The organism is Phenylobacterium kunshanense (genome assembly GCF_003254525.1).
Lineage (GTDB): Bacteria > Pseudomonadota > Alphaproteobacteria > Caulobacterales > Caulobacteraceae > Phenylobacterium > Phenylobacterium kunshanense.
This window is the reverse complement of sequence record NZ_QFYS01000005.1, coordinates 55,972-279,229: the sequence shown is the minus strand read 5'-3', so window position 1 is coordinate 279,229 and position 223,258 is coordinate 55,972. Positions and strand designations below refer to the sequence as shown.

General features: G+C 69.4%; 220 protein-coding genes, 3 tRNA genes and 1 pseudogene (2 of these 224 running past the window's edge). 116 read left to right on the top strand and 108 right to left on the bottom strand.

All coding sequences use genetic code 11. From position 1 onward, the window contains the following. Positions 1–608: the 5' portion of a DUF4062 domain-containing protein gene (locus tag DJ019_RS13245; RefSeq protein WP_111276503.1), read on the bottom strand. Its footprint begins 250 nt before the window's first position; only the first 608 of its 858 coding nucleotides appear in the window; its start codon is at positions 606–608; its stop codon lies beyond the left edge, outside the window. Positions 609–886: 278 nt separating this feature from the next. Between DJ019_RS13245 and DJ019_RS13240 the strand changes: the two genes are divergently transcribed. The 4 genes from DJ019_RS13240 to DJ019_RS13225 all read left to right on the top strand — a co-directional run bounded on the left by DJ019_RS13240 (position 887) and on the right by DJ019_RS13225 (position 3,837). Beyond that, positions 887–1,627: a TIGR02391 family protein gene (locus DJ019_RS13240; RefSeq protein ID WP_165844006.1), complete on the top strand. Its 741-nt coding sequence runs from the start codon at positions 887–889 to the stop codon at positions 1,625–1,627. Between the two features lie 189 nt (positions 1,628–1,816). After that, positions 1,817–2,497 carry a fumarylacetoacetate hydrolase family protein gene (locus DJ019_RS13235; protein ID WP_111276501.1) on the top strand — a complete coding sequence of 227 codons (681 nt, stop codon included), beginning with the start codon at positions 1,817–1,819 and terminating at the stop codon, positions 2,495–2,497. A 2-nt stretch (positions 2,498–2,499) separates the two neighbouring features. After that, the gene (maiA, locus tag DJ019_RS13230) at positions 2,500–3,150 is read left to right on the top strand and encodes a maleylacetoacetate isomerase (protein ID WP_111276500.1); all 651 of its coding nucleotides are present in this window, start codon (positions 2,500–2,502) and stop codon (positions 3,148–3,150) included. A gap of 60 nt (positions 3,151–3,210) precedes the next feature. After that, positions 3,211–3,837 carry a carbonic anhydrase gene (locus DJ019_RS13225; RefSeq protein ID WP_111276499.1) on the top strand — a complete coding sequence of 209 codons (627 nt, stop codon included), beginning with the start codon at positions 3,211–3,213 and terminating at the stop codon, positions 3,835–3,837. A 400-nt stretch (positions 3,838–4,237) separates the two neighbouring features. On the opposite strand, the gene DJ019_RS13220 is transcribed toward DJ019_RS13225, so the two are convergent. Next, positions 4,238–4,459 carry a hypothetical protein gene (locus tag DJ019_RS13220; protein WP_111276498.1) on the bottom strand — a complete coding sequence of 74 codons (222 nt, stop codon included), beginning with the start codon at positions 4,457–4,459 and terminating at the stop codon, positions 4,238–4,240. Between the two features lie 51 nt (positions 4,460–4,510). Beyond that, positions 4,511–4,720, bottom strand: coding sequence for a cold-shock protein (locus tag DJ019_RS13215; RefSeq protein ID WP_111276497.1), 210 nt, complete (start codon positions 4,718–4,720; stop codon positions 4,511–4,513). Between the two features lie 399 nt (positions 4,721–5,119). Here DJ019_RS13215 and DJ019_RS13210 point away from each other — a divergent pair, with 399 nt between their 5' ends. Together DJ019_RS13210 and DJ019_RS13205 are read left to right on the top strand one after the other, a co-directional pair. Continuing rightward, entirely contained in the window at positions 5,120–6,922 is a 1,803-nt protein-coding gene (locus tag DJ019_RS13210) for a M2 family metallopeptidase (RefSeq protein WP_111276496.1), read from the top strand. Positions 6,923–6,932: 10 nt separating this feature from the next. After that, positions 6,933–7,688: an alpha/beta fold hydrolase gene (locus tag DJ019_RS13205; RefSeq protein WP_111276495.1), complete on the top strand. Its 756-nt coding sequence runs from the start codon at positions 6,933–6,935 to the stop codon at positions 7,686–7,688. On the opposite strand, the gene DJ019_RS13200 is transcribed toward DJ019_RS13205, so the two are convergent. The 3 genes from DJ019_RS13200 to DJ019_RS13190 are packed head-to-tail and all read right to left on the bottom strand — an operon-like array spanning position 7,685 to position 11,306. Further along, positions 7,685–8,437, bottom strand: coding sequence for a sulfite exporter TauE/SafE family protein (locus DJ019_RS13200; protein WP_111276494.1), 753 nt, complete (start codon positions 8,435–8,437; stop codon positions 7,685–7,687). The two genes, DJ019_RS13205 and DJ019_RS13200, sit on opposite strands and share 4 nt — an antisense overlap. Before the next feature lie 28 nt (positions 8,438–8,465). After that, entirely contained in the window at positions 8,466–9,419 is a 954-nt protein-coding gene (locus DJ019_RS13195) for an isopenicillin N synthase family dioxygenase (protein WP_111276493.1), read from the bottom strand. Between the two features lie 45 nt (positions 9,420–9,464). After that, a complete protein-coding gene (locus DJ019_RS13190; protein ID WP_111276492.1) occupies positions 9,465–11,306 on the bottom strand; it encodes a monovalent cation:proton antiporter-2 (CPA2) family protein in 1,842 nt (613 codons plus the stop codon). A gap of 110 nt (positions 11,307–11,416) precedes the next feature. On the opposite strand from DJ019_RS13190, the gene DJ019_RS13185 reads away from it, so the two are divergent. From DJ019_RS13185 to msrA (DJ019_RS13170), 4 genes are all read left to right on the top strand, one after another. Further along, the gene (locus tag DJ019_RS13185; RefSeq protein ID WP_111276491.1) at positions 11,417–12,124 is read left to right on the top strand and encodes a CoA transferase subunit A; all 708 of its coding nucleotides are present in this window, start codon (positions 11,417–11,419) and stop codon (positions 12,122–12,124) included. Next, complete coding sequence (locus tag DJ019_RS13180; RefSeq protein ID WP_111276490.1) at positions 12,125–12,778, top strand: 3-oxoacid CoA-transferase subunit B; 654 nt, start codon at positions 12,125–12,127, stop codon at positions 12,776–12,778. 5 nt (positions 12,779–12,783) lie between these two features. Further along, on the top strand, positions 12,784–13,041 hold the full coding sequence (locus DJ019_RS13175; RefSeq protein ID WP_111276489.1) for a hypothetical protein: 258 nt from the start codon (positions 12,784–12,786) through the stop codon (positions 13,039–13,041). Between the two features lie 73 nt (positions 13,042–13,114). Beyond that, positions 13,115–13,687: a peptide-methionine (S)-S-oxide reductase MsrA gene (gene msrA / locus DJ019_RS13170; protein WP_111276488.1), complete on the top strand. Its 573-nt coding sequence runs from the start codon at positions 13,115–13,117 to the stop codon at positions 13,685–13,687. On the opposite strand, the gene DJ019_RS13165 is transcribed toward msrA (DJ019_RS13170), so the two are convergent. Then, positions 13,662–15,200 carry an ArnT family glycosyltransferase gene (locus DJ019_RS13165; RefSeq protein WP_111276487.1) on the bottom strand — a complete coding sequence of 513 codons (1,539 nt, stop codon included), beginning with the start codon at positions 15,198–15,200 and terminating at the stop codon, positions 13,662–13,664. The two genes, msrA (DJ019_RS13170) and DJ019_RS13165, sit on opposite strands and share 26 nt — an antisense overlap. Before the next feature lie 206 nt (positions 15,201–15,406). On the opposite strand from DJ019_RS13165, the gene DJ019_RS13160 reads away from it, so the two are divergent. From DJ019_RS13160 to DJ019_RS13145, 4 genes are all read left to right on the top strand, one after another. Next, on the top strand, positions 15,407–18,808 hold the full coding sequence (locus DJ019_RS13160) for a TonB-dependent receptor (protein WP_240606475.1): 3,402 nt from the start codon (positions 15,407–15,409) through the stop codon (positions 18,806–18,808). 135 nt (positions 18,809–18,943) lie between these two features. Further along, positions 18,944–19,936 carry an agmatine deiminase family protein gene (locus tag DJ019_RS13155; protein WP_111276486.1) on the top strand — a complete coding sequence of 331 codons (993 nt, stop codon included), beginning with the start codon at positions 18,944–18,946 and terminating at the stop codon, positions 19,934–19,936. Then, on the top strand, positions 19,936–20,814 hold the full coding sequence (gene aguB, locus DJ019_RS13150; protein WP_111276485.1) for an N-carbamoylputrescine amidase: 879 nt from the start codon (positions 19,936–19,938) through the stop codon (positions 20,812–20,814). Before DJ019_RS13155 ends, aguB begins: the two co-directional genes overlap by 1 nt. Then, on the top strand, positions 20,811–21,359 hold the full coding sequence (locus tag DJ019_RS13145) for a GNAT family N-acetyltransferase (protein ID WP_111276484.1): 549 nt from the start codon (positions 20,811–20,813) through the stop codon (positions 21,357–21,359). Before aguB ends, DJ019_RS13145 begins: the two co-directional genes overlap by 4 nt. Here the strand turns inward: DJ019_RS13145 and DJ019_RS13140 are convergent. After that, on the bottom strand, positions 21,356–22,150 hold the full coding sequence (locus DJ019_RS13140) for an acid phosphatase (RefSeq protein ID WP_111276483.1): 795 nt from the start codon (positions 22,148–22,150) through the stop codon (positions 21,356–21,358). The genes DJ019_RS13145 and DJ019_RS13140 overlap by 4 nt on opposite strands. A 17-nt stretch (positions 22,151–22,167) precedes the next feature. After that, complete coding sequence (locus DJ019_RS13135) at positions 22,168–23,043, bottom strand: MaoC/PaaZ C-terminal domain-containing protein (protein WP_111276482.1); 876 nt, start codon at positions 23,041–23,043, stop codon at positions 22,168–22,170. 174 nt (positions 23,044–23,217) lie between these two features. Here DJ019_RS13135 and DJ019_RS13130 point away from each other — a divergent pair, with 174 nt between their 5' ends. Beyond that, entirely contained in the window at positions 23,218–24,015 is a 798-nt protein-coding gene (locus DJ019_RS13130; protein WP_111276481.1) for a SapC family protein, read from the top strand. Between the two features lie 146 nt (positions 24,016–24,161). Here the strand turns inward: DJ019_RS13130 and DJ019_RS13125 are convergent, their stop codons facing one another. Continuing rightward, positions 24,162–24,554 (bottom strand): hotdog family protein, encoded by a 393-nt coding sequence (locus tag DJ019_RS13125; RefSeq protein ID WP_111276480.1) that lies wholly within the window; start codon positions 24,552–24,554, stop codon positions 24,162–24,164. A gap of 135 nt (positions 24,555–24,689) precedes the next feature. On the opposite strand from DJ019_RS13125, the gene DJ019_RS13120 reads away from it, so the two are divergent. The 10 genes from DJ019_RS13120 to trxA all read left to right on the top strand — a co-directional run bounded on the left by DJ019_RS13120 (position 24,690) and on the right by trxA (position 39,096). Continuing rightward, the gene (locus DJ019_RS13120) at positions 24,690–26,807 is read left to right on the top strand and encodes a protein-disulfide reductase DsbD family protein (RefSeq protein WP_111276479.1); all 2,118 of its coding nucleotides are present in this window, start codon (positions 24,690–24,692) and stop codon (positions 26,805–26,807) included. Positions 26,808–26,849: 42 nt separating this feature from the next. Next, complete coding sequence (locus DJ019_RS13115) at positions 26,850–27,467, top strand: thioredoxin family protein (RefSeq protein WP_111276478.1); 618 nt, start codon at positions 26,850–26,852, stop codon at positions 27,465–27,467. Between the two features lie 10 nt (positions 27,468–27,477). Further along, on the top strand, positions 27,478–29,082 hold the full coding sequence (gene pgi / locus DJ019_RS13110; protein ID WP_111276477.1) for a glucose-6-phosphate isomerase: 1,605 nt from the start codon (positions 27,478–27,480) through the stop codon (positions 29,080–29,082). Positions 29,083–29,106: 24 nt separating this feature from the next. Beyond that, positions 29,107–29,979, top strand: a complete 873-nt coding sequence (locus DJ019_RS13105) for a GNAT family N-acetyltransferase (RefSeq protein ID WP_111276476.1) — start codon at positions 29,107–29,109, stop codon at positions 29,977–29,979. Continuing rightward, entirely contained in the window at positions 29,976–30,419 is a 444-nt protein-coding gene (gene tsaE, locus DJ019_RS13100) for a tRNA (adenosine(37)-N6)-threonylcarbamoyltransferase complex ATPase subunit type 1 TsaE (RefSeq protein WP_111276475.1), read from the top strand. The genes DJ019_RS13105 and tsaE overlap by 4 nt, the downstream gene beginning before the upstream one ends. Next, positions 30,409–31,500: an N-acetylmuramate/N-acetylglucosamine kinase AmgK gene (gene amgK, locus DJ019_RS13095; protein ID WP_111276474.1), complete on the top strand. Its 1,092-nt coding sequence runs from the start codon at positions 30,409–30,411 to the stop codon at positions 31,498–31,500. The genes tsaE and amgK overlap by 11 nt, the downstream gene beginning before the upstream one ends. Then, positions 31,497–32,210 (top strand): nucleotidyltransferase family protein, encoded by a 714-nt coding sequence (locus DJ019_RS13090; protein WP_240606474.1) that lies wholly within the window; start codon positions 31,497–31,499, stop codon positions 32,208–32,210. Before amgK ends, DJ019_RS13090 begins: the two co-directional genes overlap by 4 nt. After that, entirely contained in the window at positions 32,207–35,203 is a 2,997-nt protein-coding gene (gene addB / locus DJ019_RS13085; protein WP_111276473.1) for a double-strand break repair protein AddB, read from the top strand. The genes DJ019_RS13090 and addB overlap by 4 nt, the downstream gene beginning before the upstream one ends. Next, positions 35,200–38,682, top strand: a complete 3,483-nt coding sequence (gene addA / locus DJ019_RS13080) for a double-strand break repair helicase AddA (RefSeq protein ID WP_111276472.1) — start codon at positions 35,200–35,202, stop codon at positions 38,680–38,682. The genes addB and addA overlap by 4 nt, the downstream gene beginning before the upstream one ends. 84 nt (positions 38,683–38,766) lie before the next feature. Beyond that, positions 38,767–39,096, top strand: a complete 330-nt coding sequence (gene trxA, locus DJ019_RS13075; RefSeq protein WP_111276471.1) for a thioredoxin — start codon at positions 38,767–38,769, stop codon at positions 39,094–39,096. Between the two features lie 33 nt (positions 39,097–39,129). On the opposite strand, the gene DJ019_RS13070 is transcribed toward trxA, so the two are convergent. The 11 genes from DJ019_RS13070 to aroA form a co-directional block, all read right to left on the bottom strand. Next, on the bottom strand, positions 39,130–40,470 hold the full coding sequence (locus DJ019_RS13070) for a bifunctional folylpolyglutamate synthase/dihydrofolate synthase (RefSeq protein ID WP_111276470.1): 1,341 nt from the start codon (positions 40,468–40,470) through the stop codon (positions 39,130–39,132). A 34-nt stretch (positions 40,471–40,504) separates the two neighbouring features. Further along, positions 40,505–41,422, bottom strand: a complete 918-nt coding sequence (accD, locus tag DJ019_RS13065) for an acetyl-CoA carboxylase, carboxyltransferase subunit beta (protein WP_111276469.1) — start codon at positions 41,420–41,422, stop codon at positions 40,505–40,507. A 5-nt stretch (positions 41,423–41,427) separates the two neighbouring features. Further along, a complete protein-coding gene (gene trpA, locus DJ019_RS13060; RefSeq protein ID WP_111276468.1) occupies positions 41,428–42,261 on the bottom strand; it encodes a tryptophan synthase subunit alpha in 834 nt (277 codons plus the stop codon). Positions 42,262–42,273: 12 nt separating this feature from the next. Then, positions 42,274–43,494, bottom strand: a complete 1,221-nt coding sequence (gene trpB / locus DJ019_RS13055) for a tryptophan synthase subunit beta (RefSeq protein WP_111276467.1) — start codon at positions 43,492–43,494, stop codon at positions 42,274–42,276. Between the two features lie 16 nt (positions 43,495–43,510). Continuing rightward, positions 43,511–44,155 (bottom strand): phosphoribosylanthranilate isomerase, encoded by a 645-nt coding sequence (locus DJ019_RS13050; RefSeq protein ID WP_111276466.1) that lies wholly within the window; start codon positions 44,153–44,155, stop codon positions 43,511–43,513. A 45-nt stretch (positions 44,156–44,200) separates the two neighbouring features. Beyond that, a complete protein-coding gene (gene mscL, locus DJ019_RS13045; protein ID WP_111276465.1) occupies positions 44,201–44,614 on the bottom strand; it encodes a large-conductance mechanosensitive channel protein MscL in 414 nt (137 codons plus the stop codon). A gap of 31 nt (positions 44,615–44,645) precedes the next feature. Beyond that, positions 44,646–44,936, bottom strand: coding sequence for an integration host factor subunit beta (locus tag DJ019_RS13040; protein ID WP_111276464.1), 291 nt, complete (start codon positions 44,934–44,936; stop codon positions 44,646–44,648). A 125-nt stretch (positions 44,937–45,061) separates the two neighbouring features. After that, positions 45,062–47,011: a DUF3857 domain-containing protein gene (locus DJ019_RS13035; RefSeq protein ID WP_111276463.1), complete on the bottom strand. Its 1,950-nt coding sequence runs from the start codon at positions 47,009–47,011 to the stop codon at positions 45,062–45,064. A gap of 148 nt (positions 47,012–47,159) precedes the next feature. Beyond that, positions 47,160–48,869: a 30S ribosomal protein S1 gene (rpsA, locus tag DJ019_RS13030; RefSeq protein ID WP_111276462.1), complete on the bottom strand. Its 1,710-nt coding sequence runs from the start codon at positions 48,867–48,869 to the stop codon at positions 47,160–47,162. Positions 48,870–49,031: 162 nt separating this feature from the next. Further along, positions 49,032–49,679: a (d)CMP kinase gene (gene cmk / locus DJ019_RS13025; protein ID WP_111276461.1), complete on the bottom strand. Its 648-nt coding sequence runs from the start codon at positions 49,677–49,679 to the stop codon at positions 49,032–49,034. After that, the gene (aroA, locus tag DJ019_RS13020) at positions 49,676–51,013 is read right to left on the bottom strand and encodes a 3-phosphoshikimate 1-carboxyvinyltransferase (protein WP_111276460.1); all 1,338 of its coding nucleotides are present in this window, start codon (positions 51,011–51,013) and stop codon (positions 49,676–49,678) included. The genes cmk and aroA overlap by 4 nt, the downstream gene beginning before the upstream one ends. A 125-nt stretch (positions 51,014–51,138) precedes the next feature. Here aroA and DJ019_RS13015 point away from each other — a divergent pair, with 125 nt between their 5' ends. From DJ019_RS13015 to DJ019_RS12965, 11 genes and pseudogenes are all read left to right on the top strand, one after another. Further along, positions 51,139–51,594 (top strand): TIGR02300 family protein, encoded by a 456-nt coding sequence (locus tag DJ019_RS13015; protein ID WP_111276459.1) that lies wholly within the window; start codon positions 51,139–51,141, stop codon positions 51,592–51,594. Positions 51,595–51,734: 140 nt separating this feature from the next. Next, positions 51,735–51,810: transfer RNA gene (locus DJ019_RS13010), tRNA-Ala, on the top strand. A gap of 126 nt (positions 51,811–51,936) precedes the next feature. Further along, entirely contained in the window at positions 51,937–54,069 is a 2,133-nt protein-coding gene (locus tag DJ019_RS13005) for a TonB-dependent receptor (RefSeq protein ID WP_111276458.1), read from the top strand. After that, positions 54,069–55,143, top strand: a pseudogene (locus DJ019_RS21740) (PepSY-associated TM helix domain-containing protein). The gene DJ019_RS13005 and the pseudogene DJ019_RS21740 overlap by 1 nt, the downstream one beginning before the upstream one ends. 91 nt (positions 55,144–55,234) lie before the next feature. Continuing rightward, a complete protein-coding gene (locus DJ019_RS12995; protein ID WP_111276457.1) occupies positions 55,235–55,786 on the top strand; it encodes a hypothetical protein in 552 nt (183 codons plus the stop codon). Positions 55,787–55,799: 13 nt separating this feature from the next. Further along, positions 55,800–57,176 carry a hypothetical protein gene (locus DJ019_RS12990; protein ID WP_111276456.1) on the top strand — a complete coding sequence of 459 codons (1,377 nt, stop codon included), beginning with the start codon at positions 55,800–55,802 and terminating at the stop codon, positions 57,174–57,176. Beyond that, a complete protein-coding gene (locus tag DJ019_RS12985) occupies positions 57,173–58,132 on the top strand; it encodes a glycosyltransferase family 2 protein (protein ID WP_111276455.1) in 960 nt (319 codons plus the stop codon). Before DJ019_RS12990 ends, DJ019_RS12985 begins: the two co-directional genes overlap by 4 nt. A 1-nt stretch (position 58,133) precedes the next feature. Continuing rightward, the gene (locus DJ019_RS12980) at positions 58,134–58,859 is read left to right on the top strand and encodes a class I SAM-dependent methyltransferase (protein WP_111276454.1); all 726 of its coding nucleotides are present in this window, start codon (positions 58,134–58,136) and stop codon (positions 58,857–58,859) included. Further along, on the top strand, positions 58,856–59,248 hold the full coding sequence (locus tag DJ019_RS12975) for a GtrA family protein (RefSeq protein ID WP_111276453.1): 393 nt from the start codon (positions 58,856–58,858) through the stop codon (positions 59,246–59,248). Before DJ019_RS12980 ends, DJ019_RS12975 begins: the two co-directional genes overlap by 4 nt. A gap of 105 nt (positions 59,249–59,353) precedes the next feature. Continuing rightward, positions 59,354–59,776, top strand: coding sequence for an Hsp20 family protein (locus DJ019_RS12970; RefSeq protein WP_111276452.1), 423 nt, complete (start codon positions 59,354–59,356; stop codon positions 59,774–59,776). A 109-nt stretch (positions 59,777–59,885) separates the two neighbouring features. Then, on the top strand, positions 59,886–60,143 hold the full coding sequence (locus tag DJ019_RS12965; protein ID WP_111276578.1) for a DUF1150 family protein: 258 nt from the start codon (positions 59,886–59,888) through the stop codon (positions 60,141–60,143). A gap of 61 nt (positions 60,144–60,204) precedes the next feature. Here DJ019_RS12965 and ptsN read toward each other — a convergent pair whose 3' ends face one another. The 5 genes from ptsN to DJ019_RS12940 all read right to left on the bottom strand — a co-directional run bounded on the left by ptsN (position 60,205) and on the right by DJ019_RS12940 (position 64,390). Next, positions 60,205–60,672: a PTS IIA-like nitrogen regulatory protein PtsN gene (gene ptsN, locus DJ019_RS12960; RefSeq protein WP_111276451.1), complete on the bottom strand. Its 468-nt coding sequence runs from the start codon at positions 60,670–60,672 to the stop codon at positions 60,205–60,207. A 68-nt stretch (positions 60,673–60,740) separates the two neighbouring features. Beyond that, entirely contained in the window at positions 60,741–61,361 is a 621-nt protein-coding gene (gene hpf / locus DJ019_RS12955; RefSeq protein ID WP_111276450.1) for a ribosome hibernation-promoting factor, HPF/YfiA family, read from the bottom strand. Between the two features lie 32 nt (positions 61,362–61,393). Then, positions 61,394–62,035, bottom strand: coding sequence for an exopolysaccharide biosynthesis protein (locus tag DJ019_RS12950; protein WP_111276449.1), 642 nt, complete (start codon positions 62,033–62,035; stop codon positions 61,394–61,396). Positions 62,036–62,094: 59 nt separating this feature from the next. Then, positions 62,095–63,582 carry an RNA polymerase factor sigma-54 gene (gene rpoN, locus DJ019_RS12945; protein ID WP_111276448.1) on the bottom strand — a complete coding sequence of 496 codons (1,488 nt, stop codon included), beginning with the start codon at positions 63,580–63,582 and terminating at the stop codon, positions 62,095–62,097. 76 nt (positions 63,583–63,658) lie between these two features. Then, positions 63,659–64,390 (bottom strand): glutathione S-transferase family protein, encoded by a 732-nt coding sequence (locus DJ019_RS12940; RefSeq protein ID WP_111276447.1) that lies wholly within the window; start codon positions 64,388–64,390, stop codon positions 63,659–63,661. Between the two features lie 80 nt (positions 64,391–64,470). Between DJ019_RS12940 and DJ019_RS12935 the strand changes: the two genes are divergently transcribed. Beyond that, complete coding sequence (locus DJ019_RS12935; protein ID WP_111276446.1) at positions 64,471–65,202, top strand: helix-turn-helix transcriptional regulator; 732 nt, start codon at positions 64,471–64,473, stop codon at positions 65,200–65,202. A 100-nt stretch (positions 65,203–65,302) separates the two neighbouring features. On the opposite strand, the gene DJ019_RS12930 is transcribed toward DJ019_RS12935, so the two are convergent. The 3 genes from DJ019_RS12930 to DJ019_RS12920 form a co-directional block, all read right to left on the bottom strand. Next, the gene (locus DJ019_RS12930) at positions 65,303–65,662 is read right to left on the bottom strand and encodes a hypothetical protein (RefSeq protein WP_111276445.1); all 360 of its coding nucleotides are present in this window, start codon (positions 65,660–65,662) and stop codon (positions 65,303–65,305) included. A 238-nt stretch (positions 65,663–65,900) separates the two neighbouring features. Further along, complete coding sequence (locus DJ019_RS12925) at positions 65,901–67,214, bottom strand: PA2928 family protein (protein ID WP_111276444.1); 1,314 nt, start codon at positions 67,212–67,214, stop codon at positions 65,901–65,903. 65 nt (positions 67,215–67,279) lie between these two features. Next, on the bottom strand, positions 67,280–68,008 hold the full coding sequence (locus DJ019_RS12920; protein ID WP_111276443.1) for a class I SAM-dependent methyltransferase: 729 nt from the start codon (positions 68,006–68,008) through the stop codon (positions 67,280–67,282). A gap of 85 nt (positions 68,009–68,093) precedes the next feature. On the opposite strand from DJ019_RS12920, the gene DJ019_RS12915 reads away from it, so the two are divergent. Together DJ019_RS12915 and pdeM are read left to right on the top strand one after the other, a co-directional pair. Further along, the gene (locus DJ019_RS12915; RefSeq protein ID WP_111276442.1) at positions 68,094–70,580 is read left to right on the top strand and encodes a ligase-associated DNA damage response DEXH box helicase; all 2,487 of its coding nucleotides are present in this window, start codon (positions 68,094–68,096) and stop codon (positions 70,578–70,580) included. Next, on the top strand, positions 70,577–71,305 hold the full coding sequence (gene pdeM / locus DJ019_RS12910; protein ID WP_240606473.1) for a ligase-associated DNA damage response endonuclease PdeM: 729 nt from the start codon (positions 70,577–70,579) through the stop codon (positions 71,303–71,305). The genes DJ019_RS12915 and pdeM overlap by 4 nt, the downstream gene beginning before the upstream one ends. Before the next feature lie 49 nt (positions 71,306–71,354). Here the strand turns inward: pdeM and DJ019_RS12905 are convergent, their stop codons facing one another. The 4 genes from DJ019_RS12905 to DJ019_RS12890 are packed head-to-tail and all read right to left on the bottom strand — an operon-like array spanning position 71,355 to position 76,086. Then, on the bottom strand, positions 71,355–71,822 hold the full coding sequence (locus DJ019_RS12905) for a DUF3429 domain-containing protein (RefSeq protein ID WP_240606481.1): 468 nt from the start codon (positions 71,820–71,822) through the stop codon (positions 71,355–71,357). 6 nt (positions 71,823–71,828) lie between these two features. After that, positions 71,829–72,608, bottom strand: a complete 780-nt coding sequence (locus DJ019_RS12900; protein ID WP_111276440.1) for a TIGR02186 family protein — start codon at positions 72,606–72,608, stop codon at positions 71,829–71,831. Next, positions 72,608–73,531, bottom strand: coding sequence for a sulfite exporter TauE/SafE family protein (locus DJ019_RS12895; RefSeq protein WP_111276439.1), 924 nt, complete (start codon positions 73,529–73,531; stop codon positions 72,608–72,610). The genes DJ019_RS12900 and DJ019_RS12895 overlap by 1 nt, the downstream gene beginning before the upstream one ends. Positions 73,532–73,563: 32 nt before the next feature. Continuing rightward, entirely contained in the window at positions 73,564–76,086 is a 2,523-nt protein-coding gene (locus DJ019_RS12890; protein ID WP_111276438.1) for an SEL1-like repeat protein, read from the bottom strand. 134 nt (positions 76,087–76,220) lie between these two features. Here DJ019_RS12890 and DJ019_RS12885 point away from each other — a divergent pair, with 134 nt between their 5' ends. Next, complete coding sequence (locus DJ019_RS12885; RefSeq protein WP_111276437.1) at positions 76,221–76,427, top strand: hypothetical protein; 207 nt, start codon at positions 76,221–76,223, stop codon at positions 76,425–76,427. On the opposite strand, the gene DJ019_RS12880 is transcribed toward DJ019_RS12885, so the two are convergent. Continuing rightward, positions 76,424–78,064, bottom strand: a complete 1,641-nt coding sequence (locus DJ019_RS12880) for a phosphatidylglycerol lysyltransferase domain-containing protein (RefSeq protein WP_111276436.1) — start codon at positions 78,062–78,064, stop codon at positions 76,424–76,426. The two genes, DJ019_RS12885 and DJ019_RS12880, sit on opposite strands and share 4 nt — an antisense overlap. A gap of 114 nt (positions 78,065–78,178) precedes the next feature. Between DJ019_RS12880 and DJ019_RS12875 the strand changes: the two genes are divergently transcribed. The 5 genes from DJ019_RS12875 to DJ019_RS12855 all read left to right on the top strand — a co-directional run bounded on the left by DJ019_RS12875 (position 78,179) and on the right by DJ019_RS12855 (position 84,422). After that, the gene (locus tag DJ019_RS12875; protein WP_111276435.1) at positions 78,179–79,384 is read left to right on the top strand and encodes an acyl-CoA dehydrogenase family protein; all 1,206 of its coding nucleotides are present in this window, start codon (positions 78,179–78,181) and stop codon (positions 79,382–79,384) included. A 26-nt stretch (positions 79,385–79,410) separates the two neighbouring features. Further along, a complete protein-coding gene (locus tag DJ019_RS12870) occupies positions 79,411–80,616 on the top strand; it encodes an acyl-CoA dehydrogenase family protein (protein WP_111276434.1) in 1,206 nt (401 codons plus the stop codon). Positions 80,617–80,663: 47 nt separating this feature from the next. Next, on the top strand, positions 80,664–81,869 hold the full coding sequence (locus tag DJ019_RS12865; protein ID WP_111276433.1) for an acyl-CoA dehydrogenase family protein: 1,206 nt from the start codon (positions 80,664–80,666) through the stop codon (positions 81,867–81,869). Positions 81,870–82,049: 180 nt separating this feature from the next. Further along, positions 82,050–83,255 (top strand): acyl-CoA dehydrogenase family protein, encoded by a 1,206-nt coding sequence (locus DJ019_RS12860; protein WP_111276432.1) that lies wholly within the window; start codon positions 82,050–82,052, stop codon positions 83,253–83,255. 69 nt (positions 83,256–83,324) lie between these two features. Next, positions 83,325–84,422, top strand: coding sequence for an acyl-CoA dehydrogenase family protein (locus DJ019_RS12855; protein ID WP_111276431.1), 1,098 nt, complete (start codon positions 83,325–83,327; stop codon positions 84,420–84,422). 148 nt (positions 84,423–84,570) lie between these two features. Here DJ019_RS12855 and DJ019_RS12850 read toward each other — a convergent pair whose 3' ends face one another. Further along, positions 84,571–85,287 (bottom strand): class I SAM-dependent methyltransferase, encoded by a 717-nt coding sequence (locus DJ019_RS12850; protein ID WP_165844005.1) that lies wholly within the window; start codon positions 85,285–85,287, stop codon positions 84,571–84,573. 212 nt (positions 85,288–85,499) lie between these two features. On the opposite strand from DJ019_RS12850, the gene DJ019_RS12845 reads away from it, so the two are divergent. Both DJ019_RS12845 and DJ019_RS12840 read left to right on the top strand, forming a co-directional pair. Then, complete coding sequence (locus tag DJ019_RS12845) at positions 85,500–86,153, top strand: terminase small subunit-like protein (protein ID WP_111276429.1); 654 nt, start codon at positions 85,500–85,502, stop codon at positions 86,151–86,153. A 95-nt stretch (positions 86,154–86,248) separates the two neighbouring features. Further along, on the top strand, positions 86,249–86,551 hold the full coding sequence (locus tag DJ019_RS12840; protein ID WP_111276428.1) for a hypothetical protein: 303 nt from the start codon (positions 86,249–86,251) through the stop codon (positions 86,549–86,551). A 79-nt stretch (positions 86,552–86,630) separates the two neighbouring features. On the opposite strand, the gene DJ019_RS12835 is transcribed toward DJ019_RS12840, so the two are convergent. The 3 genes from DJ019_RS12835 to DJ019_RS12825 form a co-directional block, all read right to left on the bottom strand. Continuing rightward, complete coding sequence (locus DJ019_RS12835) at positions 86,631–87,434, bottom strand: EAL domain-containing protein (RefSeq protein ID WP_111276427.1); 804 nt, start codon at positions 87,432–87,434, stop codon at positions 86,631–86,633. A 60-nt stretch (positions 87,435–87,494) separates the two neighbouring features. Beyond that, positions 87,495–88,001, bottom strand: a complete 507-nt coding sequence (gloA, locus tag DJ019_RS12830) for a lactoylglutathione lyase (protein WP_111276426.1) — start codon at positions 87,999–88,001, stop codon at positions 87,495–87,497. Positions 88,002–88,104: 103 nt separating this feature from the next. Next, complete coding sequence (locus DJ019_RS12825) at positions 88,105–89,502, bottom strand: vanadium-dependent haloperoxidase (RefSeq protein ID WP_133255302.1); 1,398 nt, start codon at positions 89,500–89,502, stop codon at positions 88,105–88,107. On the opposite strand from DJ019_RS12825, the gene DJ019_RS20985 reads away from it, so the two are divergent. From DJ019_RS20985 to DJ019_RS12800, 5 genes are all read left to right on the top strand, one after another. Further along, entirely contained in the window at positions 89,501–90,115 is a 615-nt protein-coding gene (locus DJ019_RS20985) for a hypothetical protein (protein WP_165844004.1), read from the top strand. The two genes, DJ019_RS12825 and DJ019_RS20985, sit on opposite strands and share 2 nt — an antisense overlap. Before the next feature lie 69 nt (positions 90,116–90,184). Continuing rightward, positions 90,185–90,490: a hypothetical protein gene (locus DJ019_RS12815; protein ID WP_111276424.1), complete on the top strand. Its 306-nt coding sequence runs from the start codon at positions 90,185–90,187 to the stop codon at positions 90,488–90,490. A 36-nt stretch (positions 90,491–90,526) separates the two neighbouring features. Further along, positions 90,527–90,799 (top strand): DUF1294 domain-containing protein, encoded by a 273-nt coding sequence (locus DJ019_RS12810; protein ID WP_205854160.1) that lies wholly within the window; start codon positions 90,527–90,529, stop codon positions 90,797–90,799. Between the two features lie 123 nt (positions 90,800–90,922). Next, on the top strand, positions 90,923–91,603 hold the full coding sequence (locus DJ019_RS12805; protein ID WP_111276576.1) for a PEPxxWA-CTERM sorting domain-containing protein: 681 nt from the start codon (positions 90,923–90,925) through the stop codon (positions 91,601–91,603). Between the two features lie 188 nt (positions 91,604–91,791). Next, complete coding sequence (locus DJ019_RS12800; protein ID WP_165844003.1) at positions 91,792–92,535, top strand: PEPxxWA-CTERM sorting domain-containing protein; 744 nt, start codon at positions 91,792–91,794, stop codon at positions 92,533–92,535. Here the strand turns inward: DJ019_RS12800 and DJ019_RS12795 are convergent. The 9 genes from DJ019_RS12795 to DJ019_RS12755 all read right to left on the bottom strand — a co-directional run bounded on the left by DJ019_RS12795 (position 92,532) and on the right by DJ019_RS12755 (position 99,146). Next, complete coding sequence (locus DJ019_RS12795; protein WP_111276421.1) at positions 92,532–93,251, bottom strand: SIMPL domain-containing protein; 720 nt, start codon at positions 93,249–93,251, stop codon at positions 92,532–92,534. The two genes, DJ019_RS12800 and DJ019_RS12795, sit on opposite strands and share 4 nt — an antisense overlap. 62 nt (positions 93,252–93,313) lie before the next feature. Beyond that, the gene (locus tag DJ019_RS12790) at positions 93,314–93,628 is read right to left on the bottom strand and encodes a hypothetical protein (RefSeq protein ID WP_111276420.1); all 315 of its coding nucleotides are present in this window, start codon (positions 93,626–93,628) and stop codon (positions 93,314–93,316) included. A 31-nt stretch (positions 93,629–93,659) separates the two neighbouring features. Then, the gene (locus DJ019_RS12785) at positions 93,660–94,292 is read right to left on the bottom strand and encodes a DsbA family protein (protein ID WP_111276419.1); all 633 of its coding nucleotides are present in this window, start codon (positions 94,290–94,292) and stop codon (positions 93,660–93,662) included. Beyond that, positions 94,289–95,590: an amidohydrolase family protein gene (locus DJ019_RS12780; protein WP_205854159.1), complete on the bottom strand. Its 1,302-nt coding sequence runs from the start codon at positions 95,588–95,590 to the stop codon at positions 94,289–94,291. Before DJ019_RS12780 ends, DJ019_RS12785 begins: the two co-directional genes overlap by 4 nt. A gap of 28 nt (positions 95,591–95,618) precedes the next feature. Next, a complete protein-coding gene (locus DJ019_RS12775; protein ID WP_111276418.1) occupies positions 95,619–95,804 on the bottom strand; it encodes a hypothetical protein in 186 nt (61 codons plus the stop codon). Between the two features lie 58 nt (positions 95,805–95,862). Continuing rightward, on the bottom strand, positions 95,863–96,060 hold the full coding sequence (locus DJ019_RS12770) for a hypothetical protein (RefSeq protein ID WP_111276417.1): 198 nt from the start codon (positions 96,058–96,060) through the stop codon (positions 95,863–95,865). A gap of 97 nt (positions 96,061–96,157) precedes the next feature. Further along, positions 96,158–96,580: a hypothetical protein gene (locus tag DJ019_RS12765; protein WP_205854158.1), complete on the bottom strand. Its 423-nt coding sequence runs from the start codon at positions 96,578–96,580 to the stop codon at positions 96,158–96,160. 202 nt (positions 96,581–96,782) lie between these two features. Beyond that, entirely contained in the window at positions 96,783–97,247 is a 465-nt protein-coding gene (locus DJ019_RS12760; RefSeq protein ID WP_133255300.1) for a hypothetical protein, read from the bottom strand. An 81-nt stretch (positions 97,248–97,328) separates the two neighbouring features. After that, positions 97,329–99,146 (bottom strand): bifunctional helix-turn-helix transcriptional regulator/alpha/beta hydrolase, encoded by a 1,818-nt coding sequence (locus tag DJ019_RS12755; protein WP_111276414.1) that lies wholly within the window; start codon positions 99,144–99,146, stop codon positions 97,329–97,331. A 177-nt stretch (positions 99,147–99,323) separates the two neighbouring features. Here DJ019_RS12755 and DJ019_RS12750 point away from each other — a divergent pair, with 177 nt between their 5' ends. Further along, positions 99,324–99,857 (top strand): RcnB family protein, encoded by a 534-nt coding sequence (locus DJ019_RS12750; RefSeq protein ID WP_111276413.1) that lies wholly within the window; start codon positions 99,324–99,326, stop codon positions 99,855–99,857. Here DJ019_RS12750 and DJ019_RS12745 read toward each other — a convergent pair whose 3' ends face one another. Then, positions 99,858–100,865, bottom strand: coding sequence for a DUF4118 domain-containing protein (locus DJ019_RS12745; protein WP_165844002.1), 1,008 nt, complete (start codon positions 100,863–100,865; stop codon positions 99,858–99,860). Between the two features lie 61 nt (positions 100,866–100,926). Between DJ019_RS12745 and DJ019_RS20980 the strand changes: the two genes are divergently transcribed. Both DJ019_RS20980 and DJ019_RS12740 read left to right on the top strand, forming a co-directional pair. Beyond that, positions 100,927–101,100: a hypothetical protein gene (locus tag DJ019_RS20980; RefSeq protein WP_165844001.1), complete on the top strand. Its 174-nt coding sequence runs from the start codon at positions 100,927–100,929 to the stop codon at positions 101,098–101,100. Between the two features lie 32 nt (positions 101,101–101,132). Further along, positions 101,133–102,779 (top strand): amidohydrolase, encoded by a 1,647-nt coding sequence (locus tag DJ019_RS12740; protein ID WP_111276574.1) that lies wholly within the window; start codon positions 101,133–101,135, stop codon positions 102,777–102,779. A gap of 4 nt (positions 102,780–102,783) precedes the next feature. Here DJ019_RS12740 and DJ019_RS12735 read toward each other — a convergent pair whose 3' ends face one another. After that, complete coding sequence (locus DJ019_RS12735) at positions 102,784–103,296, bottom strand: thioredoxin family protein (RefSeq protein WP_111276411.1); 513 nt, start codon at positions 103,294–103,296, stop codon at positions 102,784–102,786. A gap of 119 nt (positions 103,297–103,415) precedes the next feature. On the opposite strand from DJ019_RS12735, the gene DJ019_RS12730 reads away from it, so the two are divergent. From DJ019_RS12730 to DJ019_RS12720, 3 genes are all read left to right on the top strand, one after another. Next, on the top strand, positions 103,416–103,907 hold the full coding sequence (locus DJ019_RS12730) for a pyridoxamine 5'-phosphate oxidase family protein (RefSeq protein ID WP_111276573.1): 492 nt from the start codon (positions 103,416–103,418) through the stop codon (positions 103,905–103,907). Positions 103,908–104,210: 303 nt separating this feature from the next. Beyond that, positions 104,211–104,945: a Crp/Fnr family transcriptional regulator gene (locus tag DJ019_RS12725; RefSeq protein WP_240606471.1), complete on the top strand. Its 735-nt coding sequence runs from the start codon at positions 104,211–104,213 to the stop codon at positions 104,943–104,945. A 140-nt stretch (positions 104,946–105,085) separates the two neighbouring features. Beyond that, positions 105,086–107,215, top strand: coding sequence for a M13 family metallopeptidase (locus tag DJ019_RS12720; RefSeq protein WP_111276409.1), 2,130 nt, complete (start codon positions 105,086–105,088; stop codon positions 107,213–107,215). A 3-nt stretch (positions 107,216–107,218) separates the two neighbouring features. On the opposite strand, the gene DJ019_RS12715 is transcribed toward DJ019_RS12720, so the two are convergent. From DJ019_RS12715 to DJ019_RS12690, 6 genes are all read right to left on the bottom strand, one after another. Further along, on the bottom strand, positions 107,219–108,421 hold the full coding sequence (locus tag DJ019_RS12715) for a putative sulfate exporter family transporter (protein WP_111276408.1): 1,203 nt from the start codon (positions 108,419–108,421) through the stop codon (positions 107,219–107,221). 182 nt (positions 108,422–108,603) lie between these two features. Further along, positions 108,604–109,986 (bottom strand): amidohydrolase family protein, encoded by a 1,383-nt coding sequence (locus DJ019_RS12710; RefSeq protein WP_111276407.1) that lies wholly within the window; start codon positions 109,984–109,986, stop codon positions 108,604–108,606. Then, positions 109,983–111,005, bottom strand: coding sequence for a CoA transferase (locus DJ019_RS12705; RefSeq protein WP_111276406.1), 1,023 nt, complete (start codon positions 111,003–111,005; stop codon positions 109,983–109,985). The genes DJ019_RS12710 and DJ019_RS12705 overlap by 4 nt, the downstream gene beginning before the upstream one ends. Next, positions 111,002–111,973: an enoyl-CoA hydratase/isomerase family protein gene (locus DJ019_RS12700; RefSeq protein WP_111276405.1), complete on the bottom strand. Its 972-nt coding sequence runs from the start codon at positions 111,971–111,973 to the stop codon at positions 111,002–111,004. The genes DJ019_RS12705 and DJ019_RS12700 overlap by 4 nt, the downstream gene beginning before the upstream one ends. A gap of 13 nt (positions 111,974–111,986) precedes the next feature. After that, complete coding sequence (locus DJ019_RS12695; RefSeq protein ID WP_205854157.1) at positions 111,987–112,295, bottom strand: hypothetical protein; 309 nt, start codon at positions 112,293–112,295, stop codon at positions 111,987–111,989. An 84-nt stretch (positions 112,296–112,379) separates the two neighbouring features. Then, complete coding sequence (locus tag DJ019_RS12690) at positions 112,380–113,126, bottom strand: SDR family NAD(P)-dependent oxidoreductase (protein ID WP_111276404.1); 747 nt, start codon at positions 113,124–113,126, stop codon at positions 112,380–112,382. 190 nt (positions 113,127–113,316) lie between these two features. On the opposite strand from DJ019_RS12690, the gene DJ019_RS12685 reads away from it, so the two are divergent. The 6 genes from DJ019_RS12685 to DJ019_RS12660 all read left to right on the top strand — a co-directional run bounded on the left by DJ019_RS12685 (position 113,317) and on the right by DJ019_RS12660 (position 119,869). Then, positions 113,317–113,781: a (2Fe-2S)-binding protein gene (locus tag DJ019_RS12685; RefSeq protein ID WP_111276403.1), complete on the top strand. Its 465-nt coding sequence runs from the start codon at positions 113,317–113,319 to the stop codon at positions 113,779–113,781. 7 nt (positions 113,782–113,788) lie between these two features. Then, on the top strand, positions 113,789–115,972 hold the full coding sequence (locus DJ019_RS12680; protein WP_165844000.1) for a xanthine dehydrogenase family protein molybdopterin-binding subunit: 2,184 nt from the start codon (positions 113,789–113,791) through the stop codon (positions 115,970–115,972). Positions 115,973–116,050: 78 nt separating this feature from the next. Further along, the gene (locus DJ019_RS12675; protein WP_111276401.1) at positions 116,051–116,842 is read left to right on the top strand and encodes an SDR family NAD(P)-dependent oxidoreductase; all 792 of its coding nucleotides are present in this window, start codon (positions 116,051–116,053) and stop codon (positions 116,840–116,842) included. Between the two features lie 64 nt (positions 116,843–116,906). Further along, entirely contained in the window at positions 116,907–117,911 is a 1,005-nt protein-coding gene (locus DJ019_RS12670; RefSeq protein WP_111276400.1) for a zinc-dependent alcohol dehydrogenase family protein, read from the top strand. Positions 117,912–118,091: 180 nt separating this feature from the next. Beyond that, positions 118,092–118,778 (top strand): DUF4386 family protein, encoded by a 687-nt coding sequence (locus DJ019_RS12665; RefSeq protein ID WP_111276399.1) that lies wholly within the window; start codon positions 118,092–118,094, stop codon positions 118,776–118,778. A gap of 2 nt (positions 118,779–118,780) precedes the next feature. After that, a complete protein-coding gene (locus DJ019_RS12660) occupies positions 118,781–119,869 on the top strand; it encodes a hypothetical protein (RefSeq protein ID WP_111276398.1) in 1,089 nt (362 codons plus the stop codon). A 145-nt stretch (positions 119,870–120,014) separates the two neighbouring features. Here DJ019_RS12660 and DJ019_RS12655 read toward each other — a convergent pair whose 3' ends face one another. From DJ019_RS12655 to DJ019_RS12640, 4 genes are all read right to left on the bottom strand, one after another. After that, positions 120,015–120,473 (bottom strand): hypothetical protein, encoded by a 459-nt coding sequence (locus tag DJ019_RS12655; RefSeq protein WP_111276397.1) that lies wholly within the window; start codon positions 120,471–120,473, stop codon positions 120,015–120,017. Between the two features lie 64 nt (positions 120,474–120,537). Further along, complete coding sequence (locus DJ019_RS12650; protein ID WP_111276396.1) at positions 120,538–121,314, bottom strand: hypothetical protein; 777 nt, start codon at positions 121,312–121,314, stop codon at positions 120,538–120,540. Between the two features lie 540 nt (positions 121,315–121,854). After that, the gene (locus DJ019_RS12645) at positions 121,855–122,286 is read right to left on the bottom strand and encodes a hypothetical protein (protein WP_111276395.1); all 432 of its coding nucleotides are present in this window, start codon (positions 122,284–122,286) and stop codon (positions 121,855–121,857) included. Positions 122,287–122,745: 459 nt separating this feature from the next. Then, positions 122,746–122,820: transfer RNA gene (locus tag DJ019_RS12640), tRNA-Gly, on the bottom strand. 112 nt (positions 122,821–122,932) lie between these two features. Between DJ019_RS12640 and DJ019_RS12635 the strand changes: the two genes are divergently transcribed. Continuing rightward, positions 122,933–123,523 carry an HD domain-containing protein gene (locus DJ019_RS12635; RefSeq protein WP_111276394.1) on the top strand — a complete coding sequence of 197 codons (591 nt, stop codon included), beginning with the start codon at positions 122,933–122,935 and terminating at the stop codon, positions 123,521–123,523. A 220-nt stretch (positions 123,524–123,743) separates the two neighbouring features. Here DJ019_RS12635 and DJ019_RS12630 read toward each other — a convergent pair whose 3' ends face one another. After that, positions 123,744–124,763, bottom strand: a complete 1,020-nt coding sequence (locus tag DJ019_RS12630; protein WP_111276393.1) for a 2'-deoxycytidine 5'-triphosphate deaminase — start codon at positions 124,761–124,763, stop codon at positions 123,744–123,746. A gap of 171 nt (positions 124,764–124,934) precedes the next feature. On the opposite strand from DJ019_RS12630, the gene metZ reads away from it, so the two are divergent. Continuing rightward, complete coding sequence (metZ, locus tag DJ019_RS12625; protein WP_111276571.1) at positions 124,935–126,119, top strand: O-succinylhomoserine sulfhydrylase; 1,185 nt, start codon at positions 124,935–124,937, stop codon at positions 126,117–126,119. A 108-nt stretch (positions 126,120–126,227) separates the two neighbouring features. Here metZ and gcrA read toward each other — a convergent pair whose 3' ends face one another. Next, positions 126,228–126,731, bottom strand: a complete 504-nt coding sequence (gene gcrA / locus DJ019_RS12620) for a cell cycle sigma 70 cofactor GcrA (protein ID WP_111276392.1) — start codon at positions 126,729–126,731, stop codon at positions 126,228–126,230. Positions 126,732–126,951: 220 nt separating this feature from the next. Here gcrA and DJ019_RS12615 point away from each other — a divergent pair, with 220 nt between their 5' ends. The 6 genes from DJ019_RS12615 to DJ019_RS12590 all read left to right on the top strand — a co-directional run bounded on the left by DJ019_RS12615 (position 126,952) and on the right by DJ019_RS12590 (position 132,782). Further along, positions 126,952–127,770, top strand: a complete 819-nt coding sequence (locus tag DJ019_RS12615; protein ID WP_111276391.1) for an ABC transporter permease — start codon at positions 126,952–126,954, stop codon at positions 127,768–127,770. Positions 127,771–127,904: 134 nt separating this feature from the next. Then, entirely contained in the window at positions 127,905–129,137 is a 1,233-nt protein-coding gene (locus DJ019_RS12610) for an aspartate aminotransferase family protein (protein ID WP_420849868.1), read from the top strand. Next, positions 129,134–130,069, top strand: a complete 936-nt coding sequence (argF, locus tag DJ019_RS12605; RefSeq protein WP_111276390.1) for an ornithine carbamoyltransferase — start codon at positions 129,134–129,136, stop codon at positions 130,067–130,069. Before DJ019_RS12610 ends, argF begins: the two co-directional genes overlap by 4 nt. A gap of 90 nt (positions 130,070–130,159) precedes the next feature. Next, the gene (locus DJ019_RS12600; protein ID WP_111276389.1) at positions 130,160–131,053 is read left to right on the top strand and encodes an Hsp33 family molecular chaperone; all 894 of its coding nucleotides are present in this window, start codon (positions 130,160–130,162) and stop codon (positions 131,051–131,053) included. 37 nt (positions 131,054–131,090) lie between these two features. Continuing rightward, positions 131,091–132,539 (top strand): exodeoxyribonuclease VII large subunit, encoded by a 1,449-nt coding sequence (gene xseA, locus DJ019_RS12595; RefSeq protein WP_111276388.1) that lies wholly within the window; start codon positions 131,091–131,093, stop codon positions 132,537–132,539. A gap of 27 nt (positions 132,540–132,566) precedes the next feature. After that, the gene (locus tag DJ019_RS12590; RefSeq protein WP_111276387.1) at positions 132,567–132,782 is read left to right on the top strand and encodes a DUF2093 domain-containing protein; all 216 of its coding nucleotides are present in this window, start codon (positions 132,567–132,569) and stop codon (positions 132,780–132,782) included. Here DJ019_RS12590 and DJ019_RS12585 read toward each other — a convergent pair. Next, on the bottom strand, positions 132,779–133,654 hold the full coding sequence (locus DJ019_RS12585; protein WP_240606470.1) for a lysophospholipid acyltransferase family protein: 876 nt from the start codon (positions 133,652–133,654) through the stop codon (positions 132,779–132,781). The genes DJ019_RS12590 and DJ019_RS12585 overlap by 4 nt on opposite strands. Positions 133,655–133,800: 146 nt before the next feature. Here DJ019_RS12585 and DJ019_RS12580 point away from each other — a divergent pair, with 146 nt between their 5' ends. Both DJ019_RS12580 and hisN read left to right on the top strand, forming a co-directional pair. Next, entirely contained in the window at positions 133,801–134,196 is a 396-nt protein-coding gene (locus DJ019_RS12580; RefSeq protein WP_240606469.1) for a helix-turn-helix domain-containing protein, read from the top strand. Between the two features lie 31 nt (positions 134,197–134,227). Further along, positions 134,228–135,058, top strand: a complete 831-nt coding sequence (hisN, locus tag DJ019_RS12575) for a histidinol-phosphatase (protein WP_111276385.1) — start codon at positions 134,228–134,230, stop codon at positions 135,056–135,058. A gap of 3 nt (positions 135,059–135,061) precedes the next feature. On the opposite strand, the gene DJ019_RS21205 is transcribed toward hisN, so the two are convergent. The 4 genes from DJ019_RS21205 to DJ019_RS12555 form a co-directional block, all read right to left on the bottom strand. Next, on the bottom strand, positions 135,062–136,588 hold the full coding sequence (locus DJ019_RS21205) for an alpha/beta fold hydrolase (protein WP_205854156.1): 1,527 nt from the start codon (positions 136,586–136,588) through the stop codon (positions 135,062–135,064). A gap of 3 nt (positions 136,589–136,591) precedes the next feature. Further along, complete coding sequence (locus DJ019_RS12565) at positions 136,592–136,900, bottom strand: SCP2 sterol-binding domain-containing protein (protein ID WP_111276384.1); 309 nt, start codon at positions 136,898–136,900, stop codon at positions 136,592–136,594. Positions 136,901–137,009: 109 nt separating this feature from the next. Continuing rightward, complete coding sequence (locus DJ019_RS12560) at positions 137,010–137,864, bottom strand: class I SAM-dependent methyltransferase (protein ID WP_111276383.1); 855 nt, start codon at positions 137,862–137,864, stop codon at positions 137,010–137,012. 88 nt (positions 137,865–137,952) lie between these two features. Continuing rightward, a complete protein-coding gene (locus tag DJ019_RS12555) occupies positions 137,953–138,792 on the bottom strand; it encodes a class I SAM-dependent methyltransferase (protein ID WP_111276382.1) in 840 nt (279 codons plus the stop codon). Between the two features lie 204 nt (positions 138,793–138,996). Here DJ019_RS12555 and DJ019_RS12550 point away from each other — a divergent pair, with 204 nt between their 5' ends. Next, a complete protein-coding gene (locus DJ019_RS12550) occupies positions 138,997–139,449 on the top strand; it encodes an Hsp20 family protein (RefSeq protein ID WP_111276381.1) in 453 nt (150 codons plus the stop codon). A 55-nt stretch (positions 139,450–139,504) separates the two neighbouring features. On the opposite strand, the gene DJ019_RS12545 is transcribed toward DJ019_RS12550, so the two are convergent. From DJ019_RS12545 to gpmA, 4 genes are read right to left on the bottom strand one after another with little or no spacing between them, the layout of a single operon-like run. Continuing rightward, positions 139,505–140,707, bottom strand: coding sequence for a pentapeptide repeat-containing protein (locus tag DJ019_RS12545; protein WP_240606468.1), 1,203 nt, complete (start codon positions 140,705–140,707; stop codon positions 139,505–139,507). A gap of 4 nt (positions 140,708–140,711) precedes the next feature. Further along, complete coding sequence (locus tag DJ019_RS12540; RefSeq protein ID WP_111276380.1) at positions 140,712–141,974, bottom strand: pentapeptide repeat-containing protein; 1,263 nt, start codon at positions 141,972–141,974, stop codon at positions 140,712–140,714. Positions 141,975–142,028: 54 nt separating this feature from the next. Then, a complete protein-coding gene (locus DJ019_RS12535; RefSeq protein ID WP_165843999.1) occupies positions 142,029–142,478 on the bottom strand; it encodes a deaminase in 450 nt (149 codons plus the stop codon). A 40-nt stretch (positions 142,479–142,518) separates the two neighbouring features. After that, positions 142,519–143,232 carry a 2,3-diphosphoglycerate-dependent phosphoglycerate mutase gene (gene gpmA / locus DJ019_RS12530; RefSeq protein ID WP_111276379.1) on the bottom strand — a complete coding sequence of 238 codons (714 nt, stop codon included), beginning with the start codon at positions 143,230–143,232 and terminating at the stop codon, positions 142,519–142,521. Positions 143,233–143,327: 95 nt separating this feature from the next. On the opposite strand from gpmA, the gene DJ019_RS12525 reads away from it, so the two are divergent. From DJ019_RS12525 to DJ019_RS12510, 4 genes are all read left to right on the top strand, one after another. Continuing rightward, positions 143,328–143,573, top strand: coding sequence for a hypothetical protein (locus tag DJ019_RS12525; protein WP_111276378.1), 246 nt, complete (start codon positions 143,328–143,330; stop codon positions 143,571–143,573). Beyond that, positions 143,570–144,535, top strand: coding sequence for a KpsF/GutQ family sugar-phosphate isomerase (locus DJ019_RS12520; RefSeq protein ID WP_111276377.1), 966 nt, complete (start codon positions 143,570–143,572; stop codon positions 144,533–144,535). Before DJ019_RS12525 ends, DJ019_RS12520 begins: the two co-directional genes overlap by 4 nt. A gap of 101 nt (positions 144,536–144,636) precedes the next feature. Then, a complete protein-coding gene (locus DJ019_RS12515; protein WP_111276376.1) occupies positions 144,637–146,139 on the top strand; it encodes a phosphomannomutase/phosphoglucomutase in 1,503 nt (500 codons plus the stop codon). A gap of 88 nt (positions 146,140–146,227) precedes the next feature. After that, positions 146,228–147,526 carry a UDP-glucose dehydrogenase family protein gene (locus tag DJ019_RS12510; protein ID WP_111276375.1) on the top strand — a complete coding sequence of 433 codons (1,299 nt, stop codon included), beginning with the start codon at positions 146,228–146,230 and terminating at the stop codon, positions 147,524–147,526. 27 nt (positions 147,527–147,553) lie between these two features. Here the strand turns inward: DJ019_RS12510 and DJ019_RS12505 are convergent, their stop codons facing one another. Beyond that, positions 147,554–148,714 carry a PQQ-dependent sugar dehydrogenase gene (locus DJ019_RS12505; RefSeq protein WP_133255299.1) on the bottom strand — a complete coding sequence of 387 codons (1,161 nt, stop codon included), beginning with the start codon at positions 148,712–148,714 and terminating at the stop codon, positions 147,554–147,556. Here DJ019_RS12505 and DJ019_RS12500 point away from each other — a divergent pair. Continuing rightward, a complete protein-coding gene (locus DJ019_RS12500; protein ID WP_111276373.1) occupies positions 148,713–149,753 on the top strand; it encodes a LysR family transcriptional regulator in 1,041 nt (346 codons plus the stop codon). The two genes, DJ019_RS12505 and DJ019_RS12500, sit on opposite strands and share 2 nt — an antisense overlap. On the opposite strand, the gene DJ019_RS20975 is transcribed toward DJ019_RS12500, so the two are convergent. The 3 genes from DJ019_RS20975 to glmM all read right to left on the bottom strand — a co-directional run bounded on the left by DJ019_RS20975 (position 149,725) and on the right by glmM (position 152,342). Further along, positions 149,725–149,886: a hypothetical protein gene (locus DJ019_RS20975; RefSeq protein ID WP_165843997.1), complete on the bottom strand. Its 162-nt coding sequence runs from the start codon at positions 149,884–149,886 to the stop codon at positions 149,725–149,727. The genes DJ019_RS12500 and DJ019_RS20975 overlap by 29 nt on opposite strands. A 75-nt stretch (positions 149,887–149,961) precedes the next feature. Beyond that, complete coding sequence (locus DJ019_RS12495) at positions 149,962–150,837, bottom strand: c-type cytochrome (RefSeq protein WP_111276372.1); 876 nt, start codon at positions 150,835–150,837, stop codon at positions 149,962–149,964. Between the two features lie 152 nt (positions 150,838–150,989). Continuing rightward, positions 150,990–152,342 carry a phosphoglucosamine mutase gene (gene glmM, locus DJ019_RS12490; protein WP_111276371.1) on the bottom strand — a complete coding sequence of 451 codons (1,353 nt, stop codon included), beginning with the start codon at positions 152,340–152,342 and terminating at the stop codon, positions 150,990–150,992. A 130-nt stretch (positions 152,343–152,472) separates the two neighbouring features. On the opposite strand from glmM, the gene glmS reads away from it, so the two are divergent. After that, complete coding sequence (gene glmS / locus DJ019_RS12485) at positions 152,473–154,293, top strand: glutamine--fructose-6-phosphate transaminase (isomerizing) (protein WP_111276370.1); 1,821 nt, start codon at positions 152,473–152,475, stop codon at positions 154,291–154,293. 69 nt (positions 154,294–154,362) lie between these two features. On the opposite strand, the gene DJ019_RS12480 is transcribed toward glmS, so the two are convergent. After that, positions 154,363–154,617, bottom strand: coding sequence for a hypothetical protein (locus DJ019_RS12480; protein WP_111276369.1), 255 nt, complete (start codon positions 154,615–154,617; stop codon positions 154,363–154,365). Positions 154,618–154,779: 162 nt separating this feature from the next. Between DJ019_RS12480 and DJ019_RS12475 the strand changes: the two genes are divergently transcribed. Both DJ019_RS12475 and DJ019_RS12470 read left to right on the top strand, forming a co-directional pair. Continuing rightward, positions 154,780–155,649 (top strand): UTP--glucose-1-phosphate uridylyltransferase, encoded by an 870-nt coding sequence (locus DJ019_RS12475; protein WP_111276368.1) that lies wholly within the window; start codon positions 154,780–154,782, stop codon positions 155,647–155,649. A 9-nt stretch (positions 155,650–155,658) separates the two neighbouring features. Continuing rightward, complete coding sequence (locus DJ019_RS12470) at positions 155,659–156,519, top strand: SDR family oxidoreductase (RefSeq protein ID WP_111276367.1); 861 nt, start codon at positions 155,659–155,661, stop codon at positions 156,517–156,519. Here DJ019_RS12470 and DJ019_RS12465 read toward each other — a convergent pair. After that, on the bottom strand, positions 156,516–157,262 hold the full coding sequence (locus DJ019_RS12465) for an alpha/beta fold hydrolase (RefSeq protein WP_111276366.1): 747 nt from the start codon (positions 157,260–157,262) through the stop codon (positions 156,516–156,518). The two genes, DJ019_RS12470 and DJ019_RS12465, sit on opposite strands and share 4 nt — an antisense overlap. 45 nt (positions 157,263–157,307) lie before the next feature. Between DJ019_RS12465 and DJ019_RS12460 the strand changes: the two genes are divergently transcribed. The 5 genes from DJ019_RS12460 (at position 157,308) to DJ019_RS12440 (ending at position 162,374) form a co-directional block, all read left to right on the top strand. Then, a complete protein-coding gene (locus DJ019_RS12460; protein WP_240606467.1) occupies positions 157,308–158,471 on the top strand; it encodes a glycosyltransferase family 4 protein in 1,164 nt (387 codons plus the stop codon). Next, positions 158,471–159,454: a glycosyltransferase family 9 protein gene (locus DJ019_RS12455; protein WP_111276365.1), complete on the top strand. Its 984-nt coding sequence runs from the start codon at positions 158,471–158,473 to the stop codon at positions 159,452–159,454. The genes DJ019_RS12460 and DJ019_RS12455 overlap by 1 nt, the downstream gene beginning before the upstream one ends. 109 nt (positions 159,455–159,563) lie before the next feature. After that, on the top strand, positions 159,564–160,085 hold the full coding sequence (infC, locus tag DJ019_RS12450) for a translation initiation factor IF-3 (RefSeq protein WP_111276364.1): 522 nt from the start codon (positions 159,564–159,566) through the stop codon (positions 160,083–160,085). Then, positions 160,082–160,954 (top strand): subclass B3 metallo-beta-lactamase, encoded by an 873-nt coding sequence (bla, locus tag DJ019_RS12445; RefSeq protein ID WP_111276363.1) that lies wholly within the window; start codon positions 160,082–160,084, stop codon positions 160,952–160,954. Before infC ends, bla begins: the two co-directional genes overlap by 4 nt. Positions 160,955–161,129: 175 nt before the next feature. Then, complete coding sequence (locus DJ019_RS12440) at positions 161,130–162,374, top strand: MFS transporter (RefSeq protein WP_111276362.1); 1,245 nt, start codon at positions 161,130–161,132, stop codon at positions 162,372–162,374. Positions 162,375–162,405: 31 nt separating this feature from the next. Here DJ019_RS12440 and DJ019_RS12435 read toward each other — a convergent pair whose 3' ends face one another. Beyond that, positions 162,406–162,600 carry a hypothetical protein gene (locus DJ019_RS12435; RefSeq protein WP_111276361.1) on the bottom strand — a complete coding sequence of 65 codons (195 nt, stop codon included), beginning with the start codon at positions 162,598–162,600 and terminating at the stop codon, positions 162,406–162,408. A 247-nt stretch (positions 162,601–162,847) separates the two neighbouring features. Here DJ019_RS12435 and rpmI point away from each other — a divergent pair, with 247 nt between their 5' ends. From rpmI to DJ019_RS12405, 6 genes are all read left to right on the top strand, one after another. Beyond that, positions 162,848–163,048, top strand: coding sequence for a 50S ribosomal protein L35 (gene rpmI, locus DJ019_RS12430; RefSeq protein WP_111276565.1), 201 nt, complete (start codon positions 162,848–162,850; stop codon positions 163,046–163,048). Between the two features lie 13 nt (positions 163,049–163,061). Continuing rightward, positions 163,062–163,418 (top strand): 50S ribosomal protein L20, encoded by a 357-nt coding sequence (gene rplT, locus DJ019_RS12425; protein WP_111276360.1) that lies wholly within the window; start codon positions 163,062–163,064, stop codon positions 163,416–163,418. Positions 163,419–163,529: 111 nt separating this feature from the next. After that, positions 163,530–164,639 (top strand): phenylalanine--tRNA ligase subunit alpha, encoded by a 1,110-nt coding sequence (pheS, locus tag DJ019_RS12420; protein ID WP_111276359.1) that lies wholly within the window; start codon positions 163,530–163,532, stop codon positions 164,637–164,639. Then, positions 164,636–165,043: an ASCH domain-containing protein gene (locus DJ019_RS12415; protein ID WP_240606466.1), complete on the top strand. Its 408-nt coding sequence runs from the start codon at positions 164,636–164,638 to the stop codon at positions 165,041–165,043. Before pheS ends, DJ019_RS12415 begins: the two co-directional genes overlap by 4 nt. Then, on the top strand, positions 165,040–167,460 hold the full coding sequence (gene pheT, locus DJ019_RS12410; RefSeq protein WP_111276358.1) for a phenylalanine--tRNA ligase subunit beta: 2,421 nt from the start codon (positions 165,040–165,042) through the stop codon (positions 167,458–167,460). The genes DJ019_RS12415 and pheT overlap by 4 nt, the downstream gene beginning before the upstream one ends. A gap of 53 nt (positions 167,461–167,513) precedes the next feature. After that, a complete protein-coding gene (locus DJ019_RS12405) occupies positions 167,514–167,966 on the top strand; it encodes a VOC family protein (protein WP_111276357.1) in 453 nt (150 codons plus the stop codon). Positions 167,967–167,972: 6 nt separating this feature from the next. Here DJ019_RS12405 and DJ019_RS12400 read toward each other — a convergent pair whose 3' ends face one another. Continuing rightward, a complete protein-coding gene (locus DJ019_RS12400; RefSeq protein ID WP_111276356.1) occupies positions 167,973–168,623 on the bottom strand; it encodes a DUF1134 domain-containing protein in 651 nt (216 codons plus the stop codon). Between the two features lie 150 nt (positions 168,624–168,773). On the opposite strand from DJ019_RS12400, the gene lepA reads away from it, so the two are divergent. From lepA to DJ019_RS12385, 3 genes are all read left to right on the top strand, one after another. After that, a complete protein-coding gene (lepA, locus tag DJ019_RS12395) occupies positions 168,774–170,579 on the top strand; it encodes a translation elongation factor 4 (RefSeq protein WP_111276355.1) in 1,806 nt (601 codons plus the stop codon). A gap of 60 nt (positions 170,580–170,639) precedes the next feature. Beyond that, on the top strand, positions 170,640–170,852 hold the full coding sequence (locus DJ019_RS12390; RefSeq protein ID WP_111276354.1) for a dodecin: 213 nt from the start codon (positions 170,640–170,642) through the stop codon (positions 170,850–170,852). 85 nt (positions 170,853–170,937) lie between these two features. Beyond that, the gene (locus DJ019_RS12385; protein WP_111276353.1) at positions 170,938–172,182 is read left to right on the top strand and encodes a cytochrome P450; all 1,245 of its coding nucleotides are present in this window, start codon (positions 170,938–170,940) and stop codon (positions 172,180–172,182) included. A 10-nt stretch (positions 172,183–172,192) separates the two neighbouring features. Here the strand turns inward: DJ019_RS12385 and DJ019_RS12380 are convergent, their stop codons facing one another. Then, complete coding sequence (locus tag DJ019_RS12380) at positions 172,193–172,387, bottom strand: hypothetical protein (RefSeq protein ID WP_111276352.1); 195 nt, start codon at positions 172,385–172,387, stop codon at positions 172,193–172,195. Between the two features lie 238 nt (positions 172,388–172,625). On the opposite strand from DJ019_RS12380, the gene DJ019_RS12375 reads away from it, so the two are divergent. The 5 genes from DJ019_RS12375 (at position 172,626) to DJ019_RS12355 (ending at position 175,626) form a co-directional block, all read left to right on the top strand. Next, entirely contained in the window at positions 172,626–172,763 is a 138-nt protein-coding gene (locus DJ019_RS12375; protein WP_111276351.1) for an entericidin A/B family lipoprotein, read from the top strand. A 65-nt stretch (positions 172,764–172,828) separates the two neighbouring features. Beyond that, the gene (locus tag DJ019_RS12370; protein ID WP_111276563.1) at positions 172,829–173,224 is read left to right on the top strand and encodes a DUF983 domain-containing protein; all 396 of its coding nucleotides are present in this window, start codon (positions 172,829–172,831) and stop codon (positions 173,222–173,224) included. Positions 173,225–173,296: 72 nt separating this feature from the next. After that, entirely contained in the window at positions 173,297–173,455 is a 159-nt protein-coding gene (locus DJ019_RS12365; protein WP_111276350.1) for a DUF3309 family protein, read from the top strand. Between the two features lie 86 nt (positions 173,456–173,541). Beyond that, a complete protein-coding gene (locus DJ019_RS12360) occupies positions 173,542–174,885 on the top strand; it encodes an MFS transporter (RefSeq protein ID WP_111276349.1) in 1,344 nt (447 codons plus the stop codon). Continuing rightward, entirely contained in the window at positions 174,886–175,626 is a 741-nt protein-coding gene (locus tag DJ019_RS12355; protein ID WP_111276348.1) for a DUF599 domain-containing protein, read from the top strand. A 9-nt stretch (positions 175,627–175,635) separates the two neighbouring features. Here the strand turns inward: DJ019_RS12355 and DJ019_RS12350 are convergent, their stop codons facing one another. Both DJ019_RS12350 and msrA (DJ019_RS12345) read right to left on the bottom strand, forming a co-directional pair. After that, positions 175,636–175,974: an MmcQ/YjbR family DNA-binding protein gene (locus DJ019_RS12350; RefSeq protein WP_111276347.1), complete on the bottom strand. Its 339-nt coding sequence runs from the start codon at positions 175,972–175,974 to the stop codon at positions 175,636–175,638. Between the two features lie 7 nt (positions 175,975–175,981). Beyond that, on the bottom strand, positions 175,982–176,635 hold the full coding sequence (gene msrA / locus DJ019_RS12345) for a peptide-methionine (S)-S-oxide reductase MsrA (RefSeq protein ID WP_111276346.1): 654 nt from the start codon (positions 176,633–176,635) through the stop codon (positions 175,982–175,984). A 163-nt stretch (positions 176,636–176,798) separates the two neighbouring features. On the opposite strand from msrA (DJ019_RS12345), the gene DJ019_RS12340 reads away from it, so the two are divergent. Further along, positions 176,799–176,888 (top strand) — tRNA-Ser (locus tag DJ019_RS12340). Between the two features lie 145 nt (positions 176,889–177,033). Here DJ019_RS12340 and DJ019_RS12335 read toward each other — a convergent pair. The 10 genes from DJ019_RS12335 to DJ019_RS12295 all read right to left on the bottom strand — a co-directional run bounded on the left by DJ019_RS12335 (position 177,034) and on the right by DJ019_RS12295 (position 188,530). After that, the gene (locus tag DJ019_RS12335; RefSeq protein WP_111276345.1) at positions 177,034–177,735 is read right to left on the bottom strand and encodes a PEPxxWA-CTERM sorting domain-containing protein; all 702 of its coding nucleotides are present in this window, start codon (positions 177,733–177,735) and stop codon (positions 177,034–177,036) included. A 39-nt stretch (positions 177,736–177,774) separates the two neighbouring features. Beyond that, complete coding sequence (locus DJ019_RS12330) at positions 177,775–178,359, bottom strand: PEPxxWA-CTERM sorting domain-containing protein (RefSeq protein WP_165843996.1); 585 nt, start codon at positions 178,357–178,359, stop codon at positions 177,775–177,777. A 100-nt stretch (positions 178,360–178,459) separates the two neighbouring features. Beyond that, on the bottom strand, positions 178,460–179,581 hold the full coding sequence (locus DJ019_RS20970) for a helix-turn-helix transcriptional regulator (protein WP_165843995.1): 1,122 nt from the start codon (positions 179,579–179,581) through the stop codon (positions 178,460–178,462). Positions 179,582–180,085: 504 nt separating this feature from the next. Further along, a complete protein-coding gene (locus DJ019_RS12325) occupies positions 180,086–182,449 on the bottom strand; it encodes a TonB-dependent receptor (protein WP_133255298.1) in 2,364 nt (787 codons plus the stop codon). 32 nt (positions 182,450–182,481) lie between these two features. Continuing rightward, positions 182,482–183,426 (bottom strand): FecR family protein, encoded by a 945-nt coding sequence (locus DJ019_RS12320; protein WP_165843994.1) that lies wholly within the window; start codon positions 183,424–183,426, stop codon positions 182,482–182,484. 130 nt (positions 183,427–183,556) lie between these two features. Further along, complete coding sequence (locus DJ019_RS12315) at positions 183,557–184,054, bottom strand: RNA polymerase sigma factor (protein ID WP_111276341.1); 498 nt, start codon at positions 184,052–184,054, stop codon at positions 183,557–183,559. Between the two features lie 146 nt (positions 184,055–184,200). After that, positions 184,201–185,001 carry an NTP transferase domain-containing protein gene (locus tag DJ019_RS12310; protein ID WP_111276340.1) on the bottom strand — a complete coding sequence of 267 codons (801 nt, stop codon included), beginning with the start codon at positions 184,999–185,001 and terminating at the stop codon, positions 184,201–184,203. After that, entirely contained in the window at positions 184,988–186,007 is a 1,020-nt protein-coding gene (locus tag DJ019_RS12305; protein WP_111276339.1) for a D-alanine--D-alanine ligase family protein, read from the bottom strand. Before DJ019_RS12305 ends, DJ019_RS12310 begins: the two co-directional genes overlap by 14 nt. Before the next feature lie 104 nt (positions 186,008–186,111). After that, positions 186,112–187,221 (bottom strand): S-(hydroxymethyl)glutathione dehydrogenase/class III alcohol dehydrogenase, encoded by a 1,110-nt coding sequence (locus tag DJ019_RS12300; RefSeq protein ID WP_111276338.1) that lies wholly within the window; start codon positions 187,219–187,221, stop codon positions 186,112–186,114. 52 nt (positions 187,222–187,273) lie between these two features. After that, entirely contained in the window at positions 187,274–188,530 is a 1,257-nt protein-coding gene (locus tag DJ019_RS12295) for a cytochrome P450 (RefSeq protein ID WP_111276337.1), read from the bottom strand. Between the two features lie 55 nt (positions 188,531–188,585). Here DJ019_RS12295 and DJ019_RS12290 point away from each other — a divergent pair, with 55 nt between their 5' ends. Next, positions 188,586–189,236: an NUDIX hydrolase gene (locus DJ019_RS12290; protein ID WP_111276336.1), complete on the top strand. Its 651-nt coding sequence runs from the start codon at positions 188,586–188,588 to the stop codon at positions 189,234–189,236. Here DJ019_RS12290 and DJ019_RS12285 read toward each other — a convergent pair whose 3' ends face one another. Then, on the bottom strand, positions 189,237–190,478 hold the full coding sequence (locus tag DJ019_RS12285; RefSeq protein ID WP_111276335.1) for an LLM class flavin-dependent oxidoreductase: 1,242 nt from the start codon (positions 190,476–190,478) through the stop codon (positions 189,237–189,239). It lies immediately after the preceding gene. A 122-nt stretch (positions 190,479–190,600) separates the two neighbouring features. Between DJ019_RS12285 and DJ019_RS12280 the strand changes: the two genes are divergently transcribed. The 3 genes from DJ019_RS12280 to aptA all read left to right on the top strand — a co-directional run bounded on the left by DJ019_RS12280 (position 190,601) and on the right by aptA (position 194,546). Then, on the top strand, positions 190,601–191,836 hold the full coding sequence (locus DJ019_RS12280; RefSeq protein WP_111276334.1) for a pyridoxal-dependent decarboxylase: 1,236 nt from the start codon (positions 190,601–190,603) through the stop codon (positions 191,834–191,836). A gap of 57 nt (positions 191,837–191,893) precedes the next feature. Beyond that, positions 191,894–193,147, top strand: coding sequence for an MFS transporter (locus DJ019_RS12275; RefSeq protein WP_111276333.1), 1,254 nt, complete (start codon positions 191,894–191,896; stop codon positions 193,145–193,147). Positions 193,148–193,217: 70 nt separating this feature from the next. After that, complete coding sequence (gene aptA / locus DJ019_RS12270) at positions 193,218–194,546, top strand: omega-aminotransferase AptA (protein WP_111276332.1); 1,329 nt, start codon at positions 193,218–193,220, stop codon at positions 194,544–194,546. On the opposite strand, the gene DJ019_RS12265 is transcribed toward aptA, so the two are convergent. Continuing rightward, positions 194,530–195,306 (bottom strand): aminotransferase class IV, encoded by a 777-nt coding sequence (locus DJ019_RS12265; protein ID WP_111276331.1) that lies wholly within the window; start codon positions 195,304–195,306, stop codon positions 194,530–194,532. The genes aptA and DJ019_RS12265 overlap by 17 nt on opposite strands. 1 nt (position 195,307) lies before the next feature. Next, on the bottom strand, positions 195,308–196,666 hold the full coding sequence (locus DJ019_RS12260) for an anthranilate synthase component I family protein (protein ID WP_240606465.1): 1,359 nt from the start codon (positions 196,664–196,666) through the stop codon (positions 195,308–195,310). Positions 196,667–196,752: 86 nt separating this feature from the next. On the opposite strand from DJ019_RS12260, the gene DJ019_RS12255 reads away from it, so the two are divergent. After that, on the top strand, positions 196,753–197,613 hold the full coding sequence (locus tag DJ019_RS12255) for an enoyl-CoA hydratase-related protein (protein ID WP_111276329.1): 861 nt from the start codon (positions 196,753–196,755) through the stop codon (positions 197,611–197,613). A gap of 6 nt (positions 197,614–197,619) precedes the next feature. Here DJ019_RS12255 and DJ019_RS12250 read toward each other — a convergent pair whose 3' ends face one another. Genes DJ019_RS12250 through dgcA form a run of 3 tightly spaced genes read right to left on the bottom strand, consistent with a single transcriptional unit; the run spans position 197,620 to position 202,834 of the window. Further along, on the bottom strand, positions 197,620–199,929 hold the full coding sequence (locus DJ019_RS12250; protein ID WP_111276328.1) for a TonB-dependent receptor: 2,310 nt from the start codon (positions 199,927–199,929) through the stop codon (positions 197,620–197,622). 34 nt (positions 199,930–199,963) lie between these two features. Continuing rightward, positions 199,964–201,778, bottom strand: coding sequence for a tetratricopeptide repeat-containing sulfotransferase family protein (locus tag DJ019_RS12245; protein ID WP_111276327.1), 1,815 nt, complete (start codon positions 201,776–201,778; stop codon positions 199,964–199,966). Between the two features lie 57 nt (positions 201,779–201,835). Further along, positions 201,836–202,834: an N-acetyl-D-Glu racemase DgcA gene (gene dgcA, locus DJ019_RS12240; RefSeq protein WP_111276562.1), complete on the bottom strand. Its 999-nt coding sequence runs from the start codon at positions 202,832–202,834 to the stop codon at positions 201,836–201,838. A 92-nt stretch (positions 202,835–202,926) separates the two neighbouring features. Between dgcA and DJ019_RS12235 the strand changes: the two genes are divergently transcribed. Then, on the top strand, positions 202,927–203,724 hold the full coding sequence (locus DJ019_RS12235; protein WP_111276326.1) for a DUF7847 domain-containing protein: 798 nt from the start codon (positions 202,927–202,929) through the stop codon (positions 203,722–203,724). Here DJ019_RS12235 and DJ019_RS12230 read toward each other — a convergent pair. Genes DJ019_RS12230 through DJ019_RS12205 form a run of 6 tightly spaced genes read right to left on the bottom strand, consistent with a single transcriptional unit; the run spans position 203,717 to position 209,713 of the window. After that, positions 203,717–204,619, bottom strand: coding sequence for an RDD family protein (locus tag DJ019_RS12230; protein ID WP_111276325.1), 903 nt, complete (start codon positions 204,617–204,619; stop codon positions 203,717–203,719). The genes DJ019_RS12235 and DJ019_RS12230 overlap by 8 nt on opposite strands. Further along, positions 204,616–205,611 carry a stage II sporulation protein M gene (locus tag DJ019_RS12225; RefSeq protein WP_111276324.1) on the bottom strand — a complete coding sequence of 332 codons (996 nt, stop codon included), beginning with the start codon at positions 205,609–205,611 and terminating at the stop codon, positions 204,616–204,618. Before DJ019_RS12225 ends, DJ019_RS12230 begins: the two co-directional genes overlap by 4 nt. After that, positions 205,611–206,888, bottom strand: coding sequence for a DUF58 domain-containing protein (locus DJ019_RS12220; protein ID WP_111276323.1), 1,278 nt, complete (start codon positions 206,886–206,888; stop codon positions 205,611–205,613). Before DJ019_RS12220 ends, DJ019_RS12225 begins: the two co-directional genes overlap by 1 nt. Positions 206,889–206,929: 41 nt before the next feature. Then, entirely contained in the window at positions 206,930–207,886 is a 957-nt protein-coding gene (locus DJ019_RS12215) for an AAA family ATPase (RefSeq protein ID WP_111276322.1), read from the bottom strand. Further along, positions 207,873–209,090: a hypothetical protein gene (locus DJ019_RS12210; RefSeq protein ID WP_111276321.1), complete on the bottom strand. Its 1,218-nt coding sequence runs from the start codon at positions 209,088–209,090 to the stop codon at positions 207,873–207,875. The genes DJ019_RS12215 and DJ019_RS12210 overlap by 14 nt, the downstream gene beginning before the upstream one ends. Then, a complete protein-coding gene (locus DJ019_RS12205) occupies positions 209,087–209,713 on the bottom strand; it encodes a DUF4129 domain-containing protein (protein ID WP_111276320.1) in 627 nt (208 codons plus the stop codon). Before DJ019_RS12205 ends, DJ019_RS12210 begins: the two co-directional genes overlap by 4 nt. A gap of 89 nt (positions 209,714–209,802) precedes the next feature. Between DJ019_RS12205 and DJ019_RS12200 the strand changes: the two genes are divergently transcribed. The 5 genes from DJ019_RS12200 (at position 209,803) to DJ019_RS12180 (ending at position 215,165) form a co-directional block, all read left to right on the top strand. Next, positions 209,803–210,819: an adenosine deaminase gene (locus DJ019_RS12200; protein WP_111276319.1), complete on the top strand. Its 1,017-nt coding sequence runs from the start codon at positions 209,803–209,805 to the stop codon at positions 210,817–210,819. 77 nt (positions 210,820–210,896) lie between these two features. After that, on the top strand, positions 210,897–212,108 hold the full coding sequence (locus DJ019_RS12195; protein ID WP_111276318.1) for a parallel beta-helix domain-containing protein: 1,212 nt from the start codon (positions 210,897–210,899) through the stop codon (positions 212,106–212,108). A gap of 9 nt (positions 212,109–212,117) precedes the next feature. Then, entirely contained in the window at positions 212,118–213,173 is a 1,056-nt protein-coding gene (locus DJ019_RS12190) for an SO2930 family diheme c-type cytochrome (protein ID WP_111276317.1), read from the top strand. Then, positions 213,170–213,970 carry a CAP domain-containing protein gene (locus DJ019_RS12185; RefSeq protein WP_111276316.1) on the top strand — a complete coding sequence of 267 codons (801 nt, stop codon included), beginning with the start codon at positions 213,170–213,172 and terminating at the stop codon, positions 213,968–213,970. Before DJ019_RS12190 ends, DJ019_RS12185 begins: the two co-directional genes overlap by 4 nt. 121 nt (positions 213,971–214,091) lie before the next feature. Then, positions 214,092–215,165, top strand: coding sequence for an NADH:flavin oxidoreductase (locus DJ019_RS12180; protein WP_240606464.1), 1,074 nt, complete (start codon positions 214,092–214,094; stop codon positions 215,163–215,165). 175 nt (positions 215,166–215,340) lie between these two features. Here the strand turns inward: DJ019_RS12180 and glcF are convergent, their stop codons facing one another. From glcF to DJ019_RS12155, 5 genes are all read right to left on the bottom strand, one after another. Next, the gene (gene glcF, locus DJ019_RS12175) at positions 215,341–216,612 is read right to left on the bottom strand and encodes a glycolate oxidase subunit GlcF (RefSeq protein ID WP_111276315.1); all 1,272 of its coding nucleotides are present in this window, start codon (positions 216,610–216,612) and stop codon (positions 215,341–215,343) included. Further along, positions 216,609–217,781 carry an FAD-binding protein gene (locus tag DJ019_RS12170; RefSeq protein WP_111276314.1) on the bottom strand — a complete coding sequence of 391 codons (1,173 nt, stop codon included), beginning with the start codon at positions 217,779–217,781 and terminating at the stop codon, positions 216,609–216,611. The genes glcF and DJ019_RS12170 overlap by 4 nt, the downstream gene beginning before the upstream one ends. Next, positions 217,781–219,262: an FAD-linked oxidase C-terminal domain-containing protein gene (locus tag DJ019_RS12165; RefSeq protein ID WP_111276560.1), complete on the bottom strand. Its 1,482-nt coding sequence runs from the start codon at positions 219,260–219,262 to the stop codon at positions 217,781–217,783. The genes DJ019_RS12170 and DJ019_RS12165 overlap by 1 nt, the downstream gene beginning before the upstream one ends. Positions 219,263–219,305: 43 nt before the next feature. Beyond that, positions 219,306–220,088, bottom strand: coding sequence for an enoyl-CoA hydratase/isomerase family protein (locus DJ019_RS12160; protein ID WP_111276313.1), 783 nt, complete (start codon positions 220,086–220,088; stop codon positions 219,306–219,308). 142 nt (positions 220,089–220,230) lie between these two features. Beyond that, positions 220,231–221,385, bottom strand: a complete 1,155-nt coding sequence (locus tag DJ019_RS12155) for an acyl-CoA dehydrogenase family protein (RefSeq protein WP_111276312.1) — start codon at positions 221,383–221,385, stop codon at positions 220,231–220,233. Between the two features lie 166 nt (positions 221,386–221,551). Between DJ019_RS12155 and DJ019_RS12150 the strand changes: the two genes are divergently transcribed. After that, complete coding sequence (locus tag DJ019_RS12150; protein ID WP_111276311.1) at positions 221,552–222,100, top strand: SMI1/KNR4 family protein; 549 nt, start codon at positions 221,552–221,554, stop codon at positions 222,098–222,100. Between the two features lie 244 nt (positions 222,101–222,344). After that, a protein-coding gene (locus DJ019_RS12145) for a carboxyl transferase domain-containing protein (RefSeq protein WP_111276310.1) crosses the window boundary here: on the top strand, positions 222,345–223,258 show its 5' portion. The gene runs 679 nt beyond the window's last position; only the first 914 of its 1,593 coding nucleotides appear in the window; it begins with the start codon at positions 222,345–222,347; its stop codon lies off the right edge, out of view.

The following is a 223,258-nucleotide window of genomic DNA, read 5'->3' as shown; positions in this document are numbered from 1 at the left end:
GCCTCTTCGGATAGGGTTACCGGCTCCCTCGCGAGCGCAGCTTCGAAGGTCGCTACTAAGTCGGGCGAGTCGTCTTTAGCATCGACGAGGGAGCGAAGGTGCGGATTGTCTCGCAGGTTGAGAGTGAGATCGCGCCGTAGCCGTTCGCGAAAGTCGCCGGCGGACTCGTAGAAGGCGACGAGACCGCGCTCCTTCGCCCACTCCTTCAGCGCTACGAGCTTGCCGTACTGGGCCGAGTCCACGCTGTCAGGCTTCACCGGCGCATCGGAGAAATACAGCATCACTGGCCGCCCGAGTTTCAGGTGCTCTTCGATCTCTTCGACCGATCCGCTGGCGGCGGTGCCGGTGGGGCTTCCGACGCGCGTCCAAAAGATGCCAACGAGCACGTCACAGTGGGCGAGTACTCGCTTGTTGATTAGGTCTTGAGCCCTGCCGCCAAGATCGGGCGCGCTGTGGGTTTCCCATCCCGCGGGCATCAGCACAACGCCGCGCTCGCGGGCATGGAGGGCGTTCCATTCGTGGAGCACCTCACGAACGATCTGGCGCTCTTCGGCGACGTCGCTTGGAGAGGCGATCATCACTTCGATTACGGTCGCGTCGTAAGCCATGCCGTCCGCCCTGCGGGTGGTGTTGGTGGTTCAGGCTTGACGCTAGCCGCCGAGCGCGCCTGTCGCCATAGGCTGGGCGGGCGGCCGTATTCTGGGGAAGGCGAATTCTACCAGAGGGCCGGTAAAGCCAGGGGGAAGGTTCACTACCTCAACGTCCGCTAAGGTCCTTGAGGCCAACGTGCGAATTTGGCGCAACGCGGGCTTGGTTGAGATCCACCCAAGACATTGCGGCGTTCGCTTTGCGATGGCTGGTCGATGTAGAGTTCCGTATGCCGACAATGCCAGAGTTGATCCCGGATGTTGATGCCCTGCTGGGACTGGCCCCAGAGGAAGTGGCCCAGGCTGTCCTGACATCCGCTCATTCCATGGCGCAGAATGGAATGTTCAGCGCGATGGGCGTGATCGGTCCGGAGATGCTCTACGGTCGAGGAATTCCAGGCCCGGCCATCTACCCACGGAATCGCGAGGCTGAGATCACTGAGGCGCTCGGCGTCGCGTGGCTATGGCTTGAGATCAATATGCTGTTCATGCCCTCGCCAGGCATCAACGGTACTAACGGATGGCGGCAGCTTACTCGTCGAGGTCGCGACCTGCTTGTCAGCCCCGACCGCTTTCGCAGTTTCCGCGAAGCTGCTGCTTTCCCCAAGGCGCTGCTCCATCCCGCGATTGCGGATGAGGTCTGGTTGGACTTGGCGCGCGGGGACTATCAGGTCGCGGTCTTTCGCTCCTTCAGAGCTGTCGAAGAAGCCGTGCGAGAGGCAGGCAAGTTCGCCGCGCACGATGTCGGCGTGGATTTGATGCGCCGCGCCTTCAATCCAACCACTGGCCCGCTGACCAAGATGGCCGATCCGGCGGCTGAACGTGAAGCGCTGTCGGCTCTATTTGCCGGCGCGATCGGCTCCTACAAGAACCCGCATTCACACCGCACAGTGGGTATCACGGAGCCGCGTGATGCGCAGGAAATGGTCTCTCTGGCATCGCACCTCTTGCGGATTGTCGACTCCCGTCGTCCCGCCTAGAGCAGGCGCCATGCGGCGCCTCCGGCGATCGCAAATGGTCCGCTTCCCGGACCGATGCCAACGTCGCCTTCTGGCGCATCTGAGAGCTCCGCCAATTGCTCCCCGCCCGGCGGCAAGCCACCCCCACCCCAACGGCAACTTCCCCAACGTAACCTTTCCTTCCCCCGCCCATCGGCCTATCTGCGCGGCATGGCCGAGTATGCGCTCTCCCCGCCGCCCGTCCCCGTGGTCCCCGTCGAGGGGCAGGCGGGGGGCTTTCCGGTGCGTCGCATCCTCTGCGTGGGGCGGAACTACGCCGCCCACCGGCGCGAGATGGGCGGCGACGACCGCGACCCACCGTTCTTCTTCGCCAAGCCCGCCGACGCCGTCGTGCCGCCTGGCCGCGACCCGGCCTATCCGCCGCGCACGGCCAACCTGCACCACGAGATCGAGCTGGTGGTCGCCATCGGCGCCGCCGGGCGCGACGTGCCGGTCGAAGGCGCCCTCAGCCTCGTCTACGGCTACGCCGTCGGCGTCGACCTGACCCGGCGCGACCTGCAGAACGCGGCCAAGGACAAGGGCCACCCCTGGGACGCCTCCAAGGGCTTCGACGACTCGGCCCCGATCTCGGCCATCCGCCGCTGGACGGGCGCGCCGCCTGAGGGGCGCATCGCCCTCTCGGTCAACGGCCAGGTCCGGCAGGACGCCACCGTGGCCGACATGATCTGGAACGTCGCCGAGATCGTCGCCGAGGCCTCGAAGCTGTGGGCCCTGGCGCCCGGCGACCTGATCTACACCGGCACGCCCGAGGGCGTCGGCCCGCTGGCGCGCGGCGACCGCGTCGAGGGCGAGGTCGAGGGCGTCGGCCGCCTCAGCTTCACGGTGGCCTGACCATGACCTGGACCCTGCATTCCGCCTGGCGGGCCGGCGCGCCCTATCGCGTGCGCATCGGGCTTCAGCTCAAGGGCGCCGCGTACGACTACGCCCCCATCGACCTGATCGCCGGCCAGCAGCGCGAGCCGGCCTATCGGGCGGTGAACCCCCAGGGGCTGACCCCCGCGCTGGACCTGGGCGACGGCCACGTGCTGGCCCAGAGCCTGGCGATCCTGGAGTTCCTGGAGGAGACGATCCCTACGCCGCCGATCCTGCCCAAGGCGCCGCTGGACCGGGCCATGGTGCGGCGGATGGCGGGGATCATCGCCTGCGACATCCACCCGCTGAACAACACCCGCGTCGGGCGCAAGCTGAACAAGATGGGGGTCGAGCAGGCCGCCATCACCGACTGGATCCACGGCTGGATCCGCGACGGCTTCGATGCGCTGGAGCCGCTGATCGCCGCCCACGGCGGGGCCTTCGCGTTCGGTGATACGCCGACCATCGCCGACTGCTGCCTGGTTCCCCAGGTCTATTCGGCCCGACGATTCGAGCTGGACGTCTCGCCCTGGCCCGCCCTCGTGGGCGCCGCCGACCGAGCCGCCCAGCACCCCGCCTTCGTGGCCGCCCACCCCGACAACCAGCCGGACGCGCCCCAAGCTCGGGCCTAGCCAACCGCCAGGCGCCCCCTCGCGTCCGCCCCGCCCCCTAGAGAGCCGAGACATCCCCCGATGCCCAAGACCCTCGAAGACCTGAAAGCCAAGAACAAGGACTGGGCGGCCGGCAAGGTCGCCGTCGACCCCGGCTTCTTCAAGCGCCTGGAGGGCCAGCAGGCCCCCGAGTACCTGTGGATCGGCTGCGCCGACAGCCGCGTGCCCGCCAACGACATCGTCGGCCTGGATCCCGGCGAGCTGTTCGTGCACCGCAACGTCGCCAACCTCGCCCCGCCGCAGGACGCCAACTACCTGTCGGTGCTGCAGTTCGCCGTCGACGTGCTGAAGGTGAAGCACATCCTGGTGGTCGGCCACTACGGCTGCGGCGGCGTGGCCGCGGCGGTGGACGGCAAGCGCCGGGGCCTCGTCGACCACTGGCTGCATCCGATCCGCGAGGTGCACCAGTGCCACCGGCACGAGCTGGACGCCCTGCCCGACGAGAAGGCCCGCTGGGACCGGCTGGTCGAGCTGAACGTGATCCGCCAGGTGCGCAACGTGGCCTCGGACGTCTTCGTCCAGGACGCCTGGCGCCGGGGCCAGCCGCTCAGCGTCCACGGCTGGGTCTACACCCTGGGCACGGGCCTGGTGACGGATCTCGACGTCACCGTCGCCGGCCCCGAGGACCTGGCCGAGTTCGAGGACTGACGGCGGGGGGGGGTGATGGCGCGAACGCGCCCGCCGCAAAGTCTGCCTTGGGGCTGAAAGTCAAAGCCCCCCTCCGCCCCGTTACGGGCCCAAGATCCTCCCCCACAGGGGGAGGTGGCCCGGAGGGCCGGAGGGGGTTTCCGCCGCTGAACTCTGGGGATGAAACCCCCTCAGTCGCTCCGCGACAGCTCCCCCTGAGGGGAGCATCTTGAGTCCCCTCCCCGCCCCGCGTGGCGGCCGGTTCGCTACGCGCCGGCGGCCGGCTTGAGATGGAGGATGGGCCGATCCCGCTTGGGGCGGGGCTCGACGGACGGACGGACCGGCGCCGGGCTCACGGTGTGGCGGCGCGATCGTACGATCTTGGTGAAGGACATGCGGCTCCGGGGTGTGCGGTCGCCCATCAGCGCCCGCCGTGTGCCACCGCATCGGCGCTTTCGCCGCGGGTGGCTTTGAAAGTGGCCGCGCAGATCGCGGCCAGGTGCCCGCTCAGGGTCCGGGGCGCCAGCAGCGCGTCGACGGCGCGGCAGCCCTCCGACGCCAGGCGGCGCTTGAGGCTGGGCAGGTCTGCGACCTCGCCCGAGCGCGCGAGCTGATAGGCTCGTTCAATCGTGGAAATCGTCATCGTATGGCCGTGACCGGAGAGGGCTCACGCCCTCCCCGGAATCCGCATCGCCTAGGCCGCTTGCAGCTGGCCGGCGGACATCTTGCCGCTGCGCTGATCGCGTTCGACCTCGTAGCCGATCTTCTGGCCTTCGTGGAGCGAGCCGAGGCCCGCGCGCTCGACAGCGCTGATGTGCACGAAGACGTCGGCGCCGCCTTGGTCGGGTTGGATGAAGCCGAAGCCCTTGGTGGCGTTGAACCACTTCACAGTACCAGTCGTCATGATATTTCCTTAGACAAGGTTTTCACGCACCTCGAACGAGGCGCGAGATCAAATTTTCGAAGGTGGATTAGTCGGTTCCGGGCTCGATCCGAAGAAAAAGCGAGGAGAGCAACCGAACCGTATTCGATATTCAATGCGGGCTTTATCTCATGAATAGCCGCGAAAGGCAAGGATATTCGCCGGCCACGCGCGGAGGCCCCTTGCGACTACAGGCAGGCAGGCCTCCCGGCGACGGCGCCGAGCGGGCCCGCAGGTCGGCGACCAGGCGCGTTTTTCGAGTTCTTTCTCCATCCCGTCCCGCGGCACGCCCGACATCGCTTGACGCCCCCGGCGGCCCGCCTTCAATTCGCCGCCAGCAGGGCGTCCGGAACGCCCACGGAAACGTCTGGGAACCACCGAATGAAAACCATGCTGATGGCCGCCGCGGCGGCCGTTGCGCTCACCTGGGCCGCGCCGGTCGCGGCTCAGGCTCAAGCCCCCACGGCCGCTGAGGCCAAGGCCTTCGTCGAGGCCGCCGAGGCCGAGCTGGACAAGGTCAACGCCTTCGCCGCCCGCGCCGCCTGGGTGCGCGCCAACTTCATCACCGAGGACACCCAGTGGCTGGAGGCCAAGTCCTCGGCCGAGCAGAACGCCACGGTGACGCGGCTGGCCACCGAGGCCGCGCGCTTCAACGGCGTGGCGGCCGACCCGGTGACCGCCCGCAAGCTGAAGCTGCTGAAGCTCTACCTGGTCTCGCCGGCGCCGAACCGGCCGGGCGCGGCCGAGGAGCTGGCGGGCCTGCTGACCAGGCTGGATTCCACCTATTCGACCGGCAAGTTCGAGCACAAGGGCAAGCCGATCACCCTCAACGACGCCGAGGACGTGCTGGCCGAGAGCCGCGATCCGGCCGAGCTGAAGGCGGTGTGGGAAGGCTGGCACGGCGTCGCCAAGGTGATGAAGCCGGACTACGCCCGCTTCGCCGCGCTGTCGAACGAGGGCGCCAAGAGCCTGGGCTTCAAGGACACCGGCGCCCTGTGGCGCTCGAACTACGACATGGAGCCCGACGCCTTCGCCGCCGAGACCGACCGGCTGTGGAAGCAGGTCGAGCCGTTCTACCGCAACCTGCACTGCTACGTGCGGGCGCGGCTGAACGACAAGTACGGCGATGCGGTGCAGCCCCGGAAGGGCCCGATCCGCGCCGACCTGCTCGGCAACATGTGGGCCCAGCAGTGGGGGAACATCTACGACATCGTGCAGCCGAAGGGCGTCACGTCCAGCTACAGCCTGGACAAGCTGCTGGAGGCCAAGGGCTACGACGCCACGAAAATGGTGAAGACCGGCGAGGCGTTCTATTCTTCGCTCGGCTACTCGCCCCTGCCCGAGACGTTCTGGGAACGCTCGCTGATCACCCGCCCGCGCGACCGCGAGGTCGTCTGCCACGCCAGCGCCTGGAACCTCGACGACAAGGACGACATCCGCATCAAGATGTGCACGAAGGTCAACGCCGACGACTTCCGCACCGTCCACCACGAACTCGGCCACAACTACTACCAACGCGCCTACAAGAATCAGCCGACTCTGTTCCGCTCAGGCGCGAACGACGGATTTCATGAAGCTATAGGCGACTTCGCTGCACTTTCAGCTTCTACTCCGACTTACTTGAATCAGATCGGACTGCTTGATCAAATACCTGGCGCAGAGGAAGATATTCCCTTCCTCCTCAAGATGGCGCTCGACAAGATCGCCTTCATGCCGTTCGGCCTCCTGGTCGACCGCTGGCGCTGGGGCGTGTTCTCGGGCGAGACGACGCCCGAGGAATACAATGCCGATTGGTGGGCTCTGCGCCTGAAGTACCAGGGCCTGACGCCGCCGGGCGACCGGCCGGCCGACGCCTTCGACCCGGGCGCCAAGTACCACGTGCCGGGCAACACGCCGTACACCCGCTACTTCCTGGCCCACATCTACCAGTTCCAGTTCCACCGGGCAGCCTGCGCCCAGGCGGGCTGGAAGGGCCCGCTGCACCGCTGCTCCGTCTACGGCCAGAAGGCGGTGGGCGAGAAGTTCAACCGCATGATGGAGATGGGCCAGTCCCAGCCCTGGCCGCAGGCCCTTGCCGAGTTCTCGGGCGAGACCCGCACCGACGCCAGCGCCGTCGCCGCCTACTTCAAGCCACTCGACGCCTGGCTGACCAAGCAGAACAAGGGCGAACAGTGCGGCTGGTGACCCCGGCCCGATGACCGACGCTGCGAACGTCGAGCAGCGGTTCGAAGTCGAAACGCCCTTCGGCCCCGTCTGGTTGTGGGGGCGGGATACGGGAAGGCCGCTCGTCGTCGTGGCGACGGGCGCCTTCGCCGAGTCGTGGGTGTACGACCGGCTCCAGCTCACCTTGCCCGCGGTGGACGTGGTGCGCTTCCACCTGCCCTCCAACCACTGCCCACCGCTGACGCCGAACAACCTTGGGACCATCTCCCGAGGACTGACGACGGCGCTGCAGACCCTGTTTCCGAACCGGCCGACGGCGATCTTCGGCCTATCCACCGGGGCGCTGGTGGCCCTCGCGGTGACAGCCCCGCAGGTACGGCGGCTGGTGCTGGTGGAGCCCTTCCTGCGGACCGCCCACGCCTGGCCGCTGCACGACCTGCCCCGCATCGCCAGGGACGAAGCCCAGCGCGAGCTCCTGTGGAACGTGCTCGGCGTGGCGGAGGGAAAGATCGAGGCGCGGGACTATCGACACCTCTTGGACCGGCTCTCCGTCCCGACGGTGGCGCTCGTCGGGCGGACGCCCTTGGGAGAGCGGCGAAGGGTTCCCGCGATGCCCAGCCTGGTGGACGGGGCCGACCGGGCGCTTCTCCAGACCCACCCGATGGTCCACGTGTTCGAACTCGAGGGGGGCCACGACGTCGCGACCGAGAGCCTCGGCGAGCTTTTCCGGCATGTGGCCCACGCGGCCGGCGCGATCATCGCCGATCCGCGCCGGGCGACGTCCTAAGTCGCGAAGGCCTTCCAGATCAGGTGCGCCCCCACTGGGATCATCAGACCGTAGATCAGCACATAGAAGCGTTCAGCCTGGACCCGCTTCACCAGCCAAACGCCCGCGAAGGTGGAGGCGATGGCGACTGGGAGGAGGGCCGCCACGGCCGCCAGGTTCTGTGGCGTGAACTGCCCGAGGGCGGCATAGGCCGGGACCTTGAGCCAGTTGATGATGGCGAAGAAGATCGCCGTGGTGCCCACCAGCGTTTTCGGCGGGAGGCCGCGCGGCAGCACCCACATCTGGAACGGCGGGCCGCCCGCGTGGGCGATCTGGCTGGTGAAGCCCGACACCGCCCCGAACGCCGCGCCGACCACCACTGAGGAACTTGCCGGAGCTTGGACCCGGCCGCCGCGCATCAGCCAAAGGCGGTGCACGGCGAACACGATCGAGATCGCGCCCAGGACACCCAGCACCGCGGCCGCCGAAACCTGAGCCGCCAACAGGTAGCCGCCGAGTATGCCCACGGCGGCGCCGGGGATCATGATCACCAGGATCCGGCGGTCCCAGTCCCGGCGGAACGCCCACACGCTGACCGCGTCCTGCACGATCAGAATGGGCAGGAGGATCGCTGCGGCCTGGACCGGCGATACGGCCAGGGCCAGCAGGGGCATGGACACGGCCCCCACGCCCGAGAACCCGCCCTTGGCGAGCCCCATGAGCACCACGGCGGGAATGGCCAGGGCGTAGAAGACCGGATCGGCAATCACGCCTGCTGCCTATCGCGCAGCGGCGGTCCTAGGCGAGCTTGATCTCGCGCAGACGCTCCTTGAGGTAGTCGTCTGCCGTGATCGGCTCCGGGTACCGGTCAGGGTGGTCCGCGTCGATGCAACTCGGCAGCGTCTTGATCAAGTAGTCCGAGTTGAAGTGGAGGAAGAACGGCGTGGAGTAGCGCGGGAATCCGCGGCGCTCGGGCGCCGGGTTCACGACCCGGTGCGTCGTCGACGGCAGCCTGTGGTTCACCAGACGCTGCAGCATGTCGCCGATGTTGCAGACGAGGCTGCCGGCCGGCGGATTGATCGCGATCCAGCGGCCGTCGTGGTCCTTCACCTCCAGCCCGGCCTCCTCGGCCCCGAGCAGCAGGGTGATGACATTGATGTCCTCGTGCGCCCCCGCGCGGATGTGAGGCCCGTCCTGCGGCACCGGCGGATAGTGCAGCAGGCGCAGGATGGAATTGCCCACGTCGACCTTGTCGGCGAAGAAATCACGCGGCAGGTCCAGGTAGACGCTGATCGCCTGCAACACCTTAAGGCCCATGGCGTCCAGCGCCTGGTAGAGCCACTGCACCTTCTCCCGGAACTCAGGCAGCTCGGCGTCGGGCCAGATGTTGTCGGGCATGTGGTCGCGGAAGCGGTGGCCCGCCGGCAGGTCGCGGCCCACGTGCCAGAATTCCTTGAGGTCGTAGTGGGTGTGTCCCTTGGCGGTCTCGACGCCGAAGGGCGTGTATCCGCGCTGGCCGGCGATCGGCAGTTTGTACTTCAGCTTGGTCTCTTCGGGCAGGGCGAAGAACCGCTTCATCTGGTCGAGCGCGGCGTCGATGCGGGCCTGGTCGAGGCCGTGATCCGAGATCGCGGCGAAGCCCCAGCGGGCGTAGCTGTCGCCCAGCTTCTGACTGAAGGCCGCGAAGTCCGCATCGTACAGCTTGAACGAAACGGGCTCGATGGAGTCCTGGATTTGGAGGGCTTGGCTCATGCGCGCGTTCTACACCGCCAGCCCGGCGCGCGCAGTTGACATTTCTCAGCCCCTTGAACGGTCGTCCTCCTCGGCGGCCATGCGCTGCATCTCGGCCCGTAGCAGCTTCTCCATGGTGGCCCGGCTGTCGCGCGTCGCCATGATGTAACGCTCTTCCTCGCCCGCGACCGGGGCCAACTTGTCGAAGAGCTTCTGGTCATGTTCGCGGAACAGGCTGACCGCATGACCTGCCCGCCGCTCAGAGAGTCCGAGCCCCAGCAACGCCTTGCGGCCGAACGCCAGCGCGCTCTCGAACGTCTCGCGCTCGACGAAATCCCCGCCGACCTTGATCAGCTCGTAGGCGTGACGACGGTCGAACGCTCGGGCCACGATCGTGAGGTGCGGGAAATATTCGGTGGCGGCCTTCACCAGCTCGACCGCCTTGTCGGGGTCGTCGATGGCCACGAGCAGCATCTTCGCCTTGTCGGCGCCGGCGGCCCGCAACAGATCGAGCCGGCTGGCGTCGCCATAGTGCACGCGCCACCCGAACCGACGGATCAGGTCGATCTGCTCGATGGACGACTCCAGCATCGTGACCTTGAAGTCGTTGGCCATCAGCAGGCGCGTCGCGATCTGACCGAACCGGCCGAATCCGGCGACGATGATGTCCGGAGCGCCCTCGTCGAACGGCAGATGCTCCGGCTCGGCCCGGGCCCCGGCGCGGTCCAGGACGACCCGCTCGTAAAGGGCGAACGCCACCGGCGTCAGGGCCATCGAAAGGGCGACGACGGCTGTGGCGAGCCCGGTCGTAGCCTGGCTCAGCACACCCGCCGCCGCGACGAACCCTAGGAGAACGAAGGCGAACTCGCCGCCCTGCGCCAGCGACACAGCGATCGTCGCCGAGTCGCGTTGGTTGCGGCGGAACAGCCTGGCTACCACCCACATCGCGAGGAACTTGACCGCCATCAGGCCCACGGTCAGCGACAGGATCTGAACTGGCGCTCGGGCGACCAGGCCGAGGTCAAGACCCGCCCCGACCGTGATGAAGAAGAGCCCCAGCAGAAGGCCGCGGAATGGCTCTATGTCGGTCTCCAGCTCGCGCCGGAACTCGCTTTCGGCCAGAACCACGCCCGCCAGGAAGGCGCCAAGCGCCGGCGACAGCCCGACCAGCTCCATCAGCGCGGCGACGCCCACCACCAGCAGCAGCGCCGAGGCGGTGAATATCTCCCGCAGGCGCGCGGCGGCGATGAACCGGAACAGCGGCCGGGTGAGATAGCGTCCGCCGACCACCACGACCGCCACGGCGCCGAAGGTGGCGAGGATGCGGAGCCACTCCGGCTGACCGTCCAGCGCACCCCCACCGTGGCCCGCTTCGAGGTGGCCGACTGGCGCGACAGCCAGCAGCGGCAGGAAGGCGAACAGCGGAATGACGGCGAGATCCTGGAACAGCAGCACGCCGAAGGCGCCCTGCCCGACCGGCCCCTGCCTCAGCCCTTTCTCCTCCAGGCCCTGCAGTACGATCGCGGTCGACGACAGCGACAGGATGAGACCCAGCGCAGCGGCGACCCGCCAATCCAGACCCATCAGCAGGACGCACCCGCCGATCGCGGCGGCGCTGGCCGCCATCTGGACCGCGCCAAGGCCGAAGATCGAGTTCCGCATCTGCCACAGCAGCGCGGGACGCACCTCCAGGCCGATCAGGAACAGCAGGATCACCACGCCGAACTCGGCGAAGGCCATCACATCGGCCTGGTCGCCCACCAGACGCAGGGCGAACGGCCCCACGATCACGCCCGCGATCAGGTATCCCAGCACCGAGCCGAGACCGAGCCGCTTGGCGATCGGCACCGAGATCACGCCGGCGGCCAGATACACCAGCGCCTGGAGCAGAAGGGAATCGGCGGTCATCGGAAGGGATCCATCGACGAAACGGTGGGCCTCTCGCCCAAATCATCAATCAGTGAATTTTTCCGCACGCCCGGTTCTCAACCGCCGTTCCGTGGCGTAATCAGACAGGCATGGCTGACAAGGTTCGCAAAGACGCGGTCGAGGCGCTGCAAGGGCTGCTCTTCGACGGCATGACGATCATGGCGGGCGGCTTCGGGCTGTGCGGCATCCCCGAGACGCTGATCGCGGCGATCCGCCAAGCCGGCGTCAAGGACCTGACCGTGGTCTCGAACAACTGCGGTGTCGACGACTTCGGTCTCGGTGTGCTGCTGGCCGGTGGCCAGATCCGCAAGATGATCTCGAGCTACGTCGGCGAGAACAAGCTGTTCGCCGAGCTATACCTCTCCGGGAAGCTGGAGCTGGAATTCAATCCGCAGGGCACCCTGGCCGAGCGCATCCGCGCCGGCGGCGCAGGCATCCCGGCCTTCTTCACCAAGACCGGCGTCGGGACGCTGGTGGCCGAAGGCAAGGAGGTCCGGGAGTTCGACGGTGAGCTCTATGTGATGGAGCGGGGGCTGACGGCCGACCTCTCCATCGTGAAGGCCTGGAGGGGCGACCGCGAAGGCAACCTCGTCTATCGAAAGACGGCCCGGAACTTCAATCCAATGATGGCCACGGCCGGCAAGGTCTGCGTCGCCGAGGTGGAGTCCCTAGTGGAGACCGGGGCGATCGACCCCGATCACATCCACACCCCCGGCATCTACGTCGACCGCATCCTGCAGGGCGTGCACGAGAAGCGGATCGAGCAACTGACCACCCGCAAGAAGGAAGTCGCATAGATGGCCTGGACGCGTGACCAGATCGCCGCCCGCGCCGCGCAGGAGCTGCGCGACGGCTTCTATGTAAACCTGGGCATCGGCATTCCGACCTTGGTGGCGAACTACATCCCCGAGGGCATGTCGGTGACGCTGCAGAGCGAGAACGGCATGCTGGGCATGGGCCCGTTCCCCTACGAGGGCGAGGCCGACCCGGACCTGATCAACGCCGGCAAACAGACGATCACCGCCCTGCCTTCCAGCTCGTATTTCTCCAGCGCCGACAGCTTCGCCATGATCCGCGGCGGACATATCGACCTGTCCATCCTGGGCGCCATGCAGGTGGCCAGGAACGGCGACCTCGCCAACTGGATGGTTCCAGGCAAGATGGTGAAGGGGATGGGCGGCGCCATGGATCTGGTGGCGGGCGTCAAGCGCGTGGTGGTGGTGATGGAACACACCGAGAAGACCGGCGCGCCGAAGCTGCTGGACGCCTGCACCTTGCCGCTCACCGGCCAGGGCGTGGTGGACCTCGTGATCACCGACCTTGGGGTCTTCGACGTCAGCCGGGGCAAGAAGCCGCTCACGCTGCTGGAGCTGGCGCCGGGCGTCACACTGGACGAAATCCGCGCCAAGACCGGGGCCGCCTTCGAGGTCGCCGGCAAGGTCCCGGCCTGACAGCCATGGCGCCCCGGCCGTCGCGCATCTGGGTGAGGCTGGCGGTGGCCTTTGTCGCGGGCGCGCTATCCTACCTGGGCTTTGCGTTGTGGCTCGGACTGACGGTTGGGCACCCGCCCGACGATCCCGCGCTGCGCGACCGCAGCGCGGCGCTGGCCATCGCGGGCCTGGTGGTCTGCCTGGCCGCCGGCCTGGTCTCGCTGGTCGCACTGGCCGCCGCCCTGGCGCTGGCGCTGAAGCGGATGTTCGCCCGCAAGCCTTGAAGCCGCCGCCATCCGCCTCACGTAATGTCGGTACGGCGCATGGCCGCCTGGACGAGACGCGAGGACGCCCCCCATGAGAGCCCTGACCTTCGCCGCCGCCTTGATCGCCGCGGGCCTCGCCGCCACGTCCGTCCAGGCAAAGCCCCGGACCGCTGTCTTCGCCGGCGGGTGCTTCTGGTCGGTGGAGAAGTTCTTCGAGGCGACGCCGGGCGTGATTTCCGCCGTCTCGGGCTATTCTGGAGGCTCGACGCCCAACCCGACCTACGACAGCCACCGGGGCCACCTGGAGGCCGTCAAGGTCACCTACGACCCGGCGAAGATCACCTACGCCAAGCTGGTCGAGCGGTTCTATCGCAACATCGACCCGACCGATCCGACCGGCCAGATCTGCGACAAGGGCCCGTCCTACCGGACCGCCGTCTTCGTCTCCAACGCCGAGGAGCGCGCGGTCGCCGAGGCCGAACGGCTCAAGGTCGAGAAGCTCCTCGGCGCCAAGGTGACGGTGCAGACCCGCAACGCCTCGCCCTTCTGGAACGCCGAGGCCTATCACCAGGACTTCGCGAAGAAGAACCCGGCCCACTATGAACGCTACCGTGTCGGGTGCGGCAGGGACAGGGCGCTCAAGGCGGTGTGGGGAGGCCGCTGATCTCATCGCGCGGGCGGGGAGCGAACCCCTCGCCGACGAACATCTCCACCTTGCGCTTGTGCTTCGGGTCGAGCCAGACGCTGGCGATTTCGAGGCCTGACGCGCGGGCGAAATCGGCCTGCATCTCTTCGCGGCGCCAGCCCTCGTAGGACACCATCAGCACCCGCCCGCCGATCTCGCGCGTCAGCGGCGCCGTGATCTCGGCCTGGTTCTGCGGGCCTTCCATCAAGAGCCAGCTCGCGAGCGGCGGCGTGGACAGGCCGAGACGATCACGGCCGTAGTAGCTGACGGCGTAGAACAGGAAGCGGTTGTTGACCGCGATGGCGGTCAGGCCCGGCTCGCGCTCCGCCCGGTCGAGGATGATGTCCGTGGTCTGCTCCCAGCCACGGGCGCGTTTCAGGCCATTGGCGAGCCCGATGCGATCCGCCAGCGCCGGCGAGGCCACAGCGGCAAGGAAGAAGGCCGCGACGGCCGCCTGGATCACCAGCGCCGCCACCAGCCATCGGCGGGCGCGCCAACGCACCAACCAGGCGGCGACGAGGATGGCGCCCGCGAGATAGCCCGCCCCGGACCAGTTCGCATTGGCCCGGCTGATGAAGGCCTGGCCCGTTACGATCAGAAGCGGGGGGAGCGCGAAGCAGAGCAAGGTCAGGTCGCGCGGGTCGATGGCGCGGCGACGGACGGCCAGCCCTGTGCCCGCGATCAGGACCCCCAGCGGGATGGGCCCGAACACGCCCAACTGCGAGCCGACGAACGCGGCCATCTCGCCGATGTTGAACAGCTGCACGCCGCTCCAGGCGGCGTTGGCCGCCGTGTGCTGGAACGTCGCGAACCCATGCGCGGCGTTCCAGGCGAGGTTCGGCGCCAGGATCACGACCAGCGCCGCGAGCGCCACGCCCGCCGCCTTCGCAGACCATGCCGTGCGGGCCGGACGCGAGACCGCCAGGTGGATGGCGAGCCCCACCACAAAATACACCGCGGCGTACTTTGACAGGAACGCCAGCCCCAGCGCACCGCCGATTCCCGCCGCCAGCGGTAGCCGGTGACGGCTCTCGGCCTCCAGGAAGGCGACATAGGCGAGGATCGTGAGGCCTAGGAAGAACAGCAGCGGCGCATCGGTGGCCGCCACCAGGGCGGAAAGCTGAATCCCCGGCATCAACGCGTAGAGCGCCGCCGCAGCCAGCCCGACCGCGCCGCCGTAGAGACGCCGGCCGATGAGGAACACGAGGAGGCTCGCCCCGGCCTGGTAGAGCCCGGCCGAAAGCCGCACCCACGGCTCCGAATCACCACCGATCGCGGTGGTGGCCCAGATCGACCAGGCGATCACCGGCGGTTTGGAATAGTAGCCGAAGTCGAGGGTCCGCGACCAAAGCCAGTACTGAGCCTCGTCGGGGTAGAGCTCCAGCGGCGAGGCGAAGAGCGCCACGAGCCGGGCCACCAGCAAGGCGGCCGTGAGGATGAGGGCGGCGCGCAGGTCGCCGGTCGCGCCTTGCGGCCTCGGGGGTTGCGGCATCTGACCTCTCGAACGCCGCGCGACCCTACCCGCAGGCGCCCGCTTCGCAAGCGCAGTGATGCGTTTTCGCCTCAGTGTGACAGTCTCGGGCACACCGTAGCAAAACCGTCACCAACGGCCTGAATTTTGGCGCTATAGGGGCGATCAAGACCGCGCGGACACGCTTTGGGGCTTCGCCGCTCGGATCTCTTGATGAGGGGTACTCAATGATCTCGATGCGGAAGCTCGCCTACGGGGCGGCTTTGAGCGCGCTGGTGTGCGGCATGGGAACCGCCGCCTATGCGCAGGAAACGACCTCGGCCGTGCGCGGCGCGGTGACGAACGCTGCCGGCCCGGTCCGGAACGCGAGCGTCACGCTCGTCCACACGCCGTCTGGCACGCGCCAGGTGACGGGCACCAACGCTGAAGGCGTGTTCGACGCCCGCGGCCTGCGTGTCGGCGGTCCGTACACCGTGACGGTGACGGCGCCCGGCCAGCCCAGCAAGACGCTGAACGACATCTACCTGGAAGTCGGCCAGACCCAGCGCCTCGACATCTCGCTCGAAGCCGAGGTCGAGGAAGTGGTCATCGCCGGCACCCGCGACCTGTCCCGCGACAACTCCGGCCTGCAGTCCACCCTGACCCGCGTCGACGTGGAGTCGGTCGTGAGCGTGACCCGTGACGTCCGCGACCTTGCCCGCCGCAACATGCTGGTCTCGCAGAACTCGCGCGGCGACTCGGGCATTTCGATCGCCGGCTCGAACCCGCGGACCAACCGCATCACCATCGACGGCACCCAGGCCCAGGACGACTTCGGCCTGAACACGGGCGGCCTGCCGACCCGCCGCGGCCCGGTGTCCCTGGACGCCATCGAGCAGTTCAGCGTCACGGCCGTGCCGATCGACGTCGAGAACGGCGACTTCACCGGCGGCGCCCTGGACGTGGTGCTCCGCTCGGGGACCAACAGCTTCCACGGCAGCGCCTTCGTCAACTACCTGAACGACGGGATGCAGGGCCGGAAGATCCGCGGCCGGCGCGTCAACACCGCCATCACCCAGGAAAACTACGGCGCCTTCCTCTCGGGCCCGATCCTGCAGGACCGCCTGTTCTTCGCGGTGTCGTACGAGAAGTACAAGACCGCCGACACCACCGGCTTCGGCCCGACCGACGGCGGCTACGCGAACTCGGTGCGGGGCATCTCCCAGGCCACGATCGACAATATCCTGGGCATCTTCAACAACGCGTACGCGACGGATTTCGACGCGGGCAACATCACCCGCACCAAGCCGATCCTGGACGAGAAGTACTCGATCAAGCTCGACTGGAACATCAACGACAACCATCGCCTGTCGTTCACGAACCGGTACGCGCTGTCGGAGCTGAGCAGCCGGACCAACCTCAACGCCACCTCGGCCGGCCTGGACTCGCAGTGGTACCTCACCGGTGAAGAGGACTACGCCTATGTCCTCGACCTGAACTCGCGCTGGACCGACAACTTCAGCACCCAGATCCGCCTGACGCATCGCGACTACGAGCGCCGTCAGCAGCCGCCGTCCGGCCAGGAATTCGCCGACATCACCGTCTGTTCGGCCCCCACGAGCGTGAACTCCGGCGGGGACACGACCACCAGCTGCGGCTCCTCCTCGGTGGTCCGCTTCGGTCCGGACCAGTTCCGGCACGCCAACTTCCTGGAGACCCGCAACAGCCAGCTTCAGGCGAAAGCCGAGTGGTCGTTGGGCCAGCACCTGATCAAGTTCGGCTACCAGGGCCAGCGCCAGAAGGTGTTCAACATCTTCGTGCCGAACTCTGACGGGACCTACTACTTCGACTCCGTCGCCGACTTCCAAGCGGGCCGCGCCAATCGCCTTATCTATCAGAACGCCACCACGGGCGTGGCCGAGGATGCGGCGGCGGACTTCACCTATTACGTCCACAGCGCGTTCTTCCAGGACACGCTGCAGATCACCGACAACTTCAAGGTGACCGCCGGCTTCCGCTACGACTGGTACCAGAGCGACGACAAGCCGACCTTCAACCGGAACTTCGTCAACCGCCTCGGCTTCTCAAATCAGACGACCTACGACGGCAAGAGCGTGATGATGCCGCGCGTGTCGTTCGAGTACGAACCGACGAGCTGGGTGAAGGTCAACGGCGGCGCCGGCCTGTTCTCGGGCGGCTTCCCCGACGTGCTGCTGTCCAACAGCTACAGCAACACCGGCATCCTGACCTCGGGCATCCAGATCGAGCGGAACGCGGATGGCACCTTCCGCGACACGACCGGCGCCCCGGGCTTCACCCAGGCGATCGGTGCGGCGGCGCTGAACATCAACACCGCCGATCCGCGCTTCGGCTACGACATCCCGTCGGCCGTGACCGGCTTCCAGGGCGGTGCGGTCGTCCCGCCCAGCAACGAGGTCAACGCCTTCCTGCCGTCGTACCAGATGCCGTCCGACTGGAAGTACTTCCTGTCGGTGACGTTCCAGCCTGAGCAGGGCTGGGCGGAGACCTGGGCCGGCAACTTCAGCCCGGTGTTCGACGACTGGCGCCTGACCTTCGACGTCGTCCACACCGACGTGAACAACGGGCTGCTGTTCAGGGACTTCCGCGCCACTCCGCTGCTGGTCGGCGGCGTCCAGCAGTACACGCCGGACGGCCGGATCCGTTACGACGGCATCGGCGGCACGGCGGCCCAGCGCGCGGCGGCTGGCATCACCTCGACCAACCCGGGTTCGAACCGCGACATCATCGCCCTGAACACCGACCGGGGTCAGACGACGAACTTCAGCGTCACGCTGCAGCGCGACTTCGACTTCGGCCTCGGCGTCCTGCTGGGCTACGCCTACCAGGACCAGAAAGACATGGTGTCGGGCGGCCGCTTCGGCTCCACCGCCAACTCGCTCTACGGCGGCGGCGCGGCGGGCCTCGATCCGAACGAAGAGGCCTACGGAACCTCGTTCGAGGAGATCAAGCACCGCTTCAAGTTCGAAGCCAGCTACCAGAAGAACTTCTTCCGCGACCTGGCCACCCGCGTGAATCTGTTCGGGGAGGTCCGTTCGGGCCGTCCGATCAGCTGGGTGATGAACGATCCGGCCTCGGGCCGTGGCTCCACCTTCGGCGTCAACCGCGGCAACATGCTGCTGTACGTGCCGGACTTCGCCAACGACGCGAACCCGAACGACCTGAACGTCGGCTTCGTGACCTTCGACAGCGCCGCGACGCGCGACAACTTCCGTCGCGTGGTCGAGCAGTTCGGCCTGCCGCAGGGCCAGATCGTGCCGAAGGGCGCGGGCTCCAACGACCAGCCCGAGATCTACCAGCTCGACCTGCAGCTCTCGCAGGACCTGCCGACCTTCATCAAGGGCCACAAGTTCCAGGTCATTCTCGACGTCCAGAACGTCCTGAACCTGATCGACAGCGACTGGGGTCTGATCGAAGAGTACACGGACGCCAACCGCGTGATCAGCGCCCAGTGCGCCGACGCCAACGGTGCGGCGGCCCCGGCCGGCAGCCCGGTCTGCGTCCGCTACCGCTACACCAACTTCAACACCTCGGCGGAAACCAAGAACACTGAAAACCCGCTGAGCCGTTCGCTGTGGGCCGTCCAGGTCCGCCTGAAGTACCAGTTCTAAGCCCCGCCAGGGACTTCGAGCTTCCGAGGGGCGGCTGCGGGGACGCAGCCGCCCCTCTCTCTTTTTTGGGGGTATGCTTGACGCGGGGGACCGGGGGGGCCATCTGCGCCCGGCTTTGAAGGGATGGGTCGTCAGATGAGCTTTGTCGTTCCGCCGGAATGGGCGCCGCACAGGGCGATGTGGGTGGGTTTCCCCAGCCACGCGGACCTCTGGGAAGACGACCTCCCCGCCGCCCAGGCCGAGGTTGCAGCGCTAGCGCGCGCCCTGGCCGGGCCAGGCGCCGAGCATGTGAAGCTGATGACCGGGCATCCCGACGGCGAGGCGGCCGCCCGGCGGATGCTGGGCGACGTGGCGGGGATCGAGATCGTCCCCGGCCGGTTCGGCGACATCTGGCTGCGCGACACCGGCCCGATCTTCGCTGGCGGCAAGGCGCACGGCTTCCGCTTCAACGGCTGGGGCGGCAAGTACGACCTGCCCTACGACGACACCGTGGCCGAGCAGATCGCCGCGGCTTCGGGCGCGGAGCTGGTGCGCCATGACTTCATCCTGGAGGGCGGCGCGGTCGACCACGACGGCAGGGGCACGGTGCTGACCACCGGCCAGTGCCTGCTGAACGCGAACCGCAATCCCGGCTGGGACGACCGCGACGCCGAGGCGGCCCTCCGCGACAGCCTCGGCGCGAAGAAGCTGCTTTGGCTGGGCGACGGCCTGCGCAACGACCATACCGACGGCCACGTCGACAACCTGGCCCGGTTCGTCGCCCCGGGCGTGGTGGCCATTCCGGTTGCCTGGGGCAAGGGCGACCCGAACGCCGCCGCCTTCGACGACGCCGCACGCCGCCTCGCGCACATGACCGACGCCGACGGCGAAAAGCTGAGGGTCGTGCGCATCCCGTCCCCAGGCTGGGTCGAGGGCGACGAGGGCCAGCCGATCCCGGCCAGCCACATGAACTTCCTGATCGCCAACCAGGCGGTCATCGTGCCGATCTATGAAGAGAAGCCCGGCGAGTTCGCGGTGGAGACGCTGAAGCAGGTGTTCCCCGACCGCACGGTGATCGGCCTGCCCTCCGTCGCCATCCTGACCGGCGGCGGATCCTTCCACTGCATCACCCAGCAGGAGCCGGCCTGATGCCTCGCGAACTGACCGTCGCCGCCATCCAGACCTCGTACGGCGAGGACATGACGGCCAACATCGAGAAGACCGCCCGCTTCATCCGCGCAGCGGCGGCCGAGGGCGCGCAGGTGATCCTGCCTTCCGAGCTGTTCCAGGGCCCCTACTTCTGCGTCGCGCAGGAGGAACGCTGGTTCGCGACCGCCTATCCGTGGCGCGAGCATCCGGCGGTGAAAGCCCTGGCCCCGCTGGCCGGCGAGCTGGGCGTGGTGATCCCGATCTCGATCTTCGAGCGCGAGGGACCGCACTACTTCAACAGCCTGGTGATGGCTGACGCGGACGGCAGCCTGATGGGCGTCTATCGCAAGAGCCACATCCCCGACGGCCCGGGCTACATGGAGAAGTACTACTTCCGGCCGGGCGACACGGGCTTCAAGGTCTGGGACACCCGCTTCGGCCGCATCGGCGTCGGCATCTGCTGGGACCAGTGGTACCCGGAGTGCGCCCGCGCCATGGCCCTGATGGGCGCCGAGGTGCTGCTCTATCCCACCGCCATCGGCTCCGAACCGCATGACGCCACCCTCGACACCGCCGCGCCCTGGCGCCGGGCGATGCAGGGCCACGCGGTGTCCAACGTCATCCCCGTGGTCGGGGCCAACCGCACGGGCTTCGAGCCCTGGGACGGCTATCCCAATGGCGGACAGCAGTTCTATGGCTCCAGCTTCGTCGCCGACCACCGGGGCGACCTGGTCTCCGCCCTCGGCCGCGAGGACGAGGGGCTGGTGAAGGCCACCTTCGACCTCGACTTCCTCCAGACCCACCGCGCCGCCTGGGGCTTCTTCCGCGACCGGCGGACCGACCTCTACGGCGCCCTGGCGAACCCGCGGCCGCAATGACCGCAGGGATCAGGATCGAGACCGAGCGCCTCATCCTGCGGCCCTGGCGCGACGAGGACCGCGAGGCGTTCGCCGCGCTCAACGCCGACCCCCGTGTGGCGGAGTGGCTGGGCGGCCCGCTGGACCGCGCAGCCAGCGACGCCATGGTGGACCGCATCAACGGCCACATCGCCGAGCACGGCTTCGGTTTCTGGGCGGCCGAACGCAAGCAGGATGGCGTGCTGGTCGGGATGATCGGGCTGGGCGTCGTGAAGCCCGAGGCCCTGCCGGTCGGGCCGGCCATCGAAATGGGCTGGCGCCTCGCCCAGCACGCCTGGGGCGGGGGCTACGCCACAGAGGGCGCTCGCGCGGCCCTCGCCTGGGGCTTTGACCACCTGGACGTCGGCGAGATCATCGCCTTCACGGGGCAGACCAACCTTCGCTCGCAGGCGGTCATGCGCAGGCTCGGGATGGCGGCGGACCCTTCACGGGACTTCGATCACCCCCGCCTCGCCGAAGACCACCCGCTCCGAAGGCACGTGGTCTTCGCGATCCAGCGCCCCTAAGCCCCCGGCGCCGGACAGTTCGCCGGCGCCGACTTCGCGCTCGCAATCTCGCGCTTGAGGGCCTCAAGATCGGCCATGAACGCCGGGTCGGCGTGCAGGCGGGCCACCATGCCGGCGGCGAGGTTGCGCCCGGCCTGGGTGTCGGAGGGGAAGTGGACGCCACAGATCACCCGGCTGTCGCCGCTCTCCTGGCCCAGCCGCAGCAGGGCGTCCGCCTTGGCCGGCGCCGCCTCGGTGAGGATCAGCGCCCAGGACCAGGCGACCATGGCGTGTCCGGACGGATAGGACGCGTTGGTCTCCAGCCACTTCTCGCGCGGCACGCAGATCGGCGCATCATTGCCGAGCGCCGGCCGCTTGCGGGCAAAGAAGTCCTTGGGCGGAGTGCCCACATCGCGCACGTCGAGCTCGATCTTGTGCAGCAGCTTCCAGGCGGCCGGGGTCTGGGCCTCGCTGATCTCCACGCCCAGGGCGCAGGAGAAGCGCTTCAGGGCCCCGCCCTGCCACAGGTCGTTGTCCTGCTGGGCCACCTTCCAGCGCGGGCTGTCCTTGAGAGCGCGGGTCTCCTCATAGTAGGCCCGGTCCGCCTTGTCGTGGGCAGAACCGGCCGCGGGCGGCGGCGGCAGGATCGCCTTGCCGTCCAGCGCGCCTTTCGGGAGATAGCCCACCAGCTTGGTGGGAACGGGCTGAGACTTGGCCGGATCCGGCGCCACGCCTGCCTGCTGAGTCCCAGAGGTGGCGGCGCAGGACGACAGCGCGACGACCGCCGCGGCGGTGATCAGGACACGGATCAAGGCTCAACCCCCATTGTTCAGCTGCGCAGCACGGTCTTGCCGTTCTTGATGACCGTGGCGCCCCGTTCCTTAACCCGGGCCTCGAACGAGATCACGCCCCCATCTTTCCAGAGGTCGACGGTGATGGTGTCTCCGGGGAAGACGGGCGCCGAGAAGCGCGCCTGGTGGCTGAGGATCTGGTCCGCATCGTAGCCGGTGATCGCCTGCAGCACGGCGCGGCAGGTGATGCCGTAGGTGCACAGGCCATGGAGGATCGGTCGCGGGAATCCGGCCCGCTTGGCCACATCCGGGTCGGAGTGCAGCGGATTGCGGTCGCCGTTCAGGCGGTAAAGCAGCGCCTGGTCGGGGCGGGTGGCGAAATCCACCGAAAGGTCCGGCTTGCGCTCCGGAACCGGGTGCGGCTCGGGAGCCCCTTCCGAGGGCCCGCCGAACCCACCGTCGCCCCGGCAGAAGCTGGAGCCCGTGAGCGTGGCGACCTTCTCGCCCTTGTCGTCGCGCCAGATAGTCTCGGAGACGAGCACCGCGCCCTTGTCCTTGCCCTTGTCGTAGGCGCCGATCGTGCGGCTCTCGCTCGTGAAGGTTCCAGCCGACGGCAGAGCCCGGTGGAGCTCCACCTTCTGCTCGCCGTGGACCAGCATCAGGAAGTTCGGCGCGCTGGGCCGGTGGCCAGGCTTCGTCGGCAGCGGCTCGCCGCGTCCGCGGCCGGCGAGCACGGTCGCCGCTGTCGGCACGACCTTCAGCCCCTTCTCGTAGACGAACGCCAGCTCGGTCTCGTCCATCGGATCGGCGCCCAGGCCGATGCCCAGAGCGTAGAGCATCACGTCCTTGTCGTCGTAGCTGAAGCTCTTCGGCTGAGTCCCCTGGTCCAGGATGTCCGGATAGTGGATCGGCATGGCGTCCCTCCCTGCATGTTCGTTTTTTCGGTATGGCGATTGAAGGGCCGGAACGCCCGTCGCGCAAGCGCCGCGCCGCATTTGCCGCGAGGGGTGTGATCGGCTAGGAGAGGCCCCTTCGCGCGCGCCCGAACGCCGGTCGCGGCGCCCAGAAAAGTTTCGAAGGTTTCCTAGATGGCCACCCAACCGATGCCGCCGGGCCAGCTTTCCGGCAACGTCCTGTTCTATTCCAAGCCCGAGCCGCTGGCGAAGGAGCTGCACTCCAAGCTTGGCGTCAAGCGCATGGACGGCCCGTTTGGCTTCGCCAAGACCGGCCACGCCATCCCGCTGACCGTGGGCGAGTTCCCGCTGGCCGCCGTGACCGGTCCGATCATCTTCGTCGGCGACGAGAAGCTGCCGATCGCCGTGATGGGCCTCAACTCGGGTGAGAACATGTTCGTCAAGGATGACGGCACGTTCGAAAGCGGCATCTACATCCCGGCCTATGTGCGCCGCTATCCGTTCGTGTTCGCGAACGACGACGCCAGCAAGCAGATGGTGCTGTGCATCGATCGTGGGGCCGAGTTCATCACGGACAAGGGCTACGACATGCCGTTCTTCGACGAGAAGGGCGAGCCCACCGAGTACACGAAGAACTGCATCGAGTTCTGCAACAACTTCGAGGTCGAGCGTCAGCGGACCATGAGCTTCGTCCAGCTCCTGAAGGACCTGGACCTGTTCGAGACCAAGACCGCCACCTTCACCCCGGCCAACCCCGACGGCACGCCCGGCGAGCCCCAGAAGATCGCCGAATACTTCGGCGTCTCCGAGGACAAGCTGAACGCCCTGCCGGCGGAGAAGTTCGTCGAGCTGCGCGACAACGGCGCCCTCGGCCAGATCTACGCCCACATGCACAGCCTGGTGGGCTGGGACCGCCTCGTGGCCCTGGCCCTGACCAAGGCCGCGCAACAACCGCAGGCGCTGAACTCGTAAGCCTCGCGTCCCTCCTCGTCAGGGGAGGGACAGCTCGCTCTGGCGAGCAGGGTGGGGATCACGGGATCAGGCGCAGAGCCCGATCGTACGCCCCCACCCGGCCGGCGAGCCGGCCCCCTCCCCCGAAGAGGAGGGATGAACTCAAATCACCGCGAAAAGACGCTCCGCGTCAGGCACGAGAAGACGAGCCGCCCGGCCTCGTCGAGCAGGTCGTGCTGGGCGATGACAATGCCCTTGTCGTCGCCGACCGGGTCCTTGGCCATCACCGTCATGCGCCCGCGGAGGAGTTCGCCGGCCGGCGGGTTGCGCATCCAGCGCAGGGCGTCGACCCCCAGCCGCTTCGTCTGGGGCCAATCGGTGGCGGCCACCGCGTCGAGGCGCGCCCAGATGGCGAAGACCATGGCGTCCGGCGCGCCGCGATCCAGGGTCCAACCCGGCGTGAACGCTCTGCAGAACGTCTCCAGGGCGGCGGCATCGACCGCCGCGGCGCCCAGGGTGACGACCTGGCCGATCTCGATGTCGTCGAAGGAGGCGGGCAAGCGGAGGCTCCATGATTCCACGAAACGCGACGGCCCGATCATGGCCCGTGGACGCGCCAAGTCGAGCCCGCTTTGCGTGTCGGCCCTCCACACGCCATATAGCGGCGGTAAAGTCGTCGAGGCCTTGAGGTGGGAATGCGGTTTCTGCTGGGTGCGCTATGCGCCGTCCTCTTCACAAGCGGAGCATTCGCCCAGCCGGTGAACACCGGCCACCTGACCGCCGAGCTGGTCTCATCGACCCGCGGGATCGCGCCTGGGCAGACCATCCGGGTGGCCCTGCGGCAGCAGATCCAGAAGGACTGGCACACCTACTGGCGCAATCCTGGCGACTCCGGCGAGGCGACCAAACTCACCTGGGCCCTGCCGGCAGGGTGGTCGGCCTCGGAGTTCACCTGGCCCACGCCGCACCGGCTACCCGTCGGACCGCTGGTCAACTACGGCTACTCCGACGAGGTGTTGCTGCCGCTGACGCTGACCGCGCCGGCCGACGCCCGGCCGGGCGAGACGATCACCCTCACAGCCAAGGCGCAGTTCCTCGTCTGCGCCGACATCTGCATTCCGGAGGATGCGGACCTCACGTTGGCTCTGCCCGTGACGGCCTCCCCGGCGGCGCCCGATCCAACGTGGAGCGGGAAGATCAGCAAGGCCCTCGCGGATGCGCCGAAGCCGGCCGGTCTTGCCGGAGCCTTCGAAAAGCAGGGCGACGTCGTGAAGCTGGCCCTGACGGGCGCCGCCCTCAAGGGCGCCGACATGGCCGGGGCCTACTTCTTCCCGTTCTCAGGGTCGGCGATCGACCATGCCAAGCCCCAGGCGATCGAACGGGGACCCGAAGGCCTGACCCTGACGCTGACGCCAGGCTACGGTTTCCAGTCGGGCGAGGTGTCGCAGCTTGGCGGCGTTCTGGCGCTGGAAGGAAAGGCGTACGAGGTCGTGGCCACGCCGGGGCCGCTGCCGGCCGCGGCCTCCGGCCTCGGACCGCCGCCTGCGAAGCTGGCCAATGGCGCGGCCGGCGCGAACCTCGGCCTGATCCCGGCTGTGATCCTCGCCTTCGCTGGCGGGCTGATCCTGAACCTGATGCCCTGTGTCTTCCCCGTCCTGGCCATGAAGGCGGCCTCGCTCGCCGGTCACGGCGGCGCGCATGGAGATGCCCGGCGGCAGGGGCTCGCGTTCGGCGCAGGCGTGCTGGCGACATTCCTTGCGCTGGCGGGCGCGCTCATCGTCGTCCGCGCCGCCGGCGGCGAGGTGGGCTGGGGCTTCCAGCTCCAGAACCCCGCCGTCGTGGCGATCCTGGCGCTGGTGATGCTAGCGGTCGCGCTGAACCTGTCCGGCGTCTACGAGGTCGGGACCTCGCTGCAGGGCGTGGGCTCTGGCCTCGCCGCCCGCGGCGGCGTCACCGGAGCGTTCTTCACCGGCGTTCTTGCCGTGGTGGTGGCCGCGCCCTGCACGGCGCCCTTCATGGGCCCCGCGATCGGCTGGGCGCTGACCCAGGCGCCCATCGCCGCGCTCGCGGTCTTCCTGGGACTAGGTATCGGCTTCGCCGCGCCCTTCGTGGCGGTGGCCTATGTCCCGGCGCTGATCAACCGGTTGCCCAAGCCAGGCCCGTGGATGGACGTCTTCCGCAAGGCGCTGGCCTTCCCGATGTATGGGGCTGTCGCCTGGCTGGTCTGGGTGCTCACGGTGCAGGCCGGCGCGGACGCCGTGCCGCGCATCCTGGGAGCCGGCATACTGCTGGCCCTCGCGCTCTGGATCGCCGGCGCGGCACAGCGGCAGCACGCCCTCGGTCACCGACCGACCGGCCTTGCCGCGGCCGCCGCGATTTTAGGCCTGGTGGCTGTGGCGGGGGGCGCGGTCTGGCCCCAGTACGCCGAGGCGGGATCCGCCGCGGGATCGGGCGCCGCCGAGCTGGAGGAGCAGACCTACAGCCCGGAGAAGCTGGCGGCGTTGCGCGCCGAGGGGCGCCCCGTACTGGTGAACTACACCGCCGCCTGGTGCGTGAGCTGCCAGGTGAACGACCGCGTGGCGCTGTCGACCAAGGCCGTATCCGAGGCGCTTGCGCGCAACAACGCGGTCTACCTCAAGGCCGATTGGACAAAGCGCGACCCCCAGATCGCCACCGAGCTGGCCGCCTTCGGCCGCGCCGGCGTCCCGCTCTACCTCGTGTATGGCGCGAAGGGCGGAGAGCCCGCTATCCTGCCGTCGCTGCTGACGGAAGGCATCGTCGTGAAGGCGATCGACGCCGCCGCCGCGAGCTGACCGTCCGCCATTCCACTCCCGCCCAGCATGGAGACGCAGACGATGATCGATCGACGCCTCACCCTCGGCCTGCTGGCCGCCGCCGCCGCCGCCTCCCCCGCGCTCGCCGCGCCGACGATCGGGCAGCCGGCGCCCGGCTTCTCGGCCGTGGACGCGGACGGCCGCACCCGCTCTCTTTCGGAATTCCGGGGCAAGACAGTGGTTCTCGAATGGACCAACAACGGCTGCCCCTATGTGCAGAAGCACTACAACTCGGGGAGCATGCAGTCGCTGCAGACCACCGCCGCCAAGGATGGGGTCGCCTGGCTGACCATCGTCTCGTCCGCGCCGGGCATGCAGGGTCACCTGACGGGCGCCGAAGCCAAGGCCTGGAAGGCCAGGGAGAAAGCTGCGTCCACCGCGGTGCTGCTCGATCCCACAGGAGCTGTCGGCCGCGCCTATGACGCCAAGACCACGCCGCACATGTACATCATCGATAAGACCGGCAAGCTGGTCTACATGGGCGGCATCGACGACCGGGCATCTGCCAGCCCGGAGAGCCTCAAGGGGGCGACGAACTACGTGAGCGCCGCCCTGGCCGACGTGAAAGCCGGCCGGCCGGTGGCTCAGGCGGCGACGCGCCCTTACGGCTGCAGTGTGAAGTACGGCTCGGCCGGCTGAGAGGATCCCCTTGCCTGACGTGAACGCCGCCTGGGCGGCCCTGGACACGGCCGCTGCGGCCGCGCGCGGTCGCCGCATCGCCGGCCTGTTCGACGCCGAGCCGGACCGGCTGGCGCGCCTGACCCTGGACGCGGCGGGCCTGGAGCTGGATCTCTCCAAGCACCCCTGGTCGCTGTCCGACGTGGACGTGATGCTGGATCTTGCGCGGGCGTCCGGGATCGAGGCCGCGCGGGAGCGACTGTTCGCCGGCGAGGTCGTCAACGCCTCGGAAGGCCGGCCGGCGCTGCACATGGCGCTGAGGGCCCCCGACGGCGCGGACTACCGCGCCGAGGGCCAACCGGTTTCCCGCGACGTCGAGGCCGTGCGGGGCGCGATGCGCGAGTTCGCCGAGGCGGTCCGATCCGGCGGGAAGCGCGGCTGCACGGGCAAGCCGTTCCGCGCCATCGTCCACATCGGGATCGGCGGCTCCGACCTGGGCCCACGGCTGATCTGGGAGGCGCTGAAGCCGCTCGACCCGCAGATCGAGCTGCGCTTCGCGGCCAATGTGGACCCGGCCGAGCTTGCCCAGGCGCTCACCGGCCTGGACCCGGCCGAGACGATGGTGGTGACCGTCTCCAAGACCTTCACCACGCTTGAAACCCTGACCAATGCCGAGGCCGCCCGCGCGTGGCTCCGCTCAAGCCTGGGTACGGCGTCCGACTCGCATCTCGTGGCCGTGTCGGCTGCCCCGGAGCGGGCGCAGGCGTTCGGCGTCCCCGCCGACCAGGTGTTCGGCTTCTGGGACTGGGTGGGCGGCCGCTATTCGATCTGGTCGGCCGTCGGCCTCTCTTGCGCCGTGGCCCTGGGCTACGATGTCTTCGCCGAACTCCACGCCGGCGCGGCGGCCATGGACGATCACTTCCGGACCGCCCCGTTGGACCGCAATGCGCCTGTCCTGCTGGCGCTGGCTCACGTCTTCAACCGCAATGGCCTGGGACGGCCGATCCGGGCCGTGGTGCCCTACGCCCAGCGGCTCCGCCTGTTCGCTGCCTTCCTGCAGCAGCTCGAGATGGAATCGAACGGCAAGCGGGTGACCGCCGACGGCGCGCCGGTCGCGCATCCCACGGCCGCCAGCGTCTTCGGCGACGCCGGCACCAACGGACAGCACGCCTTCTTCCAGCTCCTGCACCAGGGAACGGACGTCGTCCCGATCGACATCCTGGCCGTGCGCCAGGGCTCCGAAGGCGATCCGGCGGCCCAGCGCAAACTGCTGGCCAACGCCGTCGCGCAGGCCGAGGCCCTGCTGGTCGGCCGCAGCGAGACGGACGTCCGGGCCGAGCTTGCCGGGCGTCCCGACGCCGACACTCTGGCTCCCCAACGCACCTTCCCGGGCGACCGGCCGTCCAGCTTCCTGCTGCTCGACAGGCTCGACCCGCGGCGGATGGGCGCCCTGATCGCGCTCTACGAGCACAAGACCTTCGTCGAGGGCGTGCTGTGGGGCATCAACAGCTTCGACCAGTGGGGCGTCGAGCTGGGCAAGACCCTCGCGACCCGGGTGCTGGCCGAGCTGGAAGGCGGGCCGCGCGCACCGCACGACCCATCTACGGCCGCGCTGATCGCTCGGTTGAAGTTCTAGGCCTCGCCGGGCCATCCTGACCTCATGACACTCGCCAATCCGGCCGCCGCGACGACGCGCAACGAGGCTCGCGACCACATCGTGGACGTGCTGATCGCCGAGCGCGCGCCAAAGCTGTCATCCGGCCCGGCTTGGCCGCTGCTTCGGCCGATGCTCTACGCCCTGCTCGACTACGGAAAGGCGCGACGGATGGCCGACACTATCGCGCCCCTCGCCGGCCGCGCCGCGCTCGACCATGTCTCGGAACTGCTGGCGCTCAGCGTGGCCGCCCGCGGCCTCGAGCGCATCCCGCCGGACGGAAGGGTCGTAGTGGTGTGCAACCATCCCACGGGCATCGCCGACGGCGTGGCGGTGTACGACGCGCTGAAGACGTTGCGCCCCGACATCTGCTTCTACGCCAACGCCGACGCCCATCGTGTCTCCCCGCGCTTCCACGAGGTGCTGATCCCCGTGGAGTGGGTCGAGGCCAAGCGCACCCGCGAGAAGACCCGCGCCATGCTGGCTCTCACCCGCGAGGCCTTGGAAGGCGAGCGCTGCCTGGCGATCTTCCCGGCCGGTCGGCTGGCGCGGCGTCAGCCTGACGGGAGCCTGGCCGACCCCGAGTGGATGCCCTCGGCCATATCCATCGCCCGCAAGTACGAGGCCCCCGTCGTTCCGATCCATGTGGCGGGGCCCTGGTCGGCGATGTTCCACCTCTTTGACGGCGTCTCGCAGGAACTGCGCGACATCACCCTCTTCCACGAACTCCTGAACAAGCGCGGTCGGCCATTCTCGCTGACTGTCGGACCACCGATCCCGCCGCAGGCGCTTGATGGCGACCCCGCCGAGGCTACGGCCCGGCTGAAGGCCTACGTGGAGCGCGAGCTGTCGTCCGATCCGGACCAGGCCTTCGCATGATCCTGGAGGACGAGGCGGCCACGGCCCGCCTGGGCGCGGCCATAGCGCGGCGGCTTCAGCTCGGTGAGGCGGTCTGCCTCTCGGGTCCGCTGGGCGCTGGCAAGTCGACCCTGGCCCGAGCCCTGGTGCGCGCCTTGACCACGCCCGACGAGGAGGTTCCGAGCCCTACGTTCACCCTCGTCCAATTCTACGAGGGGCCGCGGCTCAACGTCGCCCACTTCGATCTCTATCGCCTCACTAGCCCGGACGAGGCGTATGAGATCGGACTGGACGAGGCGCTGGACGATGGCGCCGCCGTCATCGAGTGGCCCGAACGGCTGGAGGGCGACCTGCCGCCGGACCGACTCGATATAGAGATCGAGCCCGCCGACGACGCGGCGGGCCGGCGGGTGCGGCTCACCCCGCACGGCGCCTGGGAAGGACGTGGACTTGAGTTCTGAGCGTGAGGCCCTGAAGGCCGAATTCCTGCATGCGGCAGGGTTCGGAAACGCCCGGCGCGAGCCCTTCGCCGGAGACGCCTCTACGCGCACCTTCGAGCGACTGCATCTGGCCGACGGATCCACCCGCTTCTTCATGGACCAGCCGCCGACGCTGGAAACGGCCGTCTGCCCGCCTGGCGCGTCCGACGCCGAGCGGATGGCGCTTGGCTACAATGCCGCCGCACGCCTTGCGGCCGGCTCGGTGGCGGCCTTCGTGACCGCCGCGGCCTGGCTGCGCGATCGCGGGCTGTCGGCGCCGCGCATCGACGCCTTCGACGCGGATGCGGGGCTCGTGGTCCTGGAAGACCTCGGCGATGGGCTCTTCGCGACCCTCATCGCCGAGGGCCAGGCCGAGCGCCCGCTCTACGAGGCCGCTGTGGACGTCCAGGTGGTGATGCAGTCCGTGGCCCCGCCCGAGGTCCTGTCCTTCGAAGGCGTTCGCTGGCCGCTGCTCAGCTACGACACCCTTGCCCTGAAGGTCGCCACCGACACCTTCCTGGAGTTCTGGCCCAAGTTCTCGAACCTCGCGCCCTTCGGCGAAGCTGCGACCGCCGAATGGGACGCCTTGTGGGCGCCGGTCTGGGTGGCCGGCGAAGCGGGGGCCAAGGTCTTCACGCATCGCGACTATCACGCCCGCAATCTGCTGTGGCTGCCAGAACGCCAAGGCGCTGCCCGTGTCGGCATGGTCGATTTCCAGGACGCGCTGCGGGCGCACCCCGCGTGGGACCTGCTGCACCTCTTGCAGGACGCGCGTCGCGACGTCTCGCCAGAGCTGGAGGCGGCGATGCTCGACCGCTTCCTCGCCCAGCGGTCCGATCTGGACCGCGAGCCGTTCCTGGCCGAGTACCGCGCCCTGGCCGCGTCGAACGCCGCCCGCATCCTGGGGCGAGTGTTCGCCCGCCAGGCGCTCCTGGGCCGGCCGCAGTACAAGGCCTACATGCCGCGGACCTGGCGCTATCTCGAACGCAATCTCCAGGACCCGGCGCTCTTCGGCCTGAAGGCTTGGTTCGACCGCCACGTCCCTGCGGAGTTCCGTGCGTGAGCCAAGGCCCGAAGACCGCCATGGTCATGGCCGCGGGCCTGGGCACGCGGATGCGGCCCTTGACCGACACCCGGCCCAAGGCGCTGGTGGAGGTGAAGGGCAAGCCGTTGATCGCCTATGTGATCGATCCGCTGGTGGCGGCGGGCGTCGAGCGGGTGGTGGTGAACGTCCACGCCCACGCCGACCAGCTCGAAGCCTACCTGCGCTCGCGCCGCGACGCGGAATTCCTCATCTCGGACGAACGCGCCCGACTGCTGGAAACCGGCGGCGGCGTGAAGCATGCCCGCGCCCTGCTGGGCGATGCGCCGATCTTCCGCTGCAACAGCGACTACGTCTGGCGGAAGCCAGGCGCGCCGGTTCTCGACGAGTTGATCGCCGCCTGGGACCCCGACCGTATGGATTCGCTCGTCACCGTCGTGCCCAAGGGGCGGACGGTCGGGTTCGAGGAGAGCCCCGGCGATTTCTATCAGGACGAGGCTGGCCGGCTGACCCATCGCGGCGAGCGGCCCGACGCGCCGCTCCACGCCATCGGGATCGAGATTCTCGACCCGCGCCCGGTCTATGCCGATCCGCGCGACGCCTTCAGCCTGCGCGATATCTGGTTCCGGTCGTCCGACAAGGGACGGCTCTTCGGCTTCCAGCCTGAGGGCTTGTGGATGCAGGTCGGCGACCCACGCGCCCTTGCGGCGGTGGAGGCGCGGCTCTCATGACCGCCTTCTTCGAGCAGCCGGGCTCGCGCTGGTTCAATATCCCGGCGCACCGGCCGTTCGCGGAAGACCTGGCCCAGGGCCTCTACGACGCCCTCTCCCCCATCGGCCCCGAGGCCCTAGCCGACGCCGTGGTGCTGATGCCGACGCGGCGCGGCGCCCGGGCGCTGGCCGACGCCTTCATCAAGGCTTCAGACGGGCGCGCCGTCCTCCCGCCGCAGATGCGGCCCCTGGGCGACCTGGAGGCGGGCGAGCCGCCGTTCGAGCCCGGCGACCTGGCCCTTGACCTGCCCGCCGCGATCGACCCGCTGCGCCGCCGCTTCGAACTGACACGCCTCGTGAACGAGCTGGCGGAACATGTCCCCGGCGGCATCGCCTCGGCCTCGGGAGCGCTCGACCTCGCCGAGGCGCTGGGCGGATTCTTCGATGGTCTGCAGATCGAGGAAGTGGACGTCGGGGACCAGCTCGCAAGCCTGGTCGACGCCGACGTGGCTGACCACTGGCGCATCTCGCGCACCTTCCTTGAAGAGGCGCTCCGGCGCTGGCCCGAACGCCTGCGCACGCTGGGGGTCGCGGATGTCAGCGAGCGGCGCGTGCGGCTGCTGCGACGCCTCGCCGAGCACTGGACCCGCAGCCCGCCCTCCGGCGTGCTGGTGGCGGCGGGATCGACCGGCACGGCGCCGGCGACGCGCGCCCTTCTGGTCGCCGTGGCCCAGGCGCCGCGTGGCGCGGTGGTCTTGCCGGCGCTGGATCAGGAGCTGGCCGACAAGGCCTGGGCCAAGGTGGACGTTCAGCATCCCCAGGGCGCGCTCAAGCGGCTGCTGGACGAGGCGCGTATCGCCCGGGGTGACGTGTCCGTATGGCCGGCGTCGAGCGCGCCGGAGGCCGGCGGCCGCTGGCGGCGGCGGATCATCAACGAAGCGCTGCGACCGGCGGAGGAGACCGCCGACTGGCTGCAGGTGATCGCCCACCTCCAGGACGAAGGCCGCAAGGACGGGATCAATCCCATCGCCGCCGGCCTGGAGGGTCTGTCGCTGGTCAGCGCGCGGACCGAGGACGAGGCCGCCACGACCACCGCACTCCTGCTGCGCGAGGCGCTGGAGACGCCGGGGCGCACCGCTGCCCTGGTGACTCCGGACCAGACGCTGGCGCGCCGCGTGACGGCGAAGCTGGGCCGCTGGGGCGTCGTGCCGGACTCGTCTGCGGGCGAGAGCCTGGCGGGATGCCGCTGCGGAGTCCTGGCGGGCCTGATGGCCCGGGCGGCGGTCGATCCCGTGGACCCCGTCATGCTGCTGGGCCTGCTCAAGCATCCGTTCGCGCGGCTGGGCGACAGCGCCGCCCTGGAGGCCGCCGCCCTCCGCGGGCCGCGGGCGCGGTCGTGGGACGAACTGAAGGCCCGGGTCCGCGAGAAGGCCCCGGGCGCCCTACCCGTCGCGGAGCGGCTGGAGACCATACTCGGCGGTCTCTCCTGGACGGGCGAGGCGGAGTCTCCAGCCCAGGCAGCACGGCGGACGGCGGCCGCCATGGAGGCGCTGGCGGCGGACGGGTCCGGCGGCACGGGGGAGCTGTGGGCCGGGCACGGGGGCGAGGCGATGTCGCGCCTGCTGGGCGGCCTGGTCCGGGAGGGCGAGGCGCTGCCGACCGTGACGCCGCGCCAGTTCGCCGACCTGCTGGCCAAGCTGATGGAGGGCGAGACGATCCGCTCGGGCGGGGCGACCCACCCGCGCCTGCGCATACTCGGAGCCATCGAGGCCAGGTTGGTGCGGGCGGACCGGCTGGTCGTGGCGGGGCTGGAGGAAGGCGTCTGGCCCGGCGGGGCGCCGCTGGACCCGTTCCTGTCGCGGCCTATGCGCCAGACCCTGGGGCTGCCCTCGCCGGAGCGCAGGATCGGCCTGGCCGCCCACGACTTCGCCCAGGCGGCCTGCGCGCCGGAGGTGATCCTGCTGCACACCGAGCGCCGCGAGGGCGCGCCGTCGGTGAAGTCCCGCTGGCTGTGGCGGCTGGAGACCCTCGCGAGGGGCGCGGGCGTGGAGATTCCCGGCCGTCAGGAAGTGCTGGACTGGGCGCGGGCGCTGGACGCGCCGGGCGGCTACGAGCCGGTGAAGCGGCCCTCGCCGAAACCGCCCGTGGCGGACCGGCCGACCGGACTGTTCGTAACGCGGGTGGAGGCTCTCACCCGCGACCCCTACGCCGTCTGGGCCCGGGACATCCTGCGCCTGAAGGCCCTGGACCGGCCCGACGAGCAGGTTGATGTGCGGGTCAGGGGCACGGCGATCCACGCCGCCTTCGAGCGCTTCACCCTGGACTTTCCGGACGATCTACCAGCCGACGCGGCCGGGAGGTTCGAGCGTCTCTACCTGGAGGCCCTGGAGGCCGAGGGCATGCCCGCCGAGGGGCTGGCGCGGGAGTCGGCGCTGGCCAAGGAGGCGGCCGCCTGGGTCGTCGACCTGGAGCACCGCCGCCGCGCCGACGGTCGGAAGATCCACGTGGAGAAGACCGGCCATCTCACCGTGCCGACCGCCGCGGGCGCGTTCACCGTCTCGGCGAAGGCGGACCGGATCGAAATCGGCCCGGACGGCCTTGGGCACGTGCTGGACTACAAGACCGGCGCCCCGCCGAGCGCGAAGATGGTGCGCACCGGTTTCTCACCCCAGCTGACCCTGACCGCCGCGATCCTGGCGGGCGGCGGCTTCGCGGAGATCGGGCGGGCCGAGCCGGGCGAGCTGACCTACCTGACGGTCACCGGCCGGCGGCCGCCCGGCCGGGAAGAGGTGCGCGCCGCGCCCGATGGCGACGGGGAGAAGGTGCTGGTGAGCCGTGACGCGGTGGATCAGGCGCTGGCCGGCCTGGTCGCCCTGGTGGAGCGCTACGCCGACCCGGAGCGCGGCTACACCTCGCGGATCGCGCCGCAGTTCGTGAAGCTCTACGCCTCGGACTACGACCACCTGGCGCGGGTGCTGGAGTGGTCCACCAGCGGCGAGGACGGCGAGGAATGAGCGTCGTCCTGTTCCCCGGCCGCACCCGCGATCCGCAACAGGTCGCCGCCGACCCCAACCTCTCGGCCTTCGTCACCGCCAACGCCGGATCGGGCAAGACCAAGACGCTGATCGACCGGGTGGCGCGGCTGCTGCTGGCGCGCGCGCGGCCCGAGACGATCCTCTGCGTCACCTACACCAAGGCCGCCGCGTCCGAGATGCAGCGCCGCCTGTTCGACGTCCTGGGCGGCTGGTCGGTGCTGGGCGACGCCGAACTGCTGGCGCGGCTCTCGGAGCTGGAGGGCCGGCCGTTCGAAGCCGAGCGCCTGTCGGAGGCCCGCAGCCTGTTCGCCCAGGCGCTGGAGACGCCGGGCGGGCTGAAGATCCAGACCATCCACGCCTTCTGCGAGAAGCTGCTGCGGCGGTTCCCGCTGGAGGCCGGCGTGCCCCCCGGCTTCCACGTGATGGACGACCCGGCGTCCGCCGCCGTGGCGGCGGCGGCGCGTCGGGCGGTGGCGCGGCACGCCCTGACCCACGAGGACCGGGTCGCCGACGCGTACGGCCGCCTGTCGATCGCCCTGGACTTCCAGAGCTTCGAGGCGATGTTCGCCGAGTTCGAGGCCCAGCGCGGCCCGCTGGCCGACTTCTTCCGGCGCGAGGGCGGGCTGGACGGCGCGATCGGCTGGGCCTGGCGGGCGGTGGACGTCGCGCGGGGCTCCGAGCCCGAGGACCTCGCCGCCGAGGCCATGGACCGCCTGGACCGCGAGCTCTGGCGTGAGGCGGCCGAAGTCCTGCGCCGGGGGACGGCCACCGACCAGAAGTGCGCCGCCCAGATCGCGGCGGTGGCCGAAGATCCGGCCGCCACATTCGAGCAGGCCATGGCGGCGCTGTTCACCGAGCGGGGCGAGGGCGAGGCCGCCAAGTGGGTCGGCAAGACCAGCGGACTCAAGGCGCACGAGGGGCTGCGGGTGCGGCTGCTGGCCGAACAGGCCCGGCTGGACAAGGCGCGGGAGCGGATGCGCAGCGCGGCCGTGGCCTGGGACACCGCCTGGGCCCTGACGCTCGCCAGCGCCTACCTTGAGGCCTACGGCATCGAGAAGCGCGCCGCCGGCGCCCTCGACTTCGCCGACCTGATCGAGAAGACCTGCCACCTGCTGCGCGACCGGCCGGCCGCCGCCTGGGTGCTCTACAAGCTGGACGGCGGCATCGACCACATCCTGGTGGACGAGGCGCAGGACACTGCGCCAGACCAGTGGACCATCGTCGATGCGCTGACCGGCGAGTTCTTCTCCGGCGCGGGGGCGGGCGGCGAGGCGCGCGCCCGGGACATGTTCGTGGTGGGCGACGAGAAGCAGTCGATCTACTCGTTCCAGGGCGCCCAGCCCGAACTGCTGCTGGACAAGTACGAGTTCCACCGTGACCGGGCGACCGGCGCGGGGTTCGAGTTCAAGCGGGTGGACCTGCTCACCTCCTGGCGCTCGACGCCCGAGGTGCTGTCGTTCGTGGATGCGGTCTTCGCGGCGCCGGACCTGTCGAAGGCGATCCAGCCCGCGCGGCCGGGGACCGTCACCCACGAGCCCGTGCGGCGCGACCACGCCGGCTGCGTCGACATCTGGCCGCTGGAGGTCCAGCGCAAGGCCGACGAGCGCGAGGCCTGGGACGCCCCCCTCGACGTGGAGGCCGAGGACAGCGCCAACCGACGCCTCGCCCGCCGGATCGCGGCCGAGATCAAGGCGCTGATCGATCGGGGCGACGCCGTCTACGACAAGGACACCCGCGCCTTCCGGCCGGCCCATGCGGGCGACGTGCTGATCCTGGTCCGGCGCCGCAGGGTTCTGTTCGAGGAGATCCTGCGCGCCCTAAAGCAGGCCGGCCTGCCGGTCGCCGGCGCGGACCGGCTGGCGCTCTCCGAGCACATCGTCTTCGACGACCTCGTGGCGCTGGCGCGCTTCGTCCTCTACCCCCGCGACGAGCTGGCCCTGGCGGCGCTGCTCAAGAGCCCCTTCTGCGACCTGGACGACGACAGCCTCTACGCGCTGGCCCACGGCCGGGAGGGCGAACGGCTCTGGCCCCGCCTGCAGCGGCGGGCGGACGAACGTCCGGAGTGGGCGGCGGCGGCGCGCTTCCTGGCGGACTGCATCGCCCTCGGCGCCAGCGCGAGGCCGTTCGAGTTCTACGCCCGCACCCTGGGGAGCGCGGGGCCGGACGGGCGCTCGATGCGCCAGCGCCTGCTGCGGCGCCTGGGCAGCGAGGCCGAGGACGCGCTGGACGAGTTCCTGAACCAGGTGCTGGCCGCCGAGGCCCGGGGGACGCACGAGCTGGAGCGCCTGGTCGCCGAGCTGGCGGGCCTGAAGATCACCGTGAAGCGGGAGATGGAGGCCGGGCGCCCGGAGGTCCGGGTGATGACCGCGCACGGGGCCAAGGGGCTGGAGGCGCCGATCGTCTTCCTGCCCGAGACGACGCTGACCCAGACCCAGCGCGGCTCGCCGCTGATGCGGACCGACAGGCCCGACGGCGGCGGGTTCCTGTGGTGCGGGTCCTCGGCCCGCGACTGCGAGGCCAGCGCCGCCGCTCGGACGGCCCGGGCGGCGCGCGAGGAAGCCGAGGCCTTCCGGCTGCTCTATGTGGCCCTGACCCGCGCCCGGGATCGCCTCGTGCTGTGCGGCAGGGTGGCCGAGCGCACCGATCCGGCCAAGCTGAAAGGCTGGTGGGGCGCCATCCGCGACGCCCTGGCCCACGAGGGGATCAGCGACCGGGTCCGGACGGTCCGTTGCGGCGAGATGGAGGTCCAGCGCTATGGCCCCGACCCCGAGGTGCGGGCCAGGACCGAAGCGACCGTCGCGCAGGTCTCCGCCCTGCCCGCCTGGACTCACGCCATTGCGAAGCCCGAGGCCTTTGCCCGCTACGCCTCGCCGTCCGACCTGGGCGAAGGGGCGGCCGTGCCAGCGCCCTCGCCGCTGGCCGCGGCCCAGGGACTGGGACGGTTCCGGCGCGGCGACCTGATCCACCGGCTGCTGCAGCTGCTGCCCGACCTGCCCTCGCCCGACCGCGCGGCGGGCGCGGCGGCGCTGCTGGCGCGCGAGGCCGACCTGACGAACGACCAGCGCGCCGAGATGGCGGCGGCGGCCATGTCCGTGCTGGAAGATACTCGTTTCGCCGAGGTGTTCGGCCCCGGGTCGCGGCCGGAGGTGGCCGTGGCCGGCACGGCCAGCGCCCTGCCGCCGGGCCTGCGCATCTCGGGCCGGATCGACCGGCTGGTGGTGCTGGAGGACCGGGTGCTGGTGGTGGACTTCAAGACCAACCGGCCCTCGCCCGACGCGGTCGAGGCCGCCGACCCGGCCTACCTGCGCCAGATGGCGCTCTACTCGGCGGTGCTGGCGGATGTGTTCCCCGGCCGGCGCGTGGAGGCCGCCATCGTCTGGACCGACGGGCCGAAGCTGATGCCGGTTCCAGAAAAGCTGATCGCCCAAACCCTTGCCGAGCTCCGCCGTGACGGTTGATGTAAGGGCGAGCTCCGCCTACATGCGCGAACCAAGAGGCGCGGACCGGCGTTGCCGTGAGACCCGCGCGAGAGGAGTTTTCCGATGAGCACCGTGAAGGTTACCGACGACACCTTCCAGGCCGACGTCCTGCAGTCCGAAACCCCCGTGCTGGTGGATTTCTGGGCCGAGTGGTGCGGCCCGTGCAAGCAGATCGCCCCCGCCCTGGAACAGCTCTCGGACGAGCTGGCCGGCAAGGTGACGATCGCCAAGCTCGACATTGAGCAGAGCCCGACCACCCCCTCGCGCTACGGCGTGCGCGGCATCCCCACGATGATGCTCTTCAAGGGCGGCCAGATGGCCTCCATGAAGGTCGGCGCCATGCCGAAGCAGAAGATCCTGGAGTGGCTGGCCGAGGCCGGCGTCGCGGCATAGAGACCATCCCTCCCCTCGTGTAGGGATGTCTTCTCAGCCCGGCCACGTCTCTGGGCTCATGGCCAGGACCTCGCCGGCGAAGTGCAGGCCGCCGCAGACGAGCACGTGAGGCGCGGGGCCGTCGGTCTCCAGGGCGCGGGCGACGGCGTCCTGCACATTGGCCGAGGTTTCGGCGTCGAGGCCGACTGCGGCGGCGGCGGCGGCCAAGTCTTCCGCTGTCGCCGCGATGGGGCTGTCGAAGGTGGTGCAGATCACCCGCGGCCGCATCTCGGCGAAGGGGCGGAAGAAGCCCTCCGCGTCCTTGCGCGCGAACATGCCCGTCACCAGCACCAGCGGCCGGGGATCGCGGTCGACGATCCGACTGGCGGCCTCGGCCAGGGCGCGGCCGGCATGCGGGTTGTGCCCGCCGTCCAGCCAGATGTCCGAGCCGCGGGCGCGGGCAAGGTCGGCCAGCGGGCCGGCGGTGAGCCGCTGCATCCGGGCCGGCCAGACCGCGCTGGAGACGCCGCGGCCCAGGGTCTCGTCCGAGAGGCCGTGGTCGAAGGTGAGCGCGGCCGCCACCGCCACGCCGGCATTGTCGAACTGGTAGCCGCCGAACAGGCTGGGCGCCGGCAGGTCGAGGAGGCGGTCGGGCATCTGCACCAGCAGGCGGCCACGCTCCTCCCAGGCGTCGAAGTCCCGCCCCATCAGCAGCATCGGCGCCATGCGGTCGTCGGCCTCGCGCTCGATCATCTCCAGCGCCTCTTCGGGCTGGCGGGCGACGACGACGGGCCGGCCGTGCTTGATGATCCCAGACTTTTCCCAGGCGATCTTGGGCAGGCCAGGGCCCAGCATCTCCAGATGGTCGAGGTCGACCGGCGTGATCACGCTGACCGCGGGGGCGTCGAAGACGTTGGTGGCGTCGAACCGGCCGCCCAGGCCCACCTCGACGACGCAGAGGTCGGCCGGCGTCTCGGCGAAGGCGAGGAAGGCCAGGACCGTGGTGATCTCGAAGAAGCTGATGGGCTCGCCGCCGTTGGCCGCCTCCAGTCGATCGGTGAGGTCGGTGAGCTGGTCGTCGGTGATCAGCTTTCCGGCCAGCCGGATCCGCTCGGCGAAGCGCACGAGGTGCGGCGAGGTCAGAGCGTGGACCCGCAGGCCCGCCGCCTCGCCGATAGCGCGCAGGTAGGCGACGGTCGAGCCCTTGCCGTTGGTGCCGGCCACGTGGATCACGGGCGGCAGCTTGCGGTGGGGGTTTCCCACGGCCGCCAGCAGCCGCTCGACGCGGCCGGTCGAGAGGTCGATCAGGGTTGGATGATTGGCCCGCAGGCGCTGGATCACCGCGTCGGACGCGCGGATGGGATCGTGGCCCGGATCGGGTAGCACTTGCGACATCAGATCTCCCCGCGTGGGGAGCATCTAGGCAGCATCAGGCGGCTCGGGAACGCGCGCGCCCCATGGTCAGGGTCTTCATGATCGAGGCCAGTTTGGCCGGGATGTCGGCGCGCTTGACGACCTGGTCCACCATGCCGTGCTCCACGAGGAACTCCGAGCGCTGGAAGCCTGGCGGCAGCGTCTCGCGGATGGTCTGCTCGATCACTCGGCGGCCGGAGAAGCCGATGGTGGCGTTCGGCTCGGCGAGATGGATGTCGCCCAGCATGGCGTAGGACGCGGTGACGCCGCCCGTGGTCGGGTCGGTGAGCACCACGATGTACGGCAGGCCCGCGGCCTTCACCTCGTTCAGCGCCAGGGTCGTGCGCGCCATCTGCATGAGGGAGAGCGTGCCCTCCTGCATGCGCGCGCCGCCCGACGCGGTGAAGATCACCAGCGGCACCTCGCGCTTCACGGCCTCCTTGGCGGCGATGACGAAGGTCTCGCCGGCGGCCATGCCCAGGCTGCCGCCCATGAAGGCGAAGTCCTGCACGATCACCACCGCCGGCTGGCCCTGGATGTGGCCATAGCCGACGGCCATCGAGTCCTGCTCGCCGGTGGCCTTGCGGGCCGCCTTCAGGCGCTCGGGATAGGGCTTGTCGTCCGGGAAGTTCAGCGGGTCATCGGCCACGATCGGCGTGGCGATCCGCTCGTACTTGGCGTCGTCGAAGGTGTAGTCGAGGCGCAGCTTGGCGCCGATCCGCATGTGGTTGCCCGAGGGCGTCACCCACATGGCCGCCTCGAGGTCCGGGCGATACAGCATCTCGCCCGTATCGGGGCATTTCACCCAGAGGTTCTCGGGTGTGTCCTTCTTGGTGAGGCCACGGACGCCTGGGGCGATCCTGGAGAGCCACCCCCGCCGGCGCTCGGCCGTAGGACGGCCCGGTTTGTCGTTTCGGTGTTCAGCCATCGCCATGGTTTTCAGACCGCCGTGAGGCCCCGACGCGAGACGCGTACAGCCTTAGCCAGAGATTCCACTTTGGAAAGAACTCGGGTGGTCACGTCTTCGTTCAAATCCACTGCTTCGGCCACTTCGTCCACAAGCGCGGACCCGACCACCACCCCATCGGCCACCTGAGCTATAGCCGATGCGCGCTCCGGTGTCTTGATCCCGAAACCGACTGCGACAGGAAGGCCCGAGGCCTTGCGGATGCGCTCGACGTTCGGGGCCACCGCCTGGGCGTCCGCCTCCTTCACCCCGGTCACCCCCGCCACCGAGACATAGTAGACGAAGCCGGAGGCCCGGCGGATCACCGTGGGCAGGCGCTTGTCGTCGGTCGTGGGCGTAGTCAGGAAGATCAGCGCCATGCCGTTCGCTTCGAGCGCGTCGGCCAGCGGATCGGCCTCCTCGGGCGGGCAGTCCACGACGATCATGCCGTCGACGCCGGCGTCGGCCGCCGCCTTGGCGAATGCCTCGAAGCCCCACGAGACGAGCGGGTTCATGTAGCCCATCAGGATGATCGGGGTCGCCTGGTCGCCGCCCCGGAAAGCGCGGATGAGGTCCAGCGTACCGTGCAGGGTCATGCCCTTGGCGAGCGCGCGCTGGGCGGCGCGCTGGATGGGCGGCCCCTCGGCCATCGGGTCGGAGAAGGGGAAGCCCACCTCGATCAGGTCGGCTCCGGCCGCCGGCAGCCCCTTCAGGATCGCCAGCGCGGTGTCAGCATCGGGATCGCCGGCCATGACATAGGAAACGAAGGCGGCGCGCCCCTCGGCCTTCAGGGCCGCGAAGCGGGCGTCGATACGGGATTTGGTCAAATCCGGCGTCCCTTAGATCTGACGGCCAAGGTGGGTGGCCACCGTGTTCACGTCCTTGTCGCCGCGGCCGGACAGGTTCAGCACCACGACGCCGCCCTTGCCGACCTCACGCGCCACGTCGCCGACGCGTGCGAGGGCGTGGGCGCTTTCGATGGCCGGCAGTATGCCCTCGAGCTTGGACAGCAGCATGAAGGCCTCCAGCGACTCGGCGTCGGTGGCCGTGAGGTAGGTGGCCCGGCCCACGTCGTGGAGCCACGAGTGTTCGGGCCCGATGCCGGGATAGTCGAGGCCCGCGGAGATCGAGTGAGCCTCGGTGATCTGGCCTTCGCGGTCCTGCAGCAGGTAGGTCATGTTGCCGTGCAGGACACCCGGACGCCCGCCGTTGATGGCCGCTGCGTGGCGGTCGGTATCCATGCCCTCGCCCGCCGCCTCCACGCCGTAGAGCTTCACGCCCTCGTCGTTCAGGAACGGATGGAAGATGCCGATGGCGTTCGAACCGCCGCCGACGCAGGCGATCACGGCGTCGGGCAGGCGTCCTTCCGCCTCGACGATCTGTTCGCGCACCTCGCGCCCGATGACCGCCTGGAAGTCGCGGACCATCTCCGGATAGGGGTGCATGCCGGCGGCGGTGCCGATCAGGTAGTAGGTGTCGTGGACGTTCGTGACCCAGTCGCGCAGGGCCTCGTTCATGGCGTCCTTGAGGGTCGCCGAACCAGAGGTCACCGGCCGCACCTCGGCGCCCAGCAGGTTCATCCGGAAGACGTTCGGCTTCTGCCGCTCCACGTCGACCGCGCCCATGTAGACCACGCACGGCAGGCCGAAGCGGGCGCAGACGGTTGCCGTGGCCACGCCGTGCTGCCCGGCGCCGGTCTCAGCGATGATGCGCGTCTTGCCCATCCGCATGGCCAGCAGGATCTGGCCCATGCAGTTGTTGATCTTGTGGGAGCCGGTGTGATTCAGCTCCTCGCGCTTCAGATAGATTTTCGCGCCGCCGTAGTGCGCGGTGAGGCGCTCGGCGAAATAGAGCGGGCTCGGCCGGCCGACATAGTGAGTGAGGTAGCCGCCGAGCTCGGCCTGGAACGCCGGGTCGGCCTTCGCCGCCTCGTAGGCCGCGGTCAGGTCGTGGACCAGCGGCATCAGCGTTTCCGGCACATACTGCCCGCCAAAGTCGCCGAAGCGGCCCTTGGCGTCGGGGTAGGCGGAATAGTCGTTGGGTCGTGTGGGCGCGTTCATGGCGGCGAATGGCGTCTCAGGCGCGTCTGACAGCGTCGAGAAACGCCGTGATCAAGGCCGGGTCCTTTAGTCCCGGACCGCGCTCCACGCCAGAGGAAACGTCCACCAGCGGGGCGCCGGCCTGGGCGATGGCGTCGGCGACGTTCCAGGGATTCAACCCGCCGGCGAGGAACCACGGGCGCTTGAAGCGGCGGCCCTCCAGCAGGGTCCAATCGAAGGCTGCCCCCAGGCCGCCCGGCCGATCCGCGTCCTTCGGCGGCTTGGTGTCGAACATGAGGTGCTCGACCACGGGTTCGTAGCTGGCTGCGGGGGTGAAGTCGGAAGCGTCTGAGACCGACAGCACCTTGACGATACCGCGGCCGGACCGCTGGCCCACTTCGCGGACGCGTGCCGGGCTTTCCTTGCCGTGCAACTGGATGAGATCGGGGGAGAGGCCGGCGACGATAGCGTCAACCTCCGCATCCGTAGGATCGACCGTCACGGCGACGACCTTCACGCCCTTGGCCCGCGCGGGCGGTGCGAGCCGGCCGGCCGCTTCCGGCGCTATGTCGCGGGGGCTCTTCGGGAAGAACATGAACCCGAGAAAGGCCGCCCCGCCGTCAACGGCCGCCTGCACCGCCTCGGGGGTCGAAACTCCGCAGATCTTGGCCTTTGCTGACATGATCGCGGATTAGGGGGCTGTCAGGCGCCCGCGCAACCCCTGCCGCTACGGCCGGCCCTTCAGAAGGTCCCGGATTTCCATCAGCAGGGCCTCCTGCGGCGGCGGAGCCGCCGGGGCCGCGTCGGCCGGCGGCGGGGCGCGGCGCATGGCGTTCACCGCCTTGACGATCAGGAACACCACCCAGGCCACGATCAGGAACTTGATGCCGGCGTTGATCAGGGCGCCGTATTGGATGGCTACCAGCTCGCTGGCCTCGGTGGCGGGATCGTCCGGCTTCAGCACCCAGGCCAGCTTCGAGAAATCGACGCCGGAAAGCAGCATCCCGATAGGCGGCATCACTACCTGGTCGACCAGGACTTTGACGATGTCGTTGAAGGCCGCGCCGATGATCACGCCGACCGCAAGGTCGACGACATTGCCGCGCTGGATGAACTCGCGGAATTCCGAAAAAATGCCCATCGAAGCCCTCCATTCAGAGAGCTGAGACCGATCAGCCCTCGTCCTCGGCGTTCAGCCGCTCGCGCAGCTCCTTGCCGCTCTTGAAGAAGGGGACGTGTTTGGCGCGCACGTCAACCGGCTCGCCGGTGCGGGGATTGCGACCCGCGCGTGCATCCCGCGAGCGGACCGAAAGTGCGCCGAAGCCACGCAACTCGACCCGGCCACCCTCTTCCAGCGCCTGGATCATCCGCTCCAGCACGACGCCGACCACCCGCTCGATATCGCGCTGGGTGAGGTGCGGGTTCTCCTCCGCGAGTTTTGCGATGAGCTCGGACTTGATCATCTATCCCCTCAAGCGGCGCGACCATGGGCGACTCCGCCACGGGGATCAAGGCGCAAAAAGGGTTAGCGCGCCCCTACGGTGAAGCTTATTTCGCGGTGTGGCGCTGCAACCTCGGCGCGCGGGTGTCAGAGGGGAGCCCGGATCAGACTGTCCTCCGACGCGACGCGACGCAGCGTGCGGGTGGCCGCCTCGGCCTCGGCCGCCGGAATCTCGGATTGCAGGGAGCGGACGTCGATGGTGAACCGGGCCACGCCTCCGTCGATGCCCGAGGCGCGCACAAGCTCCATACCGCCGACCATCTCCCGGCCGGCCGGACCGCGGACGGTGAAGCCCTTGCCGCCTTGAGGAAGGACCATCTCGGTGGTGGTGCGCACGAAGACGGGGAAGGGCACGGCATAGGGCGCATCCCGGTTGGGGCCCGGTTCGCGGCGAGGGAAGCCCTGGGTCTGGTTGTTGGAGACCGAGACTCGATACTCCCGTACGCCAAGGTCCGGGTTCGTCCGCCAGTCCAGGTCGGCAACGCCAGACAGACGGATCTCGAAGGCGTCGTTCTCCACATCGTCCCGCCAGTCGATCTTCTCGACCTCGATCCAGCTCATGTTGCCCGACATTTGCTGGCGGAACGTGCGCTCCAAGTCCGTCCGCGGCGTGATGGCCACCATCTGCCGCATGGCGTTGGCCGCATCCCCGGTCAGGCGCGTGTTCATCATCACGCCGGCGCGGACGTCGAGCCCTTTGGACGCGTCGAAGCGGATCTTCGCCTCGATCTGCGGCGCATCGAGCGGCGGCAGGTCGATCCGCTCCAGGTCCGCGCCAGCAGCGCGTACCGGCAGCGCCCAGCGGTGAGGCGGCGGGCGCAGCGCGTCCAGGCCGCTGCGGTCACCAGTGCGGGTGCCGTCCAGCCAGTAGACCTTGCCCTCCACGGTGGCGCGCACCAGCACATGGTTGAAGGCCGCCAGGGACGGAAGCCGCTCGTCCATGCCGTCGCCACCGCCGAGGCTGACCAGCGCCGGCTCGGCCTCGACCTCCAGCGCCTTCAGGATAGCGAGCAGGAGCGCGGTCTTGCCCTTGCAGTCCCCGAACTTCCGACGCCACGTCTCGTCGGCCGGGGCCGGCACATAGCCGCCGTCGCCGATGCCGATGAAGAAGTAACGGGTCTTGTCCTCCACCAGTCGCAGCGCGGCGAAGGCCCGCGCCTTGGGATCGCGGGTGCGGGCGGCGATGGCGTCCACTTCAGCCCGCAGATCGGAGTCCGCCCCGATGACGGAGGCGCTGGCGTAGAGGGGGGCCATCATGCGCGAGACTTCATTCCAGCTCTCGAAGCTGGAGGTCTCCAGGGAGCCCAGGCGGCGGAAGCGCGGCGGCGCGCCGATGGGCGGCTTGGGCGCCTGGGCGTTGGTGATGTCCCGCTCCAGGACGGTCCACCCGCCCTCCTCGCCGAGGTTCGGTTCGCCAAAGCCCTCGGTGGCGCGAAAGCGGACCGGCGCGCCCTTCGGCCATGTGAGCCGCACCCGGTAGCGGCTGGCCACGCCTGGAAAGGCGAGGGCTTCCAGGTCGTAGGAGCGATTGCCGGCCACCGGATCGCGACCGGAATGGCTCCAGGACGCATCGAGGATGTCGCCCACCTGCAGGCCCTCGATCTGCTGGCTGGCGCTCATGCGGCCATCCAGCATCGCCCGCTCCAAGTCCTGTTCCCGGCGAAGGACCAACATGTTCCGGCCCTTGGCCAGGAGGTCGATCGTCTTGTCGCCGCGGATGATCCGCAGGGAATGGATCGTCACCTGCTCGTCGTCGGGATCCCAGGTGACGCCGAAGGTCGTCAGCGCGGGCAACCCCTCGGTCTTCAACACCTTGCGGACGCGGCGATTGTAGTAGCCGTCGCCCTCCGGCGTGAGGCGGCTCTGGTTGTCGTCGAGGAGGGTCTGGACGGCCGGCGCGCCCTCGGCCGGCGGGGCGGGCGGGACCTCGGCCACCTGCACCCACTTCGGCGGCGGCCCGTACTGGGGCTTTGGCGCTGCAAGCGCCGGCGCGGCGATCAGGACGGCGGCGACGGCGACACTGGCGAAACGCAGCACTGGGCGTGAGATCCTTCGACAACCTGGGAGGTCACGATAAAGCGCCGCCCGCAAAACGAAAGCGCCGCCAAAATGAAAGGGGCTCCCGCCTTTCGAGCGGGAGCCCCCTCACCTGCTTCACAGGGACTCCCCCGAGGGGGAGCCGCCGCTATTCCTTCGAGGCCTTCTCGCGGAGAGCCGCGCCGAGGATGTCGCCCAGCGAGGCGCCGGAGTCCGACGAGCCGAACTGCTCGATGGCTTCCTTCTCTTCCGCCATCTCGAGCGACTTGATGCTCAGCGAGATGCGGCGGGCGGCCTTGTCGACGTTGGTCACCTGGGCGTCGACGCGGTCACCCACGGCGAAGCGCTCGGGACGCTGGTCGGCGCGGTCGCGGCTCAGGTCCGACTTGCGGATGAAGGCCGACATCGGGGCTTCCTCGTCGCCGAACTTCACCTCGATGCCGCCCGAGGTGACCTCGGTGACGGTCGTGGTGACAGTCTGGCCCTTGCGGAAGGTGTCGCCTTGCAGCGGGTCGCCCGACAGTTGCTTGATGCCGAGGGAGATACGCTCCTTCTCGACGTCCACGTCCAGGACGCGGGCCTTCACGGTCTCGCCCTTCTGGTACTTGGCGATGGCTTCTTCACCCGGCGTCGCCCAGTCGAGGTCGGACAGGTGCACCATGCCGTCGATGTCGTTCTCCAGGCCGATGAACAGGCCGAACTCGGTGGCGTTCTTGACTTCGCCCTCGACGACCGTGCCGATCGGATGGTCGGCCACGAACTTTTCCCACGGGTTGGCCAGGGCCTGCTTGAGGCCCAGGGACACGCGGCGCTTCGACGGATCGACGTCCAGCACCACCACGTCGACTTCCTGCGAGGTCGACACGATCTTGCCGGGGTGGACGTTCTTCTTGGTCCACGACATTTCCGACACGTGCACCAGGCCCTCGACGCCGGCTTCCAGCTCCACGAAGGCGCCGTAGTCGGTGATGTTGGTGATGCGGCCGGTGAACTTCGCGCCCACCGGGTACTTGGCTTCCACGCCGTCCCACGGGTCCGACTGGAGCTGCTTCATGCCGAGCGAGATGCGCTGGGTGTCCGGGTTGATCTTGACGATCTGGACCTTCACCGTGTCGCCGACCGCGAGCACCTGGCTCGGGTGGTTCACGCGCTTCCAGCTCATGTCGGTGACGTGCAGCAGGCCGTCGATGCCGCCGAGGTCCACGAACGCACCGTAGTCGGTGATGTTCTTGACCACGCCTTCGCGGACTTCACCCTCTTGCAGCTGCGACACCAGCTCGGTGCGCTGCTCGGCGCGGGCTTCTTCCAGGATGGCGCGACGCGACACGACGATGTTGCCGCGCGGACGGTCCATCTTGAGGATGGCGAAGGGCTGTTCCTTGCCCATCAGCGGGCCGACGTCGCGCACCGGACGGATGTCCACCTGCGAGCCGGGCAGGAACGCCGAGGCGCCGCCCAGGTCGACGGTGAAGCCGCCCTTCACGCGGCCGACGATGACGCCCATCACCGGCTCGTTCTTCTCGTAGACGCCTTCCAGGCGGGTCCAGGCTTCCTCGCGGCGGGCCTTCTCGCGGCTGATGACCGCCTCGCCCATGGCGTTCTCGACGCGCTCCAGGAACACCTCGACGGTGTCGCCGGCCTTCAGCGGCGGCTTGTCCTCGCCGGGGGCGGTGAATTCCTTCAGCGGCACGCGGCCTTCGGTCTTCAGACCGACGTCCACGATGGCGAAGTCCTTCTCGATGGCCACGACCTTGCCGTGGACCACTTGGCCTTCCATGAAGTCACGCCCGCCGAGGGACTCGTCGAGCAGCGCGGCGAAGTCGTCGCGCGAGGGATTGAGGCTCAGATCGTCAGCCATAGGGTCTTTCGTTCGATAATGACCAATGGGGCCGCGCACCCGGGGGTGTCGGACGGTCCCGTTCGGTCGGGTTAGAGGTTGCAACCGAAGGCTCGGGGTATACCCCGAGCGGTGAATGTCTGCCCGCGGCGATCGAGGGAAAGGCGCGGTTGGATTTGCCGGCTAGGAAGTCTCCCAGCGGGCGCGCGCCGCCTCGACGATGCGGCGGGCCGCATCGGCGGCCTGCTCTATAGTCATTTCAGTGGTGTCGAGCAAGTTCGCGTCCGGGGCCTGGGTCATGGGCGCGGCCTCACGCCCCCCGTCCCGGGCGTCGCGACGGCGGATGTCTGCCAGCACGTCCTCGTAGGCTACGGACTCGCCCTGCCCTGCGAGTTGCTTCCAGCGCCGCTCGGCGCGGACTTCCGGCGTCGCGGTCACATAGAGCTTCGCCGGCGCGTCCGGGCAGATCACCGTGCCGATATCGCGCCCATCCAGCACCGCCCCGCCCGGTCGGGCGGCGAAGCTGCGCTGGAAGTCCAGCAACGCGGCGCGGACCTGCGGATGCACGGCCACGCGGCTGGCCAGCTCGCCCGCCGCGCGGGTGCGCAGGGCGGCATCGTCCAGCAGGTCGGCGGTCAGGGTCGTGGCGACCGCGCCGACCCGCTCGGGATCGTCGAGATCGGCCCCGGCCCGTTCGGCCAGCACGCCCACGCCGCGATACAGGAGGCCCGTGTCCAGCACCGGAAGGCCGAACGCGGCGCCCAGCCGCGTGGCGATGGTCCCTTTGCCGGAGGCGGCCGGGCCGTCCACCGCGATGACGAAGGTTGTCACGCCTCGACCGCCTCGCCGATCTCGGCGCCCAGGCCGCGCATCAGGTCGACGAAGCCGGGGAAGCTGGTGGCGATCATGCCGGGCTCGTCCACGCGAACGGGCTCTTCGGCCGCGAGGCCCAGGATGAGATGCGACATGGCGATCCGGTGGTCGCCGTGGGTGGTGACGCCGGCGCCCCCTTGAACCAGATGGTTGCCGCGCTTGGCGCCGATGACCGTGAGCGCTTCGGGCTCCTCCTCCACACCGATGCCGCAGGCGGCAAGGCCGGCGGCCATCAGGGCGATCCGGTCGCTCTCCTTCACGCGCATCTCGCCGATGCCGCGCATGGTCGTCTTGCCTTCGGCGAAAGCCGCAGCGACCGCCAGGATCGGGTACTCGTCGATCATCGAGGGCGCGCGCTCGGGCGGCACGTCGACACCGACCAGTTCCGAGTGCCGGGCGGTGACGTCCGCCACGGTCTCCCCGCCCTCGTCGCGCACGTTGGTCACCGACAGGTCGGCGCCCATCTCGCCCAGGGTGTCCAGCAGGCCGATCCTCAGAGGGTTCAACAGCATGCCCTGCACCGTCACCTCGGAACCGGGCGTGACCAGCGCCGCCACCAGCGGGAAGGCCGCAGAGGACGGATCACCCGGCACATGGATACGCGTCCCGGTCAGCTTCTGGCCGCCGCGAAGCACGATATGGCGCCCAGCCCCCGCCTCCCGCACCTCGACCTCGGCGCCGAAGCCACGGAGCATCCGCTCGGTGTGATCGCGGGTGGCTTCCGGCTCGATCACCTCGGCGCCGCCGTCGGCATGGAGGCCAGCGAGCAGCACCGCCGACTTCACCTGCGCCGACGGCTCGGGCAGCGTGTAGGCGATGTGCTTCAACCCGCCGCCCTTGAGGGTCAGGGGCAGACGCCCGCCCGAACGGCAGAGCCAGGTCGCGCCCATCTGGCCCAGCGGCTTCAGCACCCGGTTCATCGGCCGGCCGCGCAGCGACTGGTCGCCGGTGAAGGTGACGGAGAGGTCGAAGCCCGCAGCCGCGCCCATGATCAGGCGCACGCCGGTGCCGGCGTTGCCGCAGTCCACCACGTCGGCCGGCTCGGACAAGCCGCCGCGCCCCTCGACACGCCAGCGACCGTCGCCCAGGCGCGCCACATCGGCGCCGAAGGCGGCCATGGCGGCCGCCGTGCGACGCACATCGTCGCCCTCCAGCAGGCCTTCGATTTCGGTCACGCCAGTGGCCAGGGCGCCGAGGATCAGGGCGCGGTGGCTGATGGACTTGTCCCCCGGGGCGCGAACCACGCCCTTGAGCGGGCCCGCGCGCCTGGCGGTCAGATGGGCCGCCGTCATGTGTTGAAAACGCGCCTCCGGAACAGGGTCAGAGTCGAAAGGGGGATTGCTTTGACAGTCGCCCCGCCCCGTGGCAAGGGACGCCGCCTCTCGCGAAACCGCTGACATTTAGAGGGTCGCCACCTTTGGCCAATCCCGAACTGGGCACGAAGCAAATCTGCCCGACCTGCCAAGCTAAGTTCTACGATCTGAACAAGCGCCCCGCGCACTGTCCAAAGTGCCATAGCGAGTTTGATCCTGACGAAGCCGTCCGCAACCGCCGCGTCCGCGCGCGCTCCATCGTGCCCGACACGGAGGAGGCCGAGGATCAGGTCGTCGAGAAGGAAACCGACGACGAGGAAGAAGAGGACGTCGCCACGCCGGAGTTGGACGAGGTCGCCGACGAGCCGCCACTGGTCACCGACGACGATGACGACGGCGCCGACGGCAGCCCCGCCGTGTCCGAGGACTTGGGCGAGTTCACCGACGACGAAGACGTCGAAGACGCCGACGACGTGCCCTTCCTCGAGGACGAGGATGAAGACGACTTCGACGAATCCGAGATCGAAGGCCTTCCGGACGGGGGGGACGACGACCGCTGATTCCGGTCCGCGCCGGCCACCAGACCGGCGCGGCGCCCGCGACAAAAAAAGCCTGCAAACGGGGCTTGATCGCGGGAACCGGTTTGAATAGGTTCCGCGCCTTCCCGGGGGGCCAGCCTCCTCAGGAAGACCCGGACCTCGGGGCTATAGCTCAGTTGGTAGAGCGCTTGAATGGCATTCAAGAGGTCAGCGGTTCGACTCCGCTTAGCTCCACCATGGAGGCCCGCCGGCAACCCCGGCGGGCCTTCGCCTTTTCTGGCCCATGCGTTCGCTTGCAAATGACTTTGCGAATGACTTGCATAAAACGATAGCCTATAGCGGCGCTCGCAACCCGAGGGCGCCATGCGTACGTCTGCTTCATTCCCAATCCTGCTCGCCGCGGCCCTGGCCGCTTCCCCCGCGCTCGCCGACGAGGCCGATAGCGGTGGTCGCGAGGTCAGCGAAGTCGTCGTCACCGCCGCACGGACCGTGCTGCCGGCCAATGCCCTGCCGCTGACCGTCGACGTCATCGACAAGTCGAAGCTTGACCAGCAGGTGACGATCTCGGGTTCGGTGGTGGACGCGGTGGCGGCGCTGACTCCGTCCTTCTCGCCCACCCGCCAGAAGCTGTCGGGCGCCGGCGAGACCCTCCGCGGGCGCTCGCCCCTGTACGCCATCAACGGCATCCCTCAATCGACGCCACTGCGTGATGGCTCCCGCGATGGCTTCACCATCGACCCATTCTTCGTCGATCGGGTTGAGGTGATCTTCGGCTCGAACGCCCTGCAGGGCATCGGCGGCACGGGCGGAATCGTAAACCAGGTGACGGTCGGCGCGCCCAAGACCGAGGGGCTGAGCGGGCGGACCCTGCTGCAGACCGTGGCGGACGACGAGGGCCACGGGGACGGTTTCGGCTACAAGGCGGCGGGACTGCTGAGCTGGAGGGGCGGCGCCTTCGACGCCACCGTGGGCGGAGCGTACGAGACTCGAGGCGCCTTCTACGATGGCCGCGGAAATCGCGTGGGCTTCGACACCGTCCAAGGTGAAACCCAGGATTCAGAGAGCTGGTCGCTGTTCGGCCGATTTGGCTACGCGGTCAGCGAGACAGCGCGGCTCGACCTGATCCTCAGCCGCTTCCAGCTTGATGGAGACGGCGACTATCTGGCGCTTGTCGGCAGTCGCGCGGCCAACCGGCCCACCTCCGCCATCCGCGGCAAGCCGCCGGGCGTGCCAGCCCGCGGCCGGACCGAAAGCGCGGCGATCTCCTACGTCGACGACGGCCTGTGGGGCGGGCACCTGGTCACCCAGGCCTTCTTCAACCGCAGCCGCGACACGTTCGGCAGCGATCCCACGCCGATCCCGACCTTCCAGGACGCCCGCATCGCGCCCGTGGGCACGCTGTTCGATCAGTCCGAGAACCGCTCGCGCAAGCTGGGGGCGAAGGCCAGCTACGAGCGGGCCGTGCCCGGGATCGAGGGCCTCACCGCCACCGTAGGCCTGGACCTGCTGTACGACCGCACCGAGCAGGTGCTGATCCAGACCGACCGCTCCTGGGTGCCGCAGACCGACTTCCGCAGCATCGCCCCGTTCGCCCAGGCGAACCTGGCGCTGCTGGACGGCAAGCTGCGCCTGGCCGGCGGCGTGCGGAACGAGAACGTCCGCATCAAGATCGACGACTTCACGACCCTGGCCTCCTATGGCGCCCGGGCGGTGTCGGGCGGCTCGCCGGACTTCAGCGACACGTTGTTCAATGCCGGGATCATCGCCGAGCCGATTCCGGGGCTCCGCGCCTATGCCAGCTACGCCGAGGGCTACACCGTGCCCGACGTGGGCCGGATCACGCGGGGGATCACCCAGGTCGGTGTCGACATCGACAACTTCCTCGACATCAGCCCGATCATCTCGAACAACCGCGAGATCGGCCTGGAGCTGAAGCGCGGCCCGCTCCAGGCCAGCGCCAGCTACTTCTGGTCGACCAGCACCAAGGGCCAGCTCCTGGTTCTGGTGGGCACGGTGTTCGAGGTCCAGCGCCAGCGCGTGGAAATCGAGGGCCTGGAGTTGAACGCCACCTTGCAGACCCCGATCCCAGGCGTGACGGTCTCGGCCGGTTACGCGCACCTGCTCGGTGAGGCCGACTCCAACGGCGACGGCAAGGTGGACATCGACCTCGACGGGGCGAACATCTCGCCGGATCGGATCCTGGTGGGGCTGAACTACAACCAGGGCCCATGGGCGGCGCGGCTGCAGGCGCAAGGGTTCCTCGCGCGCGACTTCAAGGGCGCCGATCCTCGAAACAGCTTCGGCGGCTACGCCCTGCTCGACGGCTCGGTCCGCTACGACACCGGCAAGTGGGGCGGGGTCACCCTGGCGGCCGCCAACCTGCTGGACGAATTCTACATCGACTACAACACCGATACTCAGCAGCCGACCAACAACAGTCGCTTCTTCGCTGGCCGCGGCCGCACCTTCACCCTGGCCTGGGACTACCGCTTCTGATGCGGTTCCTCGACCTCCTGCATCGATGGCTGGGGGGAACCTTCGGACTGCTCCTCGCCGTGCTGGGCGTCTCAGGCGCCCTGCTCGTGCACAAGGATCTCTGGATCGACGTCCCGGGCGCTCGCGACGCCCAGGTCCAGGACACCGCCGCCCTGGTCGCAGCGGTCGAGCGGATCATGGCCGACCCCGCGCGGCGCCCCACCAGCATCAACTTCGCCACCCGGACGTTCGGCCTCGACCGTCTGAGCTATGGAGGCGAGGCGGGCGCCTATGCCGACCAGACAGGCCGCATCGTCGAGCGTTGGGCCGACCGGTGGGACCGCCCGGAGGTCTGGCTCTTCGAACTCCATCACTACCTCCTGAATGGCGATACCGGCGAGATTGCCGCGGGGGTGGCCGGCGTGGCGGGCCTGGTCTTCGTGGTTACGGGCCTGATCCTCTGGTGGCCGCTGCGACGGAGCTTCCAGTTCCGGCTCCTCCCGAGATCGGCGGCGCGCTTTCCGATCCTTCGCCACCACCGGGACTGGGGCGCGATGCTGGCGCCCATCCTGGCGCTCTCGCTGGTCACCGGCACGATCATGGTGTTCCGGCCTGTGACCGATCTGATCCTGGGGCCTGGGGCGACGGCCGAGGTGGACGCCTCGCTGAAGCCCCCCCCCACCCCGCCCAGCCAGACTGGCCGACAAGCCGAACTGGCGCGGCATGATCGAAGCCGCTCGACGCCTGCATCCCGACGCCGAAGTCCGGATCCTGTCGTTGCCCCGTGGCGACAACGGCCTGATCACCCTGCGCCTGCGCCAGCCGCGCGAATGGCTGCCCAACGGCCGCACGACCCTGTGGTTCGCCCCCGACACGGGCGAGTTGGTCCAGGCGCGCGACGCCCTGAAGCTGCCGCCTCGCGCACAGGCCTACAATGCGTTCTATCCGCTGCACGCGGCCAAGATCGGCGGGCTGCCCTATCGCCTTCTGATGACCCTGTCCGGCCTGACCCTGGGCCTCTTCGGCACGCTCACCGTCTGGACCTTCTGGTTCCAGCGTCGGAGGCCCCGCACCCGGTTGGCGAAGACGGCTTAGCCCCGCCCCCTGGACCGGACCGACGCCCGGTTGCATCGTCCCGTGGGCGCAGCGTAAACCCAGCAGGTCCCGTCCAGCCTCCGGAACGACTATGCGTATCGCCAGTCTCCCCTGCGTCCTGATCCTCATGGCCACGACGGCGCTGACCGCGTGCGATCAGCCGAAGTGGCGCGAAAAGCCGGCCGCGGCGCCGGGAGAGTCGGCGGCTCCGGCGGCCACCTCGCCTGTCCGACAGATCCCCAGCGATCCCGCCGGCGTTCCGCCCGGGCCGGACTGGGCGAGCGCGGTGATGGGCAAGACACTGCGGGACGCCTATCCCAAGACAGGTATCTGCAAAGGCAACACCGACATCGTCCAGAAGACCTATGCGGGGCAGCCGGCTGGCATTCAGATCCACGGCTGGGGCTGGGACAACGCCGCGAAGGCCCGGGTCGAGCGCGTGGTCCTGGTGGACAAGACCTTCAAGATCGTCGGCGCTGGGCAGGGCGGCGCGGCGCGGCCGGACGTGCCGCGATCGGTGCCCGAGGTCACCGACCCGAACAGCGGCTGGAACGCCGATGCGCCCGTGACGGCCGGCCCCCTGGACGCCTTCGGCGTCCTGACGGACGGGTCGATCTGCGTGCTCGGCCATATCGAATTCTGAATCGGGTCGGCCTGTGAACCGCAGAGGCGCAGGCGGAGGGGGCGCGGCGCCGGCGCTGAACCGGCCCCCCTGGCTCGCCGCGGCCGCGGCCGCGGGCCTCGCGACCCTCGCCATCTGCTGGCCGGTCTGGCCGGGCTACATGTCCTACGACAGTCTGCTGGCCTGGGACCAGGCCAGCTATGGCGTCCAGACCGCGCTTTGGCCGCCGCTGCACACCTATCTGTTTCAGCTGAGCCGCGCCGCCGGCGCCGGCCCTGGCGGTCTCCTGGCCGCCCAGGTGTTCATCCTGCTCTACGGCGCCATACTGACCCTGCGGATCGCGATCCCCAGCCGCGCGCTGGGGTGGGTCATGGCCGCCTTCTTCCTGGGTGGCGTCGCATACTTCCCGACACTCCTGGGCGCGATGGTCGCCCATTGGCGCGACGTGCCCACCGGCGGCTTCACTCTGCTGGGGATCGCGCTGTGGCTGGCGGCGGCGCGGTATCGGTCGCCGGTGCTCCTGGCGCCGGCCATCCTGGCCTTCGGCGTGTCGGTGGGCCTGCGCTACAACGCCCTGGTGCTGGTCGCGCCACTCATGGCCCTGATGGCCTGGCGTCCCTACCTCGAGCCTCGGGCGAACCCCAGGACGCGAGCCATGGTGATCATTCTGACCCTGGCGAGCCTGGGTCTCGGCTGGGCCTCCGTGCAATGGCGCCTGCCCGATGGTGCGAAGCTGCCGAACCCGGGCGGCCTCAGCGGCGCCCAGCTCTTTGACGTAATCGGCGTCTCGGCCTGCGCGGGACGGAACTATCTGCCCGCCGCAGTGACTGGGCGGCGACCGATCACCGTGCTGCAGATCCGGCAGGCGTACGACCCACGGCATCTACACTCGACGCTGGCGGCGAAGCCAGGCGTGCCGAGACTCGTCGAAACCGACGCCAACGGCGCCGTGCCCAGGATGTGGCGGCGACTGGTGTTTTCGGAAACCGGCTGCTACCTCGCTCACAGGAATGCAGTGTTCGTGGAGCAGATGGGGATGGCCAGGGGGAGCGTCTTCTACCCAGTGCATTCTGGGATCGACGCGAATCCCTACGGACTACGTCTAAGTCAGCCGGACGCGGCGCTTGATCTGAACCGCTACGTGGTCAAGACCGTCGACGAGCCTTGGCGAAGGCCCTACCTGATGTACGTCGCCGCCGCCCTGCTCACCCTCACCGCGGCCGCGTTCAAGCGTCCTCTTGCTCTTGTGCTGGCGGTCGCGACGTTCGGCGCACTGGCATATGCGGGCTTACTCTTCTTCGCCGCTCCGGCCGCGGATGCGCGCTACATCTTTCCCTCCAGCATCGTCTGTCTTCTCACATCCCTGGCCGCCCTCGGCGTGATGGCCAGCCCAAAGGGCCGCACCCGATGACCCCCCCCATGCGCAGCCGCGCCGGCAAGCGTCTCAGCGTCGTGATCCCGATGCACAACGAGGCGGAGGTGCTGGACATCCTGTTCAAGCGCCTCGACGAGACGGTGGCGCCCCTGGGGCTGGACCTGGAGATCGTCTGCGTCGACGACGGCAGCCGGGACAATACCTATGCCCTGATGGTGGAGCGGGCGGCCGGTGACCGCCGAATTCGCCTGATCGGCCTCTCTCGGAACTTCGGCAAGGAGGCGGCGCTGACCGCCGGTCTGGAGGCGGCCAGCGGCGACCTGATCGTGCCACTGGATGCGGATCTTCAGGACCCTCCCGAGCTCATCGGCGAGTTTCTGAGCCTCTGGGAGCAGGGCTATGACGTCGTCTATGGCGTCCGGGCCGACCGCTCTTCGGACACCGCCGTCAAGCGCTGGACCGCCAACGCCTTCTATCGGCTCTTCAACGTCGTATCCGATCAGGCCATACCGGCCTCGACGGGGGACTTCCGCCTCATGGATCGCGCGGTGGTCGAGGCGATCCGGGCGCTGCCCGAGCGCAACCGGTTCATGAAGGGCCTTTTCGCCTGGGTTGGCTTCAAGCAGGTGGGGGTGCCCTATACGCGTCCGATCCGGGCGGCGGGATCGAGCTCCTGGCCCTACGGGCGGCTGTTCCGCTTCGCCATAGACGGGATGACCTCGTTCTCCACCGCGCCGCTTCGCGTGTGGACGCTGGTCGGAATAGGTGCGGCGTTCCTGGCGGTGCTCGCCGCACTCGCCATCGTCGTCCAGGTCCTGGTGGTCGGCCGTCAGGTTCCTGGTTACGCCTCGCTAATGGTCGTCATTCTATTTGCCTTTGCGGTGCAGATGGTCGCCCTCGGCGTCCTCGGCGAATACATCGGCCGGATGTACCAGGAAGTGAAAGGGCGCCCGATCTATCTGGTGCGCGAGCGCGTGGGGTTCGACGGCTGACATGGAACGCGCGATCTACGACCGCATGCGGGAGCTGCAGCGGGACCACTGGTGGTTCGCCGCCCGGCGAGAGATCCTGGAGTCGGAGATCGGCCGGCTGCCATTGCCGCGGCCGGCGCGGATCCTGGAGGTGGGCTGCGGCCCAGGCGGCAACCTCGAGCTCCTGAAACGGTTCGGCGAGGTCCGGGCCATCGAGCCCGACGACGAGTCCCGCGTCTATGCGGCGGAGAGCGCGGGCATCACGGTCGACGGCGGCCTGCTGCCCGACGGCCTCCCCGACCTGGGCGGGCCGTTCGACATGGTCTGCGCCTTCGATGTGATCGAGCACGTGGACGACGACGCCGGCGCCGTGGCGGCGCTGGGCGACCTCCTGAAGCCCGGTGGCTTCCTGGTGGCCACCGTACCCGCCTACGCCTGGATGTGGAGCGAGCACGACGCCAAGCACCACCATAAGCGCCGCTACGCCATGGCCGACTTCCGCAAGCTGTTCGCGGGGCTCAAGGTGCGGCGCGCCACCCATTTCAACAGCGTCCTGTTCCCCCCTATCGCCGCCGTCCGGCTGGCCAAGTCGGCCGCAGGGATCCGCGGCGGCGACGATGAGGCGATGCCATCGCCAGCGCTGAACAGACTGCTGAAGGGCCTCTTCGCCTCCGAGAGGCAGCTCCTGAGGGCGACCGACCTGCCGTTCGGGGTTTCCATCCTGCTGATCGCCGAGCGCCCGGCTTGAGCGACCGCCCGCTGGCCCACCAGGTTCCGCTGTTCGCGATCGTGGGAGCCTGCGCGACACTGACGCATGTGACCGCCGCGCTGGCGGCCAGGGAGGTCGCGGGCCTCTCGCCCATGCAGGCGAACTTCGCAGGCTACCTCATGGCGGTCGGCGTATCGTATATCGGCAATGCGCGACTGACCTTTCGGCGTCGCGCCCTGCACGGCCCGCAGATGCTACGCTTCGCCGTGGTTTCCCTGCTGGGTCTCGCCGTGACCCAAGGATTGACGTGGCTGCTCGTCGAGCAGATGCGCTGGCCATTCTGGCTCGCTCTGGGCGTGATCGCGGTGGCCGTGCCGGCGCTCTCTTTCGTCCTGTCGCGCCTTTGGGCCTTCCGCGCCCCCCACTGACATTGATCCGACCGGTCGGAGCTCCCACATAGGGTGTGTCCGGTCGAAGCGAGCCGATACCGGGCGGTTCGGCCGGAGAGTCGCTTAGTTCGAGGACTCTTCTGGATGAATCGTAGCCTGCTCTTCGACAGCCCGTTCCTGCTGGGCTTCGAGCATACGCGAAGCCTGATCGAGCGGGCGGCGAAGGCCGCCGCTGAAAGCTATCCCCCCTACAACGTGGAGGATCGTGGCGACGGCGCGTTGCGGATCACACTGGCCGTGGCCGGCTTCTCGCCGGACCAGCTGGCGGTGACGATCGAGGATCGCCAGCTCGTCATCGCGGGCCGACGCGACAGCGCCACGGGGAAGCCCGAGGACTCATACCTTCACCGCGGGATCGCGGCGCGAGGCTTCATCCGGAGCTTCGTGCTGGCGGACGGGATGGAGGTGCAGGGCGCGGTTCTGGAGCACGGCCTGCTCCATATCGACCTGGTCCGTCCCGAGCCGGAAAAGCGGGTTCAATCCGTGCCGATCCGGACCGCGGGCTGATCTCCGCAAAGTCTATCCCACCGGGCCGCCGGAAGAGCCGGGGTCCATTCAAATGAAAGGTCGGCTGAACCTGCGGCCTTTCGGAGCGTTGAGTTTCACGGAGGTGGTCATGATGACACCCGTTCTTTCGATGGAAGCGTTCGCGGCGCTAGGCGCCCCCAATCTGGTCTATGTGCGGCCGATCAAAGCCGCCGAGATCATCGCAAGCACGCCTGCGGCGCAGATCCAGAGCTTCGAGCTGGATCCTGATCAGACGCTCTACGCCGTGCACCGCGCCGACGGCGAACGCCTGGCGGTCCTCACTGACCGCGACTCAGCCATGGCCGCAGCCCTGGCGCACGAGCTGGCCCCCGTTTCCGTGCACTGACGGCGGGCGCGCACTTCCACCGGATCAGCAAGCTTCCCCGGCGGCTAGGTAGTCACATCGCTCAGGCCGCCGGGCGGGCGACCACATCCTGCACCAGCAATGCATGGATCGCGTCGGCCGACTGGGCCTTGCGGAGGTGCTCGCGCAGATCGCCCTGACGCAACAGGCGGGAGACGCGCGCGAGGGCGCGCAGATGTTCAGCCCCGGCATTGCGGGGGGCGAACAGGGCGAACAGCAGGTCCACCGGCTGGTCGTCGACCGACCCGAATTCAATAGGCTGTTCCAGGCGTACGAATACGCCCCGCATCCGCTCCAGCCCCTCCAGCCGCGCATGCGGCACGGCCACGCCATGACCCACGCCGGTCGAACCCGCGGTTTCCCGCTCATCGAGCGCATCGAGCACCTGCCCGGCGTCCAGCCCGAAGTTGCGGGCCGCGATTTCCGCGATCACCGCCAGGGCCTTCTTCTTGTTGGCCGCGCTCACGCGCGTTGAGATCGCGGAGCGATCCAGCAATTCGCCGATAGTCATGGTCGTGAAGAACTAACCCCAAACCCCTCGCGGTCCGCCTCAACGCGGACCGCCGGGATGTGTTGCAACTAGTGGGCCGATCCGCCTCCCGCCCCGTTGCGAGGCTTCGTCCGCTCTGGATCGATCCACCCGATATTCCCGTCGGGGCGGCGATATACCACCGAAAGTCCGCCGTGCGCGGCGTTTCGGAACACAATTGTTTGAGCGCCGGAGAGGTCCATTTCCATGACCGCCATCGAAACCGTCATGGTCCGGATCGGACGCTCGGTCTCGGCGATGATCATGGGCTCGGGCAGGCTCTGGCCTTCCGCGATTTCTTCCTCGCCCTCCTCGTCCTCCGGCTGACGGATGACGAAGTAGGCGGCGCTCTCCGCCTGTTTGGCCGCCGCCTGAGGATGATGGTCACGGAGCCGATGCTTGTAGCGCCGTATTCGCCGCGACATCTTCTCGAGCGCCGCATCGAAGGCGGAATGGGCGTCGCTGCCGACCCCGTGAGTCGTCAACTGCTGGCCCGACGCCAGGGTGACCGCGCAATCGACCTTGAAGGCGCTGCCCTCTCGGCTGACCACGACGTCGGCGCCGCCTCCGCGGTCGAAATACTTCGCGATGCTGTTGGAGAGTTCGTCGGCGACCCGCGTCCGCAGAGCCTCGCCGACATCGACATGCTTGCCGGTGACTTGGACTTGCATGCCCTGAACAACGCGCCCGCGCACGAAAGGTGTCAAGCGCCTGATGCGACCTGCCAGACGCGGAGGAACATCCTGACGATAATGTGAGCCGCCAGGACCAGCACGGACGCGCTGGTCGCGGCCAGGGCGTACCCCACCAAGGCGATCAGGCCGTCGCGCTGGATCACGGCGAAGGCGAGGGTCGACACCGCCATGGCCGGCAGGATGTTGCCGCCCGGGATGGGCAGGATGAGCACCAGCGCCAGCGCCAGGCAGACGACGCCGATGACCCGCTCCCCGACCGGATTCAGCAACAGCGTCAGCCGGGGGCGGGAGATCGCCTCGACCTTCCGCAGCGCCCGGATGAAGCGGGGCAGACCCTTCTGAAGGTCGGCGGTGGCGACGGTCTGGGTCTTGAGCTTCTGCGGAAGCCAGGGCGCCGAGGCCCCCACGATGAGCTGGGGCGCCAGCAGCACCAGGGGGAAGCCGAAGATGGTCGTCGCCCCGGGCGGCAGAGGCAGCATGCAGGCGAGACCGAACAGGAACAGCAGGGCGCCGATCGCGCGGCCGCCGAACTTCTCGGTCAGTTCGGCGACCGAGATCCGCGCCTCGCGATGATCGGCGATGTCGCGCAGCACGGCCGACAGCGGAAGCGCCGCCTCGGGAACGTCGGGCGTGTGAGTGGTCTCGGACATCTGCCTTGCATCTGGCGACGCTCAGCGTGCTCGCCAAGTGCAGGTTAAGCGGAATGCGGTCAGGCGGGTTCCTTCAACATCCGCCGGCGCTCGACGGAAGACGGAATCCGCATCGCTTCCCGATACTTCGCGACGGTGCGCCGGGCGATGTCGATCCCCGCCTCCTTGAGGATCTCGACGATCCGGTCGTCGGAGTGCACATCGGCCTCGGAGCCCTCACTGTCGATCAACTGCTTGATCTTGTGGCGGACGCTCTCGGCGGAATGCGCTTCGCCGCCTTCGGTGGAGGCGATGGCGGAGGTGAAGAAGAACTTCATTTCGAAGAGGCCCCGCGGGGTCGCGATGTACTTGTTCGACGTCACCCGGCTGACCGTGGATTCGTGCATGCCGATGGCGTCGGCGACGGTCTTCAGGTTCAGGGGGCGCAGATGCTCCACGCCATAGGCCAGGAAGGCGTCCTGCTGGCGGACGATCTCGGAGCTGACCTTCAGGATCGTGCGGGCGCGCTGGTCGAGGCTCTTCATGAGCCAATTGGCCTGGGCCATGCAGTCCGAGACGAAGGTCTTTTCCTGGTCGCTGCGGGCCTGGCCGGAGACGCGCGCGTGATAGCGCTGGTCGACCAGCAGCCGCGGCAGGGTGTCCGTGTTGAGCTCCACGTGCCAAAGGCCCCCAGGGCCTTCACGTACGAAGACATCGGGTGCGACCGCAGTGGCAGCCTCGCCGCCAGGGAAGGCCGCGCCCGGGCGGGGCGTGAGGCCGCGGATCTCGGCGATCATGTCGCGAAGATCCTCGTCGTCGACGCCACAGATCTTCTTGAGTGCGGCGAGGTCGCGGCGGGCCAGCAACGGCAGATTGTCCAGCAGGGCTCCGATGGCCGGATCGTAGCGGTTCTGATCCTTGAGCTGGATCATCAGGCACTCGCGAACGTCGCGGGCCGCCACGCCAACCGGATCGAAGCCCTGAACGACGCCAAGCACCCGCTCGACCCGTTCGGCATCGCATCCCAGACGCAGGGCGACCTCGGCGACTTCAGCGCGCAGGTAACCGCCCTCGTCGACGGAGTCGATCAGCACGCCGGCGATGACGGTGTCCGCGGGCGTGAGACCAGACGCCAGGAGTTGGTCCTGCAAATGTTCATGCAGGGTCTTCTCGCGACTGAGGGCGCTTTCCATGCCCTCGCCGTCCATATCGAAGCTGCCGCCCTTGCCGGCGCGGGACCAATCGACCGCGCCGCCGGCATCGGCGGCTTCCGGCGCGTCGCCCGTGGCACGCTCGCCCGGCGAGGCCTCGTCATGCGTTGCGTCCAGGTCGGCCCGAGCCTCGGCGTCGGCGACATGCTCGCTCTGGGCGGCGCCATCGTCGGCATGATCGGCGGGCTCGGCCTCGCCCTCCTCGCGCTGGAGGAGCGGATTGCGCTCCAGCTCGCCCTCGACGAAGGCTTCGAGCTCGAGGTTCGACATCTGCAGCAGCTTGATCGCCTGCTGCAGCTGGGGCGTGATGACAAGCCCCTGCCCCTGCCGAATTTCGAGACGTGCGCTGAGCGCCAAAGAACCGCCCCCTGGCCTGTTTCTTGCTTCCGAAGCTAGGGGGCGATCCCAACTGACTGGTTAACGGCGCGCAGGTTTATGCAGCGGCGCGTTCCCGCGCGCCTGGGCTGAGGTCCCAGGCGAACTCCGGATAGAAGCGCGCCATCAGGCGGTCCACGTAGGCGACGAGGTTGCCGAACCCCTCGGTGCGCCGGCGGATCTCGCCTTCGAAATACGGCGTCAGAATGCCCGCCAGCAGCGCGAAGGTGGTGGCGTCGGCGCCGCAGGGTCGCCTCCCAAACAGGAAAGGCTTGTCGTCGAGAAGCGTCGAGACGGCCGCAAGAGACCGGGTCGCCAGCGCGACCACCTCAAGATCGGTGTGCCGGCCGATGCCCACCGCATGCACATTCTGCCGGACCTGTTCCTGCACCGCATCGCGGATCCCAGCGGGCGCGCCGTCGAAGAATCGGGCTGGCCCCCGGGAGAAGTTCGTCGGATCCAGCCAACGCTCCTGCACCACGATCCAGGCGAAATGGTTCTCCATCATCCGTTCCAAGGCCCAGGCGTGAGCGCGTTGCTCCGCCGTCAGCCCCTCGTCGAAATCCAGGCCGTGAACCCGCTCCAGGTAGGCCCGGATGAAGGTCGAGTCCGAAATCCGGGCGCCATCGACGTCGGCGTAGGGAAGCTGGCCCTTCGGCGAGTCCTCCCGCGAGCCGACCACCTTGGCGTAGGGCAGGCACGCCATCTTCAACTGCACCTCGGTCTTGGTGACGTAGGGGCTGATCTCCGGCAGCCCGAGCCCTTCGCCGTAGCCGTACAGGGTGATCATTTCCGCCGCTCCATCGCTTGACACGGAGACCCTGCAGGGGCCTTGCTGACAGCATCCTGTCAGCAGAACGAGACTAGAACATGCGCCGCGCCGATCGCCTGTTCCAGATCATCCAGATCCTGCGCCGGACACGCCGCCCCGTGACGGCGGACTCCATCGCCGAGGAGCTGGAGACCTCGAAGCGGACGGTCTATCGCGACATCGCCGACCTCATCGGCCAGCGCGCGCCCATCCGCGGCGAAGCGGGCGTGGGGTATGTGCTGGAGGACGGTTTCGACCTGCCGCCTCTGATGCTGACGCCTGAGGAGGTGGAAGCTGCGGTCGTCGGGGCCCAACTCGTGGCCGCGCGAGGCGATCCTGCCTTGCGGCGCGCGGCCCAGGATCTCGTGGCGAAGATCGGCGCCGTGATACCGGAAGGCCTGCGACCGCTGGTGCTGGAACCCGCTACCCATGCCGTGCCCAACTGGAGAGCCGTGCCCGACAATGTCGATATGGCCCAGGTCCGAGCCGCCATACGCGGCGGACGCAAGGTGACGCTGACCTACCGCGACGAGCAGGAGCGGGAGACCCGGCGGACCATCTGGCCGTTCGCGGTCGGCTATTTCGAAACGAGCCGCCTCGTCGTCGCCTGGTGCGAGCTCCGCAGTTCCTTCCGCAGCTTCCGGACCGATCGCATCGCGGAAGCGGCGTTCCACGAGGAACGGTATCCGGATCGCCCGGCTTCGCTGCGCGCTCGCTGGCGTCGCCAGCGCGAGGAACACGCGTCGCGGGTCCGGCGCGACAGCACCGAGGAGTCGCACGCGCCGGCCTGAGCCAACTCACCGATGAAGGGGCCCGCTGCAGAGCGAGCCCCCTCACCGTCTCCGCGGCCATCGGCAGGAGATGGGCGTCGGCCGCGGCCAGCGCCTGGGATCAGAGCGCCGAGAGGATGATCACCGGCTCGCCGGCGGCCAGGGTGGCGTACCTGGACATGATCGCCGTGTAGCGGCGCATGGCTTTCTGACGAGTGGTCTGCTTGCACCAGCGTTGGTCGCTGAAGGCCAGCTCGTCATTCCTGATGGCATTGTGGCAGACCGTCGCCGCGGCCTGGACCACTTCCTTGCGGACTTCCGGCTTCGACTTGCCGGCCAGGGCGATGCTGACGCTGGTCGGGGCGCGGGTGGTCACACCCACTTCGGACACGGTCTGGGCGAAGGCGGCGGGCGCGAGCCCCGCCACCAGAGCGACGGCGGCCGCCGCGGTCGCCAGGGTCTTGAGGGATCCCATCGGCATGTGAGCCTCCTTTGACTGGGCCCTTCATTCCTAGGCCTGCCGAGACGGGACCGCATTGCCGGGGGGCAAGCTGCGCCTTGATATTCGCCCCCTGGCGACAGGGAGCGCCGCACCCTGCGGCGCCGCAGATGTCGCACCCGCCAGAAGCGGCCAGGCCGGGCGCCGTACATGTGGGAGTCTCGGCAACCCGCGGCGAAGCCGCCGATGCGGGCCTCGGCTGACGTTCATCGCCCCTGCTTCAGCGGGCGTCATCCAGGCGAGTGGAGGACGGCGGGATGTCCCCGGCCTTCGTTGGCTTCACGCGGAACCCGTAGGCGCCCACCCGGCCCGACGCGAGGTCGACGGCCACGAGCTGGCCGACGCTTACGGTGTTGGGATCATCGGCGCGCCGCAGGTTTCGCCGTTCATCGCGGCGGCCATAGAGGACGATGGACTCCTCGCCCGGCAGGACCGCCTCCAGCGCCTCGATCGGCAGATCGGCAGTCCAGACCACACGGCCCGCTGGCCCCGCGATGCGGGTCAGCCGCAGGTGGCCTCCCTTGCCCAACCGATCGCGGTGAAGCACCAGCACGCTGTCGGGCTGGCGCAGGAGGATGGGCTGGTCGGTGCGATTGTCGGACAAGAGGCCGGCGTGCAGGAATTCCGGACTTTCGGGCAGCGGCGCGAAGTTCGCGTACTCCGCTCGCGGGCCGAAGAAAGTCTGCCGCTGAACGATCTCGGCCGACCACAGGCGGACTCGCGGGTGGCCGGAGGGGTCGATCCCGCCGATGGCCCTGTTCGTGAGGAACGTCCGAGCCTCGGCCTGATCCAGCAGGCCCAGCCAGCGGCGACCGATGTCGAGTCCGCGTTCGTAGAAGGCATAGGTTCCGACGCCGCCCGAGATCCGGGCGGGAATGCCGATGTCAGGCGCGGGTTGGGGCTTCTCAGGCGCGGCGACGAACTTCAGTCCCGGCCCGGCGAGCCGCCATGCGCGGCCGTCGGCTGCCCAGAAGGACAGCCCCGCAGTGTCGAAGTGATAGTACTGCGCCTCACTGGGCAGCAGGCCGCGGAGCGCCGGGTTCGCCGCCTCGATCGCTGCCGCATCCGCCACCAGGGCGCCATCCGTGGGCGAGAATCCCGCAAGGCGCCTGCCGTCCAGGACCCAGATCACACCGCCCTGCGCGCCGAGCAGGGTGCGCCCGGAATTGACGCCCTTGCGCTCCTGCAGGACCCGCCGCCGCCACAGCGGGCGAGCGTTCCTCGCATCGAACGCCCAAAGGTCCACCAGCAGATCGGTGTGGGTCACCGAATAGCCGGAGCTTCCGCGACCGCTCCCGCCGTAGCGCCGCTGATAGGTCTTCCACTGGCTGGTCAGGATGAAGACGCGATCGCCATCCGTCGTGGCGAGACGAAGAGGCGCTCCCGACATGTCGGCCGTGCTGGCGACAAGGTCCTGCCGCGCCAGGAAGGCGACAGCGCCGCTGACGAGCGCGACCAGGACAAGGATGACGGCGGCGAACGCCAGGATCTTCCGCCCGCGTCGGGGAGATTTCGTTACGATCGTTTCCCGCATGGAGCGCCTCCGGATGGCAGCGGATCACGGCGCGCGGACGCTGGGAAGCCCTGCCAGGGTCGGCGCTATCCCGAAGCCCGGCAGGCTTTGATTTCCGACGGCCTCGGCCGCGACGTCGGTGCCTCGAACACCGACAGGTAGCCCACGCCGCCCGCCATGGAGCGATGCGAAAGCTGGCGGTAGCCGACGGCCTCGAACTCGCACTTCAACAGGGCCGGCGGCATGCCGTGGGCGCCAGGCGCTCGGTCGAGATCGATCACCCCGACCCGCGCGCCGGGTTTGAGCGCCGTGGCGAGGTTCCACAGCAGCGCGTAGGGGCTCTCGATCTCATGGTACATGTGGACCAGCACCGCGCGGTCGATCGAGCGGGGCGGAAGCTTGGGATCGTCCGCCTCGCCCACCACGATGCGGATATTGGTCATTCCCCGCCGTTCGGCCTCCCGGCGCAGGCCGGAGATGTAGGCCTCGACGATGTCCTCGGCATACACGACGCCTTTCGGCCCGACGGCGGGCGACAGGCGCAGGGTGTGGTAGCCCGATCCCGCACCGATGTCGGCCACCGCCATCCCGGGCGCGATCTCGAGGCCGCGGATGAGCTGGCCGGACTCGTCGGCTGCGTCCCGGTCGGGGCCCGAGGACCATTCGGGCGCCACGATGCCGGCCACCGGCCGGTCGGGCGCCGGGAAGCCGCCTTCCAGCCGGGCAGGCTCGGGCGCCGGAACAGTCTGACCCGAGCTGGACGGCGAGCAGGCGGCCAGCCCCAGGGCCGTCAGCAGGGCGAGACGAACACGCATCGTCCCAAATCAGCCGAAAACCCGCGCCCGCGCCAGCCCCGTCGTACGGGGGTGAAACGGAACGGGAACGTGCTATAGCGACCTCATGGCCGATGCTGCGGGCCCGCCCGCCGACCTGCTGCCGCCCAAGTTCCAGGCCTGGTTCGATGGCCGGGGATGGAGCCCGCGCGCGCACCAGCTCGACATGGTCGCCAAGGGCCGCGCCGGCCGCGACGCTCTGCTGATCGCGCCCACAGGCGGCGGAAAGACGCTGGCTGGCTTCCTGCCCAGCCTGATCGAGATCGCCGAGCGGCCGCCGGCGAACACGCCGCGAGGTCTGCACACCCTCTACATCTCGCCGCTCAAGGCCCTCGCCGTCGACGTCGAGCGGAATCTCAACGCGCCGATCCTGGAGATGGGACTGCCGATCGTCGCCGAGAGCCGCACGGGCGACACCGGGGTGGCCCGCCGCCAGCGGCAGCGGGTGAAGCCGCCCGACATCCTGCTGACCACCCCCGAGCAACTGGCGCTGCTCTGCGCCTGGGAGGGCGCGAGGGCCTATTTCGAGGACCTGCGGTGCGTGATCCTGGATGAGATCCACACGCTGCACGCCAGCAAGCGCGGCGATCTGCTGGCGCTGGATCTGGCCCGCCTGCAGCAGCTTGCGCCGAACATGCGCCGTGTGGGGCTGAGCGCGACGGTGGATGACCCGGAGGTCATCAAGGCGTGGATGGCCCGGCATGGCGAGAGAGCGGCGGACCGGCAAGGAACCGCCAGCGTCGACCTGGTCCGCGGCCCGCCGGGCGCCGAACCGGTCGTCGACCTGCTGCTCTCGGAGGGGCGCGTGCCCTGGGCCGGCCACACCGCGCAGCACGCCATGGCCGAGGTCTATGAGACCATCAAACGCGCCCGGATCGCGCTGGTGTTCGTCAACACGCGCTTCCAGGCGGAGTTCGCGTTCCAGGAGCTGTGGCGGCTGAACGAGGACGCCCTGCCCATCGCCCTGCATCACGGCAGCCTCGCCGCGGAGCAGCGGCGCAAGGTCGAGGCCGCCATGGCGAGGGGCGAGCTGCGGGCGGTAGTCTGCACGTCCACCCTCGACCTCGGCATCGACTGGGGTGACGTCGACCTGGTCATCCAGCTCGCCAGCCCCAAGGGCGCCTCGCGGATGGTGCAGCGGATCGGCCGGGCCAACCATCGGCTGGACGAGCCCTCGCGCGCCCTGTTCGTCCCCGCCAACCGCTTCGAGATGCTGGAATGCCAGGCGGCGCGTGAGGCGATCGCCGAGAACCGCCTGGACGGGGACCCGCCGCGGATCGGCGCCCTGGACGTCCTGGCGCAGCACGTCATGGGCTGCGCCTGTTCCGAGCCGTTCGACATGCTGGCGCTGTACGAGGAGGTGCGGTCGGCCGGGCCCTACCGCGACCTCTCCTGGGAGGATTTCGAGGCCGTCGTCGATTTCGTTTCCACCGGCGGCTATGCGCTGAAGACCTACGACCGCTTCCGACGCATCGTGCGCCTACCCGACGGGCGTTGGCGGGTGCGGGACCAGAACGTGGCGCAGAGGCACAGGCTGAACGTCGGGGCGATCGTCAGTCCCGCCATGCTGGCGGTTCGGATGGCCATGAGGGGCAACCGCGGCGGCCGAAAGATCGGCGAGGTCGAGGAGGGCATGCTGGAAATGCTCGACCCCGGCGACACCTTCGTCTTCGCGGGCCAGGTGTGGGAGCTCGTCGCGGTGACCAACCTCGACGTCCTGGTGCGGCCGGCGAACCACAAGGATCCCAAGATGCCGTCCTGGGGCGGCTCGAAATTCGCGCTCTCGACCTATCTCGCCAAGCGGGTGCGCCAGCTGATGTTCGACGAGACTCACTGGGCGGTGCTGCCGGGCGACGTCCGCGAGTGGCTGGAGATGCAGAAGGACCGGTCGCTGATCGTCCGCGAGGACGAGATGCTGCTGGAGACCTTCCCTCGCGGGAAGCGGAACTTCATGGTCGTGTACCCCTTCGAAGGGCGGCTCGCGCACACGACCCTGGCCATGCTGCTGACCCGGCGGCTGGAGCGGCTAGGGGTCGGTCCGCTGGGGTTCGTCTGCAACGACTACGCCATGGCGATCTGGGCGCTGAAGCCCATGGACGGGTTGGATTTCGACGAGCTCTTCGCCGAGGACATGCTGGGCGACGACCTGGAAGCCTGGCTGCAGGAAAGTTTCATGATGAAGCGGGCCTTCAAGGGCTGCGCGATCATCGCGGGCCTCATCGAACGTCGCTTCCCGGGCGAGCAGCAGAAGACGGGCCGACAGATCACCTTTTCGACCGACCTGATCTACGACGTCCTGCGCAAGCACGAGCCGGACCACCTGCTGCTGCGCTGCGCGCGGGCCGATGCGGCGACCGGCCTCATCGACGTGGCCCGGCTTGGCGACATGCTGGCGCGCATCCGCGGCCGGATCCGGCATGCGGCGCTCGACCGTCTCAGCCCCTTCTCGGTGCCGATCCTGCTGGAAATCGGCAAGGAGCGGTCCCCCGGAGACGCCGCCGAAATGATCCTCGCCGAGGCCGAGGCCGAACTGATCGCAGAGGCCATCGCGTGAACGACGTCGCTATCCCCTTCCGCTACGCCTTCGCGGCCAGCGACTGCGGCGGTCTGAGGCTGCAGGTGAACGGGAGCGAGGTGACGATGCGCGCGTCCGGCGCGCTGTGGCTGGCGAGCGAACGGGCCCTGGTGGTGGCTGATCTGCACCTGGAGAAGGGCAGCGCCTATGCCGCCCGCGGCCAGATGCTGCCCCCCTACGACACGCGCGAGACACTGGCGCGGCTGCGGGCCGAGGTTGCTACCCTGGCGCCGGCAGTGGTGATCCTGCTGGGCGACACCTTCCACGACCGGCGCAGCGAGGAACGGCTGGCCCCCGATGACGCGGCGGAGCTTCGCACGCTGGCGGCTGGACGGGCGCTGGTCTGGGTGGTGGGCAATCACGACGCCGACGGTCCGCGCGCGCTGCCGGGCGAAACGGCGGACGAGATGATCCTCGGCGGCCTCGTCCTGCGCCACGAGCCGCGCCCTGGCTTGCGGCCTGGCGAGGTCGCCGGCCACCTTCATCCAGCCGCCCGGGTCCGCGCGCCACGCGGGACGCTGCGCCGGCGATGCTTCGTCACCGATGGGGAGCGGATCATCCTGCCCGCGTTCGGAGCCTATGCGGGAGGGCTCAACGTGCGCGACGCGGCGTTCGCCGGGATGTTCGCGCGGCCGCCGTTGGCGGGCGTCCTGGCCATAAGCCGGGTACGCGCCATCAGCTGGCGGCAGATGGAAGTGGATTGAGCGCAGACCATCAAGGCGTCGGCGGACGCAGAGCGGTCACTCCAGCCTGTCAGCCGTTCATGGCCTTTTCGAGCGCAAGCGCAAGCGAGACGCCGGCCGCTCCGGTGACCGACGTCGACAGGATCGGGTAGCGCGACGGGACGTCGGGTGTCTGGTGATCGAAGAGCCACTGGATCAGGAAGGCGCCGATGAAGCCGGCCAGGATCCAGGTATCGGGCGCCCGGCCACGCGCCAGCAGGACCACCAGGGCGGCGACCGCGCAGAGAGCCGAAAAGGCTTGTCGCATCCATCGCGGCCGAGGCTCGCGGGTCTCGAGTCCCCAGCGGACACCGCCGAGGAAAGACAGCACCACCGCCGACCACGCCAACAGGGTGGTCAGGGCGGCGGAGTGCCAGTGGCTCGGACCGTAGGAATAAACGATCGCCGACGCCGGAAACGGCGACAGCGCCAGGAGGGCGATCACCCAGAGGGCTACGGGCGTGGTCTCATCCGAGGCGGCAGGCCGCACGTCATCCATGAGCAATCAGTCTCTCCGGAATGCCGCCGAGGCCGCCCACCCGGCCGCAAGCGCAAACGCCATGGCGGCCAGACCGTAGGACCATGGCCTCTTATGCGCCCAGACGTAAAGGGCCCGCTCGATGCCGACCTTCTCGACCGTCAGGGTGCGGGTGCGGCGCGACACGGGCTTGCCGTCCTGGAACAGGAGGATGTCGGCCTGGTAGACGCCGGTGGGCGCGCCAGTCGGAAGCGCGATCTCGGCCCGGAAGAGCCCCCGGTCCACGAAGCGCACGCCTCGGCCGTCCTCGTGGTACAGGCCCGACTTCTCCTTCAGCCGAACAACCGCCCTGCGCCAATCGTAGTAGTCGGGTCCCAGGCGGCTCACGACGACGTCTCGGACGCCGTAGCGGGTCTCGATCCGCTGCTCGGCCGGCGCGTTGATGGCCAGATGGTCGACCCCGGCGCCAAGGCGGCGCAGGGTCGAAAACGTGGCGATCTCCTCGAGCGGCCGATTCGAGGCGGCGCGGTAGAAGCCCGGCGCACCCTGGAAGACCACTGGCCGGCTGTTGAGCCACAGGCCCATAACCTGCTGCTTGCGGGCGATACGGACCGGTTGTTCGGGACCGCGGACCAGGACCACCACGTCGGCGGGTCGCGCCTTTGTGTCGAACACCGCGCCGTAGAGCACGATCCGCGCGCCGCGGAAATCGGAGCTCACCTTGACCGTGGTGTCCGTGAGCGCCGCCGAAACCGCCGGAGCCCCCGCTGGCGGGATCACGTTCGGGGCGGGAAGGTCGAGCGGCATCACCCGCCAAGCCCCGACATCAGGACAAAGGGCTCCTCGGGCGCGAGGATGACGTCCAGCCCCATCCGAAGGCCCACCAGGAGAACGATCAGCGCCAGGACCGCCCGCAACTCCTCCGCGCGGAACCGGGCCGAGGCTCGGGCGCCGTACTGGGCGCCGACGATGCCGCCCACGAGCAGGAGGCTAGCCAGGACGATATCCACCGTCTGGTTTCGGCCTGCCTGCAGGACACCGGTCAGCGCCGTCGTCACGATGATCTGCAGCAGGCTGGTGCCCACGACCACGCTGGCCGGCATACGGAGTACGTAGATCATGGCCGGGACCAGGATGAACCCGCCGCCGACGCCCATGATCGCCGAAAGCACGCCGACGAACCCGCCCAGGACGAGGGGAGGCAGGACGCTGATGTAGAGGCGCGAGCGCGGGAACCGCATCTTGAACGGCAGGCCATAGAGCCAGACCGGCCGACGGTCGCGGCGCGGCGGTTGGGGATCGCCACGGCGACGGCGCAGGATCGCTCCCAGGCTCTCGGTCAGCATCAGGCCGCCGATCACGCTCAGGAACAGGAGATAGGAAATCGCGACGATAAGGTCCGCCTGCCCCAGCAGGCGCAGCCAGCGGAACAGTTCGACGCCCACGAACGCCCCGATCACGCCCCCGATCGCCAACACTAGGCCCATTCGCAGGTCCACCGCGCGCCGGCGGCTGTAGGCGATCACGCTCGACATGGACGAGGCCGCCACGTGGTTGGCCATGGACGACACCGCCACCGGCGCCGGGATGCCCAGGAACACTAGGATAGGGGTCATCAGGAAGCCGCCGCCGATCCCGAACAGGCCCGAGATGAAGCCGACCAGCGCGCCGACCGCCACCAGCAGCGGTGCGTTCACCGAGACTTCCGCGATGGGGAGGTAGATATCCACGGGCCGCGCCTACGACCGACCCGCCGGCCGCGTCAACGCTGCGAGAGGTGCAGCGGGGGGCCGCCAGCGTTGTCGCGGCGGTACTCGGCGAGCGCGCGGTCGTAGGCGACGCTGGGCCGGCCGTCGATGGGGCCCGTGTAGTAGCCCAGCCGCGCCAGCACCATCTGGGTCTGCCGCACGTTCATCGAGACCCCGGCCAGCGCCGGCGGGGTGCTTGCCGGCGCTGGCTTCGCCGCCGCCCTGGGTTGGGTCGCGGGCGACGGCTTGGGGGTCAGTTCGGCGAGCGCGCGACGCGCCTCGGCGTCGCCCTTGGCGGCGGCCTGGGCGAACCAGCGCCTGGCGCGGGTGAGGTCGCGCGGAACGCCCGAGCCAGACTGGTAGAGAAGGCCCAGATTGTATTGGCTCTCCACCACCCCGGCCTCGGCCGCCTTGGTGAACCACCGCGCGGCGCTCTCGAGATCCTGCGGCCCGCCCTCCCCTCGGAATTCGTAGACGCCGAGGTTGTGCATCGCTTTCACGTCGCCCTTCTCTGCCGCCATCGCCGTGAAGCGCCGGGCCTCGGCGGGATTCTGCGGCAGCCCCGCCTCCCCGCTGTCGTAGAGCTGGGCAAGATAGAGTTGGGCTTCGGCATGGCCGGCCTCCGCCAGGCCCTTGAGCTGGCCTATGGCGCCGGGCGCGCCAGCTTCCACGTCCGCCCGGATCGCCGCGAACGTCGACTGCGGAGCCTGCGCAATCGTCGACGCGGTCGGCGATGTCGTCAGGCTGGCCGGTCCGAGGGCCATCGACGCCCGGGGGGCTGGGCCGATGGGGGCGGTCTCGGCCTTGTCCGCAGCGTCCTGGCTCTGCATGAGCGTCAGGCCCGCAGCGCCGACGCTGAGGAACGCCGCGCCGCCTGCGATCATCAGCGCCGTCTGGAGCGCGCTGTTCTGAGTCCGCCCCTTCTTCGGCCGGAAGCCGTTGAAGAACCCGCCGGTCGCGCGGGTCTTGGCCTGCAGCTTCTTGATCGCCGCCGCGCCCTCGTGGATCTCCTGGGCGCGCGCTGCGGCCCGGGCGCGCTCGATCACTTCTCGGGTCGACAGTTCGGCGCCCTTGGCCGGCGCCGGCGCGAAAAGCTCCTCGTCGACCTCATCCGGGAGGGGAGCGAAACCCTCCCGCGGTTCGGATGGAGCAAGGTCGGGACGGCTCCACGACGGCCGCGTCTCACTCTCGACGTCCGAGACGGACTCGGCCCGCGCCAGGAGCTCAGGCCCGAAGGCCGCGGCGATGCGCGCCTCCGGGGCTGGCGCCGCCTTCGAGACCGCAGGTTCCGGTTCGGGCTCGGGCGGGGGCCCCAGCTCTCCCAGAACATGCTCGACCGCTCCCTCGGCCACGGGCGCAAAACTGTTGGCGCCGGCCGCAGCGACCGGTTCCACTGCGGGCGGCTCCGCTGCGATCGCGTCTGCGACGTGACGCTCGGATACCGCCAGGCGATCGGCCAGCGCCCCGGTGACCTTCGAGAGCTCTGCTTCCAGACGTTCGAAAGCCTGAGCCTGGGTCTGCTCAGCGCGCCCCAGTCGCAATTCGACAGCGCCGGCGATCCGGGCGACCTCGCTGCCGACCTGATCGATAGCCTCGGCGCCGCGTTCGTCGACCTCGGTCAGCTTCTTGCCGACCGCTTCGGCCATCGAGAGCACCTGGCGGCCGATCTGCTCCACAGCGATGGCCGATCGCTGCTCCGCGGCCCGCACCTGTTCGGTCAGTTCGGCGAAGCGGGCCTCCAGGCCTCCGCCACCCGCCGCGGCGATCTGCTCGGCCATCTCGGCCCGCGCCGCCTCAACCCGATGGGTAAGGACCTGGGCTAGGGCTTCGAACTTCAGATCGACCTGGGGCGAGTCCCCGCCTTCGACGTCGCTGAGGCGCCGATCCAACGCCGCGAGCGAGCCGGTGAGTTGGTCGAGGGCCGCCGCGGTCCGGGACTCGGCGGCCGCCAGACGCTCGCCCAATCGCGCCAGCACCGTCTCAACAACTGTCTCGGGCTCGACCCGGGCAAGCCGGGATTCCAGCGCGCGCAGCGCCTCGGCAGATCTGGGCCCTGCCGGCTCGGCCTCCAGGCGGCGGAGTCGCTCTCCGAATTCGCCCTGCTCAGTCGAAACCTGACCGAGCAACCCCTCCAGCCGCGAGGTCGCGGCCTGCTGTTCGCGCTCGGACGTTTCGATGCGCGCCAGAGCCTGTCGGACGGAGTGTTCAACGCCAGAAATCGCCAGGCCGGTCCGCGTCTCAGACGCTTCGATCCGATCGGTGAGGCGGTCGAGCGCAAACGCCACGCGGGCGAGGTCGGGGCCGGCCGCGACGGGCGCAAAGCTCTGTGAACCGATGGTCCGGAACCGGGGCTCGATCCGGTAGGGCCGATCGCCGAACTGAGCCTCGGCGGTCACCTCTTCGGGGACATCGTCCTCCAGGATCACCCGATTCAGCCATTCGCCGAGCGTCATGCCGGAGCGCCGGGCGAGGTCCTTCGCAACCTCGCGGGCCTTGGGGTCTATCCCCTTGACGCTCCAGGGAGCCCCCGCGCTCATCCGAATCGCATCTCCGCTCGCAGGAAAGGCTATCGGCCGATTCCTGGGGTGTAAACGAACGCTTAACGCTAGATGTAGTGGCGAAGCTCGGTTCCTGTGGATGCCTTCGGCCACCTGCTGTAGGGCCGTGGTCGATGGACGCCCGCACCCTCCTTGCGCTCAGCGCCGGCTGCGCAGCCCTTGCCGTGTTCGCAGGCTGGCGTGGCGCGAAGCCGCCAAATCCGCTGAAGGGCCCGCGGATGATCCCCTGGCGGTGGCTGATGGTGGTCAGCGCCACCGCGGCCGTCCTGCTGTTCAGCCTTTCCGAGCAGGCCGCCGGCCTGCGCCTTCCAGGGCGCTAATCCAGCTTCTTGGGGCGCTTGGCGAGGCCGGCGACGCCGCCTGAAGCCAGCAGGCTGGCGTCGGCCATCACCAGGGGAATGGCCCACTTGTACGGCGCGGCGATGTACCGGGGCTGCCAGATCGGATCGTACTTGTCCTTGTAGTGGCGGACGCCCTGGAAATTGTAGAGTTCTTCGCCCCGCTCGTAGATGAGCCGCCCCACCCGGCTCAGCGCCGGAGCCAGTGGTCGATCGTCCAGCCCGGAAAGCGGCGCCTGTCCGAAGTCGAACGCCGAGTAGCCCTGGGCGCGACCCCACTGGATCAGCTCCACGAACAGATAGTCCATGATGCGCGGCGGTCCCTCGGTCACGTACCGCATGAGATCGATGGAGAAGACCGAGCGCGAGGCCACCGGCCACAGCGTGGCGAAGGCCACGATCTGGTCCTGCCAACGGACCAGCGCCACGGGAAACTCCTGAACATACCGCGGTTCGAAGCCGCCCAGAGAGAAGCCCTTCTCCCCGCCGGCATGGGTCTCAAGCCAGGCGTCGGACACACGCTTCAGTTCGGGAATGAGCGGGCCGACGTCCGACGGCTGGACGATCTCGAAGGTCGCCCCCTCCTCCCCGGCCTTGCGCCAGGCGCGCCGGATCTTGCCGCGGCGAGTGCCCTCCATGGTGTAGTTCTCGATGGGCGCGACCGCGGCTTCGCCCATCTTCTGGATCGCGAAGCCCAGTTCGACGACATCCGGCAGGTCGTCCGGCTCAAGGTTGTAGAACCCGGGCCGGGCGGCGTGGGCGTCGGCAAGCTCGCGGAATCGCCACATCAGCTCGAGCCGCTCGTCGCGCCTGCCGACCACCGACCCCAGGGCGATCCAGCTTCGCCCGCGGACCCCGAACATCAGGAAGCTCTCGCCGGACGCCGAAAAAAGGAAACGCTTGTCGCCGAGGAGCGCCAGGTTCGACGTGGGACGGGAGAGTTCGGCGGCGGCCAGGATCTTCCGGACGCGCTCGAACTCGGGATCCTCCTCGCCCACGATCGGCGGCTTGGCGGCGGAGCCCAACAGCCGCCAGACCCCGAAGGCCAGCAGGGCGATCGCCGAACCCGCCCAGGCCCGAAGCGACCGGGCGGCGTCCTCGTCGACCATCACCTGCCACCAGGGCAGATCGCCATAGTCTGCGTTCTCAAAAGACCACAGGCCGATCAGGCCGGCGCCGATCACGAGACAGGCGGCAGAAACCAGCCAACCCGGCGTCACCTCCATGCGCGAAAGGCGCGCCTTGCGTGGGAAGGCGTGGTGGAAGGGCGCCAGAAGCGCCGCGAGCGCCAGCAGCAGCAGCGTCTCCTCCCATACGAACCCCTTCACGAGACTGAGGGGCGCAGCCACCAGCAGGGTGACGATCGTCGCCGCCCATGCGGCATCGAGCCTTGCCCTGAGGCCAAAGGCCAGCATCACAAGGACAAGACCCAGCACGCTCGAGACGAAGTGGCTGATTTCGATGAGGATCGCCGGCTCGAAGGACATGAGCTTCACGAACCGGGTGGGCATCGATGGCCGCGCGCCGGACGCCAGCAGCAGGACACCCAGCCCGAGCGTCAGGAGCGCGGAGGTCCAGGGCGCGGCGGCAGTGATGGCGGGATGGCGAAGCAGTCGCATCGACCTCTCTATAGCCGGGATCGATGGCGAGGCACTCAAACAGGCGTTTAATCTCGCTTGCTCCTCGGTCGCCCGGCGGTAATCTGGCGACCAGTCCAGATTTGGGAGATCGGTATGGCCGACTTCGGCGGCTCGGAGCTCGACGCCTTCGCGGCGGAGGTTCGCAAGGAACTGGCGGCGATGTACCCGCCTGAACTCAAGGATCCGAAGGCCAAGACCGACTACGAGGCGGTTTGGGGCGGGCGCGCGTTCGCCGGCTCCAACGATCCGCAGATCGTCTGGATGAAGCGGATGGCCGAGAAGGGTTGGACCGCGCCCACCTGGCCCAAGGAGTACGGCGGCGGCGGCCTCACGCCCGCCCAGGCGCGGGTGCTGGACAAGGAGCTGGCGGCCGGCAAGTACCGCCAGCCGCTGGCCTCGTTCGGCGTCTGGATGCTGGGCCCGGTGCTGCTCGAGTACGCCAACGAGGAGCAGAAGAAGGAGCACCTCCCCAAGATCATCGGCGGCGAGATCCGCTGGTGCCAGGGCTACTCCGAACCTGGCGCCGGGTCCGATCTCGCCGGACTGCAGACCCGCTGTGAGGATAAGGGCGACCACTGGCTGATCAACGGATCGAAGATCTGGACCAGCTATGCCGACAAGGCGGACTGGTGCTTCTGCCTGGTGCGGACCGATACGACGAAGAAGCACGAGGGCATTTCGTTCGTGCTGATCGACATGGCCTCGCCGGGCGTGGAGACGCGGCCGATCCAGCTGATCAGCGGCGAGAGCCCGTTCTGCGAGACGTTCTTCACCGACGTGAAGGTCCCGAAGGGGAACCTCGTGGGACGGCTCAACGGCGGCTGGGAGATCGCCAAGCGGCTGCTGCAGTACGAGCGCCAGAACATCTCGGCCGGCTTTGGCGAGGGCGGCTCGGCGGGCGGCGCCTCGGGCGACCTGGCACAGATCGCCCGGCAGTACGGCGCGACAGATGACACCGACCTGCGCAGGCGGATCACCGAGAACAAGATGAACTTCCAGACCCTGCGCCAGACCATCGCCCGGTCGGCGGCGGAGTCGAAGGCGGGGAACGGGCCATCGGCCACCACCTCGATCATCAAGTATGCGGCGGCCGAGTTCGCCAAGGAGCGGTCCGAGCTGATGATCGAGGCGCTGGGCCACCAGGGCCTCGGCTGGGAAGGGCCGGGCTACGAGACACCGGAGATCGTGGCCGTGCGCGGCTGGCTGCGGACCAAGGCCAACTCGATCGAGGGCGGCACCAGCGAGGTGAACCTCAACGTGATCGCCAAGCGGGTCCTGGGCCTGCCCGATCCGAAGTAGAACGAAAGCGGCAGGAGGAGACGGCGATGGCGGACTTCGGATCAGAGGTCGAGACCTTCCGGGCCGAGGCGCGGGACTGGCTGGAGGCCAACTTCCCCAAGGCCCTGGCGAAGGATCCGATGGCGCAGGTCGCCAAGATGTCGGCCCAGCCGGAAAGCGACGACGCCCGCGCCTGGCGCAAGGCCATGGGCGAGAAGGGCTGGGGCGTCCCCACCTGGCCGGCGGAGTATGGCGGCGGCGGCCTGAGCACCGCCCAGACCCGCGTCCTGCATGAGGAGATGGCGAAGATCGGCGCCCGGAACCCGATCGGCGGCATGGGCGTGATGATGTTCGGCCCGACGCTGATCGAGTACGGAACCGAGGAGCTGAAGCGCCAGCACCTGCCGGGGATCATCACCGGCGAGGTGCGCTGGTGCCAGGGCTACTCCGAACCGGGCTCAGGCTCGGACCTCGCGAGCCTTCAGACCCGCGCCGAAGACAAGGGCGACCACTGGCTCGTCAACGGCAGCAAGATATGGACAAGCGGCGCCAACATCGCCGACCGCTGCTTCTGCCTCGTCCGCACGGACACGACGAAGAAGCATGAGGGGATCTCGTTCCTGCTGATCGATATGAAGGCCCCGGGTGTCGAGGTCCGGCCGATCCTGCTGATCAACGGCACCTCGCCCTTCTGCGAGACCTTCTTCACCGATGTGAAGGTGCCGAAGGACCAGCTCTTCGGCCCGCTGAACGGCGGCTGGACGGTGGCCAAACGGCTGCTGCAGTTCGAGCGCGACAACATCTCGGCGGGTCTCGGCGGCGGCAACATCGGCCAGACGGTGGCCATGCCGACGGTGGTCGAGGCGGCCAGACAGTATGTGGGCCTGGGCGAAGACGGGCGGCTGGCCGACGGCGACCTGCGCCGCCGGATAACCGAGCACCTGATGGAGAACCGCGCCTTCCAGCTCACGGTGCGCCGGGCGCAGGACGAGGCCAAGTCCAAGGGGCCGTCCAACGCCGCGGCGATCATGAAGTACGCCGGCGCCAAGATCGCCATGGAGCGGAACGAGCTGCTGATCGAGTCCCTGGGCCACCAGGGCCTCGGCTGGGGCGGCGCGGGCTTCAGCGAGGCCGAGGTCCAGGCCATGCGCGTCATGCTGCGCTCGAAGGCCAACTCGATCGAGGGCGGCACCTCCGAAATCAACCTGAACGTCGTCTCGAAAAGAGTCCTCGGACTGCCTGATCCGAAGTAGGGTTAGAAGAAGCGGTACGAAAGCCGCAGAACCAAGGGAGGACTTCGATGGCCGATTTTGGCGGCGCCGAACTGGACGCCTTCCGCGCCGAGGCGCGCGACTGGCTTGAGGCGAACGTCCCGCAATCGATCCGTGGCGACACGGCGGCGGCGATGCGGTTCGCCGGCGCGGACAAGCCCACCGGCGACCACCTGCTGTGGAAACAGCGCATGGGCGAGAAGGGCTGGGGCGTGCCCACCTGGCCCAAGGCCTATGGCGGCGGCGGGCTCTCGGCTGCCCAGGCCCGGATCGTCAACCAGGAGATCGACCGGATCGGCGCCTATAACCCGATCATGGGCATGGGCGTCTCCATGTTCGGCCCCACCCTGCTGGAATACGGCACCGAGGAGCAGAAGCAGCGCCACATCCCGCCGATCGTGCGCGGCGAGCTGCGCTGGTGCCAGGGCTATTCCGAACCAGGCGCCGGCTCGGACCTCGCAAGTCTTCAGACCAAATGCGAAGACGCCGGCGACCACTGGAAGATCAACGGGCAGAAGATCTGGACGAGCGGCGCGCAGTGGGCCGACTGGTGTTTCTGTCTCGTCCGGACGGATACCTCCAAGAAGCACGAAGGCATCAGCTTCGTGCTGATCAACATGCACCAGCCGGGCGTGGAAGTTCGGCCGATCCGGCTGATCGCGGGCAACTCGCCCTTCTGCGAAACCTTCTTCACCGACGCGCGGGCCGAAAAGGACGACATGGTCGGCCCGCTGAACGGCGGCTGGACCATCGGCAAGCGCCTGCTGCAACACGAGCGCGCCGGCCAGGGCGGAAGCCGGCTGACCGGCGGCGGTCCGAAGGAAGTGGCCGAACTCGCCAAGCGCTACGTCGGCGTCGACGACAAGGGTCGCATCGACGACACCGACCTGCGGATGCGCGTCGCCCGCTACCAGATCGACGCCCGCGCCCATGGCCTGACCATCGAGCGGGCCCGGGCCGAGGCGAAGGGCAACTCCAGCCCCAGCGCCACGACCTCGGTGATGAAGAACTCCTCGACGTGGATCGGCCAGACCCGGGCCGAGCTGTTGATCGAGATCATGGGCCACCAGGGCCTCGGCTGGGAGGGTGACGCCTTCTCGGAGAGCGAACTGGAAGCGGTGCGCGGCTGGCTGGGCGGCAAGGCCTGGACCATCTTCGGCGGCAGCCAGGAGATCCAGAACAACATCGTCTCGAAGCGTATCCTGGGCCTGCCCGACACGACGGCGTCGAGCTAAGGTATTTGCCTTCCCCGTTCACGGGGAAGGGGGACCATCGGCCACGGAGTCGATGGTGGAAGGGGCAAGCGGCGCGCATTGAGGCGCGGCTCGCCCCCTCCACCACTCGCTCTCCGGCGAGCGGTCCCCCCTCCCCCGCTCCGCAGGGGAGGTAGGAATTTTTGAAGAGGACTGATTTCAATGGCTGATTTTGGTGGCGGCGACCTCGAGGCCTTCCGGTCTGAGGTGCGGTCGTGGGTGGAGGCGAATTTCCCCGCCTCGCTCAAGGGCAAACCCAATCCGATGGCGGGCGAGGGACGCGGCGATCCGCTGACCCCCGACCAGGACGCCTGGCGGCGCGCTGTCGGCGAGAAGGGGTGGGGCACGCCCACCTGGCCGGCGGCCTATGGCGGCGGCGGCCTGAACGGCGCCCAGGCGCGGGTGATCCAGGGCGAGTTCGCCCGGGCCGGCGCTTACAACCCGATCGGCGGCATGGGCGTGATGATGTTCGGCCCGACGCTGCTGGAGTACGGCACCGAGGCCCAGAAGCAGGAACACATCCCGCCGATCGTCCGCGGCGAGCTTCAGTGGTGCCAGGGCTTCAGCGAGCCGGGCGCCGGCTCCGACCTGGCCGCGCTCCAGACCAAGGCCGAGGACAAGGGCGACCACTTCCTCATCAACGGCCAGAAGGTGTGGACCAGCGGCGCCCAATACGCCGACTGGTGCTTCTGCCTGGTGCGGACCGACCCGGCGAAGAAGCACGAGGGCATCAGCTTCGTGCTGATCGACATGAACCAGCCGGGCGTGGAAGTCCGGCCGATCCTGCTGATCAATGGCCTCGCGCCCTTCTGCGAGACCTTCTTCACCGACGCCCGCGCCGAGAAGAAGAACCTGGTCGGCCCGCTGAACGGCGGCTGGACCATCGCCAAGCGCCTGCTGCAGCACGAGCGCAGCGGCATCTCGGGCATGGGCGGCGGCGGCATGGGCGGCCCCAGCCTCGTCGACCTCGCCAAGAAGTACGTCGGCGTCGACGAACAGGGCCGCATCGCCGACCCGGACCTGCGCATGCGCGTGATCCGGAACACCATGGAGACCAAGGCCTTCCAGCAGACCGCGTTCCGCGTGATGGCCGAATCCAAGGGCAACTCGGGTCCGTCGGCCGCCACCTCGATCATGAAGAACGCCGGCACCTGGCTCGCCCAGGAGCGCCACGAGCTGACGCTGGAGATCATGGGCCACCAGGGCCTGGGCTGGGAGGGCGACGACTTCGACCGCTACGAGCTCGAGACCGTGCGCGCCTGGCTCTACGGCAAGGCGTTCACGATCTTCGGCGGCAGCCAGGAGGTCCAGTCGAACATCGTCAGCAAGCGCATCCTGGGCTTGCCTGACCTTACGCAAGCGAAGTGAGAGTGCGCCCGAGCGCACCCTCGCCCCATCATTTGAACCAACGTACCGAATTCACGAGGAAGAACTGAAATGGCCGTTCTGACCGAAGAACAGAGCATGCTGCGCGACGCGGCCAAGAGCTGGGTGCAGGAAAAGAGCCCGGTGACCGCGTTCCGCAAGATGCGCGATAGCGGCGCCGAGCTGGGCTACGACGTGGCCGCCTGGAACGAGATGGCCGAGATGGGCTGGGCCGGGGTGATCATCCCCGAAGAGTACGGCGGCTCCAACTTCGGCTACCTGTCGCTGGGCCTGGTCCTGGAAGAGCTGGGCCGCACCCTCACCGCCTCGCCGCTGATCGCCTCGGGCCTGGGCGCCGCCTCGGCCCTGATCCTGGGCGGCTCCGACGCCCAGAAGGGCGAGTGGCTGCCGAAGATCGCCGACGGCTCGGCCGTGGGCGCGTTGGCCGTCGACGAGGGCCCGCACCACCGTCCGGAGAAGGTCGAGACCACCGTTTCCGGCGGCAAGCTGAACGGCAAGAAGACCTTCGTGCTTGAAGGCATGGCGGCCAACGTCTTCGTCGTGTCGGCCAAGGACGGCGGCAAGATCGAGCTGTACCTGGTGAAGGCCGACGCCCCCGGCGTCACCCGCCAGAAGCTGAACCTGGCCGACAGCCGTGGCGCGGCCAACGTCACGTTCGAGAACGTGGCGGTGAGCGACGCCGACAAGCTGTCGGGCGGCGCCGACCTCCTGGAAAAGACCCTGGACCGCGCCCGCGCCGGCGTGGCCGCCGAGATGCTCGGCGCCTCGCTGCAGGCCTTCGACATCACGCTGGACTACCTGAAGACCCGCGTGCAGTTCGGCCAGGTGATCGGCAGCTTCCAGGCCCTGCAGCACCGCGCTGCCAAGATGTTCACCGAACTGGAGCTCAGCCGCTCGGCGGTCGAGGCGGCCCTGACCGCCATCGACAACAACGCCCCGGACGTGCCGGAGCTGGTGTCGCTGGCAAAGGCCAAGATGGGCGACACCTTCCACCTCGTGTCGAACGAGATGGTCCAGATGCACGGCGGCATCGGCATGACCGACGCCCATGACGCCGGCTTCTACCTGAAGCGCGCCCGCGCCTGCGAAGCCGCCTTCGGCAACCAGGCCTACCACCGCGACCGGTTCGCCAAGATCAACGGGTACTGAGACCCGGCTGATCGCTCAGCGATGAGTTGACGGAAACCCCGTCGGTCGAAAGGCCGGCGGGGTTTTTGCGTGGGGTGAGGGGCCAGCCCACCGCCCCCTCCACCACTTCGTGGTCCCCCTCCCCCGTAAACGGGGGAGGTTTTGGGGGTCAGCGCTTTTCGAGGATGCAGAGCGCCTGGCCTAGGTTGCCTTCCGTGACGATCGGGTCGCCGCCGTCGCGGAACTCCACGACCGAAAGTCCCAGGTCTTCGGCCCAGGTCTGGAGGCCGGAGCGGTCGAGGAAGACGTTCGGCGGCGTGTAGACCCGGGCCTTGGCGCTCGCGACCGTCTCGTGGAAGATCTTCATGTGCCAAGGCTCGCGGTACTCGAGGAACGAGAATACGATCCGGCCGCCCGGGTTCAGCACCCGCTTCGCTTCCTCCAGGTACCAGTAGGCCTGCTCGTGGGCGACGTGGGTCAGCACCGAGAAGAAGCAGACCATGTCGGCGACGCCGTCGGTCTCGGGTATGCCGATATGGTCGATGACCTCGAAGCGCCAATCCGGGCGGGCGGCGACGCGGCGCGCGTTGGCGACCAAGGCGGGAACGAGGTCGACGCCAAGGTATCGACCACGCAGGAACGTCGAGAGCGGGCCGGCGAGGCGGCCCGCGCCGCAACCCACGTCGACGAGGTAGCTGTCTTCGCAAAGGCCGTAGTGACGCAGGATCGCGGCCTGCCGGGCGCCGCCAGCGTCCCAGTCACCTCCGATCGCGGTGGCCATGGCCTCGTCGTGCGGAAGGAGGCGCAGCAGGTCGTCGACCATTGCGACATTGACCGCCTTGAGATCGTGGATATCGACGACGCGGCGCGGACGCGCGAACCTCATGGCGAACAAGCGAAGCCTTTGACTAAGGTTCATCCCGCCTCCAACTTCGCCCATGGGTTGTGGTTAAGGCTGTTGAGTCACGGTGTCCAGCGAGGTGAGCCGGCCAGTCATGATCCACGCCACCTGCAACTGCGGTGCGATCCAGGGTGGGCAGAGAAAGCGGTTTTGAGCCTGCGTCCGGTTCTGACGTCTGCCGTCGCTACCCTGCCGGCATGCCCGACGATTCGCGTCCCGCCCGCGAGCGGCCGATCCCGTGGATGGACAAGCAGTCCGGCCACAAGGACACCGCCTTCACGTGGGAGATGGGCGAACTGATCCTGTCGCGGATCGCCGAGGGCGAGACGATGAAGGCGATCACCGCCCATCCGCGGATGCCCGCATACTGCACGGTCTTCCGCTGGATGCAGGTGGTTCCGGAGTTCGGGGCGGCGGTGGACGAGGCGCGCGCGGCTCTGGCGGCCCGGCGGCTGGCGGAACGGGACGCCGTGCGGGCCAAGCGCCGGCGCGGCGACCGGGGCGGGCGGCCCAGCACTTTCACCGGACCGAAGGTGGACCTTGTGTTCGATGGGATCCGCGCCGGCGCGTCGCTGAGCGAGGTGCTGGCCAAGCCGGGCGCACCCTCGACGCGGGTGGTCTACCGCGCCCTGCAGACCTGCCCGGGTATCCGGGAGCTGTTCGTGCAGGCCTGCGACTACCGGGCGGGATGGCTGGAATTCCAGAGCGAACTGGTGGGCGACGCGGTATGCCGAAGGGGGCTCAGCATCGCGGCGGCGAATGCGGAGATCCGGCGGATCATAGGCCGGCGCGGCCGGCTGACGCCAAAACTCTATCGAACGCGGCCGCGATTGAAATCGGATCGCCTTTAGGGGAACTCTTCCGCTCACAATTCGTTGAACGGTGCGGGGCCACCGACGCAGTTCCGCGGCGGCCGGTCACCGTGCCGACTTTCCGGAGGAATGACATGCGTATCACCACTCTCGCCATCTGCGGCCTCGCCGCCATGACCCTGGCCGCCTGCCAGCAGAAGCAGGAAGAGGCCGCGCCGGCCGCCGACGCCGCGGCCACCGCCGCCCAGGACGCCGCCGCCAGCGCGAGCCAGGCCGCCGCTGACGCCGCCGCCGCCGCGGGCGCGGCCGCCGACACGACCGCCGCCGCCGCCACCGATGCGGCTGGCGCCGCCGCCGACGCCGCGAACACGGCCGCCGCCAACGCCAACGAAGCCGCGGCCGACGCCAAGGCCGCGATGACGCCCGAGAAGAAGTAAGCCTAGGTCCACATCGACCGATCGAGCCCCGCCCGCGGCGACGCTGGCGGGGCTTTTTCGTGTGCGGTGCGGAGGCGGATCAGCCGGCGCGACGGTCGCGGGCGGAGGCCTGCGCCACCGCCGGGAGCGCCTGGAACGCCGGCTTCGCCAGCACATAGCCCTGGGCGTAGCGCAGGCCGAGGTCGCGGAGGACTGCAAGCTCGGTCGCAGTCTCGATCCCCTCGCAGACGGCGGTCACGCCCAGCGCCTCGAGCATCCGCAAGGTGTGGTCGACGATGGTGCGGCGGGCGCGATCGGTGTCGATGCCGCGGATCAGGTCCATGTCGAGCTTGACGATGTCGGGCTGGAAGGTGGCCAGGAGGCCGAGGCCGGAGTGGCCGGCGCCGAAGTCGTCGATGGCGGTGGAGAAGCCCATCGCCTTGTAGGTGCGCAGGATGTTGAGGATGTGCGCGGTGTCGAGCACCTCCTGCTCGGTGAACTCGAAGATGATCCGGTCGGTGGGGAACCGGTGCTCCATGGCCGCGGCCAGGGTGGCGCGGATGCAGGCCCGCGGCTCGTAGACCGCATTGGGCAGGAAATTGATCGACAGCTTCGCGCCGGTGGCCGGCAGGTCGAGCTTCGCGGCCCAGGAGATCGCCGAGACGCGGCACTGCTGGTCGAAGGCGTAGCGGTTCTGGTCGGTGACCTGGGCCAGGACCGTGCCGGCCCCCTCGCCCGCCGGCCCACGGACCAGGGCCTCGTAGGCGAATGGGCTGCCGTCCGAGAGGTCGACGATAGGCTGGAAGGCCATCGACAGGCGGCCCGCGAACTCGGAGCCGTTGCGACAGCCATCGCAGGGCGGCGTGGAACCGGGCGCGGGCGAGACAGGTCGGGGCGGGGCCATCCCAGCCCATTGCCACGCTCGCAACTTCGATTTCGTAAAGAAAATCCGTCGGCTGCGGGGTCAGCGACCGCCCAGCATGGCCGCCATGCCGTTCGGCGACAGGATCTCGATCCAGTAACCGTCGGGATCCTGGATGAAGGCGATGCCCTTCATCATGCCCTCGTCCGGACGCTTCACGAACGGCACGCCCATCTGCTCGAACCGGGCGCAGGCGGCGGCGACGTCGGGGACGCTGATCCCCAGGTGGCCGAAACCGCGCGGCTCGGCGTTGCCGTTGTGGTAGCCGGCGAAGTCCGGGTCGCTCTCCGTGCCCCAGTTGTGGGTGAGCTCAAGGGTGGTCTCGCGGGAGAACACGAGGCGCAGGCGCTCGGCCGGATCGTCCGGCAGGGTCTCCCCTTCGCGCATCAGCGCCAGGAAGTAGAGCGAGAACTTCGCCGGCGCGACGTCCAGCTTGTGCAGCAGGGTGAAGCCCAGGACGTCGCGGTAGAAGGCGACCGAGGCCTCGGGATCGCGGATCCGGAGCATGGTCTGGTTGAGGGTGAAGCCGGCGGTGGCGGGATCGCGCATGGTCGCTCCTGGATGATGCGCGGTCTCCCTGCCACGGACGGGCGGAAGGCTCCAGCGGCGCCGCACCCCTCGGCGCCGCTGGAGCGGCCGACCGCGCGCAGCCTCAGGGGAGATCGCTGATCGCGCCGGGAACAGCGTTGAAGAAGTCGTTGGTCTTCTCCCCGATGGCCAGGCCCAGGGGGACGCCGCCGATGGGAGACGCCGCATCGTCCGGGCTCGGAATGCCGTCGAACCGCCAGTGGACGCCCAGGTAGACGCGGCTGACGGAATTCTCCCAGACCGCCTCGGCGAAGCTGTCGAAGCGCTTCTCCACGCGGGTGCGGACCGAGCCGTCCGCGTCGAGCGAGGCGCCATCGAGTTCGTCGGACACGAAGCTGAAGGTCTCACTCGGCGCCGCGGCAGGCTTCTCGCCCCCGCCGAAGGCCAGGACGTCGGCGATGGGGATCGGCCCGTTCCCCGTCGCCAGCGCCAGGCGCAGCACCTGGAACAGCGCGGCGCCGAAGGTGGCGTGGCCGGAGGGGTAGGCCGGGAAGTCGGGTGTGTAGTGGCCGGGGGTGTTGTTGGTGCGTGGGATGCCGTGCGGACACCAGAAAGGATCGCCGTCGGCCGACGTCTCCAGGCGGACGCCGACCGCCGGCCGCCAGAGATTGTAGTGATACTTCCAGTGCCAGGCGTCGATGGCCGCGTCGGCCATGGCGACGTTGAGGCGGGCGAAGAGGTCGGCGAGCTGGGCTTCGGTCAGCCCCTTGCCGTCCACGATCCTGCGGGCGACCTGGTTGTAGAGACGGGGCGGGACACCGAGGCCGTTGGCGCCGTCGTAGCCCCAGTAGACGCCGATCCGCTCCTGCTCCGCCGAACGCGCGCCCCGCTGGGCGCCGCCGTGGTCCCTGACCTCGCGGAGCTGGGCAGGGTAGTCTGACTGCGGCCAGGGATCGAGGTGCTCGTGGTGGGTCTCGTGGCCGTCCGCATCGAGGACGGAGTCTGTGAAGCGCCACACCTTGCCCCACTTCGGCCCGAGCCTGCGCTGCCCCGGCTCCCCCGGCTGGTGGGGATCGGCGCGGTGCTCGAAGTGTCCCGGCATCGGAAGCTGGTCATCGTGGAGCATGACGTCCCATCCGTCGCGGCTCCTGTAGTCGACCAGTGCGCGGGCGATGGCGACGCCGACCGGGTAGCCGGTCTCATTCGAGAGGGAATCGTCAATCGGCCCGCTGTGGTTTGGGTACATGGCGCGTATGGCGGTGACGGCGGCGCCGGCGACGACCGCGTCCAGGGTCGCGCCCGCCGGGAGGGGTGGGACAGCGTGAGGAATACCCTTCTTGGTTAGATAGGCGGACCCGACCGACCCCGAGTGGAACGCCACGGCGTCGTGGATGGCGAGATGGACGATGGCCATGGCCCGCGAGGTGCGGATCGGGCCGGGTTGCTGCCCGCCGACGAAGCCCTTGGTGAAGTCGCGGCGCGAGGCCTCGAGCAGGACGCAGTTCCAGTAGAGCACCGACATGGTCGCCTCCATTTGGCGGGCGCGGCGGGGCCGCGGGATCGCCGTGGAGGTTGCCAGCCTCGGGGGCCTGGCCGGCGTGACGGGCGTCACGCGTGCGCTTGACTTGATCCGCCGACGGGAGGGCAATCCGGCGATGAGGCGGACGAGCTTCCTTCCCGCGCTCGGCTTCGGCGCGGCGGCGCTGGCGCTGCTGGCCGTGGCGCAGGCGCCGTGGGGTCGTCTCTGGCCCGCGCCGCCGGCCAGTCTGGGCGCCGATGTGGCGCGGACCGAGGCGCCGGCGGCGGCCGGTGGGCAGGGGGTAGAGCGGCCGGGCGCATCGGCGGCGCTGCGGCCGGACGACGGCTCGGGCGCGGCGGTGGCGGAGATGGAGGCGCGGGCCGGACTGCCGCTCTACGAGACCTTCCGCTGGCCGCTGACGGTGACGCGCACGGGGCGACCGGCCGACGCGACCGCCGTGGGGCTCGCGCGCACGGACGGAACATCGGCGGGCGTGATCGTGATCAATGGGCGCGGCGCCCTGGTGCAGGCGATCCCCGGCAGCGAGGGCCCAGATGGCGCGGCGGTGGCCGCCGCCTGGCTGCGCGCGCGGGGGTGGATGCCGGGCGCCGAGTGAGACCTGCAACCCGGTGGCCAGCGTGACCGTTTCACTCCTCGGGAAGGAACGGTCATCGAGGAGGACCCCATGCCCATCACCAACGACCATGAGTACGAGGCCGCGCTGGAGGAGGCCGTGGCGCTGCTGGAACGGTGCGAAGGCCGCGAGGCCGGCAACGCCCGGCTGCTTCAGCTCCTGGGTGAGATCGAGGGCTACCGGCCGATGTTCGACCTGGACGAGGCGGCGCCTCACCCGTCCGCGGGGCGCGCGGACGACCTGGTGCGCCAGGCCCGGCGACTGAAGAAGCGCTGGGACGAGCAGCGCAGCGGCTATGGCGGCCTGACCGAAGGCGGCCAGGGGATGGGGCCGACCACCGGCGCCCAGCGAGCGTAAGCCACGATTAAGCCCGCCATCGCCATGATGTGGTGGATGGCCTATGCGCTGACCTGGCTGGCGTTGATGAACCTGATGGCGTTCGGGGCGTTCGCCGACGACAAGCGGCGAGCGGTGCGCGGCGCGCGCCGCATTCCCGAGCAGACCCTGCTGTCGCTGGCGGCGATGGGCGGAAGCCTCGGTGCGCTGATCGCGCAGCAGCTCCTGCGCCACAAGACCCGCAAACAGCCGTTCCGCACCAACCTGATCCTGATCGCCGCCGGCCAGGCCGCCGCCGCCGCAGCGCTGCTCTGGGCGCTCGCAGACTGACGCTCGCCCAGTAGGGGAATTCGAACAGCCCCGTCGCGAAACGCCAGCGGTTTGTCGCAGGTGGGGCGGACTCCGAACCGTGCGGGGACTTAGCGGTCTGGTCCCCGAAACGGAGATACTCAAATGCGCAAGCTATTCACGGCGCCGATTGCGGCGCTGGCCTTGGCCGCGGCCGCGCCGACCGCGCATGCAGCGACGACGATCAGCTCAACCTTCGACACCGGCGCCGAGGGCTGGACGTTCGGGTCGTATCTGGGGTTTGGCGGGATCGGCGTCACCTGGGACAGCGCGAGCCAAGCCATCGTCAAGCCAAACCATGGCTTCGGCGACTTCGGCTTCATCGCCTCCTCGGCCTACCTCGGCGACAAGTCGGACTTCCTGAACGGGACCTTCTCGTTCGACCTCGCCGCGAGCGCGCCGTCAGCGCAGTACGCGAATCGCCCCCCGCTGGTCCTGACCGGCGCCAACGGGAAGGTCATCTTCGCAGACAGTCTCGGCCTGCCCAGTCCCGGCTTCACGACGTTCAGCATCAAGCTGAACGCCAGCAGCTTCTATTCTGGATCGCCGACCGGCACGCGGACGAATGTGAGCGCCTCGCAGTTCGAAGCGATCCTGGCCGATCTGGAACAGGTCCAGGTGTGGGGCGACTGGTCGCCTTCGGTGGAAACGGCCCGGCTCGACAACGTCGCCATGGCCGCCAACGCCGGGGTGCCGGAACCGGCCACCTGGGCGCTGATGATCATGGGCTTCGGCGGAGCCGGCGCCGCCCTGCGCCGGCGTCGCGTCGCCGTGGCCGCGATCTGAGACGACGGCCGGCCGCCGCGGGGAAGGCCGCGCGGCGGCTGGCCGCCCCTGATCCGGCGCCCCCAATCGGGGGATATGCCGCAGGCCGCGACCGCCTACGTTGCACGTCCTTGTAGCGTTGAACGGTCGGGGGCGTGGTGATGCGTACGTTTGGGATTCTGCTGTGCGGGGTGGCTGGATCATTGGCGGTGGCGAGCGCCGCAAACGCCGGCGTGCTGGTCGCCTCGGGCGATGAGTGGACGCTGAGCAACTATGCCTACGGCGCGCCCTATCAGGCCGGGACCACGGCTTTCGTCCAGGACCTGGCCACGACCTTCGGCGGCTCGAACTACCTGCTGCTGACCGGCAACGGGAACGTGTCGAGCGGCCAGCTCACCTCGCTCACCGCCCAACTCACGGCGCTGGGCAAGACCGTGCAGACGTCGGCCACCTTCAGCCTCGCCACCGCCAGCGGCTATGACGCGGTGTTCCACTTCGGACAGGGATTCAGCGGCGCCCAGTTCGCCGACCTGGACGCCTATCTTTCTGGCGGGGGCGACGCCTATGTGTCCCTCGGCTCCGGCTGGTACGGCAGCGCGGCCGGTGAAGCGGCGACCTGGAATCCCTTCCTGGCCAACTACGGCCTGGTGGCGGGCTCGACCTGGTTCACCGCGGCCGGCTTCGTCGACGCTACGGTGACGCAGGGACCGGCTGGCGCGACCAACCTGATCTGGGGCTATGGTCAGTCCATCGAGCGACTTCCAAACAGCAATGGCGTCTCCTACGTGCGCGGCAGCTTCGCGGGCGGTCCGCAGGACATCGGTCTGGTCGGCTCCAGCCAGCGCCTGGGCGTCGCCGGCGTGCCGGAACCCGGCGCCTGGGCGCTGATGATCCTGGGCTTCGGCGGGGCGGGCGCAGCGCTGCGCCGGCGCAACCGGATGCTGACGGCTTAGCGCAGGCGATAGGTGATCGTCGTCACCACCCGGACCTTCTTGAACACCTGGCCGTTCGGCTCGTAGCCGATGTCATCGCGCCCCTGGATCTCGAACGAGCCCTGGGTGGCCGAACGGATGCCCGACAGAGAGGCGCCGGCGTCCTTGGCGAACTGCTGGGCGCCGGAGCGCGCGCTGGCCGTCGCCTCGGCGATCATCTGCGGGCGCACATCGTTGAGGCGGGTGAAGAGATAGCTCGGCCCGGCGTAGTCCTGGAGGATCACGCCCTGGCGCAGGAGCTGGTCGAGCTGACGCGTCGTGGCCTGCACACGGTCGACGTTGGACGTGCGCACGATCACGGTCTGGGCGACGCGGTAGCGGGCGGCGACGTTCTGCTGCTGGTACTCGCGGGCGTACTGGTCGGTGACCTCCAGCCGGCCAAGGTCGATTTCGGCGGGCGCATAGCCCTGGGTGGCCAGGAATCGGCGGACCGCGGCGGTGTCGACATCGACGTCGGCCTGGACCGCCTGCAGGTCGTCGCCGGCGGCGGCGAACTTCAGCGGAAGCACCGCGAGATCGGCCTTCACGATCCGCTCGGACAGGCCGCGCACCGTCACGCTGCGATCGCCGACACGCGCGTTCTCGACCCCCTGCCCGATGAACAGCCCGCCCACGGCGGCTCCCAAGGCGACGAGGCCGCCCGCAGCGGCGGCGGCGAGAATGCGGGGGTCTGGCATGTCAGGGGCTCCATGGAACGCCCCGCGATCCTGCCACGCTCCGGCTGTCGGTGCGATGAACGCTAGTTGGGCGGCAGGGTCGGAGGAGGCGCCGGCGGCACGGCCCCGGACGGATTCACCGCCATCGGAGAGGTAGCGCCCATCTCCGAGGTCGTCGCCTCGGGGTCGGCGCCGGTGACGGCGCCAGCCCCAGCTGGGTTCGGGTCGACGGATGCTGTCGCTGCGCCGCCGGCGCCGGTGGTGGCGCCAGGCGGGGGCGGATCGACGGCGACGGCGGCGTCTTCGGCGGAGGTCACGGGCGCGGGCCGCTCGCACCCCGCGAGCGACAGCGCGATCAGGGCGGTGACCACCACAGCGGCAGGGATCAGGGACTTCATGCCCTCATGAACGGGTCAGTCGGCCCCGAGTTCACCCGCGGCGCGCTCGGCGGACAGCGGCGGCCAGGGCCCGCTCGTCGAGCCCCCCCTGGATGAGATAGCGGCCGACCAGGTAGGCCGGGGTGCCGGCGAGGCCGAGGGAGAAGGCCTGCAGCGCGTGACCGCGAAGCTGGGCGTCGATGGCGGCGCCGTGAAGGTCGAGGTCGGCGCGCAGGCGCACGACGTCCACGCCGGCCCCACCGGCGATCTCGTCGAACCGGATCGGGTCGAGGGGACCGTGGGCGGCCATGAACGCCTGATGGACGGCGAGGTATCGACCCTGGCGGTCGGCTGCGAGGGCATGGCGGGCGGCGGCGTCGGAGGCGGGCCCACGGATCGGCCAGTCCTTGTAGATCACCCGCACGTTGGGGTCGTCCGCCAGCAGGGCCGTCAGGGCCGGGTCCGTCATCTTGCAGATCCCGCACTGGTAGTCGGTGAAGACCACGACGGTGACGTCGGGCGCGTCAGCCCCCGCGTGGGGCGATCCCCGATCGCCGAGGACCGCGCGGACCACCGGCGTCATCTCGAGGCGCTGGGCCGGCGGCGGCCGGGTCTGGAGAAACCAGGTGGCCACGCCGCCCGCCGCCACGGCGGCGCCCAGGCCAAGGGCCTGGCGGCGGTTCACGACGCCTCCTCCAGGTCGGCCTCGGAGAGCGGGACGAAGTCGGCGCGCCGGTGCTCCCGGCCGCGTTTGACGGTCAGTTCCAGGGTCTTGAGGTTCTCGATGTCGGCCGTGGGATCGCGGTCCGTCACGATGAGGTTGGCGAGCTTTCCAGGCGCGATGGAGCCCATGTCGGACAGACGGCCCGCCGCCCGGGCGCCGTTGAACGTCGCGGCCCGGATCACCTCCGAAGGCGGCATGCCCAGTTTCACCAGGGCCGCGAGTTCGTGGTGCAATGTCGGCCAGGGGTCCGCGGCGGGCGCGACCCAGTCGGTCCCGGCCGAGATCTGAACGCCGGCCTGCCAGGCCTGGCGCACCAGGGCGTCGGACAGTTCGCCCGAGCACAGGCCCGGCCTGGGACGCGGCTGGTGGTAGATGCTGGTGGTGGCGTCGAGGATGATCTCGCGCGGCTTCATCAGCGCGAGGACGCGGCCGACCCCCGGATCGTCGGACGCCAGAAACCGCGACGCGGCGATCGGGGTGCGGGACTGATAGCTCGCCGGCGTGCCGGCCGTCTGGTGCGCCAGCGAGCAGGCATGGGACATCACGTCGGGCCGCGCCTTGGCCACCTCTGCCGGCGTGGCGGGGTAGACCGCGGTGTGGACCCAGACCTTGAGGCCCTGGCGGCGCGCCTCGGCGGCAAGACGGCGCACAAGCCGGGCGTCGAGGTTCGCGTAGATCTTGATCGCGGTCGCCGAGGTCCCACGGGCCAGGGTGACGGCCTGGCGCAGGTCCGTGCGCTCGTCGATCGCCTGCATCCAGGGCGTCTCGCCAGGCCGGAAGCCGTAGGTGGTGGCCGCGGTCCGGGGATCGTCGAAAAACGAGCGGCCGGCGAAGAGCGCGGCGTAGTGGATGTCCGGCGCCGGGATCTCGCCCTTGAGACTGGCCCGTGAGAGGTCGGCGACGGCCCGCAGGTCGTCGGCCATGTCCCGGACCGCGGTGACGCCGCCGAACAGGTCGCGGCGCAGGATCGCCTCGGCGCGGCGGCGATTGGGCGGCGTGGCGAGGTGCTCGTGGCTGTCGATCAGGCCGGGCAGCAGGTACTTGCCCGTCAGGTCCACCACGCGGGCGCCGGCGGGAGGCGGCAGCCGATCGGCCGGAAGCACCGCACGAATGCGTTCGCCCTCCACCAGGACCGACATGCCAGGGCGGGGCCGCCCGCCGGTCCCGTCGATCAGCGTGGCGCCCCGGTACAGCACTGTCTCAGCGGCGGCCGGCGTGGCCAGCATGACGGCAAGGGCCGCCAGGACGGATCGGATCACGCGCGCCCCCCCGCTCGTCACGAACGCCTCAGGCGTCGCAACCGCCCTCGAGCTGAAGTTGAAACTCGGCCGCAGCCTTCCAGCATGCGGCGTTTTCCCGTTCGGTCTTCCAGAGCCACGCCAGCACGGCGCACATAAGCGCCAGCGCCACGCTGACCGCCGTCAGGATGCGTACAGCCAGGACGGCGCGGTCCGTGTGGGAAGCCCTCGACATCCCTGAGGCTTTGGCCGATGCGACGCCGAAGGGCAAGTGCGCCGGCGACCCGCGGCGTTCAGGCGGGATCGGTGATCCGAGAGACGGCGCCGACCCGCCGTTCGCCCTGCCAGATAATCACCTCGACCGAGCTTCTATGTTCGTCCAGCACCCGGCGCGCAACGGCGAGAGCGCCGGAGTCGTCCGCGCATTCCAGAGCGTCGAAAGCGATCGACGATCCGTCGGGGCGGCAGGGGTAGAAGGTGAAAAGGGGCACGTTCGGAACTCCCTCGACGCCAGGCGGGAGCGTGGGACGAGGTCACACTATACACCCATTCCCCCGACAGTTGTGTCGGCGATGCGACCTTCGCCCGTCAGGCGACGCGGCCGTTCCGGTCGAGGGCGGCCGAAAGCCGGGCCATGGCGCGCGTGAGCTGGACCCGGAGTTCGTTGGCGGTGACCAGGACCGGAGCCGAGACGCCCCAGAACACCATGAGGGCGATCATCGAGCCGGGCGCCGCGACGCCGTCCGGACTGAGGAACAGGCGCAGGCCGAGCAGCCCGCCGCCCAGCATGACCATGGCCCCGCAGAAGGCGCCGCGCACCAGGCCGGCCACCAGCACCGCCGCCACATAGATCATGAACGGAGAGAGGAGGCCGAGCTGGGACGCCAGCGCCGCCCGCGCGACGGTCGCCAGGGCCACGAGCGCCCCCGCCACCACAAGGTTGATCAGCGCCTCGGATAAGAGACCGCCCAGGGAGGTTCGCGGAGCCGCCATGGGGTCAGAGTGGATCAAGGCCATGCTGCAACGCAACAGTGTTCACCAACGAGGCGAGCCCCAGCCGGGCGGGCCGACGACCGGGTCCGGCCATCCATGACCAGGCCGGCGGGGTCGCGGGGGGCTTCCCCAGGGCACGGCCTGTGCGGAGTCATGGATGGCCGGGCCGCACGCCGCGCGTCTCTAGGGACACGCGCGGCGTGCGGCGTCCGGATCGCAGTTAAGAGCCGGTCGGCCCGGCGGCGGCCGGCGCCTCCGGCAGGGCCGGGGGCGGCGCATCACAGGCCTTGCCGGCGTATAGGCCCGACAGCAGGGCCTTGCGCGTACCAGCCGTCTGGATGTCGGCGGCGGCCTGGGCCTTGACCTGCTCGGCCCGCTGGCGCGCGACGTTGGCCGCCTGGTTGGCGATCTGACCCGCACCGGGCATCCGGCCAAGCAGACCCGTGCGCAGCATGCCTTCGACCGCCACCGAGGCGCCGAAGTTGGCGCCCCGGGCCTGGCCCTCGGCCTTGGCGATCTGGGCGTTGGCGTCGGCGACGAGCAGGTCCATCCGCGACGCCTCGGCGGCGATCGTCGGACAGTCCATGGTCGCATCCCCCGGATAGCTGACCTGCAGCGGCTGAGCCGTCGCCGGCGTCACGGCCAGCCCGGCGCAGAGCGCGCCCAACATCATCAGTCTGTTCATCGTAAGCCCCCGAAAACCCTCAGGCTTGCGACGCTAGGGCCGGGCGCGGCGCCTGGCCTCCCCCGAATGGGGGCGCCACCGTCAGTCGGTCAGCAGGGCGACGAGGGCGTCGGGATGGGTGAATTGCGGCAGGATGCCGGCGCCCTCGATCCGCACCCGGCGGACATCGGCCACCGGCAGCCAGGGCTCATGCACATGGCGCGGCAGCTCCGAGCAGGCGGCCACCGTCCACAGGCGCTGCGGCAGGTCCCCCGGGGGCTCCCAGCCCGCGGCGTAGACCGCATTCTCCGCCGCGAAGCCCCGCACCGACCGGGCGCAGAGAGCCTGTATGTCGCGGATGAGGAAATCGCGGACGGCCGGATCCTGGAGCGCGTGGCGGTCGGGCTCCACCTCACCCAGGCTCCTGTCCAGCACCCGCTCGAGGGTCTGGGTGGTCGTCTGACGACGGAGGAACTCGGCGAAGGTCGCCACGAGTTCCGGGTTTCGCAGCAGGTGCCGCTGGACCGAGGCCAGGAAACTGACGCGGTGATCGACACGCGACATCGGCGGGTGCGGATTGAGCAGCACCGCACGGCCCAGCAGGTGCGGCCAGTCGCGGGCGAAGGAGAGGGCCACGGGCGCGCCGGTATCACGGGCCAGGATGTGAGCGGATTTCAGCCGCAGGCGCTCGATCACCGCCGCCATGTCGGCCGCGCCGGTCTGGAGATAGTCGTAGCCGGCGGGATCGGTGAGACCGAAGCCGGGTCGCTGCAGCACCAGGGGACGCAGCCCCGCGGCCACGAGACCCGCGCGAAGGCCTTCGGGAAGCCGGCGTCCGGCCGCCGTCCCGTGGAAGACGAACACCGGCTCGCCGTCGTAGGGCCCGTAGTCGATGAGCGCGATGCGCCGGGCGCCGTCCAGCGACGGCAGGATGCGAAGCCGGCCGCCCCCACCCTCCTCGGCGAACATCGGTTCGGAGGCCGAGGCGACAGCCACGAGCTCGCGGGCCTCCATCAGCAGCCGGGCGAGGTCCTTGGCGCCCTTGACGCCGGTCTTCGCCAGGATCGCCTTCATATGCGTCTTGACGGTCTCCGGGCTGAGGCCGAGGACCTTGGCGGCTTCCGGGGCCGTGGCGCCCTTGGCCACCAGGACGGCGGCCCGGGCCTCTGCGGGAGTCAGGCCGAAGGCGTCCTCGGCGATGCGGGCCTCCTCACCGACGGTGTCGCTCGACGCGCACATGATACCGACGAGCCGGGCGACCAGCTCGGGCGTGCGGCGCACGCCGGCCTTGGCGTTGATGCGGCGCAGGGCGTCGCGGGCGGTCTCACGGCCAACGCCGGCGTCGGCGGCGGCGACCTCGAGGTTCGGCGCGAAGAGGAGGGCCTCCGCGAGGCGCGCCTCCAGCGCCGTGAGGTCCAGCGCGCGGGCCGCATGGCGCGCGAGCTCGGACGAGCGCGACGGCGCGCTGACCACCACCGCGAGCCTTTCCGGACCGGCGCGGAGGGCGGCCGCGGCGTCAGGCCCCAACGGCCAGCGGGCGGCGGCCGAAGCGTCGCCCACCCAGGCGGCGAAGGCCGCGCCGGCGGTCCCTTCCACAAGGCTGACGACCGGCCCTTCGCGAAGCGCCCGTTTCAGGAGAGGGCGCAGGTCCGCGCTGTCCCGGAAGAGGTCGAGGTAGGCTGGGTCAGCGTGGCACACATCGCCCCGCGCGGTGAGCACCGCGGCGGCCAGGGCCCGGCGATCGGCGATGGCGCCGGCGATCGGCGGCAGTTCGAACGCGGCGGCGGAAAACGCTTCCCGCGCCTTGCCGCTGTCGGCCAGGACCGCCGTCTCGATCTCGGACCAGGAATCCAGCAACGCCTGCGCCGGCGCCGCCTGGGCGCGCAGCAGATCGGTGAGGCGTGCAGGCTTGGCTTTCATGCGCCTTCTTCGAATAGGGCCAAGGGGCGAGCTTGCAAGCGGGTTGAACCCTTTGCTGCAATCCCTGCGCCAGATGCCCTAGGGTGAACCGAAGCCGAAGCTGGGGGTTCAGCCTGGGTTCAGGGCGGAGCTGATCCCCTGGCCGGGCTGGGGCGCGTAAGGCCCGAGGAGTTCGAGATGAAGAGAATACTGTATGCCGCCGTGGCTCTGGCCACCGTCGCCGCGCCGGTCACCTCGGCGGCCCAGCCGGGCCACGAGCGCCGGGAAGATCGGCGGGAGCTGCGCGAGGATCGGCGCGAACTGAAGGAAGATCGCCGCGACGCACGGCGCGACGGCGTGATCACCTCGCGCGAACGGCGCGAGCTGGAGCGCGATCGCCGTGAGGTGCGCGAGAGCCGGCGCGAGCTACGCTATGACCGCCGCCGGGCCGAAACCTGGCGCGACCGGTCGGAATGGCGCGGATATCGCGGCGTTCGCCCCGGCTACTGGTACGCGCCAGGATACGGCTATCACCCCGTCGTCCGGGGCTACACCTGGCGCCGCGGCGCCTACGTGCCGCGCGCCTACCGCAGCTACTATGTGCAGGACCCCTACTACTACGGCCTGCGGGCTCCCCCGCCCGGCCACCGCTGGGTGTATGCGGACGGCAATCTCGTGCTGATGGCGCTCGCGACCGGCCTGATCGCCGACGTGCTGCTGAATGGCTACTAGCTAGTGGAAGGTGGCGGCCGGGCCGGGCCCGACCGCCCCCGTCCGCGGGATCGACAACACCAGGGCCGCGCCTTGCGCATCGGCGCGAAGGGCCACCGCGGCGCCGAGCTGTTCGGCCATGGCGCGGAGCAGGTAGCCGTTCGAGACCGAGACCAGCACCCCCTCGGCGGCCTGGCCCGCTTCGGAGATGGCGACCTCGGCCTGGCGACCGTCGGCCCCGAACCTCACGGCCAGCGGGCCGGCGACGTCGGCCTCCAGAAGCGCGCCGAGGCACTCCGCCAAGGCGACCCCGAGCGAGGTCGTCTCCTCCACGCCCAGGCTGAGTCCGGACGGGCGGATCACCACCCGCTCGGCTGGTTCGTCCCGGGCGACGCAGACCGCGCGGGCGAGCGCGGCCGCGAAGGCGTCCAGGTCCACCGGGCCGTCCTCCCGCCCCCCAAGGTCGCGGTGAACTCGCGAGATCAGCAGCGAGCGCTCCATGGCGCGACGCAGGCCATCGGCCACCTGCGGCTCGGGCTCGCCTTTGGCCTGCAGGGCCAGGACGCCGGCGACGAGGCGCATGTGATGACTGATGCGGTCGTTGAGTTCGCGGAACAGGCCCGCGTGGCTGTCGGCGACGGCCTGGGCGCGACCGAGTTCGTGCGAGACCTGACGCAGCGCGCCGGTGAGGCCGGTGATCACGACGATGGCGACGGCGCAGGTGATGACGAAGAACAGCGCGCCCATCAGGACGTTCGGCGCGAGCTGCCAGTCGAAGGACGGCGCGGCGAAAACCGCAAAGCCGAGGACGGCCGAAACCAGGGCGGCGGCGATCGCCGGACCCCGCCCGAACGCATAGGCCGACAGGATCACCGCCGGATAGAAGGCCGAATAGGAGAGGCTGCCGCCCAGGACCCCATGCATGGTCGATCGGAAGGCGAAGGCGATGGCCACCAGACCGGCGGTCCAGACCCAGGCCATGATCGGCCGTCGGCCGGCGGCCGCAAGGATTTCCGATACGCGTGACATGGCGGCCCCTCTAGCACACGGCGCGCTGGCGTGCTTCAGCGAACCGCCGGAGACTGGGCCCATGACCGACCGCGACGTCTATCTGAAGCTGGCCGCATTGGCGGAGGAGCTGATGGAGCTGGCCCAGGCCGCTGACACCTTCGTGGGCAACGCGGCGCTCACCACGTGCGCACAGACGCTCGCCGGAGCGGCAAAGGCGGTCTACGAGCACGCCATGGAGGGCGGAGAGCACTAGGCGCCGCGATTGGCGACGCTAGCTTGGCCGGCATGAGACTCATGCTTCTGGCCGCCGCGGCCGTCGTCGCCCTTTCGTCCGCCAGCGCCTCGAGCGCCCAACCGGCCGCCGACCTCGTCATCTGGGGCGGCCCTGTCTACACGGGCGCAGCGCCGGCCAGGGCAGAGGCTCTGGCCGTCAGCGGGAACCGGATCGTCTTCGTCGGCGACCGCGCGGGCGCCCAGGCCAAGGTCGGCCCCCAGACACAGATCGTGGACCTGAAGGGCGCGGCCCTGTTCCCCGGCTTCACCGACGCCCACGCCCACCTGCGCGGGATCGGCGAGCGCGAGCTTTCGCTGAACCTGGAGGGCTCGAAATCGGCTGCCGAGGCGGTGGGGCGGGTCAAGGCCTACCTCTCCCAACGCAAGCCGACCGGGCCTGTCTGGGGTCGGGGATGGATCGAGACCGGGTGGCCCGAGGGCCGGTTCCTGGAGCGCGGCGACCTCGACGCGATCGCCCCGGATCAGCCGGTGCTGCTGGTCCGGGCGGACGGCCACGCCCTGGTGGCGAACTCGGCCGCGCTGAAGGCGGCGGGGATCGACGAGACCACCCCCGCGCCAGCGGGCGGCGATATCCTGAAGGGCAAGGACGGCAAGCCGACGGGCCTTCTCGTCGACAACGCCATGAGCCTCGTCGGCAAGCTGCGCCGGGCGCCCACCGAGGCCGACCGGCGTGAGGCCTTCGACGCCGCCTTCAAGGTTGAGACCGCTTACGGCTGGACCGGCGTCCACGCCATGAGCGTGGACTGGGCGGACGTCCTGCTGCTGGAGGAAATGAACGCCGCCGGCGGCTCGCCCCTCCGGGTCTACAACGCCGTGGACGGCGAAGAAGCCGGCCCGCTGTTCAGCGGCGGCCCGCGGACAACGAAGGACCGGCTGATCGTCACCCAGGCGATCAAGCTGTACCAGGACGGCGCCCTGGGCTCGCGCGGGGCGGCGTTGTTCGACCCCTATGCCGATGCGCCCGGCACCACCGGCCTCGTCCTGACCCCGCCGGCCGCCATGCGCGCGGCGATGGAGAAGGCCAAGGCGGCCGGGATCCAGGTGGCCAGCCACGCCATCGGCGACCGCGGCAACGCCAATGTGCTGGACCTATACAAGTCGGTGGGCGTGAAGGACCTGCGCTGGCGGATCGAACATGCCCAGGTGGTGCGGCCCTCGGATATCCCGCGCTTCGCGGACATGGGGGTCATCGCCTCGATGCAACCCAGCCACGCGATCGGCGATCTCCATTTCGCGCCGGCCCGTCTGGGCGGCCCGCGCCTGGACGGCGCCTACGCCTGGGACGGCATGCGCAAGGCCGGGGTGCTGGTGGCCGGCGGCTCGGACGCGCCGGTCGAGCGCGGGGCGCCGCTGGTCGAGTTCTACGCCGCGGTGGCCCGCAAGGACCTGTCGGGCTTCTCGGGTCCAGACTGGCGCCCGGAGCAGGCGCTGTCGCGCGAAGAGGCGCTGAAGCTCTTCACGTCGGCAGCTGCCTACGCCCGGTTCGCCGAAACCGAGCTGGGCACGCTGGAAGTCGGCAAGCTTGCGGACCTGTCCGCCTTCTCGGTCGATCTGATGACCGCGCCGGAGGCGGAGATCCCCAAGGGGCGGGCGGTGCTGACCGTGGTCGACGGAAAGGTCGTCTATCGCGCGCCGTGACCGCTCACCGGGTCCACTGGGCCAGCCAGTTGGCCAGGTCTTGCGGAGTCATGTGGCGGGCGTCGGAGAGCGCGGCGACCTGGGCGCGGCCGACGATCTGACGGCCACTCCTGGGATCGACGATGAGGATGGCCGGAACGCCCTCCAATCGGTCCTTCACGCCGAAACGGGCGGGGATGTGCAGGTTCTTGTCCATGCGCCCCACGTCCACCAGGACGATCTCGTAGTGCCGTGACAGGAAGGCCTTGAGCTCGGGCAGTTCCATGGTCGCGGCCAGGATCCGGCAGTCGCCGCACCAGTTGCCGCCCATGTCGACCAGCAGCAGCTTGCCCGACTTGCGGGCCCGCGCGAGAGCGCGGTCGACCGCCGCGCTGGCGTCGGCCTTTTCGTCATAGGGATAGGGCAGCGGCGTCCTGAGCTGGGCGTAGTCGTTGATCTTGAGTCGCGGCGGCGGCGCGGCCGACGCGGGCGCGGCCAGAGCCAGGGCGAGCAGTGCGGCGGCGGCCATGCGGAACATCGGCATCTCCTACTGATGGAGATGGAATTCTCCGGCCGGCCCGAACGGTCAAGCCAGGGAACCTCAAAGGCCGGCCAGGATTTGTGAGCCCGCCCTTCAACACGAGACGGATGAACGCCATGAGCCTGAGCAACGCCGAGGTCCGCGATCGACTCTGGAAAGCTATCGAGGAACAGAACACTGGTATGCTGGGCGTGCCCGGTGATGGCCACCACTACCAGCCGATGACCGGCTTCGTTGAGCGCGACACCAACACGATCTGGTTCTTCACCCGGAGGGAGACTGACCTCGCCGAAACGATCGCCTCGACCGGCGGGGCCGAAGGATCGTTCATCTTCCAGGACCGGAAACTGCAGGCCTGCCTGGATGGCCGGCTCACCCTGGAGCACGACCGTGAGCGCATCGACCGCTACTGGAACGCGCACGTGGCGGCCTGGTACCCGGATGGAAAGGGCGATCCGGCACTGACCCTGCTGCGACTCGACGTCGCGGACGCCGCCGTCTGGATCACCGAGGGTGGCCTGCTGAAGTACGCCTTCGAAGTCGTGAAGGCCAATGTCGGCAAGTCGACGCCCGACGTTGGCGAGCGGCGCGACCTCAACTTGAACTAGAATTTTGAAGGACGACGCGCGGCGGACAGACGATCCGCCGCGCCTGTACTGGACAAGGATCAATTCGACCTGATTCTCCCCCAGCAAGGCCATCCAGCTATTTATAAGTCGGCTGCCCGACACAAATCGGCGGTTGTACGACCTTCCTTCGCAAATGCTTGTCGCGAGAATTGCAGGCGCGCCGGCATTGCACTTTGTGCGAGTGTCGAGTTCTCGACAGTCTAGCTTCGCGGGCCTCTATAACTTGAAACCTAAGCCGTAGAACGGCGTTTCAAGTTCCCGATGCAGAGGCCAGTCCCCGCGTTGCAAAACAGCCTGCTCGACGCGCTCCCGCCAGCCGATCTGGCGCGGTTCGCCCAACATATCGTGCAGGTGGAGCTCGACAGGGGCCGGCTGCTCTACGATCCCGGCGACCAGATCGACCACATCTACTTTCCGCATGACGGCGTGATCTCACTGATGACGCTGATGGAGAACGGCCAGGCGATCGAAAGCACGACCATCGGTCCGGAGGGAGCCCTCGGCCTGATGGCTGCCGTCGCGCCGCGCCAGTCGCTTTCGCGCGCCATCGTCCAGACGCCCCTGCGGGCCGCGCGGATCAGCGCGGAGCGACTGCACGAAGCCTGGGAGCGCAGCGCCACCCTGCGGCACCTGGTGGATCGCCACACCGAGGCGCTCTATGGCCATGCCATCCAGTCGGTGGCGTGCAACGCGCTGCATTCGGTTGAAGCCCGGTTCTGCCGTTGGCTGCTGACCTGCCACGACCGCATCTCCACCGACACGGTGGCCCTGACGCAGGAATTCCTGGCCGACATGCTGGGCGTGCAGCGGACGACCGTGACAGCGGTGGCCCGCTCGCTCCAGGCAAAGGGGGTGATCCGCTATCGGCGCGGGGTGGTGGACATCATCGACCGCGCCGGCCTGCAGGCCCTGACCTGCGAATGCTACGGCGTGATCCGCGACACCTACCAACGGCTGCTCGGTCCGGCCGCCGGCGGGCTGAACGGTCGCGGCGAGCGCTGGATCAACGGCCAGTAGGCTTCCCGCCGCGCCAACTCGGCGGTTTATCGCGTCCGCCTGTCGCGAGGCGGTTGCGCCTGGCCAATTTTCACCGTTTGTTGCGCGTCCTCAGCGGGTTCGGACCTGGAAACCGCACCACGACCATCGAGATGAGACCCATGATCCACCAGACGCGCAAGTTCCTGCTCCTGGCCGGCGCCGCGACGGCCCTCGCCTTCTCCGGCGCGGGCGCGCTGGCGCATGAGCTCCATGACTGCGCGACCACGGCCTGTGAAACTGAACTGCTATTCGCGGCCGACACCCCCAGCGCCGGCGGCGCCGCCGCTTCCCTGGCCTCGCCGCGATACGGGACCTGGGGCTTCGACCTTTCGGGCATGGACCGCTCGGTCAAGCCGGGCGACGACTTCTTCAAGTTCGCCAACGGCAAGTGGCTGGAGCGCACCGAGATTCCGGCCGACCGGACGAACTACGGCAACTTCGCGATGCTGCGCGAACTGTCCGAGGCCCGCGTGCATGCGATCCTCGACGAGGCGGCGGCCGGCAAGCTGACCGATCCCGACGCGGCAAAGATCGGCGCCGCCTATGCCGCGTTCATGGACGAGGCCCTGGCCGAGAAGCTGGACGCCAAGCCGCTGGAGCCCGAGCTCGCCCAGATCCGGAAGGTGAAGAGCAAGGACGACTTCACGGCCCTGATGGGCAAGTCCAGCACCACCGGCTTCACCTCGATCATGCCGGTCTTCGTCAGCATCGACGCCAAGTCGCCGACGAAATACGCGGTGATGTCGGTCACCGGCGGGCTCGGCCTGCCCGACCGCGACTACTACCTGCAGCCCGACTTCGCCGAGAAGAAGGCCAAGTACCAGGCCTACATCGAACAGCTTCTGACCATGGTCGGATGGGAAAAGCCCGCCGAGAACGCCAGGGCGATCGTCGAGTTCGAGACCAAGCTGGCCGAAGCGTCCTGGAGCCGGGTCGAGCGGCGCGACCGCGACAAGACCTACAATCCCATGAGCCCGACCGAGCTCAACGCCTACACCCCGGGCTTCGACTGGAACCGCTACCTCGCCGAGACCGGCCTGCCCAAGGTGGACCGGATCATCGTCACCACCAACACCGCCTATCCGAAGTTCGCCAAGGTCTATAGCGAGACCCCGCTGGAGACCCTGAAGGCCTGGCAGGCCTTCCACCTGACCGATGGCGCGGCGCCGCTGCTGTCGACCCGGTTCGTGCAGGCGCACTTCCAGTTCCGCGACAAGGAGCTGGCCGGCCAGCCCGAGCTGCGCGCGCGCTGGAAGCGGGCGGCGGCGTTCATGGACGGGGCGATCGGCGAGTCCATCGGCCGGGTCTATGTGGCCCGCTACTTCACCCCCGAGGCCAAGGCCAAGATGGACGACCTGGTGGGCAATATCCGCACCGCCATGCGCGCCCGGATCGAGACTCTCGAGTGGATGGGTCCGGAGACGAAGGCCAAGGCGCTCGAGAAGCTGGCCAAATTCACGGTGAAGATCGGCTATCCGACCGAGTGGCGGGACTATGCCGGACTCGAGTTCAAGCGCGACGACCTCTACGGCAACGCCCTTCGCGCCGGAGCGTGGGACTGGAAGCGCCGGGTCGCGCGGCTGGACCAGCCCGTCGACAAGAAGGAATGGGGCATGACCCCGCAGACGGTGAACGCCTACTACAACTTCGCGAACAACGAGATCGTGTTCCCGGCCGCCATCCTCCAGGCGCCCTTCTTCGACCCCGACGCGGATCCGGCCATCAACTACGGCGGCATCGGTGGGGTGATCGGCCACGAGATCAGCCACGGCTTCGACGACCAGGGCCGCAAGTCCGACGGCGACGGCGTGCTGCGCGAATGGTGGACCGCCGAGGACAACGCCAAGTTCAAGGCCCAGGCCGAGAAGCTGGGCGCGCAGTATTCGGCGTTCGAACCCCTCCCCGGGGCCAAGGTGCAGGGCGGCCTGACCATGGGCGAGAACATCGGCGACATGGGCGGCCTGTCGCTGGCGCTGGACGCCTACCGCGCCTCGCTCAAGGGCGCCCCGGCGCCGGTGATCGAAGGGCTGACCGGCGACCAGCGCGTGTTCCTCGGCTGGGCCCAGGTGTGGCGCCAGAAGATGCGCGACGAGGCCCTGCGCCAGCAGGTGACCACCGATCCGCACTCGCCGGCCTACTACCGGGTCAACGGGACCATCCGGAACATCCCCGGCTGGTACGACGCCTGGAACGTGCAGGAGGGCGACAAGCTGTACGTGAAGCCGGAAGAGCGCGTCCGGATCTGGTAGGCCTCAGGCCACCCAGCTCGCCGCCGCGAAGGCCAGGCCGCAGAGCAATGCGGTCTGGCAGGCGAGGGCGGCGAGCGGGCGCCAGCCCATCGACCTCAGCCCGTCGAGCGTCATCCGGGCGCCGACGGCCACGACGCCCGCACCGATCAGGACATTGGACGCAAACGTCGCGGCCGGCAGCACCGACGCGGGCACGAGCCCCGTGCTGCGGATCCCGGCCAGGACGAAGAAGGCGATGACGAAGCCCGGCAGGAGCAACGCCCGCCCCGGCCCCTTCGCCTCCCGCGCAGCCCCGGCGAACGAGAAAGCCACCGCAGCCACCACCAGGGCCAGCAGAGACACGCGCACCAGCTTGACCGTCACGGCCAGGTCGCCGACCTGGGGCGAGACCGAATAGCCGGCGCCCGCCACCTGGGCCACGTCGTGGATGGAGGTGCCGAGGAAGACTGCCGCGGCCTGGGGCGGCAGGCCGGCAAGGTGGGCGACGGCGGGATAGGCCAGCATGGCGAGCGTCGAGAGCGTGGCCACCACCGCCACAACATAGGCGGTCTGGCGCTCGGTCTCCGGGCTCTTCGGCAGGACTTGGGACACCGCCATGGCGGCAGAGGCGCCGCAGATCGCGGTGGCGCTGGCCGAAAGCATCGAGAAGCCCTTAGGCAGACCGAACAGACGGCCGACCACCGACCCCAGCGCCAGGGTCAGGGCCACGCAGCTCAGGACCAGCACGAGCGTCTGCGCGCCGAGGCCCGCAATGTCGCCGAGCGCGATGCGCAGGCCCAGGAGCGCCACGCCGGCGCGCAGCAGCGGGCGCTCGGCCACCCTCAGCCCCGGCGACAGGTCGAACCGTCCGGCGAGCGGCGCGGCGACGAGGAACCCGGCGACGAGGGCGAAGGGCGCCACCGGCGCGCCGAGCGCCTGGGCCGCGAGGGTCGCCGCCAGGGTCAGGAAGGCGGCGAGGGCCAACCCTGGCAGCCAAGCCGGCAGACGCACCGGCGGCTTTGGCGTCGTGCGATGGGTGACCATCCGCTGGTGCAGCTCGCGGATGCGGCGGCTGCCGGACGTCTGGAAGGCGAAGGGGAAGAGGCCGTGAAGGGCGCAGGCCAGGGCGCCGAGCGCCATGGTGGCGGCGAAACCCCAGGCCGAGCAGAGATGCTCGAAATAGCTTTCGCCCACGGTCTCCGGATGCCGCGTGAACGCCTTGAGCATGGCCCCCCATCCTGGCCGGGTGAAACAAGCCTCCAGGATGACGGCGGGGGCGGGAAAATCATTGCCGAAGACGGCGGCAGTCTCCCGGCCCAGGAGAACCTCGATCCCACAGCGACGACCTGCGGAGAATCCCGATCTCCGCACGGGTTCACGGACCTTGAGGATGTCCTAACGCGATCGACTCAAACGCCCGGGCGCTGGTGGACCACGACCCCTCCCACGAGGGTGGCGCGCACCCGCTCGGCCGAAGGCCTGGCCAGGACCGCGGCCAGCGGCGCGTCGAGCAGGCAGAGATCCGCGGGCGCGCCTGGACCGACCTTGCGAGTTCGGCGGCCTGGAGCGGCCGGATCGTCGAGGTACAGGCCGATCGCGGCGGTGGCCGGAACGGCTTCGCCCGCGCCCAGCGTCGCGCCGCCGGCTGTCCGGCGATCCATGGCGGCGGCGATCCCCACCCAGGGATCGGGCGTGGCGTAGGGCGCATCCGAGCTGGCCGCTACGGGCACCCCGGCGGCGAGAAGGCTGGCGCAGCGATACAGGTCGCCGCTGTCCGCCGACGCCACTTCGGAGAGGTAGCGGTCGCCCCGCTCACGCACGAAGGCCGGCTGGGTTACGACGACGAGGCCGAGGCTCCGGAGCTGGCCGATGGCCTCCTCCGGGATCACCCCGCCATGCTCGATGCGATCGCCTGGGCGGGCGCCGGCAGTCTCGAACGCCGCCAGCGTCAGGGCGAGCTCCGCGGCGGTGACACAATGGACGGCGACCTCGCGTCCCTGCGCGCGGGCCGCGCGGATGCGGGCCACGAAGGCGTCGAGGTCGGGCAGCGCATGGTCGTCCAGCAGGATCTTCACCGGCCCCACGGCGAAGGCGCCGTCGCCCGGCGCGTCCAGCGGCCCGCCGCTCATGAGCAGGAGGCGCTGGGGCAGGTCGCCGGACCGATGGGCGTCCGCGAGGATAGCCGCGGCGGCGGAGTCGGTCGTGACGCTGGCGTCGGTCAGGGCGGTGACGCCGTAGGCGGCGAGCTGGGCGCCGACGGGGGCCATCGGGGGTGGCGAGGGCGGCAGGCGGCTGCGCAGCCAGGCGTCGCCGCGCCAGAGACGGCCGGCCCCCCGATCCAGGCCCTGCGGGTCGTCCCCCTCGCCCAGCGCGGCCAGGGCGCGGCTGTTCAGCAGCCACAGCGCGCCGGTCTGGTGCTGGATCCGCAAGGGGTGGCGGGGCGCGAGCCGGTCGAGGTCGGCCAGCGTCAGGTCTCCGGCCAGCGCTTCGTGCCAGCCGAAGGCGCGGACCCAGGCCCCGGCCGGCCGCGACGCGCACGCCGCCGCAATCCGGACGGCCAGATCATCGGCCCCGCGGGCGCGCGTCAGGTCCACGGAGTCGGCGCGCGCCGCCAAGGCCAGCAGATGGATGTGATGATCCGCCAGGCCGGGGATCAGCGCCCCGCCCCGGCCGTCCATCTCCCGGCCGCCTCGGGCGAGGTCCGCGCCCACCACCGCGACCCGGCCGGCCTCGATCCGCACGTCCAGGCCCGCGCGGCCGGCCACCTCCACGTTGCGGATCAGGAGATTCATGCGGCGGCCTGCAGACCGATCGCCGTCGCGGCGCCCGCGGCGACGCGGGCGAGCGCGGCGTCGACGAAAACGCCACCGCCCTGTTCCAGACCACGCATGGCGCCCAAGGCGGCGGCGAGGCCGGTGACAGGATCGGCCAGGGCGTCGCCCAGGAACCGCGGGCCGTCGGCGGTCCAGCGGACGAGGCCGCCCGCCGCCGCCGCGTCATCGCCGAAAGCCACGCGATCGCCTGCTTCGCCTGTCCAGCCGTAGCCGGTGATCGCCACCCACACGAGGCCCGGGTTGGCGGCAAAGAGCGGAGCCGGTTCCAGGCCCAGGGCGGCGAGCGCCCGCGGCCGGGCGCCGGTGATCAGCACATCGGCGCCGGCGACCACCTCGGCGAGGCGGGCGCGGCCGTCCGCGGCGGCGAAGTCCAGCGCCAGCGCCTGCTTGGTCCCGTTGAGCCGGTGGGCGAAGGCGGGCGTGGAGAGCGCCGTGGGGTCGGGGCGGCGGACGCTCTCGACCTTCAGCACCGACGCCCCCATGGCCGCGAGGATCGCGCCGCACATGGGTCCGGCCCAGAGCGCGGAGAGATCGACGACCTGAAGCGCACCTGCCCGGCGTCCCCCGCGGCCCAGCCGCAGCGTCGGGGCGCGGGGCGTCTCCGCGCTCACTTCGCCGACGGCCGCCGCGGGCAGCCCCAGGAGCGTCGCCCCCGCCACGAGGTCGGCACTGCGCCGTCCGCCCGCATGTATCGTCACCAGAGCCCACGGATCGTCATCGAGGTCGCAGCCGAGCCAGGCGGGAACAAGGTCGCGGTCTTCCACGCGCGCGAGATTCAGCGCCATCCAGCCGTCGGCGGCGCGGAACAACCGGCAGGCGCCGTTGGGCGACACGAGCCCCCCGGGCGCGGCCAGTGGGAGCTCCCCTTCCCGGTCGAGCACGCCTAGCGCGGCCACCTCGACGCGGCGGCCCAGGCGGGCGGTCAGGGCCGCAGCCTCGGCGCAGAGGTCGACGATCAGGGGCGCCAGCGGATTCATGTGGCGACTTCGTCGACGAGGCCCCAGGCCATGGCGGTCGCGAGGTCGACCTCGACGCCCGAGATGGCTATCCACGCCGCGCGTCGGCGGCCGATGCGGCGGGGGATCGTGACTGTGCCGCCGGCGCCCGGGATCAGGCCCATGCCCACTTCGGGCAGGCGGAAGTGCGCGCCGGGATGGGCCACCACCCGCGCGGCCGCGGCCGGCAGCTCGATACCCGCGCCGACGCAGGCGCCGTGGACGTGCGCGGTCAGGCGGTCGCCGAGCTCGTGCGCAAGCCGGGCCGGCGCGCGAAGGCTACGGACCAGGTGCGCCTCGCCCGCGTCGCCGGCCGAGCCGAACTCGTCCAGGTCGCCGCCGGCGCTGAAGCAGGGGCCCTCCCCGCTCAGCGTCACCGGCGGCGCGTCGGGATGGCCCAGGGCGAACGCCAGCGCCTCGCACAGCTCGTCGCGCATGCGAGCGTCGAAGGCGTTGCGGCGGCTGGGACGCGAGAGGCGGATCCCGAGCTCGCGCGAACCGGCATCGATCCGCACGCGCTGGACCGGCGTCTCGTCACGCTCCCGGCCAGGATTGCCGGCACGCCATGCGCGGAAGCCGCCCGACGCCAGCAGCATGGAATAGGCCAGCGACTCCAGCGCCAGCGCCTCGTCGAATGGCAGGCGAAGGGTCATGCGCAGGACCTGGGCCGCCACGGCGACGGCCACGGGCTGGGCCTCGACCCTGGCCTCCAGCGCCACAAGCGCCGGATCGATCCCCACGGGTCCCAGGCCCACCCACGGCCGGGGCGCGGCGGGATCGGCGCTGAACAGGATGTCGAAGAGGTCGAGCGGCCCCTCGGGCAGCGGGCCGCCACGATGGACGCCCACGCGTAGCACGCCCGACGCGTCGGACGGCCGCCCGCCGGTTCCAAACTCGATGACCCACAGGCCGGCGCCGCCCAGGACGACGAGGTCGGCGATGAGGGTCACCGGCGGCGCCTCTTCAGTCCGAGGACGGCAGCTTCTTGGCTTCGGCGGCGCCGATCGGGCGACCGTCCACCGACAGCGATCCCGCGCCGGCCTTTGAGCACAGCACCTCCATGCCGCTCTCCGGATCGGTGTAGCGCTTGCCCGCGAGGACGCCGCCGGAATGGTCCGCGGCCGGCGCGCCACCTTCGGGCCGCGCTTCGGCATGCGGGATCACCGGCTGGCCGCCGCATTCCAGGCTGGCCGGCGCCTTGGGCGGGCGCACCACCACCAGCTCGGCGTCGCAGACGGCGCTCCGCCAGCGCGATCCCGGTTTCAACTCCATGCACGTCACTCCCTTGACCCTGGCCGCCTCACCGAGCGGCTTCGGCTTCGAATATCCGCCACGCTGGGCGGGCTTGTCGACGGCCTACGGCGTCCCACCGTCGCAGCGGATCACCGAGCCCGTGGTGAAGCTGGAAGCCGGACTGGCCAGGTAGAGTGCAGCGGTGACGATCTCATCCGGACGGCCGGGCCGGCCCAGGGCGTTGCGCGCCGTCTCGCGCGCCTCGGGCGTCCAGGCCTTTGCGATGTCGGTGAGGAAGGGGCCGGCCATGATGCCGTTCACGCGCACCTTGGGGCCGTACTCCTTGGCGAAGCCCTCGGTCATGGCGTTCAGCGCCGCCTTGGCGCCGGCGTAGGGGATATAGCTGGGGTCGGGGCGGATCGCGCCGACCGACGAGATGTTGATGATCGCCCCACCCTCGCCCGCGGCCATGCGCGAGCCGACGAGGGCGGTCAGCCGGAAGGGGCCCTTGAAGTTGACGTCGATGACCTTGTCGAAAAGCGCCTCGGTGACGTCGGCGGACGAGGGTGCCAGGGGCGACATGCCCGCGTTGTTGATCAGGATGTCCACCTTGCCGAACTCGGCGTAGGCCGCGTCGGCCAGCCCCGCCAGCGCCGTCCAGTCGCCCACGTGGCAGGGGTGGGACAGCGCCCGGCGGCCCAGGTTGCGGACCTCGGCGGCGGCGGCCTCGCAGGCGTCGGCCTTGCGGCTGGCGATCACGATGTCCGCGCCGCGCGAAGCCAGGGCCTTGGCCATCTCGAGCCCCAGCCCGCGGCTGCCGCCGGTGATCAGAGCCACCTTGCCCGAGAAGTCGAAGAGCGCGTCGCTCATGCCGGTTTCCTCCGCTTGTCTTCGTCGTTGCGGACACCATAGGCCGCGCGAGGGCTTCCGATGCGTCAGGGACGTGACCGGGCGTTTGCGACGAGCAGCGCGCCCCGTGCGACGAACGCTGGGGCAGCGCCCCAATTGTGGCGCTTGGTTCTTCGTAGACTTGGCCGGCACTCCGCCGCCAGGACACGACATGCCCACAAACCTCACCGTCAACGGACAAGCCGTGACGTCGAACTCCACCCCCGATACGCCCCTGCTCTGGGTGCTGCGCGACGAACTGGGCCTGATGGGGACCAAGTACGGCTGCGGGGTCGGCGCCTGCGGCGCCTGCACCGTCCATGTCGGCGGCGAGCCGGTGCGGAGCTGCAGCATGCCGGTGGGCGGGCTGGATGCCGCGCACGTGACCACGATCGAAGCCCTGGGCGCCGGTGGACCCCACGTCCTGCAGACCGCCTGGCTCAAGGCCAGCGTGCCGCAGTGCGGCTACTGCCAGTCCGGGATGCTGATGGCCGCCGCCGCCCTGCTGGAGCGTACCCCCCGCCCCAGCGACGCCGACATCGACGCGGCGATCACCAACCTCTGCCGGTGCGGCTCCTATCCCCGCGTGCGCACGGCGATCCACGCCGCAGCGGCGCGGCTGTCGAAGGGGCGCTGAGATGGAAATGAAGGTTTCCCGACGCGGCCTGCTGGCGACTCTCGGCGGCGCAGGCCTGACGCTGGGGCTCAGCGCCGGCGGCGTGGTCGCGGCGCCGGCCGAGACTGTCACCCTGAGCGATTGGGTGCGGATCGCCCCCGACGGCGGCGTGACGCTGTACACCTCGGTGCAGGAGATGGGTCAGGGCGCCTGGTGCGTCCACGCCCGCATCCTGGCGGAGGAGCTGGGGCTAGACTGGGCGAAGGTCCGGGTCGAACAGGCCCCGCCGCTGCCGGTCTATGGGATCTTCTCGCCCGGCTACGCCACCGGCGGCAGCGCCTCGGTGCGCGAGATGTACGGCAAGCTGCGCAAGGTAGGCGCGGCGGCGCGCACCATGCTCGTCGAGGCGGCCGCCGAGCGCTGGAACGCGCCGGCGGACGACTGCACGGTTCGGGGCGGCCGCGTCGTCCATGTCGCGAGCGGCCGGAGCCTCGGCTTCGGCGAGCTGGCCGAGGCGGCGGCGACGCGGCCCGTGCCGCAGGACCCGACGCTGAAGCCCCGGTCCGACTGGAGCGTCATCGGCAGGGACCTGCCCCGCAAGGACCTGCCCGGCAAGGTGGACGGGTCGGCCGTGTACGCCACCGACGTGAAGCTGCCGGGCCTGTTGACCGCCACGATCCGGCAGGCGCCGCAGTTCGGGGCCAAGCTGAAGTCGGTCGACCCCGCGCCGGCGCTGGCCATTCCGGGCGTCCGCAAGGTGCTGGAGATGCGCGGCGTCTCGATCACCGTGCCGGGCTGGAACCAGCCGGTCGACCTGCCCGACGCCGTGATCGTGGTCGCCGACGGCTTCTGGCCGGCGAAGAAGGGGCTCGAGGCCCTGGCGCCCGAATGGGCTGAGGCAAGCGATGCGCCCGACACCGTAGGCCTGCTGGCGCAGCTTAAGACCGCTGCCCTGACCCGCGCCGAAGTCGCGACGCCCCGACGCGACTATGCGCCGGGCGAACGGGAGGCCCTGCAGAAGACCCTCGCGGCCGCCGCCGACGCGGCCCTCGCCGCCGCCGATCGCACCATCGAGCGCGACTACACCTCGCCGCTGCTGGCGCACGCCCCGATGGAGCCACTGAGCGCGGCGGCCCGGATGACGGCCGACGGCGGGGTCGAGGCCTGGGGCGGCTTCCAGAACACCAGCGGCCTGCGCCGAGCGGCGGCGGCCATGGTCGGCGTGCCGATCGAGAAGGTGGACGCCCACACCCTGTTCAGCGGCGGCTCGTTCGGTCGGCGGTACAAGAACGACTTCGGCCTGCAGGCGATCTGGGCCGCCCGGGCGGCCGGCGCGCCGGTGAAGCTGATCTGGTCGCGGGAGGAGGACATCCGCCAGGACTGGTACCGGCCGGCGGGCTTCCAGCGCCTGACCGCGGGCCTGAAGGGTGGCCGCGTCTCCGGGTTCAGGGTGGTCGGGTCGAACAACAACGCCAACTACACGCGGGACATGGTTTCGGGCCCGCCGCACGACCTGATCCAGTACGAGGTTCCGGGGATGGTCATGGCCGGCGCCTTCGTGGCCTCGCCGGTCCCGGGCGGACCCTGGCGATCGGTGCTGCACACGGGCAACGCCTTTGCGGTCGAATGCTTCCTCGACGAACTGGCGCACGAGACCGGGGTCGACCCCCTGGCGTTCCGCCGGCCCCTGCTCGCGAAATCCCCGCGGGCCCTGCGGGCGATGGAGCATGCGGTCAAGGCGGCGCGCTGGGGCCGAAGGCTGCCGAAAGGACAGGGGCTGGGCCTTGCCGTCTGGAGCTCGTTCCAGAGCGTCTGCGCCCAGGTCGTCCAGGTTCGGGTCACGAACGACCAGGTCCGGGCGGAGCAGGTGTGGTGCGCCTTCGACTGCGGCACCGCCGTCAATCCCGACGGCGTGCGGGCCCAGGGCGAGAGCTCGATCATCCTGGCGCTGAGTTCGGCCGCCACGGGCGAGATCAACCTCGACGCCGGCCGGGTCGTGGAGAGCAACTTCCACGACTACCCGCACCTGATCCTGGCCCAGACGCCGAAGATCACCATCGACCTGCTGGAGACGCGCGAGGCGGCGCCGGGCGGCGCGGGCGAGCCGATGACCCCGCCGCTGATGCCGGCGCTGGCCAACGCCATCTTCGCGGCGACAGGCCGGCGCCTGCGCACCCTGCCGCTCACCAAAGCGGGGCTGACGCTGGTCTGAAGGACGCCTCATCGAGCCTGTCCCGGCGTCAGGGAAAGGCCGTGCTAGGGCATGGCCAACCTATTCCGGAGGCATTCCATGAAGCTCGACAGTTCCGTTTCCGCGATCATCACCGGCGGCGCGTCCGGCCTGGGCGCGGCGACCGCCAGGCACCTGCGCAGCCTGGGCGTGAAGGTCGCCCTGTTCGACAAGAACCCCGAGACCGGCGAGGCCATGGCCAAGGAGATCGGCGCGGTCTTCTGCGAGGTCGACGTGATGGACGAGGCCTCGGTCGACGCCGCCTTCGCCAAGGCCCGCGCCGCCAACGGCCAGGAGCGGATCCTGGTGAACTGCGCCGGCGGCGGCCGCGGCGGCAAGACCATTTCGCGCGACAAGCAGACCGGCGAGATCATCCCGTTCAAGGCCTCGGACTTCGAGTGGGTTCTGGGCCTCAACACCGTCGGCACCTTCCGCTGCGTGGTGAAGAGCGCCGCCGGCATGGCGACGCTGGAACCCGACGAGACGGGCGAGCGTGGCGCGATCGTCAACACCGGCTCGGTGGCGGCCGAGGAAGGCCAGATCGGCCAGGTGGCCTATGCGGCGGCCAAGGCGGCGATCAAGGGCATGACCATCGTGATCGCCCGCGACCTCTCCAGCGAGGGCATCCGCATCAACACCATCCTGCCGGGCATCATGGACACCCCGATGCTGGGCGGCCTGAAGACCCGCGCGCCGCAGGTCTACCAGGGCCTGGCGGCGTCGGTGCCGTTCCCCAAGCGCCTGGGCGCGGCCGAGGAGTATGCGGACCTGGCCGTCACCATGCTGCGCAACGGCTACATCAACGGCGAGACCGTCCGCCTGGACGGCGCCATCCGGATGGCCCCGCGCTAAGCCGCAATCGAGGGCGGGGCCGCCGACGGTCCCGCCCCTTTCATATTCAGACGAGGACACGCCGATGAAGGTCGCCGCCGTGAAAGCCCCGGGCGGGCTGGACAAGATCGTGATCGAGGACCGGCCGCAGCCGGAAGCCGGGCCCGGCCAGCTCCTGGTGCGGGTGCGCGCCAGCTCGCTGAACTTCCATGACTTCGCCGTGGTGTCGGGGATGCTGAACCCCGCCGACGGCCGCATCCCGATGTCGGACGGCGCGGGCGACGTGGTGGCGGTCGGCGCCGGCGTCACCGGCTTCAAGGTCGGCGACCAGGTGCTGGGCACCTTCTTCCCCAACTGGCCGACGGGCGGCCCCAGCCTTGAGCGCCTGATCGGCGTGCCCGGCGACCATGTGGACGGCTATGCGGCCGAGTACGTGGCCATGCCGGCCAGCGCCTTCACCCGGATGCCCAAGGGCTATTCCTACGCCGAGGCCGCCACCCTGCCCTGCGCCGCGCTGACGGCCTGGCGGGCGCTGATGGTCGAAGCTCGGATCAAGCCGGGCGACGTGGTGCTGACGCAGGGCACCGGCGGCGTCTCCATCTTCGCCCTGCAGCTCGCCAAGGCGGCGGGCGCGACGGTGATCTCGACCTCGTCCTCCGACGAGAAGCTGCAGCGGCTGAAGGCGCTCGGGGCCGACCACCTGATCAACTACAAGGACCAGCCCGACTGGGGCGCGGCGGCGACGGCCCTGACCGGCGGCCGGGGTGTGGACGTCGTCGTCGAGATCGGCGGCGCGGGCACCATGAACCAGTCCCTGGCGGCGGTGCGCATCGGCGGCCACATCTCGCTGATCGGCGTGCTGGCCGGCTTTGCGGGCGAGGTCGGGACGGCGGTGGCCATGTCCAAGAACGTGGCCATCAAGGGCGTCACGGTCGGCTCGCGCCAGGAGCAAGAGGAAATGATCGCGGCCGTCGAGGCCAACGGCATCAAGCCGGTGATCGACTCCACCTTCCCGCTGGACGGCATCGCCGCCGCCTTCGCCCACCAGCTCTCCCAGAAGCACTTCGGGAAGATCTGCCTGGAGTTCTGACGGCTTCGGGCGATCGCCCCATCTGACGGCCCGTCCAGCGCCGGCGTCCCGTGACAGGGGCGCCGGCGTTTTCGTGCGCGCGCCAAGGGCCCGCACTCTTTATTGACGTTGTCAATTTTGAGACTAGATTGACGACGTCAATTGGCGACCTCGGGTCGCCGGGACGCGAACAGGACCCGCATGACAGAACTGACCCGCGCCGGCCGATGGATCGGCGTCGCCATCCTCGCCGGCTACGTGCTCGACATCGCCTCGAACTTCTTCCTCCAGCCGATGATCCGCGTCGGCGAAGGCCCTATGGGCCTGTTCGCCGGGGCGGCGGCCCAGCCCGGCCTGATCGGCATCATCGTGCTGATGGGCATGGTGTCGGGCGTGGTCTCGATCGCCGTCGCCGGCCTTGTCTGCCAGCACTCGTACGGCCGGGCGTTCGCCTGGCTCGCCTTCCTGCTTCTGGGCCTCCGGGCGGCCTCGTTCGGCATGGGCGGCGGCGAGATGGCGAGCTACCAGCTCTTCCGGTCGCTGGGGACCTCGATGCTCTCGGCGCCGGACGGCGCCCTGGCCCAGCTCGCCGAGCCGGTCTGGGCCCTGGTGACCCAGCAGCGGGACGCCCTTCACTATCCGCACCTGCTACTGGGCGGGACGGGCGCCTTCGTCCTCTACGTGATCCTGTTCCGCAGCCGCTGGATCCCCCGCTGGCTGGCCGTCGCCGGGCTTGCGGCGACCGCCTCCCAGATGATCGGCGTCTTCACAGGCGTGCTCGGCGCGGAGGTGTCATTCTACTTCCTGGCGCCCCTGGCGCTCGTCCAGCTCGTCGCGGGCCTGTGGCTGACGGTCCGCGGCTTCGATGACAAGACGGCGGCCGCCTGACGATGCGCCGCCTCGCTACCTGCGCCGTCTTTCTGTCCACCCTGGCGCCATCGGTCGCCCTGGCCGGACACTGGGTGCTCGTCGGCGCGGAGGGAGCAGCGCCCGACCGCCGTCATTTCTATGCGGAGTTCGACCGGGTGAGCCCGCGATACGACAGCGAGGCCGAGGGCGGCGATCAGGCGATGATGGAGGCCGCCGCGCGCTCACGAAACATGGGCGCCTACCTGGATGCGCGCCGGATCATGCGCGTCCGGGTGATCCAGGTGCTGGAGAAGCCGGAGGCGCCCGACACGATCGAATACCAGGTCACGATCAGGTGCTCTGGCCGGCAGTTCCGGATCGACGCGGCGACGGCGTGGCACAGGAATGCGCAGAGTCAGAACCTGGGGGGAACGGCCTGGACGCCGGTGGCCGACAACTGGACCGACCGGGTCCGGCTGATCGCCTGCGAACCGGACCGGCTGAACAAGGCGGTCGCCGCGGCGCAGAAGTCGGGGAGGCAGGACCCGCTCGCCCGGCTCGGCCTCGTCTATGTCGGTGACATGGTGATCGGCGGCGAGCTCTCGAACGTGACCTGGGCCAATTTCTGGAAGGACGGACGACGCCCCGCCTACTCATCGATCTACACGCCGGCCGAACGCGAGGCGCGCCGCAGGCAAGCGCTCGCGGAGCTCAAGAAGGCCGAGGCCGAATTCGACGCCAAGGCCATACAGGTCCAGCAGGACCTGGAGATGCAGAAGAAGATCGACCGCGCCCTCGGGTCGACGAACGAGAAGTATCTCCGCGAGATGCAGGGAACGGCCGGCTGGAGCGAGGAGAAGGTCGTCGCCTACTGGGGCCGGCCGCACAGCGCCACCGAGGCCGACGGGATCCTGCGCTTCGACTACCACTTCCAGGACACCGTGACCGAGGCGGCGCCGGTCACCGACAACGTCATGGGCTGTCAGAACGGCGTCTGCGGAAAGGTCGGCGAGTCCGTGCGCTACGAGATGCGCTCGCGCGTCGTGACCTGCCGCCGCACCTTGTTCCTCAAGCCGGGGGGCACGGAGCCCGGACGCCGCCTCTACGATTTCCAGATCTCGTGCGGGTGAAGGGGATCGAACCCCTGGCGTTCAGTTTGGCAAGCCGAGGACATCGTGGAGCCTGCTAGCCCTTTGCTTCGCAATCGGCGGCCAGCCGGGCTCCCACCCCGTCGACGGCCACGCCTGAGCGCGCACCTCGGGACACAGAGTCAGATCAGTGCGGCTCAAAGGTGTCGGGCTGTAGCCGTTCGTAGACTTCGCTGACCGAGCCAGCCGCCCGCACAGCGGACAGCAACGGCTCGAACTCAGTCTCCCGGTCATCGCCCTCGAAATAGTTCTCTGCGTGGGCCTCCAGGGCCGTGCAGACTTTCTGGCGGACCTGTTCGATCGAGACCGCCTCCATCGGTTCGAGGTCGTGTTCGATGCGGGACTGAGGTGGCCCGAACGGCAGCAGCAGGGACAACAGCGACCCGGCGCGGCCGGTTCGCCGTATCGAGCGAACGCTCCATCGGCGACCGTCCGCATCGACGAGCTCCATTCCAGTCTGGATGCCGTCCTTCAGGGTGCGGGGTCCGCACCTGGTTAGGCGATCCAGATCCTGGAATCCCCAGATATTGAGATCCAACGTGAATCCCAGGACCGGAAAGTGGAAGTTCGCCTCGGATGTTTTCACGGCACAGCTCCATAGGAACGAAACCGGAACATACGTCAGGCTGCCGCATTTGGGAAGCTTGGCTCTAACGACCTTGCTTCTTGGGGCCCGGCGCTGAGGGCGAGAACGGGCGCGTCACGTTCTCCCAGGCATCAGCCGCGTAGGCCGAGACCCCCGCGGGCACCGCCTTCTGCCAATCCGTGGTGCCATGCCAAACGCGTCGGATCGGGTCGAAGCGTGGCTTCCCGTTCCAGCTTCCCGTTAGACGCCGATGTGTCTCCTTCGGCAGCACCTTTAGGAGGGCATAGTGGTTCCTCCAGTTCTGCTCGCCTCGACCTATGCCGTTCAACGGGGCAGTGTGGTGGATCTCCTCGCCCTTCTTCGCGACACCCCAATCCCGCAACCGACTGCGAGCCGCGTTCGCCGTGAGGGATCCCTTCTTGAGTACAGTGACGCCCTTAGTCGCCGCCTTGATCCCCTTTGCCGCCACCCCTACCGGCAATGCATCTGCAACCGCCATCGCGCCGTTGAACGCCGCCCCGGCGTAGTTACCGTCCTGCAAATCCGCGGCTGCCTCCCAGGCCGGTCCTACGACCGGGATGAAGGATTGCGCCGTGTTCGGACGCTGGATCTTCGGCCCAGTTTGGAAGTCGTGCAGGGCGCCCTTTGCTAGATCGACAGGTGACTGCAGGCCGCCATGGTCCGGCTCCGGCGTCGCCACGCGGATGCTGGCCGCAAACGCTTCGTGCTTGCGCTGCTCGGCGGCGTCTTTCTCCTCCTGGATCTCATGGGGTGTTCGAGTGTACCAGCGTGTAAGGGCCGCGCCCTTCAGCCGCGCGGGGTCGGTCCGGCCATAGGCCATGCATGCTCTCCTTGAATGATGGGTGTGGCGCACCGCAACGGCCCACCGCTGCGATCAGACTTTGGAGTGCGTGGCACTTGGTGAGGCGCCTTGCCCGCGCAGCAAGCGGGTGGCGCGGCACACTGATCGACGCTCTAAGAGCATCTCAGAAAGGCGTTCTGTATGCAAGAACAAAATGCGAACATGAAGATGGCCAGACGAAGCCGGCTTCGGGAGGGACGCCTCCTTGCAGGAGTGCGGGTCCCCGGCTCGAACCTGCACATCCCGACGCCAATTCCTCACGCATCCATCAAACGCCAGCCGGTGCGGCTGGTGTTCATCCCTGGGGATCAGAAGCTTAGCCGTGGTGTGGCGGTCGCATGGGCCGCTTCCCTTTCAAGCCGCATCGAGCCCACAGAACCAAAGGGGCTTCACGATTTCGATCTGGCTTGTCGGAATTTGTAGCGGGTGTGTGGGGGGGGATCGAAACCCTGACACTCAGCTTGGGAAGCTGAGAGGAAGCTCGGCTGTTGAGATGGATCAGTCCAAAATTGAAGGTGTCTAGTCTTCCACGCTGACCGGCATAGGTGCTCCCGCTTTGCCGGACAGGACTTCGTTGGCGAAATACCACTCAATGTCGTGGAACCTCGGGTCTCGCGCCAGCTCCTCAGCAAACCTCGACAATATGTCGAGGTAGACAGGACTATGTCGCTTCAGCACGCGGTTGAAGAACGACGTGTCTTCGAGCAGGAGCAGAAATCTCTCGATGTGTGCAACCTGACACATCATTCTGCAGCGCCCTTTGATGGCCATGAATTGCCATCCATTCTCGCCCTCCAAGACCGGCGAGTCTGCCTTACAGCCCAGCCGCGCAAGAATCTCTCCGATAGCTTCGGCGACGGTCCGCCCCCCGACCTGGACAATCTCGTCGGGGGTTTCAATCGTGTCGGTTGGCAGGTCGGAGCGGAACTCGGCCCACGGTCGAACTCCCATGGCCGTCTCCCCTCGTCGAGCGCGCCATACCCCATTGAACGGGCATTAGAGCTCAGCCCTGCTCAAGTGGCCACGCGAAGTACAATATCGCCGAAAGGAATCAAGCACAAATCGGGAACACTTGGCAGGCGGACGGTCGCGGCGATCGGGCTGCGCGGTCATCCACTGTGGACGAGCTTCGCACTCTCCTGTTCCTCGAGGGCAAAGTCGGGGGTCAGCTTGGAAGTCGCCGCAGGCTCCGCAACGGGTGAGCTCATGGGACATACGCGTACATTGAAGCGTGGCTTTGGCGACCAGCAAGCGCGGCGCTGGGGACAGCGAAATTTTGCTCCGATCTTGCTCCGCTAGGGAACCTGAACTTTAGCAGTTTCAATGCGTTATCAATGGCATAGCCACGGCGAAGACTGCCGCTCCAAAGCGCGCCATCCGGCAGATAAATGGCTGATTTTAAGAGGAATTTGGAGCGGGTGAGGGGAATCGAACCCCTGACATTCAGCTTGGGAAGCTGACGTTCTACCTCTGAACTACACCCGCGCCGGGGCGGCCTTCATAGCGGCGTCGGGCGGCGGGGCCAAGGGCTGGATTGACCCGGCGGGCGCGGCCCCGCACGATCGGACCAACGACAAGAGACACCAGGGAGGATGCGATGGCGGACGGCGCGACACACGACCGGGCCACGTTCACGGCCATGACCGACGGCGTCGAGGCCGACTGGGCGGCGATCATGCGCGACGCCCAGGCCCGGCGCGGCCAGCACGTGGACGCCATCGTCAGCCACCTGAAGCTGCTGGGCGGGGACTACGGCGGGTTCAACGTCGACCGGCTGGAACACTCGCTGCAGACCGCCACCCGGGCGCACCGTGACGGCCGGGACGAGGAATACGTCGTCTGCGCCCTGCTGCACGACATCGGCGACATCCTGCTGCCGGCGAGCCACGCCGAGATGGGCGCGGCGATCCTGAAGCCCTACATCTCGGAGCGGAACCACTGGATGCTGGAGCACCACGGCGTGTTCCAGGGCTATTACTTCTTCCACCACATCGGCCTGGACCGGGACCTGCGCGAGCAGTTCCGGGGGCACCCCGACTTCGAATACACGGCCCAGTTCTGCCACCTGTACGATCAGAACTCGTTCGATCCGGCCTATGACTCCATGCCGCTGGAGGCCTTCGTCCCGATGATGCGGCGGGTGATGGAGCGGCCGGTGCGGTCGATCTACAAGCGCGTCGAGGAATAGGGCGGCGGTTCATGCTGCGGTGCGACGGTGCGCCGCGGCGCCCGCCCCTGGCGAAGCTTGGCGGAACACACGATCTAGGCCCCGCGGGACCGGGCCCCTCGGTGATCACCCCCCCGATCGCGAGGTCGGCCCGCACGGCGCGCCCGGGACGAGTTGTCATCACTCCCCCAAGCACGACAGCCCGGTCGCGGGCGCGCCACCGCCCGCTGGCCTCACGCGCTCATTCGCCCCAGACCCGGAAGTGCTTGGACAGCTTCAGGCCCTGGCGCTGGTAGTGCGAGCCGAGGTCGCCGTAGAGGCGGGACGGTTTCTCGGTGAGCGGCTCGTAGACCAGGCGCGCGACGGTCTGGCCGTCCTCCAGGATGAACGGCGTCTCGTGGCTGCGGACCTCCAGCACGCCCTTGGAGCCCTTGCCGTGCGCCTCGTCGGTGCCGAAGCCGGGATCGAAGAAGCCGGCGTAGTGGACGCGGAACTCCCCGACCGAGGGATCGATCGGCGTCATCTCGGCGGCTTCCATGACCGGGATCTCGACCGCGCCCTTTGAGGCCAGGATGTAGAACTCGCCCGGATCCAGAAGAAGCTGGCCGTCGCGGGGATAGAGCGGCTCCCAGAAGTCGCGCGGGTCGTGGCCGTCGACGTGGTCGAGATCGACGACGCCGGCGTGGCGACGCCCGCGGAAGCCGGCGATCTCGCCGGTGAGGTCGACGCCGACGCTCTCGGTGCGCAGGCGCGGCGGCTCGCCGGTCTTGAGGCGGAGCTGGTTCAGGCGGGTGCCGGTGCGCACCAGGACGGAGAAGGTCTGGGGCGCGACCTCCATGTAGATCGGCCCCTCGTAGCCCTCGTTGACGTCGTCGAAGGCGTCGCCGAAGTCGCTGAGCAGGCGCACGAAGACGTCGACGCGGCCGGTGGAACTCTTGGGATTGGCGCGGGCCGATATCCCCTTGGGCAGCTTCAGCCGCTCCTGCAGCTCGGCGATATAGACGCAGCCTCGCTCGAGGACGGCGCCCTTCGTGAGGTCCAGCTCGTGCATCGCCACCTCGGCGATCCTCTGGCGGACCGTGCCGCGCCGGGGCAGGAACGAGGCCCGTACGCGCCAGGCCCGCGCGCCGAGGCGCAGGTCGAGGCTAGCGGGCTGCACCTGGTCGGTATCCCACGGGCCGGCCGAGGAGATGGCGCCCTGGTCGATCAGGGCCTCGATGGACTGGCAGGGCAGGATGCCCGGGGCGGTGAACTCGCTCATGGGCGGCGAACACTTACCGCTCAGCCGCGCCGTGGCAAGGCGGGCGTTCCGGAAATTGTCTACGAGCCACGGCTTCGCGGGCTTTTCTGAAACCGCCCCCAGGAAAGCGGACCTTGACGCCGCGGGGGGCGGGGCGTTCAAGGCGCCCAGTTTTTCTGCATGGAGGCCGTGATGGCTGAAGACCCGCGCGACTGGGAGATCGAGACCCAAGCTGTTCGCGGCGGCCTCATGCGCACCGAGTTCGGCGAGATCTCGGAGGCCCTCTTCCTCAACCAGAGCTTCGCCTACGAGAGCGCGGCGGCGGCCGACCGGCGGTTCTCGGGCGCGGAGCCGGGGTTCATCTACCAGCGCTTCGGCAACCCCACGACGCAGATGTTCGAGGACCGCCTCGCCCTGCTGGAGGGCGCTGAGGCCTGCAAGGCGACGGCTTCCGGAATGGCGGCGGTGCAGCTCGCGCTGATGGGCCTGGTGCGGGCGGGCGACCACATCGTGGCGGGCCGGGCCCTGTTCGGCTCGTGCCGCTGGATCCTGTCGGAATGGATGCCGCGCTTCGGCGTGGAGACCACCTATGTGGACGCCACCGACCTGGACGCCTGGAAGAACGCGGTGCGGCCCAACACCAGGGCGTTCCTGGTGGAGAGCCCGGCCAATCCCCTTCTGGAGGTGACCGCCATCGGCGCCGTCGCCGAGATCGCCCATGCGGCGGGCGCGAAACTGGTCGTGGACAATGTCTTCGCCACGCCGATCTTCCAGAAGCCGCTGGCCCTCGGCGCCGACATCGTCGTCTATTCGGCCACCAAGCACATCGATGGCCAGGGCCGGGTGCTGGGCGGCGCGATCCTGGGCGCGGCCGAGCTGATGACCGAGGCCTACAAGGACATGCATCGGCACACGGGCCCGGCGCTGTCGCCGTTCAACGCCTGGGTGCTGCTGAAGGGCCTGGAGACGCTGGAGCTGCGCGTGCGGCGCCAGACCGAGACCGCGGCCAAGGTGGCCGACGCGGTGGCCGCCCACGGCAAGGCGCTGAAGACCATCTACCCCGGCCGGCCCGACCACCCGCAGGCGGCGATCATCGCCAACCAGATGACCGGCGGCGGCAACGTCGTGGCCTTCGACCTGGGCAGCCGCGAGGCGGCCTGGCGGTTCCTGGACGCGCTGCAGATCGTCGACATCTCCAACAACCTTGGCGACGCCAAGTCGATGGCCACGCATCCGTGCACCACCACCCACCGCTCCATGCCCGAGGCCGAGCGGCTGGAGATCGGCCTGACGGAAGGCTGGGTCCGGATGAGCGTGGGGCTGGAGGGCGCCCGGGATCTGGTGCGCGACGTCAGCCGCGCGCTGGACGCCGCGTAGAGCGCCCCCCAGACGAAAGAAGCGCGCCCGAGACCGGAGGCTGGAAGGCCAGCTTCGGTTTCGGGCGCGCCTCCCATCCCCAACGGATGTCGGCCGCTCTTCAGCGGATCAGATGTAGCGGCGCAGGCTCCGGGCGAGCTCGGCGGCGCCAGACTTCTTCTTCGCCTGGGCCGGCTGGTAGGCCACCGTGGCGTGTTCGTGGCAGTAGGGGCCGTTCTCTTCCGAGCGGCGGCCGCAGAAGGTGAAGCTGTCGAGCGACGGATCGCCGATCGGCCACTTGCACATGTGCGCGCCCAGGGTCAGCACCGTGGCTGTACCCGGAGACTCGTCCACATAACGCACCGGCGACGGCGCAGGCGCCGAGGACACCGGCTCGGCGATGCGACGCGGGGCCGACGGCGCCGCCGCGACCGGACGCGCCGGACGGGGCGCCTTGAACACCGTGCGCTGCGGCTTCGAAGGCGCGGCGCGCCCCGAGAGCCCCAAACGGTGCACCTTGCCGATCACCGCATTGCGGGTCACCCCGCCCAACTGCTTGGCGATCTGACTGGCGGACAGACCGTCCTGCCAGAGCTTCTTCAGGAGTTCGACGCGTTCGTCGGTCCAGCCCATATCTCGCCTCCCACCCAGAGGGTCACGGCGCGCCCCCAGGCCACGCCGGAAAACTACATCTTGTGGCGCCGAGGAAGTTCAGCGCTCACCAACCACTATCAGTAGTAAACAACTCGCTAAGGCCCACAATAGGCGCCACGCAGGTTCTCCACAGGAACTAGATGTTGAGTCGGAAAGCGGCGCTCTTGCACACGGCGTCGCAGGGGCGCACATCACGCGAATGCGAGACCTGCCCCTCGACGAAGCCGTCCTGCCGCCCGAGCCGCGGGCCTATCACGGGATCAACTGGGAGGGGCTGAAGACCCTCTACGCGCGCGAGGTCCGGCGTTTCATGAAGGTGGGGATGCAGACCCTCGCCGCGCCGGTGGTGACCGCCCTGCTCTACATGCTGGTGTTCGTGGTGGCCGTGGGCGGCGGACGCGAGGTGCACGGGGTGGCCTATGGCGCCTTCGTCGCGCCCGGGCTGGTGATGATGCAGATCCTCTCCAACGCCTTCGCCAACTCCTCGTCGTCGCTGCTGCAGGCCAAGTTCAACGGCCTGATGGGCGACTTCATCACCCCGCCGCTGAGCCCGGCCGAGCAGGTCATCGGCTTCGGCGCCGGCGCGGCGACGCGCGGGATCGTCGTCGGCCTGATCAGCCTGCTGGCCGTTCTGCCGTTCGCCCGGCTGCCGCTGAACCAGGCCTGGGCGGTGCTCTATTTCGGCGTCGGCGCGGCCCTGATCATGGGCTTCATCGGCATCATGGCCGGGCTTTGGAGCGAGAAGTTCGACCACATGGCGGCGGTGACGAACTTCGTCATCATGCCGATGACGTTCCTGTCCGGGACCTTCTACCTGGTGGAACGCCTGCCCGAGCCGTTCCGCACGGCCAGCCACTACAACCCGTTCTTCTACCTGATTGACGGGTTCCGGTACGGCTTCCTCGGCCAGGCCGAGAGCAACCTCTGGGTCGGCGCGGCCATGACGGCGATCCTGGTTTTCGCCCTCGGCTGGACGTGCCTCTGGATGTTCAGGGTCGGCTACAAGATCAAGACCTGAGCCTCGCGGCGCCGGCCCGCGCGACCGGCGTTCCGGAAAACATTGACTTGACGGCGTTCCGAGCGGAAAACGCCAGGCCTTCCTGTCCCCGCCGCCACGCGTCGGGGACGCTTCCATTTTGGAGGGCTTGTCCAGTGGCCGAAACGTCCGCGCCGCCCGTTCCCAGCGATCACATCATGGGCGTCTACGCACGCGCCCCGCTGGCGTTCGAGCGAGGCGAGGGCGTCCGACTTTATACGGCCGAGGGCGACGCCTACCTGGACTGCATGGCCGGGATCGCGGTGAACGCCCTGGGCCACAGCCACCCCAAGCTGATCCAGGCGCTGAAGGACCAGGCCGACAAGCTCTGGCACACGTCCAACATCTTCCGGATTCCCAACCAGGAGAAGCTGGCGAAGCTGCTGACGGACAACACCTTCGCGGACGTCTGCTTCTTCACCAACTCGGGCGCCGAGGCGATCGAATGCGCGATCAAGACCGCGCGCAAGTATCACTGGGCCAACGGCGCCCCGGAGCGGATCGACATCATCGGCTTCGACGGCTCGTTCCACGGCCGGACGATCGCGACGATCTACGCCGCGGGCAACCCGAGCTACGTGGAAGGCTTCGGCCCGCCCCCGCCCGGCTTCGTGCAGGCGAAGTTCGGCGACCTCGAGGGGCTGAAGAAACTCGTCGGCCCGACCACCGCCGCCATCCTGCTGGAGCCCGTGCAAGGCGAAGGCGGCGCGCGCTCGTGGACCGAGGCGCAGCTCAAGGAGATCCGCCAGCTCTGCGACGAGACCGGCACGCTGCTGATCTATGACGAGATCCAGTGCGGCCTTGGCCGGACCGGAAAACTGTTCGCCTACGAGTGGGCCGACGGCGCCGCCGATCCCGACATCATGGCGGTGGCCAAGGCCCTGGGCGGCGGCTTTCCGGTCGGGGCGTGCCTGGCCACCATCGAGGCGGCCAAGGGCATGGGCCCCGGCAGCCACGGCTCGACCTACGGCGGCAACCCGATGGCCATGGCGGTCGGCATCGCCTCGGTGGAGGAGCTGGTGAAGCCCGAGCTGCTGGCGCACGTGCGCGAGCTGGCGGGCTACCTCAACCAGCAGCTCTCGGGCCTGAAGGACCGCTTCCCGGATGTGGTCCTCGACATCCGCGGCAAGGGCCTGCTGATCGGCATCAAGCTGGGGACGCCGAACCGCGAGTTCATGCAGATCGCCCGCGACCAGCACCTGCTGATCGCCGGCGGCGGCGACAACTGCGTGCGGCTGCTGCCGCCGCTGGTCATGACCCAGGACGAGGCGCGGGAGGCGATCGCGGCCCTCGAGAAGGCCTGCGAGGTCGCTCAGGCGAAGGCGAAGAAGGACGCGGTGAGCGCATGAGCCTGCCCGTCCGCCACTTCGTCGACCTCTGGAAGCTGGAGGGCTCGGACCTCCGGATCATTCTCGAGGACGCCAAGGCCCGGAAAACGGCCCGCATCGGCTGGCCCAAGGGCAAGCCCGACGAGGACCGCCCGGCGCACCACCGCACCCTGGCGATGGTGTTCGAGAAGAACTCCACCCGCACCCGGTTCTCGTTCGACGCGGCCATGCGCCAGCTCGGCGGCGACGTGATCATCTCCAACGCGGTCGACATGCAGCTCGGCCGCGGCGAGCCGATCGAGGACACCGCCCGGGTGCTCTCGCGGATGGTGGACGCGGTGATGATCCGCGCCAACGTCCACGAGGAGGTCGAGCGCTTCGCCCACTGGTCGAGCGTGCCGGTGATCAACGGCCTGTCCGACAAGGGTCACCCCTGCCAGATCCTGGCCGACCTGATGACCTTCGAGGAACATCGCGGCTCGGTCCACGGCCGGACGTTCGCCTGGGTCGGCGACGGCAACAACGTGTGCTCGTCGTTCATCCACGCCGCGCCGAAGCTGGGCTTCAAGCTCAACATCGCCACGCCCGCCGTCTTCCATCCCGACATGATGGACCTGGCGCGCGCGGCCGAGCAGCAGGGCCACGTGATGACCACCCACGACCCGCGCGAGGCGGTCCGCGGCGCCGACTGCGTGATCACCGACACCTGGGTGTCGATGGGCGACACCGACCACGACGAGCGCATCGAGGCCCTGGAGCCCTACCAGGTCGACAGGGCCCTGATGGCCGAGGCGCACAAGGACGCGGTGTTCCTCCACTGCCTGCCCGCCCACCGCGGCGAGGAGGTGACGGACGAGGTGATCGATGGGCCGCAGAGCCTGATCTGGGACGAGGCCGAGAACCGCATCCACGCCCAGAAGTCGATCCTGGCCTGGTGCTTCGGCGCGATCTGACGCCCTGAGGGTCCGCGCGCGGACCCTCGCATCCTCCTGAGACGACGCGCCCCGCTCGCAACGGCGGCGGCGCGTCCTATATTGGCGCCCATGTCCGAACCCATCATTCCCGACGACGTCGTCGGCGCGTTCCAGATCGAAGGCGAGCCCGTCCGCGGCCGCATCATCCGGCTCGGCCCGGCGATCGACCAGATCCTGCGCGCCCACGCCTATCCCGAGCCCGTGGCCAACCTGCTGGGCGAGGCCTGCGCGCTGGCGGCGCTGGTGGGGTCGAACCTGAAGTTCGACGGCCGGCTGATCGTCGAGGCCCGCGGCGCGGGGCCCGTCCGCTACGTCGTGGCCGACTACGACACCTCCGGCGGGCTGCGAGGCTACTGCCGGTTCGATCCCGAGGAGGTCGAGGCGGTCAGCCACGGCTTCCAGCGGCCGGGCGCCAAGACACTCCTGGGCGAGGGCGTCTTCATGATGACCGTCGACCAGGGCTCGGACATGGACCGCTACCAGGGCGTGACCGCGATCGAGGGCGAAACCCTGGCCCTGTGCGCCGAGCAGTATTTCCTGCAGTCCGAACAGACCCCCACCCGCATCCGCCTGGCCGTCGGCCAGGAAGGGGAGATGCCTTGGCGAGGCGGCGGCATGCTGGTGCAATACATTGCCGGCGACGACGCGCGCGGCGACACGCTGGAGGCCTGGGTCCGCACCCAGGCCTTCTTCGAGACCATCGGCGAGGACGAGCTGCTGGACCTGGATCTGTCGTCGAACACCCTGCTCTTCCGGCTGTTCCACGAGGACGGGGTGCGGGTGTTCGGCTCCAAGCCGCTGCGCGCCTTCTGCCGCTGCAACCAGGAGCGGATCGAGACGGTGCTGCGCTCGTTCGACGCCGCGGACCGCGAGGACATGGTCGAGCCGGACGGCAAGATCCACGTGACCTGCGAGTACTGCAGTCGCGTCTACGCGATCGCCCCGGAGACAGTGGCGGCCTGAGGTTCGACTCAGGGCCTGAGATGCTAGGCTGGGCGGGATGACCGACGTCGCGCCCACCGACACCGACGCCTCCGGCAACGCCCGGCCCTATTCCGTCTCCGAGCTGGCGTTCGCCCTGAAGCGGACCCTGGAGGACGCCTACGGCTTCGTGCGCCTGCGCGGCGAGCTGTCGAAGGTGACCCACCACTCGAACGGCCACGTCTACCTGACCATCAAGGACGAGCGGGCGGCGATCGACGGGGTGGTCTGGAAGGGCCAGGTCCGCGGCCTGTCGGTCCGGCCCGAACAGGGTCTGGAAGTGGTGGTCACCGGCAAGATCACCACCTACCCGCAGGGCTCCCGCTATCAGATCGTCATCGAGACGATGGAGGCGGCCGGGATCGGCGCCCTCCTGGCCCAGCTTGAGCGTCTGAAGGCGAAGCTGGCGGCCGAGGGCCTGTTCGATACCGCCCGCAAGCAACCCCTTCCCGAGATGCCGGCCGTGGTCGGCGTGGTGACCAGCCCGACCGGCGCGGTGATCCGGGACATCCTGCACCGCATCCGCGACCGCTGGCCCTGCCGGGTGATCGTCTGGCCGGTGGTGGTCCAGGGCGAGGCGGCGGCGGCGCAGGTCAGCGCGGCGATCCGGGGCTTCAACGCCATGTCACCGGAGGGGCCGATACCGCGGCCTGACGTGCTGATCGTCGCCCGCGGCGGCGGCTCGGTGGAGGACCTCTGGGCCTTCAACGACGAGGGCCTGGCCCGCACGGTGGCCGAGGGCCGCATCCCGCTGATCAGCGCCGTGGGCCACGAGACCGATACCACCCTGATCGACTTCGTCTCCGACCGCCGGGCGCCGACGCCCACCGCGGCCGCCGAGATGGCGACTCCGGTGCTGGCGGAGCTGAAGGCCCTGGTCTCGGACCTGGGCGCGCGGATGCACCGCTGCGGCGGGCGGGTGGTCGAAGATCGCCGTACGAAGGTCCTGCACGCCGACCGAGCCCTGCGGCGCGTCCCCGACCTGGTGGAGATGGCGGCCCAGCGCTTCGGCGTGGTGTCGGGACGGCTCGGCGCGGGCCTGGCCCGAAACGCCGCGGCCCACGAGCGCGAGCTGGTCCGGGTGGCCTCGCGCCTGTCGCCGCTGCTGCTGCAACGCCCGCAGGCGGTGCAGAAGGATCGTCTGGACCGGTTGACCGTGCGGCTGGAGCCGGCGATGCGGCGGCGGCTGGAGCGGCTCTCCGAGCGGCTGGACGGCCTGTCGAAGCTCTACGGCTCGGTCGACCCGGACCGACCGCTGCAGCGCGGCTTCGCCAGGGTGGCTCGCGCCGACGGCTCGATCGTTCATGCGGGCGCTTCCCTGGCCAGCGGAGAGCCGGTGGCCATCACGTTCGGCGACAAGGTGACCCGCCAGGCGGTGATCGACGGCTCCGGAGGCACTCCGCCCGCGCCGAAGCCCGTCCGGCCCAAGACCAAATCCGACGGCCCCGCCCAGGGCGACCTGTTCTGAGACGGCCGGGCGCGCTAAATAGCGCCCATGAACGCCCACGATCGCAATCTCGGCGCCCAGGATCTTGCCAAGCTGCACTACGGCGACGGCGACTACGCCGTCCTGCGCCCGGGCCGCCATGTCCTCTGCGCCGTCACCGGCCAGAAGATCCCGCTGGAACAGCTCCGCTACTGGAGCGCCGAGCTTCAGGAGGCCTACGCCGGCCCTACCGAGGCGCTGAAGCGCTGGCAGGAAACCCGCTAGCCCGGCTTCTTGTAGACCTCGTTCGGCCAGCGCCGGTGGACCCAGAACCACTCGGTCGGCCGTTCGCGCACGCGCTCTTCCATGAAGGCGTTGATCCGGCGGACGCCCGCCGCGATGTCGGCCTCACGGTCGCCAGTGTCGTCCAGGTGGATCGGGTCGTGCACGATCACCTTGAAGCGCGCCCCGGGCCCCACGCGCTGCACGCTCATGGGCTGGATCGGCAGGCCGAAGCGCAGGGCGAAGGTGGAGGGCCCAGGGGCGGTGTGGCAAGTGACGCCGAAGAACGGGGCCGCGACGCCGCCATTGAACTTCTGGTCGTTCATCAGCGCCACGGATTCGCCCCGCTGCATCGCCCGCATCAGCTCGCGCGCGCCTTCCAGGCCCTTGGGCGCGAACAGTCGCACCCCATAGCGGAACCGTTGCCTGCGGACGCTGGCGTCCACGTAGGGGTTGTTCATGGCGCGGTAGGTGATCTGACACGGAATCCCCGCGCGGACGATGGCGGCCGGCATCACCTCGAAGCAGGAGAAGTGGCCGGAGATGAACACCACCGGCCCGGCCCCCGCCGCGATGGCCGCCAGCCGCTCGGCGCCCTCGATCTGCACTCGGGCTTTGTCGGCCACCACACGGTCGAGTATGATGAATTCGGCTAATGACCGGCCAAGTTCAGTCCACTGTGCGCGGAGGAGTTGTTTCGTTTCGGCATCCGTGAGCTGGGGGAAGGCGATCTCGATATTCCGCGCGGCCACGCGGTGAGCGCTTGTCAAGGGACCCAGCTTTCTGAAAAGCCAAGCCCCTGAATCTGATACAGAATCGATCGGAAACAGGCGAGCCAGGCCACAGACGGCGTCGAATAGCGCCGCCTCAAGCATCCAAATGAATTTTGCCACGTATGAATGGTTAAGTGCGGCCATTCGTCCTTCCTAGGCATGGCCGGCCGCGTTCGGCAATGGAGGCTGCTGGCGTGCGAATTGCGATGTCTCAACCGCGGAGTCCCGATGCGGGACTAAGGAAGATCATGGTCGGGGATTCCATGGACGAGATCGACATCCATCTGGGCCGGCGGCTTCGGCGTCGGCGTCGCCTCCTGGGCCTGACCCAGCAGGAACTGGCCCACGCCTGCGGCGTGCGCTTCCAGCAGATCCAGAAGTACGAGTGCGCGGCGAACCGCATGTCGGCCGCCCGCCTCTGGCAGCTGGCCGAGGTGCTGGAAGTGCCGGTGAGCTACTTCTACGAGGGCCTCACCCGTGACCAGCGGGAGAGCATGGAGCGCGAGGCCGCGTCGTCGTCGAGTGAGACGATGGCCAGCAAGGAAACCCAGGACCTCATCCACGCCTACTACCAGCTCGGCGAACGGCCCCGCCGCCGCCTGCTGGACCTCGCCAAGGCGATGAACGGCGAACTCGAGGCTTAAGCCGGACGGTCGGGCAGGCTATGGCGGGGGCATGAGCCCGCTCGCCGAACCTTCCCGCCTTCCGACCGCCCTCCTGGACGAACTCGACGCCTTCCTGCTCGAGCTGAACCGGGCCGCCGCGGGGATGACACTCCCCCTCTTCCGCGGCGATCATGGTGTCTCCAACAAGCATGAGCGCGGGTTCGACCCGGTCACCGAGGCCGACCGAGGCGCCGAGCGCGCCATCCGCGCCCTGATCGCCGCGCGCTATCCCCACCACGGCGTGATCGGCGAGGAGTACGGCGAGGATCGGCCCGACGCCGAGTTCGTCTGGGTGCTGGACCCCGTCGATGGCACCCGGGCCTTCATCGCCGGCCTGCCGCTATGGTGCACCCTCATCGGCCTACGCTTCCAGGGCCGGCCCGTTCTGGGCTCCATCGGTCAGCCGTATCTGGGCGAGATCTACATCGGACACCCGGGCGGCTCGCGGCTGCTGAGCGCCCAGGGCGAGCGCGCGCTGCAGGTGCGGCCATGCCCGAACCTCACGGACGCGCTGATCGCCACCACCGACCCCGAAGGCTGTTTCAACGGCGCCGAACTGGGCGCGTGGCGGCAGGTGCGGGCGGCGGCGCGGCTCGCGCGCCTCGGGTGCGACGCCTACGCCTACGCCATGGTCGCGGCGGGCACGATGGACCTGGTGGTCGAGGCAGGGCTCAAAAGCTGGGACATCGACGCGGCGATCCCGGTGATCGCCGGCGCGGGCGGGCTCACCACCGACTGGCGGGGTGAGCCCGTGGGCACGGACGGAGGACAGGTCGCCATAGCCGGCGACCGCGCCTGCCTCGAAGAGGCGCTGGTCGCGCTGAAGCGGGCCGCGAACTGACGACTATTTCGCCGGCTTCTTGGCCGGGGCCTTCTTGGCCGGCGCAGCCTTGGCCGCCGGCTTCTTTGCGGCGGCCGGCTTCGCCTTAGCGGGGGCCTTGGCAGACGCCTTCGCGCCAGCAGCCTTAGCGGGCTTTGCCGTCGCCTTCGCCGCCGCCGGCTTGGCCGCCGCGGCTTTCGGAGCGGCAGTTTTCGGAGCGGCAGCCTTCGGGGCGGCCTTGGCCGACGCTGGCTTGGCAGCCGCTTTCGCCACAGCCGGCTTCTTCGCAGCAGGCTTGGCGGGAACGGTCTTCTTGGCCGGCGCCGCCGTCTTCACCGCAGGCGCCTTGGCAGGCGCGGCCGCGGCCTTTGGAGCAGCAGCCTTTTTCGCCGCAGCGGGCTTCTTCGCGGCGGCGGGCTTCTTGGCCGCCGGCGTCTTCACTGCAGAGGGCTTCGTGGCCGCGGGGGCGACGCTGGCGATGGCGGCCGGCGCCGGTTCGGGCGCGGGCTTGGACGCCTCCGGCACAGGCGCGGGCTTGGGCGCGGGCGGGGGTTCGGCCTTGGCGGCGGGCGCGGGCGCCGCCTTGGGAGCTTCGGCGGGCTTCGGCGCGGTCTTGCCGGTAAGCGCGTCGAATACTCTCAGGAAGATGTTACGCATGTCGTCCGTCTCCATGAGGATTTCGTGGTAGGCGCCGGGAACGGTGATGAGGCGCCCCTGGGGGAGGTTGCGGGCGGCCGCGGCCTGCGCGGCGTTGTCGACCAGCCGGTCCTCGCCGGCCGAGACGATTTCCACCGGCACAGTCACGCTGCGGAGACGCTCGGGCCGGGCAAGCTCGGCCGTGGCCTTGAGCGCGAAATCAAGCCAGCCGTAGGTCGGCGATCCAAGCGCCAGGTCCGGGTTCGCCCGGAGCTGGGCGCGGTGGCGGGCGAAGCGGCGCGCATCGTGCGTGAGCGCATTGCCTTCGAAGGTGTCGTCGAACGGCTTTCCCGCCTGGCCCAGGGTGTAGCGCCCCGCGCGCCCGAGCGCGACGTTCAGCCGTGTGAGCAGTCCGGCCGCCACCGGCGACACCTTGCCGAACTGGACGCCCAGCATCGGCGCCGACAGGCAGGCGCCAGCGAACCGTCGCTCTCCATGCGCCAGGGCCAGCAGTGTCAGGCAGCCGCCCATGGAATGGCCCACGGCGATCCAGGGCTTGGGCAATTGCGCCTCATAGGCGTTCAGCAGCCGGCGAAAATCCTCCAGGAACGACTTGAACCCTCGGGCATGCCCCTTGAGCCGGTCGGGCAGTTCGCGCGCCGACAGCCCCTGGCCGCGCCAATCGTGCGCCAGGACGACGAACCCGCGGTCCAGAAAGTCCCGGATCGTCTCGAAATACTTCTCGATCGGCTCGGTCCGCCCGCCGGACAGGACGACCGACCCGCGGGCCCGGCCCGGCGGCGTGAAGAGGCACGCGCGCAGCTTCGCGCCGCCAGCGCCGATGAACCAGGCCGGTTCAGCACCGGGCGGGACCGGATCGTCAGGGGTGTCGACAAGGGGCGCGGGCTCGAACATCCGTCAGACCGCCCGCTCGAACAGGGCCTGAATCTCGGGTGTCAGCTTCATCGCCAGGCCCATGTCGGACAGCTTCATTCGGCCGGTCATGACCGCGCGCATGGGGTCCAACTCGCCCTTGCCCAAGCGTACGAGATCGGCGGCGCTGACCCGGACGACGAGGTCGGCGGGGCGATCCTCGTTGGTGACGGACGAGCCGTCGACGTGGATGAAGCCCTCTCCCTTCAGGTCGAGCTTCACCGTCCGCGACAGGCTTTCGCCGGACGCCGCGGCCTGGCGGATCCGATCCGTCAGTTCCTCGACAGTGGCCATGCCCCTTAGCAACGCTCCCTGAGTCGGCAGGTGAGCTTCGCTTTACCCGTGTTCCGTGTAAACCGCCGGTAACGCCGGAAGGTTAAACCGCCTTCGGCATGCCAGGACGTCAGGCCGGCTTGATGAAGCGCAGGGTCATGCGGTCGCTTTCGCCGATGGCGTCGAACCTGGCCCGGTCGAAGGACGGGTCGAAGGCCTCGCCCCGCGGTGAGGTCCGCCGGACGGGCGGCAGGGTCCAGACCCCGAAGGGGTGGTCGCGGGTGTCCCGGGGGTTGGCGTTGATCTCGCTGGCGGCCGCAAGGCGGAAGCCGGCCTCCTCGGCGAGGCGGATGACATAGGCCTGATCGACGTAGCCATCGGAGGCGAGGAGATCGGGCACGCCTCCGGGCGCGGCCCTGTGTTCCTCGACACCCAGCGCGCCGCCGGGCTTGAGAGCCAGGAAGGCGTCGCGGAACGCCTTCTCCGCGATGCCCGCCGCCATCCAGTTGTGCAGGTTGCGCAGGAACAGCGCGAGATCGGCGGAGCCGGCTGGGGCCACAGGTCCGCTGGTGGCGCCGAAGGCCGTCACCTCGACGTCGCCGTAGAGCCTGGCGCCGCGGGCGAAGCGGGCGCGATAAGCCTCCACGACGTCGCGCGCCGCGGGATCAGGCGCCTCGCCAAGCTGAAGGTGGGCCGCATAGAGCCGACCGCCGGTCGCCGCCAGGAACGGCGCCAGGATCTCCGTGTACCAACCGGCTCCGGGCCAGAACTCAACCACCGTCTGCCCGGGCTTCAGCCCCCAGAAGGCCAGGCTTTCCGCAGGATGGCGCCAGCGGTCGCGCTCGCGGTCGGCCGCGGGCCGCCAGGCGCCGGCCACCGCCGCGGCGATGGTCTTGGGAGGCGGGGACTTGGGCTGGGATGGGCCGCGGCACCCGGCCAGCGCGGCGGCGCCGACCAGGAGGCCGCGTCGGGAAAGCTGCATCATCGGCGCGCCGTAACCCTGCTCGCGAGCGCCCCCCGGCAGCCCTGCGGCGGCAGTGCTAGACCGCCGCCGCCAAGCGGTCAAAGGCCGATCAGCCGGCCTTCACGAAACGAAGCGTCATCCGGTCGCTCTCCCCGATGGCGTCGTACTTCGTGCGATCGAAGTTCGGATCGGCCGGCTGGCCCGAGGGCGCGGTCTGGCGGACCGGCGGCAGCGTCCAGACGCCGAAGGGATGATCCTTGGTGTCCTTTGGATTGGCGTTGATCTCCGACTTGGCCGCCAGCTTGAAGCCGGCCTTCTCGGCCGCCGCGATCACGGTCGCTTCGGACATGTAGCCGTCACGCCAGTTCGGAGCCTCGGGCTTCGGGTCCTTGCGGTGTTCCTCGACGGCCAGGACGCCGCCCGGCTTCAGCACCGCGTGGAAGTCCTTCATCACCTTGTCCAGCAGTCCAGGCTGGGTCGCCCAGTTGTGGACGTTGCGGGCCGTGATGACGATATCGGCGGAGTTGGCAGGGCCCAGCGGCCCTGACACCGGACCGAAGCCCACGTAGGTGATGGGGCCGTACTTCGACTGATCCGCGTACTTCGCCTCGAACGCCGCGCGGGCTTTCTTAGCCCCCTCAGAGAGGTTTGGATTGTTCAGGTCGGCGGCGGTGGCGACATAGGTCCCGCCCGTGGCCTTCGCGTAAGGCGCCAGGATCTCGGTCCAGTAGCCGGAGCCTGGCGAGATCTCGATGACCGTCTGCTTGGGCTTGAGCCCCCAGAAGGTCAGAGTCTCCACCGGGTGGCGGGCGGCGTCCCGCGCCTTGTGCGCGTCGCTGCGCTGCGCGCCCGCCACCGCGGCCTGGAGCTGGGCGTCCGCGGCCTGGACGGGCGCGGCGACGACGAAGGCGAGAACGGCGGCCGTGGCGGCCAGCGCGAGGCGAGACATTTTGGAGCTCCTCCGGAAATTCAAGCGGCAGAGCCTAGGTCGAACATCGGTTTCGGCAAGCCCTTGAAACCGACCGATCGCCGCCTACCTCAACAAGCGGAAGTGCTGGATGTCCGGGCTTCCTGGACTGCAGGCGAAGCCGAAACGGGTCGCCACAGGTCCATCAACCAACGCAACCTTGCTTCTGAAGAAGGATGTGACCGCATGCGTACGATCGACTTTTCCCCCCTCTATCGCTCCGTCGTGGGTTTCGACCGTCTGGCGAACCTGCTGGAGACCGCCGCGGCCGACGCGGCCACGGGCTATCCGCCCTACAACATCGAGCGCACCGACGAGAACGCCTACCGCATCGACATCGCGGTGGCCGGCTTCCGTCCTGAAGAACTCAACGTCGAGGTGAAGGAGAACCTCCTCACCGTCACCGGCCGCAAGGCCGCGAACGACGAAACCCGGCGCTACCTGCATCGCGGCCTGGCCGAGCGCAACTTCGAGCGCCGGTTCCAGCTCGCCGACTATGTGGTGGTGACCGACGCCAACCTTGCCGACGGCCTGCTGTCGATCTCGCTCAAGCGCGAGCTTCCGGAAGCCCTGAAGCCCCGCACCGTGCAGATCACCACCGGCCAGGCGCAACTGATCGAAGGCGAGAAGGCCGCCTAAGCCTTCACCCGTCTCAGGAATTGGGGCGGCGTTCCTCGCGGGGCGCCGCCCGTTTCTATTTTGGAAGCTTCGCGCCGCGCAGATCGGCGCCGTCGAGCACGGCGCCCTTTAGGATCGCTTGCTCCAGCCGGGCGTGACGAAGCCTGGCCCCGCTGAGGTTCGCCGGCGTCGAGCGTCCGGGGCCGATCTCCAGGGGCGAAAGATTGGCCTCACTCAGGTCGCAGCGCGTGAGGTCGGCGCCGCCGAGGCGGACGCCGCGCAGATCGGCCCCCTTCAGGATCGCCGCACGCAGGTTGACCCCTTCCAGGTTCGCGCCCTGGAGCTGGACGCCGGACAGGTCGAGCGATGCGAGGTTTGCGCCCTTCAGGCTGAGCGCGGTGAGCTGGAGCCCGCGGAGGGCGTCCGCGGCGGGACGCAGGTCGGCGCCATCAAGGCGCGTCGGCGCGCCCTCCTGTCCGCCCGAGGCGACCCAGGCGCTGTGCGCCCTCGCCTCTGCGACGCGACGGGAAATCAGGTCGAGGGCTTCCCGCGTCGGGGGAGCGACCGCGCCCTCGATCCGGGCGCCGGACGTCCGCGCCGCGGCCAGGCAGACGCCGAACAGATCGGCGCCGTCGAAGTCCACATCCTCCAGGATGGCCCCCGAAACCTCCACCTGCACAAGGATCGCGCCCGAGAGGTTGGAGCCCTTCAGGTTGGCGTCGGCAAGCCGCGCGCCGTGCAGCGAGGCGTCGGTGAAGTCCGCGCCCACCGCATGCAACCCGTCCAGCATCGCCCGGTCGAGCGTCGCGCCCGACAGGTTGGCGCCGTCGAGCAGCCCCTTGCGATCCTCCTGGATGACGGCCGGGAACCCCTTGGTCGGGTGGGGGCGGGCTGCGAAGCCCGGACGCAGGTCGACGCCCGTGAGGTTGGCGCCGGCCAGGTTCGCGCCCTGCAGCGAGGCGCCCTTGAGGTTCGCGCCGCTGAGATCGACGCCACGCAGGTTGGCGCCGCGCAGGTCGCATCCGGCGAGGATAGCCCCGTCGAGCTTCGCCTCCGCCAGGTTGGCGCCGTCGAACACCGAGCCGGTGAAATCGGCCCGGCCGAGGTCGCGCCCGGAGAGGTCGAGCCCGCTGAAGTCCACATAGGGCAGGAGCGCACGCTTGCCGCCCGTTCCAGCCAGGAACCGGGTGTGGTGCGCCAGAATGAGATTGAGTTCGCCCTCGCTGAGGCGGCGGCGTCCCGGAAGACCCTCGTCCATCGGGATCTCGATGCGGGCCATCCGTTCAGATCGCCTCGTCCAGGCCGCGCGAGCCTTGACGAACGATGCCGGTGAAATTGGCCTGCTTAAGGAGTGCGCGGGTGAAGTTCGCGCGCGAGAGATCTGCCCCCTCGAAGACGGCGTGGCGCACGTCGGCGCAGGTGAGGTCGGCCCCCTTCAGGACCGCCCCCGTGAGATTCGTGGGCAGAACCCGGTCGGCGCCGAGCAGCAGCGGGCCGAGCATGGCGTCGCGCATATCGGCGCCCGTCAGCTTCGCGCCGACGAGCCGGGCGCCACGGAGGTCGGCGCGGCGCAGGATGGCGTTGCGCAGGTCCGCGCCCTCCAGGTGGGCGCCCTGCATCTGCACGCCCTCCATGTCGAGCCCGTAGAAGGTGGCTCCCTTGGCCGACAGGGCGGTCAGATTGTAGCCGCGGATGGACCCCAGGGCCCGCAGGTCGGCGTTGTCGAAGGACGACGGCTTGCCCTCGGCGCCGCCCGTCTCGCACCAGCGGGCGTGATCGCGGATCATCTCGTCATAGGGCAGGTCGCTGAGCGCCCGGCCAACGGGGTCGTCGGTCAGGGCGCCGTCCATGTCGGCGTTGGAGACATTCCAGGCGACGGTGCGGGCGCCGACCAGGATCGCGTCGCGCAGGTTGGCGCCGGCAAGGTCCGCGCCCGACAGGTCCGCGCCGGACAGGTTCGCGCCCGACAGATTGGCCTGCTTGAGGTTGGCGCGGATCAGCTTGGCGTCCTTCATGATCGCGTCGGTGAAGTCCGCACGGACGGCCATGGCGCCGGACAGGCGCGAGCGCTCGAGGTTGGCGCCGGCCAGGATCGCACCCTGCAGTTCGTTCTGATTGGGCGAGCCGGTCTCGAGTCGTCTGAGGCCGAGCTGCCGATCGGCCGCGGCCAGGGTGCCCTCGCGAAGGTCGGCCTCGAACATGTCGGAGCCGGTCAGGTCGACATTGCGCATGCACGCGCCACGCAGATCGGCGCGGCGGAGGGACGCCTCACGCAGGTCGGAGCCGGTGAGATCGGCGCAGAACAGGGTCGCATTGTCGAGGCGGGCGCCGTGGAAGCGGCAGTCGTTGAGAATGGCCCCGGTGAAATCCGCGTCGCAGAGATTGCGGCCGGCCAGGACCGTGCCGCTCAGGTCCTTGAAGGCGAAGACCGCCCGGGCGCCGCCCGGCTTCGAGCTCCACAGCCGGTCGTGCTTCGCGCAGATGGCATCCACCTCAGCCTGGCTGAGGCGGGCATGCACGAGCGACTTTACGGAGTTGGCGGACATGGGTCGCGGATCGCGGGCGGAAAGAGGGTGTGAACCATGTTAGCCCCCCGCTGATTAACGCCGACTTTCCAGACTCTTGGCCGGACGATAGGCCGCATATAGCGCCTCGGCCTCGGCCTGCATCAACCCATGGTCTACGGCGACGCCCGCAGCCTGCAACCGGCGGGACCCCTCGCCGTCGGCGTAGATCGACGAATCACTGCAGGCGACCACGACCCGCAGGACGCCGGCCGCGACGAGCCGCTCGCTGCAGGACAGGCCGCCCGAAGAGCGCTGGCCGCAGGGTTCGAGCGTGACATAGGCCGTGGCGCCGCGGGCGAGATCCGCCGCGCCGTCCAGGGCCACCTCCTCGCCGTGCGGGCGGCCACCTTCGCCCGTGACCCCCTCGCCCACGACAACGCCGTCGCGCACGATCACACAGCCGACCGCAGGGTTCTCGGCTGTGAGGCCGACCCGGGTGCGGGCCAGGGCGATCGCCCGGCGCATGAAGTCCTCGTCGGTCATGCGCGCAGCATGGTCCGTCGTCGCCGCAAGCTCCAGGGAATCAGGGGATCGCCGGCAGCGCCGTGGCCCGGGCCTCGTCGAGGTAGCGGGCGGACGTCGGCTTCAAGCTGGCGTCCAGCTCGATGACCAGCGGGTTGCCCGTGGGGATCTCGACGCCGACGATGGCGTCGTCCGACACCTGGAACAGCAGCTTGACGATCGCCCGCAGGGAATTGCCGTGGGCGGCGACCAGCAGGGTCTCGCCGCGCTTCAGGCACGGCGTGATGTCGGACTCCCAGTACGGTTGCACCCGCACCAGGGTGGTCTTCAGGCTCTCGGTGTTCGGCAGGACGGCGCCCGCATAGCGACGATCCTTCGCGAAATCGTACTCGCCGCCGGGCGCCAGCTCGGGCGGCGGGATGTCGTAGCTGCGCCGCCAGACCTTCACCTGGTCGGCGCCGTGCTTGGCCGCGGTCTCGGTCTTGTTGAGTCCGGTAAGGCCGCCGTAGTGGCGCTCGTTGAGGCGCCAGTCCTTCACCTCGGGCACAAAGGTCTGTCCGGCCGCGTGGAGCGCGAGCCAGGACGTGCGGATGGCGCGGGTAAGGACGGAGGTGAACACACGGTCGACGGCCACACCGGCAGCCTTGATCAGCTCGCCGCCCTTCTTCGCCTCGGCCTCGCCCTGGGGCGTCAGGTCCACGTCCACCCAGCCGGTGAAGCGATCTTCCAGGTTCCACTGGCTCTGGCCGTGACGCAGCAGGATCAGGGTCGGCAAGGGCGGTCCTCCGTTCGCAAGTCACGGTGCGCTAGAGGCCTCGCCCTACCCCGTCAAGGTTTCCCCCACGCCGCGGCGCGGGCTATAGCGGCCATATGCTCGACCGCTTCTACCTGCCGTTGCTGGGGATCGCCGCCATCGCGGCCGTCGCCCTGGCTCTGGTCTGGCCCCAGGGGCTGGGCGACCGTTCGCCCGCGCCGTTCGGTCACGACCCCGTCCTGCGCACGCCCGAGATGCAGGCCAAGATGCGGCGTCAGACCGAGGCCGCCCAGAAGCGCGTCGACCAGGCGCGCGAGGCGGTGCGAAACATCCAGAACGAGGCGATCGATCCCTCGCAATGAGCGCACAGGACACCATAGCGGTCGGACGTCGCGTCCTGGAGACCGAAGCCCAGGCGCTCGGCCGGATGGCGACCGAGCTGGGCGCACCGTTCGCCGACGCCGTCGAGACCCTCCATTCGGCCAAGGGGCGGATCGTCTGCACCGGGATCGGCAAGTCGGGTCACGTGGCGCGTAAGATCGCCGCCACCCTCGCCTCCACGGGATCGGCGGCGATCTTCGTCCACCCCAGCGAGGCCAGCCACGGCGACCTGGGCATGATCGGCCAGGACGATGTTATCCTGGCGCTCAGCAAGACCGGCGAGACCCGCGAGCTGGCCGACGTGATCGCCTATGCGGCGCGCTTCGCCATCCCGCTCATCGCCATCACCGCGGCGCCGGAGGGTACGCTGGCCCGCGCGGCCGACATCGTCCTCCTGATCCCAGACGCGCCGGAAGCCACCGACGCCGTCAATGCGCCGACCACCTCGACCACGCTGCAGATCGCCATGGGCGACGCCCTGGCCGTGGCGCTGCTCGAGCGTAGGGGATTCCGGCCGCAGGATTTCCGCGTCTTCCATCCGGGCGGCAAGCTGGGCGCCATGCTGCGAACCGCGGCGGACCTGATGCACGGACGGGAGGATCTGCCTCTGGTCGGCCCGGACACGCCGATGCGCCAGGCGCTGCTGGTGATGACCCAGATGCGGTGGGGCGTCGTCGGCGTCGTCGACCCGCAGGGCCGCCTTCTCGGCGCCATCACCGACGGAGATCTGCGCCGACACATCGACGGGCTGATGGACCACACGGCCGGCGAGGTGATGACGCCGGGCCCCAAGAAGGCTGTTTCTCCCGACATGCTGGCCGGCGAGGCCCTCGCGCTGATGAGCGACCCGGCGCCGGCCGTGACGGTGCTGTTTGTCGTGGAGGACGGCAAGCCGGTCGGGATCCTGCACGTCCATGACCTGCTGCGCGCAGGCGTGATGTAGCCGAAGTTCGAAAAAGCGCTGGCCCTGTTAAGGTTTACGGAGTGGCCTGCGACATATTGGACCGCTAAACACGCGCCTGACCGCTGTCTTCCGGAGTCCGCATGCTGTCCGCTCCCCGCGCCGACCTTGTCCCCAACACGTTCGAGTACGAGATCACCCCGCTGGTGAAGGCGACGGGTTTCCGGGAATACGACGCGCGCTGGCTGTTCGGGCCGGAGATCAACCTGCTCGGCATACAGGCTCTGGGGCTCGGCCTGGGCACGCTGATCCAGGAGATGGGCCAGACCCGGATCGTCGTCGGCCACGACTTCCGTTCGTACTCGCTGTCGATCAAGCAGGCCCTGACGATCGGCCTGGTGGCCGCGGGCTGCGAGGTGCTGGACATCGGCCTCGCCGTCTCGCCCATGGCCTACTTCGCCCAGTTCGACCTCGATGCGCCGTGCGTGGCCATGGTCACCGCCAGCCACAACGAGAACGGCTGGACGGGTGTGAAGATGGGCGCCCAGCGGCCGCTCACCTTCGGTCCCGACGAGATGGGCCGGTTGAAGGAGATCGTCCTTGGCGGCAAGTGGACCCAGCGGCCCGGCGGCTCGGTGGCCCATATCGCGGGCGTGGCCGAGCGCTACATCGCCGACGCGGCGTCACGGGTGTCGCTCAATCGGCCGCTGACCGTGGTGGCCGCCTGCGGCAACGGCACCGCCGGGGCGTTCGCGCCCGAGGCGCTGAAGCGCATGGGCGTCGCCACCATCATCGAGATGGACTGCAACCTCGACTGGTCGTTCCCGAAGTACAATCCGAACCCGGAAGACAGCGTCATGCTGCACGCGATGGCCGACGCCGTCCGCCAGCACGGCGCCGATCTGGCCCTGGGCTTCGACGGCGACGGCGACCGCTGCGGCGTGGTGGACGACGAGGGCGAGGAGATCTTCGCCGACAAGATCGGTCTGATGCTGGCCCGCGACCTGTCGGCCCTCCACAAGGACGCCACCTTCATCGTCGACGTGAAGTCCACCGGCCTCTTCGCCACCGACGAGGTGCTGAAGGCCAATGGGGCCAAGACCGTCTACTGGAAGACCGGTCACAGCTACATCAAGCGCAAGACCGCCGAACTGGGCGCCCTGGCCGGCTTCGAGAAGAGCGGCCACTTCTTCATGAACCCGCCGATCGGTCGCGGCTATGACGACGGCCTGGTGGCGGCGGCGGCGATCCTGGCCATGCTGGACCGCAATCCCGGCAAGAAGCTCAGCGACCTGAAGAAGGCCCTGCCGGTGGCCTACACCTCGCTGACCATGAGCCCGCACTGCGCCGACGAGGAGAAGTACGGCGTCGTCGACGACGTGGTGGCCGAATACACCGCCCTGCGCGATGCGGGTGGCACGATCCTAGGACGGAAGATCGCCGACCTGATCACGGTCAACGGCGTCCGCGTGGCCCTGGAAGACGGCTCGTGGGTGCTGGTCCGCGCCTCGTCGAACAAGCCCGAGATCGTGGTGGTGGTGGAGAGCACCCAGTCCGACGACGACATGCGCCGCCTGTTCCACGAAGAGGTGAAGCCGCGCCTGGCGAAGCGCCCGCAGGTCGGCGCTTACAACCAGGAAATCTGACGCGGCGCCGTTCTTGCTGCACTGCGATAGAAATTGGGCGGCTGCTCCGGTACGAGCCGTGCCCAGAGACATGCCAGGAGAGACTTGAATGCGCGTGGCGATGATCGGAACAGGCTACGTCGGCCTGGTGAGCGGGGCCTGCTTCGCCGACTTCGGCCACACGGTCACGTGCATCGACAAGGACGCCTCCAAGATCGAGCAGCTCAAGGCCGGCGGCATCCCGATCTACGAGCCGGGTCTCGACCTCCTGGTGGCGAGCAACGTGAAGGCGGGCCGCCTGTTCTTCGATACCGACTCCCGGGAAGCCATCCGTCAGGCGGACGCGGTTTTCATCGGCGTGGGCACCCCATCCCGACGCGGCGACGGCTACGCGGACCTGTCGTATGTCTATGCCGCGGCTGAGGAAATCGCGACGCTGGTCGAGGGGTTCACTGTCGTCGTCACCAAGTCGACCGTGCCGGTCGGCACGGGGGACGAGATCGAGAAGATCTTCAAGCGCGTGCGGCCCGACGCCGACGTGGCCGTGGTGTCCAACCCCGAGTTCCTGCGCGAGGGCGCGGCGATCGAGGACTTCAAGCGACCTGACCGCGTCGTGGTGGGCACCGAGGACGAGCGGGCGCAGGAGATCATGCGCGAGCTGTACCGCCCGCTGTACCTGAACGAGACGCCCATCCTGTTCACCAGCCGGCGCACCAGCGAGCTGATCAAGTACGCGGCCAACGCCTTCCTGGCGCTGAAGATCACCTACATCAACGAGATGGCCGACCTCTGCGAGGCGGTGGGCGCCGACGTGCAGCAGGTGGCCCGCGGCATCGGCCTGGACGGCCGGATCGGCGGCAAGTTCCTGAACGCCGGCCCGGGCTACGGCGGCTCGTGCTTCCCGAAGGACACCCTGGCCCTGGTCCGCACGGCCCGCGACGCAGGCGCGCCGGTGGAGTTGGTCGAGACCACCGTCAAGGTCAACGACGAGCGCAAGCGCGCCATGGCCCGGAAGGTCCTGAAGGCCGCGGACGGCGATCTCGACGGCAAGACCGTCGGCGTGCTCGGCCTCACCTTCAAGCCCAACACCGACGATATGCGCGACGCCCCCTCCCTGGCGATCATCCCGGCCCTCCAGGACAAGGGCGCCAAGGTGCAGGCGTTCGATCCCGAGGGCCACGAGGCCACGAAGCTCCTGGCCGGCGTCGATTTCAAGGACGACCCGTATGCGGTGGCCGAGGGCGCCGACGTGCTGGTGATCATCACCGAATGGGACCAGTTCCGGGCGCTGGACCTGGATCGCATCAAGCTGGTGATGAAGAAGCCCGTGCTGGTCGACCTGCGCAACATCTACAAGCCGGCCGACATGCGCGCTCGGGGCTTCGCCTACTCCAGCATCGGGCGCTGAGAGGGGCGTCGCCCCGGCGGGGCGACGTCAGCGGAGTCTTCGCCTCAGGCGGATGACCTTGCCGTCCGCTTCGTCGGTGAGGACGTACATCCGCCCGTCGGGCGCCTGCTTGACGTTCCGCAGCCTGACGGGAGCGTCTTCCAGCAGGTAGTCGACGGCCACCACGCGGTCGCCCTCCACGTCGATACGCATGAGGTAGCCGCGGCGAAGCCCGGCGACCATGAGATCGCCGCGCCAAGCGGCAAATTCCGGATCCTGGTCGTTCACAAACGTCAGACCCGTCGGGGCCACCGTCCGGTCAGCCCAGTAGAACACCGGCGGCGCATGGTTCTCGACCGAACGTCCCGGCGGAACCCAGCCATCCCGGTAAGCGCCGTGGCTGATGAACGGCCACCCGTAGTTCGCGCCCGAGCGAAGGATGTTGAGCTCGTCGCCGCCCAGGGATCCATGCTCGGTGAACCATATCAGGCCCGTCTCAGGCTGGCGGGCAAGCCCCTGTGTCGCGCGGATGCCCGTCGCGATCACCTCGGGCTGGGTGGGCGCCGAGCCGAGCGAGAACCGGTAGATCTTGCCGCGGCGGTCCGCAGGGTCCTGGGCCACGGGAACCGGCGGGTTGTCGCGTTCGAAGAAGTGCCGTTCACCCACGGTGAGATAGAGATGACCGCCGTCCAAGAGCAGACCGCCGCCATAGTGGAAGCGGTCGGTGGACCTGGGGAGCGCCTCGAACCAGGTGGCGACATCCAGCAGTCGGGGCGCCGGCCCAAGTTCCACGCGCGCAGAGATCAGTTTCGTCGTGGTGGGCGCATCGGCCGCCGCGCCACCCCGTGAAGCGTAACTCAGAAAGATGCGTCCATTCTTCGCGAAGCGGGGGTCGACGGCCACGTCGAAGAGACCCGAATTGTCCCTCGGCTCGAGTCTCCGGCTCGCAACGTCGTCGGGGAGGCCCTGAACCTCGATGCGGGTTCCGCGCGACAGGTCGATGAGCCAGAGGCCTCCCTCCTTCTCGGTGACGAGCGCCCGACCGTCCGGCAGGAACGCCATGCCCCAAGGGTGACGAAGGCCGGAAGCGACGACCTCGCGCTCAAGGGCGACCGATGCTGGCGCAGCGGCGGTGTTGTCGGCTGAATGGGCGGCGGGCGAAAACGCCAGGACAAGCGATCCGCAAAAGGGTCCGAGAAATTTCTTCATGGGCCGGAAGATGTCGGCCGCGAATTCGGCGATCCAACGCAATTCCGCTATGACAGCGTTCGGATTTTCGGATGCTCACGCCATGGCGATGCCGTCAAACCTGTCCTGGGATGGTCTGCGGATCTTCCTTGCCTGCGCCCGGCACGCCAGCTTCACCCGCGCGGCGGCCGAGCTCTGCATGTCGGTGTCCGCCGTCAGCTACCAGATGGCCGCGCTCGAACAGCGATTGGGCGCAGCATTGTTCCGGCGGACAGCGCGGGGGGTGGTGTTGACCCCGGAGGGCGAACGCCTGGCGCCCACGGCGGAGGCCATGGCCGATACGCTGGCCTCGGGCCTGAGAAGCTTTCGTTCCACTGGCACGGACCTCGTGGTGACCGCTATCGGCGACGTCGGGGTCTATTGGCTCATGCCCCGGCTGGCGGCGTTCTCTCGCACCCACCCCGAAATACGGGTGACCCTCGAAACCTCGAGCGACCTTTCGGCGCCCTCACGCGGCGCGTTCGATTTGGCCCTGCGGCACGGCGACGGACAGTGGCCGGGACTGGATGCTCACCGGCTCACCGGCTGGCGGCTGCAGCCGATGGCGACACCGGCCGTCGCCGTCGAACTGTCCGGACGCCCGTGGCTGGAGACCGCGCGGCTCCATGGGATTGATGCGAGGTGGTGGGGACTCTGGTCTGAGACGGCCGGCCAGCCGCTGAAGAGCGGCGCGGACCTTTGTCTCTGGGAGACGCAACTGCTCGTGGCGCAGGCGACCCTGTCGGGTCTCGGCGTCGGTCTCCTCTCGCCCTTCGCGATGCACGACGAACTTGAAAGCGGAGCCCTCGTGCCGCTGAGCGGCGTCAGCCTGAAGCACACCTCAGCCCATTGGCTGGCGGTTCCGCATGGTAGGGGCCAGGAGCCAGCGATCGAAAAGCTTGTGAGCCACTGCATCGCGTGCGCGCACGAGACCGGGCACGTCGCTGCGCACCACGCGAGCGACCGATCAGCGGGTTCGGACGGGCCGCCGCCTAGAAGGCGTTTCCGGCCATCCGCATGAAGGCGTCGGCGATATAGATGGCGCCGGCCCAGAAGGCCACGCCCATGACACCGACGAAAGCGAGGCAGGCGATGCAGCGGACGGGCCGCTCAGCCTGCCGCGCGACGCCCGTAAGGGCGAGATCGCGCCGCATAGTTCCTCCCAAGTGCAGTCTCTTGTCATGTCGACCGGATCGAGCCGGCCGAACGTGTCGAAGGTGACACAAGGTTTACGGCTTGGATAGACCTTTGGTTTCCGCAAGCGCGATCCGCTTTGCGGCGCGGGCCTTCAAATAGTCGTGCAGGGCCGAGACCTCCTGCGGGGTCATGACGCCGAACCTGGCGGGCGACACGGCCGTCATCAGGCCCAGCTTTCGGTTCCCGGCCCCGATGCCGGTGTGGAGCAGGCGTTCGAAATCCTCGGGCTCGTAGGACGCGGCCATAGTCAGGTCGGGCGCCTTCAGCATCTCGTTGCCGTCCAGGCTGGGGCCATGGCATTCCACGCAGAAGCGCGCGAGGTCCCGCCCCCGGGCGTGGCGAGGGCCAAGGTCGTCGAGCCCTGCGGCGCCGGCCTTCAGGAGAGCAGGCTCGGAGTGGAACTTGCCGAGCAGCACGCCCACCCGGCCGACGGGACCGATCTGCAGGCGGGGTTGGGTCTGGCCGGTGGGGGGGAACGTGCGCAGATAGGCCATCAGGTCGGCCATCTCGCCATCGGTCAGCCGCGACAGGGCGGTTGACGGCATGATCCAGAGCGCCCGACCGTCGGCCGCGACGCCCCGGCGCACGGCGCGTTCGAAGTCCGCGTCCGACTGATCGACGAGGGCGCGGCTGAGGTTCGTGGCCCAGGCGCGGACGACGGGCTTGTCGTCGTGGAACAGACGGCCTTCCAGCTTCTCGCCGTGGCAGTCGTGGCACCCGCCTAGCCGCGCGATGCGCTCGCCCCGGGCCACGGCGTCAGGCCCGCTGGCCGTCACGACGACGGCTGGCGTGGCGGCCGCCGGCCAGCGGATCATGGCCTCGCTGGCCGCGAAGGCGGCGCCGGCGGCCAGGACGACGAGACCGACGAGGCCCGCGAGGCCGTAGCCGGCCCACTTCAGGAATTTCATGCGCACACCCGATCCGCGAACGCAGTCCGTCGCGGACCACCGTTCCAAGAGCGGTGGGGCTTAAGAGGCGCGGCGGAGCGCCACAATCAGCGGCTTTGCAGGTTCGCTCTGCAGCTTTGCAGCGCATCCGCTCGGAGGCGCTGCGGGCGGCGTCAGGCGGCGGCCTTCTTCACCGCCCCGGCGATCTCCTTGATCACCTGGTTGACCAGCTTCTCGTCGTCGGCCTCGGCCATGATGCGGATGAGCGGCTCCGTGCCGGAGGCCCGGACCACGAGCCGCCCCGAACCGTTCAGGCGCTGTTCGGCCTCGGCGAGCACGGCCTTCACGTTCTCGTTCTCCAGCGGCTTGCCGCCCGCGAAGCGCACGTTCTCCAGCTTTTGCGGCACCGGCTCGAACTGGCGGGCCAGGGCGCTCATCGGCTTGTCGCTCTTCTTCAGCACCGCCAGCACCTGCAGCGCCGCCAGGAGGCCATCGCCCGTGGTGGAGAAGTCGGACAGGATCAGGTGGCCGGACTGCTCGCCGCCGACGTTGAAGCCGCCCTCGCGCATGCGAGCCATCACATAGCGGTCGCCGACCTGGGTGCGCTCCAGCTTCAATCCCTTCGCGGCCAGGAAGCGCTCCAGGCCCAGGTTCGACATCACAGTGGCCACGACACCGCCGCCCCGCAGCGTCTCCCGCCGCGCCCAGTCGGCCGCGATCAGGGCCATGATCTGGTCGCCGTCGACGACGTTTCCCTTCTCATCGCAGATCACCAGCCGGTCCGCGTCGCCGTCGAGGGCGATGCCGATGTCCGCGCGGTATTCCTTGACCGCCTTCTGCATGGCGGCGGGATGCGTCGAGCCGCACTCCTCATTGATGTTGAAACCGTTCGGCGAGATGCCGATCCGGATGACTTCGGCGCCCAGCTCATGCAGCGCCTCCGGCGCCACCTTGTAGGCCGCGCCATTGGCGCAATCGATCACGATGCGCATGCCCGACAGGCTGAGCCGCCGGGGGAACGTGGCCTTGGCGATCTCGATGTAGCGAGCCTGGCAATCATCGATGCGCTGCACCCGACCCAGAGCCGAGGGCGCGGCGAGGTTCTGCTGCAGGCCCTCGTCCATCAGAGCCTCGATCTCCAGTTCCTTCTCGTCCGACAGCTTGTAGCCGTCGGGACCGAACAGCTTGATGCCGTTGTCCGAGAAGGCGTTGTGGGAGGCCGAGATCATCACGCCCAGGTCGGCCCGGAGCGAGCGCGTCATCATCGCCACGCCCGGCGTCGGCAACGGCCCGAACAGGCGCACATCCATCCCGACGCTGGTGAAACCGGCGACCAGGGCCGGCTCGATCATGTAGCCCGACAGGCGCGTATCCTTGCCGATCACCACGAGGTGGCGGCGGTCGTCCTTGGACTTGAACAGCTTGCCGGCGGCCATGCCGACCCGCAGCGCCACCTCGGCGGTCATGGGGTGGCGGTTGGCTTCGCCGCGGATTCCGTCGGTGCCGAAGTAGGCGCGCTTGCTCATGGACTTGCTCGTCGGGGACCTGAATGCGATCCGAAACAGACTTTTAGTGGGTGCGACCTTAGCTGATGCTAAAGCGCCGCAACGTGGGCGGGTTCGGATTCGCCCTTACCATAAAGGAAGCTCCGACCACATGTGCGGTATCATCGGCATCGTCGGGACCCAGCCGGTCGAGGCCCGCCTCATCGAGAGCCTCAAGCGGCTTGAGTATCGTGGCTACGACTCCGCGGGCGTCGCCGGCGTGGTGGACGGGCGGATCGAACGGCGGCGCGCCGCGGGCAAGATCCGGGCGCTGGAAGAGGTGTTGGCCGGCGAGCCGCTGGCCGCCACCGTCGGCATCGGCCACACCCGGTGGGCCACGCACGGCGCGCCCTCGGTCAGGAACGCTCACCCGCACACCCAGGGCCGGGTGACGCTGGTGCACAACGGCATCATCGAGAATTTCCTGGAGCTTCGGGAGCGGCTCGAGGCCGCCGGGCGAACCTTCGAGAGCGACACCGACACCGAAGTCATCGCCGCCCTGCTGGACAGCGAACTCGGGATGGGAAAACCGCCGGTCGAGGCGCTGAAGGCGACGCTGGATCAGCTTGCCGGGGCCTATGCGCTCGCCGTGCTGATCGCGGGCGAGGACGCCATGATCCTCGGCGCGCGCCGCGGCAGCCCGCTGGTGGTGGGTCATGGGCAGGGCGAGATGTTCCTGGGTTCCGACGCTCTCGCGGTCGGCCCGTTCACACAGCGGGTCTGCTACCTGGAGGAAGGCGATTTCGTCGCCCTGAGTCACGGCGCGGCGGCGATCTACGACGCCGACGGGCGTCCGGTGGAGCGGGCGGTCCGCACGGTGCCGGCGTCGGCCGCGCTGGTGGAAAAGGGCAACTATCGCCACTTCATGGAGAAGGAGATCCACGACCAGCCCGAGGGCTGCCAGCGCACGATCGCCGCCTACGTCGACACGCTAACCGGGCGTACCGACATATCGGGGGGAATCGACTTCGCCGGCCTCTCGCGGATTCAGATCGTGGCCTGCGGGACCTCCTACATCGCCGGCCTCATGGGCAAGTATCTCATCGAGCAGTTCGCCGACCTGCCGGTGGACGTCGAGATCGCCTCCGAGTTCCGGTACCGCCACCCGGCGCTGCGACCGGACGGTCTGGTCGTCGCCATGTCACAGTCCGGAGAGACCGCCGACACCCTGGCCGCCCTGCGTTACTGCCAGGGCAAAGGCATGAAGAGCGCCGCGGTCGTGAACGCCACCGAGTCCACCATGGCTCGCGAGGTGGACGTGGTCTGGCCGATCCACTGCGGACCCGAGATCGGGGTGGCCTCGACCAAAGCTTTCACCGCCCAGGTCGCGGTCCTGACCGCCCTGGCCATCGCCGCCGCCCGGGCGCGCGGCAAGATCGACGCGGCGGAGGAGCAGCGGATGGTTCGCCTGCTGCTCGAGGCGCCGCGCCTGGTGGCAGAGTCCATCAAGCTGGAGGACGCGGTCCGCGCCGTGGCGCAGGAGGTCTCCAAGGCCCGCGACGTGCTCTACCTGGGACGGGGGCCGATGTATCCGCTGGCCCTGGAAGGCGCCCTGAAGCTGAAGGAGATCAGCTACATCCACGCCGAGGGCTACGCCGCCGGCGAGCTGAAGCACGGACCGATCGCCCTCGTCGATGAACAGACGCCCATCGTGATCCTGGCGCCCTTCGACAGCTACTTCGAGAAGTCGGCCTCGAACATGAACGAGGTGATGGCCCGCGGAGGGCAGGTCGTCTTCATCACGGATGCGGACGGCGAGCGCCACGCCCCCTCCGGCGCCCGGGTGGTGGTGACCGCGCCGCGATGCGACCCGCTGGTCGCGCCCCTGGTGTATGCGCCGCCGATCCAGCTCCTCGCCTACCACGTAGCCGTGCTGAAGGGGGCTGACGTGGACCAGCCGCGAAACCTCGCCAAGTCCGTGACGGTGGAATAGGCCGCACAGCAAAGCGGCCGCCCCTCATGGGACGGCCGCCTCTGAAGTCTTGTCTCTTCGGAAAGAGGCTTACTTCGGCGCAGGCTCGGCCGGCGGCGGCGTGGCCGTCATGGCGCCGGCGTCCGCGGCCGGAGCAGCGGCCGCATCGGCGGCGGGCGCAGCGGCGTCGGCGGGCGGCGCGGCCGGAGCCATGGCGTCGGCCGGAGCCGCCGCGGCGTCGGCAGCCGGCGCTTCGGCGGCCGGGGCCTCTTCCTTCTTCTGGCAGGCGGCAAGGCTCAGGGCCAGAACGCCGGCGGTAGCAACGGTCAGAATGCGAAGCTTCATCTGAGTTGGCTCCCCTTGGGGTGAATCCCCAGCCGGGGGAGCCTACACAACTTCGTGCGTTCTCAAAGTCGTGATCATCCGCCCCTTACGAAAACCACTCGCCGACGCGGGCGCGAACACATTAGGGAACGTCGGAATGTTCGGGGTCTGAGGAGAGGTTGCATGGCTAGGCGGGTGACGAAGGCGGTGCTGCCGGTGGCGGGACTTGGAACGCGCGTGCTGCCGGGCGCCAAGACCACGCCCAAGAACCTGCTGAACGTCGTGGACCGGCCGATCCTCAGCTACATCGTCGAGGAAGCCCGGGCGGCCGGCATCGAGCACTTCGTCTTCATCGTGGGCCGCGGCCAGGGCGCCATCGAGGACTATTTCGACAAGATCCCCGAGATCGAGCAGGCGCTGGAGGCCAAGGGCAAGGTGGACATCCTGGCGGACGTGCGCCGGGACCTGCCCGAGCCGGGCGAGATGAGCTTCATCCGCCAGATGTCGCCCCTGGGCCTCGGCCATGCGGTCTGGTGCGCCCGCCACGTGATCGGCGACGAGCCCTTCGCCGTGATGCTGCCCGACATGCTGATGATGGCGTCTCCGCCGGCCCTCAGCCAGGCCGTCGCCGCCTATGAGAAGGTCGGTGGCAATATCGTCGTGGTGGAGCCGGCGCCCGAGGGCGAGGCCCACAAGTACGGGATCGTGGCGCTGGACGGCCAGGAGGGTCGCCTGAACCGCATGGTCGGCATGGTGGAAAAGCCGGCGCCGGGGACCGAGCCCTCGAACCTCTTCATCTCGGGCCGCTACATCCTGCAGCCGGAGATCTTCAAGATCCTGGAGACGCAGGAGCGCGGCGCGGGCGGCGAGATCCAGCTCACGGACGGCATGGCGGGCCTCATGAAGACCCAGGATTTCCACGCCCTGGAATATGAGGGCAAGACCTTCGACTGCGGCGACAAGATCGGGCTCCTGCGCGCCAATGTGGCCTTCGCCCTGGCCCGCCCGGACCTTGCGGACAGCGCCCGGAAGGCGATCCGGGAGCAGTTGTAGGCGCTCGCCGTGGTCCTGTTCGTCTTCGGCTACGGCTTCTCCGGGCGGGCGCTGGCCCGCCGGCTGGCCGGCGAAGGCTGGACGTTCGCGGCGAGTTTCCGCAGCCCCGAGGGACGGGCCGCCATCGAGGCCGACGGCGGATTGCCGGTCGACCTCGCCGACCGGCCGGCGCTGGTTCAGGCGCTACGGCGCACGCGCGCCCTTCTGCTGACCGCGCCGCCGGGTCCCGAAGGCTGCCCGGGTCTTGAGGCCCTGGTCGGACCGATGGCCGAGGCGGGCGCCTTTCCGGACTGGACGGGCTACCTGTCGACGACAGGGGTCTATGGCGACCGGCGTGGCGGCTGGGTCACCGAGACGAGCCGGCTCGCCGCCCAGTCCATCGAAGGCGCGCGCAGGGTCGGCGCCGAGCGGGACTGGCTGGAGGTGGGCCGCGGCATGGGCCTGACGGTCACGGTCTTCCGGCTGCCCGGAATCTACGGGGCTGGCCGTTCGGCCTTCGATCGGCTGCGGGAGGGCCGGGCCCGGCGCATCATCGCGCCCGGACAGGTCTTCTCCCGCATCCACGTCGACGATCTGGCTTCGGGGCTCGCCGCCTCCATCGCCCGCCCGCGCGCCGGCGGCGTGTATAACCTCTGCGACGACGAGCCGGCGGCGAACAGCGACGTGGTCGACTATGCGGCCCGGCTGCTCGGCATGGAGCCGCCCCCCGAGGTCAGGCTGGAGGAGGCCAGGCTGCCGCCCGCGGCGATGCGCTTCTACGCCGAGAGCAAGCGGGTCTCGAACGCGCGGGCCAAGGCGGAGCTCGGCTGGCGGCCGCGCTATCCGACCTATCGGGAGGGCCTGCGCGCGATCCTGGCGGCGGGGGGTTAGGCCACCTCCTCCACCGCCGCGATCAGCCGGGCGATGTCCTGCGGCCGTGATAGCCGGTGGTCGCCGTCCTTGACGAGGGTGAAGACGACATCGTCCGACTTGAGCGCATGAGCCAGCTCCAGCGCATGCCGCCAGGGCACGTCCGGGTCCTCGCCGCCCTGAAGGATGCGCACCGGAACCTCGATCGGGATCGGCTGGTCACCGAGGATCGACCAGCGGGCGCCGTCGTCGAGCAGCGCCTGAGTGATCGGATAGGGTTCGCCATACTCACTTGGCCGCATCCAGACCCCGTCGGCCGCCAGGGCCGCACGGCCCTCGGGCGGGATCTCCGGGCCCATCAGCTTTTCGGTGAAGTCGGGCGCCGGCGCGACCAGGACCATGGCCGTCACCCGCTCGGGCGCCGCCAGGGTGGCCAGACAGGCGATCCAGCCGCCCATGGAGGAGCCCACAAGCACCACCGGGCCGGGCGCGATCGCGTCCAGCACCGCCAGGGTGTCCGCGCGCCAGCGGGTGATCGTACCCTCGGCGAATTCGCCCGTGGACGCGCCGTGCCCGAAGTAGTCAAAGCGGACAGACGCCCGGCCCCTGGCCTTCGCCCAGTCCGCCAGGGCTTCGGCCTTCGTGCCCGTCATGTCCGACTTGAAGCCGCCCAGCCAGACGACAGTCGGGCCGGCGCCCTCCACCTTCCGCCAGGCGAGGCGCGCCCCGTCGGGCCGATCCAGGAAACCTTCGATCTCGTTCATGACCGCCTCTTAGCAGCAGGGGGCAACTCAGTTTAGAGAAGGCGCGTGACCTTACCCCCCGACTTCACCCTGCTGCAGGTCATCCCCGAGCTGGAGACCGGCGGCGCGGAGCAGAGCACCATCGACGTAGCCCAGGCCGTCGTCCGCGCGGGCGGGACGGCGCTGGTGGCGACGCGCGGCGGCCGCATGGTCGCGCGGCTGGAAGCCGACGGCGGTCGGCTGGCCCAGATGCCGGTCCAGACCAAGAACCCTCTGGTGATGCTGGGCAACGCCGCCCGCCTCGTCGCCCTGATCCGGCAGGAGAAGGTGTCGATCGTGCACGCGCGCAGCCGGGCGCCGGCCTTTTCCGCGCTTTGGGCGGCGCATGCCACGGGCACCCCGTTCGTCGCCACCTACCACGGCGTCTACAAGGCCCAGTCCCGGCTGAAGCGCTGGTACAACGCGGTCATGACGCGGGGCGACCTGGTCATCGCCAACTCGGACTACACGCGGGACCACGTGCTCGCGGAACACCACATCGACCCCGCGAAACTGGTGACGATCCCCCGCGGCGTCGACTTCGAACGCTTCGACCCGGCGTTCGTCACCCAGGATCGGGTGGAAACCCTCCGCACGGCCTGGGGGATCGCGCCCGACGACCCGCGCACACGCATCCTGCTGGCTGGTCGCCTCACGCGCATCAAGGGACACCTGACCATCGTCGATGCGGCCCGCCGCATGGCGGCTGAAGGACGGCGAGACTTCCTCATCCTCTTCGCTGGCGATGACCAGGGTCGAACGGGCTATGCGGCGGAGGTGCAGAGCGCCATCGATGAGGCCGGGCTCTCCGACGCGGTCCGGATCGTCGGCCATTGCGACGACATGCCGGCGGCCTATCTGCTGGCCGATGTGGCGATTCTGCCGACCACTGTGCCCGAGAGCTTCGGCCGCGCCGCCGTCGAGCCCCAGGCCATGGGCCGCCCGGTTATCGCTTCCAACCATGGCGGCGTGACCGAGACGGTGGTCGAGGGGCAGACGGGCTGGCTGACCTCGGTGGAGGATCCCGAGGCCTGGGCCAAGGCGATGGCCCGCGCCATAGACCTGGGCGCCGGCAAGCGCCGGGAGATGGGCGAGATGGGGCGCCGCCGCGTGCGCCAGCTCTATTCGTCGGACGCAATGTGCGCCCAGACCCTGGCAGCCTACGAACGCGTGCTGGAGGCTCGCCGCTGATGCCCCGGCACATCGAACGCATCCTGGTGATCAAGCTGTCGGCGCTGGGCGATTTCGTCCTGGCGCTGGCGGCGATGAAGCAGATCCGCGCGGCCCACCCCAAGGCGCACATCACGCTCCTGACGACGCCGCCCTTCGAGGCGCTGGCGAAGATCTGCCCCTACTTCAACGCGGTGGACACCGGCGGGCGGCCCGAAGGATTCACGCAGTGGATGGCGCTCCGGCGACGCATCAGGAGCGCCAGCTACGATCGCGTCTACGATCTGCAGACGTCGTCTCACTCCAACCGGATCTTCCAGGCCCTGCGCCCGGCGCCGCCGCCGTGGTCGGGCATCGCCCTCGGCTGCTCGATGCCGCACCGGAACCCGCTGCGGAACGGCATGCACACGCTGGAGCGGCAGGCGGACCAGCTCATGTACGCCGGCATCTGGCCCGACGCGCCCACCGAACCGGGCTCGGCGCCACCGCCGGACCTCTCGTGGGTGATGAAGGCGGCTCCCCCGGAACGGCCGGTTCCCGGCGCCAACAAGCCCCGCCCCTATGTGATGTTCGTGCCCGGCGGCTCGGCCCACCGTCCCGAGAAGCGCTGGCCGGTGGAGAAATATTCCGAGCTGGCGCGGATCCTGTATGGCCGCGGCTTCGATATCGTCGTGATCGGCGGTCCGCAGGAGACCGAACTAGCCCACGCGATCCAGCGCAGCGTGCCACGGGCCCGCGACCTCACCGGCCGCACCGACTTTGCGATGATCGCCCGGCTCGGCGCCAAGGCTGCGCTCGCCGTCGGAAACGACACCGGCCCGCTGCACCTCGCAGCCGCCGGCGGGGCGCCGACGATCGTGCTGTTCTCCAAGGCCTCGGACCCCGCCCTGTCCGCGCCGCGCGGGCGTGTGGCGATCCTGCGATCCGAAAACCTCGCCGAACTGCCTGTGGCGCAAGTGGCGCAGGCAGCAAACTCGTTGGCTCCGCCCGTCAGCGCGCCTTGATACGGGCGGAAGCCCGCGTCATATACTCGATGCCGATGACCGGAGCGCTTCCCGCGCCCCGGCGTTTTCCCGTTTCAACTACCTAGGAGCCCTGCCTATTCGCCGCCCCATGCAAGCGCCGCCCGTCAAGGAAGGGCCGCGCATGAACGAAGAAATCCGCGTCCCCCGAGTCCTCCTCATCGATCAGCACGGTGAGAAGCAAGGGGTCATGCCGACCTCCGCCGCCATCGAAGCCGCCCAGGAGGCGGGCCTCGATCTCGTGGAGATTGTGCCCAACGCGGATCCGCCCGTCTGTAAGATCCTGGACTACGGCAAGTTCAAGTTCCAGGAACAGAAGAAGAAGAACGAGGCGCGAAAGCGGCAGAAGGTGGTGGAGATCAAGGAGATCAAGCTCCGCCCCAACATCGACACGCACGACTACGAGACTAAGGCGAAGTCGATGCACCGCTTCTTCGAGGAAGGCGACAAGGTGAAGATCACCCTACGCTTCCGCGGACGCGAGCTGGCCCACCCGGAACTGGGGATGAAACTGCTCCAGAAGGTGAAGGCCGACTTCGAGCCCGTCGCCAAGGTGGAGTACGAGCCCCGCATGGAGGGCCGTCAGATGATCATGATCCTGGCGCCGCGGTGAGCCTGGCGAGATCCGGAATTCTGGGAGCGGCCGTCCTCTGGGCGGCCGCTTTCGTTTGTCCGGCCTCGGCGGCCGACGACAAGGACCCGTGGAACAATCCCCATCCGCCCTTCAAGATGGGCGAGGGACTCTACTATGTCGGATCGAACGACTACGCCGCCTATCTGGTCGTCACCCGCGCGGGGCTGATCGTGCTCGACGGCGGCGACGCCGAGACCGGCAAGCAGATCGTCGCCAACATCCGCACTCTGGGCTTCGACCCCGGCAAGGTGAAGGTGCTGCTGAACAGCCACCAGCACTTCGACCACGCCGCGGGCCTCGCCGAGATCAAGCGCGCGGCGCCGGGCGCCAGGCTGTACGCCAGCGCCGCCGACGGCCCGGTGATCGCGGCCGGCGGCCGGGGGGATCCGTTCCTGAAGGGCGAGCGCTTCTACTACGAGCCGGTGAAGCCCGACGTGATCCTGAAGGATGGGCAAAAGGTCAGCCTGGGCGGCTGGACCCTGACCGCCCACGTCACCGGCGGCCATACGGCAGGCTGCACGACATGGACCTTCCCGGTGACGGTGGCGGGCAGGGTCCGCCAGGCCCTCGTCCATTGCTCTGCGACGGTGCTGCCGGGCTACAAGCTCGGCAAGGTCGAAACCTATCCCGGCATTACGGCCGCCTTCGAGAAGAGCTTCGCCACCTGGAAGGCGCTGCCGTGCGAGATGTTCCTCGCCTCCCACGCCCGGTTCATCGGCCTCGACGCCAAGCTCAAGGCGTTGGAGGCCGGGAAGGCCGACGCCTTCGTGGATCCGGAAGGCTGCCGGGCCTTCATCGACCGCGGCGAGGCGGCCTTCCGCGCCGAGCTGAAGCGACAGAACCCATAGGCGCTACCGTCATGGCCGGCCTTGCGCCGGCCACCCCTATGCGCTGAGGCCGGCTCTATCGCTGTAGCCGCACGTGAGGCCCACCTGTGGCGCGGGCCCCACGCACCGGCGCGATCGGCCACACCGCGCCTTCGAAGGCTTGCTCCCGGAAACGGGCGCACCTAACACCGTTCACATGTCCACCTCACCGCCACGGGAGGCGACGCCGCCGCCGTGGGCGGCGCTGTCCCTCATCGGGATCATCTTCCTCAACATGCTGGGCTTCGGGATCATCGTCCCGTTGCTGCCCTTCTATGCGAAGTCGTTCGACGCGCCGGCCTGGCAGATCGCGCTGATCTTCTCGGCGTTCTCGGTCGGCACATTTTTCGGCGAACCCTTCTGGGGCCGGCTGTCGGACAAATACGGCCGCAAGCCCCTGCTGATCATGACCATCGCGGCGAATGGCCTCTGCTACCTGGCCCTGGCCTTCGCGCCCAACGCCTGGGCCGCGTTCTTCATCCGGCTCCTCGGCGGCCTGTTCTCGGGCAACGGCTCGATCATCCAGGGCTACATCGCCGACGTGACGACGCCCGAGCGCCGCACCCGGTCGATGAGCTGGATGGGCGCGGCCTGGAACGTCGGCCTGATCGTCGGCCCCTTCCTCGGCGGCGTGTTCGCCAAGCCGTCGCTGGGGCACGTGGGCTTCCAGCTGCCGCTGTTCATGTCCGCCGCGCTGTTTGGCTCCTCGGCGCTCGCCATCGCCCTGTTCATCCGCGAGAGCCGCCAGCGCGACCTCAGCAACACCCACCGGCCGAACCGCTGGGCCGCCACGGGCGAGGCCGTACGCCACCCGATCATCGGCCGGCTGATGCTGGTGACCTTCCTGGTGGGGTTCGCCTTCACCGGCGTGGAGTCGATCTTCGGACTCTGGGCGCAGGCGCGCTACGGCTGGGGCCCGCGCGAGATCGGGTGGGCCTTCATGTTCGTGGGCGTGGCCTCGGCGATCACCCAGCTCGGGCTGACCGCGCCCCTGTCGGAGAAATTCGGACAGGCGACCATGCTGGCCATCGGCATGGCGATCACCGTCATCTGCCTGGCCCTCCAGCCGTTCTCGACCAGCGGCGCCATGACGATCGCCCTCATGAGCCTCTCGGCCGTCGGGCAGTCGGTGGCCTGGCCCAACGTCAGCGCCCTGATCTCAGAGACGGCCGACCCTCATCGCCAGGGCCAGATCCTTGGCCTCAACAACGCCACCGGCGCCCTGGCCCGCGTGGTCGGCCCGCTGTGCGCCAGCGTGAGCTTCGACCAGATCACCATCCACGGCCCCTTCATCCAGGGCGCGCTCGCGGTGACGCCGGCGATCCTGCTGGCCGTGGCCGCGGGCCGGCGGGCCCAGGTCTGGCGGCAGGCGGACGCGGCCTCCGTGGACCGGCCGAGCTGACGCCTCCCCCGGCCCCGAAGGTGAAGTCGCGTCAGACCTGGATGTCGACGACCAGGCCCTTGCGGGCGTCCTTCGCCGACTGGGCGGCGATGGCCGTGGCGGTCAGCTCCGCGCCCTTCTGGGCGTTTCGTTCGGCGATCTTGGCATCCGCCTCAGCACGAACCGGTTGAATGGGTGCGGCAGGGGGTTGCGACGCAATCGACGCCGCGGAACTGACGCTGGACATATCTTGTCTCCTCGGGCCGCAGTTCGGCGGCCTGTGCGACAATCCTGTAGCTCGCCTTGGGTAACCGATCTTCAAGGGATGGGGTAAATCCCGGGAAAGCATGAAGCGGCCGCCTCACACGGCTGGCGCCTTGCATTTCCCCGCCCTTTCGCGTACTAGCCCGCCCCTTCGGAACCGCCTGGCCCAAGGCATGCCATGGCGGTTCATCAACACGACAGAGGACGGGACCTTCGGGCCCCGACGTGAAATGCCCAAACTGAAGACCAAGTCGGGCGTGAAGAAGCGCTTCAAGCTGACGGCGTCTGGCAAGCTGAAGGCCGGCGTCGCCGGCAAGCGCCACCGCCTCATCAGCCACAACGCCAAGTACATCCGTCAGAACCGCGGCACCAAGGTGATGAGCGAAGCTGATACCAAGATCATCAAGCTTTGGCTCCCCTACGGCCTCTAAGGAGAACTGACAGATGGCTCGCGTGAAACGGGGCGTTGTCGCCCACGCCAAGCACAAGAAGGTTCTCGAGCAAGCCAAGGGCTTCTACGGGCGCCGCAAGAACACCATCCGCGCCGCCAAGGCGGCCGTGGACAAGGCCGGCCAGTACGCCTACCGCGACCGCAAGGTCCGCAAGCGCATGTTCCGCTCGCTGTGGATCCAACGGATCAACGCCGCGGCGCGTCTGGAAGGCTTCACCTACTCGCAGTTTATCCACGGCCTTGAGAAGGCCGGGATCGAAATGGACCGCAAGGTCCTCGCCGACGTCGCCGGCGCCGATCCGGTTGCTTTCAAGGCCATCGCCGACAAGGTTCGCGCCGCGCTGGCCTAAAGGCTTCGGATCGCTTGATCCCTACGCTTTGAAGAGCCCTCCGGCCGAACCGCCGGAGGGCTTTTTGCTGCCTTCCGCTCATGACCGTCCTCCTCTAGAGCAGACCCCCTCATGACCGACTATTCCGAACTCGCGCGCACGCTCGACGAGCGCATCGCCGCCGCGACCGACCTGGCCGCGCTGGAAGCCATCCGGGTCGAGGCCCTGGGCAAGACCGGCTCGATCTCCGAGCTCCTGAAGTCGCTGGGCAAGATGAGCCCCGACGAGAGGCGCGAGCAGGGCCCGAAGATCAACGGTCTGCGCGACGGCGTCGCCGCCCACATCGCCCGCCGCAAGGCGGCGCTGGAGCAGGCCGAACTGGACGCCAGGCTGGCCTCGGAGCGGGTCGACCTATCGCTACCGCCGCCGCCCGAGCGTCGCGGCCGCGTCCACCCCACCATGCAGGTGCTGGACGAGATGATCGCCGTCTTCGCCGACATGGGCTTCGCCCTCGCCGAAGGCCCGGACATCGAGGACGACTTCCACAACTTCACCGCCCTCAACTTCCCGCCCAAGCACCCGGCGCGGGAGATGCACGACACCTTCTGGCTGCCCGAGGACGCGAACGGCGAGCGCAAGGTGCTGCGCACCCACACCAGCCCGGTGCAGGTGCGGGTCATGCAGCGGCTGAACGACAAGCTGCCGTCCTGGATCGCCAACGGGCAGGAGCCGCCGATCCGCGTGATCGTGCCGGGCCGCACCTATCGCTCGGACAGCGACGCCACGCACACGCCGATGTTCCACCAACTCGAAGGCCTGGTGATCGACCGCAACATCCACATGGGCCACCTCAAGTGGACCCTGGACCAGTTCATCGCCCGCTACTTCGAGACGCCTGTGGTGGAGTCCCGCTTCCGCCCGCACCACTTCCCGTTCACCGAGCCCAGCGCCGAGATGGACGTGAAGTGCGACCGCTCGGGCGGCGGGGTGAAGATCGGCGAGGGCTCCGACTGGATGGAGATCGTCGGCTGCGGGATGGTGCACCCGAACGTGCTCCGGAACTGCGGCCTGGATCCCGACGAGTGGCAGGGCTTCGCGTTCGGCTTCGGCGTCGACCGCCTGGGGATGCTGAAGTACGGCATGCCCGACCTGCGCGACATGTTCGCGGGCGACGTCCGCTGGCTGGAGCACTACGGCTTCTCCGCCTTCCAGGCGCCGAACCCGGCGACGGGGCTGTCGTGACCACCGCCGTCCAGGACTGGCGATCGCTGGAGACCTTCGCCTTCGGCGACAGCCCGGAGATGGCGGACAGGCTGCTCGGCTTCGTGCTGGCGGGCGCCAAGACGGCCACCTGCTGGTCGATCGCCGACGGTCAGCAGACCCACGTCGGCAAGCGGATGGTCGCCAAGGACGGGGCCGGAACCCCTCGCGCGGTCATCGAGACCGTGTCGCTGGAGCAGATGCGCTTCTGCGACGTGCCGTGGTCGTTCGCCGAGGCCGAGGGCGAAGGCGATGTCTGCCTGGAAGACTGGCGCGACGGCCACGAGGCCTATTTCACCCGCAACGGCGGCTTCTCGCCCGACATGATGCTCTGGTGCGAGCGGTTCCGCCTTATCGAGACGATCGGCGAAGGAGCCGAGCAATGAAGTTCACCCTCTCCTGGCTCAAGGATCACCTGGAGACCAACGCCACCGTCGACCAGGTCGTCGAGGCGATGACCATGGCCGGCCTCGAGGTCGAGCACGTCGACGATCCGGCGACCAAGCTCGCCGCGTTCTCGGTCGCCAGGATCGTGGAGGCCGTGCAGCACCCCAACGCCGACAAGCTGCGGGTCTGCCAGGTCGAGACGAAGGACGGCCGGCTGGAGATCGTCTGTGGCGCCCCCAACGCGCGGGCGGGCCTGACGACGATCTACGCCCCGCTCGGGGCGTATGTGCCCGGCAGCGGGATCACCCTGGAGGCCCGGCCGGTGCGCGGCGTGGTGTCCAACGGCATGCTGTGCTCGGCCCGCGAGCTCGAAGTCGCCGAGGAGTCCGACGGCATCGTCGAGCTGGATGACGCCCTGGCAGTGGGAACCAGCGCCGCCGAGGCGTTCGGCTTGGAGGCGGTCATCGACTTCGAGGTCACGCCCAACCGGCCCGACTGGCTGGGCGTTCGCGGCATCGCTCGCGACCTGGCCGCCGCGGGCCTCGGCACGCTGAAGCCCGACCCGGTCGAGGCGGTGAAGGGCGGCTATCCCTGCCCCGTCGAGATCAGGGTCGACGGCGACGCCTGTCCGGTGTTCGCCGGCCGGCTGATCAAAGGCGTCAAGAATGGCCCGTCGCCGGCGTGGCTGCAGCAGCGGCTGACGTCCATCGGCCTGCGCCCGATCAACGCCCTGGTCGATGTGACGAACTACATCACCTACGACCGCGGCCGCCCGCTGCACGTCTATGACCGCGCCAAGATGGTCGGCGACGTGATCGAGGCCCGCCTGGGCCGCGGCAAGGCCGAGGCCGGCAGCGGCGAGCCCTCGCCGGCCGAGCATCACGACGAGCAGCTCATCGCCCTCGACGGCAAGACCTACGACCTCTCCTCCGAGATGTCGGTGATCTCCGACGCAAACGGCGAGCGGCCGATCGGCATCGGCGGCGTCATGGGCGGCGAGTCCACGGGCTGTTCCGACGAGACCGTGGACGTCTTCGTCGAGTGCGCCTGGTTCGACCCGATCCGCACCGCTCAGACCGGCCGGACGACGGGCATCAATTCGGACGCCCAGTATAGGTTCGCGCGCGGCGTGGACCCGGAGTCTGTCGCCCCTGGCATCGAGCAGGCGACGCGAATGATCCTCGACCTCTGCGGCGGGGAGCCGTCGGAGGTGAAGGTCGCCGGCAAGGCCCCCGCGCCGCCGGCGCCGGTGGCGTTCGACCGGGCCTACGTCAAGAAGCTGTCGGGCCTCGACGTCTCGGACGCCAGGATCGACGAGATCCTGGACAAGCTGGGCTTCAAGGTCGAGGCCGGAAAGGTCACGCCGCCGTCCTGGCGTCGCGACGTGGAAGGCAAGGCCGACCTCGTCGAGGAGGTGGCGCGGATCGAGGGCTTCGGCGCCCTGCCGTCCACACCGCTGCCCGAGATCGCCCGTCCGCCGGGCGGGGCGCTGACCGTGCGCCAGCGCCGCATCCGCGACGCCCGCCGGCTGATGGCCGCGCGCGGCTACGCCGAGGCCGTGACCTGGAGCTTCACGCGCCGGGAGTGGGCCGAGATGTTGGGCGGCGGCCAGCCCGAGCTGGTGCTGAGCAACCCGATCGCCGCCGAGCTGTCGACCATGCGGCCCTCGGCCCTGGCCAACCTGATCGACGCGGCCGCGCGCAACGCCCGCAAGGGCTTCCCCGACGCAGCCCTGTTCGAGATCGGCCCCAATTTCCGTGGCGACCAGCCGGCCGACCAGTGGACGGCAGTTACCGGTCTGCTCGCCCCGCACGCGCCTAAGCATTGGACGAAGGCCGGCGGCGATCCGCTGTTCGAGCTCAAGGCCGACCTGCTCGCCCTGCTGGACGAGGTGGGCGCGCCCACGCTGCAGGTGGTCCAGGGCCAGAACGCGGGCTGGTGGCATCCCGGCCGCTCGGCCCGCCTGCAGCTCGGTCCGAAGGTGGTGATCGCCGAGTTCGGCGAGCTGCACCCCAGCGTGCTGAAGGCCATCGACGCCGAGGGCCCCATGCTGGCCTTCGAGGTCAACCTCGACGCGATCCCCGAGCCCAAGAAGAAGGGCGTGAAGACCAAGGCGGCGCTGGAGCTTTCGCCCCTGATGCCGCTGCGGCGCGACTTCGCCTTCCTGGTGGCCGCCGGCACTCCGGCCGGCGACCTGGTCCGGCCGATCCTGGGCGCGGACAAGGCCCTGATCGCCGATGCGCGGGTCTTCGACGTCTACGCCGGAACCGGCGTGCCCGACGGGATGAAGTCGGTGGCCGTCGAGGTGGTCGTGCAGCCGCGGGAGAAGACGCTCACGGACGGCGAAATCGAAGGTCTGTCGAACCGCATCGTGGCCGCGGCCGAGAAGGCGGCGGGCGCGAAGCTGCGGGGCTGAGTTCCGGCGGCGCCTGTTGACTGACGTCGCGTGGCGTCGGCTGACTGGCGCCTATGGAAGTCAACGGCGTCGCCCATACCTTCATCACGGCGGGGGATTTCGAAGCCTCGGTCGCCTTCTATCGCAAACTGCTGCCCTTCCTGGGCATGCGCGAAGTCGCGGACAGTCCGGACACCTACTACTGTGTGGGCGGCCGGACGGGCTTCGGAATCCGACGACCAGATCCCGAGCACGCCGGCGCGCGCTTCGTGCAGTTCAGGGTGGGATTGCACCACCACTGCTGGCGGGCCCGCTCGCGGGAGGACGTCGACGACCTCCACGCCTTCCTGCTGCAGATCGGCGCCAAGATCGTCCATCCGCCGCAGGACGAGCCCTGGGCGCCCGGATACTATGCCGTGCTGTTCGAGGATCCGGACGGGGTCAGGCTTGAGCTGAACCACGTGCCGGGCCGCGGCCTGTTCGACACCGCCACCCAGCGCGTGGGCGCGTCGCTGGACGATCGCTGAGCCGGCCTAGAACGGGATGATGCTGCGCTTGCGGGTGTAGGCTAGGTAGCCGACGTTCGCGCCCAGGCGCAGGCCGACGCCGGCGCGGATCGGCGCGAGGGTGATGTCCTCGGCCTTCTGATAATTCACGCCCAGGCCGCCCACGAGGTAGGCCGAGCCCTCCACGCCGGGGAACCGCTGGAAGATCATCTCCGGGACGTGGAGGTTGTAGCAGAGGGTGAAGACGCGGCTGGCGTTGCCGCCCCAGTCCCACCCCACCGACGGCCCCTGCCAGAACACTTCGATCGGCTGGCGGTCCTTCATGTAAAGCAGGCCACGGCCATAGCGCAGGCCGATCACAAACGAGCCCGAGCCCTCCTCGCCGGCGATATAGGCCGTGGGCCGGCCGTTCTTGGCGAAGACGCGCTCGACGGCGGCGCCGGCGGACTCGGCGGTCACGCCGAGGAAGTCCGACACGCCGGAGACGATCTCGTCCTGGCTGTAGGTGGAAGAGCCCGGCGCGCCGGTCGGCCCGGCCGAAGGATAGGCGGGCGTGGTGTTGGGCGTCGGCGGCCCCTCGGCGGGCGGCAGCGGCTGGGACTGCACCGTCTGGGCGCGGACCAGCGACGGGGCGCCGAGGGCGACGATGCCCGAAGCGATGAGTTTGCGTCGATCCATGGGCGCTTCTCGCCTCCAGTTGCCGTGAATCAGGGTCCGCCCAGCGCCCCTGCATGGCGGCGTCAGCCTTAACGGTGGATTAACCACGATCCGCGGCGACAAAGGGGCCGCCTATGTTGCGGCCGCGAATGTGCTAGAGGGGCGCGCAAGATGACCACGCCTCTCGACAAGATCCGCAACTTCTCGATCGTCGCCCACATCGACCACGGCAAGTCCACGCTCTCGGATCGCCTGATCCAGGAGACGGGGGCGCTGACCGCGCGCGAGATGTCCGAGCAGGTGCTCGACAACATGGACATCGAGCGCGAGCGCGGCATCACCATCAAGGCCCAGACCGTCCGCCTGCACTACAAGGCCGACGACGGCGAGACCTACGTCCTCAACCTGATGGACACGCCCGGCCACGTCGACTTCGCCTACGAGGTCAGCCGCAGCCTGGCCGCCTGCGAGGGCTCGATCCTGGTGGTGGACGCCTCGCAGGGCGTCGAGGCCCAGACCCTGGCCAACGTCTACCAGGCCATCGACAACAACCACGAGATCGTGCCGGTCCTGAACAAGATCGACCTGCCGGCCGCCGAACCCGACCGGGTGCGCCAGCAGATCGAGGACGTGATCGGCCTGGACGCATCCGACGCGGTCGTCTGCTCGGCCAAGTCGGGGGTCGGCATCCACGATGTGCTGGAAGCGATCGTGACCCGCCTGCCGCCGCCGAAGGGCGACCGCGACGCGCCGCTGAAAGCCCTGCTGGTCGACGCCTGGTACGACCAGTACCTGGGCGTGGTGGTGCTGGTCCGCGTCTTCGACGGCGTGCTGAAGGTGGGCCAGAAGGTCAAGATGATGCAGACCGGCGCCCAGTACCAGATCGACCGTCTGGGGGTGTTCCGGCCCAAGCAGACCGACATGGCCGAGCTGGGCCCCGGCGAGGTCGGCTACATCACCGCCTCGATCAAGGAAGTCGCCCACGCCGCCGTCGGCGACACCATCACCGACGAGAAGAAGCCCACCGACAAGCCGCTGGCCGGCTTCCGCGAGGTGCAGCCGGTGGTGTTCTGCGGCCTGTTCCCGGTGGACGCCGCCGACTTCGAGGACCTGCGCGCCGCCATCGGCCGCCTGCGCCTGAACGACGCCAGCTTCACCTACGAGATGGAGACCAGCGCGGCGCTCGGCTTCGGCTTCCGCTGCGGCTTCCTGGGGCTGCTGCACCTGGAGATCATCCAGGAGCGCCTCTCCCGCGAGTTCGACCTCGACCTGATCGCGACCGCCCCCTCGGTGGTCTACCGCGTGAAGCTGACCAATGGCGACGAGATCGAACTGCACAACCCGGCCGACCTGCCCGACCCGGTGAAGATCGACTCCATCGCCGAGCCCTGGATCAAGGCGACCATCTTCACCCCCGACGAATACCTCGGCTCGATCATCAAGCTGTGCCAGGACCGCCGGGGCGTGCAGCGCGAGCTCAGCTACGTCGGCAACCGCGCGATGGTGGTCTACGACCTGCCGCTCAACGAGGTGGTGTTCGACTTCTACGACCGCCTGAAGTCGATCTCTAAGGGCTACGCCAGCTTCGACTATTCGATCGAGGAATACCGGGTCGGCGACCTGGTGAAGATGTCGATCCTGGTCAACGCCGAGCCGGTGGACGCCCTGTCCATGCTGGTGCACCGCGACCGGGCCGAGACCCGCGGCCGGGGCATGGTGGAGAAGATGAAGGAACTCATCCCGCCGCACATGTTCCAGATTCCGATCCAGGCGGCGATCGGCGGCCGGATCATCGCCCGCGAGACCGTCCGCGCCCTGCGCAAGGACGTGACGGCCAAGTGCTACGGCGGCGACGCCACCCGCAAGCGCAAGCTCCTCGACAAGCAGAAGGAGGGCAAGAAGCGCATGCGCCAGTTCGGCAAGGTGGAGATCCCGCAGGAAGCCTTCATCGCCGCGCTGAAGATGGACGCGGACTGACGTCGGGAACCACCAGGAGATTGAGCGCTTCCTCTCGCAGAGACTCGGAGAGGACCGCCCATGACCAAGGACCAGACCTACGGCGTCAGCGAGATCGTCGGCACGTCGCAGACCTCGATCGACGACGCCATCCGCCAGGCGATCGCCAAGGCGAGCGAGAACCGCCGCCAGATCCGCTGGTTCGAGGTCATCGAGACCCGTGGCCACGTGGAGGACGGCAAGGTGGCCCACTTCCAGGTCGCGGTGAAGCTCGGCTACGCGCTCGAGGACTGAGCCGCATCACTCAAGCCTGTTGAATCCCGTCCTCCCAGGCGTAGGCTGCTCCCAAAGATAACAACGATAACTCTGGGAGGATCGGATGGACGGCAACGCAGGGCTGGCGCCCGGCGCCGAGGTGTGGTCGCTGCCGCTGGAGTCGCTGGACCCCAGCCAGGCCGAGCTGTTCCAGTCGGGCGCGCACCACGAGTGGTTTCGCCGGCTGCGCAAGGAAGCGCCGGTCCACTACACCCGCGAGAGCATGTTCGGGCCCTACTGGTCGATCACCCGCTTCGAAGACATCGTGGCCGTGGACACCAACCACGAGGTCTTCTCGTCCAACCGCGACATCGTCATCGGCGACAACCCGGAGGGGTTCGCCCCGCCGATGTTCATCGCCATGGATCCGCCAGTGCACGACGTGCAGCGCAAGGTCGCCTCGCCGGCCGTGGCGCCGAAGCGGCTGGCCGACCTGGAGTTGCTGATCCGCGAGCGCGTGGGCGTGATCCTCGACGGCCTGCCGGTCGGCGAGACGTTCAACTGGGTCGACCGGGTCTCCATCGAGCTGACCACCCAGATGCTGGCGACGCTGTTCGACTTCCCGTGGGAGGATCGCCGGCTGCTGCCCTACTGGTCCGACGTGACCACCACGTCCGAGACCGTGGGCGTCCAGGCCGACATGGCCGAGCGGGAGCGGATCCTGGGCGAGTGTCTGGCCTACTTCACGCGCCTCTGGCATGAGCGCGCCGCCCTGCCGCCGAAGTTCGACTTCATCTCATTGTTGGCGCATTCGCCCGAGACGAAGGACATGGTCGACGATCCCATGCAGTTCCTGGGCAACCTGATGCTGCTGATCGTCGGCGGCAACGACACCACGCGCAATTCGATCAGCGGCGGCGTCCTGGCCCTGAACATGTTCCCGGCCGAGTACGAGAAGCTGAAGGCCGACCCGTCGCTGGTCCCCTCACTGGTGCCCGAGATCATCCGCTGGCAGACGCCGCTTGCCCACATGCGGCGCACCGCGACACGGGACGTCGAGTTCCAGGGCCAGACCATCCGCAAGGGCGACCGGGTGGTGATGTGGTACGCCTCGGGCAACCGCGACGAGACCGTGATCGCCGAGCCGGACCGCTTCATCATCGACCGCGAGCGGCCGCGCCATCACATGTCGTTCGGCTTCGGCATACACCGCTGCATGGGCAATCGCGTGGCGGAGCTGCAGCTCCGGATCCTCTGGGAAGAGATCCTGAAGCGCTTCCGCCACGTGGAGGTGGTGGGCGAACCCGTGCGGGTGCTGTCGAACTTCGTGCAGGGCTACACCGACCTGCCGGTGCGCCTGCACGCCTAGAGGGCTCAGCTCAGAGCTGGTTGAACTCGCCGCAGCGGCACTTCACGACCACGTCGTTGAGGAACGAGCGGTCGGCGCGGAGCAGTTCCTGGCCGCAGCCGCCGCAGGCGAAACGCGAGCCGCCCTCTTCGCGCGGGGCTTCGTCGGCGGTGAGCAGCTTACGCTGACCGACGAACAGGCCGGGGAAGGTACGCAACTCGATCATCACACTGCTCCGGAATGGGCCACAGCGGGCCCGGGTACGCTTCGCACTGCAAAATCCATTCTACGAATTTTTGTTGCGGCGCAATGACGCTCACGACGGAATCGCTTGCGGTGTAAGCGATTCATCCTCTGGGGCGCCCAGACGCCGGGCTTTTGCAGTGCAGCCACGTTGTCGCCGCAAGCTTGACGACAAAGGCGGCGCAGGGAACGTCAGGACGTTCGATTCAGAAAGGTTCGCCATGCGCAAGCTCATCGTCCTCGCCGCGGCCGCAGCCGCCGTCATGGTGTCGGGCTGCAACACGATTTCCGGGCTCGGCAAGGACGCCCAGGCCGCCGGCCGTGCGGTCACTGGCGCGGCCGAGGACGCCAAGCGATAGGCCGATCGGCGCCGCGACGATGCGGCGCCCTTCCTATCCTCGGCTCAAAGGCGCATATGGCCCGCATGGCCGAAATTGCTTACCCCCTGTTTCGCTCCATCAAGCGCGGGCTGGCCCATCGCTGTCCCTGCTGCGGCAAGGGCGGCCTCTTCAGCCGCTACCTCAAGGTCGAGCCGACCTGCGGGTCCTGTGGTCATTCGCTGACGCAGTACCCCGCCGACGACGGCCCGGCCTACGTGACCATCCTCCTGACCGGCCACCTCATCGTCGCGCCGATGCTGCTCTTCCCGATCGTTTGGGAGGCGAACCCCCTCTATTCCGTGCCGCTGATCCTGACGGTGCTGGCGGTGCTGATGCTGCTGGCCCTGCCGCGTGTGAAGGGCGGCTGGATCGGCCTGATGTACGCCCTGCAGGTCACCGACCGGAACCAGCGGCTGCATACCGCCGACGCCGCCGACTGAGGTTCCTCGGAACCCCGGCTTGGCCGCGCACGTTCGGCACGGTCGAGGTCGGGGGACTGGAGGAGAGCGGCTATGTCCCTCGGGACCATTCTGATCATCATCCTGATCCTGTTGCTGATCGGGGCGCTGCCCACCTGGGGCCATTCGCGGAGCTGGGGCTACTTCCCGAGCGGCGGCCTTGGCCTGGTGCTGATCATCATCATCATTCTGGTCGTGATGGGCCGGATATGACGGGCCGGCCTGCCTGGCCGGAAACCATTCACACTTTGGCCTGAGGCGCTCTAGCATCCCCCCGCGAAGCAAGCGGGGGAGGATGCATGACGGCGACGGAAACAGGGGCTGACTCCCAGGTCCCGCCCGAACTGCTGAAGCCGGGCCTCACGGCCGGCCAGCGGTTCAGGGCGATCCTGGGCGGTTCGTCCGGCAACCTTGTGGAGTGGTACGACTGGTTCGTCTACTCGGTCTTCGCCGTCTATTTTTCCCGCCACTTCTTCCCCGGCGATGACGACCTGGCCGGCCTGCTGAAGACGATGGCGGTCTTCGCGGTGGGCTTCTTCGCCCGCCCCCTCGGCGCCTGGCTGATGGGCCTCTACGCCGACCGCGCCGGACGCCGCACGGCCCTCACCGCCGCCGTCTCGCTGATGTGCGGCGGGTCGCTGATCATCGCCGTTCTGCCCGGCTACGAGACCATCGGTATAGCCGCGCCGATCCTCCTCGTGGTCGCCCGCATCCTCCAGGGCCTTTCGGTCGGCGGGGAATACGGCGCCAGCGCCACCTACCTTTCCGAGATGGCCGGACGCCGCCGGCGGGGCTTCTGGTCCAGCTTCCAGTTCGTGACCATGGTGCTGGGGCAACTGATCGCCCTAGGCGTCCTGTCGCTGATGCAGGCGCTGTTGCCTCGCCCGGAACTGGAGGCCTGGGGATGGCGGATTCCCTTCCTCATCGGCGCGGCCATGGCCGTGGTGGTGTTCTGGATCCGCAGCCGTATGGACGAAAGCCAATCCTACGAGAACGCCAAGGCCTCCGGGGCCGAGCGGGCGCGGACCATGATGCTGTTCCTGCACTATCCGAAGCAGACCCTGACCATCTTCGGCTTCACCGCCGGCGGCTCGCTCGCCTTCTACGCCTTCACCACCTACATGCCGAAGTTCCTGACCGCGAAGGACCACGCGGCCTACTTCTCCGATTCCATGGCCACCGCGATCACCGCCGGGGGGCTGGTGGTGTACCTCTTCGCCCTGCCGCTCTTCGGCTGGCTGAGCGACCACATGGGCCGCAAGGCGACGCTCTGGATCGCCTTCGGCGGCGGGGCGCTGGCGACCTATCCGGTGATGACGACGCTCGCGGCCACCGACAACGCCTGGCTCGCCTTCGCCCTCGTCTCGCTGATGATCTTCCTGATGTCGGGCTACAACGCCGTGAGCGCGGTGGTGAAGGCCGAGCTGTTCCCCGCCAACATCCGGGCGCTGGGCGTGGCCCTGCCCTATGGCCTCAGCGCCGCCATCTTCGGCGGCACGGCGGAGGCGATGGCGCTCTGGTTCAAGAGCATCGGCGCCGAGAGCGGCTTCTACATCTATGTGGCCGGCGCCATGGCGATCGCGTTCCTGATCGTCTTCCTCTTGCCCGACACCCGTAAGCACAGCCTGATCCTCGAGGACTGAGTGGAGCCCGCCGACCTCATCGCCCTGGCCGTCTTCGCCGTCGCCTGGGTCTTCTACGAGCCGCTGCTCACGGCGGTTGGAAAGCGCCGGGGCGGCGTACTCAACACGGACATGACGGTCATCCGGGGCGGCTGGATGACCGTGATGACCGGGCGCGAGTCACGGCTGATGGATGGCCAGCTCCTGGGCCACGCCCTCAACTCGGCGTCGTTCTTCGCCTCATCCAACCTGGTGCTCATCGCCGCCACGACCGGGGCGCTCTTCGGCGGGGAAAGCACCTTTCGCTCGGTCTCGGCGCTACAGGTCGTGGAAACCTCCTCCCGCCTGCTGTTCGAGATCCAACTCGCCCTGGTCCTCCTGACGCTGGCGCGCGGGCTGCTCGATTTCATCTGGTCGATCCGCCAGCTCAACTACTGCCTGGCCGCCATGGGCGCGACGCCGGAGCCGCTGGCCGAGGCCGAACGGCCGGTGTTCGGCGCGGTGCTGGCCCGGCTGCTCAACCCGGCGCTGGGCTCGTTCAATTCCGGTATCCGCGGCTACTACTTCGCCCTGGCCGCGGCCGCCTGGCTGTTTGGCCCCTGGGCTTTCATGGCGACCACCGTCGGCGCCGTGGGCCTGCTGCTCTGGCGTCAGCGACAATCGCCGGCCGCCACGGCGATCCATGAGTTCCGCAAGCTGATCGAAGCCCGCGCGCCGTCGGTCCCGGCCGATCGGCCGCCTCCAGGCCGGCAGGCGGGTTAGCGCCCTCTTTTACAGGCCCAGCTCCGCACGCACCTTGCGGGTCAGCTTGGCCGCGATCAGGCTGTGCGCGGTGGCGAGCCAGCCGCTGGCGTCCTCACGGTCAAGGTCGTCCAGGTCGACCAGCACCCACTGCCCCTTGGCGAAATAGGGCGCCTGGCGGGCGGGGCCGCCGTCCTCTGTCAGCACGACAAAGCCGATCTCGCTGACCTTGAAGGCCAGCCCGCCCTGGAGGCCGCACACGGCGAACACCTTCCCGCCCACCTTGTAGACGTCCGAGCCGCCCCACTGGACGACCTTGGTGGCCGCGGGCAGCGCCAGCGCGCAGGCCTCGATCTCCTCGCGCGTCATCCCGGGGCTAGGCTTGGACGCCGACGCCGATCGGACAGGTCACGCCCGTGCCGCCGATCCCGCAGTAGCCCTGCGGGTTCTTGGCCAGGTACTGCTGGTGATAGTCCTCGGCGAAGTAGAAGGGCGCCGCAGGCTGGATCTCGGTGGTGATCCGGCCGAAGCCGCGCTTGGCCAGTTCCGCCTGATAGGCCTCGCGCGACGCCTCGGCCGCGGCGGCCTGGGCGTCGTGCGTGGGATAGAGGCCCGACCGGTACTGGGTGCCGATGTCGTTCCCCTGGCGCATCCCCTGGGTCGGGTCGTGGTTCTCCCAGAACACCCTCAACAGGTCGGCGTAGGTGACGACCTTGGGATCGAAGACCACCAGCACCGACTCGGTGTGGCCGGTGCGGCCCGAGCAGACTTCCTCATAGGTGGCGTTGGGCGTCAGCCCCTGCTGGTAGCCGACCGCGGTCACCCACACGCCGGGAACCTGCCAGAAGACCCGCTCCACGCCCCAGAAGCAGCCCATGGCGAGGTAGGCGACCTCCAGGCCTTCCGGATACGGTCCCTTCAGCGGCCGGCCGTTGACGAAGTGCGTCTCGGCGGTCGGGATCGCGTGCGCGCGACCCGGCAGGGCGGTCTCGGCGGTCGGCAGGTCGAGGGGCTTCTTGGCGAACAGCATGGCGATCTCCGGATCGGACGGCCCCTGAAGATAGGCGCAGATGCGCGCCTGCGCACCCGCCGACGCGCCGCGTTCGAAGCGCGACCATCCAGCGCTTGCTCCGGGGGACGTCCTGACTATATTGCGCGCCTTCCGCCGGGACCCCACTCGTCCCGCGCGGCGTGGAGAGGTGGCCGAGTGGTTGAAGGCGCACGCCTGGAACGCGTGTATAGGTGAAAGCCTATCGAGGGTTCGAATCCCTCTCTCTCCGCCATTCATTCCTGCTGAATCTAGTCGAATTCCCGCGCCGCACGGTCGATGGCGCCGCGCAGCCGTCGTGCGCGCCGCGACTGGCCCTTCGCTCAGATGGCGGAAGGCGCGCTATCGGCTGGTGGCGGCGCGCGCCCCGTTCGGCCCGGTCAGGCGCAGACCGCCCGGCCAGCCCGCCGCAGCATCGCGCCCGCTGCGGCGAACCCCAGGATCATCAGCGCCCAGACGCCCGGTTCCGGGACGGCGCGAACGCCTTCGATCACGACATCATCGACGTTCCAGCTCGTCACGACATAGGCGGCGGGGGACAGCACCTCGTATCCGAAGCGGTAGCGGAAATCCGCATTCGCATAGGCGGAGACATCGAAGGACTGAAGGGTCCACTCGCTGTCTCGCGGCTGTTCACCCGGCACGTTCATATCCACAAGACCACGCCAGACCGCGCCGTCGAACACCTCGACCGTGTCCCGGATGTAGGGAAGGTAGTCGGTATTCAGAAAACGCCAGAATGAGAACGTGACGTCGGAATAGCCCGACAGATCGATCACTCCGCTGGTGAGATATCCGGGTTCGGCCCCCTGCACATAGACGAGATAGCCGAGCCCGTTCCCAACCCCCGCCAGCATGTTGTCGTCCGTGGGCGTGTGATCCTCGGTCGGATCGGGATTCCCGATGGCCGGCGCCTGAGGAATGTCCGACGGCCAGGCAGGCCCGATGGACCAGAAGCCAGTCATCGTGAAGCTGGAGATGTCGCCGGCGAAATCGGTCTCGTGCACGACCGTCGCCGCGAAGGCCTGAGTAGCCGCGATGGACATGGCCGCGCCAACCACGCTCGCCTGAATTTTCTTCATTCCGCCCTCCGTGGCAGGCCGCTGGTGGTCATGATCGATTCAGGCCGGAGACCCCGATCTCAGCCAACCCCGCGTCAGGCGACCACCCTTGCGCCGCAGCATGGCGCCGGCGCCGCCGAAGCCGAGGATCATCAGCGCCCAGGCGCCCGGCTCTGGCACGGCGGCTGCCGCGACCGTGACCTCGCGCATCGCAAGGCGGCCATTCTCGCCGGTAGCCAGCACACGGCCGGCGAACCCCGTCTGGGTGTGGTCGAAGAAGGGGTTGCCGAGCGCCAGGTCGAAAAGAAGGTAGAAGTCGTTGGTCGCGGCGTTGAGTCCATCGATCCCGTTGGCGAGCCCACCCAGCTCGAAGACGACGAACGGGCCGATGGTCGCGCTGCGGATGCCGGTGTTGGCGGTGGTGAACGTCGTCGAGCCGATGGCGAAATCCACCGCCTCCAGCGTCGCCGCAAGGCTCACGTCGTCGAACGAGAACCGGAAGCTGCCCGCGTGCTGCGGCGTCAACGCCCCGGGGGTGTTCGCCGTGAACTCGAAGGCCTTGACCACGGTCGCGGCCGACGCAGGCATGGCGAAGGCGGATACCGCCAGGAACGCGGCGGCGACCGCGGGAATTCTGAACCTCATACGCCCCTCCAGACACTCGGGCCCATCCCTAGATGTCGGCGCGAGGTCCCGCGTCCACCATCCGTTTACCCGTGGAGACGCGCGGCCGCCGACGATGGACCTAGCCGGGCAGGGTGAAGCGATGGGCCAGGAGGCAGAGCGCCGGAAAGCCCTGAGCGCCCGTCTTTTCATAGATTCGGTGAAGGTGCGTCCGCGCCGTGGCCTGAGCCATGCCGAGACGCGCCCCAAGGTTGGTGAGGTCGGCATGGGCGAAGGCGTCCGACATCACCCGAAGTTCGGTCGGCGTCAGTCCGTAGAGCCGCCCGAAGCTGGCAAAGGCGACCTGCGCCGGCTCGTCCACCCGCAGCACATAGACAGCATCGGCCACGCTGGGCCCGGCATCGAGATCTCCGAACGGATCGCGCGGGAGAGGCTGGGCCACGCAGAGCAGCGTCAGCGGCCCGTCACCCTCACGCGAAAGCTCGACGGCGACCGGCGATCCGCCGCGAACCGCTTCCCGAACGGCCGCCCCGAATGCGCGCGCGCCTCCCGCCTGCCCCAGCGCCTGTCCGGCCTGGATCCCGGTGAGCGCCTCGGTCCGCGGGTCGACATCGAGGATCCGCAGGTCGGCATCCAGAAGGATCAGGCCGTTGCGGGCGCCCGCACAGATGCGCCGGTAACCGGCCAGGAGGTTTTCCTGCCGGACCAGCCGGGCCTGGACCATGACCGCCCGCCGCAGGTGCGGGACGAGTTCCCGGAACGCCTCGATCTCCGCGGCCGAGAAGGGCGGCGCCTCCCCGGTTCGGACGACCGACAGCGTCGCCGACATCTGCGCCTGCTTGATGAGATTGGTCGCCAGGTTATCCACCACACGCTGGGGGGCGAGCCATTCCCGGTAGAAGATACTGCCCTGCACCTCTGGCGACTGCAGGACGTCATAGGCGGGCATCACCACGCCCTCGTCGGCCGCCAGCAGCGTGGGCCTCATCACGTCGTGGGCGGCATAGGTCTCCATGTAGCTCTGGAGAAACGCCGGGTCGTTGCCGACCTCCACCTCAAATCGCGTTTGATTGGCCACGTCGATCCAGCCGAGGAAGCCCGACTGCGCCCGCATGGCCCCAAGGATATTGCTGAGCAGCCCCGGAAAGCGCTCGCGGCTGAACGCCGCCTCGTAAATGTCCTCGACCTCGATCACCGGCGCCCCCGCACCATCCTGATGGGCCAGGCATTGCGGGCCGAGCATCGGCCGGAACGACTGTCCGTCTCTGCCCTCGCCAAGCCGGCGATGACCGCCCGCGAAGCTGTGAGCCCCGCTCAGCTACCCAAATTCCCCATGTGAAGTCCAACCCCAGAAACCAAGAAGCCCCGGCCGAGGTGTGACGTCCTCGAACCGGGGCCATGGGTCTCGTGCCAGCGACTGGAGAGCCGACGCGGGTTGAGTGGCGCGTAGTGCGCCGGACGCGGCCCGAGCCGACCGCGCTCAACAAATACAGATTAACACCAATAACCGTTTCGACCAAATGGCACGCTGTCGCAGCGCGCAGGGAGGCGCGGCCCTGGACGCTCTCCTCGTCAGGGCCGCGCTCGGCCAGCCGTGGCGCGAAGTAGGCTCGGGACGCGCGCCACGTCCGACGGTTGCGCCAAGTCGTCGGCGCATCTCAGAACCCCGGCCCGGTCAAAAGCCGAAGATCGCGGTGGAGACGGCGCCCGGACGCGCGCCCCCTAGGTCGGCCCAAACAAAAAAGTTCTAGAGGCCGGCGAAGAGGGTCACCCCGACCGTGATCGGCCGCTGGGGCGTGATCTGCCGCGCCTGCAGGGGATTGAATGGATTGCCGAAGGCGAAGGTGTCGTTCGAGGAGTCCAGCGGATTGGTCACATAGACCTGCAGTCCGCGCCCCCTGGAGCTAAGCTCGGCCAGCAGCTTGGCGCTGGCGTAGCCCTCGCTCTTCGGCGCCGACGCATCGAAGGTCACGCGCGCAGGCCCGATGTAGGTCGCCTGGCCGACGAGGCGGACCGTCCAGTCGCCGAGCGGACGCTCGTAGCTCAGCAGGGCCCCCGCGGAGATCGCCGGAGCGCCTGGCAGGCTGTCGACCAGCTGCGCGGTGAAGTCGGTGTTCGCATCCTGCGTCCGGGTCCGCGCCAGCCGGCCGTTGAGCTGAGCCGTGAAGCCATTGTCCGTCCGATACGCCACCTCCGCCTCGGCGCCGAGCACGTGGGCGTCGCCCACATTGGTCGTGTAGGCAATGCCGGAGGGCCGGAACTGGTCGGTCTGGAGGTCCTTCCAGACGTCGTAGAAGACGGCCGCGTTCACCGCCAGCCGCCCATCGAGCCGGCGCAGCTTCAGCCCGGCTTCGTGATTGCGGAGCCGATCGGGGCCGAAGGTCTCGCGCTGGACCGGCAGGGGCACGGCGCCGCCCGAATTCGTCCCCCCGCCCCGATAGCCCTCCGAGACCACCACATAGGCCAGATCCCCCGAAGCGAAGGCCTTCTGCAGCGAGATCTTGGGCGCGAAGCTGGTGAAACGGGCGGTCCTGTCCAGGCTGCGCGGCGCGAACCGCTCGGAAACGACCTCCGAACGGGTGCGCGCCCGGATGCTGAACAGGCGGCCGCCGACCGCGAACGTCCAGCTCGGCGCGAGCTCGTAGGAGATCTCGCCATAGGCCGCCACCTCGCGGATCGCGTCCCGCCGATCGTCGCCATAGACCGGCGCATTGGGCGCGAAGGGGAACTGGGCCAGGAACTCCGTCGGGGCGTGAACCGACATGTCCGCGCCATAGAGGCCGGCCAGCCACTCGAGTCGTCCGGCCCCGCGCGACGTGAGGATCAGGTCCTGCACGTACATCTTCGTCTCGGTCCGCTCCGAGTAGGCCGATGTCCGGGCGACGTCGGTGTAATTCCCCTGGGTGGCCGTCGCGTCATAGAGGCTGGTGTAGGCGTGGCGCACATAGCCCGACGAGGAGGTCAGCTCGGCCCCGCCCCACGAGTAGCGGACCGTGGCCGTCACCAGCTCGATGTCGTTGGCGTGCGGCTCTGGGATCAGGACGGCGCGCTTCCGCCCCAGTCCGGGGTTCGTGTAGTGGGTGTCCTCGGATCGCAGGCTCTGGCCCGCGGCCGTGAGGCTGACCATCCAGTCGTCCGTCGGCTGCACGAGAACGATGACGCGCGCGCCCTGGCGCTCGGTCCGGTCGACGTTGCTGCGGTTCTGCACGATGTCGTCGAGATAGCCGCCCTGTACTTCCTGGTAGCCGGAGATCCGGATCCCGGCGACATCCCGCCAGATCGGCACATTCACCCATCCCTCGACGGCGCCGCTGGGTCCTCCACCCTTCGTGGTGGCCGCCGTGCCGCGCACCTCGGCCCCCAGGCCGCCCAGGTCCGGCTTGCGGGTCACGATGCGGTAGACGCCGCTCATGGCGCCCGCGCCGTAGAGTGCGCCCTGGGGGCCGCGCGCGACCTCCACCCGCTCGGCGTCGACGACCCGCAGGTCTGGGTCCGGCGCGTTGTAGTTGAGGGGGATTTCGTCCAGATAGGTGGCCACCGTGGATCGGGCGCGACCGGTGTAGGCGCCGTCGGACAGGCCGCGAAGCAGCAGCTTGTTTCGGCCCGGCCCAAGATTGGTCGCGAGCACGCCCGCGAGCTGGCCGGCGGCTTCGCCCGCGTCCACGCCGCCCGTGGCCCTAAGCTGAGCGCCCGGGACCGCCGTCACCGCCACGGCGAGCTGGCGCGGATCGCGCACCCGCCGCGTCGCCGTCACGAGCAGTTCCGACACGGTCACGGGAGAGGTGGCCCGCGCCGGCTCCGCGCGCGGCAGAGGCCTGATTTCCACGGCCCCCGGCGCAATCAGCTTCCACGTGCAAGGCGCATCGGTCAGCAGCCGGTCGAGCGCGGCCTCGAGCGACATCGAACCGGCGAGGCGGGTCCGCGAAGCGCCGCCGCAGACGCCCGCGCCGATCAGGGTGACGTTGGCCTGTTGGGCGACGTCGAGCAGGGCCTCGGTATAGCTCTGGACGGGAACGTCGAACTGGATGCGCGCGGGCGCGGCGACGGCGGAACTACCGCCGCCCCACACCACCACGAGGCCCGTGATGGCGGCCACAAGATCCCGACGCACGAGGATGGTCAGCTCCGCGGATTCCTTCGGCCTCACTTCCGAAGAAGAAGCAGCCCCCGCTCCGAAGGTACCGATCTTATAGGCAGCATCAAGCTGAGACGCTGAACAACCGCGTCCTGGTCATCCACGACGATCACGCCGGTGATCGGCATGCGGCCGAGCTCGGGATCGGCGATCTCGATCTGGTCCACGAATTGGCGGTTGAGGTCCGCCACGACGTTCTCGAGCGGCTCGCCGCGATAGACAAGCCGACCAACGCGCCAGCCGAAGGTCTCCTGCGGATCGACGGACTGGAGCTGGGCCCGGCCCGTCTGGGCGATCGCAAGCCGCTGGCCGGGACGCAGCACGAAGGCCCGGTCCGTGGCGGCGGCGTCGGCGGGTTCCACCTGCACCTTGCCGCGCGCGACCGTCACCGTCAGCTCGCCCTGCCGATTGCGCACGTCGAACTGGGTGCCCAGCACGCGGACGACCCGTTGCGACGCGGCGACGGTGAACGGCCGCTTCGCGTCGTGGGCGACATCGAAGATGGCCTCGCCGTCCTCCAGCACAACCCGACGGGCGGACCGCTCGTACGAGACGGTGAGCCGCGTCTCGGCGTTCAGATCCACAACGGACCCATCGGCCAGAGTGATCCGCTCGTGCTCCCCCTTGCCAGTGGCGTAGGTCTGGGCCGCGGACGATGTCAGCATGGGCGGAAGGAGCGCCAGAGCCAGGGCCGCGGCGGCCGCGAAGCCACCGGCGCTCACCAACCACCGCCTCGACGGAGCGGGACGACGCGCCCCGCGCCGCTCCTGCGCCGCAAGCTCTTCCAGCACGTCGTCCGCGCAGGTGTCGAACGCCTGCCAGGCGGCAAGCGCGTCGCGATAGGCCGCGCGATGGGTCGGATCGGCCTCCAGCCAAGCCTCGAACTCAAGACCGTCGGCCTCGGTGAGGTCGTCGCGTTGCAGGCGCGCGAGCCAGGCGCTGGCTTGCGCCATCGTCCCTTCCTCATCCGCCACAATGCTCAACATCGGCCCACCTGCCTGACCCGCGCAGGACGCGCGAAGCTGGGGTTGAGACGGCGCCGCTTCCCTCCACCCCTAGGTTGGCCAGCAAAAACTCGAAGCTTCATGTCCGGAGCCTCTGCGCGAGGTGGCGGATTGCGGCCTGGATGTGCTGCTCGATCATCTTGACCGACACGCCCATGGCCTGGGCAGTCTCCGCCTGGCTGCGCCCCTCCAGCTTGTGCAGGCGGAAGGCGCGCTGCATCTGCGGCGGCAGGTCCGCGACCGCCGCGGCGAGCTGGCGGATCCGCTCGCGCGCGATCACCGCCTCCTCGGCCGCCGCCCCGCTGACGGGCTCGTGCGTGCCGTCGCCGCCGACCGCCTCCCGCCGCCAGGCCGCATCCCGCCGGGCGCCGCGCTGGGCGCTGCGGACGTGATCCACCAGGAGGTTCGATGCCATCCGATAGAGAAGGGCGGCCGGCGCACGAACGTCCGCGTCCCGATCCAGCGCCGAGATCTTCAGATAGAGGTCCTGAACGAGGTCTTCCGCCGTGGCCATGTCGCGGGTGCGGGCCGCCAGGAACAGCAGCAGGTTCTCGCGCTTCTCGAAGAAGGCGCGCATCAGCGCGTTACCTTCTTCCGGCCTCAAGGACGGCCCCGACGGCGCCAACGCTTCCCCCAGACTCCCCGCGCGTTCCGCCGCACGTTTGGCCACAGAATAGGAAATGCCGCGCGGCTTGTCGCGCCCGGATCGACCGGCTGCCTCCTTCAGGCGGCCTTCAGTCGTCGAGCGGCCAGCAGCGCCTCGGCGCAGGCGTAGGTGCGCGGATTGTCCACATCGATGGCGTGGGCGCCGTCGGCCAGGATCACCGGTTCGACCCGCAGCCGGAAGCGGCGTGAGACCCGGGCAAGCGCGCCACGCAGCGTGAGCCGGCCCGCCAGCAACAGCAGCAGGTTGATGGGCCCCAGCGCCATGATCATCCGCAGCGGTTTCTTGGCGAACTGTCCGCCGCTGCGGAAGCCTTCGGCCGCAGCCGCCGCGCGCGGGCCGGCCAGGGCGTAGAGGTTGCAGTTGGAGTAGCTATTGTCGGCAAACCGGTAGAAGCGCCGCTGCCCCTCCGGGTGCGCGGCCAGCACGGCGCGTTCCGTCGCCATGGCGACCGCCGCATCGGCGCCGCCGGTGACGGCCGCCAGCACGTCTCGCACCGCGCCGGGAGTCAGCAGCACATTGTCCGATGTGGTGATCACCATCGGGCCCTCGACCCCGCCCGCCGCCGCATGGACGCTGTCGGCCAGATTGTCCGCCGCCTCGACGAAGGCGAGCGGGCAGCGCAGGTCGTCAAGCAGCGCGCGGACCGCGGGAGCCGTCCGCGGCTCGATCACGATCTTGAGCTGGGTCAGTCCCGAGGTCGCCGCCAGGGCCTCCGCCACATGGCGGATCAGCGGCGCGCCGCAGATTGAGACGAGGCTCTTGTTCGGTACGCCCGCCTCGGCGGCCAGAACGTCGACCGCGCCTGGGCGCTGGCCCGCGAGAATGATGGCGGTGAAGCCGGCGTCAGGCCGCGACATCGATGCGTCGCCCCACGAAGCCCTGCCGGGTCAGGCTCTCGGCCAGGATGGTTTCGATCAGCTCGCCATGGGTCCAGCCCATAAGGCCGGCCCCGAGGCTGATCGACTTATGGGACCAGAGGTTGCAGTTGAGGTTGACCTCCAGGAACCACAGCCGACCGGTCTTCGTGTCCATCCGGAACTCGAAGCGGCCATAGTCGAACGGAAAGAACTCCCCCATCAGCCGCCGCGACAGCACGCCGACGTCCGCGACCAGGCCGGCGTCGTCGATCGGATACATGCGGTAGCTCTCGGCGGCGAGGCTGCGTTTTTCCTCGTAGGTCCGGAGCTGGTCGGGCTGGTCCTGCTCGACGATCTGGGGGGGCAGGATGAAGGGCTCGCCGCCCACGGTGATGACCGGAACCTCGATGTCGTGCCCCTCGATGAAGGGCTCGACGATCGCGTCGTGGCCCTCTTCATGAAGCCGAAGGACGGCGGCGCGAACTCCAGCCCAGTCCGAGGCTTCGCCGACGCCCCAGCTCGCGGACGAGGCGTTGGGCTTCACGACGTACCGCGCGGCCGGCGGGCATTGGGCGGCGTCCAGCGCCGCGCCGCGCCGGTAGATCGCCCAAGGCGCCGTCGCCACGCCCCGCGCCACGGCGGCGCGCTTCGAGAGGTGCTTGTCGTCGGACAGACCCCGAACGATCGGGCTGGCGCCCAGGTACGGAACGCCCAGCCGGTTGCAGAGCAGCGGCAGCAGCATCTCGGAGTTCAGGAAGCCGCCACGGTTCAGCAGCGGGAACACGAAGTCGATCTGCGGCGGATCGAACAGCACCCTGTAGTCGTCGGCGACCAGCAGGTTGACGCCCGTGGCTTCCAGCGTCTGACGCATCTCGCGGTGATAGAGCGCGTGGTTGCCGTCCTCCGGGTGGAGGCCGCCGCACCACCGGGCGTGCTTGGCGATGAACAGTACGCGCAGCTCGCGCTGGGCCGCCGTCAGCTTCAGCGGCCTGACCTGCCGGTCCATGTCGTCCTCCCGCGTCGCGGGCCCCCGCCCCTCGATCAGGGCCGGAAGCTACGCGGGCCGGATGACAGTGTGCCGACCCTTCGGTGGCAGCTTCGTGAGGCCCCTCAATAGACGACGACGCTGCGGATGCTCTCGCCCGCATGCATCAGGTCGAAGGCTTCGTTGATGCGCTCCAGCGGCAGCCGGTGGGTGATCATCGGGTCGATCTGGATCTTCCCGTCCATGTACCAGTCGACGATCTTCGGCGTGTCGGTGCGCCCGCGGGCGCCGCCGAAGGCCGTGCCCTTCCACACCCGGCCGGTGACCAGCTGGAAGGGCCGCGTGGCGATCTCCCTGCCCGCCTCGGCCACGCCGATGATGATGCTCTCGCCCCAGCCGCGATGGCAGGCCTCGAGCGCCTGGCGCATGACCGTGGTGTTGCCGGTGGCGTCGAAGGTGTAGTCCGCGCCGCCGTCCGTCAGAGCCACTAGGTGGGCGACGAGGTCGCCGTCGATGGTCTTCGGGTTGACGAAGTGCGTCATGCCGAACTTGCGGCCCCATGCCTCGCGGTCGGGGTTGATGTCGACGCCGACGATCATACCGGCGCCGACCAGCTTCAGGCCCTGGATCACGTTGAGGCCGATGCCGCCGAGGCCGAAGACCACGCAGTTGGCGCCCGGCTCGACCTGGGCCGTGTTGACCACTGCGCCGACCCCCGTCGTGACGCCGCAGCCGACGTAGCAGGCGGTGTCGAACGGCGCGTCCTTGCGGATCTTCGCCACCGCGATCTCGGGCAGGACCGTGTAGTTCGAGAAGGTGGAGCAGCCCATGTAGTGGAAGATCTGCTGGCCCTTGTATGAGAACCGGCTGGTCCCGTCGGGCATCAGGCCCTTGCCCTGGGTGCCACGGATGGCCGTGCAGAGGTTGGTCTTGCGGGAAAGGCAGCTTTTGCACTGCCGGCATTCGGGCGTGTAGAGCGGGATCACGTGGTCGCCAACCGCCACCGAGGTCACGCCCGGCCCCACCTCGACCACCACGCCCGCGCCCTCGTGGCCCAGGATCGAGGGGAAGATGCCCTCCGAGTCGAGACCATCCAGGGTGTAGGCGTCGGTGTGGCAGACGCCGGTGGCCTTGATCTCCACCAGCACCTCGCCGGCGCGCGGGCCCTCCAGGTCGACCTCGACGATCTCCAGGGGCTTCTTCGCCTCGAAGGCGACGGCGGCGCGGGTCTTCATGGGAGCCTCTCGAATCTGCGGGTCGCAGAATGTCGAAAGGCGCCTCGCCCGGCTAGTTCAGGATGCGGACCGGCAGCTCCTCGTAGCCCTTCACGAAGCTGGACCGCACCCGCTTCGGCTCGCCGACCACCTCGATATGGCGGAACCGCTTCAGGATCTCTTCCCAGACGATCTTGAGCTGTAGCTCGGCGAGGCGGTTGCCGACGCACCGGTGGATGCCGAAGCCGAACGACAGGTGCTGGCGCGGACGTTCGCGGTCGATCAGGAAGGCGTCGGGGTTCTCGATCACCGTCTCGTCGCGATTGCCCGAGACGTACCACATGACGACCTTGTCGCCCTTCCTGATCTGCTGGCCGGCCAGCTCGACGTCCTCCAGCGCCGTGCGCCGCATATGCGCCAGCGGCGTCTGCCAGCGGATGATCTCGGGCACCATGTTGGGGATCAGGTCGGGATTGGCGCGCAGCTTTTCGTATTCGGCGGGGTTCTGGTTCAGCGCCAGGAGGCCCCCACTGATGGAGTTGCGGGTGGTGTCGTTGCCGCCGACGATCAGCAGGATGATGTTGCCCAGGTACTCGTCCGGGGTCATGTCCCGCGTGGCTTCGCCGTGGGCCAGCATCGAGACGAGGTCGCCCTTCGGCGGAGCGTTGACCCTCTCGTTCCACAGGCGAGTGAAGTAGGCCAGGCACTCCATCAGCTCGGCTTGGCGGGCCTCCTCGGTCTCGACCAGGGCGCCCGGCATCGGGATGGTCGTCGCCACGTCCGACCAGCGGGTGAGCTTGCGCCGGTCCTCGAACGGAAAGTCGAACAGGGTCGCCAGCATCTGCGTGGTCAGTTCGATCGAGACCCGGTCGACCCAGTTGAAGGTCTCGCCCACCGGCAGTTCGTCGAGGATGCGGCCGGCCCGCTCGCGGATGATCGGCTCCATGATCGCCAGGTTCGCCGGCGCGACGATCGGGCTCACCGTCTTGCGCTGCACGTCGTGCCGCGGCGGGTCCATGGCGATGAAGCTGGGCCGGCGCAGGTCGGGTCGCGCGTCGCGGATGGTGATGCCGCCCAGGGCCGCGTCCGATGAGAAGACGGCGTGGTTCGTGTCCACAGCCATGATGTCGTTGTAGCGGGTCACCGACCAGTAGGGGCCGAACTCGCTGTCGCGGCACCAGTGGACCGGCGCCTCTTTCCGCAGGCGCTCGAACCAGGGCCAGTGCGCGTCGTTGCGGAAGAGCTCCGGGTCGCCGGGATGGAAATCCTCCAGCGGCGTGGAATAGGCGCGAGCGCGGGCTTCGTCCTTCAGCGCATTGCCGTCGGCCATCGTGGTCCTCCCGTTTTGGACGTCGCCTGCGTGGGCTCGGTCTCGTGGTCGGATCATGCGCCCGTGGCCCAAATTCGCCAAGCACGGCTATGGTGTGGGGGTGCAACACCTCCGCGCCCGCATCGAGACCCACCTCGCCAGCTTCGAACGGGTCAGCCTGGACCCGACCGGGCGGCGGCAGGCGGCCGTGGCGATCGTCGTGTCGCCTACCGCCCAGGGTCCGGCCTGGATACTCACCCGTCGCGCCCTGCACATGCGCCGGGGCGCTGGCAACTACGCCCTGCCGGGCGGCAACATCGATCCCGGTGAGGATCCGATCGACGCCGCGCGGCGCGAGACCTACGAGGAACTCGGCGTGGAGCTGGCGCGCGAGGGCGCCCTCGGCCTGCTGGACGACTTCCTTACCCTCGGCGGCCACGTGGTGACGCCGGTGGTTTTCTGGACGCCCGAACCCGTGACGCTGGCCCCGAACCCTGAGGAGGTTCACGCCGCCTGGCTGGTGCCCCTGGCCGACCTCGACCACCCGCGCGCGCCGCGCCGCAGCCGGCATCCCGACGGCGGGCCGCCGATCCTCCGGATGTTTGCGCGCGGGAGCTGGTTGAACCCGCCAACTGCCGCCTGGCTCTACCAGTTCCGCGAGGTCTGCCTGCACGGCCGTCCGTGCCGGACCGACGCCATCGGCCAGCCGGGCTGGACGGCGCGCTGACTACCGCACCGCCTCGTTGATCTGGGCCTTGGCGCGGGACGCCGGCACGACGGGGATCTCGTGGTCCTCGAGCGGCTTCATCCAGCGCTTCCGCTTCATCGCGGCGTCGATGTACGGCGCGAGCTCGGCCTGCTTCCGGGCCTCGCGGGCGGCAGCCTCGGCCTTGAACGCCGGCATGACCTCGGCGGCGAACAGCTCCAGCGACTCGCAGATGTGCTCATGCCGGTTGCGGCCGGCCTGCTGCATGAAGATCACCTGGTCGACGCCGGCCGCCTGGAAGCCCTTGATATGCTCGCGGATATCCTCGGGCGTACCGATGCCGTTGGCGTTGACCGCGGCGGCCTTGCGCGCGGCGATGATCTCGTCGTCGCTGGCGGCGCGGCTCTTCTGGAAGTCGGCGAACAGCGTCGAGCGGCCAGGCAGCACGTCGTGGGCCACGAGCGCATTCACCGCATAGGAGAAGAACTCGAACCCCTCCTGTCCGCGCCGGATCGCCTCCGCCCGGTCGGGATGGACCGAGAAGTTCGACACCATGGCAAGGTTGGCGTTCACGCTGTGGCCGATGGGGACGCAGGCGTCCGACTTGATGATGCCGTAGTAGATCTCGGCCCAGGTCTTGGCCTCCTCGGGATCGAGGAACGAGAACGCCAGGGCGCCCACGCCGATCGAGGCGGCGACCTTGATGGTGTCGCGGTTGGTGCAGGCCATCCACATGGGCGGGTGCGGCTTCTGCATCGGCTTGGGCACGATGTTGCGGCAGGGGAACGAGAAGCCCTGCCCTTCGAACCCCGGATAGGGGTTCATCACCAGCATGTTGGCGATCTGCTCGGCGGCCTCCAGCGCCAGGGCCCGCTTGTCCTTCGCCGGGATGCCGAAGCCGCCCAACTCCAGCCGGGTCGCGCCCTCGCCGATGCCGAAGTCGAGGCGGCCGTTGGAGATGATGTCGAGGGTCGCCAGCCCTTCCGCCGTGCGGGCCGGGTGGTTGTAGTTCGGGATCACCTGCCGGATGCCATGGCCCAGCCGGATGGTCTTGGTCAGGGCCGCGCAGGCCGCCAGGAACACCTCGGGCGCCGAGGAGTGCGAATACTCCTCCAGGAAATGGTGCTCCACCTCCCAGGCGTAGTCGTAGCCCAGGCGATCGGCGAGCTGGACCTGCTCCAGCGCCTCGTGGAACAGCCGCGCCTCGTCGCCTTCGTTCCAGGGGCGCGGAAGCTGATGCTCGTAGAAGATGCCGAAGCGCATGGTGGTCCCTCCCGCCGGGCGTCTGTCGCGCCCTGGCCTCTTGAACTCTCCGGCCACGCGACGGCCGTTGGCAAGCGCTAAGAGGCTTGGCGACGGTCCCGGCAGGGGTCCAGGATGGCGCCATGAGACACCCGCTTCCCGACGCCGGCACGCCCTGGGCCGACCTCAAGGCCCGGATGGCCGACTATGCGACCGGCGACGTTCGCTGGCGCGACGGCAAGACCGCCGTCTACGTCTTCAACGCCGGCCCTGAGGTGGAACAGGTCCAGAAGGAGGCCTACGCGCTCTTCATGTCCGAGAACGGGCTGGGCCCCGCCGCCTTCCCCAGCCTGAAGCGCATGGAGGAGGAGGTCGTCGGCTTCGGTCTCTCCCTGCTCCACGGGCCGGAAGACGCAGCAGGCGTCATCACCTCCGGCGGCACGGACTCGATCACCATGGCGGTGAAGGCGGCGCGCGACTATGCCCGCAAGGTGCGCGGCGTGACCGGCCCGCTCAATATCGTGCTGCCCCGGTCGGCCCATCCGGCCTTCGACAAAGCCTGCGCGGTGATGGAGATCGAGGTGCGGCGCACGCCGCTCGTGGACTACCTGGCCGATCCCGCAGCCATGGCGGCCGCCACCGACGCGGCCACGGTGATGATCGTGGGTTCGGCGCCCAATTTCCCCTACGGCCTGATCGACCCGATCGGGGCGCTATCGGAGCTGGCCGTGGCGCGGGACCTGTGGCTGCACGTGGACGCCTGCGTCGGCGGCTACATCGCGCCCTTCGTGCGGATGAACGGCGGCGACGTCCCGCCATTCGACTTCGAGCTGCCGGGCGTGCGCTCGATGTCCGCCGACCTGCACAAGTACGGCTACTGCGCCAAGGGCGCCTCCACGGTCTTCTTCCGATCGGCCGAGCTGATGAAGTTCATGACCTTCGACTTCCGCGACTGGCCGGGGGGACGGATGGTGACCCCGACCCTGGCCGGGACGCGACCCGGGGGCGCCATCTCGGCCGCCTGGGCGGTGATGAACTTCCTGGGCGTCGAGGGCTATCGGCGCAAGCATGGCGAAGTCACCTCCGCCCGGGAGAGGATCGAGGCCGGCGCGCGGCGCCTGGGCTTCACGATCCTCGGGCGGCCGCAGCTCGGCATCGTGGCGTTCACCCGGCCCGACGTCGACGGCCTGGCGCTGTGGGCGAAGATGCGCGAGCGGGGCTGGTTCACCAGCATCACCACCGAGCCGCACGCCCTGCATCTGATGCTGTCGCCTTTCCACGCCACCGTCGCCGACCAGTACCTGGCGGATCTCGAGTGGGCGGTGGAAAACCTGAAGGCCGGCGCCACAACGCAGAAGCTCGAGGCCCGTTACTCCTAGGAATCTCCCGCAGAACGTGGGTTGGTCGTTCGTGCGACTCGGGCGCGAGATCAGGCCATGGCGCACCCCTACGCGGATCTCCTGCGGGACCGGCACGTCCGCGTTCTGTGGGCGGGCCTGGCGCTCTCGGCCGTGGGTGGAGAACTCTACCGCGTCGGCGCGATCTGGCTGGCGACGGAGGCCGCAGGCGCCAACGCCGCCCTCTTGGTCACCGCCCAGTCGGCGGCGATCCTCGTGGTGAGCCTGTTTGGCGGACCGCTGGCCGAACGCTTTCCCCGTGGCCCGTTCCTGATCGCCACAGACCTCGCTTCGGCCGCGGCCTGCCTGGCCGTGGTCGTCAGCGCCCTGAGCGGCGGCCTCGATTTGCCCACCCTGGTCGTCGCCAGCGTGCTGTTGTCGGCCTTCGGCGGGTTGGCCCGGCCGGTGTTCCTGTCCAGCCTCCCGGCCCTGGTCGGTCCCGAGCGCATCCGCGCGGTGAACGGCCTGTTTGACGGCGTGGTCCGCGTGGCTCAGGCGGCCGGTCCCTTCCTCGCGGCAGCGGCGCTCGCGGCCATCCCGGCCGTCCACCTGCTCAGCGCCAATGCGGCGAGCTTCCTGGTCTCGGCCGCGGCGATCCTCACCCTGGGCCGCAGGCTTGAGCCAACCGCCGTCGCGCCGTCGGCCTCGCGCCCGGACCTGCTGCGCCGGCTGGCGCGCGGCGTCCACGCGGCGAACGCCTGCCCCGGTGTGTGGGCGGCGCTGCTGGCGACGGCGGTTCGGGGCGGCGCCTATGCGCTCGGCTTCACCGTCGCCGTGCCGCTCCTGTTCGCCCAGTCCGAAGGCGCAGGCGGGCTGGGCGCCGTCGCGCTGGTGTTCGGAGCGGCGGCCGCGGCCGAACTGCTGGCGGGACCTGTCCTGGTCCTCGGCGAGCCGCGCCGACCGCTCCGACGGCAGTTCGAAGGCTATGTCATGATCGGGCTGAGCCTGGCCCTCGTCGGCGCGGCGGCCGCCCTGCCCCATTCGTCGCGCCTGCCCGCCATGGTCGCGGCGGCGGCGCTGATGGGGGTCGCCAATGCCGTGGCCGGCCTGCAGATGATGACCTTCTTCGCGGCGCGACTGGCCAGCGACGACCATGCGGCGGTGCTTCGGCTGCGCCTCGTGCTCGTGATCAGCGCGATGATGGCCGCCAGCGCCATGGGGCCTCTGTTCCTGCGGGCCCTGGGGCCCGCGACGACGACGATCGGCTGCGGACTACTCGCCGCCGCGGGCGGCCTCGCCGGGGCCCTGAGCCGGCCATCCCGCACGCTCGGTCCGGGATTCAAGCCGTCCTGATCCGACGAGGCGGGGTGGCGGCCCGGCCCGGAAGCTGGTTTCGTAGCCGCAAGCCGCACCGGGGGACGCCATGGACGACGCCGCGCAGGACCTGACCAACCGGACCGACATGACGGCCTACTGGATGCCGTTCACCGCCAACCGCCAGTTCAAGGCGGCGCCGCGAATGCTCGTCTCCGCCAGCGGCATGTACTATCGCAGCGACGACGGGCGGGAGATCCTGGACGGAACCGCCGGCCTCTGGTGCGTCAACGCCGGCCACGGCCGGTCCGAGATCGCGGCGGCTGTGCAACACCAGCTCATGACCCTGGACTACGCCCCGTCGTTCCAGATGGGCCACCCCATCGCCTTCGACTTCGCCGCGCGCCTGGCCAGGATCGCCCCGCCCGGCCTGGACCGCATCTTCTATGTCAACTCGGGGTCAGAGGCGGTCGACACCGCGCTCAAGATGGCGATCGCCTACCACCGCGCCCGCGGCGAGGGGCAGCGCGTGCGCCTCGTCGGGCGCGAGCGCGCCTATCATGGCGTGGGCTTCGGCGGCATCTCGGTGGGCGGGCTGGTGAACAATCGGCGGAGCTACCCGCTGCTGACCTCGGACCACATCCGCCACACCCAGGATCCGCGCAACGCCTTCGCCCGGGGCCTGCCCCTGCACGGCGCCGAGCGGGCCGACGACCTGGAGCAACTCGTCGCCCTGCACGGCGCCGAGACCATCGCCGCGGTGATCGTGGAGCCGGTGGCCGGCGCGGGCGGCGTGCTGCCGCCGCCGCAGGGCTACCTGGAACGGCTGCGCGCCATCTGCGACAAGCACGGCATCCTGCTGATCTTCGATGAAGTGATCACCGGCTTCGGGCGCCTGGGAACGCCCTTCGCCGCGCAGTTCTTCGGCGTGACGCCCGACCTGATGACCACCGCCAAGGGGATCACCAACGCGACCGTCCCGATGGGCGCGGTGTTCGCCAGCCGCAAGGTCCACGACGCGGTGGTCGGGGGCGGCGCGGAGGGGGCGGTGGAGTTCTTCCACGGCTACACCTATTCGGGCCATCCCGCCGCCTGCGCGGCCGGCTTGGCGACCCTGGACATCTACGAGCGCGAGGGCCTGTTCGCCAACGCCGCCGCCATGGCGCCGCTGTGGGAAGAGGCGCTGCACGGCCTGAAGGACGCGCCGAACGTCGTGGATATCCGCAACGTCGGCCTGATGGCGGCCATCGAGCTCGCGCCGCGGCCCGGCGCGCCGGCCGCCCGCGGCTACCAGGCCCTGGTGAAGACGTTCGAGGCGGGCCTCACTGTCCGGGTGGCCGGCGACATCGTCTGCCTGTCGCCGCCGCTGATCATCAATGCCGAGCAGGTCGGCCGCGTGGCCGAGATCCTGCGCGGCGTCCTCACGTACCTGGACTGAGCACCTTTACGATCGCCTTGACGAGCGGCGAGGCCGGCAGGGGCGCGCCGTCGAGCGACGAGACCGACCGCAGGCCGACGAGACTGTTGGTGATGAACATCGGCGCGCCGGCGATCCTGCCTGGATTGGCGAACACCTCCTGCACCGGCACGCCCAGCCGGTGGCAGGCGGCGATCACCTCGCGACGCATGATCCCATCGAGGACCCCGCAGTCGAGATCGGGGGTGAACACCTCCTCGTGCCGGATCCAGAAGATATTGGCGGCGGCGGCACAGGCGACCTCGCCCGCCGTGTTCAGCATCAGCGCCTCCTCGGCGCCGGCGGCGCGCGCCTCGGCGCGGGCCAGGACATTGTCGAGGTAGGAGAGGCTCTTCACCCGCGACGCCGGCGAGCGGTCGTTGCGGCGCACCTTGGCGGTGGCCAGGGTCACCGGGCCGGGCGGCGGGCCCAGGGGCGACGCGCTGGCGGTCAGGACCGGCGCGAAGACGTCGGGAGGGTCGAGCCCCCGCGCGCCCGGCCCCGCGCTCCAGTTGATCCGCACCGCCCCCCGCTCGGCGCCGCCCAGCCGCGCGGCGGCGCCCTCCGCGGCGGCGAGGAGTTCGCCCCGGTCCGGCAGGGGCAGGCCGATCGTCCGGCACCCGCGTTCCAGCCGCTCGCGGTGGGCGTCCCAGTGCGCCGGTCCGGCCGGGGCCCACAGCACCGTCTCGAACAGGCCGTGTCCGAGGGTGAAGCCGCGGTCGTCGATCCGGATGTCCGTCATCTCAAGGCTCCCCGGTCAGGGCCTTGAGGATGGCGCCGATCTTGGCCGTGGTCTCGGCGACCTCCGCCGCTGGATCGCTGTCGGCGACGATCCCGCCGCCCGCCCGGGCTTCGAACGCCCAACCCGCCGCATTTTCGGTCAGGGCCACGGTCCGGATCAGCACGCTGGCTTCCAGCGCCCCGTCGACGCCAGCCCAGAAGAGGCTGCCGCAATAGGGCCCGCGCGGCGGCTCGTGCCGGGCGATGACGCTCATCGCCTGCAGCTTCGGCGCTCCCGTTACCGAGCCCGGCGGGAAGGCGGCGAGGAAGGCGTCCCAGCCCGTGCGGCCCGGCTGAAGGCGTCCCCTGACGCAGCTCACCAGGTGGTGGACGTTGGCGTAGCTCTTCAGCGCCCATAGTTCGGGGACCCGCACGGTGCCGGGGACGCAGACCCGCGCCAGGTCGTTACGCATCAGGTCCACGATCATCAGGTTCTCGGCCCGGTCCTTTTCGCTGGCCTGGAGTTCCGCGGCGAGGCGCGCATCCTCGGCGGGGTCGCCGCCGCGCGGCCGGGTGCCCTTGATGGGATGCGACTCCGCCCATAGTCCGTCGGCCCCGGTCCGGACCGACAGGAACCGTTCCGGGGAGTTGGACACCAGCGCCCAGCCCGGTAGGTTCAGGAAGGCCGCATAGCCCGCCGCACTCTGTCCGGCGAGCCGCCGGAAGAGGTCGAACGGACCGGCCTCGGGCGCCAGCGTTCCGCGCCACGGCCGGGCAAGGTTGGCCTGGAAGATCTCGCCGGCGGCGATCCGCCCGACCGTCTCGGCGACGGCGGCGGCGTGGCGCGCGTCGGAGGTGGCGAGGTTGACGTCGGCCGCCAGGACGCCCCGGCGTTCTTCCGCCCGAGGCGCGTCCAGCCATGTGAGCGCGAAATCGGCGTTGGCGGCGGCGGCGCGAGGGTCGCTCCCCCGGCCGATGGCCAGCCCGCGCCGTTGGCCCGCGTGGAAGGCCAGGATCGCGGGGTAGCGGAGCAGCACGAGGTCGGGCCACTGGCCGCGCGGCTGGGGCGCCGTGGGCTCGAGCCGCGCCGAGAGTTCATAGCCGGCCAGGCCCACGACCCCGCCCTGGAACGGCGGCCCGTCGGCCGAGATCTCGCCCACGCCGACCATCGTCGCCAGGTCGTCCGGGTCCTGCGCCACGCGGTCGGGGTGTCGCATCACGTAGGACCACCCCTCGGCGTCCGATAGCAGGACGCAGGCGTGGACTTCGTCCGCGAAGGCGGAGGCGACCTCCACGGGATCGGCCCAGGCGGTGGCGCGGACGGCGACGCAGGCGAGGTCGCCCGGGGGCAAGGTCGGTCGGGTGGCGGGACGGCTCCTCACGGGCGGCCTATAGCGCATCGGCGCGCTGTTGCCTGCCGCCTCGTCAATGCGCCGTGATGCGGGAAAAGACGAATGGGAGGATGCGGATGGCCTACGAGACGATCCTGTACGAGGTCGACGGCCCGGTGCTGACGATCACGCTGAACCGGCCCGAGAAGCTCAATGCCTACACCGGCGTCATGGGCGCGGAGCTGACCGACGCCTTCGAGCGGGCCGACCAGGACGATGCGGTGCGGGTGGTGATCGTCACGGGCGCCGGCCGTGGCTTCTGCGCAGGGGCCGACATCTCGGGCGGAGCCGACGCCTTCGACACCAAGGCCGAAGGATCGGTGGCGTTCGCCGCGCCGGGACAGCCGCGTAAAGCCGGCGGCGGCTTCGTCGAGGCGATCTTCAACTGCCGCAAGCCCTCCATCGCGGCGATCAACGGCGCGGCCGTGGGCGTCGGCGCCACCCTGACCCTGCCCATGGATATCCGCCTCGCCGCCAAGACGGCCAAGATCGGCTTCATCTTCGCCCGGCGGGGCCTGGTGCCGGAAGCCGGCAGCGCGTGGTTCCTGCCGAAGCTCGTCGGCCTGCCCAGGGCGCTGCGCTGGTGCATGACGGGCGCGATGGTTTCGGCCGAGGAGGCGCGCGAGGCCGAGCTCATCAGCGAGGTGGTCGAACCCGAGCGGCTGCTGGCGCGGGCGCGCGAGATCGCGATGGAGATCGCAGAGAACACGGCGCCGGTGTCGGTGGCCCTGGCGCGTCAGATGCTCTGGCGGTTCGCGGGCGCGCCCGACCCGTCCGGCCTGCTGGCCATCGACGGCCGTCTCAGCATGGAGCTGGGCGCGGGCCCCGACGTAAAAGAAGGCGTGGGCGCCTTCCTCGAGAAGCGCCCGCCCCGTTTCCCGGGGCGGGTCTCTCAGGACATGCCCAGCCTCTATCCCTGGTGGGACGAGGCTGGGTAGCCGTCGCTAGAAGCTCTGGCCGAAGCGAAGACCGAGGATCCGTGGCCGGCCAGGGTCGACGAAGACCCGGGTGCAGACCGTACAGGCTACGCCCCTGTCCACCTGGTACTTCTCGTCCAGCAGGTTCTTTGCGAAGGCCTCGATCCGCCAAGAACCGTTGGTGATCCCGGCCGTCAGGTCGACGACCGTGTATGCCGGAACCTTGCCGACGATCGCCCGGTCCGCCGATCGCAGATCAGGGAAAGCCGAGCCGGAGTGCACCAGGGAGCTCTGGACGTGGGCGTCATAGTCGCCGACCTGCCACTCGTAGCGGGCGTTCAGGTTGTACTTGAACTTCGGCGTCACCGGCAGCGACTGACCCTTCGGGGCCAGGATCGGGCCGCCGGGCGTGTTCCGGTAGTCCTCGTCCAGTTCGGCGTCGATGTAGGACGCTGAGCCCGACAGGGTCAGGCCAGGCGCGGCAAGCCAGTCGAGGTCGGTTTCGACCCCCTTGATCTTGGCCTTGCCGCCGTTGGCGATGATGGTCAGGCCGTTCTGCCCCAGGAACGAGAACTGATAGTCGTCCCACTTGCCGTGGAAGGCGGCGCCGTTCCAGCGGAGCCGGTTAGAGAGCCATGTGGTCTTCCAGCCGAACTCCAGGTTCTTCAGGTAGTCCGGGTCGTAGGCATCGCCTCCGCGTCGGTTGACGCCGCCAGGACGATAGCCGGTCGAGTAGGTCAAATAGACCATCCGGTCATCGTCGAACTTGTACTGGGCGTTGAGGCGGTAGGTTTCGCCGTTGTCCTTGGTCACCCGGTCCAGATTGGTGCAGGGGCTGCCCTCGACGACGGCTGGTGCGAAGCAGGCCGCCTCCCCGGTGCGCGAGGAATAGCCACGCCCATAGCCGAAGAAACCTTCGAGGCCGTTCTTGGCCTTGAAGAAGCGGATTCCCGCGTTGAGGGTCAGCTTGTCGGTGACGTCGAACCCTGCATCTGCGAAGGCCGCATAGTCACGGTCGACGCGAAGCTGCTTGGTGAGCCAGATCGTGTCGGGCCACCCGGAAACCTCGGTCGCCGCCGCAAGGCGGTCGATCTTGTAGCGCTGCTGAATGTTGTGGGTCTGACGCTGGTAGAACAGGCCCGCAGTGACGCGGAACCGGTTCTCGGCCGGCGAGGCCACCCGGAACTCGTGGGACTGCTTGGTGAAGTAGTCCTTGCTCTGGATGTACTGGGTGATGTCGTTCGGCTGCCCGGCGTCGTCCGTCCAGTACGCGCCGTAACCATAGAGGGTGTCGTAGAAGAAGGCGTAGTCGGAGTAGTCGGACTCGCCATCGAGCCACCGCCGCATGTACGCGCCAGCGTAGACGAGATCGAGGTTGGAGACCTTGCCCTCAATCGTGGCGGCGGCCTGGAACCACTTGTCGTCGGAACGGTCGGGGCGGAAGCGCGCGACGTTCAGGTGGCCGCGCCCAGGATCGTAGCCAAAGAAGCCGTCAGCCTCGGTGCGCTGCACGTTCAGCGACGGCGTGATCGACCAGTCCTCGTCCAGGTCGATCTTCAGCGCGGCGCGAGCGCCATAGACATCGACTTCGTTGAAGTCGTTCTCGGCGAGGGCGGTGTTGTTTATGGTCACCGGCCCGGTCGGATAGGTCAGTGAATCCTGTTCGTTGTCGATGAAGCCGGCGTCGTGCACCGCCCAGCCCACGAGCCTGATCGCGGCCCGATCGCCCAGCGGCTGGTTGACGTAGCCTTCGACGCCGTAGCCGATGTCGCCGTGAGCGACCGAGTTCACCTCCAGGTCGTACGCCGCCTCGAAGCCCTGGGTGCTGGGCTTGTTGGTGATGATCCGGATGGTGCCCGCCTGCGAACTGGCGCCGTAGAGCGTGCCCTGAGGCCCGGCCAGCACCTCGACGCGCGCGATGTCATAGACGTGAACGTCCAGCGGCCCGGTGATGGTCGTGACGGGCTGTTCGTCCAGGTAGATGCCCACGCTCGGCAGCGGGCCGGAATGGTTGCCGTTCTCCCCGGACGCGACGCCCCGCATGTAGATCTTGGCGAAGCCCGGCGCAGAGGTGTTGATCGTGACATTCGGCAGGAACTTGATGAAGTCGTTCATGTCCGACACCTGCAGCTGATCCAGCCGTTCGGTGCTGAGCGCGGACACGCTGATCGGGACGTCCTGCAGGTTTTCCGCCCGCTTCTGGGCGGTGATCATCAGCTCCTCGAGCTCGGTGCCGGCTGACTGGGCCAGAGCCGGGCCGGCGGTGGCGGTCAGCATGCTGGTAGCCAGCAGGCCCGCAGACCAGCGTGCAGCCTTCAATCTATGGTCTCTCTTCATCTCAATCCCCCGAACAAACAGACTTGGACGCCCTCTACGCGGGCGGGTTTGGGTAGCTATCCAGCACGGGCCCCAGCGCGGCTTTGAGGGGACCCAGCCAGGGTTCGTAGTTCCGCCAGTGGTCGGCGGCGTCGGTGAAGATCGGCCGGCGCACCTGCTCGGAGCTCGCGGTCCGCACCGCGCGGTCGTTCTCGTAGAAGCGCAGGCACGCCTCCTCGAAGGGCAGACCGCAGTGCGCCAGCAGCGCGCGGGTCTGCCCCTCGGGATCGGCCACCATTTCCTCGTAGATCACCCGGTGGACCCGGCCCGGCAGGATTTCGTCGAAGTGCGCCATGAGCGCGACATAGTCGGCGTAGTACCGGCCAAGATCGGTCAGGTCGTAGGTGAACCCCTGCCCGCGGGCGAAGTGCTGCTTGAACCCCGAGAACCCGCAACCCAGCGGATGGCGGCGCGCGTCGATGATCTTCGCGTTCGGCAGGATCAGGCAGATCAGGCCGACGTGCGCCCAGTTGTTCGGCATCTTGTCGATGAAGTACGGACGGCCGAGCTTTCGGTGCACCTGCGCGCGCGCCAGGTACTCTTCGCCCAACGCCTCGAGCTCCTTCGCCTCGAGGCCCGACAGCATGTCCGGGTAGACCCCGCCCGACGACTTCCGCGCCCTCCCGCCGAGTCGCCGAGCCATGGCGACGATGTCGGGCAGTTCCTGAGTGCCTTCTACCTGGCTGTGGCTGGAGAGGATCTGCTCCACCAGCGTCGAGCCGGATCGCGGCAGGCCGATGACGAAGATCGGATCGGGCGCCTGGCAGCCCCGTCCCGCGCGCGCCTTGAAGAAGTCGCTCGCGAACAAGGCCCGCGAGCGGCGGACATGGAGCGACGTCTCCTCCGCCTCGTAGGCCAAATCCTCCCGCCGGAGGGCGTTGCCTCGAGCATAGTGGTCGAACGACTCCGCCCAGCGGCCTGCGTCCTCCAGCGCCTTACCGAGCGCGAAATGGAGGTGGAACCGATCCTCGCGGCCAAGATCGGTCCGGACGAGCTGGCCGACCATCGCCCCTACGTCCGCCTCCGAGAACCGGACGGTCTTGAGATTGGCCAGACTCCACCACGCCTCGCCCAACTCCGGCGCCAGGGTCAGGCTCTTGCGGTAGGCCTCAACGGCTTCGGCCTGCCGCCCGACCGTCTTGAGCGCATGGCCGTAACTCATCCACGTCTTGGGGTGGCCCGAATGGCGGCGAAGAACCCGCGCATAGTGCGCGATGGCCTGTTCATACTCGCCGATCCGCCCGAGCGCGGCGGCCTTCAGGTTCAGATAGGCGGGGTTCTCCGGATCTTCCGCCAGCAGCCGATCAAGCTCCGCGATCGCCGCCTCGGGCTTGTTGTGCCGGTAGAGCACCGTCGCATAGTTGTGCCGCGCGGCCGCGAACCCGGGCGCCAGCTCGACGCAGCGCGCCAGCAGCTTCTCGGCGTCGTCGTAGCGACCCAGCCTCATGCCCGTCTCGGCCAGCATCCGGATGGCGGCCACGTCCGTCGGGCGCTCGCGCAGCACGGCGCGGAGGGTCTGCTCGGCGGCGGCCAGGCGATTCTCGGACAGCGCCGTCGCGGCGGCCACCAGGGCCGGGTCGCCCACCGAGGCCTTCACCGAGCGGAGGTAGGCCGCCTCGGCCCCCTGCATGTCGCCCTGACGGCGCAGGGCCGCGCCCAGCAGGCGCAGCGCCTGGGGGTGCTCGCCAACGGCTTTCAGGATCTCGCGCGCCTGCGCTTCCGCGGCGGCGGCGTCATGGGGGAGAAGACGCGCGGCGTGGTCGAGGGCGACCTCGAGCGTGCCGACTGTCTCTGCCGCAGCGTTCGCCACGCGGCCTCCCCAAAATGTGACGGCCAGATGAACCGCTGATGCGCGTACGCTGTCAACTCAGGGGCGCGAGCCTGGCTCGCCCCAAAAGCCCGGCTGCGGCGAAAGGAGCATTCCGCCCTGCAGACGGCATCCGCCGGGGCGGTCCTCGCGCAGCCACCAGGGTCCGTCCAGATCGACGAGGTCGGCCACCCCGCCCACGAAGAGCGCCGGCGCGATGGCCAGGGAACTTGAGACCATGCAGCCGGCCATGACCCCCAAGCCAAGGGCACGCGCCCGGTCGGCCATCGCCAGGGCCTCGGTCAGGCCGCCGGCCTTGTCGAGCTTCACATTGACCATCTGGTAGCGCCGCGCGGCCTGCTCCACGTCGGCCGCCGTGTGCACCGACTCGTCGGCGCAGATCGGCGCGGGATAGGTGAGCCCCGCCAAGACTGCGTCCTCGCCGGCGGGCAGGGGCTGCTCCACCACCGCGACCCGCAGGCGCGAGATTGGCCCGGCCATGGCCTGCAGCACCGCGAGGGTCCAGCTCTCGTTGGGATCGACGATCAGGCGGGCGTCCGGCGCGGCCTCCGCCACGGCCAGCAGGCGCTCGGCGGGCCGGTCGGCGTCGAGCTTCACCTTCAGGAGCGGCGCGTCCGCCGCCGCCGCGGCCGCGTCGCGCATCGCCTCAGGTTCGGCGAGACTGATGGTGACGGCCGTCGTCAGCGTCTGCGGCAAGTGTCGCCCAAGGCTTTCGGCCACGGAACGTCCGTCCCGCCGCGCCTCCAGGTCCCAGAGCGCGCAGTCCAGTGCGTTGCGCGCGGCGCCGGCGGGCATCGAGGCCGCCACGACCCGCGCCGGTTCGCCGGCCGCGAGCCGCATCGCGGCGGCCTCCAGCTGTGCGCTGACCGAGGCCGGCGTCTCACCATACCGGGCATAGGGCACGCACTCGCCAAGACCGGTGAAGGAGCCGTCGCCCAACTCGGCCAAGACGACCTCGGCGTGGGTCTTCACGCCGCGCGAGATGCGGAACGGCGCGCGGAGAGGGAGCCGTTCGACCCGGGTATGAACCCGCATCATGGAGTCGCCTTCCACGGCGCCGCCCCGGCCCATCGACAGATGTATCGCCCCATGATTAGCCTGCCCTTGCGTCAGCAACCTGGGGGAGTGAAATGACGGCGGCGACGGCCCTTGAGCCTGGCAAGATCGACATCGCGCGAGTGATCCAGCAAACCTTTGCGGTGCTGGGCCGCAACTTCACGACGTACATCGTCCTGGCGCTCCTGCTGTCGGGAATTCCGACCGCGATCATCAGCTATCTGCAGGCCGGCAACATCGCCGCCGTGCAGAGCGGGAACTTCAGCCTGGGCCCCGCCTATTTCACAACCGTTGCCGTCGGCGGGCTTGCCGCAATCGTCACATCCGCCATCCTGCAGGGCGCACTGGTCTACGGCGCCGTGCAGGACATGAATGGCGCGCGGGCCGGCGTCGGCGACAGCCTGGCCACCGGGCTGCGGGCCTTCCTTCCCCTGATCATCGTCAGCGTGCTGTTCGCCATCGCCGTCGTGTTCGGTTTCATGTTCCTGGTCGTTCCCGGCCTGATGATCATCTGCGCCTGGTGTGTCGCCGTGCCGGCCCTGGTGGCGGATCGCACGAGTATTCTTGGCGCCTTCCGGCGCAGCGCCGATCTCACCCGCGGAAACCGGTGGCGGATCTTCGGCCTGCTGGTCCTGGTATGGATCATCGCCCTCGCGATCGGGACCGTGGTCGGGCTCATCACCAGCGGAGCGTCCTTTGCCTCGGGCGACCCGGCCGCACTGCTGCGCAGCCCGGTGCAGATCGTCGGGAACCTCGTGACCAACACCTTGACCTCGGTGGTCAGCGCCACCGGCGTGGCGGTGCTCTACGTGGAGCTTCGCCGGGCGCGCGAAGGGTTCGGCGCCCACGCGCTCGCCGACATCTTCAGCTGACGTCGAACTTGTCCTTGCGGCGGTGGCCGAAGAGCATCCGGCTCTCCAGCCGGCCGCGCAGGGCGGCGTAGTAGGCGTTGAGGAAGGTCCGATCGGGGATGTCGCTCGCGCCATCCCAGGCGATCTTCGTGCGGATGCGCTCGGCGACCTCCTTCATCGCCCGGCGATCACCGGCCCGGATCACATCCTCCAGGACGTGCAGTTCCTTGACGCCATAGGCGTCGAGCTGGGCGGGGGTGAAGGCCAGCCCCTGCGAGGCGGTGCGTTCCGTGTCGGCGAGGTCCGGCTGGAGCACCTTCTTCGGCGCCTTCACCACCAGCGTGCCGGCGGCCAGGTCGCCTAGTCGCCGACGGTCACGGTTGAACAGCGGGAACAGCACGAACACCCCGCTCCAGATGGCGCCCAGCGTGATCAGGGCCGCGTCCACTCCCTCGCCCCGCGCCAGGAAGAAGGCCAGCGGCAGGAAGACCTCCACCTCTCGCATGGCGTTGCGGGCGAAGACGGCGTCGGCGGTGAGCCGCCCTCCGTCGGCAGCGACGACTCTCAACCCCATGATGCGCTTGCCCGGGGTCGCCGCCCGTGGCTGGGCCTCGAACAGGAAGAAGTAGAAGTTCCGCCCGACGAAGGTGACGAGAAGCCAGACCACGCCGAGCGCTTCCAGAAGCCAGGCGGCGCGCGTGGCCCACAATACGGCGAGGACGGCGAGGCTGAACACGCCCATGCCCCCGAACAGGATCAGGAAGTCCAGCGCCATCGCCGAGAACCGTTCGACGTAGGCGCCGACCTTCAGGCGCAGATCGACCCCCTCGGGCGTCACGAATTCGCGCCAGCCGGAGTCTGGCTCGCGCCGGACCTTGAGGCCCCTGAGCCGCTGGGTCACGCCGCCGGCCGTCATGGCGCGGGTCTCCGTGGCCAGTAGAAGTAGACGAGCCAGCCGGCGAGGGTGACGGCCGCGATCGTGTAGCGGGCGGCGTCGAGCTGGATGAGCTGGCGCCCGAAGCCCTCAATCAAGCCGGCGACGAACAGCATGACGACAACGCCCGCCATAGCCGTCGCCGCGCGCCGACCGGCCTCGGCCGCGGCGTCGACACGGCTGCGCGCGCCCGGGAAGGCCACGGCCCAGCCGATGGAGAACCCTGCGGCGCCGGCGAGGACGATCGCGAACAGCTCGGTCGCTCCATGGATCATCAGCCAGCCGGTGGCCTCGACGCCCAGATTCCGGGAGAAGAACAGCGCCAGGAAGGCGCCCAGCATCCCGCCGTTCAGTACGAGCAAGGCCGCCGTCGGCAGGCAGAACGCGAACCCCAGGGCGAACGCGAACAAGGCGATCTGGGCGTTGTGGGTGAAGAGGAAGGCGGCCAGGCCCGACAGGCCCTCCATCGCCGTCGTCTCCTGGTACAGCGTCGCGCGCAGCGAGGCGGTCGTCGCCATGGGATCGCGGCCCGACGCCAGGCCCGGATCGACGAAGCTGTAGAACCAGTCGGGATCGCCGCGCACCAGGACGAACGCGACGACCGTGGCCACCACCGTGATCGCCAGGGAAGCGAGGGTCTCGCGCCAGAGCGCCTGGACGGCCGCAGGCCAGTCCCGACGGAAGAACCGGGCCAGCCGCTCCGGAAGTCGCGCGCGGGCGCCGTAGACGAAGAAATAGGATCGCGTGCAGAGGCTCTCCAGGTAGGCCACCAGGCTCTGGTCCAGCGAGATCGAGCGCGCCACCGAAAGGGAGGACAGCGCCTGGCGGTACAGCACCGGCAGCTCCAGCAGCTCCTCCCGCTTCAGCTTGCCGACCCCGCCGGCTTCCGCCTTGGTCAACAGGGACTCCAGCCGCCGCCAGTCAGCCTCGCGCTCGGCCCGGAACCGCCAGCTCTTGAGATGCAGCTCTGCCATCAGATGAGCCCCCGGCGCTTCACGTCCAGGTAGCCGTTCAGCAAGGCCGTCGGCAGCGCCTCGGCCGGCGCGTCGACGATCTGGGCGCCCAACCGGCGCAGGCGCGCGCTCACCGCCTCGCGTTGCTTCAACAACCGGTCGGCCACGACGGCGCGGGAAACGTCTTCCGGGCTCTCCGGCCGCTTCGCGACCAGCGTCTCCAGCTCCTCGTCCCGGAACACGACGAACAGGACGAGATGGGTGCGCATCAGCCGGGCCACGTTCTCGACCATCAGCTCTGCGCTGGTGGCGTCCGCGAAGTCGGTGAAGATCACCACCATCGCCCGGCGGTCCAGCCGGCCGGCAAGGGCGGTCAGGCCAAGGGTGAAATTGGTCTCCTCGGTGGAATAGTCGATCGACGCCGCCAGCTTCTGCAGCAGGGGAAACGCCGCCGGCCCGGAGGCGAGGCCGCTGGCCAGTCTTGGCCGGGAGTCGAAGGCGAACAGGCCCACGCGATCGCCCATGCGCAAGGATGCGAAGGCCAGCAGCAGCGCGGCGTTGATCGCCCGGTCGATCCGCGGCAGGCCGGCCGTCGGCGCGCTCATCAGCCGGCCGGTGTCGAGGGCGATCAGGACGTGGTGGTTCCGCTCGGTGCGGTACTCCCGGCCGACCAGCTTTCCGTGGCGGGCCGACTGCTTCCAGTCGATGTCGCCCAGGTCCATTCCGGTCTGGAATTCCTTCAGGGCGTGGAAGTCCGAGCCTTCGCCGACATCCAGCAGCGGCTTGGCGCCCAGCGGCGCATCGGGGGCGAACAGCCGCAGGGCCTGTTCCTTCACGCCCGCCACATCCGGCGTCACCGCGACAGACGGCCCGTCCGACGACTGTCGCTGAACCCAGACCAGACCAAGGGGGCCGCGCCAGCGCGCCCAGACGCCCTCGATCCGCCCCTCACCCCGCCGCAGCGGAGATAGCCGAACCTCGCGCTCCGCGCGCCCCGCGGCCGTTCGGACGATGGCCCGCTCGGGGTCGGCGTTCAGGCGGGCGTCCACGCCCACCGCCAGCTCCACCTCGCCCGGCGCCCGCCCCTCGAAGGCGGCGACCAGGCGCATCGCGTCGGCCCGCCCCACGCCCATGACCCGGGGCGCCACGGCCTCCAGGGTCACTCGGCGCGGGGGCGTCGCCAGCAGCGCGTCGGCCAGCATCAGCCCCACGGCCAGGACGATCCATGCCGCCGCCGCCGTCCAGAGACCCGGCGCGATCATGGCCACGGCCAGGGCCGGCGCGGCGCCGGCGGCCATCAGCGCGATCGCCCTGCGAGTGGGATAGAGGCGCAAGGGGGTCAGCGCGGCGCGGCGGCCAGGTCGACCAGGGCCGCGATGATCTGGTCGGCCCGCCGCCCATCGATCTCGGCGGCCGGCGACAGGATCACCCTGTGGCGCAGCAGCGGCAGCGCCAGGGCCTTCACATCGTCGGGGATCACATAGTCGCGCCCGTCGAGCGCGGCCCGCGCCCGCGCCGCCAGAGCCAGTTGCGCGGCGCTGCGGGGCGAGGCGCCGCTGGACAGGTCGGGCGTCTCGCGCGTGGCCCGCACGAGATCCAGCACATAGTCGACGATCTCATCGGTCAGCCGCACCGCGGCGACCGCCTTGTGCGCTTCGGCGAGCTGCTTCGCCGTCGCCACCCGGGCGACCCCCCGCTCAGCCGGGTCGGAGTGTCCGGACTGCATGCCATATTCAGCGACGATCCGGCGTTCCTCCTCGCGATTGGGATAGCCGAGAGTCTGCTTGAACAGGAACCTGTCGAGCTGGGCCTCGGGCAGCGGATATGTGCCCTGCTGTTCCAGCGGGTTCTGGGTCGCGACCACCATGAACCGATCCGAGAGCTGGCGCGACTTGCCGTCGATGGTCACCCGTCGCTCCTGCATCGCCTCCAGCAGAGCGGCCTGGGTCTTGGGCGGCGTGCGGTTGATCTCGTCGGCCAGCAGCAGCTCGCAGAACAGCGGCCCCTCGGTGAGGGAGAAGGACGAGGTCTGGAAGTTGAAGACATTGGCCCCGATGATGTCGGCCGGCATCAGGTCGGGCGTGAACTGGATGCGCCCGAAGTCCAGCCCCAGGGTGCGCGCGAAACACTGCGCCAGATAGGTCTTGGCCACCCCGGGCGGCCCCTCCAGCAGGACGTGCCCGCGGGCGAAGAGCGCCGTGAGGAGCAGGTCGATGGTCTCCTGCTGGCCCACGATGGCCTTGCCGATCTCGGCGCGGACCTGGTCCGCCAGCGCCTTCACCTCAGCGACGTTCACGCGTCATCTCCCCTCGCCACTCATGCAGTTTCCTGGCCACAGCCAGCAGGTCGTCCCGGTTGGCGGCGGCGTCGGCCTCGGCCGCCAGCTCGGCCGGCGAAGATACGCCTCGGCGGGCCGCCAGCTCGTCCAGCCAGCCTTCCTCAGCCACGTGACCGCCGGCGCCGCGCGTGACCGCCGCGCGGGTCAGGGCCGCATAGGCGGGCGCCAGCTCGTGCTCCTTGCGCGCCGCGCGTATCAGGTCAGCCGAGTTGTCGACCAGGGCCCGCGCGCCAAGTGCGAAGGCGCGTCCGCGCCGCCGCGGCTGGCCGAAGCGCGCCAGGGCGTGCAGCCCCATCAGCAGGCCGGCCGCCACCGCGATCAGGGTCGCCGCCAGCCACGGTGGCTCCAGCATCAGCCGGCCCAGGCCTCGCCCACGCTCATATCCGTTCAGCGTCACGTCGAAGAGCAGGGACCGCTCACCGCGCGCGGTCTGCAGGATCGACAGCGCCGCCCGCGCCGTATCCCGGCTGGCGAGGCCCTGGTTGTTCAGGAGGTCCGGCTCGGCCAGCACCCAGATACTCGGCGTCTTGGTGGAACGCACGAGGACGGCCCGACCTTGATCGTCCACCAGCAGGGGGGTCCAGCCCTGGCCTCCGATGGTCGCCAGGCTGTCGATCTCTCCGGTCCGCATCGCCGGGACATCCGCGAACGGCCCATCGGCGCCGCGGAGCACCGGGCGCGAACGGCCCTTGCGATAGGTCACCTCGGTCTTCGGCGCATACGAGGCAAGGAGCGCCGTCAGACCCCGGTCGCCCGGCATCACCCCCACCTTGCGGACGAACCCCCGCCGGATGGGGTCGGGCGCCGCCAGCCATTTCGGCAGCACGATGAGGGTCAGCGCGCCCTTGGGATAGGCCTGTAGCTCCTTGGGGCTGAGGCCCATCTCGGGCGTGAGGATGACGACGGAATCCGCCGGCTGGCTCGGCCGTATCCGGCTGACCACCACTGGCGCGCCCGCCGCCTTCATGAAGATCGGCGCGCCCGCATAGCCCACCGCCGACTTCGACAGGGCGTGGGCCCGCCCGTCCTGGCCGCCGCGCAGGTCGGGCGCATAGGCCGAGAGGACGGCCAGGCCAGCCAGGGACACGACGCCCACGATCACCAGAATGAGGATGACCCTGGGCGAGAAGGCCTGGGGTTGCGAGGCCGGCTCCGCGCTCATCGCCAGCCCTCCGCGAAGGCGAAGGCCTCGTAGTCCGCGCGGGCCGACTGGAACGCCTCAGCCCCTGCCGGACGTCCGCCGAAGAAGGTGCGTTCCACCGCTTCCGCCAGACGGGCGAACGCCGACCGGGCGTCGGCGGGCAACACGGCGAGCGCGGCGATGTCGCGGCTGGTGAGCGCGGGCTTCACCACCCCGGGTCGCCGCGCGACCAGGTCGTCGATCGAGCGGAACAGCAGGAGGTGGATCGCCTCGTCGAACCGTCCGGCGGCGGCAAGTCCGTCGGCGTCCTCCAGCAGCGCCCGGGCCTTGGCGGGCTCCGGTCGCCAGTCGGTGACCGTCTTGTCCGTCGCCTTGCGGAACCATCGCTCGGGTACGAGTTCGCGCAGGATGAAATAGAGGATCAGAGCCGCGCCCACGGCCAGGCCGCCCCAGAACACGTACTTCAGGAAAGGGCCGATCTGTTCAAGGAAGCGGACCAGCGCTTCCGCCCAGGCCGGCGGCGCTTCCGCCTTGGCGACATTGAAATCGAATTGGAGCCCCGGCGTCTCGCGCAAGGCCGCGTGCGCCGCCGCGAGCTGCTGCTCAGCCGCCTGCCCGCCTGACGCCTCACCTGCCCCCGCCACGCACACTCCCGAGTTGCAGGCCGAACCTAGAGCACGTGGCGCGGCCCGCAACCCTTGACCGATAGCCAGGTTGGGTCGACCACGTTCCCATGACCGACCTTGCACCGTTCATTCGCGGCCTGCCCAAGGCTGAACTGCATCTGCACATCGAGGGCAGCCTCGAGCCGGAACAGATGTTCGAGTTCGCCCGGCGGAACCGGGTCGCCCTGCCCTTCAACACCGTGGAGGAGGTTCGCGCCGCCTACGCCTTCTCCAATCTCCAGGACTTCCTGGACATCTACTACCAGGGCGCCGGGGTCCTGCTGGTCGAGGACGATTTCAGGGACTTGGCTCTGGCCTACTTCCGGCGCGTGGCCGCCGACGGCTGCCGCCATGTGGAGCTGTTCTTCGACCCCCAGACCCACACGGACCGCGGCATCCCGTTCTCGGTGGTGGCCGAGGGGCTGCTCGCCGGGATATCGGAGGCCGAGCGGACCCTGGGCGTGACCTCCAGCCTCATCCTCTGCTTCCTGCGCCACCTGGACGAGGACGCCGCGATCGCCACCCTGAAGGCCGCCGAGCCCTATCTCGACCGGATCCAGGGCGTCGGCCTGGATTCTTCGGAAGTCGGCCATCCGCCATCCAAGTTCGCGCGGGTGTTCAAGGCCGCGCGCGAGCGGGGCCTGAAGCTGGTGGCCCACGCCGGCGAGGAGGGCCCGCCCGAGTACGTGTGGGAGGCGCTGGACGTCCTGCACGTGGACCGGATCGACCACGGCAACCGCGCCCTCGAGGACGCGGCCCTCGTGAAACGCCTCGCTGCCGAAGGAATGACGCTCACCGTCTGCCCGCTCTCGAACCTCAAGCTCTGCGTGGTGGACGACCTGAAGGCCCATCCGCTCAAGCGGATGCTGGACCTCGGCCTGCGCGCCACCATCAATTCGGACGATCCGGCCTATTTCGGCGGCTACCTCGGCCAGAACTGGATCGAGGTCGCAGAGGCCCTCTCGCTCACCCGCGCCGACCTGGTGATGCTGGCGAAGAACAGCTTCACCGGCTCGTTCCTGCCGCCGGCGGTCGTCCGACGCCACCTGGCGGACATCGACGCCTATGTGGCCGCCGGCGGCTGAAGGGTTGCGCACGAGGCGTGAACAGCGGCAGTCTCGAAGTTGAACGGCGCGTCATGATGCCGGCAGGGACGAGACATATGATCAGGTTCGCCACCGCACTTCTGGCCGCTTCGGCGCTCGTCGGCGCCGCCGAGGCCCGCACGCTCAGCGTCAGCCCCGGGCCCGACGCGCAGGAGCGGATTCAGACCGCCCTCCTGGACGCCAAGCCCGGCGACATCGTGAAGCTGGCCGCCGGCCGGTACGAACTCTCCGACGGCCTCTCGCTCGACGTCGATCAGGTTACGGTCAAAGGCGCCGGGCCCGACGCCACCATCCTGTCCTTCAAGGGCCAGAAGGGCGCCGGCGAGGGGCTGCTGGTCACATCCGACCGCGTGACCCTGCGCGACTTCGCGGTGGAGGACACCCGCGGCGACGGGGTGAAGTCCAAGGGCTCGGACCAGATCAGCTTCCTGAACCTGCGGGTCGAGTGGACGAATGGGCCGAACGAGAAGAACGGCGCCTACGGCGTCTACCCGGTCTCGTCCACCAATGTGCTGATCGACAAGGTGACCGTCCGCGGAGCCTCGGACGCCGGCATCTATGTCGGGCAGTCGAAGAACATCGTGGTGAAGAACAGCCGCGCCGAGTTCAACGTCGCCGGGATCGAGATCGAGAACTCGATGAACGCCGACGTGTTCGACAACGTCGCCACCCGCAACACCGGCGGCATCCTGGTGTTCGACCTGCCCAACCTGCCTCAGATGGGCGGCCACTCCACCCGCCTCTTCCGCAACAAGGTGGTGCAGAACGACACGGCCAACTTCGCGCCGAAGGGCAACATCGTGGCGGGCGTCCCGGTGGGCACCGGGATCATGGTGATGGCCAACCGCAACGTCCACGTCTTCGAAAACGAGATCGACGGCAACCAGTCCGCGGCGGTGATGCTGGTCAGCTACACCCAGACGTTCGACGACAAGACCTACAATCCCCTGCCCCGGGACATCGTCGTTCGGAACAACCGGATCGGAAAGAACGGCTACGACGCCAAGTTCGCCGGCGCCGAGATCCTGGCGAAGGAACTGGGCGGGGTCATCCCGCCGATCATGTGGGACGGGGTCACCCAGCACGCCCAGAATGCAGACCCCGTGCGCGTGCGGCTCATCGACGGGCCCGTGCTGAACCTCAATCTCGCCGCGCCCGGGGCGCTGATGAGCGCCAAGCCGGCCGTCGTCGACCGCCTGGGCGATGCGGTGCTGGCCGAGCCCAAGCCCGTGAGCCTCCCCAAGCCGCAGGCGGACCTGGGCGCCTAGGAGGCGGTGTTGAGGTCCTGGATCGCCGCTCTCGCCGCGCTGCTGTGCCTGGGGGCGGCGCCTGGACCACGGCCGGTGGCCCAAGACGTGGTGCTGGCCGAGACGCCGGCGCCCCGGCTCGCAGACTACCGGCTGTTCCTCGACGCCGCCGGGCGACGGCCGAACGCTGGCCTGACGCCCTATGCGCTGAACACGCCGCTGTTCACCGACTACGCCGAGAAGTTCCGATACCTCTATCTGCCGCCGGGGACCAAGGCGCGGTACCGGGCACAGGGGGCCCTGGAGTTTCCCGTCGGCGCGGTGCTCGTGAAGACCTTCGCCTATCCGGCCGACCTGCGTCGCCCCGCCGAGGACGTCCGCTATCTCGAAACGCGACTGCTGATCCGCAAGGCGAACGGCTGGATCGCCCTCGCCTACGTCTGGAACGCCGAGCAGACCGACGCGGTGCTCAAGCGCGCAGGCGCCCGTCTCGACGTCCGGTTCATCGATGCCCAGGGACAGCCGCGCCAGGTCGACTACGCCGTCCCGAACCAGAACCAGTGCAAGGAGTGCCACCAGCTCGACAAGCAGGTCGCCCCGATCGGACCGAAGGCCCAGAACCTCAACGGGGATTTCGCCTATCCGGACGGCCAGCGTAACCAGCTCGCCCACTGGACCAAGGCGGGTCTGCTCGCAGGCGCGCCGCCTCCTGGCGCGGCGCCGCGCGCGGCCCGATGGGACGATCCGGCCGAGCCGCTGGAGGCGCGCGCCCGCGCCTACCTCGACGCCAACTGCGCCCACTGCCACAACCCGCGCGGCATCGCCTCGAACTCCGGCCTGTTCCTCGACCTCGGCGAGACGCGCCGGGCGGCGCTTGGCGTGGGCAAGGGGCCGGTGGCCGCCGGCCGCGGCGCGGGGAACCTCAAGGTCAGCATCGAGCCCGGCCATCCCGAGGCCTCGATCCTCGCCTACCGGATGGCCTCGACCGAGCCGGGGGTGATGATGCCGGAACTGGGCCGGTCGATGGTGCACGAGGAGGGCTTGGCGCTGATCGAGGACTACATCCGTCGGATGCCGCCGCAGTGAGTCTGTCCCGACGCAGCGCCCTGGCCAGCGGCTTCGCCGCCCTGGCCGCGCCGGCGCTCGCCGAGCCGGTGCGCGACGCCGCACCGCCCGCCTCCGATGCGTTCGCCTGGCGTGGCTACGAGGCCCTGCTTCGCGCGCGGATCGAGGATGCCGGCGGCGGACGTTTCGACGAGGACGGCGCTCGCGCGGCGCTCGACGCCACCAATGCCGCGCGTCGGGCCGCGGGCGCGCCGGTGCTGGCCTGGCACGACGAACTCTCCGCAGCCGCCCGCGCCCATGCGGGTGACCTCGCCCGGCGCGCCTATGTGGAGCATCTGTCCCCAGAAGGGTTCGATCCCAGCCACCGGCTGTGGCTACTGGGCCGCACGACCATCGGCTCTCCCTCGGAGAACATCGCCTATCACCACGGCGACGGCCCGCCTGCCTCGGCCGCGCACCTGATCGGAAGGCTGCGGAAGAGCCCGGGCCACTGGGCCAACCTCCTGCGCGCCAGCCACACCCATGCCGCGTACGCCCTGGTCCGTGGCCCGCGAAGCGCCTGGCTGGTCGGACTCTACGCGCAACCCCTGGCGGCGCTCCCCGAGCCGCTGCCCTTCCAGGCCCAGGGCCCCGACATCGCTCGTGCGCTGCGCAGCCTTCCGAACGACCTGCGGCTCCGGCTGGCTGTCCCGCAGGGCGCGCGCCTCGGCAAGGTGGAGGGAACCCCGCCCGTCATGCAGCTCACGGCCCTGCGCCGGACCGACGTCGGCCGCTTCGACGTGATCGGCGGCCCCATCTTCCTCGCCACCCAGGCCTAGTTGCGGCCGGGGTAGCGCGCGCCTGCCCGCCGACCGCCTGGCGCCGCCTTCAGAAAGGCTGGTTTGCCGGACGCGGGGTAAGGCCGCTATCGCTGGGTCAGATCCCGTCCGGAGACGCGCCTTGTCTGACCTCTTCGCCCCGATGAGCTTCGCCCACGGCCCGGCCATGAAGAACCGCTTCATGCTGGCCCCGCTGACCAATCTGCAGAGCCATCCGGACGGCACGCTGTCGGACGACGAGTTCAACTGGCTCACCCTGCGAGCCAAGGGCGGGTTCGGCCTCACCATGACCTGCGCGGCCCATGTGCAGGCGGTGGGACAGGGCTTTCCGGGTCAGCTCGGCATCTTCGGCGATCAGCACCTCCCCGGACTTTCGCGCCTCGCCGCGGCGATCAAGGCTGCCGGCTCGGTCTCTTCGGTCCAGCTCCACCACGCCGGAAACCGCTCGCCGAAGGAACTCGTGGGCCAGCCGGTCTGCCCTTCCGACGATCCAGAGACCGGCGCGCGGGGCCTCTCGCTGCACGAGGTGGAACAGCTCGTCGAAGACTTCATCGTCGCCGCCGTCAGGGCCGAGCGGGCGGGCTTCGAGGGCGTCGAGATCCATGGCGCCCACGGCTACATCCTGGCCCAGTTCCTCTCGCCGGAAATCAACAAGCGCGAGGACCGCTACGGCGGCTCGCTCGAGAACCGCGCGCGCATCATCTTCGAGATCATCGAAGGCGTGCGGAGCCGCACCGGCCCGGACTTCCAGATCGGCCTACGCCTGTCTCCGGAGCGGTTCGGCCTGAAGCTGGCGGAAATCCGGGACACGGCCCAGGCGATCCTCAAGGACGGCCGGATCGACTACCTCGACATGTCGCTGTGGGATGTCTTCAAGGAGCCGGTCGAGGAGGCCTTCCAGGGCCGGAGCCTGATGAGCTACTTCACCGAGCTGGATCGCGGTCAGGTGCGCCTGGGCGTCGCCGGCAAGATAGCCTCGCCGGCCATCGCTTCACGGATGCTGACCGACGGAGCGGACTACGTCCTGATCGGGCGCGCGGCCATCCTGCATCACGATTTCCCCGAGCGGTCCCGCGATCCGGCCTTCACGCCCGTCGCCCTGCCCGTCACGGCCGAATACCTGGCGAACGAGGGCCTGGGCCCCGCCTTCGTGAAGTACATGTCGACCTGGCCAGGCTTCGTCCAGGCCGCGTAGGCCCTCCCGTCGCGCCCGCGCGTTCCAGAACAGGACGCCAAGCGCGACGATGGCATAGGCCACGCAGGCCAGGGCGAAGACTTCGGGGTGCAATTCCAGCGACATGCCGGACATCCTCTCAATTGGAGAGGGAGTGTGCGCCGACGGTGGCGCCGTGGAAATTTCGCAGCGCTCCCTAGGTAGCAACCCGTAGGGAGCTCTCCATAGGCGCGAGTGCGGCCGGCATGGGCCCGCCGGTCGCCCAGTCCAGAAGCTCGACCGGATGGACAACCGGCGCCGCCAGGGCCGGCGAGAGCTGGGCCATGCATCCGACGTTGCCGGCCGCCACCACCGCCGCGCCAGTGGCCGCGATGTTGGCCGCCTTGCGATCGCGCAGGCGGCCCGCCAGTTCCGGCTGCAGGATGTTGTAGACGCCGGCCGAACCGCAGCAGAGGTGGCCCTCTGGGACGCTGCGGACGTCAAAGCCCGCCTCAGCCAGGAGGCGCGGTGGCTGCGCCTTGATCTGCTGACCGTGCTGCAGCGAGCAAGCCGCATGATAGGCGACGCTGGGCCGCCGCTGTTTCACCACTGGCGGCAGGCCCACTTCGTCGATGAACTCCAGGACGTCCCGGGCGGGAACGGCCTCGCCGACAAGGCGGCGGTAGCTCTTCAGCATGGTCCCGCAGCCGGCGGCCGTGGCGATGATCGCATCGACCGGGCCGACCGCCGCCCAGGCCGCCAGGTTGCTGCGCGCCATGCTGCGCGCTTCCCCGGCCCGACCCAGGTGTTCCGACAAGGCGCCGCAGCAGCCCTCGCCCTCCGCCAGCACCACCTCGTAACCGGCGCGCGTCAGCAGGCGGATCGCGGCGGCGCGCACCTGCGGCGTCATCTCTGGCTCGACGCAGCCCTGCAGCAGGATGACCCGCCCCCGCCGCTCGCCATGGGCCGAGGTCGACACCTTCGGCATCCTGGCAGGGGACGGCACGAGGCGCAGGAGCGCCGCGAGCGGGGCCAGCCCTAGGCGCGCCAGGAGCGGCTCAAGAGGCCGGGCCAGACGCCCCAGGCGCAGCGCCGACCGCAGGCGCGCCGGCCGCGTCATCACCGCGGGGATCAGCGCCCGCAGCACCCGCTCAGGCAGGGGCCGCACCCTGTGGGCCTCGATGTGCGCCCGAGCGTGATCGATGAGCTGGGCATAGTCCACGCCCGACGGACAGGTCGTGGTGCAGGCCAGGCACGACAGGCACCGATCCACGTGCTTCACGGCTTCCGGCGACGGCGGCCCGCCATCTTCCAGCATCCGCCGGATCAGCTCGATCCGTCCACGCGGACTGTCGCGCTCGTCGCCCAGAAGCACGTAGGTCGGACAGGTCGCGGTGCAGAAGCCGCAGTGGACGCATTTTCGGATCGCGCCGGCGGAGGCGGCGATCTCCGGGTCGGCCAGTTGCTCGGGCGTGAAAGCCGTCTTCACGACGTCGCCTCCATCCGTCCGGGATTGAGGACGCCTAGGGGATCAAATGCGGCCTTCACCCGCGCCTGCAGCGCCGCCAGGGCCCCGTACCGCGGGCCGAAAGCCTCGTGCCCGCGCAGCCCGAGCGCGTGGCCGCCCAGTTCCCGCGCCACGGCATGGACCTTGGCCGGCGGCTCCTCGGTGGCCAGCCAGACGAGCCCGCCGCCCCAGTCGTAGAGGGCGTCCCCCGGCAGTCCGTGCGGCCCGCGCCAACCCTGCGCCGGCGGCAGCGACAGCCGCCAGAGGGGCCGCGGATCGCTGGCGATGGCCTCGACCTCGCGCACCTGCGTCCAGAAATCCCGCGAGTGCCCAGCATCCAGCATTTCGATGCGTCCGAACCCCTTCAGCACGGCGGAGAGGGCCTCGGCCCGCGCCGCGACCGAGGCGTCGAACCCTTCCAGCCTCAGCGCCGTCACCGCCATCTCGGCCTTCAGGGGCCGGGCGCGCGCCGCGAAGCTCGGCAAGTGCGCCGCCCCAGACACCTCGAACGGGCCGTTCAGCGCCACGGTCATCGCCTCGCTGGCGCGCACGTCCGGCAGGCCGAACAGCAAAAGGGTGGTCTCGGTGCGCGGCGCGGGCAGCACCTTCACCGTCACCTGCGTCAGCACTGCCAGAGTCCCCCACGAGCCGGCGAGCAGCTTCATGAGGTCGTAGCCGGTGACGTTCTTCACCACCCGTCCGCCGGCCTTGAACATCTCGCCGCGGCCCGACACGGCCTCGAAGCCCAGGAAATGGTCGCGGGCCGCGCCGGCGCGGATGCGCCGGGGTCCGGAAAGGTTCGCCGACAGCACGCCGCCCAACGTCGGCTCGCCACGCGAGGCCAGGAGACGCGTCCAGCGCGGCGGTTCGAAGGCCAGCATCTGTCCCTTGGCCGCGGTCAGCCGCTCCAGGTCCTCGATCCGCACGCCCGGTTCGCAGGTGAGCGTCAGCTCCTCCGGCGAATAGTCTACGATCCGATCCAGCCGCGCGGTGGACAGCACCGCGTCCACCGGCTCCATCGAGCCCACCGAACGCTTGGTGCCGCCGCCGGTCACCGCCAGCCGCCGCGCCCCGGCGCCCGCTTCGGCGACGATGGCCTGCACCTCCTCGGCGCTGGTCGGCTTCAGGGCGCGGAGCATCGTGTCGGGCATCAGAAGCGCGGCAGCTCCGGGAACGCCAGCTTGCCCCTGTGGACGTGCATCCGTCCCAGCTCGGCGCAGCGGTGCAGGGTCGGGAACACCTTACCGGGGTTCAGCAGCAGGCCCGGGTCGAAGGCGCATTTCACGCGCTGCTGGCAGGCGAGGTCGGTGGCGTCGAACATCTCGCTCATCAGGTCCCGCTTCTCCACCCCCACCCCATGCTCGCCTGTGAGCACGCCGCCGACGGCGACGCACAGCTTCAGGATGTCGGCGCCGAACGCCTCGGCCCGCTCCAGCTCCCCCGGCCTGTCGGCGTCGTAGAGGATCAGGGGGTGCAGGTTGCCGTCGCCGGCGTGGAAGACGTTGGCGACGCCCAGCCCGTAGTGCGCCGAGAGCTCGGTGATCCGCGTCAGCACCTGCGGCAGCTTCCCGCGCGGGATGGTGCCGTCCATGCAGAAGTAGTCCGGCGCGATCCGCCCCACCGCCGGGAAGGCGGCCTTCCGGCCAGCCCAGAAGGCCAGCCGCTCGGCCTCGTTCTGCGACACGCGCACGAAGTCCGCCCCGCGCGCCGACGCCAGGGCGCGGACATGGCCGGTCAGTTCGGCGCACTCGGCCTCGGGCCCGTCCAGCTCGACGATGAGCAGGGCCGCGGCGTCCACCGGATAGCCCGCGCCCACAAACGCCTCGGCCGCCCGGATGGCCGGGTTGTCCATCATTTCCAGCCCCGCCGGGATCACGCCCGCGGCGATGATGTCGCCGACCGTCGCGCCGGCCGCCTCGACCGTCGGGAATCCCAGCAGCAGCGCCTGAGCCGTCTGCGGCTTGGGCAGGATGCGGACCGTCACCTCCGTGACCACACCCAACAGTCCCTCCGAGCCTGTCACCAGTCCCAGCAGGTCATAGCCGTCAGCGTCCATCGCCTTGCCGCCCAGCCGGACAATCTCGCCGCTCATCAGCACGAGTTCGCAGCCCAGAAGGTTGTTGGTGGTCAGGCCGTACTTCAGGCAGTGCACGCCGCCAGAGTTCTCCGCCACGTTGCCGCCGATGGTGCAGGCGATCTGGCTGGACGGATCGGGGGCATAGTAGAATCCCGCAGCCTCCACGGCCGCGGTGATCCCGAGGTTGGTCACGCCCGGTTGAACCACGGCGCAGCGGTTGGCGTAGTCGACCTCCAGCACCCGGTTGAACTTCGACAGGCCCAGGACCACGCCGTCCGCCAGCGGCAGCGCTCCGCCCGACAGCGATGTGCCCGCCCCCCGCGGCACCACCTTCACGCCGTTCGCCTGGCACCAGGCCAGCACCTGCGAGACCTGGGCCGTCGTCTCCGGCAGCACCACCGCCAGCGGGGTCTGCCGATAGGCCGAGAGACCGTCGCTCTCGAAGGGAACCAGGCCTGCGGGCTCAGACACCACGCCCTCGCCCGGCACGATCCGTTGCAGCGCGCGCACGATCTCGGCCTTGCGGGCGAGCAGCGCGGGGTCGGGGACGGGCATCTTCACGAGCGGAACCGTAGGCGCAGACTCACCGCCGCTCCAGCTACTTCCCTTCGAACTGCGCGGTGCGCTTCTCGTTGAACGCGGCCACGCCTTCGCGCCGGTCGGCGGTCGTGAAGAGGTGGTTGTAGACCGTGAGCTCCAGGTCCATCGCCTGCTTCAACTCCAGGTCCAGGCCGCCATGCACGACGCGCTTGGCGCCGCGCACCGAGAGCGGCGCCTTGCTGGCGATCAGCGTCGCAACGCCCAGCACCGTCTCCATCAGCCTGTCCGCCGGAACGACATCGCTGACCAGACCCCAGGCCTGCGCCTTTTCCGCAGTGAATGGCGAGGCCGTCGTCAGGATCTCCACGGCCCGGCGTGGCCCGACGGCGCGGGTCAGCAACTGTGTCCCGCCCAGGCCCGGGATGATGCCCAGCCCCGCCTCGGGCAGGCCGAACCTCGCGCCCTCGGCCGCATAGGCGAAGTCGCAGGCCAGGGTCATCTCGCAGCCGCCGCCCATGGCCGCGCCCTGCACCGCGGCGATCACCGGGACCGGACAGGCGAGCTGGGCGCGGATCATGGCCTCGAACAGCCGATGCTGCTCGGCCCAGGCCTCGTCGGTCATGCCGTTGCGTTCCTTGAGGTCAGCCCCGGCCTGGAAGTGCTTGCCCTCGCCGCGCAGGATCACGCAGCGCAGGCCCTCGTCGGCGCGCAGGTTCGACCAGACGTCCAGCAGTTCGCGGCCCATCTGGGTGGAGAGCGCATTGGCCACGTCGGGGCGGTTGAAGGCGATCACCTTCACGCCCGGCGCAGTCTCATCGACCTTGATGGTTTCGTAGGTCATCTCATCCCCCGCGCGCCGCAGGCGCTGTCTTATTCAACCACGGACCATCACAGACCACCGCGGACGGTTGGCGGACAGTGTCCGTGTTGGTCTGTGATGGTCTGTGGCCAATCTTTTCGGCGCCGACGCGCCATGGAGTCGGTCAGAAGCTCTTGGGCTGGCCCAGGACGTGGGTGGCCACGTGGCTGAGGATGAGGTTCGTCGAGATCGGGGCCACCTGGTAGAGGCGCGTCTCGCGGAACTTCCGCTCGATGTCGTACTCCTCGGCGAAGCCGAAGCCGCCGTGGGTCTGCAGGGCCATGTCGGCGGCGAACCAGCTCGCTTCCGAGGCCACCAGCTTGGCCATGTTGGCCTCGGTCCCGCAGGGCTCGCCGGCCTCGAACAGCTCGGCCGCGCGATCGACCATCAGGCTCGCCGAGGTCATCTGGACGTAGGCGCGGGCCAGCGGGAACTGCACGCCCTGGTTCTCCCCGATGGGCCGGCCGAACACGACGCGGTCCTTGGCGTACTGGCTGGCCCGGTCGATGAAGAACCGCGCGTCGCCGATGCACTCCGAGGCGATGAGGATGCGCTCGGCGTTCATGCCGTCGAGGATATATTTGAAGCCCTTGCCCTCCTGGCCGACCAGGTTCTCGGCCGGCACCTCCAGGTCCTCGAAGAAGAGCTCGGTGGTGGCGTGGTTCAGCATGGTGCGGACCGGCCGGATCGTCAGGCCATTGCCCACCGCCTGGTTCATGTCGACCAGCAGCACGCTCATACCGTCCGACGGCTTGGAGACCTGGTCGCGCGGCGTCGTCCGGCACAGCAGGACCATCAGGTCCGAGTGCTCGGCCCGGCTGATCCAGATCTTCCGGCCCGACACGACATACTTGTCGCCGACCTTCTTCGCGAAGGTGGTGATGCGGGTGGTGTCGGTGCCGGCGTCCGGCTCGGTGACCCCGAAGGCCTGCAGGCGCAGCTCACCGGTGGCGATCTTCGGGAGGTAGGCCTCCTTCTGCGCCGGCGTGCCGTGCCGCAGCACCGTGCCCATCGTGTACATCTGGGCGTGGCAGGCGCCGCCGTTGCAGCCCGAGCGGTGGATCTCCTCCAGCACCGCCGTCGCGGCCCGCAGGCCGAGCCCCGAGCCGCCGTACTCCTCGGGGATCAGCACCGAGAGGAAGCCGGCCTCGGTCAGGGCCTGGACGAACGCGGTCGGATAGGCCCGGTCGCGGTCGAGCTCGCGCCAGTAGGCGCCGGGGAAGCGCGCGCACAGCTTGCGCACGGCCTCGCGGATTTCGGGGAAGCTTTCCTGGGTCACGCCGCGCTCTCTGCCACGGGAACGCTGCGTGAGCCTAGAGGGACGTCATGTGCGCACCGCGCTCCCGTTCCCTTTTAGTTCTTTACATTGCACTGCATTCGCGCTGAGGTTGTGCATCCGCGCGCGCGCCAGGATCGGGTACGGCGACGGATCTGGGGCGAGACAAATGACGATCGAGAACCTGAAGCAGCAAGTCGCCGCTCCCGACGCTCCCTTCGAGGCCTTTGAAGGACCGTGGGAACCGATAGAGGCAGAGCTCCGTACGCCGCTGCCCCAGGACTACAAGGACTTCGTCCGCCTCTACGGCAACGGCTATTTCATGGAGTTCCTGGGGATCTACGTTCCCCGGACCAGCAACCCGAACACGCGGTTCGAGCGGAACGCCCCGCTGATCAGCCGCATGTTCCTGGAAGCGGCCGAGGAAGACGATGAAGAGCTCACCTACCCATTCTGGCCTACGCCCAGCGGCCTGATCTCCTTCGGCGCGACCGACAACGGCGACATGCTGTTCTGGCGCGCCCAGGGACACCCGGACACCTGGCGTGTCGTGATCTGGGACCGAGGGCTCCAGACTTTCGAGGCCCTCGACTGCGACCTCACCGACTTCCTGGCCGGGCTCGCGACCGGAGATATCCAGCCGGAGGCGTTCCCCGGCGACCTCCTGGTCTGTGATCATCTCTTCCAACCGCATACGGAGGGCGCAGGGGAGGAATAGATCGTCGCGTTGGGCACGCTCTTTCCGCAAAATGGGGAGTGGCGAGACGAGAACGTAGTCAAACTGACAAATCTGGGTCTGAGCTGCCACACTTCTCCGCTGGACTGGAAGTTTCGACCTCGCGCAGACAATCTTGACCACCAAGGCCAAAAGGCGGTCTAGGTGCGGCAGTCCCGTCTGAGGCGCGCCGGTTCGCATTCCGGCCCACGTCCGGCGGATCGCGAGAAGCCGCTGAAGGACTGTGATGAGGAAACTGAACTCGGGCCTGGACATCGGCTCGGCCGCCTTCGCCGCCAACGCCGCGCTGAACCGGGGGCTGGCGGAGGAACTTCGCGCCCGCTCGGCGCAAGCGGCCCTGGGCGGCTCGGCGCAGAGCCGCGAGCGGCATACCTCTCGCGGTAAGCTGCTGCCCCGCGATCGCGTCCTGCGCCTGCTGGACCCGGGCTCTCCGTTCCTGGAGGTCGGCGGGCTGGCCGCGGGCGGCATGTACGACGACGAGGCGCCGGCCGCCGGGGTCATCACCGGCATCGGCCGCGTCTCGGGCCGCGAGGTGATGATCGTCGCCAACGACGCCACGGTGAAGGGCGGGGCCTACTACCCCATCACTGTGAAAAAGCATCTCCGCGCCCAGGAGATCGCCATGCAGAACCGCCTGCCCTGCGTCTATCTGGTGGACTCCGGCGGCGCGAACCTGCCGCACCAGGCGGAGGTCTTCCCAGACCGCGATCACTTCGGCCGCATCTTCTTCAACCAGGCCCGGATGAGCGCCGAGGGCATCGCCCAGATCGCCTGCGTCATGGGCTCGTGCACCGCCGGCGGCGCCTATGTCCCGGCCATGAGCGACGAGACGGTCATCGTCCGCAATCAGGGCACCATCTTCCTCGGCGGGCCGCCGCTGGTGAAGGCCGCCACGGGCGAGATCATCAGCGCCGAGGAGCTCGGCGGCGCCGACACCCACGGCCGCCGCTCGGGCGTGGTCGACCACGTGGCCGAGAATGACGAGCACGCCCTCGCCATTGTGCGCCGCATCGTCGCCAACCTCAACACCACCAAGGCCGTCGACCTCACCCTCGCCGAGCCCGAGCCGCCCGCATACGACCCCGAGGAGCTGTACGGCGTCATCCCACCCGACGTGCGCGCGCCCTACGACGTGCGCGA

Coding starts and splice junctions, on each gene's coding strand:
- DJ019_RS12645 (WP_111276395.1), bottom strand. CDS start 122,286: ATGGGAGTTCGACCGTGGGCCGAGTTCCGCTCCGACCTGCCAACCGAC.
- DJ019_RS12915 (WP_111276442.1), top strand. CDS start 68,094: ATGGCCGATGCTGCGGGCCCGCCCGCCGACCTGCTGCCGCCCAAGTTC.
- DJ019_RS12935 (WP_111276446.1), top strand. CDS start 64,471: ATGCGCCGCGCCGATCGCCTGTTCCAGATCATCCAGATCCTGCGCCGG.
- trxA (WP_111276471.1), top strand. CDS start 38,767: ATGAGCACCGTGAAGGTTACCGACGACACCTTCCAGGCCGACGTCCTG.
- DJ019_RS12950 (WP_111276449.1), bottom strand. CDS start 62,035: ATGTCCGAGACCACTCACACGCCCGACGTTCCCGAGGCGGCGCTTCCG.
- DJ019_RS12380 (WP_111276352.1), bottom strand. CDS start 172,387: ATGATCGAGTTGCGTACCTTCCCCGGCCTGTTCGTCGGTCAGCGTAAG.
- DJ019_RS13115 (WP_111276478.1), top strand. CDS start 26,850: ATGATCGATCGACGCCTCACCCTCGGCCTGCTGGCCGCCGCCGCCGCC.
- DJ019_RS12255 (WP_111276329.1), top strand. CDS start 196,753: ATGGCCTACGAGACGATCCTGTACGAGGTCGACGGCCCGGTGCTGACG.
- DJ019_RS12670 (WP_111276400.1), top strand. CDS start 116,907: ATGAAGGTCGCCGCCGTGAAAGCCCCGGGCGGGCTGGACAAGATCGTG.
- DJ019_RS12405 (WP_111276357.1), top strand. CDS start 167,514: ATGGAAGTCAACGGCGTCGCCCATACCTTCATCACGGCGGGGGATTTC.
- hisN (WP_111276385.1), top strand. CDS start 134,228: ATGAGCCCGCTCGCCGAACCTTCCCGCCTTCCGACCGCCCTCCTGGAC.
- DJ019_RS13185 (WP_111276491.1), top strand. CDS start 11,417: ATGGCTGACAAGGTTCGCAAAGACGCGGTCGAGGCGCTGCAAGGGCTG.
- DJ019_RS13145 (WP_111276484.1), top strand. CDS start 20,811: ATGACCGCAGGGATCAGGATCGAGACCGAGCGCCTCATCCTGCGGCCC.
- DJ019_RS12925 (WP_111276444.1), bottom strand. CDS start 67,214: ATGCGGGAAACGATCGTAACGAAATCTCCCCGACGCGGGCGGAAGATC.
- DJ019_RS13175 (WP_111276489.1), top strand. CDS start 12,784: ATGGCGCCCCGGCCGTCGCGCATCTGGGTGAGGCTGGCGGTGGCCTTT.
- msrA (WP_111276346.1), bottom strand. CDS start 176,635: ATGCTGTTCGCCAAGAAGCCCCTCGACCTGCCGACCGCCGAGACCGCC.
- DJ019_RS12790 (WP_111276420.1), bottom strand. CDS start 93,628: ATGAAGTCCCTGATCCCTGCCGCTGTGGTGGTCACCGCCCTGATCGCG.
- DJ019_RS13225 (WP_111276499.1), top strand. CDS start 3,211: ATGCCCAAGACCCTCGAAGACCTGAAAGCCAAGAACAAGGACTGGGCG.
- tsaE (WP_111276475.1), top strand. CDS start 29,976: ATGATCCTGGAGGACGAGGCGGCCACGGCCCGCCTGGGCGCGGCCATA.
- addB (WP_111276473.1), top strand. CDS start 32,207: ATGACCGCCTTCTTCGAGCAGCCGGGCTCGCGCTGGTTCAATATCCCG.
- DJ019_RS12210 (WP_111276321.1), bottom strand. CDS start 209,090: ATGAGCGCGGAGCCGGCCTCGCAACCCCAGGCCTTCTCGCCCAGGGTC.
- DJ019_RS12370 (WP_111276563.1), top strand. CDS start 172,829: ATGGCCGAAATTGCTTACCCCCTGTTTCGCTCCATCAAGCGCGGGCTG.
- DJ019_RS12200 (WP_111276319.1), top strand. CDS start 209,803: ATGACCGACCTTGCACCGTTCATTCGCGGCCTGCCCAAGGCTGAACTG.
- DJ019_RS12360 (WP_111276349.1), top strand. CDS start 173,542: ATGACGGCGACGGAAACAGGGGCTGACTCCCAGGTCCCGCCCGAACTG.
- DJ019_RS13105 (WP_111276476.1), top strand. CDS start 29,107: ATGACACTCGCCAATCCGGCCGCCGCGACGACGCGCAACGAGGCTCGC.
- DJ019_RS12390 (WP_111276354.1), top strand. CDS start 170,640: ATGACCAAGGACCAGACCTACGGCGTCAGCGAGATCGTCGGCACGTCG.
- trpB (WP_111276467.1), bottom strand. CDS start 43,494: ATGAACGCGCCCACACGACCCAACGACTATTCCGCCTACCCCGACGCC.
- DJ019_RS12455 (WP_111276365.1), top strand. CDS start 158,471: ATGCCCCGGCACATCGAACGCATCCTGGTGATCAAGCTGTCGGCGCTG.
- DJ019_RS12320 (WP_165843994.1), bottom strand. CDS start 183,426: ATGGCGCAAGCCAGCGCCTGGCTCGCGCGCCTGCAACGCGACGACCTC.
- DJ019_RS12660 (WP_111276398.1), top strand. CDS start 118,781: ATGCGCCGCCTCGCTACCTGCGCCGTCTTTCTGTCCACCCTGGCGCCA.
- DJ019_RS12815 (WP_111276424.1), top strand. CDS start 90,185: ATGCCCATCACCAACGACCATGAGTACGAGGCCGCGCTGGAGGAGGCC.
- DJ019_RS12890 (WP_111276438.1), bottom strand. CDS start 76,086: ATGAGCGCGGGGGCTCCCTGGAGCGTCAAGGGGATAGACCCCAAGGCC.
- pheT (WP_111276358.1), top strand. CDS start 165,040: ATGAAGTTCACCCTCTCCTGGCTCAAGGATCACCTGGAGACCAACGCC.
- DJ019_RS13130 (WP_111276481.1), top strand. CDS start 23,218: ATGGCCACCCAACCGATGCCGCCGGGCCAGCTTTCCGGCAACGTCCTG.
- DJ019_RS12170 (WP_111276314.1), bottom strand. CDS start 217,781: ATGCCCGACACGATGCTCCGCGCCCTGAAGCCGACCAGCGCCGAGGAG.
- DJ019_RS12745 (WP_165844002.1), bottom strand. CDS start 100,865: ATGTCACGCGTATCGGAAATCCTTGCGGCCGCCGGCCGACGGCCGATC.
- DJ019_RS12630 (WP_111276393.1), bottom strand. CDS start 124,763: ATGAGCGAGTTCACCGCCCCGGGCATCCTGCCCTGCCAGTCCATCGAG.
- DJ019_RS12475 (WP_111276368.1), top strand. CDS start 154,780: ATGGCTAGGCGGGTGACGAAGGCGGTGCTGCCGGTGGCGGGACTTGGA.
- mscL (WP_111276465.1), bottom strand. CDS start 44,614: ATGGGCATTTTTTCGGAATTCCGCGAGTTCATCCAGCGCGGCAATGTC.
- DJ019_RS12250 (WP_111276328.1), bottom strand. CDS start 199,929: ATGAAGAGAGACCATAGATTGAAGGCTGCACGCTGGTCTGCGGGCCTG.
- DJ019_RS12870 (WP_111276434.1), top strand. CDS start 79,411: ATGGCGGACTTCGGATCAGAGGTCGAGACCTTCCGGGCCGAGGCGCGG.
- rpmI (WP_111276565.1), top strand. CDS start 162,848: ATGCCCAAACTGAAGACCAAGTCGGGCGTGAAGAAGCGCTTCAAGCTG.
- DJ019_RS12560 (WP_111276383.1), bottom strand. CDS start 137,864: ATGATGCAGCTTTCCCGACGCGGCCTCCTGGTCGGCGCCGCCGCGCTG.
- DJ019_RS12295 (WP_111276337.1), bottom strand. CDS start 188,530: ATGGCCGACGGCAATGCGCTGAAGGACGAAGCCCGCGCTCGCGCCTAT.
- DJ019_RS12385 (WP_111276353.1), top strand. CDS start 170,938: ATGGACGGCAACGCAGGGCTGGCGCCCGGCGCCGAGGTGTGGTCGCTG.
- DJ019_RS12500 (WP_111276373.1), top strand. CDS start 148,713: ATGGGCCGGAAGATGTCGGCCGCGAATTCGGCGATCCAACGCAATTCC.
- DJ019_RS12715 (WP_111276408.1), bottom strand. CDS start 108,421: ATGCTCAAGGCGTTCACGCGGCATCCGGAGACCGTGGGCGAAAGCTAT.
- DJ019_RS13240 (WP_165844006.1), top strand. CDS start 887: ATGCCAGAGTTGATCCCGGATGTTGATGCCCTGCTGGGACTGGCCCCA.
- DJ019_RS12585 (WP_240606470.1), bottom strand. CDS start 133,654: ATGCTTGAGGCGGCGCTATTCGACGCCGTCTGTGGCCTGGCTCGCCTG.
- aroA (WP_111276460.1), bottom strand. CDS start 51,013: ATGACGGCGGCCCATCTGACCGCCAGGCGCGCGGGCCCGCTCAAGGGC.
- DJ019_RS12690 (WP_111276404.1), bottom strand. CDS start 113,126: ATGAGCGACGCGCTCTTCGACTTCTCGGGCAAGGTGGCTCTGATCACC.
- DJ019_RS12350 (WP_111276347.1), bottom strand. CDS start 175,974: ATGACGCGCGAGGAGATCGAGGCCTGCGCGCTGGCGCTGCCCGCGGCC.
- DJ019_RS12825 (WP_133255302.1), bottom strand. CDS start 89,502: ATGTCGGTGCTCTACTGGAACTGCGTCCTGCTCGAGGCCTCGCGCCGC.
- DJ019_RS12225 (WP_111276324.1), bottom strand. CDS start 205,611: ATGGCAGAGCTGCATCTCAAGAGCTGGCGGTTCCGGGCCGAGCGCGAG.
- DJ019_RS12565 (WP_111276384.1), bottom strand. CDS start 136,900: ATGGCCACTGTCGAGGAACTGACGGATCGGATCCGCCAGGCCGCGGCG.
- DJ019_RS13205 (WP_111276495.1), top strand. CDS start 6,933: ATGACCGACGCTGCGAACGTCGAGCAGCGGTTCGAAGTCGAAACGCCC.
- DJ019_RS12940 (WP_111276447.1), bottom strand. CDS start 64,390: ATGATCACCCTGTACGGCTACGGCGAAGGGCTCGGGCTGCCGGAGATC.
- DJ019_RS12985 (WP_111276455.1), top strand. CDS start 57,173: ATGACCCCCCCCATGCGCAGCCGCGCCGGCAAGCGTCTCAGCGTCGTG.
- DJ019_RS20980 (WP_165844001.1), top strand. CDS start 100,927: ATGACCGACCGCGACGTCTATCTGAAGCTGGCCGCATTGGCGGAGGAG.
- DJ019_RS13120 (WP_111276479.1), top strand. CDS start 24,690: ATGCGGTTTCTGCTGGGTGCGCTATGCGCCGTCCTCTTCACAAGCGGA.
- DJ019_RS12220 (WP_111276323.1), bottom strand. CDS start 206,888: ATGGCCGCCGGCGCCGCGCCGGCCCTGGCCGTGGCCATGATCGCGCCG.
- DJ019_RS12740 (WP_111276574.1), top strand. CDS start 101,133: ATGAGACTCATGCTTCTGGCCGCCGCGGCCGTCGTCGCCCTTTCGTCC.
- DJ019_RS12875 (WP_111276435.1), top strand. CDS start 78,179: ATGGCCGACTTCGGCGGCTCGGAGCTCGACGCCTTCGCGGCGGAGGTT.
- DJ019_RS20985 (WP_165844004.1), top strand. CDS start 89,501: ATGGTCGCCTCCATTTGGCGGGCGCGGCGGGGCCGCGGGATCGCCGTG.
- DJ019_RS12885 (WP_111276437.1), top strand. CDS start 76,221: ATGGACGCCCGCACCCTCCTTGCGCTCAGCGCCGGCTGCGCAGCCCTT.
- DJ019_RS13215 (WP_111276497.1), bottom strand. CDS start 4,720: ATGACGACTGGTACTGTGAAGTGGTTCAACGCCACCAAGGGCTTCGGC.
- DJ019_RS20975 (WP_165843997.1), bottom strand. CDS start 149,886: ATGCGGCGCGATCTCGCCCTTACGGGCGTCGCGCGGCAGGCTGAGCGG.
- DJ019_RS12275 (WP_111276333.1), top strand. CDS start 191,894: ATGGCGCACCCCTACGCGGATCTCCTGCGGGACCGGCACGTCCGCGTT.
- DJ019_RS13190 (WP_111276492.1), bottom strand. CDS start 11,306: ATGACCGCCGATTCCCTTCTGCTCCAGGCGCTGGTGTATCTGGCCGCC.
- DJ019_RS12290 (WP_111276336.1), top strand. CDS start 188,586: ATGCGCCCGTGGCCCAAATTCGCCAAGCACGGCTATGGTGTGGGGGTG.
- DJ019_RS12515 (WP_111276376.1), top strand. CDS start 144,637: ATGCTGTCCGCTCCCCGCGCCGACCTTGTCCCCAACACGTTCGAGTAC.
- dgcA (WP_111276562.1), bottom strand. CDS start 202,834: ATGATGCGGGTTCATACCCGGGTCGAACGGCTCCCTCTCCGCGCGCCG.
- DJ019_RS12860 (WP_111276432.1), top strand. CDS start 82,050: ATGGCTGATTTTGGTGGCGGCGACCTCGAGGCCTTCCGGTCTGAGGTG.
- DJ019_RS12665 (WP_111276399.1), top strand. CDS start 118,092: ATGACAGAACTGACCCGCGCCGGCCGATGGATCGGCGTCGCCATCCTC.
- argF (WP_111276390.1), top strand. CDS start 129,134: ATGAGCCTGCCCGTCCGCCACTTCGTCGACCTCTGGAAGCTGGAGGGC.
- DJ019_RS12705 (WP_111276406.1), bottom strand. CDS start 111,005: ATGAATCCGCTGGCGCCCCTGATCGTCGACCTCTGCGCCGAGGCTGCG.
- DJ019_RS12480 (WP_111276369.1), bottom strand. CDS start 154,617: ATGAAGCTTCGCATTCTGACCGTTGCTACCGCCGGCGTTCTGGCCCTG.
- DJ019_RS12495 (WP_111276372.1), bottom strand. CDS start 150,837: ATGAAATTCCTGAAGTGGGCCGGCTACGGCCTCGCGGGCCTCGTCGGT.
- xseA (WP_111276388.1), top strand. CDS start 131,091: ATGACCGACGTCGCGCCCACCGACACCGACGCCTCCGGCAACGCCCGG.
- DJ019_RS20970 (WP_165843995.1), bottom strand. CDS start 179,581: ATGCTCGGCCCGCAATGCCTGGCCCATCAGGATGGTGCGGGGGCGCCG.
- DJ019_RS13235 (WP_111276501.1), top strand. CDS start 1,817: ATGGCCGAGTATGCGCTCTCCCCGCCGCCCGTCCCCGTGGTCCCCGTC.
- DJ019_RS12435 (WP_111276361.1), bottom strand. CDS start 162,600: ATGTCCAGCGTCAGTTCCGCGGCGTCGATTGCGTCGCAACCCCCTGCC.
- DJ019_RS13155 (WP_111276486.1), top strand. CDS start 18,944: ATGAGCTTTGTCGTTCCGCCGGAATGGGCGCCGCACAGGGCGATGTGG.
- DJ019_RS12850 (WP_165844005.1), bottom strand. CDS start 85,287: ATGAGGTTCGCGCGTCCGCGCCGCGTCGTCGATATCCACGATCTCAAG.
- DJ019_RS12150 (WP_111276311.1), top strand. CDS start 221,552: ATGACGATCGAGAACCTGAAGCAGCAAGTCGCCGCTCCCGACGCTCCC.
- DJ019_RS12675 (WP_111276401.1), top strand. CDS start 116,051: ATGAAGCTCGACAGTTCCGTTTCCGCGATCATCACCGGCGGCGCGTCC.
- pheS (WP_111276359.1), top strand. CDS start 163,530: ATGACCGACTATTCCGAACTCGCGCGCACGCTCGACGAGCGCATCGCC.
- rplT (WP_111276360.1), top strand. CDS start 163,062: ATGGCTCGCGTGAAACGGGGCGTTGTCGCCCACGCCAAGCACAAGAAG.
- DJ019_RS12545 (WP_240606468.1), bottom strand. CDS start 140,707: ATGGCCCGCATCGAGATCCCGATGGACGAGGGTCTTCCGGGACGCCGC.
- DJ019_RS12375 (WP_111276351.1), top strand. CDS start 172,626: ATGCGCAAGCTCATCGTCCTCGCCGCGGCCGCAGCCGCCGTCATGGTG.
- DJ019_RS12505 (WP_133255299.1), bottom strand. CDS start 148,714: ATGAAGAAATTTCTCGGACCCTTTTGCGGATCGCTTGTCCTGGCGTTT.
- DJ019_RS13135 (WP_111276482.1), bottom strand. CDS start 23,043: ATGCCGATCCACTATCCGGACATCCTGGACCAGGGGACTCAGCCGAAG.
- DJ019_RS12300 (WP_111276338.1), bottom strand. CDS start 187,221: ATGAAGACCCGCGCCGCCGTCGCCTTCGAGGCGAAGAAGCCCCTGGAG.
- DJ019_RS12995 (WP_111276457.1), top strand. CDS start 55,235: ATGCGTATCGCCAGTCTCCCCTGCGTCCTGATCCTCATGGCCACGACG.
- DJ019_RS12230 (WP_111276325.1), bottom strand. CDS start 204,619: ATGACGGCCGGCGGCGTGACCCAGCGGCTCAGGGGCCTCAAGGTCCGG.
- DJ019_RS13220 (WP_111276498.1), bottom strand. CDS start 4,459: ATGACGATTTCCACGATTGAACGAGCCTATCAGCTCGCGCGCTCGGGC.
- DJ019_RS12615 (WP_111276391.1), top strand. CDS start 126,952: ATGCGAGACCTGCCCCTCGACGAAGCCGTCCTGCCGCCCGAGCCGCGG.
- DJ019_RS12685 (WP_111276403.1), top strand. CDS start 113,317: ATGCCCACAAACCTCACCGTCAACGGACAAGCCGTGACGTCGAACTCC.
- DJ019_RS12330 (WP_165843996.1), bottom strand. CDS start 178,359: ATGAGGTTCAGAATTCCCGCGGTCGCCGCCGCGTTCCTGGCGGTATCC.
- DJ019_RS12580 (WP_240606469.1), top strand. CDS start 133,801: ATGGTCGGGGATTCCATGGACGAGATCGACATCCATCTGGGCCGGCGG.
- DJ019_RS12510 (WP_111276375.1), top strand. CDS start 146,228: ATGCGCGTGGCGATGATCGGAACAGGCTACGTCGGCCTGGTGAGCGGG.
- DJ019_RS12160 (WP_111276313.1), bottom strand. CDS start 220,088: ATGACCTACGAAACCATCAAGGTCGATGAGACTGCGCCGGGCGTGAAG.
- DJ019_RS12720 (WP_111276409.1), top strand. CDS start 105,086: ATGATCCACCAGACGCGCAAGTTCCTGCTCCTGGCCGGCGCCGCGACG.
- DJ019_RS12880 (WP_111276436.1), bottom strand. CDS start 78,064: ATGCGACTGCTTCGCCATCCCGCCATCACTGCCGCCGCGCCCTGGACC.
- DJ019_RS12400 (WP_111276356.1), bottom strand. CDS start 168,623: ATGGATCGACGCAAACTCATCGCTTCGGGCATCGTCGCCCTCGGCGCC.
- DJ019_RS12965 (WP_111276578.1), top strand. CDS start 59,886: ATGATGACACCCGTTCTTTCGATGGAAGCGTTCGCGGCGCTAGGCGCC.
- DJ019_RS12540 (WP_111276380.1), bottom strand. CDS start 141,974: ATGTCCGCCAACTCCGTAAAGTCGCTCGTGCATGCCCGCCTCAGCCAG.
- lepA (WP_111276355.1), top strand. CDS start 168,774: ATGACCACGCCTCTCGACAAGATCCGCAACTTCTCGATCGTCGCCCAC.
- addA (WP_111276472.1), top strand. CDS start 35,200: ATGAGCGTCGTCCTGTTCCCCGGCCGCACCCGCGATCCGCAACAGGTC.
- glmM (WP_111276371.1), bottom strand. CDS start 152,342: ATGAGCAAGCGCGCCTACTTCGGCACCGACGGAATCCGCGGCGAAGCC.
- DJ019_RS13005 (WP_111276458.1), top strand. CDS start 51,937: ATGCGTACGTCTGCTTCATTCCCAATCCTGCTCGCCGCGGCCCTGGCC.
- DJ019_RS12980 (WP_111276454.1), top strand. CDS start 58,134: ATGGAACGCGCGATCTACGACCGCATGCGGGAGCTGCAGCGGGACCAC.
- DJ019_RS12165 (WP_111276560.1), bottom strand. CDS start 219,262: ATGCCCGTCCCCGACCCCGCGCTGCTCGCCCGCAAGGCCGAGATCGTG.
- DJ019_RS12550 (WP_111276381.1), top strand. CDS start 138,997: ATGCGTACGATCGACTTTTCCCCCCTCTATCGCTCCGTCGTGGGTTTC.
- DJ019_RS12310 (WP_111276340.1), bottom strand. CDS start 185,001: ATGTCGCGGCCTGACGCCGGCTTCACCGCCATCATTCTCGCGGGCCAG.
- DJ019_RS12695 (WP_205854157.1), bottom strand. CDS start 112,295: ATGGAGTTGAAACCGGGATCGCGCTGGCGGAGCGCCGTCTGCGACGCC.
- DJ019_RS12855 (WP_111276431.1), top strand. CDS start 83,325: ATGGCCGTTCTGACCGAAGAACAGAGCATGCTGCGCGACGCGGCCAAG.
- DJ019_RS13165 (WP_111276487.1), bottom strand. CDS start 15,200: ATGCCGCAACCCCCGAGGCCGCAAGGCGCGACCGGCGACCTGCGCGCC.
- rpsA (WP_111276462.1), bottom strand. CDS start 48,869: ATGGCTGACGATCTGAGCCTCAATCCCTCGCGCGACGACTTCGCCGCG.
- DJ019_RS12650 (WP_111276396.1), bottom strand. CDS start 121,314: ATGGCCTATGGCCGGACCGACCCCGCGCGGCTGAAGGGCGCGGCCCTT.
- DJ019_RS12265 (WP_111276331.1), bottom strand. CDS start 195,306: ATGACGGACATCCGGATCGACGACCGCGGCTTCACCCTCGGACACGGC.
- DJ019_RS12305 (WP_111276339.1), bottom strand. CDS start 186,007: ATGGACCGGCAGGTCAGGCCGCTGAAGCTGACGGCGGCCCAGCGCGAG.
- DJ019_RS13195 (WP_111276493.1), bottom strand. CDS start 9,419: ATGAGCCAAGCCCTCCAAATCCAGGACTCCATCGAGCCCGTTTCGTTC.
- DJ019_RS12905 (WP_240606481.1), bottom strand. CDS start 71,822: ATGGATGACGTGCGGCCTGCCGCCTCGGATGAGACCACGCCCGTAGCC.
- DJ019_RS12775 (WP_111276418.1), bottom strand. CDS start 95,804: ATGTCGAGGGCTTCCCACACGGACCGCGCCGTCCTGGCTGTACGCATC.
- maiA (WP_111276500.1), top strand. CDS start 2,500: ATGACCTGGACCCTGCATTCCGCCTGGCGGGCCGGCGCGCCCTATCGC.
- DJ019_RS12810 (WP_205854160.1), top strand. CDS start 90,527: ATGGCCTATGCGCTGACCTGGCTGGCGTTGATGAACCTGATGGCGTTC.
- DJ019_RS12635 (WP_111276394.1), top strand. CDS start 122,933: ATGGCGGACGGCGCGACACACGACCGGGCCACGTTCACGGCCATGACC.
- accD (WP_111276469.1), bottom strand. CDS start 41,422: ATGGCGATGGCTGAACACCGAAACGACAAACCGGGCCGTCCTACGGCC.
- aptA (WP_111276332.1), top strand. CDS start 193,218: ATGGACGACGCCGCGCAGGACCTGACCAACCGGACCGACATGACGGCC.
- DJ019_RS12600 (WP_111276389.1), top strand. CDS start 130,160: ATGTCCGAACCCATCATTCCCGACGACGTCGTCGGCGCGTTCCAGATC.
- DJ019_RS13210 (WP_111276496.1), top strand. CDS start 5,120: ATGAAAACCATGCTGATGGCCGCCGCGGCGGCCGTTGCGCTCACCTGG.
- DJ019_RS12755 (WP_111276414.1), bottom strand. CDS start 99,146: ATGAAAGCCAAGCCTGCACGCCTCACCGATCTGCTGCGCGCCCAGGCG.
- DJ019_RS12280 (WP_111276334.1), top strand. CDS start 190,601: ATGAGACACCCGCTTCCCGACGCCGGCACGCCCTGGGCCGACCTCAAG.
- DJ019_RS12730 (WP_111276573.1), top strand. CDS start 103,416: ATGAGCCTGAGCAACGCCGAGGTCCGCGATCGACTCTGGAAAGCTATC.
- gloA (WP_111276426.1), bottom strand. CDS start 88,001: ATGCGCGATCCCGCCACCGCCGGCTTCACCCTCAACCAGACCATGCTC.
- DJ019_RS13070 (WP_111276470.1), bottom strand. CDS start 40,470: ATGTCGCAAGTGCTACCCGATCCGGGCCACGATCCCATCCGCGCGTCC.
- DJ019_RS12315 (WP_111276341.1), bottom strand. CDS start 184,054: ATGCGCGCCTTCTTCGAGAAGCGCGAGAACCTGCTGCTGTTCCTGGCG.
- DJ019_RS12840 (WP_111276428.1), top strand. CDS start 86,249: ATGCGTATCACCACTCTCGCCATCTGCGGCCTCGCCGCCATGACCCTG.
- DJ019_RS12845 (WP_111276429.1), top strand. CDS start 85,500: ATGCCCGACGATTCGCGTCCCGCCCGCGAGCGGCCGATCCCGTGGATG.
- hpf (WP_111276450.1), bottom strand. CDS start 61,361: ATGCAAGTCCAAGTCACCGGCAAGCATGTCGATGTCGGCGAGGCTCTG.
- DJ019_RS12590 (WP_111276387.1), top strand. CDS start 132,567: ATGAACGCCCACGATCGCAATCTCGGCGCCCAGGATCTTGCCAAGCTG.
- DJ019_RS12865 (WP_111276433.1), top strand. CDS start 80,664: ATGGCCGATTTTGGCGGCGCCGAACTGGACGCCTTCCGCGCCGAGGCG.
- aguB (WP_111276485.1), top strand. CDS start 19,936: ATGCCTCGCGAACTGACCGTCGCCGCCATCCAGACCTCGTACGGCGAG.
- DJ019_RS12795 (WP_111276421.1), bottom strand. CDS start 93,251: ATGCCAGACCCCCGCATTCTCGCCGCCGCCGCTGCGGGCGGCCTCGTC.
- DJ019_RS13040 (WP_111276464.1), bottom strand. CDS start 44,936: ATGATCAAGTCCGAGCTCATCGCAAAACTCGCGGAGGAGAACCCGCAC.
- DJ019_RS12805 (WP_111276576.1), top strand. CDS start 90,923: ATGCGCAAGCTATTCACGGCGCCGATTGCGGCGCTGGCCTTGGCCGCG.
- DJ019_RS12555 (WP_111276382.1), bottom strand. CDS start 138,792: ATGTCTCGCCTCGCGCTGGCCGCCACGGCCGCCGTTCTCGCCTTCGTC.
- DJ019_RS12750 (WP_111276413.1), top strand. CDS start 99,324: ATGAAGAGAATACTGTATGCCGCCGTGGCTCTGGCCACCGTCGCCGCG.
- DJ019_RS12235 (WP_111276326.1), top strand. CDS start 202,927: ATGACGGCGGCGACGGCCCTTGAGCCTGGCAAGATCGACATCGCGCGA.
- DJ019_RS12520 (WP_111276377.1), top strand. CDS start 143,570: ATGAGCGCACAGGACACCATAGCGGTCGGACGTCGCGTCCTGGAGACC.
- gcrA (WP_111276392.1), bottom strand. CDS start 126,731: ATGGGCTGGACCGACGAACGCGTCGAACTCCTGAAGAAGCTCTGGCAG.
- DJ019_RS12365 (WP_111276350.1), top strand. CDS start 173,297: ATGTCCCTCGGGACCATTCTGATCATCATCCTGATCCTGTTGCTGATC.
- DJ019_RS12285 (WP_111276335.1), bottom strand. CDS start 190,478: ATGCGCTTCGGCATCTTCTACGAGCATCAGCTTCCGCGCCCCTGGAAC.
- DJ019_RS12440 (WP_111276362.1), top strand. CDS start 161,130: ATGTCCACCTCACCGCCACGGGAGGCGACGCCGCCGCCGTGGGCGGCG.
- DJ019_RS21205 (WP_205854156.1), bottom strand. CDS start 136,588: ATGTTCGAGCCCGCGCCCCTTGTCGACACCCCTGACGATCCGGTCCCG.
- DJ019_RS12970 (WP_111276452.1), top strand. CDS start 59,354: ATGAATCGTAGCCTGCTCTTCGACAGCCCGTTCCTGCTGGGCTTCGAG.
- DJ019_RS12525 (WP_111276378.1), top strand. CDS start 143,328: ATGCTCGACCGCTTCTACCTGCCGTTGCTGGGGATCGCCGCCATCGCG.
- DJ019_RS12930 (WP_111276445.1), bottom strand. CDS start 65,662: ATGCCGATGGGATCCCTCAAGACCCTGGCGACCGCGGCGGCCGCCGTC.
- DJ019_RS13050 (WP_111276466.1), bottom strand. CDS start 44,155: ATGTCAGCAAAGGCCAAGATCTGCGGAGTTTCGACCCCCGAGGCGGTG.
- infC (WP_111276364.1), top strand. CDS start 159,564: ATGCAAGCGCCGCCCGTCAAGGAAGGGCCGCGCATGAACGAAGAAATC.
- glmS (WP_111276370.1), top strand. CDS start 152,473: ATGTGCGGTATCATCGGCATCGTCGGGACCCAGCCGGTCGAGGCCCGC.
- ptsN (WP_111276451.1), bottom strand. CDS start 60,672: ATGACTATCGGCGAATTGCTGGATCGCTCCGCGATCTCAACGCGCGTG.
- DJ019_RS12535 (WP_165843999.1), bottom strand. CDS start 142,478: ATGACCGACGAGGACTTCATGCGCCGGGCGATCGCCCTGGCCCGCACC.
- DJ019_RS12710 (WP_111276407.1), bottom strand. CDS start 109,986: ATGAATCTCCTGATCCGCAACGTGGAGGTGGCCGGCCGCGCGGGCCTG.
- DJ019_RS12195 (WP_111276318.1), top strand. CDS start 210,897: ATGATCAGGTTCGCCACCGCACTTCTGGCCGCTTCGGCGCTCGTCGGC.
- DJ019_RS13160 (WP_240606475.1), top strand. CDS start 15,407: ATGATCTCGATGCGGAAGCTCGCCTACGGGGCGGCTTTGAGCGCGCTG.
- DJ019_RS12920 (WP_111276443.1), bottom strand. CDS start 68,008: ATGCGTGTTCGTCTCGCCCTGCTGACGGCCCTGGGGCTGGCCGCCTGC.
- DJ019_RS12760 (WP_133255300.1), bottom strand. CDS start 97,247: ATGAACAGACTGATGATGTTGGGCGCGCTCTGCGCCGGGCTGGCCGTG.
- msrA (WP_111276488.1), top strand. CDS start 13,115: ATGAGAGCCCTGACCTTCGCCGCCGCCTTGATCGCCGCGGGCCTCGCC.
- DJ019_RS12335 (WP_111276345.1), bottom strand. CDS start 177,735: ATGAAGAAAATTCAGGCGAGCGTGGTTGGCGCGGCCATGTCCATCGCG.
- DJ019_RS12900 (WP_111276440.1), bottom strand. CDS start 72,608: ATGCCGCTCGACCTTCCCGCCCCGAACGTGATCCCGCCAGCGGGGGCT.
- DJ019_RS12680 (WP_165844000.1), top strand. CDS start 113,789: ATGAAGGTTTCCCGACGCGGCCTGCTGGCGACTCTCGGCGGCGCAGGC.
- DJ019_RS12835 (WP_111276427.1), bottom strand. CDS start 87,434: ATGGCCCCGCCCCGACCTGTCTCGCCCGCGCCCGGTTCCACGCCGCCC.
- DJ019_RS13180 (WP_111276490.1), top strand. CDS start 12,125: ATGGCCTGGACGCGTGACCAGATCGCCGCCCGCGCCGCGCAGGAGCTG.
- DJ019_RS12735 (WP_111276411.1), bottom strand. CDS start 103,296: ATGTTCCGCATGGCCGCCGCCGCACTGCTCGCCCTGGCTCTGGCCGCG.
- DJ019_RS12465 (WP_111276366.1), bottom strand. CDS start 157,262: ATGAACGAGATCGAAGGTTTCCTGGATCGGCCCGACGGGGCGCGCCTC.
- metZ (WP_111276571.1), top strand. CDS start 124,935: ATGGCTGAAGACCCGCGCGACTGGGAGATCGAGACCCAAGCTGTTCGC.